At 63.8% G+C, this 228,702-nt stretch carries 199 protein-coding genes, 3 tRNA genes and 1 pseudogene (2 of these 203 only partly in view); 99 read left to right on the forward strand and 104 right to left on the reverse strand.

Annotation, left to right across the window (positions count from 1 at the left end; genetic code table 11):
• Positions 1-903, forward strand: the 3' portion of a protein-coding gene (locus ASF04_RS14065; protein WP_162241442.1) for an OmpA family protein. It extends 93 nt beyond the left edge of the window; 903 of the gene's 996 nt are visible here — the last part of the coding sequence; the start codon falls outside the window, past its left edge; the stop codon is at positions 901-903.
• Positions 900-1,514 carry a hypothetical protein gene (locus tag ASF04_RS14070; protein ID WP_156368646.1) on the forward strand — a complete coding sequence of 205 codons (615 nt, stop codon included), beginning with the start codon at positions 900-902 and terminating at the stop codon, positions 1,512-1,514. The genes ASF04_RS14065 and ASF04_RS14070 overlap by 4 nt, the downstream gene beginning before the upstream one ends.
• A 155-nt stretch (positions 1,515-1,669) precedes the next feature.
• Here the strand turns inward: ASF04_RS14070 and ASF04_RS14075 are convergent, their stop codons facing one another.
• Positions 1,670-1,909, reverse strand: a complete 240-nt coding sequence (locus ASF04_RS14075) for a hypothetical protein (RefSeq protein WP_056142708.1) — start codon at positions 1,907-1,909, stop codon at positions 1,670-1,672.
• Between the two features lie 74 nt (positions 1,910-1,983).
• Between ASF04_RS14075 and ASF04_RS14080 the strand changes: the two genes are divergently transcribed.
• On the forward strand, positions 1,984-3,411 hold the full coding sequence (locus ASF04_RS14080) for a PLP-dependent aminotransferase family protein (RefSeq protein ID WP_200931095.1): 1,428 nt from the start codon (positions 1,984-1,986) through the stop codon (positions 3,409-3,411).
• Here ASF04_RS14080 and ASF04_RS14085 read toward each other — a convergent pair.
• Entirely contained in the window at positions 3,359-4,636 is a 1,278-nt protein-coding gene (locus tag ASF04_RS14085; protein ID WP_056142711.1) for an MFS transporter, read from the reverse strand. The genes ASF04_RS14080 and ASF04_RS14085 overlap by 53 nt on opposite strands.
• Before the next feature lie 183 nt (positions 4,637-4,819).
• Here ASF04_RS14085 and ASF04_RS14090 point away from each other — a divergent pair, with 183 nt between their 5' ends.
• The 5 genes from ASF04_RS14090 to ASF04_RS14110 all read left to right on the forward strand — a co-directional run bounded on the left by ASF04_RS14090 (position 4,820) and on the right by ASF04_RS14110 (position 9,319).
• Positions 4,820-5,089, forward strand: a complete 270-nt coding sequence (locus ASF04_RS14090) for a helix-turn-helix transcriptional regulator (RefSeq protein ID WP_229205056.1) — start codon at positions 4,820-4,822, stop codon at positions 5,087-5,089.
• A complete protein-coding gene (locus ASF04_RS14095) occupies positions 5,086-5,517 on the forward strand; it encodes a HipA N-terminal domain-containing protein (RefSeq protein ID WP_056142714.1) in 432 nt (143 codons plus the stop codon). Before ASF04_RS14090 ends, ASF04_RS14095 begins: the two co-directional genes overlap by 4 nt.
• Before the next feature lie 69 nt (positions 5,518-5,586).
• Positions 5,587-6,027 carry a DUF3597 domain-containing protein gene (locus ASF04_RS14100; protein ID WP_056142717.1) on the forward strand — a complete coding sequence of 147 codons (441 nt, stop codon included), beginning with the start codon at positions 5,587-5,589 and terminating at the stop codon, positions 6,025-6,027.
• A gap of 119 nt (positions 6,028-6,146) precedes the next feature.
• Entirely contained in the window at positions 6,147-8,081 is a 1,935-nt protein-coding gene (locus tag ASF04_RS14105; protein ID WP_056142719.1) for an arylsulfatase, read from the forward strand.
• 32 nt (positions 8,082-8,113) lie between these two features.
• Positions 8,114-9,319 carry an SUMF1/EgtB/PvdO family nonheme iron enzyme gene (locus ASF04_RS14110; protein ID WP_082488786.1) on the forward strand — a complete coding sequence of 402 codons (1,206 nt, stop codon included), beginning with the start codon at positions 8,114-8,116 and terminating at the stop codon, positions 9,317-9,319.
• Here ASF04_RS14110 and ASF04_RS14115 read toward each other — a convergent pair.
• On the reverse strand, positions 9,283-10,788 hold the full coding sequence (locus ASF04_RS14115; protein ID WP_056142723.1) for a Fic family protein: 1,506 nt from the start codon (positions 10,786-10,788) through the stop codon (positions 9,283-9,285). The genes ASF04_RS14110 and ASF04_RS14115 overlap by 37 nt on opposite strands.
• 96 nt (positions 10,789-10,884) lie before the next feature.
• Positions 10,885-11,895, reverse strand: a complete 1,011-nt coding sequence (locus ASF04_RS14120; protein WP_056142726.1) for an aldo/keto reductase — start codon at positions 11,893-11,895, stop codon at positions 10,885-10,887.
• Between the two features lie 100 nt (positions 11,896-11,995).
• Between ASF04_RS14120 and ASF04_RS14125 the strand changes: the two genes are divergently transcribed.
• Positions 11,996-12,910, forward strand: a complete 915-nt coding sequence (locus ASF04_RS14125) for a LysR substrate-binding domain-containing protein (RefSeq protein WP_056142729.1) — start codon at positions 11,996-11,998, stop codon at positions 12,908-12,910.
• Here ASF04_RS14125 and ASF04_RS14130 read toward each other — a convergent pair.
• The 3 genes from ASF04_RS14130 to ASF04_RS14140 all read right to left on the reverse strand — a co-directional run bounded on the left by ASF04_RS14130 (position 12,882) and on the right by ASF04_RS14140 (position 15,540).
• A complete protein-coding gene (locus ASF04_RS14130) occupies positions 12,882-14,063 on the reverse strand; it encodes an aminotransferase class V-fold PLP-dependent enzyme (protein WP_056142730.1) in 1,182 nt (393 codons plus the stop codon). The two genes, ASF04_RS14125 and ASF04_RS14130, sit on opposite strands and share 29 nt — an antisense overlap.
• A 66-nt stretch (positions 14,064-14,129) precedes the next feature.
• On the reverse strand, positions 14,130-14,591 hold the full coding sequence (locus tag ASF04_RS14135) for a nidogen-like domain-containing protein (RefSeq protein ID WP_056142735.1): 462 nt from the start codon (positions 14,589-14,591) through the stop codon (positions 14,130-14,132).
• 28 nt (positions 14,592-14,619) lie between these two features.
• Complete coding sequence (locus ASF04_RS14140; RefSeq protein ID WP_056142737.1) at positions 14,620-15,540, reverse strand: LysR substrate-binding domain-containing protein; 921 nt, start codon at positions 15,538-15,540, stop codon at positions 14,620-14,622.
• 115 nt (positions 15,541-15,655) lie between these two features.
• Here ASF04_RS14140 and ASF04_RS14145 point away from each other — a divergent pair, with 115 nt between their 5' ends.
• A complete protein-coding gene (locus ASF04_RS14145) occupies positions 15,656-16,954 on the forward strand; it encodes an aminotransferase class V-fold PLP-dependent enzyme (protein ID WP_056142743.1) in 1,299 nt (432 codons plus the stop codon).
• A gap of 104 nt (positions 16,955-17,058) precedes the next feature.
• Here the strand turns inward: ASF04_RS14145 and ASF04_RS14150 are convergent, their stop codons facing one another.
• The 6 genes from ASF04_RS14150 to ASF04_RS14175 all read right to left on the reverse strand — a co-directional run bounded on the left by ASF04_RS14150 (position 17,059) and on the right by ASF04_RS14175 (position 31,027).
• Positions 17,059-19,314, reverse strand: a complete 2,256-nt coding sequence (locus ASF04_RS14150; RefSeq protein WP_056142746.1) for a TonB-dependent siderophore receptor — start codon at positions 19,312-19,314, stop codon at positions 17,059-17,061.
• Positions 19,315-19,426: 112 nt separating this feature from the next.
• The gene (locus ASF04_RS14155) at positions 19,427-21,355 is read right to left on the reverse strand and encodes a methyl-accepting chemotaxis protein (RefSeq protein ID WP_056142752.1); all 1,929 of its coding nucleotides are present in this window, start codon (positions 21,353-21,355) and stop codon (positions 19,427-19,429) included.
• 665 nt (positions 21,356-22,020) lie between these two features.
• On the reverse strand, positions 22,021-22,353 hold the full coding sequence (locus ASF04_RS27535; RefSeq protein WP_156368648.1) for a hypothetical protein: 333 nt from the start codon (positions 22,351-22,353) through the stop codon (positions 22,021-22,023).
• Between the two features lie 63 nt (positions 22,354-22,416).
• A complete protein-coding gene (locus tag ASF04_RS14165; RefSeq protein ID WP_056142756.1) occupies positions 22,417-24,801 on the reverse strand; it encodes a hypothetical protein in 2,385 nt (794 codons plus the stop codon).
• 209 nt (positions 24,802-25,010) lie between these two features.
• The gene (locus ASF04_RS14170) at positions 25,011-27,326 is read right to left on the reverse strand and encodes a catecholate siderophore receptor Fiu (RefSeq protein WP_056142760.1); all 2,316 of its coding nucleotides are present in this window, start codon (positions 27,324-27,326) and stop codon (positions 25,011-25,013) included.
• Between the two features lie 161 nt (positions 27,327-27,487).
• Positions 27,488-31,027, reverse strand: coding sequence for a response regulator (locus tag ASF04_RS14175; RefSeq protein ID WP_056142762.1), 3,540 nt, complete (start codon positions 31,025-31,027; stop codon positions 27,488-27,490).
• Between the two features lie 222 nt (positions 31,028-31,249).
• Here ASF04_RS14175 and ASF04_RS14180 point away from each other — a divergent pair, with 222 nt between their 5' ends.
• Positions 31,250-36,241, forward strand: a complete 4,992-nt coding sequence (locus ASF04_RS14180; protein ID WP_156368649.1) for a hybrid sensor histidine kinase/response regulator — start codon at positions 31,250-31,252, stop codon at positions 36,239-36,241.
• A 78-nt stretch (positions 36,242-36,319) separates the two neighbouring features.
• Complete coding sequence (locus ASF04_RS14185; RefSeq protein WP_056142764.1) at positions 36,320-36,592, forward strand: NHLP-related RiPP peptide; 273 nt, start codon at positions 36,320-36,322, stop codon at positions 36,590-36,592.
• A gap of 15 nt (positions 36,593-36,607) precedes the next feature.
• Here ASF04_RS14185 and ASF04_RS14190 read toward each other — a convergent pair whose 3' ends face one another.
• Complete coding sequence (locus ASF04_RS14190) at positions 36,608-37,804, reverse strand: putative peptide maturation dehydrogenase (protein ID WP_056142767.1); 1,197 nt, start codon at positions 37,802-37,804, stop codon at positions 36,608-36,610.
• Between the two features lie 205 nt (positions 37,805-38,009).
• Between ASF04_RS14190 and fnr the strand changes: the two genes are divergently transcribed.
• Positions 38,010-38,768 carry a fumarate/nitrate reduction transcriptional regulator Fnr gene (fnr, locus tag ASF04_RS14195; RefSeq protein WP_056142769.1) on the forward strand — a complete coding sequence of 253 codons (759 nt, stop codon included), beginning with the start codon at positions 38,010-38,012 and terminating at the stop codon, positions 38,766-38,768.
• Positions 38,769-38,817: 49 nt separating this feature from the next.
• Here the strand turns inward: fnr and ASF04_RS14200 are convergent, their stop codons facing one another.
• From ASF04_RS14200 to ASF04_RS14230, 7 genes are all read right to left on the reverse strand, one after another.
• Positions 38,818-39,360 (reverse strand): FixH family protein, encoded by a 543-nt coding sequence (locus tag ASF04_RS14200; protein WP_056142773.1) that lies wholly within the window; start codon positions 39,358-39,360, stop codon positions 38,818-38,820.
• A 9-nt stretch (positions 39,361-39,369) separates the two neighbouring features.
• A complete protein-coding gene (gene ccoG, locus ASF04_RS14205) occupies positions 39,370-40,764 on the reverse strand; it encodes a cytochrome c oxidase accessory protein CcoG (protein WP_056142775.1) in 1,395 nt (464 codons plus the stop codon).
• Complete coding sequence (ccoP, locus tag ASF04_RS14210) at positions 40,761-41,735, reverse strand: cytochrome-c oxidase, cbb3-type subunit III (protein WP_056142778.1); 975 nt, start codon at positions 41,733-41,735, stop codon at positions 40,761-40,763. Before ccoP ends, ccoG begins: the two co-directional genes overlap by 4 nt.
• Entirely contained in the window at positions 41,728-41,892 is a 165-nt protein-coding gene (locus ASF04_RS14215) for a CcoQ/FixQ family Cbb3-type cytochrome c oxidase assembly chaperone (RefSeq protein WP_056142782.1), read from the reverse strand. Before ASF04_RS14215 ends, ccoP begins: the two co-directional genes overlap by 8 nt.
• 1 nt (position 41,893) lies before the next feature.
• The gene (gene ccoO / locus ASF04_RS14220) at positions 41,894-42,508 is read right to left on the reverse strand and encodes a cytochrome-c oxidase, cbb3-type subunit II (RefSeq protein WP_019924217.1); all 615 of its coding nucleotides are present in this window, start codon (positions 42,506-42,508) and stop codon (positions 41,894-41,896) included.
• 13 nt (positions 42,509-42,521) lie between these two features.
• A complete protein-coding gene (gene ccoN / locus ASF04_RS14225) occupies positions 42,522-43,946 on the reverse strand; it encodes a cytochrome-c oxidase, cbb3-type subunit I (protein ID WP_056142784.1) in 1,425 nt (474 codons plus the stop codon).
• 103 nt (positions 43,947-44,049) lie between these two features.
• Positions 44,050-45,387, reverse strand: a complete 1,338-nt coding sequence (locus tag ASF04_RS14230) for an amino acid permease (protein ID WP_056143200.1) — start codon at positions 45,385-45,387, stop codon at positions 44,050-44,052.
• Positions 45,388-45,528: 141 nt separating this feature from the next.
• On the opposite strand from ASF04_RS14230, the gene kynU reads away from it, so the two are divergent.
• Together kynU and kynA are read left to right on the forward strand one after the other, a co-directional pair.
• Positions 45,529-46,791, forward strand: a complete 1,263-nt coding sequence (kynU, locus tag ASF04_RS14235; RefSeq protein ID WP_056142787.1) for a kynureninase — start codon at positions 45,529-45,531, stop codon at positions 46,789-46,791.
• Positions 46,792-46,816: 25 nt separating this feature from the next.
• Entirely contained in the window at positions 46,817-47,686 is an 870-nt protein-coding gene (kynA, locus tag ASF04_RS14240; protein WP_056142790.1) for a tryptophan 2,3-dioxygenase, read from the forward strand.
• Here the strand turns inward: kynA and ccoS are convergent.
• From ccoS to ASF04_RS14270, 7 genes are all read right to left on the reverse strand, one after another.
• Entirely contained in the window at positions 47,620-47,850 is a 231-nt protein-coding gene (ccoS, locus tag ASF04_RS26855) for a cbb3-type cytochrome oxidase assembly protein CcoS (RefSeq protein WP_082488772.1), read from the reverse strand. The genes kynA and ccoS overlap by 67 nt on opposite strands.
• The gene (locus tag ASF04_RS14245) at positions 47,850-50,405 is read right to left on the reverse strand and encodes a heavy metal translocating P-type ATPase (RefSeq protein ID WP_056142791.1); all 2,556 of its coding nucleotides are present in this window, start codon (positions 50,403-50,405) and stop codon (positions 47,850-47,852) included. Before ASF04_RS14245 ends, ccoS begins: the two co-directional genes overlap by 1 nt.
• Positions 50,387-51,112: a sulfite exporter TauE/SafE family protein gene (locus tag ASF04_RS14250; RefSeq protein ID WP_056142793.1), complete on the reverse strand. Its 726-nt coding sequence runs from the start codon at positions 51,110-51,112 to the stop codon at positions 50,387-50,389. The genes ASF04_RS14245 and ASF04_RS14250 overlap by 19 nt, the downstream gene beginning before the upstream one ends.
• A gap of 5 nt (positions 51,113-51,117) precedes the next feature.
• Positions 51,118-52,533: an oxygen-independent coproporphyrinogen III oxidase gene (gene hemN, locus ASF04_RS14255; RefSeq protein ID WP_056142795.1), complete on the reverse strand. Its 1,416-nt coding sequence runs from the start codon at positions 52,531-52,533 to the stop codon at positions 51,118-51,120.
• A 10-nt stretch (positions 52,534-52,543) separates the two neighbouring features.
• Positions 52,544-54,193, reverse strand: coding sequence for a PAS domain-containing methyl-accepting chemotaxis protein (locus tag ASF04_RS14260; RefSeq protein ID WP_056142797.1), 1,650 nt, complete (start codon positions 54,191-54,193; stop codon positions 52,544-52,546).
• 125 nt (positions 54,194-54,318) lie between these two features.
• Positions 54,319-56,421, reverse strand: coding sequence for an EAL domain-containing protein (locus ASF04_RS14265; protein WP_056142799.1), 2,103 nt, complete (start codon positions 56,419-56,421; stop codon positions 54,319-54,321).
• A gap of 74 nt (positions 56,422-56,495) precedes the next feature.
• Positions 56,496-57,431, reverse strand: a complete 936-nt coding sequence (locus ASF04_RS14270; protein ID WP_056142802.1) for a DUF808 domain-containing protein — start codon at positions 57,429-57,431, stop codon at positions 56,496-56,498.
• Positions 57,432-57,591: 160 nt separating this feature from the next.
• On the opposite strand from ASF04_RS14270, the gene ASF04_RS14275 reads away from it, so the two are divergent.
• The 3 genes from ASF04_RS14275 (at position 57,592) to ASF04_RS14285 (ending at position 61,103) form a co-directional block, all read left to right on the forward strand.
• Entirely contained in the window at positions 57,592-58,230 is a 639-nt protein-coding gene (locus ASF04_RS14275) for a LysE family transporter (protein ID WP_056143204.1), read from the forward strand.
• Between the two features lie 69 nt (positions 58,231-58,299).
• Entirely contained in the window at positions 58,300-60,432 is a 2,133-nt protein-coding gene (locus ASF04_RS14280) for a DUF6600 domain-containing protein (RefSeq protein ID WP_156368650.1), read from the forward strand.
• A gap of 395 nt (positions 60,433-60,827) precedes the next feature.
• Positions 60,828-61,103, forward strand: coding sequence for a DUF493 family protein (locus ASF04_RS14285; RefSeq protein ID WP_019924194.1), 276 nt, complete (start codon positions 60,828-60,830; stop codon positions 61,101-61,103).
• A gap of 37 nt (positions 61,104-61,140) precedes the next feature.
• On the opposite strand, the gene ASF04_RS14290 is transcribed toward ASF04_RS14285, so the two are convergent.
• Positions 61,141-61,971: a LysR substrate-binding domain-containing protein gene (locus tag ASF04_RS14290; RefSeq protein WP_056142804.1), complete on the reverse strand. Its 831-nt coding sequence runs from the start codon at positions 61,969-61,971 to the stop codon at positions 61,141-61,143.
• A gap of 176 nt (positions 61,972-62,147) precedes the next feature.
• On the opposite strand from ASF04_RS14290, the gene lipB reads away from it, so the two are divergent.
• The 5 genes from lipB to ASF04_RS14315 all read left to right on the forward strand — a co-directional run bounded on the left by lipB (position 62,148) and on the right by ASF04_RS14315 (position 66,106).
• On the forward strand, positions 62,148-62,849 hold the full coding sequence (lipB, locus tag ASF04_RS14295) for a lipoyl(octanoyl) transferase LipB (protein ID WP_056143207.1): 702 nt from the start codon (positions 62,148-62,150) through the stop codon (positions 62,847-62,849).
• A 30-nt stretch (positions 62,850-62,879) separates the two neighbouring features.
• Positions 62,880-63,869: a lipoyl synthase gene (lipA, locus tag ASF04_RS14300; RefSeq protein ID WP_056142807.1), complete on the forward strand. Its 990-nt coding sequence runs from the start codon at positions 62,880-62,882 to the stop codon at positions 63,867-63,869.
• 22 nt (positions 63,870-63,891) lie between these two features.
• Positions 63,892-64,554, forward strand: coding sequence for a uracil-DNA glycosylase (locus tag ASF04_RS14305; RefSeq protein WP_056142810.1), 663 nt, complete (start codon positions 63,892-63,894; stop codon positions 64,552-64,554).
• Positions 64,555-64,705: 151 nt separating this feature from the next.
• The gene (locus tag ASF04_RS14310) at positions 64,706-65,185 is read left to right on the forward strand and encodes a group 1 truncated hemoglobin (RefSeq protein WP_056142812.1); all 480 of its coding nucleotides are present in this window, start codon (positions 64,706-64,708) and stop codon (positions 65,183-65,185) included.
• Between the two features lie 21 nt (positions 65,186-65,206).
• Entirely contained in the window at positions 65,207-66,106 is a 900-nt protein-coding gene (locus tag ASF04_RS14315; RefSeq protein ID WP_056142815.1) for a DUF3034 family protein, read from the forward strand.
• Between the two features lie 3 nt (positions 66,107-66,109).
• On the opposite strand, the gene ASF04_RS14320 is transcribed toward ASF04_RS14315, so the two are convergent.
• The 5 genes from ASF04_RS14320 to ASF04_RS14340 all read right to left on the reverse strand — a co-directional run bounded on the left by ASF04_RS14320 (position 66,110) and on the right by ASF04_RS14340 (position 69,653).
• On the reverse strand, positions 66,110-66,640 hold the full coding sequence (locus tag ASF04_RS14320) for a peroxiredoxin (RefSeq protein ID WP_056142818.1): 531 nt from the start codon (positions 66,638-66,640) through the stop codon (positions 66,110-66,112).
• Between the two features lie 4 nt (positions 66,641-66,644).
• Entirely contained in the window at positions 66,645-67,295 is a 651-nt protein-coding gene (locus ASF04_RS14325; protein WP_056142822.1) for a BON domain-containing protein, read from the reverse strand.
• Positions 67,288-67,884, reverse strand: a complete 597-nt coding sequence (locus tag ASF04_RS14330) for a phosphoheptose isomerase (RefSeq protein WP_019924185.1) — start codon at positions 67,882-67,884, stop codon at positions 67,288-67,290. The genes ASF04_RS14325 and ASF04_RS14330 overlap by 8 nt, the downstream gene beginning before the upstream one ends.
• Before the next feature lie 80 nt (positions 67,885-67,964).
• Positions 67,965-68,339, reverse strand: a complete 375-nt coding sequence (locus ASF04_RS14335; RefSeq protein WP_056142823.1) for a YraN family protein — start codon at positions 68,337-68,339, stop codon at positions 67,965-67,967.
• A 6-nt stretch (positions 68,340-68,345) separates the two neighbouring features.
• Complete coding sequence (locus ASF04_RS14340) at positions 68,346-69,653, reverse strand: penicillin-binding protein activator (protein ID WP_229205057.1); 1,308 nt, start codon at positions 69,651-69,653, stop codon at positions 68,346-68,348.
• A gap of 107 nt (positions 69,654-69,760) precedes the next feature.
• On the opposite strand from ASF04_RS14340, the gene rsmI reads away from it, so the two are divergent.
• On the forward strand, positions 69,761-70,669 hold the full coding sequence (gene rsmI / locus ASF04_RS14345) for a 16S rRNA (cytidine(1402)-2'-O)-methyltransferase (RefSeq protein WP_056142826.1): 909 nt from the start codon (positions 69,761-69,763) through the stop codon (positions 70,667-70,669).
• Between the two features lie 23 nt (positions 70,670-70,692).
• On the opposite strand, the gene ASF04_RS14350 is transcribed toward rsmI, so the two are convergent.
• Complete coding sequence (locus ASF04_RS14350) at positions 70,693-71,400, reverse strand: hypothetical protein (protein ID WP_156368651.1); 708 nt, start codon at positions 71,398-71,400, stop codon at positions 70,693-70,695.
• Between the two features lie 123 nt (positions 71,401-71,523).
• On the opposite strand from ASF04_RS14350, the gene ASF04_RS14355 reads away from it, so the two are divergent.
• The 3 genes from ASF04_RS14355 (at position 71,524) to ASF04_RS14365 (ending at position 73,166) form a co-directional block, all read left to right on the forward strand.
• Positions 71,524-71,600, forward strand: a tRNA-Pro gene (locus tag ASF04_RS14355).
• 145 nt (positions 71,601-71,745) lie between these two features.
• Positions 71,746-72,432, forward strand: a complete 687-nt coding sequence (locus ASF04_RS14360; RefSeq protein WP_056142832.1) for a sensor histidine kinase — start codon at positions 71,746-71,748, stop codon at positions 72,430-72,432.
• Positions 72,429-73,166: a LytTR family DNA-binding domain-containing protein gene (locus tag ASF04_RS14365; RefSeq protein ID WP_056142835.1), complete on the forward strand. Its 738-nt coding sequence runs from the start codon at positions 72,429-72,431 to the stop codon at positions 73,164-73,166. The genes ASF04_RS14360 and ASF04_RS14365 overlap by 4 nt, the downstream gene beginning before the upstream one ends.
• 50 nt (positions 73,167-73,216) lie before the next feature.
• Here ASF04_RS14365 and ASF04_RS14370 read toward each other — a convergent pair whose 3' ends face one another.
• The 10 genes from ASF04_RS14370 to ASF04_RS14415 form a co-directional block, all read right to left on the reverse strand.
• A complete protein-coding gene (locus ASF04_RS14370; RefSeq protein WP_056142839.1) occupies positions 73,217-74,128 on the reverse strand; it encodes a hydroxymethylglutaryl-CoA lyase in 912 nt (303 codons plus the stop codon).
• Position 74,129: 1 nt separating this feature from the next.
• A complete protein-coding gene (locus ASF04_RS14375) occupies positions 74,130-75,062 on the reverse strand; it encodes a glyoxylate/hydroxypyruvate reductase A (protein WP_056142842.1) in 933 nt (310 codons plus the stop codon).
• A 14-nt stretch (positions 75,063-75,076) separates the two neighbouring features.
• Complete coding sequence (locus ASF04_RS14380) at positions 75,077-77,101, reverse strand: acetyl/propionyl/methylcrotonyl-CoA carboxylase subunit alpha (protein ID WP_056142845.1); 2,025 nt, start codon at positions 77,099-77,101, stop codon at positions 75,077-75,079.
• Between the two features lie 109 nt (positions 77,102-77,210).
• Complete coding sequence (bioB, locus tag ASF04_RS14385) at positions 77,211-78,260, reverse strand: biotin synthase BioB (protein WP_056142848.1); 1,050 nt, start codon at positions 78,258-78,260, stop codon at positions 77,211-77,213.
• Between the two features lie 30 nt (positions 78,261-78,290).
• Entirely contained in the window at positions 78,291-79,148 is an 858-nt protein-coding gene (bioD, locus tag ASF04_RS14390) for a dethiobiotin synthase (RefSeq protein ID WP_156368652.1), read from the reverse strand.
• A complete protein-coding gene (gene bioF, locus ASF04_RS14395) occupies positions 79,139-80,338 on the reverse strand; it encodes an 8-amino-7-oxononanoate synthase (protein ID WP_056142851.1) in 1,200 nt (399 codons plus the stop codon). The genes bioD and bioF overlap by 10 nt, the downstream gene beginning before the upstream one ends.
• Before the next feature lies 1 nt (position 80,339).
• Positions 80,340-81,668, reverse strand: coding sequence for an adenosylmethionine--8-amino-7-oxononanoate transaminase (gene bioA / locus ASF04_RS14400; protein ID WP_056142854.1), 1,329 nt, complete (start codon positions 81,666-81,668; stop codon positions 80,340-80,342).
• A 23-nt stretch (positions 81,669-81,691) separates the two neighbouring features.
• Positions 81,692-82,477, reverse strand: coding sequence for an enoyl-CoA hydratase/isomerase family protein (locus ASF04_RS14405; protein WP_056142856.1), 786 nt, complete (start codon positions 82,475-82,477; stop codon positions 81,692-81,694).
• Positions 82,478-82,486: 9 nt separating this feature from the next.
• The gene (locus ASF04_RS14410; RefSeq protein ID WP_056142859.1) at positions 82,487-84,109 is read right to left on the reverse strand and encodes a carboxyl transferase domain-containing protein; all 1,623 of its coding nucleotides are present in this window, start codon (positions 84,107-84,109) and stop codon (positions 82,487-82,489) included.
• A gap of 39 nt (positions 84,110-84,148) precedes the next feature.
• A complete protein-coding gene (locus ASF04_RS14415; protein ID WP_056142867.1) occupies positions 84,149-84,589 on the reverse strand; it encodes a YchJ family protein in 441 nt (146 codons plus the stop codon).
• A 143-nt stretch (positions 84,590-84,732) separates the two neighbouring features.
• Here ASF04_RS14415 and ASF04_RS14420 point away from each other — a divergent pair, with 143 nt between their 5' ends.
• The 4 genes from ASF04_RS14420 (at position 84,733) to ASF04_RS14435 (ending at position 89,645) form a co-directional block, all read left to right on the forward strand.
• On the forward strand, positions 84,733-86,013 hold the full coding sequence (locus tag ASF04_RS14420) for an MFS transporter (protein ID WP_019924167.1): 1,281 nt from the start codon (positions 84,733-84,735) through the stop codon (positions 86,011-86,013).
• A gap of 119 nt (positions 86,014-86,132) precedes the next feature.
• Positions 86,133-87,713: a glycoside hydrolase family 10 protein gene (locus ASF04_RS14425; protein ID WP_229205064.1), complete on the forward strand. Its 1,581-nt coding sequence runs from the start codon at positions 86,133-86,135 to the stop codon at positions 87,711-87,713.
• Between the two features lie 152 nt (positions 87,714-87,865).
• Entirely contained in the window at positions 87,866-88,744 is an 879-nt protein-coding gene (locus tag ASF04_RS14430; RefSeq protein WP_056143217.1) for an N-acetylglucosamine kinase, read from the forward strand.
• Positions 88,745-88,778: 34 nt separating this feature from the next.
• Positions 88,779-89,645 (forward strand): N-acetylmuramoyl-L-alanine amidase, encoded by an 867-nt coding sequence (locus tag ASF04_RS14435; RefSeq protein ID WP_019924164.1) that lies wholly within the window; start codon positions 88,779-88,781, stop codon positions 89,643-89,645.
• A 340-nt stretch (positions 89,646-89,985) separates the two neighbouring features.
• Here the strand turns inward: ASF04_RS14435 and dacB are convergent, their stop codons facing one another.
• Both dacB and ASF04_RS14445 read right to left on the reverse strand, forming a co-directional pair.
• Positions 89,986-91,671 (reverse strand): D-alanyl-D-alanine carboxypeptidase/D-alanyl-D-alanine-endopeptidase, encoded by a 1,686-nt coding sequence (gene dacB, locus ASF04_RS14440; RefSeq protein ID WP_056142870.1) that lies wholly within the window; start codon positions 91,669-91,671, stop codon positions 89,986-89,988.
• An 11-nt stretch (positions 91,672-91,682) separates the two neighbouring features.
• A complete protein-coding gene (locus ASF04_RS14445; protein ID WP_056142874.1) occupies positions 91,683-92,921 on the reverse strand; it encodes a nucleoside recognition domain-containing protein in 1,239 nt (412 codons plus the stop codon).
• Positions 92,922-93,070: 149 nt separating this feature from the next.
• On the opposite strand from ASF04_RS14445, the gene ASF04_RS14450 reads away from it, so the two are divergent.
• Positions 93,071-93,988: a YihY/virulence factor BrkB family protein gene (locus ASF04_RS14450; RefSeq protein ID WP_056142877.1), complete on the forward strand. Its 918-nt coding sequence runs from the start codon at positions 93,071-93,073 to the stop codon at positions 93,986-93,988.
• A gap of 329 nt (positions 93,989-94,317) precedes the next feature.
• On the opposite strand, the gene ASF04_RS14455 is transcribed toward ASF04_RS14450, so the two are convergent.
• From ASF04_RS14455 to ASF04_RS14485, 7 genes are all read right to left on the reverse strand, one after another.
• The gene (locus ASF04_RS14455; RefSeq protein ID WP_056142879.1) at positions 94,318-94,899 is read right to left on the reverse strand and encodes a flavin reductase family protein; all 582 of its coding nucleotides are present in this window, start codon (positions 94,897-94,899) and stop codon (positions 94,318-94,320) included.
• 41 nt (positions 94,900-94,940) lie between these two features.
• Positions 94,941-96,068 (reverse strand): acyl-CoA dehydrogenase family protein, encoded by a 1,128-nt coding sequence (locus ASF04_RS14460; protein ID WP_056142880.1) that lies wholly within the window; start codon positions 96,066-96,068, stop codon positions 94,941-94,943.
• A 73-nt stretch (positions 96,069-96,141) separates the two neighbouring features.
• Entirely contained in the window at positions 96,142-96,810 is a 669-nt protein-coding gene (locus tag ASF04_RS14465) for an SDR family oxidoreductase (RefSeq protein ID WP_056142883.1), read from the reverse strand.
• Positions 96,795-98,015, reverse strand: a complete 1,221-nt coding sequence (locus tag ASF04_RS14470; RefSeq protein ID WP_056142885.1) for an acetyl-CoA C-acyltransferase — start codon at positions 98,013-98,015, stop codon at positions 96,795-96,797. Before ASF04_RS14470 ends, ASF04_RS14465 begins: the two co-directional genes overlap by 16 nt.
• On the reverse strand, positions 98,008-99,834 hold the full coding sequence (gene aceK, locus ASF04_RS14475; RefSeq protein ID WP_056143221.1) for a bifunctional isocitrate dehydrogenase kinase/phosphatase: 1,827 nt from the start codon (positions 99,832-99,834) through the stop codon (positions 98,008-98,010). Before aceK ends, ASF04_RS14470 begins: the two co-directional genes overlap by 8 nt.
• Before the next feature lie 33 nt (positions 99,835-99,867).
• Positions 99,868-101,052 carry an isovaleryl-CoA dehydrogenase gene (locus ASF04_RS14480; RefSeq protein ID WP_056142887.1) on the reverse strand — a complete coding sequence of 395 codons (1,185 nt, stop codon included), beginning with the start codon at positions 101,050-101,052 and terminating at the stop codon, positions 99,868-99,870.
• A gap of 94 nt (positions 101,053-101,146) precedes the next feature.
• Complete coding sequence (locus ASF04_RS14485; RefSeq protein ID WP_056142889.1) at positions 101,147-101,554, reverse strand: MerR family DNA-binding transcriptional regulator; 408 nt, start codon at positions 101,552-101,554, stop codon at positions 101,147-101,149.
• A 267-nt stretch (positions 101,555-101,821) separates the two neighbouring features.
• Here ASF04_RS14485 and ASF04_RS14490 point away from each other — a divergent pair, with 267 nt between their 5' ends.
• Complete coding sequence (locus tag ASF04_RS14490; protein WP_056142892.1) at positions 101,822-102,229, forward strand: hypothetical protein; 408 nt, start codon at positions 101,822-101,824, stop codon at positions 102,227-102,229.
• A 273-nt stretch (positions 102,230-102,502) separates the two neighbouring features.
• The gene (locus ASF04_RS28235; protein ID WP_019924149.1) at positions 102,503-102,676 is read left to right on the forward strand and encodes a hypothetical protein; all 174 of its coding nucleotides are present in this window, start codon (positions 102,503-102,505) and stop codon (positions 102,674-102,676) included.
• Between the two features lie 104 nt (positions 102,677-102,780).
• Here the strand turns inward: ASF04_RS28235 and ASF04_RS14495 are convergent, their stop codons facing one another.
• The 3 genes from ASF04_RS14495 to ASF04_RS14505 all read right to left on the reverse strand — a co-directional run bounded on the left by ASF04_RS14495 (position 102,781) and on the right by ASF04_RS14505 (position 106,137).
• Complete coding sequence (locus ASF04_RS14495; protein WP_056142895.1) at positions 102,781-103,401, reverse strand: UbiX family flavin prenyltransferase; 621 nt, start codon at positions 103,399-103,401, stop codon at positions 102,781-102,783.
• Positions 103,394-103,705, reverse strand: coding sequence for a Grx4 family monothiol glutaredoxin (grxD, locus tag ASF04_RS14500; protein WP_019924147.1), 312 nt, complete (start codon positions 103,703-103,705; stop codon positions 103,394-103,396). Before grxD ends, ASF04_RS14495 begins: the two co-directional genes overlap by 8 nt.
• 83 nt (positions 103,706-103,788) lie before the next feature.
• Complete coding sequence (locus ASF04_RS14505) at positions 103,789-106,137, reverse strand: Tex family protein (RefSeq protein WP_056142898.1); 2,349 nt, start codon at positions 106,135-106,137, stop codon at positions 103,789-103,791.
• Between the two features lie 226 nt (positions 106,138-106,363).
• On the opposite strand from ASF04_RS14505, the gene ASF04_RS14510 reads away from it, so the two are divergent.
• The 30 genes from ASF04_RS14510 to tatC all read left to right on the forward strand — a co-directional run bounded on the left by ASF04_RS14510 (position 106,364) and on the right by tatC (position 136,402).
• Complete coding sequence (locus ASF04_RS14510; RefSeq protein WP_056142901.1) at positions 106,364-109,516, forward strand: DEAD/DEAH box helicase; 3,153 nt, start codon at positions 106,364-106,366, stop codon at positions 109,514-109,516.
• Between the two features lie 6 nt (positions 109,517-109,522).
• Positions 109,523-110,650 (forward strand): PAS domain-containing sensor histidine kinase, encoded by a 1,128-nt coding sequence (locus ASF04_RS14515; protein ID WP_056142903.1) that lies wholly within the window; start codon positions 109,523-109,525, stop codon positions 110,648-110,650.
• A 188-nt stretch (positions 110,651-110,838) separates the two neighbouring features.
• The gene (locus ASF04_RS14520) at positions 110,839-111,519 is read left to right on the forward strand and encodes a response regulator transcription factor (RefSeq protein WP_019924141.1); all 681 of its coding nucleotides are present in this window, start codon (positions 110,839-110,841) and stop codon (positions 111,517-111,519) included.
• Between the two features lie 100 nt (positions 111,520-111,619).
• The gene (locus ASF04_RS14525; protein ID WP_056142906.1) at positions 111,620-112,321 is read left to right on the forward strand and encodes a transposase; all 702 of its coding nucleotides are present in this window, start codon (positions 111,620-111,622) and stop codon (positions 112,319-112,321) included.
• A 191-nt stretch (positions 112,322-112,512) separates the two neighbouring features.
• Complete coding sequence (locus ASF04_RS14530) at positions 112,513-117,261, forward strand: glutamate synthase-related protein (RefSeq protein WP_056142909.1); 4,749 nt, start codon at positions 112,513-112,515, stop codon at positions 117,259-117,261.
• A 77-nt stretch (positions 117,262-117,338) separates the two neighbouring features.
• Positions 117,339-118,802 (forward strand): glutamate synthase subunit beta, encoded by a 1,464-nt coding sequence (locus tag ASF04_RS14535; RefSeq protein WP_019924138.1) that lies wholly within the window; start codon positions 117,339-117,341, stop codon positions 118,800-118,802.
• 252 nt (positions 118,803-119,054) lie between these two features.
• Positions 119,055-119,858 (forward strand): ABC transporter ATP-binding protein, encoded by an 804-nt coding sequence (locus tag ASF04_RS14540; protein ID WP_082488777.1) that lies wholly within the window; start codon positions 119,055-119,057, stop codon positions 119,856-119,858.
• A complete protein-coding gene (gene mlaE / locus ASF04_RS14545; protein WP_026637700.1) occupies positions 119,855-120,643 on the forward strand; it encodes a lipid asymmetry maintenance ABC transporter permease subunit MlaE in 789 nt (262 codons plus the stop codon). Before ASF04_RS14540 ends, mlaE begins: the two co-directional genes overlap by 4 nt.
• Before the next feature lie 34 nt (positions 120,644-120,677).
• Entirely contained in the window at positions 120,678-121,148 is a 471-nt protein-coding gene (mlaD, locus tag ASF04_RS14550; RefSeq protein ID WP_019924135.1) for an outer membrane lipid asymmetry maintenance protein MlaD, read from the forward strand.
• A complete protein-coding gene (locus ASF04_RS14555; RefSeq protein ID WP_056142915.1) occupies positions 121,149-122,072 on the forward strand; it encodes a VacJ family lipoprotein in 924 nt (307 codons plus the stop codon).
• 42 nt (positions 122,073-122,114) lie between these two features.
• Entirely contained in the window at positions 122,115-122,765 is a 651-nt protein-coding gene (locus ASF04_RS14560) for a phospholipid-binding protein MlaC (protein ID WP_056142918.1), read from the forward strand.
• A 21-nt stretch (positions 122,766-122,786) separates the two neighbouring features.
• The gene (locus tag ASF04_RS14565; protein WP_056142921.1) at positions 122,787-123,143 is read left to right on the forward strand and encodes a lipid asymmetry maintenance protein MlaB; all 357 of its coding nucleotides are present in this window, start codon (positions 122,787-122,789) and stop codon (positions 123,141-123,143) included.
• 187 nt (positions 123,144-123,330) lie between these two features.
• Positions 123,331-124,245, forward strand: a complete 915-nt coding sequence (locus tag ASF04_RS14570; protein ID WP_056142923.1) for an ABC transporter ATP-binding protein — start codon at positions 123,331-123,333, stop codon at positions 124,243-124,245.
• On the forward strand, positions 124,242-125,009 hold the full coding sequence (locus ASF04_RS14575; RefSeq protein ID WP_056142926.1) for an ABC transporter permease: 768 nt from the start codon (positions 124,242-124,244) through the stop codon (positions 125,007-125,009). The genes ASF04_RS14570 and ASF04_RS14575 overlap by 4 nt, the downstream gene beginning before the upstream one ends.
• Positions 125,010-125,074: 65 nt before the next feature.
• Positions 125,075-125,311, forward strand: a complete 237-nt coding sequence (locus ASF04_RS14580; RefSeq protein ID WP_019924129.1) for a BolA family protein — start codon at positions 125,075-125,077, stop codon at positions 125,309-125,311.
• Between the two features lie 2 nt (positions 125,312-125,313).
• On the forward strand, positions 125,314-126,564 hold the full coding sequence (gene murA, locus ASF04_RS14585; RefSeq protein ID WP_056142929.1) for a UDP-N-acetylglucosamine 1-carboxyvinyltransferase: 1,251 nt from the start codon (positions 125,314-125,316) through the stop codon (positions 126,562-126,564).
• Positions 126,561-127,223, forward strand: a complete 663-nt coding sequence (hisG, locus tag ASF04_RS14590; protein WP_019924127.1) for an ATP phosphoribosyltransferase — start codon at positions 126,561-126,563, stop codon at positions 127,221-127,223. Before murA ends, hisG begins: the two co-directional genes overlap by 4 nt.
• Positions 127,224-127,241: 18 nt before the next feature.
• The gene (gene hisD, locus ASF04_RS14595) at positions 127,242-128,564 is read left to right on the forward strand and encodes a histidinol dehydrogenase (protein WP_056142931.1); all 1,323 of its coding nucleotides are present in this window, start codon (positions 127,242-127,244) and stop codon (positions 128,562-128,564) included.
• A complete protein-coding gene (locus tag ASF04_RS14600) occupies positions 128,561-129,466 on the forward strand; it encodes a site-specific DNA-methyltransferase (RefSeq protein ID WP_056142934.1) in 906 nt (301 codons plus the stop codon). The genes hisD and ASF04_RS14600 overlap by 4 nt, the downstream gene beginning before the upstream one ends.
• Positions 129,467-129,483: 17 nt before the next feature.
• Positions 129,484-130,578, forward strand: coding sequence for a histidinol-phosphate transaminase (gene hisC / locus ASF04_RS14605; RefSeq protein WP_056142936.1), 1,095 nt, complete (start codon positions 129,484-129,486; stop codon positions 130,576-130,578).
• Positions 130,579-130,598: 20 nt separating this feature from the next.
• Positions 130,599-131,189, forward strand: coding sequence for an imidazoleglycerol-phosphate dehydratase HisB (hisB, locus tag ASF04_RS14610; RefSeq protein ID WP_019924123.1), 591 nt, complete (start codon positions 130,599-130,601; stop codon positions 131,187-131,189).
• A 12-nt stretch (positions 131,190-131,201) separates the two neighbouring features.
• On the forward strand, positions 131,202-131,840 hold the full coding sequence (gene hisH, locus ASF04_RS14615; protein ID WP_082488778.1) for an imidazole glycerol phosphate synthase subunit HisH: 639 nt from the start codon (positions 131,202-131,204) through the stop codon (positions 131,838-131,840).
• A 29-nt stretch (positions 131,841-131,869) separates the two neighbouring features.
• Positions 131,870-132,658 (forward strand): 1-(5-phosphoribosyl)-5-[(5-phosphoribosylamino)methylideneamino]imidazole-4-carboxamide isomerase, encoded by a 789-nt coding sequence (gene hisA, locus ASF04_RS14620; RefSeq protein ID WP_056142944.1) that lies wholly within the window; start codon positions 131,870-131,872, stop codon positions 132,656-132,658.
• Between the two features lie 3 nt (positions 132,659-132,661).
• Positions 132,662-133,423, forward strand: coding sequence for an imidazole glycerol phosphate synthase subunit HisF (hisF, locus tag ASF04_RS14625; protein ID WP_056142945.1), 762 nt, complete (start codon positions 132,662-132,664; stop codon positions 133,421-133,423).
• Positions 133,424-133,442: 19 nt separating this feature from the next.
• Positions 133,443-133,880 (forward strand): phosphoribosyl-AMP cyclohydrolase, encoded by a 438-nt coding sequence (gene hisI / locus ASF04_RS14630; RefSeq protein ID WP_019924119.1) that lies wholly within the window; start codon positions 133,443-133,445, stop codon positions 133,878-133,880.
• A gap of 4 nt (positions 133,881-133,884) precedes the next feature.
• Positions 133,885-134,229, forward strand: coding sequence for a phosphoribosyl-ATP diphosphatase (locus ASF04_RS14635; RefSeq protein ID WP_056142948.1), 345 nt, complete (start codon positions 133,885-133,887; stop codon positions 134,227-134,229).
• Positions 134,230-134,354: 125 nt separating this feature from the next.
• Positions 134,355-134,726 carry a histidine triad nucleotide-binding protein gene (locus ASF04_RS14640; RefSeq protein ID WP_056142951.1) on the forward strand — a complete coding sequence of 124 codons (372 nt, stop codon included), beginning with the start codon at positions 134,355-134,357 and terminating at the stop codon, positions 134,724-134,726.
• Positions 134,727-134,862: 136 nt separating this feature from the next.
• Positions 134,863-135,087, forward strand: a complete 225-nt coding sequence (gene tatA / locus ASF04_RS14645) for a Sec-independent protein translocase subunit TatA (protein ID WP_056142954.1) — start codon at positions 134,863-134,865, stop codon at positions 135,085-135,087.
• A gap of 47 nt (positions 135,088-135,134) precedes the next feature.
• The gene (gene tatB, locus ASF04_RS14650) at positions 135,135-135,644 is read left to right on the forward strand and encodes a Sec-independent protein translocase protein TatB (RefSeq protein WP_056142957.1); all 510 of its coding nucleotides are present in this window, start codon (positions 135,135-135,137) and stop codon (positions 135,642-135,644) included.
• On the forward strand, positions 135,644-136,402 hold the full coding sequence (gene tatC, locus ASF04_RS14655) for a twin-arginine translocase subunit TatC (protein ID WP_019924114.1): 759 nt from the start codon (positions 135,644-135,646) through the stop codon (positions 136,400-136,402). The genes tatB and tatC overlap by 1 nt, the downstream gene beginning before the upstream one ends.
• A gap of 307 nt (positions 136,403-136,709) precedes the next feature.
• On the opposite strand, the gene qatD is transcribed toward tatC, so the two are convergent.
• The 8 genes and pseudogenes from qatD to ASF04_RS14685 form a co-directional block, all read right to left on the reverse strand.
• Positions 136,710-137,468 (reverse strand): Qat anti-phage system TatD family nuclease QatD, encoded by a 759-nt coding sequence (gene qatD, locus ASF04_RS28775; protein WP_082488779.1) that lies wholly within the window; start codon positions 137,466-137,468, stop codon positions 136,710-136,712.
• Complete coding sequence (qatC, locus tag ASF04_RS26865; RefSeq protein ID WP_200931096.1) at positions 137,468-138,775, reverse strand: Qat anti-phage system QueC-like protein QatC; 1,308 nt, start codon at positions 138,773-138,775, stop codon at positions 137,468-137,470. Before qatC ends, qatD begins: the two co-directional genes overlap by 1 nt.
• Entirely contained in the window at positions 138,772-139,287 is a 516-nt protein-coding gene (locus ASF04_RS14660; protein WP_056142959.1) for a hypothetical protein, read from the reverse strand. The genes qatC and ASF04_RS14660 overlap by 4 nt, the downstream gene beginning before the upstream one ends.
• Positions 139,288-139,526: 239 nt before the next feature.
• The gene (locus ASF04_RS14665) at positions 139,527-141,329 is read right to left on the reverse strand and encodes a P-loop NTPase fold protein (protein WP_056142962.1); all 1,803 of its coding nucleotides are present in this window, start codon (positions 141,327-141,329) and stop codon (positions 139,527-139,529) included.
• 413 nt (positions 141,330-141,742) lie between these two features.
• Positions 141,743-141,961: pseudogene (locus tag ASF04_RS27540) on the reverse strand (IS4 family transposase); the annotation flags it as partial.
• 57 nt (positions 141,962-142,018) lie between these two features.
• The gene (locus tag ASF04_RS14675; RefSeq protein ID WP_056142967.1) at positions 142,019-143,887 is read right to left on the reverse strand and encodes a DUF885 domain-containing protein; all 1,869 of its coding nucleotides are present in this window, start codon (positions 143,885-143,887) and stop codon (positions 142,019-142,021) included.
• Positions 143,888-143,990: 103 nt separating this feature from the next.
• Entirely contained in the window at positions 143,991-148,163 is a 4,173-nt protein-coding gene (locus ASF04_RS14680) for a DEAD/DEAH box helicase (RefSeq protein ID WP_056142970.1), read from the reverse strand.
• A 2-nt stretch (positions 148,164-148,165) separates the two neighbouring features.
• Positions 148,166-150,124, reverse strand: a complete 1,959-nt coding sequence (locus ASF04_RS14685; RefSeq protein WP_056142974.1) for a S9 family peptidase — start codon at positions 150,122-150,124, stop codon at positions 148,166-148,168.
• 97 nt (positions 150,125-150,221) lie between these two features.
• On the opposite strand from ASF04_RS14685, the gene hemE reads away from it, so the two are divergent.
• Both hemE and ASF04_RS14695 read left to right on the forward strand, forming a co-directional pair.
• On the forward strand, positions 150,222-151,304 hold the full coding sequence (gene hemE / locus ASF04_RS14690) for a uroporphyrinogen decarboxylase (protein ID WP_019924109.1): 1,083 nt from the start codon (positions 150,222-150,224) through the stop codon (positions 151,302-151,304).
• A 564-nt stretch (positions 151,305-151,868) separates the two neighbouring features.
• Positions 151,869-153,905: a primosomal protein N' gene (locus tag ASF04_RS14695; protein ID WP_056142976.1), complete on the forward strand. Its 2,037-nt coding sequence runs from the start codon at positions 151,869-151,871 to the stop codon at positions 153,903-153,905.
• Here ASF04_RS14695 and ASF04_RS14700 read toward each other — a convergent pair.
• Positions 153,902-154,306, reverse strand: a complete 405-nt coding sequence (locus tag ASF04_RS14700) for a hypothetical protein (RefSeq protein WP_156368653.1) — start codon at positions 154,304-154,306, stop codon at positions 153,902-153,904. The two genes, ASF04_RS14695 and ASF04_RS14700, sit on opposite strands and share 4 nt — an antisense overlap.
• A gap of 18 nt (positions 154,307-154,324) precedes the next feature.
• Here ASF04_RS14700 and ASF04_RS14705 point away from each other — a divergent pair, with 18 nt between their 5' ends.
• Together ASF04_RS14705 and ASF04_RS14710 are read left to right on the forward strand one after the other, a co-directional pair.
• Positions 154,325-154,651, forward strand: a complete 327-nt coding sequence (locus ASF04_RS14705) for a hypothetical protein (protein ID WP_156368654.1) — start codon at positions 154,325-154,327, stop codon at positions 154,649-154,651.
• Complete coding sequence (locus ASF04_RS14710) at positions 154,648-154,830, forward strand: hypothetical protein (protein ID WP_056142982.1); 183 nt, start codon at positions 154,648-154,650, stop codon at positions 154,828-154,830. Before ASF04_RS14705 ends, ASF04_RS14710 begins: the two co-directional genes overlap by 4 nt.
• A gap of 54 nt (positions 154,831-154,884) precedes the next feature.
• On the opposite strand, the gene ASF04_RS14715 is transcribed toward ASF04_RS14710, so the two are convergent.
• The gene (locus ASF04_RS14715; protein ID WP_056142983.1) at positions 154,885-155,784 is read right to left on the reverse strand and encodes an ArgP/LysG family DNA-binding transcriptional regulator; all 900 of its coding nucleotides are present in this window, start codon (positions 155,782-155,784) and stop codon (positions 154,885-154,887) included.
• Between the two features lie 105 nt (positions 155,785-155,889).
• On the opposite strand from ASF04_RS14715, the gene ASF04_RS14720 reads away from it, so the two are divergent.
• Entirely contained in the window at positions 155,890-157,329 is a 1,440-nt protein-coding gene (locus tag ASF04_RS14720) for a dihydrolipoyl dehydrogenase (RefSeq protein ID WP_056142986.1), read from the forward strand.
• 60 nt (positions 157,330-157,389) lie between these two features.
• On the opposite strand, the gene ASF04_RS14725 is transcribed toward ASF04_RS14720, so the two are convergent.
• Positions 157,390-157,872 (reverse strand): SRPBCC family protein, encoded by a 483-nt coding sequence (locus ASF04_RS14725; protein ID WP_056142991.1) that lies wholly within the window; start codon positions 157,870-157,872, stop codon positions 157,390-157,392.
• Between the two features lie 140 nt (positions 157,873-158,012).
• Between ASF04_RS14725 and ASF04_RS14730 the strand changes: the two genes are divergently transcribed.
• Positions 158,013-160,082: a UvrD-helicase domain-containing protein gene (locus ASF04_RS14730; protein ID WP_056142994.1), complete on the forward strand. Its 2,070-nt coding sequence runs from the start codon at positions 158,013-158,015 to the stop codon at positions 160,080-160,082.
• 41 nt (positions 160,083-160,123) lie between these two features.
• Positions 160,124-160,333 (forward strand): SlyX family protein, encoded by a 210-nt coding sequence (locus ASF04_RS14735; protein WP_019924103.1) that lies wholly within the window; start codon positions 160,124-160,126, stop codon positions 160,331-160,333.
• Positions 160,334-160,337: 4 nt separating this feature from the next.
• On the opposite strand, the gene ASF04_RS14740 is transcribed toward ASF04_RS14735, so the two are convergent.
• The gene (locus ASF04_RS14740; RefSeq protein WP_056142997.1) at positions 160,338-160,805 is read right to left on the reverse strand and encodes a heme-degrading domain-containing protein; all 468 of its coding nucleotides are present in this window, start codon (positions 160,803-160,805) and stop codon (positions 160,338-160,340) included.
• 192 nt (positions 160,806-160,997) lie between these two features.
• On the opposite strand from ASF04_RS14740, the gene ASF04_RS14745 reads away from it, so the two are divergent.
• From ASF04_RS14745 to ASF04_RS14760, 4 genes are all read left to right on the forward strand, one after another.
• Positions 160,998-162,110: a GGDEF domain-containing protein gene (locus tag ASF04_RS14745; protein WP_229205058.1), complete on the forward strand. Its 1,113-nt coding sequence runs from the start codon at positions 160,998-161,000 to the stop codon at positions 162,108-162,110.
• 28 nt (positions 162,111-162,138) lie between these two features.
• Positions 162,139-162,585, forward strand: a complete 447-nt coding sequence (locus ASF04_RS14750; RefSeq protein WP_056143003.1) for an SRPBCC family protein — start codon at positions 162,139-162,141, stop codon at positions 162,583-162,585.
• A 75-nt stretch (positions 162,586-162,660) separates the two neighbouring features.
• Positions 162,661-166,215: a DUF4450 domain-containing protein gene (locus tag ASF04_RS14755; RefSeq protein WP_200931097.1), complete on the forward strand. Its 3,555-nt coding sequence runs from the start codon at positions 162,661-162,663 to the stop codon at positions 166,213-166,215.
• 130 nt (positions 166,216-166,345) lie between these two features.
• A complete protein-coding gene (locus tag ASF04_RS14760; RefSeq protein ID WP_056143224.1) occupies positions 166,346-166,921 on the forward strand; it encodes a TMEM175 family protein in 576 nt (191 codons plus the stop codon).
• A 24-nt stretch (positions 166,922-166,945) separates the two neighbouring features.
• On the opposite strand, the gene ASF04_RS14765 is transcribed toward ASF04_RS14760, so the two are convergent.
• The 20 genes from ASF04_RS14765 to ASF04_RS14855 all read right to left on the reverse strand — a co-directional run bounded on the left by ASF04_RS14765 (position 166,946) and on the right by ASF04_RS14855 (position 184,175).
• Positions 166,946-167,599, reverse strand: a complete 654-nt coding sequence (locus ASF04_RS14765) for a hydrolase (RefSeq protein ID WP_056143006.1) — start codon at positions 167,597-167,599, stop codon at positions 166,946-166,948.
• 148 nt (positions 167,600-167,747) lie between these two features.
• Positions 167,748-168,194 carry a hypothetical protein gene (locus ASF04_RS14770; RefSeq protein WP_156368655.1) on the reverse strand — a complete coding sequence of 149 codons (447 nt, stop codon included), beginning with the start codon at positions 168,192-168,194 and terminating at the stop codon, positions 167,748-167,750.
• 9 nt (positions 168,195-168,203) lie between these two features.
• Positions 168,204-168,767 carry a hypothetical protein gene (locus tag ASF04_RS14775; protein WP_056143012.1) on the reverse strand — a complete coding sequence of 188 codons (564 nt, stop codon included), beginning with the start codon at positions 168,765-168,767 and terminating at the stop codon, positions 168,204-168,206.
• A complete protein-coding gene (locus ASF04_RS14780) occupies positions 168,764-168,970 on the reverse strand; it encodes a hypothetical protein (protein WP_056143017.1) in 207 nt (68 codons plus the stop codon). The genes ASF04_RS14775 and ASF04_RS14780 overlap by 4 nt, the downstream gene beginning before the upstream one ends.
• 9 nt (positions 168,971-168,979) lie before the next feature.
• The gene (locus ASF04_RS14785) at positions 168,980-169,585 is read right to left on the reverse strand and encodes a hypothetical protein (protein ID WP_056143020.1); all 606 of its coding nucleotides are present in this window, start codon (positions 169,583-169,585) and stop codon (positions 168,980-168,982) included.
• Between the two features lie 9 nt (positions 169,586-169,594).
• On the reverse strand, positions 169,595-170,905 hold the full coding sequence (locus tag ASF04_RS14790; protein ID WP_162241443.1) for a PoNe immunity protein domain-containing protein: 1,311 nt from the start codon (positions 170,903-170,905) through the stop codon (positions 169,595-169,597).
• A 14-nt stretch (positions 170,906-170,919) separates the two neighbouring features.
• Positions 170,920-172,500: a polymorphic toxin-type HINT domain-containing protein gene (locus ASF04_RS14795; protein ID WP_056143024.1), complete on the reverse strand. Its 1,581-nt coding sequence runs from the start codon at positions 172,498-172,500 to the stop codon at positions 170,920-170,922.
• Entirely contained in the window at positions 172,491-173,387 is an 897-nt protein-coding gene (locus ASF04_RS14800) for a TadE/TadG family type IV pilus assembly protein (protein WP_056143027.1), read from the reverse strand. Before ASF04_RS14800 ends, ASF04_RS14795 begins: the two co-directional genes overlap by 10 nt.
• Positions 173,384-173,734, reverse strand: coding sequence for a DUF192 domain-containing protein (locus tag ASF04_RS14805; protein WP_082488780.1), 351 nt, complete (start codon positions 173,732-173,734; stop codon positions 173,384-173,386). The genes ASF04_RS14800 and ASF04_RS14805 overlap by 4 nt, the downstream gene beginning before the upstream one ends.
• Positions 173,735-173,742: 8 nt before the next feature.
• A complete protein-coding gene (locus tag ASF04_RS14810) occupies positions 173,743-174,630 on the reverse strand; it encodes a type II secretion system F family protein (protein ID WP_229205059.1) in 888 nt (295 codons plus the stop codon).
• 2 nt (positions 174,631-174,632) lie between these two features.
• Positions 174,633-175,493: a type II secretion system F family protein gene (locus ASF04_RS14815; protein ID WP_056143028.1), complete on the reverse strand. Its 861-nt coding sequence runs from the start codon at positions 175,491-175,493 to the stop codon at positions 174,633-174,635.
• On the reverse strand, positions 175,490-177,148 hold the full coding sequence (locus tag ASF04_RS14820) for an ATPase, T2SS/T4P/T4SS family (RefSeq protein WP_056143031.1): 1,659 nt from the start codon (positions 177,146-177,148) through the stop codon (positions 175,490-175,492). The genes ASF04_RS14815 and ASF04_RS14820 overlap by 4 nt, the downstream gene beginning before the upstream one ends.
• Positions 177,149-177,158: 10 nt before the next feature.
• Positions 177,159-178,742 (reverse strand): pilus assembly protein N-terminal domain-containing protein, encoded by a 1,584-nt coding sequence (locus tag ASF04_RS14825; protein ID WP_056143033.1) that lies wholly within the window; start codon positions 178,740-178,742, stop codon positions 177,159-177,161.
• A gap of 1 nt (position 178,743) precedes the next feature.
• Positions 178,744-179,757, reverse strand: coding sequence for a Flp pilus assembly protein CpaB (gene cpaB / locus ASF04_RS14830; protein WP_056143036.1), 1,014 nt, complete (start codon positions 179,755-179,757; stop codon positions 178,744-178,746).
• 3 nt (positions 179,758-179,760) lie between these two features.
• Positions 179,761-179,946, reverse strand: coding sequence for a hypothetical protein (locus tag ASF04_RS27545; RefSeq protein ID WP_156368657.1), 186 nt, complete (start codon positions 179,944-179,946; stop codon positions 179,761-179,763).
• On the reverse strand, positions 179,943-180,638 hold the full coding sequence (locus ASF04_RS14835; RefSeq protein WP_156368658.1) for a hypothetical protein: 696 nt from the start codon (positions 180,636-180,638) through the stop codon (positions 179,943-179,945). The genes ASF04_RS27545 and ASF04_RS14835 overlap by 4 nt, the downstream gene beginning before the upstream one ends.
• Positions 180,639-180,651: 13 nt before the next feature.
• Entirely contained in the window at positions 180,652-181,467 is an 816-nt protein-coding gene (locus ASF04_RS14840; RefSeq protein ID WP_056143042.1) for a hypothetical protein, read from the reverse strand.
• Positions 181,468-181,488: 21 nt separating this feature from the next.
• Positions 181,489-182,334, reverse strand: a complete 846-nt coding sequence (locus ASF04_RS14845) for a hypothetical protein (RefSeq protein ID WP_056143045.1) — start codon at positions 182,332-182,334, stop codon at positions 181,489-181,491.
• Entirely contained in the window at positions 182,319-183,854 is a 1,536-nt protein-coding gene (locus ASF04_RS14850; RefSeq protein WP_056143048.1) for a pilus assembly protein TadG-related protein, read from the reverse strand. The genes ASF04_RS14845 and ASF04_RS14850 overlap by 16 nt, the downstream gene beginning before the upstream one ends.
• 48 nt (positions 183,855-183,902) lie before the next feature.
• Positions 183,903-184,175, reverse strand: a complete 273-nt coding sequence (locus tag ASF04_RS14855; protein ID WP_019924079.1) for a Flp family type IVb pilin — start codon at positions 184,173-184,175, stop codon at positions 183,903-183,905.
• A gap of 557 nt (positions 184,176-184,732) precedes the next feature.
• Here ASF04_RS14855 and ASF04_RS14860 point away from each other — a divergent pair.
• The 9 genes from ASF04_RS14860 (at position 184,733) to ahpF (ending at position 199,120) form a co-directional block, all read left to right on the forward strand.
• Positions 184,733-186,862, forward strand: coding sequence for a M3 family metallopeptidase (locus ASF04_RS14860; protein ID WP_056143233.1), 2,130 nt, complete (start codon positions 184,733-184,735; stop codon positions 186,860-186,862).
• Between the two features lie 63 nt (positions 186,863-186,925).
• Positions 186,926-189,061: a M3 family metallopeptidase gene (locus ASF04_RS14865; protein WP_056143049.1), complete on the forward strand. Its 2,136-nt coding sequence runs from the start codon at positions 186,926-186,928 to the stop codon at positions 189,059-189,061.
• Positions 189,062-189,140: 79 nt separating this feature from the next.
• A complete protein-coding gene (locus ASF04_RS14870) occupies positions 189,141-189,350 on the forward strand; it encodes a VF530 family DNA-binding protein (RefSeq protein WP_056143052.1) in 210 nt (69 codons plus the stop codon).
• Between the two features lie 17 nt (positions 189,351-189,367).
• Positions 189,368-189,712, forward strand: coding sequence for a DUF4404 family protein (locus tag ASF04_RS14875; RefSeq protein WP_056143055.1), 345 nt, complete (start codon positions 189,368-189,370; stop codon positions 189,710-189,712).
• Positions 189,713-189,903: 191 nt separating this feature from the next.
• Entirely contained in the window at positions 189,904-192,282 is a 2,379-nt protein-coding gene (locus ASF04_RS14880; protein WP_056143057.1) for a YgiQ family radical SAM protein, read from the forward strand.
• 169 nt (positions 192,283-192,451) lie between these two features.
• Positions 192,452-193,948 (forward strand): hypothetical protein, encoded by a 1,497-nt coding sequence (locus ASF04_RS14885; RefSeq protein ID WP_056143060.1) that lies wholly within the window; start codon positions 192,452-192,454, stop codon positions 193,946-193,948.
• Between the two features lie 24 nt (positions 193,949-193,972).
• Positions 193,973-196,750 carry an EAL domain-containing protein gene (locus tag ASF04_RS14890; RefSeq protein ID WP_229205060.1) on the forward strand — a complete coding sequence of 926 codons (2,778 nt, stop codon included), beginning with the start codon at positions 193,973-193,975 and terminating at the stop codon, positions 196,748-196,750.
• Between the two features lie 100 nt (positions 196,751-196,850).
• A complete protein-coding gene (ahpC, locus tag ASF04_RS14895) occupies positions 196,851-197,414 on the forward strand; it encodes an alkyl hydroperoxide reductase subunit C (RefSeq protein ID WP_019924563.1) in 564 nt (187 codons plus the stop codon).
• Positions 197,415-197,524: 110 nt separating this feature from the next.
• Positions 197,525-199,120: an alkyl hydroperoxide reductase subunit F gene (ahpF, locus tag ASF04_RS14900; protein WP_056143065.1), complete on the forward strand. Its 1,596-nt coding sequence runs from the start codon at positions 197,525-197,527 to the stop codon at positions 199,118-199,120.
• 51 nt (positions 199,121-199,171) lie between these two features.
• On the opposite strand, the gene ASF04_RS14905 is transcribed toward ahpF, so the two are convergent.
• Positions 199,172-200,617 (reverse strand): cytochrome P450, encoded by a 1,446-nt coding sequence (locus ASF04_RS14905; protein WP_056143067.1) that lies wholly within the window; start codon positions 200,615-200,617, stop codon positions 199,172-199,174.
• 87 nt (positions 200,618-200,704) lie between these two features.
• Here ASF04_RS14905 and ASF04_RS14910 point away from each other — a divergent pair, with 87 nt between their 5' ends.
• On the forward strand, positions 200,705-201,682 hold the full coding sequence (locus ASF04_RS14910) for a hypothetical protein (protein WP_056143070.1): 978 nt from the start codon (positions 200,705-200,707) through the stop codon (positions 201,680-201,682).
• A gap of 3 nt (positions 201,683-201,685) precedes the next feature.
• Here the strand turns inward: ASF04_RS14910 and ASF04_RS14915 are convergent, their stop codons facing one another.
• From ASF04_RS14915 to ASF04_RS14940, 6 genes are all read right to left on the reverse strand, one after another.
• The gene (locus ASF04_RS14915) at positions 201,686-202,813 is read right to left on the reverse strand and encodes an AI-2E family transporter (RefSeq protein ID WP_056143073.1); all 1,128 of its coding nucleotides are present in this window, start codon (positions 202,811-202,813) and stop codon (positions 201,686-201,688) included.
• Positions 202,810-203,289: a cyclic nucleotide-binding domain-containing protein gene (locus ASF04_RS14920; protein ID WP_056143075.1), complete on the reverse strand. Its 480-nt coding sequence runs from the start codon at positions 203,287-203,289 to the stop codon at positions 202,810-202,812. Before ASF04_RS14920 ends, ASF04_RS14915 begins: the two co-directional genes overlap by 4 nt.
• A 125-nt stretch (positions 203,290-203,414) precedes the next feature.
• Entirely contained in the window at positions 203,415-204,032 is a 618-nt protein-coding gene (locus ASF04_RS14925) for an ATP-binding cassette domain-containing protein (protein ID WP_056143078.1), read from the reverse strand.
• Positions 204,023-205,135 carry a hypothetical protein gene (locus ASF04_RS14930; protein ID WP_056143081.1) on the reverse strand — a complete coding sequence of 371 codons (1,113 nt, stop codon included), beginning with the start codon at positions 205,133-205,135 and terminating at the stop codon, positions 204,023-204,025. Before ASF04_RS14930 ends, ASF04_RS14925 begins: the two co-directional genes overlap by 10 nt.
• A gap of 83 nt (positions 205,136-205,218) precedes the next feature.
• Positions 205,219-205,295, reverse strand: a tRNA-Asp gene (locus ASF04_RS14935).
• A gap of 22 nt (positions 205,296-205,317) precedes the next feature.
• Positions 205,318-205,393, reverse strand: a tRNA-Val gene (locus tag ASF04_RS14940).
• A 154-nt stretch (positions 205,394-205,547) separates the two neighbouring features.
• Here ASF04_RS14940 and ASF04_RS14945 point away from each other — a divergent pair.
• From ASF04_RS14945 to ASF04_RS14955, 3 genes are all read left to right on the forward strand, one after another.
• Positions 205,548-206,828 (forward strand): MFS transporter, encoded by a 1,281-nt coding sequence (locus ASF04_RS14945; protein WP_164474771.1) that lies wholly within the window; start codon positions 205,548-205,550, stop codon positions 206,826-206,828.
• A gap of 61 nt (positions 206,829-206,889) precedes the next feature.
• Positions 206,890-208,041 carry a DNA polymerase IV gene (gene dinB / locus ASF04_RS14950; protein WP_056143089.1) on the forward strand — a complete coding sequence of 384 codons (1,152 nt, stop codon included), beginning with the start codon at positions 206,890-206,892 and terminating at the stop codon, positions 208,039-208,041.
• A gap of 73 nt (positions 208,042-208,114) precedes the next feature.
• Positions 208,115-209,011 (forward strand): recombination-associated protein RdgC, encoded by an 897-nt coding sequence (locus ASF04_RS14955; protein WP_019924555.1) that lies wholly within the window; start codon positions 208,115-208,117, stop codon positions 209,009-209,011.
• A gap of 41 nt (positions 209,012-209,052) precedes the next feature.
• Here the strand turns inward: ASF04_RS14955 and ASF04_RS14960 are convergent, their stop codons facing one another.
• Positions 209,053-209,538, reverse strand: a complete 486-nt coding sequence (locus tag ASF04_RS14960) for an asparaginase domain-containing protein (protein ID WP_056143092.1) — start codon at positions 209,536-209,538, stop codon at positions 209,053-209,055.
• A 159-nt stretch (positions 209,539-209,697) separates the two neighbouring features.
• Between ASF04_RS14960 and ASF04_RS14965 the strand changes: the two genes are divergently transcribed.
• On the forward strand, positions 209,698-210,456 hold the full coding sequence (locus ASF04_RS14965) for a hypothetical protein (protein WP_056143095.1): 759 nt from the start codon (positions 209,698-209,700) through the stop codon (positions 210,454-210,456).
• Here ASF04_RS14965 and ASF04_RS14970 read toward each other — a convergent pair.
• Complete coding sequence (locus tag ASF04_RS14970; protein ID WP_056143098.1) at positions 210,453-211,457, reverse strand: D-2-hydroxyacid dehydrogenase family protein; 1,005 nt, start codon at positions 211,455-211,457, stop codon at positions 210,453-210,455. The two genes, ASF04_RS14965 and ASF04_RS14970, sit on opposite strands and share 4 nt — an antisense overlap.
• Before the next feature lie 336 nt (positions 211,458-211,793).
• Between ASF04_RS14970 and ASF04_RS14975 the strand changes: the two genes are divergently transcribed.
• The 3 genes from ASF04_RS14975 to ASF04_RS14985 all read left to right on the forward strand — a co-directional run bounded on the left by ASF04_RS14975 (position 211,794) and on the right by ASF04_RS14985 (position 216,306).
• Entirely contained in the window at positions 211,794-213,659 is a 1,866-nt protein-coding gene (locus ASF04_RS14975) for a phosphoenolpyruvate carboxykinase (GTP) (protein WP_056143101.1), read from the forward strand.
• 114 nt (positions 213,660-213,773) lie between these two features.
• Positions 213,774-214,391: an HAD hydrolase-like protein gene (locus ASF04_RS14980; RefSeq protein ID WP_056143235.1), complete on the forward strand. Its 618-nt coding sequence runs from the start codon at positions 213,774-213,776 to the stop codon at positions 214,389-214,391.
• Between the two features lie 115 nt (positions 214,392-214,506).
• Positions 214,507-216,306 carry a DUF885 family protein gene (locus tag ASF04_RS14985; RefSeq protein WP_229205061.1) on the forward strand — a complete coding sequence of 600 codons (1,800 nt, stop codon included), beginning with the start codon at positions 214,507-214,509 and terminating at the stop codon, positions 216,304-216,306.
• Between the two features lie 46 nt (positions 216,307-216,352).
• Here the strand turns inward: ASF04_RS14985 and uvrA are convergent, their stop codons facing one another.
• A complete protein-coding gene (uvrA, locus tag ASF04_RS14990) occupies positions 216,353-219,199 on the reverse strand; it encodes an excinuclease ABC subunit UvrA (RefSeq protein WP_056143107.1) in 2,847 nt (948 codons plus the stop codon).
• A gap of 276 nt (positions 219,200-219,475) precedes the next feature.
• Between uvrA and ssb the strand changes: the two genes are divergently transcribed.
• The 3 genes from ssb (at position 219,476) to ASF04_RS15005 (ending at position 221,234) form a co-directional block, all read left to right on the forward strand.
• Positions 219,476-220,024, forward strand: coding sequence for a single-stranded DNA-binding protein (gene ssb, locus ASF04_RS14995; RefSeq protein WP_056143109.1), 549 nt, complete (start codon positions 219,476-219,478; stop codon positions 220,022-220,024).
• Positions 220,025-220,193: 169 nt separating this feature from the next.
• Complete coding sequence (locus ASF04_RS15000) at positions 220,194-220,664, forward strand: nuclear transport factor 2 family protein (protein ID WP_056143112.1); 471 nt, start codon at positions 220,194-220,196, stop codon at positions 220,662-220,664.
• A 9-nt stretch (positions 220,665-220,673) separates the two neighbouring features.
• Positions 220,674-221,234 (forward strand): TetR/AcrR family transcriptional regulator, encoded by a 561-nt coding sequence (locus ASF04_RS15005; RefSeq protein WP_056143115.1) that lies wholly within the window; start codon positions 220,674-220,676, stop codon positions 221,232-221,234.
• Positions 221,235-221,342: 108 nt separating this feature from the next.
• Here ASF04_RS15005 and ASF04_RS15010 read toward each other — a convergent pair whose 3' ends face one another.
• Positions 221,343-221,879: a hypothetical protein gene (locus ASF04_RS15010; RefSeq protein ID WP_056143118.1), complete on the reverse strand. Its 537-nt coding sequence runs from the start codon at positions 221,877-221,879 to the stop codon at positions 221,343-221,345.
• 241 nt (positions 221,880-222,120) lie between these two features.
• Here ASF04_RS15010 and ASF04_RS15015 point away from each other — a divergent pair, with 241 nt between their 5' ends.
• Together ASF04_RS15015 and ASF04_RS15020 are read left to right on the forward strand one after the other, a co-directional pair.
• The gene (locus tag ASF04_RS15015; RefSeq protein ID WP_056143121.1) at positions 222,121-223,017 is read left to right on the forward strand and encodes a hypothetical protein; all 897 of its coding nucleotides are present in this window, start codon (positions 222,121-222,123) and stop codon (positions 223,015-223,017) included.
• Entirely contained in the window at positions 223,001-224,521 is a 1,521-nt protein-coding gene (locus tag ASF04_RS15020; protein WP_373922142.1) for an alginate export family protein, read from the forward strand. Before ASF04_RS15015 ends, ASF04_RS15020 begins: the two co-directional genes overlap by 17 nt.
• Positions 224,522-224,532: 11 nt before the next feature.
• Here ASF04_RS15020 and ASF04_RS15025 read toward each other — a convergent pair whose 3' ends face one another.
• Positions 224,533-224,769, reverse strand: coding sequence for a DUF2798 domain-containing protein (locus ASF04_RS15025; protein WP_019924540.1), 237 nt, complete (start codon positions 224,767-224,769; stop codon positions 224,533-224,535).
• A 95-nt stretch (positions 224,770-224,864) separates the two neighbouring features.
• On the opposite strand from ASF04_RS15025, the gene ASF04_RS15030 reads away from it, so the two are divergent.
• Both ASF04_RS15030 and ASF04_RS15035 read left to right on the forward strand, forming a co-directional pair.
• On the forward strand, positions 224,865-225,764 hold the full coding sequence (locus ASF04_RS15030) for a LysR family transcriptional regulator (RefSeq protein ID WP_056143124.1): 900 nt from the start codon (positions 224,865-224,867) through the stop codon (positions 225,762-225,764).
• Positions 225,765-225,881: 117 nt separating this feature from the next.
• Positions 225,882-226,394 carry a hypothetical protein gene (locus ASF04_RS15035; RefSeq protein WP_056143128.1) on the forward strand — a complete coding sequence of 171 codons (513 nt, stop codon included), beginning with the start codon at positions 225,882-225,884 and terminating at the stop codon, positions 226,392-226,394.
• A 101-nt stretch (positions 226,395-226,495) separates the two neighbouring features.
• On the opposite strand, the gene ASF04_RS15040 is transcribed toward ASF04_RS15035, so the two are convergent.
• The 3 genes from ASF04_RS15040 to ASF04_RS15050 form a co-directional block, all read right to left on the reverse strand.
• Positions 226,496-227,500, reverse strand: a complete 1,005-nt coding sequence (locus ASF04_RS15040) for a lipid A deacylase LpxR family protein (protein ID WP_162241444.1) — start codon at positions 227,498-227,500, stop codon at positions 226,496-226,498.
• Positions 227,501-227,688: 188 nt separating this feature from the next.
• Positions 227,689-228,249: a hypothetical protein gene (locus ASF04_RS15045; protein ID WP_056143134.1), complete on the reverse strand. Its 561-nt coding sequence runs from the start codon at positions 228,247-228,249 to the stop codon at positions 227,689-227,691.
• A 71-nt stretch (positions 228,250-228,320) separates the two neighbouring features.
• A protein-coding gene (locus tag ASF04_RS15050; protein WP_056143137.1) for a phosphatase PAP2 family protein crosses the window boundary here: on the reverse strand, positions 228,321-228,702 show its 3' end. It continues 1,556 nt past the right edge of the window; only the last 382 of its 1,938 coding nucleotides appear in the window; its start codon lies beyond the right edge, outside the window — the gene reads right to left on this strand; the stop codon is at positions 228,321-228,323.

Raw genomic sequence — 228,702 nt, forward strand, 5'->3', positions numbered from 1 at the left:
GCCGAAGCTGCCAAGCCGTTCGATATCGGCCAGGTGCCGGTGACCAGTGCGGCGTTGCCGGCGTTTCCGTATATCGGTATTCCAGCCGAGTTGAAAGGTGCTGCCAGGAGCGACGAGGTGGTGCAGTTCGACAGGATCCACGTGGTGGCCGGGAACGGCCTGCGTCCGGTGGAAGGCAAGATCTCGCGCCGCTATTTCTCGATCAATGAGATCGGCATGTCGCCGCTCGGTGCGCACCGCAACTATGAAGCGGTGTTGAAGCAACTGGGCGCGACGCGTGTCGACACCGTATCGCCGGCGGACCCGTCGTTCATCGAAGCCAATGGCGGAGAGCTTGAAGCCATCCGCAAGAAAATGCGGTTGATTGGCGGACCGGACCGTTCGGACGAGGCGGATATTCCGGGCTTCGAGCAGTACCTGCTGCGCACGCCGTCGAGCAATATCTGGATGTCGTTCTACCTGTTTGACGGCAGTCTGAATCTGGGGCTGATCGTGGTCGAGGAAAAAGCGCTGCAGCAAAGCGTAGCGCTGATGCCGGCCGCGCAGATGGCGACGGCGCTGGAAAAAGATGGCCATGTCGCGCTGTACCTGAACTTCGACACGGACAGCGACGTCATTCGTCCGGACAGCCTGCCGGCTGTCGATGAAATCGCCAAACTGCTCAAGGCCGATCCAAACCTCAAGCTCAAGGTCGAAGGGCATACCGATACCGATGGCGACGCTGCCCATAACAAGCAGCTCTCGCTGGCGCGGGCGCAGTCGGTGGTCAAAGCGATCACTGCCAGAAGCATCGGTGCAACCCGTTTGCAGCCGGTCGGCGTAGGCGCCGAGCGGCCACTGGCCGACAATAAGACGGATGAGGGCAAGGCCCGTAACCGTCGCGTCGAACTGGTGCGCACGTGAAGCGCCCGGCACTCACACCGCTTGGTGCGGTCATGCTGGCCGGGGCGCTGGTCTTGCCAGCCTCTGCCATGACCGATCCTGCCTCGGTACCCATCACGCGCGCCACCTTGCCGGCGTTCCCTTTCGTGCCACCGCCAGCAGGCTCGCCCAAACCTTTCAGCGAAGATGCGGTCACCTGGGAACGGGTGTACGTGCTGACGGGCGAGCGATTGGTGCCGATCGAAGGGCGCTACTACCGGCGCCTGTTTTCAGCCAAGTCAGCCGGCGCAAGCGAGGCGGCGGTGCTGCAGTATTACGGGCAAAAAATCAGCGACCTCGGCGGCGTCAAGCTCGCTACGTTCACGAAGGACAACGACGCCGTGCTGCGCCAGAGCGGGCTGGAACCAAAGCGGGCTTTCGAGAAGCTGCACCATTTCACTGGAAGCAGCATCATCGAGCAGTACCTGATTCGCAGCGCCAAGGGGAATATCTGGATCAGCGTCGGTATCTTCGACGATGGACTCAATGGCAGCCTGGTCGTCGTCGAAGAGCAGCCGTTCAAACAGACCGTCGCACCGCTGCCAAGCGTAGGTGGGGCCAGGTCTGACACCAGGACAAAACCACTGCAGTGATTCCATTAATGATGAGTTCTGCCTAGCCGACGTTGGGATGACAGGCAAGAGTAGCCGTTGATTGCCGGTCGGATAGGTCCGAGGAACTCGCAGGTTGTGTCAAACTTTATTGTTCGTCCACATGTGCATCGCTGCCAGCCGACCAATCTTTACCATCAAGAAAAGCTCAACTCCATCCCCATCATCCTGATCATCAGGAACGTCGCCAGCCCCACCCCAAGAAGCCCCAGCACAAAGATCACCACCACTTTGCCCCCCGCACGCAGCACCGCGCGCCGCTCGTTCACCGACACCTTCTTGCCCTGGTCGTAATGCCACTTGATGGCGTAGTACATCCCCGTGCCCAGCACGAGAAACTTGAATATTACGAAAACTATCGGGATCCAATCCATCATTTTTCCAGGTGATTACGTGACACTGTCGATTTGAAGCATACTACTGAAAAACAATTTCCATACATCGAGACAAAATGTCCCAGGCGAAAACCATACAAGATGGACATTTGACTGGCTGGTTGCCGCGCCTGGTCGCGAACCAGGGGCCACGGTTTTTGCAGATTGCCGATGCCTTGCAGGCGGCGGTGGCGGACGGATCGTTGACGCCCGGTGACCGGTTACCTCCCCAGCGTCAGCTGGCCGCCCAGCTGAACGTGGACCTGACGACGGTCACGCGCGCCTACGACGAAGCCAGGCGCCGCAACCTGCTGGAGGGGCGCGGTGCGCGCGGCACGTATGTCGCAGCGCCGAAAGTCGAATTGACTTCGATTCTCGACCTCAGCATGAATACCCCGCCACCGCCCGCTGGCGTGGACTTCGACGACCTGTTGAAACAAGGTTTGTCGCAAGTGCTGATGCGGGCCGATGCGGAATTGCTGATGACCTACCACCTGGCCGGCGGCAGCGATTCCGACCGCAAGGCAGGCGCCACCTGGCTCGCACCAATGTTCGGACACCTGGATGCCCGGCAAGTGATTGTCTGCCCGGGGGCGCAGGCGGCGATTGCCGCATCGATCCTGGCGCTGACGGCGCCTGGCGATATGATCCTGGCCGAGCCGGCGAGCTATCCCGGCTTGCTTGCCGCAGCCACCCAGTTCGGCCGGAGAGTCATCGCGGTGGCAGCGGACCAGCACGGGATGGTGCCGGAAATGCTCGAGCAAGCGTGCCGCCAGCACCAGCCCGCGCTGGTGTACCTCAATCCCACCTTGCAGAACCCCACTTCCATCACCATGCCCGAGCACCGGCGCCAGGCGCTTGCCAGCATCGCCAGGCGCTGCAAGGTACGCATCGTCGAGGACGATCCCTACTGGCTGCTTGCCGATGCCCCGCCGCCACCGGTTGCCACGTTTGCGCCGGAACAGGTGGTGTACATCTCGACCCTGTCGAAATGTTTGACGCCCGGCTTGCGCGTCGCATTTGTGCTCATACGCAACCCGCAGGAACGCGAGCGCTTTTTGGACGCACTCCGATCGTTTGCGCTGATGACAGCTCCGCTGACGGCTGCGCTGGCCACGCAGTGGATCCTCGACGGCTCGGCCAAAAGATTGATGGAAGGCGTGCGCAACGAGGCGCGCCTGCGCCACCGGATGGCCCGCACTATCCTGGCGGGACGGTACAGCGGCTCTGGTGACGGCCTGCACGTATGGCTCGAGTTGCCGGCGTATTGGAACTCCGCGCAGCTGGCGCGCGCTGCCCGCAGCGAGGGGATCGCCGTCACGCCGGCCGAGGCATTTGCAACCGGCACTGAATCCGTGAATGCCATCCGGATTTCGCTGGGGAGCATCAAGGACCGGGGCCGTCTGCAGGCAGGCCTGCAACGGCTGTCTCACCTGCTGGCGCAGCGTTCGGTCACTCCGGAATCGGCTTCGTCACCAGGAACAGATACGACATCGCCCCCATGAACGCAATCCCCGCCCCTGCCAGCAACGCCGGCACGAACGACCACGTCTGCGCGATGTAACCGGTGAGGATCGGCGCGAGCGCACCGCCGAGGAAGCCGCCGAAGTTTTGCAGCGCACCCAATGAGGCCACCCGGCTTGGCGGCGCCGCCACCGTCGCCAGCGACCACGCGCAGGCCGACGAGGCGTTGGCCAGGAAAATCACGATCGAGATGCACGCCACCGCGACCAGATTGCTGTCCACCAGCGCCGCCGGAATGGTAAACACCACCATGCCCAGCGTGGCGATCACCACCGCGTTGCGGCGACCGGTCACCGGCGAAGACGCCGCGCGCGCCACGCGGTCGGAAGCCCAGCCGGCGATCAGCGCGCCGGCAAAGCCGCACATGAACGGCACCGACGCCGCCAGTCCCGCATACGCCAGGTCCATGTGGCGCTCGGTGCGCAGGTAGCCGGGCAGCCAGGTCAGATACACCCAGTTCAGGTACACCGAACCGAAGAAGCCGAGCATCATGCCCCACGTCACGCGGTAGCGGAACAGCGCCAGCCACGAGGCGAAGTTCGCCTTGGGGGCGGCAGCAGCCACCTCGTCCACTTCGAGATAGGCTTGCTCTGCGGCCGTCATGTCGGCGCGCACCGGGTCGCGGTACAGCACCACCCACACCAGCGCCGCCACCAGGCCCATGGCGCCGGTGATGAAGAAGGCCCAGTGCCAGCTGGTGGCGATGATCAGGGGCGCGAGCACCAGCGGCGCCAGCGCCACGCCCAGCGGCGAGGCCGAGTTGTAGATGCCGGTCGGCGTGCCGCGCGCGCGTGCCGGGAACCAGTTGCTCACCACGCGCGCCGCCGCCGGAAACTGCGGCGCTTCGCCGATGCCCAGCGCAATCCGCGCCAGCACGAAGTAGCCGAACGTGGCCGCAAAACCGCCGGCCGCCTGCGCCAGCGACCACACCACGAGGCCGCCGCCAAGCAGCCAGCGCGGCCCGATCTTGTCCACCAGCGCACCCACCGGCAACTGGCACAGCGCATAGCTCCACGAAAACGCCGACAGCAGCAATCCCATCTGCCCCAGCGACAGTCCCAGGTCGGCGCGGATGTATTCGTTGGCCACGGCCAGCGTGGCGCGGTCGAGGTAGTTGATCACGCCGCAGACGACCAGCAGCACCAGCGAAAGTTGCTGGCGGCGCAGGATGCGGGTGGGGGTCTCGTTATAGGTATTATTTTTCATGGGGTGCGAGTATAGCGGCAGTTGCTTCAAGTGAAAGGAATGCGCAGGGTTTTCAGGCACGTCGTGCTATTGTTTCCCGATACCGAAACATCGGACGAAAACCCGATAGCCGCAGCTAAATTTCTGAAAGTGGAAACTATGGCGCGAAAACTACGTCCTCCTGGGCCCCCACAGAGTGCCCAGGTGAGTCAACTTGAAGACTTGGGGTTACTGGTTCGCAACCGGCGGCTGGCACTCGAACTGCGCATCGACGACGCTGCTCATGCATGCGGCGTCTCGCCGAGCGTGATGTCGCGCCTGGAAAACGGCGGCGCCATCGGTGCTGATCGCCTGCTGCTGGTGTTGGCCGGACTCGGTCTCACCATGCTGGTCACGACCAGGGAAATCGCAATTAGTGCCCGCCAGTCATGGCTGTACGATGACGACGACCGCCCGGCGGAGCGTCAACCATGAGCCATACCCTGCACCTTGCCTCTCAGGGCCAGCAGGTGGGCCAACTCGGCTTCGACGCGCAACGCAACCATTACAGCTTCCGCTATCACCGGGCGTGGCAGGACGGCGCCAACGCGTTTTATGTGGCCCCGGCCCTGCCTTTCATCGCCGCAGAGCATCTGGAGCCGGTGCGACGCATGATTACCGACGAGGAATTGAACGAGCGCATATGCCGGCGAGATGCCAGGACGCCGCCGAAGCAATTGGCGCGTGAAATCATCCGCATGGCTCGTGCAACCGCCAAGCTCGCGCCGATGCAGGCCGCGCTTGGCGTGTACATCGGTGCGGAGGTCGATCTGGTGCGTCAAATTTCCGCTTACGTCTGCGCCCAGGCGCGGCGTCTGCTCGACATCGCCGATCAGATCGCCAAGGTGGACGTACGCTGTTAGCTCCCGCACAGACCCCCCGCCCCCAACCGGTATGCTGATCCCTTACACCCACCCACAGGAGATCCCGACATGGGCATACTGAGCAACATCTTCCACAAAATCTTCCCGGCCTCGCACCCGGCCATCGCCCAGGCGCCGCAAGGCACCACTGTACCGGCGCCGGCCAACCCTGCCGCTGTGCCAACCGCCCCGGCGTCACCTTCCGTGCCTGCCGCAGAGACCACCGCAGCGCCAGCGGCCGTGCACCTGTCCGAAGTGGACGTGGAGTCCATCCTCAACACCAAGGCGCAGCAAGCCGGCCAGCCGCTCAACTGGCGCACGTCGATTGTCGATCTGCTGAAATTGCTTGACCTCGACAGCAGCCTGCAATCGCGCAAGGACCTGGCGCAGGAACTGCACTACAGCGGCGACACCGGCGACTCGGCCAAGATGAACATCTGGCTGCACCGCCAGGTCATGAACAAGCTGGCGGAAAATGGCGGCAAGGTGCCGGCCGACTTGAAAGACTAGCCGGCAACCGCGCAGCAGGCAGGGCATGTAAAAACCGCATGAGCTAAGTCGAAATGCTTCGTTTCTGATCACCTCGATAACATTTATTCTTTGCACACTTTTCATCCGCAAGGAATACCATGCCCGCTCCACGCCTGCTGCGCGTCCTCCAACGAAGCCTGATCGGCCTGTCCGTCACCAGCGCCCTGGTGCTTGCCGGCTGCAGCGAGTCCGCCAAGGCGCCGCTGTCCGAAGCGCCGCCGGCGATCAAGAAAAAGCCGAACATCCTGTACATCATGGCCGACGACCTCGGCTATTCCGACCTCGGCGCCTTCGGTGGCGAGATCGAGACGCCCAACCTCGACGCGCTGGTCAAACAGGGACGGTTGCTGACCAACCACCACACCGGCACCGTCTGCGCCATCACGCGCGCCATGCTGGTGTCGGGCACCGACCACCACCTGGTGGGCGAAGGCCACATGGGCGCGCCCAACGATGAACGGCGTGGCTTGCCCGGCTACGAAGGCTTCCTCAACGACAGCTCGCTGTCGTTTGCCCAGCTGCTGCGCGATAACGGCTATCACACGTACATGGCCGGCAAGTGGCACCTCGGTTCCGCGATTGCCGGCGGCGCCGTCACCACTGCCGGCAAGACGCCGGACCAGTGGGGTTTCGAGCGCAGCTACGCGCTGCTGGCAGGCGCCGCCGCCAACCATTACGCCCACGAACGCGAAGGCTCCACCAACTACACGGAAGACGGCAAGTTCGTGCAGCCGGGCCAACCGGGCCAGCCCGGCAGCGCCGGCGGCGAACCGTTTTATTCGACCGATTTTTATACCAAACGCCTGATCTCTTACATCGACAGCAACAAGGCCGACGGCAAGCCGTTCTTTGCGTATGCTGCCTACACGTCGCCGCACTGGCCGCTGCAAGTGTCGGAGCCGTGGCTGTCGAAGTACAAGGGCAAGTACGACGCCGGCTACGAGGCCGTGCGCGATGCGCGCATCGCCCGTCAGAAGCAGCTCGGCATCATCCCGGCCGATTTCACGCCGTACGCGGGTGCGCCGGAAACCACGTCGCGCAGCCCTGCCACCGCCGGCTTCAATACGGCCAGTGCCAAGTACATCAACGCCAACAACGGCATGGCGCAGGGCTATGCCGATTACGGTCCGGGCAAGGTCAACAAGAAGTGGGCCAGCTTGACCGAGCTGGAAAAGAAGGCGCAAGCGCGCTACATGGAAATCTACGCCGGCATGGTCGATAACCTCGACCACAACATCGGCCTGCTGATCCAGCATTTGAAGGACATCGGCGAATACGACAACACCTACATCATGTTCCAGTCCGATAACGGCGCCGAAGGCTGGCCGATCGACAGCGGCGCCGACCCCAGGCTGACCGACGAAGCCAACGCCACCGAACCGGTGTACGCCACGCTGGGCACCGACAACGGCGCCCAGGCAGCCAAGCGCCTGCAATACGGCTTGCGCTGGGCCGAAGTGAGCGCCACGCCGTTCCGCCTGACCAAGGGCTATGCCGGCGAAGGCAGCGTTGCCACGCCGCTGATCGTGCGCCTGCCGGGCCAGACCGCGCGTCTGCCCAACCTGAGCGCCCTCACCCACATTACCGACAACACCGCGACGTTCCTGGCGCTGGCCGGCGTAACGCCGCCCACGCAAGCGGCACCGGCCGCCGTCGATGCCGGCGGCGTCGATCGCAACCGGGGCAAGGTGGTGTACAACGGCCGCAACGTCTATCCCGTCACCGGCAAGTCGCTATTGCCGCTGCTGCAAGGCAGCACCGCCAGCGTACGCACCGAACCGCTCGGACATGAATCATACGGCCGCGCCTACCTGATCAGCGCCGACGGCAAGTGGAAGGCGCTGTGGAACGAACCGCCGACAGGTCCGCTCGACGGCCGCTGGCAACTGTACGACCTCACCCGCGACCGCGGCGAGACCACCGACGTCGCCGCGCAAAACCAGGCGCTGACCAACACCATGGTCGGAGAGTGGCAGCAATTCATGCAGCGCGTGGGCGGCGTGGAGCCACTGAAGCCGCAGGGCTATTACTGATGGGCGTGGCGTCACGCAGCAGGGCCTGGCGCATGGCGTTGCCAGCGCTGGCCTTGGGAACCGCCCTGCTGGCACTGGTCTGGCATACCAGCGCCAGCACCGGTACCAGCAGCGATAACGGCACCGGCAGCAGCAGCGATACCGGCCGCAGCACCGGCGGCAAAGGCAACGGCAACGGCAACGCGATTGCCGGAGCACCGGCGGCCAAGCTGGGCAGCGATCCATTGTGCGCCGCCTACAGCGGCCTGCCCGCCGGCTGGGGCGCCGATCCTCACGCGGGCATGGTGCAGGTGAAAGGCGGCAGCTTCATTTTCGGCAGCGAACGCGGCTATCCGGACGAGCGTCCCGCGCAGCCGGGCGCCACCCGCGTTGCGGGCTTCTGGATCGACCGCACGGAAGTGACGCAAGCGCAGTTTGCCGCGTTCGTGGCAGCGACCGGTTATGTGACGGAAGCGGAGCGGCAAGGCGCCGGCGTGGTGTTCCATGTGCCGACAGCGGAAGAACTGCAGCAACGGCCGTATGCCTGGTGGACGCTGGAAAAAGGCGCGCAGTGGCGCACGGCGCAAGCTGCCGCGCCATCGCCAGCATTGGCATCGGCATCGGCATCAGCATCAGCCCCGGTCAAAGTACCAGGCGGCCACCTGCCAGTGACCCTGGTCACGCAAGCCGACGCCCTGGCCTACGCGCGCTGGCTGGGCCGCAATCTGCCCACCGAGGCGGAATGGGAATATGCCGGCAAGGCCGGCCGCAGCGACAATCAACTCGACACCGCGCCGACGGACACCGAAGGCAAGCCCGCCGCCAACTACTGGCAAGGCGCGTTTCCGCAACTCGATGTCGCCGCTGACGGCCATGCGGGCGTCGCCCCCGTAGGCTGCTACGCGCCCAACGGCTTCGGCCTGTACGACATGATCGGCAACGTCTGGGAATGGACGCAGGACCCCTACACCGGTCCGCGCCAGCCGCACGCCAATGGCGATACCGCCGTCGCAGCCAGCCGCATCGCCGGTGCCGGCAATGCGCCCAAAGCGCCTAACGCCACCAATGCCGCCAACGCCACGATGGTGATCAAGGGCGGCTCATTCCTGTGCGCCCCAGACTACTGCGTACGCTACCGAGCCTCGGCGCGCGAGTCGCAGGAACGCGACCTGGCCGCAGCGCACATCGGCTTTCGCACGGTGCAAAGGGACCTCACTGCCGCTCACCTGGATGTCGTGTCGGGGAAGATCAGCCGATAATTGCGCAAATCTTCCTGAAACGCATTACACCCCGCAAGTTGCATCTGGACGTCGTGCAGCGGCTGCTCGTACTCGAAGCGCGATGTCCAGTCATGGGCACGCGTCATGCTGCGCACATACGGGCTGGCATCGCGGTCGTTCGACAGTCGCTTGATGGGTAACAGATAGTCTTCGCGATACACGGTGGGTACGATGATCCGGCAAATGCCAGCCGCGCTGAGTATGCAATTCATCGCCAGCCGGGCCGTGCGTCCGTTGCCGTCCTTGAACGGGTGGACTTCCGACACGACGAACATCGTCATCAGTGCGCGTGCCACCGGGTCAGTCAATGCACGAATACGCTCGTAGCCTTCGACCAGGGTTCCTGGCACCAGTTCGGGCAAGACGAATAGTGTGTTGCCTGCCATGTTGCGCTGTTCTTTCCATTGACCCGGTAGTTGGTCGGGACGCGTCTGCATGACGAGGGCGTTGACGCATTTGAGCCAGCCGAGAAAGTCTTGCGCAGTTGCCGCCGGCTGGTTGCGCCATGGCGCTGCGTTCGCGGCCTGGAAAGTGCCGAGAATGGCATGCGAATCCTGCGAGCGGTTGGCAATGATCGCACCCTCGAACACGATCTGCTTGGCCTCGGCCACCTCGAACGTGGTGCCTTCGATAAAATTCGAAAAATATGCTTCGAAGAAAGCAAAATTTTCCAGCGCCGTCCCCTTGCTGGCAGGATCGGCCGGGTGCGCAAATATCTCGGCAGCCAGCGCGCGCTGCAGCATATCGAACAGGTCGAGCCGGTCCGGATCGTAAGGCTTGCCGGCTGCGCGCGCCAGCGCCAGCTTGCTGTGCAATTTTTTTTCCGCGTGCGTGCCAAGCAGCGCGCCGATCAAGCTGTCGAGACGCTTGCCCTCTGCGGCCATCCCCAGTAATGCGGCGACGCTGCGTGCATGGTCGCGCAGCGCATTGAGTTTGAAGTCGCCCCGCACGGTCAGAATTTTATCGAGCCGGGCTTCGATGTCGGCTTGCGGGAGTACCCGGTTCACCGCACCGCGCGCGGTACCCATGTTTTCAAGAAAACCTCGTGCTTCGCCAGGAAGGTAGATTTGCCTGTGTAACAAGTCGGCGTTGGAGTGTTCCAGCAAAGGTGGCTGGTCCGCGCCCGGGTATACCTCGACCACGAGGCCGGGCAGGTGCAGCGTGCGCCGCGTGCTGGCGCGGCGTACGTGAATAACCCCTGCTACGGGCCGGTGTTCGATTGCGGAGCGATATGCCAACACAGCTGCTGGCAGCAGGTGGCTGATGAGCGCCGCCCAGTTGCGAACTACGATGGCCTCGAGCGGGCTGTCCAGGTTAGTCGTGTACACCCCGGCGTAGATGCGCCTGAGCGTACCCGCATCCACTTGACGGGCCAGGGTCCGCTGCAGCGCCGCATTACCGTCGGTGAACAGGACTTCTGCAGTGTCGGTGTCTGAAAACTGTGCCATTGTTTCCCCCTGCCTCGTTCGAATGACTGAAAAGCAGAGGAATTATGGCACTTTATGACCGAAAACTAGCGGTTTCTCTCCGGTTGCCGTCGATCTTCATGCGCCCGGCAACGGCGCCAGCGCCGATACCAGCCCCTGCTCGCGCAACTCCTGCCAGAACGCTGCCGGCACCACCTGGCGCAGTGCGGCCTGGTCTTCCAGCAGGCGCTCGGGGCGGCTGGCGCCCGGGATCACGCTGGCCACTGCCGGATGCGCCAGCGCGAACTGCAAGGCGGCGGCCTTGATGCTGATGCCGTGGCGGGTGGCCAGTGCGGTCAGGCGTGCCACTTTCTCGACGATGGCAGGCGGCGCCTTGGCGTATTCGAAATGCGTGCCGCCGGCCAGGATGCCCGAGCTGTACGGACCGCCAACCACGATGTCCACGTGTTGCGCGGCGGCGGCCGGCATCAGGCGTTGCAGCGCGCGCTCGTGGTCGAGCAGCGTGTAGCGGCCGGCCAGCAGGAAGGCGTCCGGCTTCGGTTCGTCCAGGTCGAGCGTCAATTCCAGCGGCTCGACGCGGTTCACGCCCAGCCCCCAGCCCTTGATCACGCCTTCGTCGCGCAGGCGGTCCAGCACGCGGAAGGCGCCGGTGCGGGCGATCTCGTATTGCGCCAGCCATTCGTCGCCAAAGAAATCCTGGGCCACGTCGTGCACCCAGACAATGTCGAGGCGGTCGGTCTTGAGGCGCTGCAGGCTTGCGTCGATCGAGCGCAGCGTGGCGTCGGCGCTGTAGTCGTTGACGATCTTGTTTTTCAGGCCGAACTCGAACAGGCCGCCCTTCTCTCCCATGTCGCGCGCCAGCGGGTCTTCCAGTTCGTCGAGGATGACGCGGCCGGTCTTGGTGCTCAGGACGTATTCGTCGCGCGGCCGGCGGGCCAGCGCTTCGCCGAGGCGGATCTCGGCCAGGCCGGCGCCGTACAGCGGTGCGGTGTCAAAAAAGCGGATGCCCTGGTCCCAGGCCGCATCGACCGTGGCGATCGCCTCGGCCGGGGCAATGTCGCGGTACATATTGCCCAGCGGGGCGGTGCCGAAGCCGAGTTTGCCTTGCAGTTGTTCACGAATGCTCATGGTGTGCTCCTGGTGGATGAGTGAATGAGACCAGTGTAAATTGACTTTAACAGACCGTCCAAGACATAATTTGCTCACCTTAAGTCCTGATGGGTCTGACATGCTCGATATTCGCCAGTTGCAATACTTCGTCGCCGTGGCCGAGGAAGAACACGTGGGGCGTGCCGCCGAGCGCCTGCACATCTCGCAGTCGCCGCTGAGCCGGCAGATCGCCCAGCTCGAGGAAAAGCTGGGATTGACCCTGTTCGAGCGCAGCTTGCAGCGCATCCGCCTCACCCGCGACGGCCGCACCTTCCTCACCGAAACCCGCGCCTTCCTGGTCCATGCCACGCGCCTGGAAGCCATGGCGCGCCGCCTGGGCCGCGGTGACGAGGGCGGGCTGTGCATTGGCTACATCGACAACGCCATGCACGCCGGCGTGCTGCCCGATGGCCTGCGCACGCTGCGTGCGGAGCGCCCGCAAGTGCACGTGGCGCTCTACAACCTGCATTCGGCCGAGCAGGTCGAGGGACTGCGCCAGCGCAGCCTCGATATTGCCCTGTTATGCGAACCGCCGGCGCCCGATGACGCCGATCTCGATTGCGCGCTGGTGCGCAGCGAGCCGATGCTGCTGGCGCTGCCCGACTCGCACCCGCTGGCCGCGTTGCCCGCGCTGGCGCCGGCCGACCTGGCGGCGCAGGACTGGATCCTGGTGCGGCACAAGGAGACCGCGCTCCAGCACGACAACTTCATCGCCGAGTGCGCGCGGGCCGGCTTTACGCCGCACGTGCGCATGGAAGCGACCGAGCCGATGACGGCACTGGGACTGGTCGGCGCGGGTCTGGGCATCGCCATGGTGCAGCAGGGTTTGCGGCACCAGGCGCCGCCCGGCGTGGTGCTGCGCGAACTGCCGTGGTTCAGCTACCGCACGCCGCTATGGGTGGCCTGGCACCGCATCAATTTGCGGCCGCTGGTGGCAGACTTCCGCGCCATGCTGCTCGCTGGCGTCACCGCGCTGACGCCGCCAGCCCGATAATTGCCGCCGCCAGCGCATCGACATCCTGTGCGCGGGTATAGACGTGCGGCGTTACCCGCACCAGTGACACCTCGCCCAGCTGGCGCACCACGGTGAAGATGCGATGCTCGTCCATCAGCCGCCGCGCCACGTCAGCCGCCGCCATGCCGTCGATGCCGAAGGCGCCCAGCGCGCAGTGGCGCGCCGGATCGGCGGGCGTGTACAGGCGCACGCCGGGCACGTGGCGCACCGCGTCCATCCAGCGCCGCGCCAGCCAGCGCAGGCGCGCTTCCTTGTTGGCTGTGCCGATCTGCGCGTGGAACGCCAGCGCATCCTCGATCGCCATGACCGGCGCCGGCGGCACCGCGCCCACGTGCCCCAGCTTGTCGATATCGCCGGCGGCATGGGTGGTGTCGGCGTAAAACGGCGCGATGTCGGCAATGCGTTCGCGCGCGATGTACAGCAGCCCCGTACCCAGCGGCGCGCCCACCCACTTGTGCAGGTTGGCGACGACGAACTGCGCGCCCAGTTGCGGCACCCGGTAGTCGAGCTGCGCCAACGAATGGGCAGCGTCGATGATGACGTCGATGCCGCGTGCGCGCGCCATGGCCGCCAGCGCCGCCACCGGCATGATCTGGCCCGTGCGGTGCACGATGTGGGTGAGCAGCACCACCCGCGTATGCGGCGTGATGGCGGATTCGTATGCGGCCACGATGGCGGCGTCGCTGACAGCATCGAGCGGGACGTCCACCGGCGCCGGCACCACGCCGCGCCGTGCAGCCAGGGTGGCGACGATGTCGAGCGCGCTGTCGTAGTCGTGGTGGGCGTACACGATGGCATCGCCGGGTGCGAACGGATAGCCCTGCAACACGATGTTGAGCGACTCCACGGCGCTGCGCGTGATCAGCAGTTCATCGGCATCGACGCCGGTGAATGCGGCCAGCGCCTGGCGCACCTGTGCCAGGCGGTCGGGCCAGCGCTGGCGCAGGAAATAGCTGCTTTCGGCATCGACTTCGTCCTGGTAGCGGCGCAAGGCGGCGCGCACCGGGTTGGCGGGCATGCCGAAGTAGCCGTTTTCCAGGTTGATGAAGTCGGGTGATGGGGCGTACTGCGCGCGGACCGCGTCCCAGAACGCGGTGTCGTCGGCAGCGACGCTGGTGATTGGTAATGGCACTGTGGACTCCCGTGGCAAGCCGCACCGGGCGGCGCGGCGTTGCCAGGAAGTGTACGCGAGGTGGTGCTAGCGCATCAAACGGCGGCCTTGCTGCGCTGGCGACGGCGGCTCATGGCGCCCCACCAGGCCCAGGCCGGCAACCAGCATGGCGTAGGTTTCCGGTTCCGGCACGGCGGTGATCACGCCATTGCGCACCTGGAACAGGTATTGGCCGGTGACGCCGTTGTTGGTGCCGGCGGCAAGCGAGTGGATGCCGCCATCGAGCAGCGCGCCGTTGACCAGCGAGCTGGCCAGCTGATTGTAGGTGCCGGCCGCGCCGCTGCCGTTAGCAAAGCCCACCGAGGCCGAAATGCCGCCGAGGCCGTCAACGCCCAGGTCCGCTTCACCGGTTTCCCACTGCACCTGGTCGTAGTTGAAATAAATGTCGAAGTTGCCGGCGCCGGTGGCGTTGCGATCGACCAGGATCAGCTGGAAGGTATTGAGCTTGTCGTCGCGTGACGCGAAGTAGCCGACCTGGTTCCAGGTCACGCCTCATCATTTATTCAAATTGATCACCTCAGTGATTTCTTTCCAGCCATGCGTCCAGCCCGGCCAGGTCCGCCGCCAGCCGCGTGCGCAGGGTAGCCAGCAGTTGCTGGGCGAACGGTGTCAGCGGCCGTCCTGCCGGCATGGCCAGCTGGCAGCCGTAAGCGAGGGTTTCCGAAAAGCGCCGCAGCACGATGTCGCGGCCCGCGTAATCGAGCGCGGTGACCGGGTTGACGATGGCGATGCCCACGTTGTGGCGTACCAGCTCGCATAAGCTGATCGTATACGGTGTCTCGACAACGGTCTCGGGCACCACGCCGTGGGCGCGGAAGATGGCGTCGAGCCGCACGCTGGCGCCGTCCTCGGGATTGAGCGCCAAAAACGGGTAGCGCGCCAGGTCGCTCGGGCGTATCACCTTCTTGCGCGCCAGCGGGTGTGTCAACGGCAGCGCCACCACGCCGTTGTAGCGTGCGAACACCGAGTGTTCCAGACCATCTGCGCTCACTTCGTCAGCCATCAGGCCAATATCGGCCTCGCCCGCCAGCAGGCGCGCGCGCACGTCGCGCGACGACATGATCTGCAATGACACCGTTACCTTGCGCTCGCCAAGCTTCAATTCGCTCAGCACGCGCGGCAGGAAACCCACGCCCATGCCCGGCAGGCTGGCGATGCGGATGCGGTTGACGCCGAACTGGCGCAGGCTGCGCAGCCGGTGCTCGATGGCATCGAGCCCGACGAAGCAGCGGTGCACCTCGGCCAGCAGCGCTTGTGCCTCCTGAGTGGGTACCAGCTTGCCGCGCACGCGCTCGAACAGCGCCAGGCCCGCATGAGTTTCCAGCTTGCGCAGCGACAGGCTCACGGCCGGTTGCGTCAGGTTGAGCAGGCGCGCCGCCTTGCTGGCGGAGCCGGCCGTCATCACGGCGCGGAAGATCTCGATTTCACGGAGCAGCATGGGAGTGATCAGGTCAGGGTATAAGCCCAGTTTATAGTTTGCGAAGTCGCGCTACAAGCACGGCGCTGGCGTTTGCCTACAATGTTCCGATCGCCAATCACCGCACAGGACCGTTATGACCATCAGCCGCCGCACCTTTCTGCAGGGTTCCCTCGTTGCCGCCAGCACCGCTGGTACCGTTGGCGCCACGCCAGCGCTGCAGGCGCAGGATCAGCCATTACGGGCGCCGGCCGGCCCGGCCGCACAGGTCGTGCACGACGAAGCGTACTGGCGTGACATCAAGTCGCACTACGACGTCAGCGGCGAGTTCATCAACCTGGAAAACGCCTACTACGGCATCATGACGCGCGCGGTATCGGACGATTTCAAGCGCCATATCGACCGCCTCAACCGCGACAACTCGTACTTCCTGCGGCGCGAATTCGACCGCCAGGGCATCGAGGCGATCCGCGCCACGCTGGCGCAGCACCTGGGCGTGCCCACCGACGAGGTGGCGCTCACGCGCGGCGCCACCGAATCGCTGCAAAACCTGATCAGCAACTACCAGTTGCTCAAGGCCGGCGACACCATCATGTACGGCAACCTCGACTACGATTCGATGCAGTACTCCATGCAGGACCTGGCCGCGCGGCGCGGTGCCACGGTGGCGGTGGTCACCACGCCCGAGCCGGCCACGCACCAAGGCGTGCTGGATGCTTACGAGCAGGCGCTCAAGGCGCATCCGCGCACGCGCCTGTTGCTGCTCACGCACATCAGCCACCGCACCGGACTGGTGTATCCGATTGCCGAGCTGGTGAAGATGGCCAAGGCGCGCGGCGTCGATGTGATCGTGGACGTGGCGCAGTCGTGGGGCCAGCTCGACTACCAGTTGCCGGACCTGCAGGCGGACTTCGTCGGCGGCAACCTGCACAAGTGGATCGGCGCGCCGCTGGGCCTGGGTTTTATCCACATCCGCAAGGAGCGGCTGAGCGCGATCGGCATCCACCTGGGCAATGCCGACCACCCGGAGACCGACATCCGTGCGCGCGTGCTGGCCGGCACTGTCAATGTCGCTGCGCTGATGACCATCCCCGCCGCGCTGCGCCAGCACGACGCCATGGGCACGCGCAACAAGGGCGCCCGCCTGCTGCACCTGCGCAACCACTGGGTGGCGCAACTGCGCGGCAGCAGCAAGGTGCACATCCTGGCCCCCGACGACATGAGCGGCGCCGTCACGTCGCTGCGCCTGGCCGGCAAGACCAGTTTTGATGACAACGTAGCCCTGCAAAAAATCCTGGCCGACCAGTACGGCATCTTCACGGTCCCGCGCAAAGGCGCGGCAGGTGGCGCCTGCCTGCGCGTGACGCCGGCCCTGTTCACCACCACCGCAGAACTCGACAAATTCACCGCCGCGATCCGCCAACTCACTACCTGAATTGGGGGTAAAAGTCGACGGTAAAAAACAGTCTAAAATTATTTATATAAACCGTTTATACGATATAAACTATTTATTTCGTATAAACGATATAAATAATTAAATCAAAGCGCCGCGCGCAGCGTCACCACCACGTTGCGCGGATCGCCGTAGTAGTAGGCCAGGCCGGTCGGCGCAAAGCGCTTGTAGTAGGTTTTATCGGTCAGATTGTTGACGTTGACCTGCACCGAGTAACGGTCGTTGAAGCGGTAGCCGGCCATGGCGTTCAATACCGAGTAGCCGCCCTGGCGCGCGGTCAAGCCGCTGCCGGTGACGGTGGCGTCGCTCTGGATGTTGGCGCCACCACCCACGGTCCAGCCCTTGAGCAGGCCGCTCAGGCGGTAGTTGCTGAAGAAGCGCAGCTGGTGGCGCGGATCGATGGCGCGCAGCGGCTGGTTGGTGTTGGCGGCGGTATCGACCACGTACCTGGTGCGGGTGTTGGTGTAACCGCCCTGGATGTTCCAGCCCGGCGCCAGCTCGCCCGACAGCTCCGCTTCCCAGCCTTCGCTCTCGGTCTTGCCGCTGGCAATGCGGCAACGGCCGGTCGGATTCGACGGCGCACAGGTAGCCGGTCCCGTCGAGTCTTCCACCGCGCGGCCCACGTTGTTGATGCGGAACAGGCCGGCCGACGCATTGAGCTTGCCGCCGAAGAACTCGCCTTTCAGGCCCGCTTCGTAGTCCTCGCCGGTGATCGGCTTGAGCATGTTGTTGTTGACGTCCTTGACGTTTTGCGGCGTGAAGATTTCGGTGTAGCTGACGTAGGCGTTGAGCTTCTTGGTGATGTCGTACACCAGGCCGGCAAACGGCGTGGTCTGGCGCTCCACCTTGTAGCTGGTGGTGGGGGCGGCCGGGGCGCGGTACTCGTACCAGCTCAGGCGCACACCGGCCAGCGCCGTGAGCGAGTCCATCAGCGACAGGCTGGTGGTTGCATACACGCCCTGCTGCTGGACGAAAGTCGGCTTCAGGGTATTGACCGTGACCAGGTGGTTTTCCGGGTACGTGGTGTACGGGTCCCAGTTGCGGATATCGACGTTATTGAGCGGGAACTGGTTGCCCAGGCCGGCCGTCGCGACGGTACGCGTGCGCAGGGCTTCCGCGCCCACCACCAGCTTGTGCTGGCGGCCCAGCAGGGTGAACGGGCCGTTGGCGCTGAGCGAGTAGTTATCCTGCTGGCTGTCGTCGCCCGTGTACTGCGACGTGGTCACGCCGAACAGGTAATCGTCCTTGCTGCCGGTGGGGCGGGCGATGTACGACTGCTTGAAGCCGTTCGGGTCCATCTTCAGGTGCAGGTAGCCGGCGCTGGCCTTGGCGGTCCAGCCATTGTCGAAACGCTGCTCGAGCTCCACGAACGCCTGTTCGTTGGCGCGGTTCCAGCGGTTCCAGGCGGCGCCCAGGAACGTGTCGCGTGGCAGGTTCATCGACGAGCCATCGAGCTTGGCCGGCATGCCGCCCCACGAGCCGGTGGCATCGAGTTCGGTGCGCTGCAGGCTGGCGGTGAGCACAGTGTCCGGCGACAGGTCCGCTTCCACCACGCCGTACAGCACTTGCCGGTCTTCCTTCATCGCCTTCTGGAAGCTGTCCTTTTTTTCCTTGACGGCCACCAGGCGCGCGCGCACGGTGCCGTCCTGGTTCAGGGCGCCCGAAATATCGCCTTCGGCGCGGCGCCGGTCCCACGAACCGAGCACGCCAGTGGCAGACGCCTGGAAGTCGCGCGTGGGACGCTTGCGCACCATGTTGACGGTGGCGGACGGATTGCCCGAACCGCGCAACATGCCGGAGGCGCCGCGCAGCACTTCCACGCGGTCGAGCACGGCCGCATCGGGCTGGGCGAAGGCCGAGCCGCCCTGGGTAATGGTCAAACCGTCCACTTGCATGGCGTCGATCTGGTAGCCGCGCGAGTGGTACGTGATGCGCTCGCTGTCGGTGTAGTCAACCGCGATGCCGGGCGTGGCCAGCATCAGGTCGGTCAGGTTGAGCAGCGCGCGATCTTCGATGAACTGGCGCGTGAGCACGGTGACCGGCTGCGGAATTTCACGCACCGATTCCAGGCCCTTGACGATCGACGTCTTGCGGCTGCCGAACGAACCCGAGTTCTCGGTGGTGACACGGTCGCTGGTGCCGGTGACGGTCACGCTGGGCAGCAAAGTGTCGCGGTCGGCCTCCGCACCGGCGGCTGCATCTGCCGGCGCTGGTGCGTCCGCAGCGTAAGCCAGCGGGAACGTGATGGCCGCACTCGCGCACAGCAGCGCAAGGCGGGCCGCCAGGCGCACGGGGCGCAGGACTGGGGTGAATGAAAATGGTCTGTCTGCGCGGTGAAACATCACAACTCCTGAACGTTGAGTAATCTAAATGAGAATCACTCGCAATTATAAATAGGAATTGTGACTACGTCTACGCTACCGGGCTGTAACCACCGGGCATATTGCGACCAAACTAGTACCGCACGAACTTGGTTTCATCCGGCCCGGTGGACGCAAATTCCTGCTGCCGTGGCGCTGCGGCGTGGCGTGGGGCGGATGACGGGCGGGGCTGCTGCCGGCTGGCGCCGTGGCTGCTGGATGAGGCGGCGGTGCTTTTCAGGCTGCCCGCCACCCGGAAGAAACTCATCGCCTGCTGTAACTCTTCGGCCTGGCTGCTCATCTGCTCGGCGGTGGAGGCCAGTTGTTCGGAGCCGGCGGCGTTTTGCTGGGTGGTCTGGCTCAACTGGGCGATGGCGGAATTGATTTGCGCCAGGCCTGCCGATTGCTCTTCCGATGCCGACGTGATTTCCTGTACCAGGTCGGACGTCTTGCGGATATTGGGTACCATCGCGCCCAGCATCTGGCCGGCATGCTCGGCCAGGCTGACGCTGCTGGTGGCGACTTCGCCGATTTCCTGGGCTGCCACCTGGCTGCGTTCGGCCAGCTTGCGCACCTCGGCCGCCACCACTGCGAAGCCCTTGCCGTGCTCGCCCGCGCGGGCCGCTTCGATGGCGGCGTTCAGCGCCAGCAAATTGGTTTGATAGGCGATGTCGTCGATGATCAGCACCTTGGCGGCGATCTGCTTCATGGCCGTCACCGTCGAGCGCACGGCTTCGCCGCCTTCGGTCGCCTCCACCGCCGCGCGGCTGGCCATGGCGTCGGTCACCTTGGCGTTGTCGGTGTTTTGCGCTACCGACGCGGTCATCTGCTCGACCGAGGCCGAGGTTTCTTCCACGCCCGCTGCCTGTTCGCTGGCGGCCTGCGCCAGCGAGTTGGCGGTGGCGCTCACTTGCTCGGAGGCGGCAGCCAGCCCTTCGGCATTGGCATTCACTTCGGCGACCACCTGCCCCAGCTTGGCCACGGTGGTGTTGGCGTATTTTTTCAGTTCGCCGAACGCGCCTTCGTACGGCTTGTCGATGGTTTGCGTGAGGTCGCCGTCGGACATCGCCCCCATCACCCGCACTACGTCGGCAATGCTGGCGCCGGTGGTGGCCGCCAGTTGATTGAGGCCGTCGCCCATGTCGCGCTGGAAGCCCTGCAAGCCATTGAGGTCCACGCGGGAATCGAAGTTGCCGCGATTGGCCGCTTCCACTACCGTGCGCTGGCCGTCGATTACCTGCTTGAGCTTGGCCACCATCTCCTTGACTGTCAACAGCAGGCTGCCCTTGTCGCCGGGCCGGGTGACCACGTCGCTGGACAGGTCGCCTTCGGAAATGCGCCGCAGCACCTGGGCCGCATAGGCAGGCTCGCCGCCGAGTCCACGCACCAGGCTGGCAGTGATGGCCCACGCCAGCCCGATCGCGATCACCACCGCGCCCACCACCAGTGCGATCACCGTGTTGCGCGTGCTGTCATAGTTCTCGGCCGCGTGCTGGCGGTCCTGTTCCATCAGCGAGGTCTGGTGCTTGACCAGGTTTTCCAGCGCCGCCAGGTAGCTGCTGTTGGCGACAAGGAACTGGTCCTTCATGTACTCGAGCGCGGCCTTCGGATCGTCCTTGATCAAGGCATACAGTTCCACATAGGCGGGATTGAGCGCATTGCTCTTGCTGGTGATCTCGCGGAACAGTTCGCGCCCCTTGTCGCTGGCCACCAGCTTGTCCAGCCGGGCCAGCGCTTCGGCCACCTTGACGCGGTTGGCCTCGGCAGTCGCCTTGTAGCGTTCGCGTTCCTCGTTGCTGGTGGCCAGCATCATGCTGCGTACCTGGCGGCCGTTGTCGATGGTGAGGGTGGCTGCTTCATTGGCCAGCATGACCTTCGGATAGCGGTCGTCCATCAGCAGGCTGACGTCGTGATTCAAGGCCGCCATGCTGTTCAGGCTGACCGCCGACAGCGCCAGCAGTAATACCACCACCGCGCCGAAACCGATCGCCAGCCGTACCGCCACCTTCATGTTTGCAAACATAGTCGCTCCTGAAACGGATGTGCGCATGCCTGCCAGGGAAATGGCCGGGACATGCAAGGGGAAAAGACGGGAAATGACCGCTGTGACAGCTAGCGGCATGCAAGGGGTGATCGAGGGCGTTGTGTGGCGCGGCGCCGGGGCGCGCCGCCAGGTATTTCGCGGACAAGCCAACCACACAAGCCATTGCAGTCCCATTCCGGAGAACCCGGAAGCAAAAGTCTGACATTGATCATGTCATGGGGCCGGGATTGGTGGCAAGCGATTTCACCGATGGTGTTGCAGGATAGGCGTCGAAAAAATTCAAACAATCTTGAAACAAATATTGCTAGAAAAATATATCCGTATGATAATATTTTTCTTAAATAAGAATAATTCTCAATTCTATGCGTGGCCAGCGCTATCGTAGATAAGATACGAATGAAAAAACTCAATTTAAACGGTAATGTTTTGCCCGCTGATGGATGGCGTGCCTGCCTGCCCTGGATGCTGTTGGTGCTGTCTTTGTTCAGTCCCCCAGCGGCAGCATCTATGGACAAACCCTGGTGCTGCGGGGCATGTTGCACTGTTGAAAAGAAAATCGACGAGAGCCGCAGACCCTGATGGTGTGACACTCTTTATGTGTAGTGGTTGCTTTAGAGGAAGTTCGTATGCTGTTGCTGAAATCACTAGGTTGGATAGGCGTAGTCGCTGGCACGTCCTTCCTGATCTACCTGGTCCGCGTTTTTTTTGACGGGGCATTGGAGCTGCGCGGTAAAGATCAAACCGTGCACATGGTCTACCGACATATTGACCCAGGCTTTTTCTATGCATATTGGGGAGCATTGTTCGTTGCGGGTATTTTCATACTCGGATTGGGTTGGTCCGTGCTGCGCAAGCCACGGTAGCAAGCCTGCGGCCGCTTTCTGACGGCTCAGCTTTTGGCGATCAGGCAGCGCCCGGCGAAACGCGGCGGCCGTAGTCAGCGACACCATGCGGTGATGCCGGAAAAGCCCCAGCATGCGCATGTCGTCGTGCTCGCGTTTGATCTTCCCGCCGCCCCGCTCCCCGATGTCTGCGCCAGATCAAACGCGCGCGGGCATTCGGCGCCATCCGTCGCCGCGCCAGGCCAGTAGCGCCAGGCCCAGCACCAGCATCAGCCAGGCGCCCGGCTCCGTCACCGGTGTCAGGGCGTCGCCGGCGCCCAGCACGTAGCTGAAGCCGTAGATGCCGCCGTTGAACGAGAAGCGCACCAGCAGGTCGAGCGTGCTGGTGTTGAACACGCCCAGGTCGAGCACGTTATCGGAGAAGAACAGCGCGGCCTGGTCCGGATTGTTGAAGCTGCCCGCGTACAGTTCGGTGGCGCCATTGCTGACCGAGAATTCGAAGTTGGCGGTATTGAATTCCGAGACGAACGGCAGTCCCAATCCCAGCAGCAGGTGGCGGCCGGCGGTAACCGGCACGCTGAACTGCGCCGTGGCGCTGAACGGGAAGAACATCGCGCCCATGGTGCCGGCGCCCAAGAACTGGGCGTCGGCGAATGCTGCCGCGATGTTGGGCGAGGCCGCCAGCAAGGTGGACAGCGAAGCCGGATCGGGCAGCGCGCTGGCGTACGAAGAGACCATGCCGACGGCGGGATCGGGCGTCCACGCGCCGTAGGCTGCGCCGCCGACATTGGCCGCGCTGTATGCCTCGGGCTGGTAAAAATCGGCCGGCTGGCCCGTGCCAGCGGTGGCCACCACCGCGGCGCCGAGGCTGGCGTCGCTGTAGCTGCTGCGCGCCAGCACTTCGCCGCTGCGGAAACTGGCCACCGCGTGGGCGCGCGCTTCTGGCGCCAGCAGCGACGCTGGCGGCAAAGGCGGCGCCGGCATGCCAAGCGCGCGCGTGACCGAGGCCTGGGCGATGGCAGATCCGGCTTCGGTGTTGCCAAAGCGGCCGCTGCCGGACATGGCGACCGCGTCGGCGCTCGCATGCCAGGCCGAACGGGCATCGGCGCGCGCGGTGGCCGCCGCGCCCGGGTTGAAGAAGGCGCCGCCGCCATTGGCGATGGCGTTGGCCACCGCGCTGTAGCTGGAATCGACCGTGGCGCGCGCAATGCCGGCGCCACCCTCGTTGCCGCCGTACGCGCCGGTGGCCAGCGCGGTGCCGGTCACGCGACCGTAGCCGGCCACCGTCACGGTGGCGTCGGCCGTGCCACCGCCGCCCGAGAAGGCGCCGATGCCGGGCAAGCCTGCCAGCGCGGTGCTGGTGGCGGCAATCACCGCGTTCCAGCTGCCGGCGGCCGGTGCGTTGCCTGCGAGCGAGACGGTGCTGGTGGCATTGCCGCCCGCGCCCGGTGCGCCCGATATCGGGTCGTTGAACGGGTTGCCGGCAGCGTTGCCACCGATGCCCCCGGTGGCGGTGCTGTCAACGCTGGCGTTGAGTGCGCCGCCCAGGCCGCTGGTAATGGTGGACGTGGCGTTACCGCCGCGTCCAGCATATGCAAACACGGTATCGCCGCCGGCGCCGCCGGTGGCGCTCTGCACCAGTGTCAGCGTGCCGGTACTGCTGTTGAAGGCGCTGCTGGTGTTGGCGGCGGCATCGCCACCGTTGCCGCCGTAGGCAAAGGGGGCGTTGTCAAAATCGAGGTTGGCGTGGCCGCCGGCGCCGCCGGTGGCGCGCACTTCCTGGTTGTAGGAGGACAGCGTGGCGTTGGGATTGCCGACGCCTGCGTTGGCCGAGGCATTGCCGCCCGCACCGCCGTTCGTGCCGTCGACATTGGCGGCGGCGCCCTGGCCGCCGGTGGCAATCGACCGCACGCTGGCCGCGCCGCTGCCCAGTGCGACCGTCGTGAGGTTGCTGAGCGCCGCGCCGCCGGCAGCGCCGTTGAGTACGCCCGTGGAGCGGCCGCCCTGGCCGCCGGTGGCCTGCGCCACGCCTTGCACGGCGCCGCTGCCAGAACTGGTGAGCACGCCGTTGGCGAACGCTGTACTGCCGACACCGCCTGCCGCGCCCGCCCCGGTCTGGGCGCCGCTGCCCGGCTGGCCGGCGTTGCCGCCCAGGCCGCCGTTGGCGGTGACCGCCAGGCTGGCGCCGGTTGCCGGCGCCGCCACCGATAGCTCGGCCGAGGTGTCGGCACCGGCGCCGCCAGCGCCGGCCGCGCCCCCGGTCTGACCGGTATTGCCATTGGCGCCATTACCGCCCGCGCCGCCGGCGCCGCCATTGACCAGCAGGGTATTGACCGGATCGGCGCCAAACAGCAGGTACGGGGCGGACGGCGCGGCGCCGCCAGCGGTACCGGGCGCGCCCGGCGTGGCGCCGGCCAGGCCGCTGCTGCCAGGCGACCCCTGGTAGATCACGTCCACCGCCAGCGCGTTGCCGCACCAGGCCGCGCAGACCAGCGGAATCATGCGCAGGACGGTGCGCAGCCGGTTCGATGAGATGGGGGAAATCGATGAATGCGGCCGCAAAGCCGAATGGTGGTATGCCATGGTTGCCTCCCTGAAGTGGGGAGGCTCTGCACAGATGCCGTTGCAATCGCATGCCAGCCGCCCGTGCAAGCATTGTAATGAACGTTCTTTATTTATCTACTCTTTATTGCATCAAAATCCGCTGGCAGGACCGTAAAACAACGTTGTGCAAAAACGAAAAAGCCCCGCCGGTACCGGCGGGGCTCAGGTGCTGCCAGGCAGCGTGCTGCTTAGAACTTGATGTTGGCGGTCAGGCTGCCCGAGCGCGGTTGGCCCGGGGTGTAGCGGTAACCGGACTTGTTGATCGCCGCAACATATTCTTTGTCGGTCAGGTTGTACACGTTCAGGCGCAGGTCGATGTGCTTGTTGAGCGGGTAGCTGGCCATGGCATCGGCCACCCAGTACGAATCGATATGGGACGGAGTGCCCACGGCGCCGTCGGTGCCGCGACGCAGCTGGTCGTTGAAGCGCACGCCGCCACCGACAGTCAGGCCGAACGGCAGGGTGTACGAGGTCCACGACGTGAACGACTGCTTCGGCGTGTAGGCCAGGTAGACTTCGCCGTCGGCCGCCACTGCGCGGCCGTTGGTGACCTTGGCCGACATGCGGGTGTAGCCTGCGCTCACCAGCCAGCCACGCGTGATTTCACCGGTCACGCCCAGTTCCACGCCCTGGTTGCGCTTCTCGCCGGTCTGGAAGTAGGTGCCGCTGGTGGCATCCTGCTCCACTTCGTTTTTCACCGTGGTGCGGTACACCGCTGCCGACAGCGACAGTTTTTGCTTGAGCAGATCCCATTTGCCGCCGAACTCGTAGTTGGTGGTTTCCTGTGGATCGTAGTTGGGGTTGGCGGCGCTGTTGGCGTTGGCGCTGAGCGAGAAGTTGGTGCCGCCCGGCGGCGCCTTCGAGCTGGCCGCCAGCGCATAGACACTGCTCTCCGGCGTCAGCTTGTACAGTGCCGACAGCTTGCCGTTGACCAGCGTGTCACCGACCTTAAGGTTGGTGGCGATGCGGGTGCCGACCGGGATGGTTTGCGGCGTGGCCGTGCCTTGGATGGCCACCGAATCGTAGGTGGTGCTGAAGTGGTCCAGGCGCAGGCCGCCGTTGATGATCCAGTCGCCGAACTTGGCGGTGTCGAACAGGTACACGGCCTGGGTGTCGGTGCTGCCCACCGCTTGCGCGCCGGTGCGGGCATAGGTGAAGGTTTGCGGCGTGGACGGATTCGGGTTGTAGATGCTGGTGCGGGTGATGGTGGTGCCGGGAGTGGTCGCAAGCGTGTAGTTGGTTTGTTTCTCGGTGATGAATTCCAGGCCGGCCACCAGCGTGTGCTTGACTGCGCCGGTGCCGAACTCGGCGGTGACGTTGGTCTGGTTGGTCAGCACCTTGTTGGTCTGGTCCTTGTAGGTCAGGGTGGTGCGGGCCATGGTCCAGGTGTCGGGCGTGCCGGTGACGATCAGATTGGCGGAGGTGGCCATGAACGCGGTCAGCAGGTAGTCCTGCTTGTTCTTGCCGTAGCGGGTGGTGTTCTGCAATTTCACGCCGTTGGCGAAGTCGTGTTCCACGCGGGCCGTGAACTGGTCGGCGGTGACGTTGTCGTGGTCCTTCTCCGAACCGTAGAAATTCTTCGGATCGACACGTGGCGCCGAATTGAGGGCGGCGTTCAGGGCAGCGCGCTGCTCGGCTGTCATGGCTGCCGTCACCGGCGCCGTGTAGCCCGGCAGGCCGATGGTCAGTACGCCGCCATCGGGAATATTGTCCTGCTTGACGTGCAGGTAGTTCAGGTAGAGGCGAGTAGGACCGTTCAGACCGAACGCCAGCGACGGCGCCACGGCCCAGCGCTTGTTCTCGACCACGTCGCGGGCCGCGTTGCCGCTGTCCTGCACCAGCGCGTTCAAGCGGAAGGCGCTGCCGCTGTCGGCGTTGATCATCTGGTTGACGTCGGCGGTGACGCGTTTTTGCTTGCCGCTGCCGGCGGTGACGGAACCGAGGTAGGCGTCTTCCAGTTGCGGGCGCTTGCTGACCAGGTTGATCGAACCGGTTGGCGCGCTGCGGCCGTTGTCGGTGCCGGCCGGGCCCTTGAGCACGTCGATCTGCTCGATGTTGAAGATGTCGCGGGTGATCGAACCGACGTCGCGCACGCCGTCCACGTAGATGCTGCCCGAGGTGTCGAAGCCGCGCATGAAGATGGCGTCGCCGGTGTTGGTGTTGCCGTTTTCACCGAGGAAGAAAGCGCCCACGCCCGGGGTGTTGCGCAGCGCTTCGGTCAGCGAGACTGCGCCCTGCTGCTCGATCAGTTCCTTCTTGATCACGGTGATGGTCTGGGCGGTATCGACCAGCTTTTCGGTGTACTTGGCCGAGACGGCGCGGTCGGCCTTGAAGGTGTCTTCGGCGGCGCCTTGTACCTTGACTTCGGACAGGGTTTGCGGGGCCTGCGCCTGCTCATCGGCGGCGGCAACGGCGTGCGCTGCCACCGGCAGCAGCATCGCGGCCAGGGCGGCGCTCATGTGTTGGTTGAAACGGGACTGCGCGTGCTTGCGGCTCTTGATCATTACGGTATCTCTCGTTCGGATAGTTAGGACGGCTCGAATGCCGGTTGTTATTCGATTAATCCGTGAGATTGTAACGATGGCGTCGCATTTCGTAAATGCGAATTGTTATCAATATCGTTTACGTGTGGTATTTCTGCAAATGCAGATGAGTTTTCTTTCTGTCAATCCGGCTGAAGGGCGAGCCAGGCCCCCGCCTGGTGCAGCGTGGCCTGCAGTTCGGTGCGCACCGCCTGGTAGCCGGCAGCGATCGCCGCGCCGTCTTCCTTGACGATCGCGTCTTCGGCATCCATGGTGGCCTGGATCAGGCGCCGTGCACCGAGCACCCCCACCGCGCCGCGCAGGCCGTGGAACTGGCGGGCGGCATCGCGCAAGCGCCCCTCGGCAATGGCGGTGCCGGCTTCGTCGGCCGGCGCCATGCCGCCTTCGATGGCGCCGCGCACCATCTTGAGCATCACCGCCCTGCCCTTGGCGTCCTTGCCCATCACGCGCATCAGCTTGTCCACGTTGAAGATGTCGGCTTCGCTGCCGGCACCGGGCACCGTTCCCGTCGCCGGTGCCGGCACTGGAGCTGCCACCAGCCTGACGGCGGCGTGAGGCCGCGCCGGTGGCGGCAGCGCAGCAGGCGCAGGCACCGGCGCGGCTGCCGTTTTTTTAGGCAGGTGACGCAGCAGCACCGCCAGCATTTCCTCGACCTCGATCGGCTTCGGGATGAAGGCGGTTACGCCTACCGTCACGCTGCGCTCGCGCTCCGCTTCGAGGACGCCGGCCGTCATCGCCACGATGGGCAAGGTAAGCTTGAGTTCCTGGCGCAGGATGCGGGTGGCGGTGAAGCCGTCCATGACCGGCATCTGCATGTCCATCAGTACCGCGTCATATTCTCCCTGGCGCGTGCTCATGCGGTCCACCGCCTGCTGGCCGTTGTCCACCACGTCCACCGTTGCGCCGGCCAGTTCGAGCATGCCGCAAGCCACCGCCTGGTTGGCCACGTTGTCTTCGACCAGCAGCAGGCGGCAACCGGTCAGTGTCCCTTCGATGCCCTGGCCGGACGCCATTTGCAGCCCGGTTTCGCCGTTGGTCACCAGCGCCTCGTGCAGGGCGTCGAACAGGTTGGAGCTGGTGATGGGTTTCACGAGTACCACGTCCACCTCGGGCGCGGCGGAAATTTCCTCCAGGCGGTCGCGGGCAAAGGCGTTGACCATCACGACCACCGGCTGGCCGCCCTCGGGCGCGGCAGCGCGGATGCCCTTGGCTGTGGCCAGTCCATCCATGCCGGGCATGTGCCAGTCGGCCAGCACCACGTCGTACGGCTGCTGTGCATCCAGGCTGGCGCGGAACAGGGCCAGCGCCTCGGTGCCGGAAGCCACTTCGTCCGCCTGCCAACCCCAGGCGCGGATCATCTGGGCGATCAGGGTGCGGCTGGTGTCGCTGTCGTCGGCCACCAGCATGCGCAGCTCGCCAATCGCAGGGCGGCGCCGCTCCTCTCCCTTCTCGGGCAGCACTTCGAACGGCAACTCGAACCAGAAGCGCGAGCCGTGGCCCTCGCTGCTGCTGACCGTGATTTCTCCGCCCATCAGCTCGATCAGGCGGCGCGTGATCGCCAGGCCCAGGCCGGTGCCGCCGAAGCGCCGGGTGATGCTCTGGTCGCCCTGCGAAAACGCGTGGAACAGCTGGCCCAGCTGCTGTTCGGTCATGCCCATGCCGGTGTCGCGCACTTCGAAGTGCAGCCGCGCCTGCGATGCGGACGACCATTCGGCCAGGCCGATCGACACCACCACCTCGCCGGCAGCGGTGAACTTGATGGCGTTGCCGGCCAGGTTGACCAGGATTTGCTGCAGCCGCAGGGCGTCGCCGCGCAGCAGCTTGGGCACGGCAGGATCGACGGCGATGGCCAGTTCGATTTCCTTGTCGCCGGCATTCATGGTCATGGTGGTGGCCAGCGAATTCATGGTGTCGTCGAGGTTGAACTCGACCGGTGACAGCGCCATGTGGCGCGCCTCGATCTTGGAGTAGTCGAGCACGTCGTTGAGGATGCCCAGCAGCGACTGGCCCGACACCCGCACCATGTTCAGGTACTTGCGCTGCTGCGGCGTCAGCTGGGTGTTGCCGAGCAAATAGACCATGCCCAGCACCGCGTTCATCGGGGTGCGGATCTCGTGGCTCATGTTGGCGACGAATTCGCTCTTGGCCCGGTTGGCGGCTTCGGCGCGGTCGCGCTCGCGCTCGAGTTCCTCGGTGCGCGCAGCCGCTTCCACCCGCAAGCGGTGCGCCTCGGTCACGTCCGCGATCACCGCCAGTACCTTGGTGCCCTGGTCGGTGCGCACCGCACTCAGGTTGATCTCGATCGGGAACTCGGTGCCGTCCTGGCGCAGGCCGTGCAGCACGGCGCCGCGCCCCATGCGCACCGGCTCGGCGCTGAGGCGCTCGGCAAAAAAATGTTCGCGGTGGCTGGTGTGGCGGTCGCGCAGGGGCGCCGGCACCAGCATCTCGATCGCGCGGCCCAGCAACTGGTCGCGCGGGTAGCCGAAGCAGCGTTCGCACTCGCGGTTGGCGGTTTCGATGCGGCCATCCATGCCCACCACCAGGATGGCGTTGGGCGCGTACTCGAGCACGCTTTGCAGGCGGGTATCGGCGGCTTGCCGCTCGCGCATCAGGTGGTTGAACGCGGTGGTCAGCTGGCCCACCTCGTCGTCGGCATGGACCGGCAGCGGCGCGAATTCGGTGGTGGAGCCGCGCAGCGCGCCGATGGCGTTGCGCAGCTTGACCAGCGGCGCCAGCAGGCGCGCGGCCAGGCCGCCCACCAGCAGCGCCGTCAGCAGCGAGGCCAGACCGCCCCACAGCAGCAGGCGCGCGAGTACGCCGTCGAACGCCTCGTAGGCTTCGGCGGCGGGCAGCGACGTGCCCAGCACCCAGTCCACCGACTTCAGCGTCTTGTAGCTGTTGAGCACTTCGCGGCCCTCGGTATCGACGCTGTCCACCGTGCCCTCGAAGCCGTCGGCCAGCGCCAGCGTGGTGGCGCCGTTGAGCTGGCCGCCGCGCGGCTGCAGCAGGCGGTTGGGGTCCGGGTGCAGCACGTACACCGGCTTGGGACCGCGCGTGAGGGCAAAATAATAGCCGCTGGCGCCCACGGTGGCGTGGCGCAGGTGGCCGAGGAAGTTGTTCTTGTACAGCCGCAGCACGCCGGACAGGATGCACACCACCTCGCCGCGCGCGTCGAGCACGGGCGCGATCACCTGCACGATCGGTTCGCGCTGGTATTTGCCCAGCACCGGCTCGGTGATCATCGGCTTGCGCGTGTACATCACCTGCTTGAAGTAGGCGCGGTCGGACACGTCCATGCCCACCCGGCCCGGCACCACCGGCAAGTCGGCCACGGCCTTGCCGTCGGCGCCATACACCACGAGCTCGTCGAACAGCGACAGGATGGCGCGGTCCTGGTAGTAGGCGCGCAGGCGTTCGGCCGAGGTGCCGAGCTCGAGCGGCTGCTTGCGGGCGGAAAAGGCAACGATCTCGAGCAGCGCGGTCAGCTTGTCGTCGAGTTCCTCGGCAGTGCGGGCCACCAGTGCAGTTTGCTGGGTAAACAGCACCCGGGCGAAATCGTGCTTGACTCGTTGCATCTGAACCACGGTCACCAGGGCGATCATCAGGATCGAGGTGATGCTGGTTGCCAGTGCAACTTTCGCCTTGATCCCAAGTGGTTTCATGTCGTCCTTGTGCGAGGGCTGCGAGGGAGAAAACCAGGAGTAACAGGAATTTTCCTATCAAAGTTCAAGAATGGCAACAGGATTGCGATGGACACACAATTGAATCGCGTGTGACTTGCAATCTGTACTTGCAATGGCGCAAGCGCGGGCTTTGCTTTACGATGCATTACCCTGGGCACGTTGGCGTCGGGGAAACTCACAGTACTCTGGCCTTGATTTGTGGTGAACCCGACCGTCCTGACCCTTGCGACCGCCGTCCTGTTAGCCGGACTGGCTTCTGCGCCGCTGCGCGCGGCCCCCGATACCGATCGCTGGCATGCGCTGGCGCCGGTCGTGTTCGAGCATCTGGCGCCGGCCGAGCGCAATTTCCCCAGCCCGGTCGTGATGAGCATGGCCCAGGACGGCGACGGCTTTCTCTGGTTCGGCTCCCAGGCCGGGCTCGGCCGCTGGGATGGCTACCAGATGCGCAACTTCTATTTCGACGCCAACGACCCGCATTCGCTGCCTGGCGACTTCATCCAGACCCTGCACGTGGATCGACAAGGCCGGCTGTGGGTGGGAACCAGCATCGACGGCCTGGCCCGGTATGACAAGCACAGCGAGCGTTTCGTGCGGGTAGCGGCCGGTGCGCTGTCCAGCCCGGCTGTATATGCGATCGCCAGCGACAACGACGGCGGCCTGTGGGTGGGCACGGCCGCCGGCCTCGATTACGTGGACGCCGCCGGCCAGGTGCGTCACCACCGGCGCCCGGACGCGGCCCCCGGTGGTCAGCGCGCCAACCAGGTCCGCGCCCTGCTGCTCGACCGCGACGGCGTATTGTGGATCGGCTCGGACGCCGGCCTGGCACGGCGCGACGCGGCCAGCGGACAGATCGCGGACATCGCTGGCGTGGGTGACGCCGTCCTGTCGCTGAGCCAGAATCCGCAAGGCGGCGTGGTGTTCGGCACCCTGCGCAGCGGCGTCGGTTTTGCCGGCACCAATGCGGCCACTGCCGGCGCGCGCATGCTGGCGCTGGCAGACCAGGGCCGGCGCCAGGCAATGGTGCTGTCGCTGACCGAAACCGTGCCCGGCCAGTGGTGGGCCGGCACCTATGGCGATGGTGTGATCGAATTCGATGCCACCGGCATCCACCGCCGCATCACGCACCGGCCGGCGGTGGCGGTCAGCCTGGCCAGCAATCGGGTGGCGGCGCTGTGGCGCGACCGCAGCGGCCTGGTGTGGGTGGCCAACGAGCGCGGCGTCGATACCCACGATCCGCGCAACCGCACCTTCAGCACCATCTTCGACGGCGTCGGCTTGCCGGAGATTTCGGCCTCCGCCTTCATGACCGACCAGGGCGGGCGCTTGTGGGTGGCGCTGGCCGACCAGGGCATCGACCTGATCGCGCCGGACGCCACCCGCCGCGCCGGCCTGAGGCCCGACCCGCTGCTGCCGGACACCGCCCTGCCCGGCAGCCTGATCCTGGCCATGACCGAAGCCGAACCGAACGAGGCGTGGATCGGCACCCTCGCCGGGCTGTACCACACCAGCGGCCAGGGCAGCCGGGTGCGGCGGGTGCCGTTGCCGCACCACGAGCCGTTGCCGCGCATCGGCAGCATCGTGCGGCGCGGCGGCGATTTATGGCTGGGCACGCCAAGTGGCTTGCTGCGCTACGATCCGCGCGCCGCCACGGTCCAGGCCTACCGCCAGGGCCCGGCGACCGCCGGCGCCCTTACCGACAGCCGCGTGACCACCGTGCTGGAAGCGCCGGACGGCATGCTGTGGGTAGGCACCCGCAACGGCCTGAACCGCTTCGATCCGGCCACCGGCCGCGCCGAGCAGATCCTGGCGGAACCGGATCGCAGCGATGGCTTGCCACAGGGCCTGATCAACGCGCTGGCCTTCGATCGGCGCGGCCGGTTGTGGGTGGCCACCAACAGCGGCGGCATCGCCGTCCTCGACGGCCAGACTGCCGGCGGCAAGCCGCGCTTCTTGCGGCCCGCCTTGGGCGCCAGCCCGTTCGGCAAGATCGCCAGTTCGCTGCGCCTCGACGCCAGCGGCCGCATGTGGGCGTCGGGCGGCAACGGCATCGCCGTGATCGACACCGAGACCTTGCGCGTGGAGTTGTTCGGTCGTGCCGACGGCCTGGTGTTCCAGTCCTATTTCGGCGGCGCCGGTGCCAGCACCGCCCAGGGCGAGCCGGTGTTCGGCACCTCCGGTGGCTACGTGGTGGTTCGGCAGACGCCGGTGCAGCGCTGGAACTACCAGCCGCAACTGGTGGTCAGCAATGTCCAGCTCGATAAACGCCAGGTGGCGCCGGCGCCCTTGCTGGCGGCAGAAGGTCCCGGCCTGGAAATCCCGTCTGGCACCCGCAATGTCAATATCGAAATCGCCTCGCTCGACTATTCCGCCAGCGCCCGCAACCGCTACGCGTTTCGCCTCGAGGGCTACGACAAGGACTGGGTGGAGGCCGATGCCAGCCACCGCATCGCCACCTATGCCAACGTGGCGCCCGGCACTTACCGCCTGCACATGCGCGGCAGCAATCGCGACGGCGCCTGGAGCCCGCACGAGCTGACCATGGCGCTGCGCTTCCTGCCGGCCTGGTACCAGACCTGGTGGGCGCGCTCCGGCGCGGCGCTCGGCATCCTGCTGCTGGGCTGGGGCCTGTACCGCTGGCGTATCCGCCAGCTCGAGCACGCCAAGCTGCAGTTGCAGCAGGAGGTGTATGCCCGCACCCGCCACCTGGCGCGCGTACACGCCATCGTCAAGTCGATCAACGACCAGCTCGATTTTGATGCGCTGCTGCAGGCGATCCTGCTCGAATCGAGCGCGATTGGCGCCGTCAGCGGCGCCTGCGCGCTGATCCGCGAGCCGGGCACCGGGCAATTGAAGGTACACGCCAGCTGGCAGACCAGCGTGGTCCCGCCCTGCGCGGCCATGACGCTGGACCAGACCCACGCGCTGCTGGTCGCAGGCGCCGAGCTGGTCATGCCGGAGATGTACCTGAGCGGCGCCGGCACGGTGCTGGCGGTACGCATCTGCAACGGCGAGGCCGTACAAGGCTACCTGGTGTTCGAGCAGCAGCAGGCCTTTGCCGGGGCTGACCTGGACATGTTCAAGGCGCTCAAGGAGCCGTTCATCTCGGCCTTCCAGAAAGCCGATGCGATCCGCGCCATCCAGCAGGCGCGCGCCGATGCCGAAGCGTCCACCCGCGCCAAGAGCGACTTCCTGGCCAACATCAGCCACGAGATCCGTACGCCGATGAACGCCATCCTCGGCTTTGCCGGGCTCGGTGCGCACCTCGACCTGCCATCGAAGCCGCGCGATTATTTCCACAAGATCGACCGCGCCGGCAAGAACCTGCTGGGCATCATCGACGACGTGCTCGATTTTTCCAAGATCGAGTCGGGCAAGCTGGCGCTGGAAAGCGTGCCGTTCGATCTGGCGGACGTGCTCGACCAGGTGATGGACCTGTTTTCGTGGCGCGCGGCGGAAAAAGGCCTGGAGCTGGTGGCCTGGGCCGACCCGGACGTGCCGGCCCGCCTGGCCGGCGATCCGTTGCGCCTGGGCCAAGTATTGATCAACCTGGTGGGCAATGCCCTCAAGTTCACCGCGCGCGGCGAGATCGTGCTGCAGGTAAGGCGGGAGACCGGGCCGGACGGGGACCGCCTGCGGTTCGCCGTCAGCGACAGCGGCGTGGGCATCAGCGCCGAGCAGCAGCAGCGCCTGTTCCACGCCTTCAGCCAGGCCGACAGCAGCACCACGCGCCTGTACGGCGGCACCGGGCTGGGCCTGGCGATCTCGCAGCAGCTGGTGCGCGCCATGGGCGGCGTGATCGGCGTCGACAGCACGCCGGGGCAAGGCAGCCGCTTCCACTTCAGCGTCGCCCTGCCCAGCCTGCCAGCGCGGCACGACGATGCGCCCGGTTTGCTGGCGCTGCTGGCCGGCACGCGGGTGCTGGTGGTGGACGACAGCGCGGTGGTGCGCACCATGTTCGCCCAGCAGCTGGGCGACGCCGGCCTGCCGGTGACCACCGCCGGGTCAGCCGACGCGGCGGCGGCGGCGGTGGATGCCTATTTGGCGCCGGAGCCGGTGGACGTGGTGGTGCTGGACTGGGACATGCCGGGCGCCCACGGCGTCGACACGGTGCGGCGCCTGCGCCAGGCGGCCGCGCCGGGTGCGCCCGGGATCGTGATCATGGCCACCGAGTACGGGCGCGAGGCGGCCATGCGCGCGGCCGGCCAGCTCGGCATCCGCCACTGCCTGGCCAAGCCCGTCAACCGCACGCGCATGCTACTGACCATCGCGCAGGCGCTGGGCCTGGCCGCCGACGAACCCGCCGTGGCGCCTTTGTCGCCGCGCATGCTGTCGGCGGCGGCGCAGCGCCTGGCCGGCGCCCGCGTGCTGGTGGTGGACGATAACCAGATCAACCAGCAGGTCGCGCGCGAAGTGCTGCTCGGCGGCGGCCTGCAGGTGGACCTGGCCGCCACCGGCATGGAGGCGGTGCGCATGGTCGAAGCCTGCCGCTACGACGCGGTGCTGATGGATATCCAGATGCCGGAGATGGACGGTTACGAAGCGACAGCGCTGATCCGCGCGCGCCATTCGACCGCGCAATTGCCGGTGATCGCGATGACCGCGCACGCGGTGCCGGGCTTCCGCGAAAACAGCCTGGCAATGGGCATGAACGACTACATCACCAAGCCGATCGAACCGGAACGATTGTTCGAGGTGCTGGCCGGCTGGATCATCGGCCGCGCCGCGCCGGCGCTGCCGGAACCGGAACCGGAACCGGAACCGGAACCGGGACCGGGACCGGTGCCAGAGGCGCAAGCCGGCGTCGCGGACGGCGGTAGCAGCGCGGCCGGCCTGGCCAGCGAGTCCGGCATCGACGCTGGCATCGACACCAGCGCCGCGCTGGTGCGGCTGGGCGGCAATCGCCGCCTGCTCACGGTACTGTTGGAGAAATTCGTGGAGGAATTCGCTGGCACGCCGGCGCAACTGGCCGCTGCCATCGGCGCCGGCAATACCGAGCAGGCCGCGCTGCTGGTCCACAAGGTCAAGGGGGCAGCCGGCAACCTGTCGATGGGCCAGCTGCACCGCTGCAGCGGCATCCTCGAGCTGCAACTGCGCAGCGCGCCGGACCAGGCCGCGCCGGCACTGGCGGCATTCGACACGGCATTGGCGACAGTGCTCGATGCGGCCCGCGCAGCGGACCCTGGCGACCGTTAAACACGTTGTGAATCCGCTAAGTTCGGCGTAGGATGGCCGGGCAGCACATTGTTTTTATCCACCTTGAGGGAGTACACAATGCTTAAACAGAATTTCGATCAGCTCAACACCATGCTCGCCAAACTGGCCACCGACGATGGCTTCCGCGACCGCATGCAAAACGACCCGGTACGCGCCCTGGACACGCTCGGCATCAAGCTCGATCCGGCCAAGGTACCGGCCGCGCGCCGCCTGCCGTCCAAGGATGCGGCCGCCGCCGACCATGCCGCCCTGGCAAGCAAGCAGATCGGTGAGAACGGCATGGTGCTGTTCATGTTGTCCGGCGTATCGGTGTCGCGCCTGGCCTCCTGATCAACTCTTGACCGGCTACTCTGCCACCGGGCCGAGGCCGGTTTCACCGTAGCGCAGTTCCACCATCTCGCGCGCGCCGGTCGCGGCCACGCCGCAACCGCACACGGCAATCACTGCGTGGCGCAGATGGTCCAGCCCCAGCATGGTTTCGATATCGATGTCGTTGATGGCGGCGGTGATAAACGCCGGCAAGCCCGCTTCCGAGGCCAGCAGATAAAACGTCTGCGACAGGTGGCCGGCATCGAGCGATATTGCGCGGTACGCCTTCTGGTGGTTGCGGTATTTCCAGAACGAGCGCTCCACCCGTCCCACCATCACCACCTGCATCGCCGCCCCGGCCAGCCAGTACTGGTCCGCCACCATTTGCAGCGCCAGCGCCGCCGCTTCGTCCTGCGTGGTCGCGCGCAGCGGCACCAGCGTGTTGTCGAGCGGATGGTAGTGGTACAAGCCCGGCGCCAGGCCGTCCACCCGTTGCACCAGCACGAACGCTTCGACCGGATGCAGGCCGCCGCCCGACGGGCTGGTCTTTTTCAGGACGTTAGCGTGCGGGCCGATGTGGCGCAGTTCCTGGGCGCCGAATGTGCGTTGCAGCAGGCGCGCCGCCACCGCCAGCGGCAGGCTGGCGCTGGTGTCGTAGTTGCGGCCCGTGTAGCGGCGCAGCAGTACCTCGTCGAGGAAACCGGCGGGCGCTGGCAGCGGCACCGCCGCGCCGATGCTGGCCACCTGCTGCACCGGCGGTGGCGGATTGCCGTGGCGTTCGAGCAGTTCCTCGAAGCTGGGCGCCTCCATGCCGGTGTCGCTGCGTACGTCGTGCCAGCGCGAGAACGTGTGCGCCAGCGCCGCCAGCGGCCGCCAGTGCAGCGTGCGCAAGGTGTCGTCGCGTTCGCGCAGGGCGTCCTGCGCGGTGGCCTGCTCTTGCTGCTGCCCCTGATCCTCGGCCAGCAGCAGGCCGTGCGCGAGCAGCCGGTCCACGACTGCCGCGCCATGGCGTTCGACGACCTGGTCGCGCGCGGTCCACACCGACGCACCGACATCGGCCAGCATTGCCAGGTCGGCCGCATCGACTTCGATCTCGCGGTCCAGGTGCGGCGCCAGCGCCAGCCAGCGGGTGCTGGCCGCCAGGGTGCTGGTGCCGGCAAACAAGGCGGTCCAGTCGATGTCCAGTTCTTCGCGGGGTTCGAGGTACAGCACGGCGCAGCGGCGTAGATTCATGGTCTTTATCTCTCCTGCTCAAGTTGAGAAATCGGCAATAACGAGGACCAGTCTAGCGTATCCTTCGCCAGCGGGAAAGTGGCGACGGGCGGAATTTTCACCGGTCATTTGCTTGCACAATGCAAGTGAAATGCACGTCGGAATACCCGATGGTGGCAGTGCGGCATCGCACCATCCTGGCGCATCATGGTCTACACTAGCGGTCATGATCAAAGACCTGCCATCGCTGGTGCTGCCCGGCGCCACAATCGACATCCTCAAAGCCAGCTGCGCCACGTGCAGCATGCACCAGCTGTGTTTGCCCATGGGACTGGGCAACGAAGACATGGACCGGCTCGACCAGATCATCGGCCGCCGGCGCAAGGTCGCGCGCGGCAATACCTTGTTCCGCATTGGCGACCCGTTCCAGAACCTGTACGCGATCCGCCTCGGCCACTTCAAAACCTACCAGGTCAACCGCGAAGGCGCGGAGCAGATCACCGGCTTCCAGATGGCCGGCGAACTGCTGGGCATGGACGCCATCAGCACCGACCTGCACCATTGCACGGCGGTGGCGCTGGAAGACAGCGAAGTGTGCGAAATTCCGTTCGCCACCCTGCAGCAACTGCTGGCCGAAATGCCGACCCTGCTGCGCCACTTCCACCGCATGATGAGCCAGGAAATCACGCGCGAGCAAAGCGTGATGCTCTTGCTCGGCAATATGCAGGCCACCCAGCGTTTCGCCGCCTTCCTGGTCAACCTGTCGTCGCGCTACGAAGCACGCGGCTACTCGCCCAACGCGTTCCAGCTGCGCATGTCGCGCGAGGAGATCGGCAACTACCTGGGCCTGACGATCGAAAGCATCAGCCGCCTGCTGTCGAAGTTCAAGAAAGAAGGACTGGTCCGGGTAAGCAACCGCGAAATCGAACTGCTGCAGCCGCAAACGCTCAAGGCGATTACGGCCGGTACCCAGACTTGCGGTTGAACTGATAGCGCGCCAGAGGCATGCCTGTGCCCCGGCGCCTATTGTGCGGCTATTGCGCCGGCGCCTGCTGCTGCACAGGCGCCACATCCGCCACCAAGGTTACCCCGCGCTCCTTCGGCCACGTCCACGCGCCGGCCAGGCGCCAGTCGCGTTTTTCGCCTTCCACCAGCACCACCCAGCGGCTGCGTTCGAGCATGGCCAGTGGCAGTTCGAAGCGGCCCGCCGCATCGGGTAGCACGGTCGCTTCGATGTCCTTGTCGGGCAAGGTCGCGTGCGCGAGACGCAGCCGCAGGCGCTCGGTGATGCCGCCGCCGCTGGCGCGTTGCACCTGGCCCGTCAGCGCGCCGCGATTGGCGTCGTAGCCGATCGTCATCGACAGGCCCATGGCGCTGGCCACGCGGTCGCGGCTCAGGTCCTGGTTGATGGCCTTGCCCTGCTTGTAGTAGTCGCCAACCACCACCGGGTCGGGCGTTGAAAACGCCAGCCAGGCGGTAAACACGCTGCCGGCCACCACGATGGCCGGGCCCAGCATCAGGAACCACGGCCAGCGCTGCTTGTACCACGGCGTGACCGTGCTGTGTAAATGGTGCATGGTGATCTCCTAGCGCGGCACAATGAAGACCGCTGTTTCTTTCACATGCAGCGCCGGATCATCCACCGATGTCAGCGCCACTTCGATCTTGTTCGAGCCCTTGTGTGCGGCGCCGTGCGCGGTGCGCAGGCGGATCGGTACGCCGCGCGTTTCGGTCGCGTCCAGGTGCACGGTAGCGGGCGTGACCAGGGCCAGTGTGTCGATGCCGGACACGCTGATGCGATACGTGTGGGCGCGCTCGGTCGTGTTCATGATCTGCAGCCGATAGACGTTTTCGATCATGCCGTCTTCCACCTCGCGGCCCATGGCGCCACGGTCGCGGATCACGTCCATTTTCAGTGGCACGCGCAGGTACAGGGCGGCGCCGGCGCCGGCCACGATCAGGCACAGCACGGCGGTGTAGATGCGCACCCGGGGGCGCCAGGTGCGGCGGCGGATTTCGGTGGGCGTTAAATGCTCGTCGAGCGCGCGTTCGGTGGCGTAGCGGATCAGGCCGCGCGGCGCATCGATCTTGTCCATCACGCCGTTGCAGGCATCCACGCACGCGGCGCAGCCGATGCACTCGTATTGCAGGCCGTTGCGAATGTCGATGCCGGTGGGGCACACCTGCACGCACATCGAGCAGTCGATGCAGGCGCCGCCGGTACTGGCTGTTTGCTTGTGGCGTGGCACCAGTGGACCACGCGGTTCGCCGCGCCTGGCATCGTAGGTGATGATCAGCGTATCGCGGTCGAACATCGAGCTCTGGAAGCGGGCGTACGGACACATGTACTTGCACACCTGCTCGCGCATCCAGCCGGCATTGCCGTACGTGGCAAAGGCGTAGAACAGCACCCAGAACCATTCCCACGGGCCGAAGTCGAAGGTCTGCACCTCGACAATCAGCTCGCGGATCGGCGTGAAGTAGCCAACAAAGGTAAAGCCGGTCCACAGCGCCACCGCGCCCCAGGCCAGGTGCTTGGCGGTTTTTTTACCGAGCTTGCCGGCGGACCAGGGCTGGCGGTCGAGCAGCATGCGCGCGCTGCGCTTGCCTTCGATGCGGCGTTCGATCCACAGGAAGATTTCGGTATAAACAGTTTGCGGGCAGGTGAAGCCGCACCACACGCGCCCGGCCACGGCGGTGGCCAGGAACAGCAAATACGCGCTGATGATCAGGAGCACCGCCAGGTAAATGAAATCCTGAGGCCACAAGACCATGCCGAAGATGTAGAACTTGCGCGTGGTCAGGTCGAACAGCAAGGCCTGGCGGTCGTTCCAGAGCAGCCACGGGGTGCCGTAAAACGCCAGCTGCGTCAGCCAAACGAACAGCCAGCGCAGGCGGGCGTAGCGGCCCGAGGTTTCGCGCGGGTAGATTTCCTCGCGCGCCGCATACATCTTGATGACTTGTGTCTCGGGCGCACTCATTTTGCTGGTCCCGGTTCTGGTTCCGGTTCCGGCTTGGCTGCTGGCGCTGGCGCCGGCTGCGTCACATCATTGGACAAGCTCCAGATGTAGGCAGCCAGCACGTGCACTTTGGCGTCGCCGAGGAAGTCGCCAAACGCCGGCATGGTGGCATTGCGGCCGTTGCGGATGGTTTCCATGATGGTGTCGGCGCTGCCGCCGAACAGCCAGACCTTGTCGGTCAGGTTCGGTGCGCCGAGCGCCTGGTTGCCCTTGGCGTCGGCGCCGTGGCAGGCCATGCAGGCGCCGAATTTCGCCTTTCCGAACACCGCCTTGATCGGATCGGACGTCGAGCCGGACAGGCTCAACACGTAATGGGCGACGTTCTCGATATCCTTCTCGCTGCCCACGGCCGCACCCATCGGCGGCATCACGCCGGTACGCCCGTGCAGGATGGTCTGCTTGATGATCTCGGGCGTGCCGCCGAACAGCCAGTCCTTGTCGGTCAGGTTCGGAAAACCCTTGTTGCCGCGCGCGTCGGATCCATGGCACTGGGCGCAATAGGTGAGGAACAGGCGCTCGCCGATGGCGCGCGCCTTCGGATCGGCCGCTACCGTTTTTAAATCCTGCTGCTGGTACTGGGCGAACAGCGGACCATATTCTGCTTCGGCCTGTTTCAGTTCGGTCTGGTAGTTGCCGGTGGAGCTCCAGCCCAGTTTGCCTGCATAACTGCCCAGGCCCGGGTACAGCACCAGGTACACCAGCGCGAAGACGATGGTGATGTAGAACAGCCACATCCACCAGCGCGGCATCGGCGTGTTCAGCTCGGTCAAATCCTGGTCCCAGATATGGCCGGTGGTATCGACATTGATGTCGCTGCGCTTGCCCACCCGCGCTTTTGACTGCGCCCACAGCAGGATGCCGCAACCGATGATGCCGAGCAGGGTGATGGCGGCGATATAGTAGTCCCAGAAGCCGCTGGTAAAGTCAGCCATGGTCAAACTCCTCGTCGGCAAACGGGGCTTGTGCGGCCTGGGTAAAATCGGTTTCCTTGTGGTGGATGTAGGCCCACCACACGATGCCGATGAACGTGACAAACGACACCACCGTCATCACGCTGCTGGCCTGGTCAAACAGGTTCTCGATAGCCATGTCAGTTCCTTGCTTTGATTAATGTGCCCAGGCCTTGCAGATAGGCGATCAGGGCGTCTTCCTCGGTCTTGTCCTTCAGTTCTTCCGGCGCGGCGGCGATCTCGGCATCGGTGTACGGGTCGCCCAGGCGCTGCAGCGCGCGCAGCTTGGGCACCACGTCCTGCGGCACCAGTTTGGTCTTGGCCAGCCACGGGTAGTTGGGCATATTCGATTCCGGCACCACGTCGCGCGGGTTGGCCAGGTGGGTGCGGTGCCATTCGTCGCTGTAGCGGCCACCTACGCGCGCCAGGTCGGGCCCGGTGCGCTTGGAGCCCCACTGGAACGGCCGGTCATAGACGAACTCGCCAGCGACCGAATAATGGCCGTAGCGCTCGGTTTCGGCACGGAGCGGCCGCACCATCTGCGAGTGGCAGTTGTAGCAGCCTTCGCGCACGTAGATGTCGCGGCCCGTCAGCCGCAGCGGGCTGTAGGGTTTCAGGCCGGCCACCGGCTCGGTGGTGGACTTCTGGAAGAACAGCGGCACGATTTCCACGGCGCCGCCAACGCTGATCACCAGGGTGACCAGGGCGATCAGCAGCCAGGGGTTTTTTTCGATCCATTCGTGTGAGAATTTCATGGGCACTCCGGGGTCAATGGGCCGCAGCCAGGGCAGGGATGGGGGCGATGACGGTGGCGCGGCGGCGCAGGGTCATCCAGGTGTTGTAGCCCATCACGCACATGCCGCTGAAGTACATGAAGCCGCCCAGCACCCGCACCGCGTAGTACGGATATGTCGCTTTCACGCCTTCGACAAAGGTGTAGGTGAGGGTGCCGTCGGGGTTGACCGCCCGCCACATCAGGCCCTGCATCACGCCGGCAATCCACATCGCGGCGATGTACAGCACCACGCCGATGGTGGCCACCCAGAAGTGCAGGTCGATCAGCTTGACGCTGTACATTTTCTGCTCGCCCACCAGCCGTGGAATCAGGTAGTAGATCGAACCCATGGTGATGAAGCCGACCCAGCCGAGCGCACCGCCATGGACGTGGGCCACGGTCCAGTCGGTGTAGTGGGAGAGGGCGTTGATGGTCTTGATCGACATCATCGGACCTTCGAAGGTGGCGATGCCGTAGAACGACAGCGAGACGATCATGAATTTCAGGATCGGGTCGGTGCGCAGCTTGTGCCAGGCGCCCGATAACGTCATCATGCCGTTGATCATGCCGCCCCACGACGGCGCCAGCAGCACCAGCGAAAACACCATGCCCACCGACTGGGTCCAGTCGGGCAGCGCCGTGTAGTGCAGGTGGTGCGGGCCGGCCCACATGTACGTGAAGATCAGCGCCCAGAAGTGGACGATTGACAGCCGGTACGAGTACACGGGACGCTCGGCCTGCTTGGGGATGAAGTAATACACCATGCCCAGGTAGCCGGCGGTGAGGATGAAGCCCACCGCGTTATGGCCGTACCACCACTGGATCATGGCGTCCTGCACGCCGGTGTAGGCGGAATAGGACTTGGTCAGGCTGGCCGGCATGCTGGCGCCCTGCACCACGTGCAAGATGGTCACGGCCAGGATGTAGGCGCCGAAGAACCAGTTGGCGACGTAAATATGCTTGACCTTGCGGGTGATGAGCGTGCCGAAGAACACGACCGCGTAGGCGATCCACACCAGCGCGATCAGGATCGTGATCGGCCATTCCAGTTCGGCGTATTCCTTGCCGCGCGTATAACCCATCGGCAGCGTGACCACTGCCAGCAGGATCACGGCCTGCCAGCCCCAGAAAGTGAAGGCTGCCAATTTATCGGAAAACAGCCGTACCTGGCAGGTGCGCTGCACCACGTAGTACGACGTGGCGAACAGGCCGCAGATGCCGAACGCGAAAATCACCGCGTTGGTATGCAGCGGACGCAGGCGGCCGTAGGTCAGCCATGGAATGTCGAGGTTCAGCGCGGGCCATGCCAGTTGGGCGGCGATGATCACCCCCACCAGCATGCCGACGATGCCCCAGATCACGGTGGCGATCGCGAATTGCTTCACGACCTTGTAGTTGTAATTCGATGCTAGCTCCACACAAGCTCTCCCCGGGTAATGTCAAGTTGATAGCCCGAAGGGTAAGCGTCTGAAACTCAAAAATCCTTGATGTGAATCAAAATTGCCCGGATGAACTTTGGTGTTATTTCTGTTTGAGGCGATAGCAGATTGCGAGCACGGCGATCCAGGCCGGCATCAGATAGACCGCGATGCGGGTGTCGGGCGTGAGGTACATGATCACGACGATGCCAGCCATGAAGGCCAGGCACAGGTAGTTGGTCCATGGCTGGCCCCAGCTGCGGAAACTCGTGGTTTCACCTGCCTGCGCCTTGCTCCGGCTGAATTTGAGGTGGGTGATGCTGATCATCGCCCAGTTGATCATCAGTGCCGCCACCACCAGCATCATCAACATGCCGAATGCCTTGCCGGGAATGACGTAGTTGACCACCACGCACAAGGCGGTGGCGGCTGCCGAAACGCCCAGTGCATGCACCGGAATGCCGCGATTATTCACATGCGCCAGCGTCTTCGGCGCATGGCCTTGCAGCGCCAGACCGAGCAGCATGCGGCTGTTGCTGTACACGCAGCTGTTGTACACCGACAGCGCGGCCGTCAGCACCACCAGGTTCAGGGCCGAGGCCACCCAGCCGTTGTCGAGCGCCTGGAAGATCAGCACGAACGGGCTGCCGCCTTGCTGGACGTCGCTCCACGGGTACAGCGACAACAGCACCGCCAGCGCGCCCACGTAAAAGATCAGGATGCGATAAACGACCTGGTTGGTGGCCTTGGGGATGGTGGTTTCCGGCGACTCCGCTTCGGCCGCCGTGATACCGACCAGTTCCAGCCCGCCGAACGAGAACATGATGATCGCCATCGCCATCACCATGCCGCCCACGCCGTGCGGGAAGAAGCCGCCCAGCGCCCACAGGTTGGTGATGCTGGCCTGCGGACCGCCGCTGCCGCTGATCAGCAGGTAGCCGCCGAACGCGATCATGCCGATGATGGCCGCCACCTTGATGATGGCGAACCAGAACTCCATCTCGCCGAACAGTTTGACGTGCAGCAGGTTGACCGCGTTAATCAGCAGGAAGAAGCCCAGCGCCGACGCCCACATCGGCACGCCCGGCCACCAGTACTGCACGTAGATGCCGACGGCAGTCAGTTCGGCCATGCTGACCAGCACGTACAGGATCCAGTAATTCCAGCCGGAGGCAAAGCCGGCGAGCGGACCCCAATAGCGGTTGGCGAAGTGGCTGAAGGACCCGGCCACCGGCTGGTCCACCACCATCTCGCTCAACTGGCGCATGATGAAGAAGGCCATGATGCCGGCAATCGCGTAGCCGAGGATGACCGACGGGCCGGCCAGCTTGATGGTCTGGGCCACGCCCAGGAACAGCCCGGTGCCGACGGCGCCGCCCAAGGCGATCAGCTGAATGTGCCGGTTGCTCAAGCCGCGCTTGAGTGTGTTGTCGTTGTTCATGAAGGTGATGGAGTAGGGATAACCGTGGATCAAGTGTGCATCGCATCATACAGTGTGTTGTCAGTGCAATCAGCTGCTGGCGCGAGCCTGGTGGCTATCGATGTTCTAGAATACCGTCTCCATCGCTACAACGGGATACCCATGACCACCGAACAAGATTGCCTGGCGCTCGACGCCGCCGACCCGCTGGCCGCCCAGCGCGCCCGGTTTGCACTGCCCGACGGCGTGATTTACCTCGACGGCAATTCGCTGGGCGCGCGGCCCAAGGCGTCCCTGCAACGCGCGCAGCAGGTGATTGCTGCCGAGTGGGGCGACGACCTGATCCTTAGCTGGAACACGGCCGGCTGGTACGACCTGCCGCGCCGCCTCGGCTCACTGTTGGCGCCGCTGGTGGGCGCTGCCGAGGACGAGGTGGTGGTCACCGATTCGACGTCGGTCAACCTGTTCAAGGCGCTGGCCGCCGCCATCAAGATGCAGGCGGCCGATCCAGTCCGCGCCAGTCGGCGCGTGATCATCACCGAGCGCGACAATTTTCCCAGCGATATCTACATGGCCGAGGGCCTGCTGGGCTGGCTCGAACGCGGCTACGAACTGAAACTGCTCGACTCGTCGGCCGACCTGCCGGCCGCGCTCAGCGGCGACGCCGGCGCGCAAGTGGCGGTGGTCATGCTCACCCACGTCAACTACCGCACCGGCCGCATGTTCGACATGGCTGCCACCACCGCGCAGATCCACGCCGCCGGTGCGCTGGCGATCTGGGACCTGGCCCACTCGGCCGGCGCGGTGCCGGTGGAACTGAATGCCGCCAACGCCGACTTCGCGGTGGGCTGCACCTACAAGTACCTGAACGGTGGCCCCGGTTCGCCGGCGTTCATCTGGGTGCCCAAGCGCCACCATGAACAGTTTTCGCAGCCGCTCACCGGCTGGTGGACCCATCGCCAGCCGTTCGCCATGCAGCCGTCGTATGCGCCGGTGGCCGGCATCGGCCGCGCGCTGTGCGGCACCCAGCCGGTGGTGTCGCTGGCGCTGGTGGAATGCGGCCTGGAGATTTTCCACCAGGTGCCGATGGCGGCGCTGCGCGCCAAGTCGCTGGCGCTGTCCGACTTGTTTATCGCGCTGCTCGAAGAACACTGCGCCGACCATCCGCTGGAGCTGATCACGCCGCGTGCCCACGCCGAGCGTGGCAGCCAGGTGAGCGTGATGCATCCGCACGGTTACGCGGTGATGCAGGCCCTGATCGCGCGCGGCGTGATCGGCGACTACCGCGAACCGCAGGTGATGCGCTTCGGTTTCACGCCGCTGTACACCACGTACCAAGACGTGTGGCGTGCGGTGATGGTATTGAAGGATATCCTCGACCGCCGTGATTACCAGGTCGATGCCAAGCGCGATGCGGTAACCTGATCCCTACGACAGACGAAAGCACACCATGAAATGTCCGGTATCCCACGGCGCCGCAACGCCCGCCACGAGCCAGCCAGCCGACTACCACGGCGCCCAGCTCGATTTTTCAAAAGACATGAGCTACGGCGACTACCTGTCGCTCGACACCATCCTGTCGGCCCAGCACCCGCTCTCGCCCGAGCACAACGAGCTGCTGTTCATCATCCAGCATCAGACCAGCGAGCTGTGGATGAAGCTCATGCTGCACGAGCTGCATGGCGCGCGCGACAATATCGCGGCCGGCCAGCTGCCGGCCGCGATGAAAATGCTGGCGCGCGTGGCGGCCATCATGAACCAGCTGGTGCACGCGTGGGATGTGCTGTCCACCATGACGCCGCCCGAGTACACGGCGATCCGCCCCTACCTGGGCGCGTCGTCGGGCTTCCAGTCGCACCAGTACCGCGAAATCGAATTCCTGCTCGGGAACAAGAACGCCACCCACCTGCAAGTGCATCAGCACAAGCCGGAAGCGTACGCGGTGCTCAAGCGCGCGCTCGAGGCGCCGTCGATCTACGACCAGGCCATCATGGTGATGGCCAACAGCGGCCTGGCCGTCGATGCCACGCGCCTGGCGGGGCCGTGGGACCAGCCGGTCAAATCCGACAATTCGGTGAAGGCCGCGTGGACCACCGTGTACCAAAACACGGGCGAGTACTGGCCGCTGTACGAGCTGGCCGAAAAGCTGGTGGACCTGGAGACCGCGTTCCGGCTGTGGCGCTTCCGCCATGTCACCACGGTGCAGCGCGTGATCGGCTTCAAGATGGGCACCGGCGGTACCGATGGCGTCAACTACTTGCGCAAGATGCTCGACGTGGTGCTATTCCCAGAACTATTCGAACTTAGAACAGAGCTCTGATCCTCCGGGGCGGCATGGTGCGGCCGGTCGTCATCCTGTAGCACCCGCAGGCCGGGCCCCACCAGGTCGTCGAACTGGCCGTCGTCGGACGCGCGGAAAAAAATCCATAGCGCGACGAACACCAGCAGCACGCTTAAGGGAATCAACAGCAGCAGCGCTTCCATCACGACTCCTTGCCGATGCGGCGCAGCCGCAGCGCGTTGGCCACCACTACCGCCGAACTGGCGGCCATGCCCACGCCCGACAGCCACGGATTGAGTAACCCCAGCGCTGCCGCCGGAATCGCGGTCACGTTGTACACACTGGCCCAGGCCAGGTTCTGGCGGATCACGCGCATGGTGCGCGCAGCCACGCGGGCGCTGTCGGCCACGGCGCCAAGCCGGCCGCCCAGCAGCACCGCGTCGGCATGGGCCTGCGCCAGCGCGGCGCCTTCGCCCATCGCAAACGAGACATCGGCCGCGCTCAGCACGGCGGCGTCGTTGATGCCGTCGCCTACCATCGCCACCACCGCACCCTTCATCTGCAACTGTTTTACAAACGCCAGCTTTTCCTCGGGCAGGTAGCCGCCCACGGTGGTGCCGATACCGAGCTGGTCGCCGACGCGGCGCGCCAGCACATCATGGTCGCCGCTGAGCAGCACCACCGTCTTGCCGGTGCGGCGGAAGTAGTCCACCGTGGCCTGGGCGTCGGGCCGCAGGCCGTCGTGCAATTGCAGGCAGGCGAGCCATTGGCCCTCCGCACCGAGGTACACCGGGGTTGCGCCGTCGGCTACCTGGTGGGTTGGCGCCAGGCCGGTGCCAGGCTGACCGGCGTATTCCGGCATGTCCGCAAGTTCGGCGCTTGCCGTCATTGGGGTTGAGCTGGCAGCTCCCGCGATCCCCGCCACGAAAGCAGCACTGCCAAGCCGGTATAGGCGGTTGTGCAACACGGCCTCGATGCCGCAGCCGGGCACTTCGCGCACCGCGCTCGGGTGCCAGTCCTCGCGCCGCCCGCCGCCGGCCGTGACGGCTGCCGCCACGATGGCGCGTGCCAGCGGGTGGGCGCTGCCGGCGTCGAGCGCGGCAGCCACTTGCAGGCAAAAGCCGGCGCGCATCGCGCCCAGTGGCACGGTCGCTTGCAGCACCGGGCGGCCGTGGGTGAGGGTGCCGGTCTTGTCGAACACGATGTGGGTGGCGCGGTGCAGGGTTTCGAGGGTTTGGGCGCCGGTCACCAGCACGCCGCCGCGCAGCAGGCGGTCGGTGGCGGCGGCCAGCGCGGTAGGCGTAGCCAGCGACAGCGCGCATGGACACGACACCACCAGCACTGCGATGGCGATCGGCCAGGCGCGCAGCAGGTTGCCATCGTGCCAGGCCCAGAAGCTGAACGCGCAGACGGCAAACAGCAGCAGTCCCGCCACGAACCACGCCGCCACGCGGTCGGCCCACAGCGCGATGCGCGGCTTGTCACGGCCTGCGCGGTCGATCAGCTTTACCAGGCTTGACATGGTGCTGTCCTGGGCCCGCCGCGTTACCCGCGCCAGTACCACGGCGCCGGCGTTGATGGCGCCGCCGGGCAGCGCTGCGCCGGTGTCTTTTGCCACGGGCGCGCTTTCGCCCGACAGCAGCGACAGGTCGAGCGACGTGCTGCCATCGACCACCACGCAGTCGGCCGCCACCGCCTCACCGGGCTTGATCATGATGACGTCGCCGATTTGCAGCGCGGCTGCGCGCACCAGCGTGGTGCCCCGGCTGTCGGGATACTGGGCCAGCAAGGTGGCCGATGCAGGCAGCGCGTGGTGCAGCCGTTCGAGCGCGGCCCCGGCGCGGCGCCGCGCGCGCAGCTCGTACCAGCGGCTGCACAGCAGCAGGAAGACGAACATGGTGACCGAATCGAACCATACTTCGCCGGTGCCGCGCACGGTGGCGACCACGCTCGCGCCAAAGGCAGCGGCGATACCCAGCGCCACCGGCACGTCCATGCCCAAGGTGCGCGCGCGCAGGCTGGCCAGGGCGCCGCGCCAGAACGGCAGCGCTGAATAGCTGACTGCAGGTATCGTGAGCAGCAGGCTGGCCCACTGCATCAGCGAGGCCATGGCCGGATCGAGCGTGCCGTCGCCGTTGGACATATATGCCGGCGCCACGTACATCATCACCTGCATCATCGCCAGACCGGCCACGAACAGCTGGCGGCCCAGCGTGCGCGCGGCCTGGCGCTGCTGCACCTGGTGGCGGCCGGCGTCGTACGGATACGCGGTGTAGCCGATCGCGTGCAGCGCGGCCAGGATGTCGCCGGGGCGGCAATCGGCCGGGCGCCAGCGCACGTACAGGCGCTCGGTGGCGACGTTGAGCTGGGCCGCTTCCACGCCGGGCAGGCGCGCCAGCCGGTGTTCGATCAGCCACACGCAGGCGACGCAGCGGATGCCTTCGACCGCGAACGTGGTCTCGCGCGTGTTGTCGTCGCGGGCGAAGCGTGGGTCGGCATTGTCGTACAGTTGCAGCTCGGGCGGCAGCAGGTGGGCGTTGCCGGCGCTGGCGGCAAACGACGAACGGTCGCGGTAGTACGACGCCTGTCCCAGATCGACAATGGTTTGCGCCACCGCTGCGCAGCCCGGGCAGCACATGGTGTGGATAACGCCGTCGATATCCACGGGCCAGTTGGCGGAGGAGGGCACCGGTTCGCCGCAGTGGTAGCAGCCAGCGTGTGCGCTGGCCGCGCGTTGTGTCAGTGGGGTGTCAGGCATAAGATAGTGATCCATTCCGGCGTAATGCCATCACCGCCGCCGGCGCGCAGCAGTCCCAGCAAACCAAATCCCAGCACCGCCACGCCGCAGGCGATGCGCACCAGCGGCCGGCGCATGGCGCGCTGCACGCGTGCGCCAATCAACCCCAGGCCGACCAGCATCGGCAACGTGCCGAGGCCAAAGGCCAGCATCACGGCGGCGCCGTCGAAAGCGTCGCCACTGAGCATGGCGGTGAGCAGCACGCTGTACACCATGCCGCACGGCAGCCAGCCCCACAGCGCACCGAGCGCCAGCGCCTGCTGCGGCTTCTGCACCGGCAGCAGGGTTTTCATCCACGGCGCGATGGCCGGCTGCGCGCGCTGCCACAGCAGGCGGCCGCATTGTTCGAGCCACGCCAGGCCGCGCCAGGCGTTCATCAGGTGCAGGCCCAGGGCGACCAGCATCAGGTTGGCCAGCCAGTAAAAGCCCAGCTGTATTCCCGCCAACCCGGCCAGGCTTTGCGCACCGCCGGCCAAGCCGCCCGCCATGGCGCCGGCCAGCATGTAGCTGCCGATGCGGCCGGTGTTATAGGCCAGTACCCGCGTCAGCGCTGTGGCAGGCATGCTGGCGCTGCTTGATAACGCGCCGACAATGCCGCCACACATGCCTACGCAATGAATGCTGCCGGCCAGGCCGACCAGGAACACGGGAAGCAGCTGGACGGCCATGGCGGTCAGATGGTTTTCGAGTAGCGCAGCAGTTGCGCGCTATCGAGTCTTGCGGCGGCCAGGTAGCGGTCGAACACCATGCAGATATTGCGGATCAGCAGTCGGCCCTTGGGCGTGACGCTGATCCACTCGTGATCGACCGTGAGCAGGCCGTCCTGCGCAAACGCCTCCAGTTGTTCCAGTTCGGCGGCAAAATAATGGCGGAACGTGATCGGGAACGATTGCTCGAGCGAGGCGAGCGACAGTTCGAAATTGCACATCAGCTTCTGGATCACGATGCGGCGCAGCAGGTCGTCGTGATCGAGCTTGACGCCACGCGTGATCGGCAGCACGCCGGCGTCGAGTTTTTCGTAATAGGCGTCGAGCGTCTTTTCGTTCTGGCTGTAGGTGGCGCCAATGGCGCTGATGGCCGAGACGCCGCACGAGATCAGGTCGGCCTCGGCGCGGGTGGAATAACCCTGGAAATTGCGCTGCAGGCGGCCCTGGCGCTGGGCCACGGCCAGCTCGTCGTCGGGCTTGGCGAAATGGTCCATGCCGATGTACACATAGCCGGCCGCGCACAGGCGGCGGATGCACAGCGCCAGCAGGTCGAGCTTGACGGCGGCGGTGGGCAGGTCGGCGTCCGCAATCCGGCGCTGCGGTTTGAACAAATGCGGCAGGTGGGCGTAGTTGTACAGGGCGATGCGGTCGGGGCTGGCGTCGATCACCTTGTCGAGCGTGCGCTCCATGGTGGCCATGGTCTGCTTGGGCAGGCCGTAAATCAGGTCGATGCTGATCGAGCGGAAGCCGGCGTCACGCGCGGCCGCCATCACGGCCCGGGTTTCCGCTTCGGGCTGGATGCGGTTGACCGCCTGCTGCACCTCGGGATCGAAATCTTGCACGCCCAGGCTGACGCGATTGAAACCTTGCGCGCGCAGCGAGTGGATGCGTTCGGGCGTGACGGTGCGCGGGTCGATCTCGATCGAGTATTCGCCCAGCGCATCGGGCGCGAAGTCGAAGTTCTCGCGCAGGTAGGCCATCAGGTCGCCCATCTGGCGGTCGCTCAGGTAGGTGGGCGTGCCGCCGCCGAAGTGCAGCTGCTCGATCTGGCCGATGCCGGCGAACAGCCGGCCCTGCATGTCGAGTTCCTGCTTGAGGTAGCCGAGGTAGGTGGCGGCCTTGCCGTGGTCCTTGGTGACGATCTTGTTGCAGCCGCAGTAGTAGCAGACGGTGTCGCAGAACGGCACGTGGATGTACAGCGACAGCGGGCGCTGGCTGCGGCGCAGGCGCAGCCCCGCCACCGCTTCCAGGAACTGGCCGTAGCCGAAGTCCGGGACGAAGCGGTCGGCGGTCGGGTACGAGGTGTAGCGCGGACCGGACTGGCTCAGTTTCCTGATGATGGCGGCGTCGAATTCGACCGCGTCGATGCTGGAGGTGGACATATGATCGCTCTCAGGCTGCTAGGCGCGGGGTTTCCGTATGGGCGGCAGGACGGCCGGTCTTGCTGCCACCGGTGCTGGCCCTGGCCCGCGATGGTGCGCGGCCGAACTTGAACAGGCTGACCGCCTGCGTCAGGCCGCCCGCTTCCACGGCCAGGCTGGCGGTGGCCGCTGCCGCTTCTTCGACCAGCGCGGCGTTCTGCTGCGTGACCTGGTCCATGTGGGCGATGGCCGAATTGACCTGGTCGACGCCAATGCTCTGCTCGTGCGAGGCCACCGAGATTTCGCGCATGATGGCGGTGACCTGCTGTACCGACGACACCACCTGCTTCATGGTGGCGCCAGCGCGGTCCACCTGCACCATGCCGGCGCTGACCTTGCCGACCGAGACGTCGATCAGGTTCTTGATGTCCTTGGCGGCGGTGGCGCTGCGCTGCGCCAGGTTGCGCACTTCGCCGGCCACGACCGCGAAGCCGCGGCCCTGTTCGCCGGCACGGGCCGCTTCCACGGCCGCGTTGAGCGCCAGGATATTGGTCTGGAACGCGATGCCTTCGATCAGGCCGATGATGTCGACGATCTTGCGCGACGAGGCGTTGATTTCGTCCATGGTGGCAATGACATCGGCGACAATTTCGCCGCCCTGCACGGCAACGTGCGAGGCACTGACGGCCAGGTCGTTGGCCTGCGCCGAGTTGTCGGCATTCTGCTTGACGGTGGCCGAGAACTGTTCGACCGACGATGCCGTCTCTTCCAGGCTGGCGGCCTGCGCCTCGGTGCGGCCCGACAGGTCGGCATTGCCGGCGGCGATCTGGCGCGTGGCCACGGCCATGGTTTCCACGTTGATGCGCACGTCGCGGATGGTGGCGATCAGGTTGCTGTTCATCTGCTGCAGCGCGCGCAGCAACTGGCCCACTTCGTCGGTGGCATGGGTGTCGAACGAGGCGGTGAGGTCGCCGGCAGCGATCGACCGGGCGCCTTCGAGGGCCTGCTTGAGCGGCGCCAGCATCGAGACCCGCAAGGTGTACCACAGGAAGATGTTGATCAACAGGCCGAGGAAGGTGGCGCCGAAGATCGCATAGCTGTGGCCCTCGTTGCCCATCAGCGCGGCCACGCACACGCCCAGTTGCAGCACGTTGACCACGCTGGTGGCGAGCCAGATACGCATGCCCAGCGAGACGTGGGACAGGCGCGCCAGCAGTCGCACCAGGCCGGGACGGATCAACTGGCCGTTCTTGATGCGGATGCCGTGGCCGTCGCCGGCGCGGATGGCCTTGTATGCTTCTTCAGCTTCGGCCACCTGGTGGCGTTCGGCCTTGACTCGCACCGACATGTAGCCGATGGTTTTGCCGTGTTCGCGGATCGGCGTGATGTTGGCGCGCACCCAGTAGTGGTCGCCGTTCTTGCAACGGTTCTTGACGATGCCGGTCCACGGCGTGCCGCCCTTGATCGATTCCCACAGGTCGGCAAACGCTTCAGCCGGCATGTCGGGATGGCGCACGATGTTCTGCGGTGCGCCGATCAGCTCTTCTTCCGTAAAACCGCTGATCTGGGTGAAATACGGGTTCACATAGACGATGTTGCCATTCATATCGGTCTTGGAAACGATCGCCTGGTCGTCCAGGACGTCCACTTCGCGGTTGCTGACGGGTTGGTTGTTGCGCATCGCACTCTCCGGCTGTTGTTGCTTTATCACAATAGGTGTGACCAGTGTACGGAGTCCGTCAGGCAATTTTATTGATGTAGATCAAAATTCTCGGGATTGTGGCAGGGGGTGTTATCTGTATTGCATCAACTGTCAAGGGGCTGCAATGTGCCTACCGCGTAGCCCTGGGCGTAGTCGAGCCCGAGCTGGCGCACCACGGCCAGCGTGGTGTCGTCTTCCACGTATTCGGCCACCGTGCGCAGGCCCATCACGTGGCCCACCTCGTTGATGGCCTTGACCATGGCGCGGTTGATGGAATTGGTGGCGATGTCGCGGATGAACACGCCGTCGATCTTGAGAAAATCGACCGGCAGCGCTTTGAGATAGGCAAACGACGACAGCCCGCTGCCGAAGTCGTCGAGCGAGAAGCGGCAGCCGAGCGCCTTCAGTTTGGCCATGAATTCCTGCGCCCGGATCAGGTTGGCGATCACGGCCGTTTCGGTGATCTCGAAGCAGATGTGCTGCGGCGTCACGTTGAATTCGCGAAACTGCTCGACGATGTAGTCGTGCAGGCTGTCGTCGCCGAGCGAGGTGCCGGAGAGGTTGATCGAGTATTCGATGGGAGCGATCGGGGCGATGGCGGCGGTGGGGACTCCGGCCGGGTCCGCCGCAGCGGCAGCAGCGGCAGCGCCGGCATGGCGGCACACGGCGCGGATCACCCAGCGGTCGATGGCGGTCATCAGGTCGTAGCGTTCGGCGGCGGGAATAAAGGCGCCGGGCAGGATCAGGTCGCCCTTGGCGGGCTGGATGCGGATCAGCACCTCGAGGTGTTCGCTGCCGGTCGGGCCCAGGCCGACGATGGGCTGCGTGTACAGGCGGAAGTATTGCTGCTCGAACGCTTCGTTCAGGCGCGACACCCATTGCATCTCGCCGAGCCGGCGCGCCAGCCGCTGGTCGGCGTCGCGGTACACGTGCACGCGGTTGCGGCCGCGCTCCTTGGCCAGGTAGCAGGCCTGGTCGGCCGCCATCAGCAGTTCGGTCATCGACTTGCTGTGGCGCGTGACCTCGACCATGCCGATGGAGACGCCGAGCTCGAAGGTGCGCTCCTGCCAGACGAAGCGGAAATTGCGGATCGATTGCCGCAAGCCCTCGGCGATCAGGCGCGCCTGGTCGGTGGGGCAGCGCGGCAGCAGCACGCCGAGCTCGTCGCCGCCCAGGCGCGCCAGCACGTCGGAATCGCGCATCTGGGTTTGCAGCATGCGCGCCAGCAATTGCAGCAGCAGGTCGCCGGCGGCATGGCCGCAGGTGTCGTTGACGATCTTGAACTGGTCGAGGTCCATGTACAGCATGGCGTGCACATGGCCTTCGTCCTTGGCGCTGTGCAGCGCCTCGGCGATGCGCACCTCGAACTCGCGCCGGTTGATCAGGCCGGTGAGGGTGTCATGGGTGGCGTTCCACGACAATTGCCGGGTAAGCTTGCGCTCGTGGCTCACGTCACGGAATACCACCACCACGCCCAGCAGCACGCCGTTGTCGGACCAGATCGGCGAGGCCGATTCCTCGACCGCGATGCGACGCCCTTCGCGCGTAACCAGCTGGTTGTCGGACGCAGGCGCTACCGTTTGCCGCAGGCGCAGGCATTGCAATGCTACGTGCTCGGCGATGGGTTCGCCGGCCTCGTTGGTCAGTTGCAGGATGGTGGCGATGTCCTGGCCGCGCGCTTCGTCGTTGCGCCAGCCGGTCAGTTGCTCGGCGGTGTGGTTCAGGTAATCGGTCTTGCCGTGCGGGTCGACGGTGATCACGCCCTCGCCGATGGCGCGTAGCGTCACTGCCGCCATCTCGCGGTCACGCGCGGTGGCCTGCTCGTTAAGCCTGCGCTCGGTGATGTCCCAGATGATGCCCAGGGTGCCGGTGGGGGCGCCGTGCGCGTTGCACAGCATGTGGGCCTTGGCGGCCAGCCAGTGCAAGCTGCCGTCGTCCCATACCACGCGGTACTCGACCTCGTAGCCGGTGCATTTATCCACGGCCTCTTGCATGGTATGGACCAGGGCGTCGCGGTCGTCCACATGGACATAGCGGAGAAAATCGCTAAACGGTTGCGCCAGCTGGCCCGGGGCCAGGCCGAGCAGGCGCTGGCCGCCACCCTGCCAGTTGACGGTGCTGCCCGCCACCGTACCGTCGTGGATGAAGGTGTCCCAGATCGTCATGCGCGCCGCGTCCAGCGCCATCCGTAAATGCCGAAAATCCATGCGCCACTCCAAAAACCGATTGTTCTGGTCTTGGAGTTGCTACCAGACGGAAAGTTCCGCAGGAAGTCGGAGTTTTAGGCCTTCCTGGTTGTGCGCCAGAGCTTGCCAACCACGGTCACTACCGCCAGCGCCAGCGCGCCTGCCACCAGTCCGGTCACGGCGCCAATCACGCTTTCGGTGATAAAGGACAGCACCGGGCCGATCGTCGGCACGCCGGCCATGACTTCTTGCGCGTGGTGCACCACGTCGTGGCTGCCGGGAATGCCATGCACCAGGATGCCGCCACCGACCATGAACATGGCAGCCGTGCCCACCACCGACAGGAATTTCATCAGCACCGGCGCGGCGGCCAGCAGGAAGCGGCCAAGCCCGCGCACGATGGCGTTGCCCAGCTTGCTCAGGTACAGGCCGGCGTCATCCATCTTGACGATGCCGGCGACCAGGCCGTACACGCCCACCGTCATCACCAGCGCGATCAGGATGACCACCAGCGCCTGTTCCATGAACGGCTTGCCTTCCACGCTGCCGAGCGAGATGACGATGATCTCGGCCGACAGGATGAAGTCGGTGCGCACGGCGCCCTTGATCTTTTCCTTTTCCAGCGCCACCAGGTCGGCGTCGGGATCGGCCACGGCAGCCACCAGTTCCTGCTTGCGCTGGGCTTTTTCTTCCTTGTGCAGCACGCTGTGGGCGATTTTTTCGAAGCCCTCGAAGCACAGGTACAGGCCGCCGATCATCAGGAGCGGCGTGATGGCCTGCGGCAGGAAGGCGCTGATTGCCAGCGCTGCCGGCACCAGGATCGCCTTGTTCTTGAGCGAACCGACCGCCACCGCCCACACCACGGGAATTTCGCGCGCGGCGCGCACGCCGGACACCTGCTGCGCATTGAGCGCCAGGTCGTCGCCGAGCACGCCGGCGGTTTTCTTGGCCGCGACCTTGGTCATCACGGTGACGTCGTCGAGGATGGTGGCGATATCGTCGATCAGCGCCAACAGGCTGGTACCGGCCATCAGCGGCTCCCTCGGGTGGTGAAAGTGGTCATGGTGGTCCTTATTATAGAAGCAGCAAGTTTAACCCAAGCCGAGCCGGCGGCGATATGGCGACGCGGCTACAATGTGCGTTACCGCGCAGCATTTCGCTGACGCCGGAGTCAACCATGGGATTTACATCATGAGCTTTGCCGTCTGGCTGGGATTTTTCGTCGCCGCCTGCATTATTGCCGTTTCGCCCGGCTCGGGCGCGGTGCTGTCGATGTCGCATGGCTTGTCCTATGGCGTGCGGCGCGCCAGCGCCACCATCCTCGGCCTGCAAACGGGCCTGCTGCTGATCTTTTTCATCGCCGGCGCTGGCGTCGGCTCGCTGCTGCTGGCGTCCGAGCTGGCGTTCAACGTGGTCAAGACCATCGGCGCGCTGTACCTGATTTACCTGGGCCTGTCGCAGTGGCGCGCCAAAGTGGCCATCGGCGCTCAGCATGCGCAGCTGGAAGTGGTGGTGCCGTCAGCGCGCAAGCGCTTCCTGACCGGTTTTTTGACCAATGCCACCAATCCCAAGGGCATCATCTTCATGGTGGCCGTGCTGCCGCAGTTCATCACGCAAGGTTCGCCGCTGCTGCCGCAACTGCTGATCCTGGCCGCCACCATGTGCGCGATCGACCTGGTGGTGATGCACGGCTACGCCTTGCTGGCCTCGTCGATGCAGCGCTTCTTCCGCGACCCGCGCGCGGTCAAGCAGCAGAACCGGGTGTTTGGCGGGCTGCTGATGGGCGTGGGCGCAGCGCTCTTTTTCGTCAAACGTGGCTCGGCAACTTGAAATTATTTGTAACCCGTGTAGGCGAACCGTCTGTTGCCGCGTTAAATCCCCATGACTAACGGAGACGCCATGAACATCATCCCCACCATCATGCTGGCCGCCCTGGCCGGTTTGAGCACCCTGGCCCAGGCCCAATCCGACCTGCCGGCGGCGGTGGGGCGCATTTCAGCGGTGCAGGGCCAGGTTACCCTGAGCGGGGACGATGAACCGGTGGCCGCCAGCCTCAACTGGCCGGTGACGGCCAACAGCCACCTGGTCACCGCCAGCGGCGCTCGCACCGAGTTTCGCATCGGCTCCACGGCGGTACGGCTCGATGGCGACTCGGATCTCGAAATCACCCAGCTCGACGACGACCTGCTGCGCCTGCGCCTCAACTACGGCAGCGCCAGCATCCGGGTGCGCAATGCCGACCTGCTGCGCGACTTCGAACTGACCACGCCGCAGGCGCGCATCACCATGATCGAGCCGGGCCTGCTGCGGGTGGACGTGGAACGGGTACCCGATACCAGCCAGATCAGCGTGCTGGCCGGCATCGCCCGCGTCGATGGCGCCGGTTCGTCGGTGACGGTCAATCCGGGCCGCCAGGTGGACGTGACCACCGAGGACGTGCGCACGACGGTGGCGCGGCGCGACGGTTTCGATGTCTGGGCCGACGAGCGCGACCGCCTGGCCGATGTCGTGGTCACCACCCAATATGTGTCCACCGGCATGACCGGCTACGAGGAACTGGACCGTCACGGCAGCTGGACCGAGAACGTCGAGTACGGCCCGTTGTGGGCGCCGCGCAATGTGGCCGCCGACTGGGCGCCGTACCGCGACGGCCGCTGGACCTGGCTGGCGCCGTGGGGATGGACCTGGGTCGATAACGCCCCCTGGGGTTATGCGCCATCACACTACGGTCGCTGGGTGACGGTGCGCCAGCGCTGGTACTGGGCGCCGGGCCGTCCGGCCGGCCGTCCCGTGTGGGCGCCGGCGCTGGTGGGCTGGGTGGGCGGCGTCAACCGTCCGAACCAGGGACCCGGCCTGGGCTGGTACCCGCTGACGCCGCGCGATCGCTTCGTGCCCGGCTACCGGGTGTCGTCCAGCTACGAGCAGCGCCTGAGCTGGAGCTACAAGGGCAAGTCGTTTACGTCCCGTGGCGATCATGACGCTGGGCGAAACGGCGGCCGCGACGGCCTGACCGTGCTGCCACGCGCGCAGTTCGAGGGAGGCAACATTATCCGCGTCAATCGTGGCGACCATTTCGTGCCGCGTCCGCAGCAGGGCAACCTGGTCACGCCGGCAACGCCGCCGCGTCCGGCCGCCGGCCCGGGCCGCATCGAGACCAACCGCACCTGGCAGGACCGCGACGGCAATGGTCGCCCGGACCGCTTCGACAACAATCCGCGCAATGGCAGCAACCCGCGCGCTGACAATAATCCACGTAACGATAACAATCCGCGCTTTGGCAACAACCCGCGCAATGATTTGCCGCGTAACGACAGCCGGCCGCAAACCATCAGCACCTTGCCGCCGAACCAGATCGGTACGCCGGACGCACCGGCGCAGACCATCAATCCGCGCGACGTGGGCGTCGAGATCCATACGCGTCCCTATGGCGGCCGTGCCGGCAATGGCGCGCTGATGCCGGCGCCGGTACTGCAGATCGGTAACACTCGCGACCGTTTCCAGCGCGACGACAATGACCGTCGCCAGCGCGATGAGGACGAGCGGCGCCAGCGTGAGCGAGACAGGCAATCGCAACAGCAGCCGCAGGCTCAACAGCCGTCGCAGCAGCCACGGCCACAGCAGCCACAGTCGCAACTGCAACCTCAGCAGCCCGAGCAACCACGTTTCCAGCCACAGCAGGAGCGGCCACAGCAGGTTGAACGTCCACGCTTCCAGCCGCAGCAGGAACGACCGCAACAGCAGGAGCGGCCACAGCAAGCTGAACGCCCACGCTTCCAGCCCCAGCAGGAACGCCCGCAACAGCAGGAACGCCCGCAACAGCAAGAGCGGCCCCGTTTCCAGCCGCAGCAGGAGCGTCCACAACAACAGGAGCGTCCGCAATCGCGTCCTGAGCGGCCGCAGCAAGAACGTCCGCAGCCCCAGGCACAGCCGGCGCCGGCGCCGCGACCTGCGCCGGTGGCCCAGCCGCAGCAACGGCCCGATCCGGGCCAGAGCCGCCAGCACCGCGACCGGCCTGCGCACGATCAAAACTAGCCAGGAGGCACGCAAGAGGGGGAGGGCCTGTTCCGTCATGGACAGGTTCGGTCCCGCTCCTGCGCATTTCAACTCCCTTAAACTGCAGTTCGTCACATTCGCGTAGCGTCCGGGTAAGCCTTTGCTTACAGTTGCCACATTGCAGATACGGGTGGCAGCGTCAGAGCAGCGGACCAATCCGCACCGCGCAACGCCATCCAGACCCCACCACTTTGCCCCAACTATTTTCGATATTCCCGAGAGAATAGTTTTTGCCAGCCTACCAGGCTGGCTTTTTTTTGGACGCGGCGACCCCATCTCGGTCTCTGGCCTCGTATCCGGCAACTTTGGCTACAATGCAGGCTGGCGGCGTCACGTCGATGTCCGCCGGTTTTTCTTAATAGATTGGAATGATTATGCAAGCGATCCCACCGACCGAGTCCCTCATCGAGTATCCGAGCGACTTTCCGATCAAGGTGATGGGGCCGACTCATATCGACTTCGCACCGACCATCGTGCTGGTCGTGCAAAAACACGACCAGGATTTCCACGAAGGCAAAATGGAAGTGCGTCCCTCGTCCAAGGGCAACTTTACCGGCCTGACCGTGACCGTGCGCGCCACCAGCCGCGAACAGCTCGACGCGCTCTACTCCGAGCTGTCGGCGCACCCGATGGTCAAGATCGTCATGTAAGAACCTGTCTGGGCAGGGAGGCGGCGCAAGCAGCGCCTCATTCCCTGCTGGCATACGTTCCAAACTGCTGGCGCTGGAAGGCGGCGATCTCGTCGTGCAACCAGCGTTGTAGCGCCGCCACCTGCGGGCGCTCCGCCATTCCCGGCGGCGACACCAGGTAATACGCCTCCGCGCACGCCTGTGCCGCACCGGGCCGCCGCGCCAGGCGTCCGGCGGCAATCTCGGGCGCTGCCACCACGTGGTGCAACAGCGCCTCCCCCTCTCCCGCCAGCACGGCGCGCAGCAACTCCCCCCCTTGCAATTCCGAGGAAAGCAGCACCTGATCATGCGTGCCAGAGCCATGGTGGGCGCTCACTACAAGGTAGCGTCTCTCATCCATCAACCGCTCCACCACCATGCCCGGATGTCGTCCCAGATCGAACACGATTGCTGCGTCCACGCCGGCGCGCGCCAGGTCCGCCGGCGGCGTCCTGGTGTGCAGCACCAGGTCGATCTCGGGATGCAGTTCGATGAATCCGCCCAGGCGGGGCGTGAGCCAGCGCGCGGCAAACCAGGCTGGTGCGGCCAGGATCAATGGCGCAGTGGCAGCGGCGGCCGGGCGCAGGGCGTCGGCAGCGGTGCCGATGGCATCGAAAGTCTTGCCCAGGAACTGCGCGAACTGCTGCGCCTCGTGAGTTATTTTCACTTGCCGGCCATGGCGCACGAACAGCGGCCGGCCCAGGTCCTCTTCCAGCGCCCGCACCTGGTGGCTGATCGCCCCGTGCGTCAGGCGCAACTCTTCCGCCGCGCGCGAGAAATTCTCGTGGCGGGCCGCCGCCTCGAAGGCGCGCAGGGCGGAAAAATTCGGCAGGCGGCGGTTCGCGCTCATCTGGGTCTGTGGATAACTTTGTGAATAAAACTGGCAAGAAAAGCCGAATATACCGCAGCTACAGGCGATACGGCAATGTTTACCATGTGAATAAAACTAACCAATAGCCGAAATCGACCCGGTGCCGTGCTAGCCGGAGCCGGTTGCCGCCACGCCGGCTGATTTATAATGGCGGCATGACGTCCCCCACCACTCCCGAGATCCGCCACCTCGGCGTTGCCGATTACGACACCACGTTTGCCGCCATGCGCGCGTTCACCGACGCCCGCACGCCCGACACGCGCGACCAGCTATGGATCGTCGAGCACGCACCGGTGTTCACGCTGGGCCTGGCTGCCGACCGTGGCCACCTGCTGGCCGGCGCCACCGCCATCCCCGTGGTGCAGACCGACCGCGGCGGCGAAGTGACCTATCACGGCCCCGGCCAGGTGGTGATTTACCTGCTGATGGACCTGCGCCGCAACAAGCCGGGCGGCAAGCTGTATGCGCGCCAGTTCGTGCATAAAATCGAGCAGGCGATCATCAATGTATTAGGGGCGTATAATCTCGTCGGTGAGCGGATTGAAGGCGCGCCCGGCATTTATATGGCGGACGGGCCCAAGCGCGGCGCCAAGATTGCCGCGCTGGGCTTGAAAGTGCGCGGCAACGGCTGCACGTATCACGGCCTGTCGCTCAATGTCGCAATGGACTTGGCGCCGTTTTCCTGGATCAACCCGTGCGGTTACGCCGGGCTGGAAACCGTCGATATGCGCACCGTCGGCGCCCACGCGCAGTTGGCCGACGTGCAGCAGCAACTGGCCGAGGAATTGATACGGGTGCTCGCTGTGCCTGTCGATGCCCCGGCCCCCGTTCCGCAACCAGCCGTACAACCTGAATAACCAAACCAGCCCGCGAGGGCATGCAGCCAAATGACCACTGAGATCACCTCCAGCACTCCCGCTTACAACCCGAGCGAAAAGCAAAAAGGCGCCAGCAAGACGTCGCGCATCCCGATCAAGATCGTGCCGGTCGAGCAGGTGGAGCGGCTGAAAAAGCCGGAGTGGATCCGCGTCAAGGGCGCTTCGGCATCGAGCCGCTTCTACGAAATCAAGGACATCCTGCGCGAGAACAAGCTGGTCACCGTGTGCGAAGAAGCGAGCTGCCCGAACATCGGCGAATGTTTCGGCAAGGGCACGGCCACCTTCATGATCATGGGCGACAAGTGCACCCGCCGCTGCCCGTTCTGCGACGTGGGCCACGGCCGTCCCGACCCGCTCGACGTCAACGAGCCGATCAACCTGGCCAACACCATCGCCAAGCTGCGCCTGAACTACGTGGTGATCACCTCGGTGGACCGCGACGACCTGCGCGACGGCGGCGCCGGCCACTTCGTCGAGTGCATCACCAAGACCAAGGACCTGTCGCCCCTGACGCAAATCGAAGTACTGGTGCCCGACTTCCGTGGCCGCCTCGAGAAAGCCCTGGCGATCTTCGCCGACGGCCTGCCGGACGTGATGAACCACAACATGGAAACCGTGCCGCGCCTGTACAAGGAAGCACGCCCGGGCGCCGACTACATGCACTCGCTCAAGCTGCTCAAGGACTTCAAGGCCCTGTACCCGAACGTCAAGACCAAGTCCGGCCTGATGGTCGGCCTGGGCGAGACCGACGAGGAAATCCTGCAAGTGATGCGCGACATGCGCGAGCACGACATCGACATGCTGACCATCGGCCAGTACCTGGCACCATCGAACAGCCACTTGCCGGTACGCCGCTACGTGCACCCCGACGTGTTCAAGATGTTCGAAGAAGAAGCCTACAAAATGGGCTTCGGCCACGCCGCCGTCGGCGCCATGGTGCGCAGCTCGTACCATGCGGATGAGCAGGCACACAATGTGCTGGCTGCGGTGAACGGCTGATACTGACGGCGAGAGGCTTTCCATGACCGTCCGCATCGAACCATCATGGAAAGCCTACCTGCAAGACCAGTTCGAACAACCGTACTGGCAAAGCCTCACCGCCTTTGTGAAGGACGAGTACGCTGCCGGTCCTTGCTGCCCGGCCGGTAAAAACATCTTCCGTGCCTTCGACCTGACGCCGTTCGATGCCGTCAAGGTTGTCATCCTCGGGCAGGATCCGTACCACACGCCTGGCGCCGCCATGGGCTTCTGCTTCTCGGTGCCGGACGGCAATCGTCCCCAGCCCAGCCTGCAAAACATCTTCCAGGAATTGCGCGACGATACCGGCGTCGAACGGCGCCAGACCGATCTGACCGACTGGGCCGAGCAGGGCGTGTTTTTGCTCAATAGCGTGCTGACCGTGCGTGCACGGCAGGCCGGGTCGCATGCGAACAAGGGGTGGGAAACTTTTACCGACAGCGCCATCGCGCGGTTGTCCGACCAGCGCGACGGCCTGGTGTTCATCCTGTGGGGCAGTTACGCAATTGCCAAGCGCGCGCTGATCGATACCAACAAGCACCTGGTGATTACCTCGCCGCATCCGTCGCCGTTCTCGGCCCACAAGGGATTTTTCGGCAGCAAGCCGTTTTCGCGGACCAACGATTACCTGGCCGCCCACGGCAAGGCGCCGATCCGCTGGGCCTGATGCCAGCCGCGCCGACATCGGCGGCGTGTTCAGCAAGCCACAACTGGCAATCCGAGAGTGTTGATTTCAAGCAAACAAATGGCCGATCGACGTGCATAAGCTGATAAATTGTCGGAGGGATATTCCCTATTTTCCCTGCTGAGGAACCGACATGAAACTACTTTCGCGCGTAGCCGCCGTCATGACAGGCTTGCTGCTGGCGTCCTCGCTGGCCGTGGCGCAAACACCTTATGCCGACGACACCGTTTACCGGGGCCTCGGTGGCAAGCAAGGCATCAAGAAAATCGTCGATACCTTCATCCCGCTGGTGCTGGCCGATCCGCGCATCAAGGACAACTTCGCCGACTTCGACATGGACCAACTGAACGTGCGCCTGCAGGAGCAGATCTGCGAGTTCGCCGGTGGGCCGTGCAAGTACACCGGTAAATACCGCGACAAGACCATGGACGGCGTGGGCACCGTGCGCGACATGACCACCGTGCACCAGGATCTGAAAATCACCAACGCCATGTTCAACGCGCTGACCGAAGACCTGCAAATCGCCATGGAACGCCACAACGTCCCGAACAGCGTCGCCAACAAGCTGGTGGCCAAGCTTGCGCCCATGCAGCGCGCCATCGTCACCAAGTAAGCAGCCGCCAGGAGCATCCTCATGACATTTTCCATCGCCAGGCTCACTCTCGCAATCCTGATGGCGTCAAGCGCTGGCAGCGCCGCCGCCCAATCCCAGGCTTCGCCCGACATGGGCAAGCTGCTGGCCACCGGCGGCGTCAGCCAGGTGGAAGGCGCCGGCGGTGGCGGCATCGTGCCGTGGGCCCTGATCACCGGCTATGGCACCCGCGACAGCTGGGGCGCCAACGCCCATTACACGTATATCAGCACCCAGGACTACAAGCTCGACACCTATGGCGTGGCGATCGGCCTGGCCGACCGCGTGGAATTGTCAGTGGCCAGCCAGTCGTTCAAGGGCAGCCTGGCGCCGCTCGACAACCTCATCCTCAAGCAGGACATCCTCGGCATCAAGGTCAAGCTGACCGGCGATGCCGTGTACGAACAGGACAGCTGGTTGCCGCAGATCGCGGTGGGGGCCATGTACAAGGACAACAAGGGCGTGAAGGGACTCGGCGCGCTGGGCGTGACCAGCGTCACCCAGCTCGGTGCGAAGGACGACAGCGGCTATGACTACTACGTGGCCGCCACCAAGATCCTGCTCGAGCAAAGCCTGCTGCTGAACCTGACCCTGCGCGCCACCAAGGCCAACCAGATGGGCTTGCTGGGCTTCGGCGGCGACCAGGGCGACAGCCGCAAGGTGATGCCGGAAGTGTCGGCCGCGTACCTGATCAACCGCCACCTGGCGGTGGGCGCGGAGTACCGGCGCAAGCCGCACAACCTCGGCGTCGATCCGGAAAAGGCGTATTACGATGCGTTCGTGGCGTGGTTCCCGACCAAGCATGTGTCGGTGACGGCAGCGTATGCGAATCTGGGCAAGATCACGGTCTTCAATCCGAAGACCCAGCGCGGCCTCTACCTCTCGGTACAGGCCGGCTTTTGAGACTTAGCCCTTGAGCGAGGTGGAGAGCAACTGGTGCAGCGCCGGAAAATCGGGCTGCCCCACGTATTTCTTGAGGATCTTGCCATCCTTGGCGATGACGAAGGTGGTGGGCGTCATCGAGACGTCGCCGTAGGCCTTGGCGGCCGAGCCGTCGGTGTCGAGCGCCACCTTGAACGGCAGCTTGCGCGTATCGGCGTAGTTGACCACGTAGTTGGGCGGGTCGTAGCTCATGGCCACGGCCACGAATTCCAGGCCGTCGTCCTTGAACTTGTTGTAGGTCTCGACCATCTGCGGCATTTCGGCCACGCAGGTGGTGCACGAGGTGGCCCAGAAGTTGACCATTACCACCTTGCCGCGCAGGTCTGCAGGCGCAATCTTTTCGCCCTTGATGGTGACGAACGTGACCTCGGGCGCCACCGGCCGCTTGCTGAGCGTGACGTAGGCCACCGCGCCGATCACGGCCAGCGCCACGGCAGCGATCAGCGGCTTGACCCAGGCGCGCGAGGACTCCGGCAATGCAGTGGTCGTGCTCATGGCATCATTGCGCCGAAGCGCCAGGCTTTGGCTGGTACGATTTCCACTCGTCTTCAGAAATATATTCGAAGACCTTGACTACCTTGCTCACGCCCGAGACGCCGCGTGCGATATCGGCGCCGATCTGGCCTTCGCGCTGGGTCACGCGGCCCATCAGGAACACCACGCCGCGTTCGGTCACCACCTGATAGGAATTAGCCGAGATATCCTTGGCGTCCACCAGGCTGGCCTTGACCTTGCCGGTGATAATGGTGTCGTTCGAGCGCGAGGTGTAGCTGGCGGGGCCGGCCACTTCCAGCTCGTTGATCACCGACAGCACGCCTTCGACCGACGCCATTTCGCGCTCGGCGGTGGCCTTGGCGGCATCGTCGGGCACTTCGCCGGACAACAGCACGCGGCGGTTGAAGCTGTTGATGTTGACGTGGGCATCGCTGCCGAGCACATTGCGCAGCTTGTTCGCACCCTTGAACTGGATCGACGTATCCTCGGTTTGCGCACCAAACGTGCGGCGGTCGGAAGCGGCCAGGGTACCGGTGATGGCGCCGCCGGCAACCAGCGCCACGCAACCGGACAGGGTAGCAGCGGTGGCCAGGCACAGCACGCTCATGGCAAGCGGGCGTTTCAGTGTAGTCCAGATAGTGCGGGAATTACTCATTCACATCTCCTCCGAATAGGGCGACATCAATGCCGTCGCAAATGCTGTGGATGCAGACCAGGTGCACTTCCTGGATGCGGGCGGTACGGTCGGCCGGGACGCAGATATGGACGTCGGCGTCGGTCAGCATCTTGCCGATCTCGCCGCCGCCCTTGCCGGTCAGTGCCACGATGCGCATTTCGCGCTCGAGCGCCGCTTCGATGGCAGCGACCACGTTGCCCGAATTGCCGGACGTGGAAAATGCCAGCAGGATGTCGCCGGACTGGCCGAACGCCTGCACCTGCTTGGAAAAGATTTCGCGGTAGCTGTAGTCATTGGCCACTGCGGTCAGGATCGACGTGTCGGTGGTGAGCGCAATGGCGGGCAGCGGGAAGCGTTCGCGTTCGAAGCGCCCCACCAGTTCGGCGGCGAAATGCTGGGCGTCGGCAGCCGAGCCACCGTTGCCGCACACCAAAATCTTATTGCCGTTAGACAATGCCGCAAACATCATGTCGATGGCTTGGGCGATATGGGGCGCCAGCACGGTGGCCGATTGGATTTTCAGTTCGGCACTTTCGTGGAAGTGCGCCAGGATGCGTTGATTTGTCATAGTGTGCTGATTATAGTGCAGTCATCCGAAACCCCGGACAAGACCTTTTAAAAATGCTTACATCTGCGCTGAAGAAGGGCTTAAAGCGTAATGATATTGCGCAGCCACTCCAGCTGATCGCCATCAAGGGCAACCAGGTCGAAGCGGCACGGTGGAGGAGAGCGGTGGCGCAGCAGGTAGTACTGGGCGGCATGGACCAGCCGCCGCTGCTTGTGATGGGTGACGCTGGCCGCCGCGCCGCCAAAGCCACTCGCCGCACGGCGCCGCACCTCGACAAACACCAGGTGGGCGCCGTGGCGCATGATCAGGTCGATCTCGCCGGCCTTGCAGCGAAAATTGCGTTCGACCGGCACCAGGCCCTGCGCCACCAGGTAGGCCAGCGCCCGGTCTTCACCTTGCTGGCCCAGTTGCTGTTGCGCGGTGCGCCGTCCGCTCGGCGCGCGGGGCGGCGCCATGGTTGGTTACTGCTGGACCGCTTGCGGCACGCCGTGCTGGAACACGGCCGGCTGCTCCACCCGCTCGAAGCGGGCCGGGCCCTGGCCGAAGTCCACCGTCAGGCGTCCCGTGACACCGTCGATGCTGAAACGGCCAGCCGGCTTGCGGCTGATTTCGCGCGCCACGCGGTAGGCGTCGATGCCCAGCGCGTACAGGCGTTCCATGTCGGCCGTGCCGGCTTGTACCGGGTGCGGATAGACCATCACCGCCGGATGGTCGCGCTGCACCTGCCATGGCAGGTCAAGCAGGCGCACGCCGTCGAGCTCGTTGGTGGGCGAATTCATGCCGCCGCCGGCGTTCAGCGCCGACGTGCCGTACAGCGGCAGGGCGGCAAAGCCGGTGGGAGCCATCGGTGCGGCAGGCGCGGCCGGCAAACCGTCGGCGGTGCTGATCACCGGCTCGTCCGCTTCATGCACCAGGCCGCTGTTCAGCGCGCCGCGCAGTTGGCGGGTCTGGTCGGCGCCCATGGCCGAGAACAGCAAGCCTGGCGGGTCCTGCTGCAGGCGCGCGCGCAGTTGCACCAGTTCCGGGTCGCTCAGGTAATTGTTCGGGGCGCTCAGTTCCACCATGCGCACCTGCTGGCCCAGTTGCTGCCAGTGGGCGGCAAACGCTGCCGCGATGCGGCGCTGCCATGGCGTGCTGGTGGTAATGATCATGGCGCTGGCGCCGGGCTGCTCGGCCGCCGCCCATTGCGCCACCTGGCGCGCTTCTTCCTCGATCGACAGGCCCATGGCCAGCATTTGCTGCGGCAGCGGGGTAGCGTTGGCCGTGCCGAAACCTTCCGGGTGATTGAGGGCGATGGTGGGCTTGGTCACCAGCGGGCTGGTCGCCACCGCAGTGACCGCCGAGCGCGCCAGCGGGCCGACCACGAGATCGACGCCTTCCAGGGTCTGGGCGTAGCTCGATAAAATGTCTTGCGCGACATCGCCGGTTTCCACCACGGTGATGGTGATGTTGTCGCGGTCGCGTTCCCAGGCCGCCATGAAGCCGGCGCGCAGCGCTTCGGCGGCGGCGCCCAGGGTCTCCGAGCGCAGCGGCAGGATCAAGCCCATGCGCACCGGTGCGCCGGACGGCATGGCGGCGTCGCCCGCCGGCCGGTAGCCGGTGGCATTCTCGGTGCGCAGCTGGTCGGTATCAGGTGCGCGGGTGGGTTGGGCGGCCGCCCCCGGCATCGCGATGGCGAACACTTCCGCTGCCGGCGGTGGTGGTTCCGGCGGTGGCGGCGGCAACGGCACGGGAGCGGGCGCCGGTGGCGGGCTTATAATGATAGGCACGGACGAGCCGCACCCGCTCATCAATGCCAGCGCCGCCAATGCGGCAACTGCCGCGCACAACCTCATTTTTTTCATGCTGCCCCCTCATTCCATTTACTGACCACGATATGTCTGAAAATACTACCCGCGCCATTTCCGCCCTTCCTGTCTTGGAAGAAACAGCGCACCAGACCTATCCTAGCGCAACCTTGTACGTCGTGGCGACCCCCATCGGCAATGTCGCCGACATCAGTGTGCGCGCATTGCACGTTTTAAGCCTGGTCGATGCGGTCGCGTGCGAGGACACCCGCAACACCGCGCAACTGATGACGCGCTTCGGCCTGCACCGGCCGCTGATCGCCGCGCACCAGCACAACGAGCGCGAAGTGGCCGAGACCCTGATCGCGCGCCTGCAGGCTGGCGAGCGCATCGCGCTGGTCTCCGACGCCGGCACACCGGCCGTCTCCGATCCCGGTGCGCGCATTGTCGAGGCCGTGCGCGCGGCCGGCCTGCGCGTGCTGCCGCTGCCCGGCGCTTCGGCAGCGGTGACGGCGCTGTCGGCCAGCGGCCTGGTCAACGACCAGTTTTATTTTGTCGGCTTTTTACCGGCCAAGGCCAAACAGCGCGAGAATTTTCTCGCCACCTTGCGCACGGTAACCGCCACCATGGTGTTTTACGAAGCGCCGCACCGCATCCTCGACTGCGCCACCGCGCTGGCAGCCGTGTTCGAGCCGGAGCGCGAAGTGGTGTTCGCGCGCGAACTGACCAAGATGTTCGAGGAAATCCACCGCTGCCCGCTGTCCGAGGCCGAAGCCTGGATCCGTGCCGACGCCCACCGCGAAAAGGGCGAGTTCGTCGTGCTGCTGGCCGGCGCGCCTGCGCAGGACGAGGCCGGCGATGCCGAGGCGGAACGGATACTCAAGGTCTTGCTGACCGAGCTGTCGGTCAAGCAGGCGGCCGGGCTGGCCGCGCAGATCACGGGCAAGAAGAAAAATGCCTTGTACGAACTGGCGCTGACGTTCAAGCAGGAACAGTAAGCGGCAGGCACCACCACGGCAGCTCAGAGCTTGCAGCCATGGTCTTTCTTGTCGAGCAGCCAGAATAACGGCGTCAGCAGGTTGCCGCCGCCCTTCAGGCAGTCGGGCCGGCCGGCGCGCGCCATGTCTTTCTCGAGCTTGTTGCGGTCATCTTCCGGATAGAGCGGATGCGCTTGCAGCTGCGCGGCCAGGGTGCCGGGCGCCGGCTTTTCCACCGCCACCTTGCGCGCGGCCTTGCGTGCCGCCTCGATATCGAACGGTTTCGGTTCCGCCGGTGCGCGCAGCGGATCGTAATCGGCGCCGGCCGGCTTGGCGGTGTCGGCCACCACGGTGGTGTCGGTCGGGGCGGGTGTCGGCGCAATGGCAGTGATGGCAGTGATGGCCGCTGGCGTGCGGTCACGGTCGGCAGTGTCGTGCGGTCGCTGGCGGTTCTGGTTGCGCTCGCCTGGTTCGCGCCCGTTCCTGCGCTCGTGGGTGGCGGCCGCCTGGGTTGCCAGCCGTGGCGCCGCGTCCGGCTGCGCTGGAATGGCGGGCGCAGCAGGCCCAGGAGTGATCGCAGGCGTAGGCAGCAGCCACACCGTCATGGTGCGGTTGGGCGAAAGTTCCGGGGGCGGCATGGGGGCGGCCAGGCGGTAGCCGAAGATCAGCGCCGCATGCAGCGCCAGCGACACCAGGATGCCCGGCACGATGCTGCGGCGACGCATCGGTTCTGTCGACAACACTATGCTCATGGCCGGTCCTTTGTTCAGGTGCATGCATTTTATGTAAGTTCCTGTGTCTTGCACCGGTAAATGACATAAATATTTATGACGCCCTTGACGGAGGGTGCGGCAGCTTGTATTATCTTGCTTCTTCGGAGTGTAGCGCAGCCCGGTAGCGCACCTGGTTTGGGACCAGGGGGTCCAAGGTTCGAATCCTTGTACTCCGACCAAAATTTAAAATCCCGCCTGATGGCAACGTCAGGTGGGATTTTTCCATTGCGGCGACGGTTCTGTGTTGGACCGTATTCATCGGCCCAAACCGGCCCTCCATCGCACCGGCTGCAGCCGCGCCTGGCGCCGGCGTAGAATCCCGGCATGACGCCATTGTTCATCCCCCCGCTTTCGTCCATCACCCACGAGCCGCGCCTGGTATGGCGCTACCACGCGCAAACCCTGTTGCGCCACCTGACCTGCGCCGCGCTGCACGCCAAGCTGGCTGCCTTGCAGGCGCAGGTGGAGCCGCACTTCCTGTTCAACACCCTGGCCAACCTCAAGTACCTGGTGCGCACCGATAGCGCGCTGGCGAAGCAGATGCTCGACCACCTGGTCGGCTACCTGCACAACGCCATGCCCGACATGCGCCGCGTGTCGTCCACGCTGGGGCGCGAGCTGGCGCTGGCCGGCGATTATCTCGCCATCATGCGCATCCGCATGGGCGAGCGGCTCAGCTTCCGTATCGACGCCGATGAGGCGGTGCGCGCGCTGCCGTTCCCGCCGGCGATGCTGATCTCGCTGGTGGAAAACGCCATCAAGCATGGCCTGGAAAGCGCCACCCGTCCCGGCGAACTCGTGATCAGCGCCACGCTTGACGATGGCGCTTTGCGCGTGACGGTGGCCGACAACGGCGCCGGCCTGTGCGACGAACCGGGGCAGGGCGTGGGCCTGGCCAACATCCACGAACGCCTGCAACTGCTGTACGGCGCGCGCGCCTCGCTGACGGTGGTAGCGCCGCCAGCCGGCGGCGTGCAGGCGATGCTGGTGGTGCCGCAGGAGGCGGCATGATGCGCGCCCTGATCGTCGAAGACGAACCGCTGTTGCGCGCCGAACTGGCCGACCAGCTGGCGGCGCTGTGGCCCGAACTCGAGATTGCCGGCATGGCCGAAAACGGCATCGAAGCGGTGGCGCTGCTCGAATCGCTGCGGCCCGACATCGTCTTCCTCGACATCCAGATTCCCGGCCTGAACGGCATCGAGGTGGCGCGCCATGTGCCGCCGTCGGCGCAGATCGTGTTCGTCACCGCGTATGCGGAACATGCGCTGCATGCGTTCGAGGCTGGCGCCTGCGACTACCTGGTCAAGCCGCTCGACGCCGCGCGCCTGCTGCACACCATCAAGCGATTGAAATCACGCGGCGACGGCGTGCAGGCCATCGCCTCCGAAATATGGCGCCAGGCCATGCCGGCGTCGGCGCCCGTATTCCTCAAGTGGATCAAGGCGTCGTCGGGATCGTCGGTGCGGCTGCTGCCGGTGGGGGAGGTGCTGTACTTCCAGGCCGAGGACAAGTACACGCGCGTGGTCACCGCCAGCGGCGAAGCGTTGATACGCGTGCCGCTCAAGAACCTGGCCGCGCAGCTGGACCCGGCGCAGTTCACCCAGATCCACCGCGCCGCCATCGTCAACCTGCAGGCGGTGGACCGGATCGAGCGCCAGGGCGCGGGACTGCAAATCCACCTGCGCGGCCGGCGCGAAACACTGGCGGTGAGCGAGGCCTATGCGCGCCAATTCAGGCAGATGTAGCGGGAACCTCGACAAACCTGCTGCGCGGTCCGCTATCGCCGCTCCGTTGCTCAGCCAGCGTGCTTCGCTGCCAGCGCATTGCCCGCGCGGCTGGCGCTTTTGCGGCCCAGGAATTGCGAGATGAACTGGCCCGCATCGGCCACGATATCGAGGTCGATGCCGGTCTCGATGCCGAGGCCTTCCATCATATACAGCACGTCCTCGGTGGCGATGTTGCCGGTGGCGCCCTTGGCGTAGGGGCAGCCGCCCAGGCCCGCCACCGACGAGTGGTAGATCGAGATGCCCACTTCCAGGCTGGCGTAGATGTTGGCCAGGGCCTGGCCGTAGGTGTCGTGGAAGTGACCGGCCAGCGCGTCGATGGAAAACTCGCGCGCGGCGCGTTCCATCACGGTTTGGGTCTGGCGCGCGGTGGCCACGCCGATGGTGTCGGCGATGTCGATTTCGTCGCAACCGAGGTCGCGCATGCGGCGCACCACGTCGGCCACCGAATCAGGTGAGACCTCACCCTGGTACGGGCAGCCGAACGCGCAGCTGATGCTGCCGCGCAGGCGCAGGCCGTGCTGCTTGGCCGCCTGCGCCACGCTGTCGAAGCGGGCGATCGATTCGGCAATCGAGCAGTTGATGTTCTTTTGCGAGAAGGCCTCGGAGGCCGAGCCGAAAATCACCACCTCGTCCGCGCGCGCCGCCAATGCCGCGTCAAAACCCTGCATATTGGGCGTGAGGGCGGAATAGATGGTGCCGGGGCGGCGGTCGATGGCGGCCATCACGTCGGCGCTGGTGGCCATTTGCGGCACCCACTTGGGCGACACGAACGCAGCGGCTTCGATGTTGCGGAAACCGGCGCCGGACAGGCGGTTGACCAGCTCCGTCTTGACGGCGGCCGGTACGCTTTCCTTTTCGTTTTGCAGGCCGTCGCGCGGTCCCACTTCGACGATTTTCACTTGTTTTGGCAAGATGGCCATATCAGTATCCCAGGTTGCGGTCGACGATGTCGGCGACCGGTTGTCCGCTTTCGAAATTGCGGATTTTGTCGGCGATCTGCTGCACGCTTTCGCGCCGCAGCGTGAGCGCCGAAACATGCGGCGTGATGGTAATGCGCGGCTCCTGCCAGAACGGGTGCTGCGCGGGCAGCGGCTCGTTGCGGAATACGTCGAGCGTGGCAGCGGCAATGTGACCCGACTTGATCAGCGACAGCAATTCCGGCTCGGCGATGTGGGCGCCGCGCGCCACGTTGATCACGTACGCGCCGGCCGGCAGCTTGCCCAGGTTGGAGCGGTCGATCAGGTTATTGGTTTCGGGCGTCAACGGCAGCATGCACACCAGTACCCGGCTGCCGCGCAGGAAGGTGTCGAGGCCATCGAGGCCCTGGTAGCACTGCACGCCGTCGATGCGCTTCTCGGTGCGGCTCCAGCCGCGCAATGGGAAGCCGAACGGCGCCAGCGCTTCGATCACGCGCATGCCCAGCGCACCCAGTCCCAGCACGCCGATGGCGAAGTCTTCGCGGTTGTACGGCGGTAGCGCCGCCCAGATGCCGGCGCGCGCCTGCCGCTCGTAGTCGTCGAAGCGGCGGAAGTACCGCAGCACCGCGTGCGTGACATATTCCGCCATCTGCAGGCCCATGCCGGCGTCGCCAAGGCGGATGATGGGAATCTCGCGCGGGATCGCGTCGCCATAGCGCAGCAGCGCATCGACGCCGGCGCCGGTGTTGAAGATGGCCTTGACCTGGGCCAGCTCGGGCAGCATGGCTTCGGGCGGTGACCACACCACCGCGTAGTCGCACGGCTGGCTTTTTTCGCCGGCATGCCAGATCTCGAATTCCGCCTCGGGCAGGTATTTCGAAAAATCCTTGAGCCACGGCTCGGTCCTGCCGTCGGCGCGGTGCAGAAGTATGCGCATGATGTGCTCCCGTGTTATTCCGTTTTGAACGCCAGCAGCGGCGCGCCGTCGGCCACCTGGTCGCCCACGCCGTACAGGATCTCGTCGATCACGCCGTCGTGCGGCGCGGCGATGGTGTGCTCCATCTTCATCGCTTCCATGATCACCAGCGCTTCGCCGCGTTTGACCTGCTGGCCCTTGGCCGCCAGCACCGCCACCACCTTGCCCGGCATCGGCGCGGTGAGCCTGCCGGTATCGAGTTCCGCTTCGCCCGCGTGGGCCATCGGATCGTGGAACGTCAGCTGGTGGTGGGCGCCGCCGGTAAATACGTGCAGCACGTCGCCGTCGCGCCGCACCACGCCGTGGATGGTCTGCTCGCCGAGGCGGATGGCGTAGTCGTCGCCGTGGTGGGCGCTCAAGTGCAGCACCTGTGGGTCTGGTGCAGCGCCAGCGCTGAACAGCCAGCCGTCGGCGCGGTAGCTCAGGTGCGCGGTGTAATCGAATTCGTCGCTGAACGACAGCGCGCGCAGGTACGGCTGGTTCAGGCGCCAGCCGGTGGCGCTGCTCCACGGGTCGCCCGGGTGGTTGCCCTGGCTGGCCGCCTTGCCTTGTTCCGACGCCATCAACGCGGCGCAGGCCAGGGCCAGTGCCGCAGCGGGCGCCTCGGGTGCGGCCGTAAACAGGATGTCGTGATTGCGCTCGATCAGGCCCGTATCGAGATCGGCGGTGGCAAACGCCGTGCTTTGCACCAGGCGCTTGAGGAAGGCGACGTTGGTGGTCAGGCCCACCACCTGGTATTGCGACAGCGCCTGCGCCATGCGCGCGAGCGCCTGCTGGCGGTTGGCGCCCCATACGATCAGCTTGGCGATCATGGGGTCGTAGAACGGCGAGATGGCGTCGCCCGCGCGCACGCCCGAGTCGATGCGCACCGGGGCTGGCGCCTTGGCGTCGCCACCGAGTTCGAACATCACCGAGGCCGGTGTGCCCAGGTGGCGCAAGGTGCCGATCGACGGCAGGAATCCTTTATCGGGATTTTCGGCGTAGATGCGCGCTTCGATGGCGTGGCCGTGGATCGCCAGTTCGGCCTGCGTCTTGGGCAGCGGCTCGCCGGCGGCCACGCGCAGCTGCCACTCCACCAGGTCGGTGCCGGTGATCATTTCGGTAACCGGGTGCTCCACTTGCAGGCGCGTGTTCATCTCCATGAAATAGAACGAGCCGTCCTGGTTGGCGATGAATTCCACCGTGCCGGCGCCCACGTAGCCGACTGCGCGCGCGGCAGCAACTGCCGCCTCGCCCATGGCGGCGCGGCGCTCCTGCGGCAGGTTCGGCGCGGGCGCTTCTTCCAGCACTTTCTGGTGGCGGCGCTGCACCGAGCAATCGCGCTCGAACAGATAGATGCAGTTGCCGTGGGTGTCGGCAAACACCTGGATTTCGATGTGGCGCGGGCGTTGCAGGTATTTTTCGGCCAGCACCTGGTCGTCGCCGAAGGAGCTGACCGCTTCGCGCTTGCACGACGCTAGCGCGTCCTTGAACTGGGCCGAGCTGTCCACCACGCGCATGCCCTTGCCGCCGCCGCCGGCCGAGGCCTTGAGCAGGACCGGATAGCCGATGCGGTCGGCCTGCGCGTGCAGGAAGTCGGGGTCTTGCTGGTCGCCGTGGTAGCCGGGCACCAGCGGCACGTCGGCCTGCTCCATCAGCGTCTTGGCGGCGGACTTGGAGCCCATGGCGCGCATGGCGGACGCCGGCGGGCCGATGAACACCAGGCCGGCCGCTGCGCACGCCTCGGCAAAATCGGCATTCTCGGACAGGAAGCCGTAGCCGGGGTGGATCGCCTGGGCACCGGTTTCCCTGGCGGCGGCGATGATCTTGTCGCCGCACAGGTAGCTTTCCTTGGCTGGCGCTGGTCCGATCAGGATCGCTTCGTCGCAGCTGGCGACGTGCAGGGCATTGGCGTCCGCCTCCGAATAGACGGCGACGGTCTTGATGCCCAGGCGGCGCGCAGTGGCAGCGACGCGGCAGGCAATTTCACCACGGTTGGCGATCAGAATTTTGGTAAACATCGTCTCTCTCTTTGCAGCTCGTGGCTGGAAGTTTTTTTATGGAGGTCGAACACCGGCACCGCTTTGGTAATGCATGCGCCGGCTGTCACGCTGGTTCACACGCCGCGTATCAGCAGCCGCATTTCTCCTTCGGCGCCGATTCCAGCACGGTGCCACGGGTTTTCAGGCCCAGCTTGGCCAGCAGCTCGCGGTCGTCGTTCGCTTCCGGGTTGTCGGTGGTGAGCAGCTTGTCGCCATAGAAGATGGAGTTGGCGCCAGCCAGGAAGCACATCGACTGCACGGCTTCGCCCATTTGACGGCGACCAGCTGACAGGCGCACACGCGCCTTCGGCATGGTGATGCGCGCGACCGCAATGGTGCGCACGAATTCGAGCGGGTCGAGCGGATCGATACCGAACAAAGGCGTACCCTCCACCTGCACCAGGTGGTTGACCGGCACCGATTCGGGATAGGGATTGAGGTTGGCCAGCTGGGCGATCAGGCCGGCGCGTTGCAGGCGCGTTTCGCCCATGCCCACGATGCCGCCGCAGCACACCTTTAAACCCGCTTCGCGTACGTGGCCCAGGGTGTCGAGACGGTCCTGGTATTCGCGGGTGGAGATCACGTTGTCGTAGAACTCGGGCGCGGTATCGAGGTTGTGGTTGTAGTAATCGAGGCCGGCATCTTTCAGGCGCTGCGCCTGCTTTTCTTCCAGCATGCCGAGGGTGGCGCAGGTTTCCAGGCCCAGCGCCTTCACTTCACGCACCATCTCTTCGACCTTGTCCATGTCGCGCTCTTTCGGGCTGCGCCAGGCGGCCCCCATGCAAAAACGCGTGGCGCCGTTGTCCTTGGCCTGCTGGGCCGCTGCCAGCACGGTGTCGATGTCGAGGATTTTCTTCGCTTCGACGCCGGTGTCGTAGCGCGCTGCCTGCGGGCAGTAGCCGCAGTCTTCCTCGCAGCCGCCGGTCTTGATCGACAGCAGGGTGGCCAGTTCGACGTCGCCGTCCGGGAAGTTGACGCGGTGCGTTTGCTGCGCGCGGAACATCAGGTCATTGAACGGCAGCTCGAACAGTGCCAGCACGTCGTCGATCGGCCAGGTGGCTGCCGGCGGCAGGGTGATGGCGGCGGTCGGGCGGTGCAGGGCGACGACTTTCGGTTCTTGGAGAGTGTTCGTGGACATCGGTTTTCCTTCGTGGTTCAAGTGTTTGGTTCAGGTGTTTTTCTGTGCCGGCCAGTCGGGCAGCATCGTGAAGTCGAGATAAGCGGCGGCAGCTTGCGCGGTCGGTTGTTCCAGGCGCGGCACGCGGCCCAGCAGTGGTGCGTCGATGCGCTGTTCGAGTGCGGCGATATTTTCGTCGGCAAAGGCCATGTCGGCCTGGGTCTCGTTGGCCACCCAGCCGGCCAGTACCAGGCCGCGCGCGGCGATCGCTTCGACCGTCAGGAGCGCGTGGCTGATGCAGCCCAGGCGCAGGCCCACCACCAGCACCACCGGCAAATCCAGTTGCTCGGCCAGGTCGGCGGTGTCGAATTCGTCGTTGAGCGGCACGCGGAAGCCGCCCACGCCTTCCACCACCACGGCGTCGGACGCGGCGTTGATTTCCACGTAGGCGGCCAGGATCGGCACCGGCGAAATCTCCACGCCCTCCAGGGCGGCGGCGATGTGCGGCGCGGCCGGTTCGCGCAGCAGGAACGGCGTGGTGATCGATGGCTGCAGGTGGACATTGCCGGCGGCAGCCAACTGGTCGCAGTCGTCGTTGTGCCATACGCCGTCGCGCAGTTCGGCGCCGGCAGCCACCGGCTTCATGCCGCAGGCGCGCACGCCCGCCTGCACCAGCGCGTGCAGCATCGCCGACGAGATCAGCGTCTTGCCGATCTCGGTGTCGGTGCCGGTGACGAAGCAGGAAAAGCGTGGCGGCAGGGCGGCTGCCGCCACGGCGGCCGATGCTGCGGTCTGGGCGTTGGCCTCGTCAGTGGCGTCGGCCTCCAGGTCGAGCACGACCGCGCCGGTCACTTCGGCGTCCGCCGGCGGGGTATCGACTATCAGGGGGGCGTCGAGATTCATGTCCATTCCTTTTCCAGTGCATTGATCGCGGCGCTCAGTTGCGCCACTTCCGTGGTGCTATGGCCAGCGCAGAGCGTTACCCGCAGGCGCGCGGTACCCGGCGCCACGGTGGGGGGACGGATCGTGCCTACCCAGAGTCCCTGCTCGTACAGGGCGGCGCCGGCGCGCATGGTTTCGGCATTATCGCCGATCAGGATGGGCTGGATCGCGGTGGCCGATGGAAGGCGTTGCCAGCGTTGCAACTGCAGGCCGGTACGGGCATCGTCCAATTGTGCCACCAATGCCTGCAAGTGGGCGCGGCGCTTGGCGCCTTCCGCTCCTTCGATCAGATCCAGGCTGGCCAGCAGCGCATGGGCCATGGCCGGCGGCGCGGCGGTGGTGAAGATATACGGACGGGCTTTTTGCACCAGCGTGTCGATTACCGTCTCGTGGGCGGCCACAAAGGCGCCACCGATGCCGGCGGCCTTGCCCAGGGTGCCCATGTACACCAGGTACGGCGAGTGCAGGTCGAAGTGTTCGAGGGCGCCGTGGCCGCGCGCACCGAGCATGCCGAAACCGTGGGCATCATCGACCACCAGCCAGGCGTTGTGCTGTTCGCACAGCGCCAGCAGTTCCGGCAGCGGCGCCAGGTCGCCATCCATGCTGAACACGCTGTCGGTGACCACCAGCCGGGTGGTGGCGTTGCTGGCCTTGAGCATGGCCTCCAGCGCGGCCAGGTCGGCGTGCGGGTACACCTGCACGCGGGTGCGCGACAGGCGGGCACCGTCGATCAGCGAGGCGTGGTTGAGCGACTCCGAGAAAATCTCGGCATCGCGGTCGCCCGCCGTCAGGCCACTGATGATGGCCAGGTTGGCCATGTAGCCGGTGCAGAAGGTGAGCGCGCGCGGCTGCTCCAGGTGCGCACCGACGAAATCGGCCAGGCGGTCTTCCAGCAGCGCGTGCGGGCGCGCATGGCCGCTGATCAAATGCGAAGCGCCGCTGCCGGCACCGTAGCGCGCGGCGCCTTCGCGCAACGCCTCGACCAGCACCGGGTGGTTGGCCAGGCCCAGGTAGTCGTTGCTGCAAAAGGCCAGCAGTTCGCGGCCATCGACCGTCACGCGCGGACCGCACGGCGTATCGACCGTGCGGCGGCGGCGGATCAGGCTGCGTTCGTCGAGCGCTTGCAGCTGGTGCGAGAGTTGGGCAAGCAGCTTCATCTCAACCTGCCATCGTTTTGTCGAACACGGCCAGCGTGTTGGCGGCCAGGCCGGCGATTTCTTCGTCGTCCAGGATGTAAGGCGGCATCAGGTACACGGTGGCGCCGATGGGGCGCATCAACAGTTCGTGTTCCACTGCCTTGGCAAAGAAGCGGCGCGAAAAATCCGGGGTGGCGTCAATCGCATCGAACGCCCAGATCATGCCGCGGTTGCGGAAGTTGCGCACCCTGGCGTGTTGTGCCAGCGGTTGCAGGGCGGCGGTCAGCTTGGCCGACTTGACGCGGTTGGCAGCCAGCACATCGTCTTCCTCGAAGATTTGCAGGGTAGCCAGGGCGGCGCGGCACGCCAGCGGGTTGCCGGTGTACGAGTGCGAGTGCAAAAAGCCGCGCGTGACGTCATTGCTGTAAAACGCCTGGTAGATCTCGGCGCGCGTCATCACCAGCGACAGCGGCAAATAGCCGCCGCTGATGCCCTTGGACAGGCACACGAAGTCGGGCCACACGCCGGCCTGCTCGCAGGCGAAGAAGGTGCCGGTACGGCCGCAGCCGACGGCGATTTCGTCGAGGATCAGGTGCACCGAGTATTGGTCGCACAGCGCGCGCACCAGTTGCAGGTACAGCGGGTCGTGCATGGCCATGCCGGTGGCGCATTGCACCAGCGGTTCGATGATGATGGCGGCGATTTTTTCCGATTTTTCCTGGAACAGGCGCTCGACATCGGCGGCGGCGCGGCGGGCCATATCTTCGGCGGTTTCGCCGTCACGGGCCTGGCGCGCGTCCGGCGACATCACGGTTTGCGAGGCGCGCAGCAGCGGGCCGTAAGCGTCCTTGAACAGCGCGACGTCGGTAACGGCCAGCGCCCCGATGGTCTCGCCGTGGTAGCTGCCCTTGAGGCAGACGAATTCCTGCTTTGCCGTCTTGCCGTGGTTGCGCCACGAATGAAAACTCATCTTGAGGGCGATTTCCACGGCGGAGGCGCCGTCGCTGGCGTAGAAACTGTGGCCCAGCACCCCGCCGGTCAATGCCGACAGTTTTTCGGACAGCTCGATCACCGGCTCGTGGGTAAAGCCGGCCAGCATTGCGTGTTCCAGAGTATCGAGTTGATCCTTCAACGCCGCGTTGATGCGCGGGTTGGCGTGGCCGAACAGGTTGACCCACCAAGAGCTGATGGCGTCGAGGTAGCGGCGGCCTTCATGGTCGTACAGCCACGCACCCTGGCCGCGCTTGACCGGGATCAGCGGCACGGTTTCGTGGTGCTGCATCTGGGTACACGGATGCCAGACGCTGCGCAGGCTGCGCGTGACCCATTCGCTTTGATTATTCAATTCCAAAACAACTCCAATACGTTTATTTCCTAATTTAGCCAGGCCGGCTTGCGTTTCTCGAGGAACGACGCCACGCCTTCGCGGCCTTGTTCCGAGGCGCGGATGGCGGCGATGCGCGCGGCGGTATCGTCCACCAGCGCATCATCGACCGGGCGTCCCGCCACCTCGCGCACCAGCGTTTTCGCCTGGCGCACGGCGGCGGGGCTGTTGTTGACCAGCGCTTGGACAATCTCGGCCACCGTGGCGTCGAGCGCAGCGCCGCTAACCACTTCGTGGGTAAAGCCGATGTGCAGCGCGGTGGCGGCCGTAAAGCGTTCGGCCGTCAAAAAGTACCGGCGCGCCGCCTGCTCGCCCATGGCCTTGATCACGTACGGCGCAATGGTGGCCGGGATCAGTCCCAGCTTCACTTCGCTCAGACAAAACTGCGCTTCATCCACTGCCACGACGATGTCGCACGCGGCCACCAGGCCCATGCCGCCAGCGTAGCAGTCGCCCTGCACGCGCGCGACCACCGGCTGCGGGCACTCGTAGATCGTGCGCAGCATGGTGGCCAGTTGCAGCGCATCGGCGTGGTTTTCGGCGTGGGTGTAGCCCGCCATTTTCTTCATCCAGTTCAAATCGGCGCCGGCGCAAAAGGCCGGGCCGTTGGCGGCCAGGACGATGGCGCGCACCGACTCGTCGGCGCCCAGCGCGCTGAAAGCCTGCGTCAGTTCGGCGATGGTCGCCTCGTTGAAGGCATTGCGCACGTCTGGACGATTGAGGGTGACCGTAGCCAAGTGGCTGGCGCGTTCGATGGTCAGGGTGTCGTAGGTCATGGCCGCTCCTTACATCCGGAAGATACCGAATTTGGTGTCTTCGATCGGCGCATTGAGCGCGGCGGACAAGCCCAGGCCCAGCACCGTGCGGGTGTCGGCCGGATCGATCACGCCATCGTCCCACAGGCGCGCGGTGGCGTAATACGGGTGGCCCTGATCTTCGTACTGCTGCTTGATCGGCTGCTTGAACGCGGCTTCTTCGTCCGCCGACCAGGTGCCACCCTTGGCCTCGATGCCGTCGCGCTTGACGGTGGCCAGCACGCTGGCCGCCTGGTCGCCGCCCATGACGGAGATGCGCGCATTGGGCCACATCCACATGAAGCGCGGCGAAAAGGCGCGGCCGCACATGCCGTAATTGCCGGCGCCAAAACTGCCGCCGATGATGACGGTGAACTTGGGCACGGCAGCGGTGGCGACGGCCGTGACCATCTTGGCGCCGTGGCGGGCGATGCCTTCGTTTTCGTACTTGCGGCCCACCATGAAGCCGGTGATATTTTGCAGGAACACCAGCGGGATCTTGCGCTGCGCGCACAGCTCGATGAAGTGCGCGCCCTTGACGGCGGATTCCGAGAACAGGATGCCATTGTTGGCGATGATGCCGACCTTCATGCCGAAAATGTGGGCGAAGCCGCATACCAGCGTGGCGCCGAAGCGCGCCTTGAATTCGTCGAACTCGCTGCCATCGACGATGCGGGCGATCACTTCGCGCACATCGAACGGCTTGCGGGTGTCCACCGGAATCACGCCATACAGTTCTTCGGCCGGGTACTTCGGCTCCACCACGGCACGGATGGCGCCCTGCTGTGGCTTGATGCGGTTCAGATTGGAGACGATGGTGCGCGCCAGCGACAGCGCATGCAAATCGTTCTGCGCCAGATGGTCGGCCACGCCGGACAGGCGGGTGTGGACATCGCCACCGCCCAGGTCTTCGGCCGTGACCACTTCACCGGTGGCGGCTTTCACCAGCGGCGGGCCGCCGAGGAAAATCGTGCCTTGCTCCTTGACGATGATCGACTCGTCGCTCATGGCCGGCACGTAGGCGCCGCCGGCGGTGCACGACCCCATCACCACGGCGATTTGCGGGATGCCCTTGGCCGACAGGTTGGCCTGGTTGTAAAAGATGCGGCCGAAGTGGTCGCGGTCGGGGAAGACGTCGTCCTGGTTGGGCAGGTTGGCGCCGCCCGAGTCGACCAGGTAGATGCAGGGCAGGTGGTTCTGGTCGGCGATTTCCTGCGCGCGCAGGTGTTTTTTGACCGTGATCGGGTAGTACGTCCCGCCCTTGACGGTGGCGTCGTTACAGACGATCACGCATTCCTGGCCGGCCACGCGGCCGATGCCGGTGATGATGCCGGCGGCCGGCGCCGCATCGACGCCATTGCCATCCTGGTACATGCCGTAGGCGGCCATTTGCGACAGTTCGAGGAACGGCGTGCCGGGATCGAGCAGCATTTGCACGCGGTCGCGCGGCAGCAGCTTGCCGCGCGCGACGTGTTTGGCGCTGGCAGCGGCGCCGCCGCCCTGGGCGATGGCGGCCACCTTGGCGCGCAAGTCGTCCACCACCGCCTGCATGGCGGCGATATTGGTCTTGAAATCTTCGCTACGGGGATTGAGCTTGGTGTCGATCTGCGGCATGGTTTTCCTTTGCGCGTGGTCTCGCACGCGTCGTGTGGTTTATTGCGGAAAATGTCCGTCAACGTAAAACCAGCGCAGGGCGCCACCGATAGCGTCAGGTTCACGCACGAAGTTGCTGATCTCGTGCAGGCGCTCGGCGCGGCCGCCGACCTTGAACCGTGCCACGAACTCCACCGTATCGCGATCCTGGTCTGCCTCTTCTGCTTTACGTTGACGTAAACGTAAAGCAGATTTTACCTCAAGTCCCAGCCATTGCAGTTTTTCCTCGGCACCAAACAAGGGCTCGGCTGGCCGGGTGCTGGCATGCCAGGTGGCCAGCAGGTACGGCTCGTTGCGCTGGCCATAGGCGGTATAGCGCGAGCGCATCAGCGCTTCGGCCGTGGGCGCGATGGCGGACCCGTCTATGTACGGGCCGCAGCAGGTAGCCAGCGAGGGGCCGCCGCAGGGGCAGCCGGTAGGCGCGGAAGACTTCTTGGACATGGATGCACGGTGGGCAGGTCTGACAAGCGAGCATTATCCGCCAAATGGCGCGCTTGCGCCCGGCGCGAAGTTACACCAGATGAAGAAATAACAGGTGCCGCCCCGGAGGTCCGCCTTTACACTAGCGCCGGGAGGAATATCGTATGAATCAAAGCAGTACGCAGCAACGCAGCCCGTGGGCCTGGGTGCCCAGCGTGTCATTCAGCCAGGCTGTGCCCTACGTGGCGGTGATGCTGCTGTCCACCGTGATGTACAAGAACCTGGGCGTCTCCAATGACGACCTGGCGTTTTATACCTCGTGGCTGTACCTGCCGTGGGTGCTCAAGCCGCTGTGGTCGCCCATCGTCGACCTGTTTGGCACCAAGCGCCACTGGACCGTGCTGATGCAGCTGGTGTCGAGTGCGGCGCTGGCGGCGGTCGCCTTTACCTTGCATTTGCCGCAATTTTTTGCGCTGAGCCTGGCCGTGCTATGGCTGATGGCGTTTGCCTCCGCCACGCACGACATCGCCTCGGACGGCTATTACATGCTGGGCTTGCCTTCGCAGCACCAGCAGGCCGCCTTTGTCGGCGTGCGCAGCGCATTTTATAAACTGGCGATGATTGCCGGGCAGGGCGGGCTGGTGTACCTCGCTGGCGAACTGATCAAGTCGAGCAACGATCCGGCCTACGCGTGGTCGGTGGTGTTCGGCATCACGGCAGCGATTTTCCTGGCGCTGTGCGCGTACCACCAGCTGGTGCTGCCGCGCCCGCAGGGCGACCACAGCACGGCCAAGACCGGCGCGCTGTGGACGGACTTTATCGAAACCTTCCGCAGTTTTTTCCGCAAGAAGGGCATCGTTTCCATCATCGGCTTCCTGCTGCTGTACCGGCTCGGTGAGGCGCAGCTGCTCAAGATGGCGGCGCCGTTCCTGCTCGATCCGCGCGAGCAGGGCGGGCTGGGCTTGACCACGTCCGAGTTCGGCCTGGTGTACGGCACCATTGGCGTGGCGGCGCTGGTGCTGGGCGGCATTGCCGGTGGCATCGTGATCGCCCGCTTCGGCCTGAAAAAGGCGATCTGGCCGATGTTGTTCATCATGCACGTGCCGGACCTGGTGTTCGTGTACCTGGCCACGGCCATGCCCACCAGTATCGAAGTGATTGCCGGCTGCCTGGCGGTGGAGCAATTTGGCTACGGCTTCGGCTTTGCCGCCTTCATGCTGTACATGATCATGGTGGCCGACGGCGAACACAAGACTGCCCACTACGCGATCTGCACCGGCTTCATGGCGCTGGGCATGATGCTGCCAGGAATGATCAGCGGCAAGCTGCAACACCTGCTCGGTTACCAGAACTTTTTCATCTGGGCATGTATTTCAACGTTGCCCGCGTTTTTCATGACTGCACTGGTGGAAATCAAGCCCGGATTCGGTAAGAAGCAGGGCTAGAAAATGGCGGCGACCGCATTACAATACGACGCTCAATTGGATCGGGGAATGTTTTGGTATTTAATGCGAAGAAACGGCTGACCTTGACCGCTGGCGTGGCCGGCGCCGTGGCTGCCATCATGCAGGGATGTTCGAGCACGCCGACTGCGGTGGTGCCCGAAGGGCCCGCCGCGCCGGCTGCCCCTGGCGCACTGCCGCCGCCGGTCACACCGACACCGGCCAGCCTGGTCACGCCGCCGCCAGCGCCGCGCGAGTTCCGCGCCGCCTGGATATCGACCGTCGCCAATATCGACTGGCCCAGCCGCAGTAATCTGACGGCTGAAAAGCAGCAGGCCGAAGCCATCGCCATCCTCGAGCGTTGCAAGCTGCTCAACCTGAACGCGATCGTGCTGCAAGTGCGGCCCAGCGCCGACACCATCTACCCGTCCGCGCTCGAGCCGTGGTCGGAGTTCCTGACTGGCCAGCAGGGTCGCGCACCCACCTACGATCCGCTGCAATTCTGGATCGAGCAGGCCCATGCACGCGGACTGGAACTGCACGCGTGGTTCAACCCGTACCGCGCGCGCCATGCCACGGCCAAGTCGCCGCTGGCGTCCAACCACATGTCGTTTACCCATCCCGAAGCGGTCAAGACGTATGGCCGCTACCTGTGGATGGACCCGGGCGAGCCGGCCGCCGCCCAGCGCACGCTGGACGTGATCCTCGACGTGGTGCGTCGCTATGATATCGATGGCGTTCACATCGACGATTATTTCTATCCGTACCCGATCGACAATACCAATACTGCCGGCGCCGAGGGCGTGGCGCTCGAGGGCGGCAATGGCGCCCGCCGCGAACTCGATTTCCCGGACGAGCCGTCGTGGCAGCGCTACCTGCTTGGCGGCGGTGCGCTCGACCGTCCGCACTGGCGGCGCCAGAACGTCAACGCGCTGATCGAGGCGCTGTACAAGGGCATCCACCGCGAGAAAAGCTGGGTGCGCTTTGGCATCAGCCCGTTCGGCATCGGCCGGCCCGACCGCCGGCCCAACGGCATTGTCGGTTTCAGCCAGTACGACAAGCTGTATGCCGACGCCGAACTGTGGCTCAACAACGGCTGGCTCGACTACCTGGCGCCGCAGCTGTACTGGCCGGTGGCGCAGGCGCCGCAGGCGTTTGGCGTGCTGCTCGACTACTGGCTGGCGCAAAACACGTATGCACGCCACGTATGGCCGGGCCTGTACACGAGCCGCATCGACAACAGCGCCAAGTCGTTTGCGCCCGACGAAATCGTCAAGCAGATCGGCGTTACCCGCACCCGCGCCGGCACCCGTGGCCATGTGCATTTCAGCATCGCGCCGCTGATGGAAAACCGCAAGGGCATCACCGATCAATTGCGCGCCCGCGCCTATCAGAGCGCGGCGCTGGCGCCGGCCACGCCCTGGCTCGGTTCCGACCTGCCCACGGCGCCGAAAGCGACCGCGCGGCGCGAAGCCAACGGTACCGGCTTGCGCCTGTTTGCCGGCGCCGGCAAGCCGGTCAGCCATTACGCGATCTGGTCACGCTACGGCGCCGAATGGCGCTTCGCGGTGGCACCCTCGTCGCGCACGGTGCTGCTGCTGCCCGACGACGCCGTTGCCGGCGCCGCCCAGGCGGTGGTGGTGAGCGCGGTGGACCGGCTCGGCAACGAGAGCGTGCGCGTGACTGTCAGCCTGCAGGCATGACGGTGGAAGCAGACCCAAACGCTACCGCAAGCGCAATGGCGCAAGCACCACCAGTATTGCCAGCGCCAGCCGCACTGCCGGTACCCGCACCTGTTGCAGCAGCGCGGGCACCAGCACCAGTCTTCGCTCCGGCCCCGTTCTCCGCGCTCGGCATCGACGCTGGCGGTACGCAAACGCGTTGGGCGCTGGTCGATGGTGTTGGAGCTATCATGGCAGAAGGCTTCGTGGCCGGCATCTCCGCCAACCAGATGGCGTCTGCCGCTGGCGTGGCGGCAGTGCGCACCGTGCTGGCCGAACTGGCCGCGCAGGTACGGGCGGCCGGCATTCCCTCGTTCGTCTGCGCCGGACTGACCGGTTTCGACGGCGCTTCTGCCGCGCCTGCCTTGCTGCTGGCCGAAGCGCTGGGCATTAATCCAGCAGTGGTGACGGTACGCAGCGACATCGACATCGCCTATCTCGCCAGCTTTGCGCCGGGAGAGGGGTACCTGGTGTACGCTGGCACCGGTTCGATCGCGGCGTGGATAGACGAAGAGGGCCGCCTGCACCGCGCCGGTGGCCGCGGCGTCACGCTGGACGATGGCGGTGGCGGTTTCTGGATCGCGCGCGAAGCGATGCGCCACATCTGGCGCCGCGAGGATGAACAGCCGGGCGCTTGGGAACAGTCGCCGCTGGCGCGCGCGGTGTTCGACCACGTGGGCGGCAGCGACTGGGCATACTCGCGCCAGTTCATCTATGGCCAGGACCGCGGTGCGATTGGCCGTCTGGCGCTGGCGGTCGCGCAGGCGGCGGACAGCGATCCGGTGGCGCGCGCCATTCTCGAACAGGCCGGGCAGGAACTGGCGCGTATCGCGCTGGCGCTGGTGGGGCGCTACGGCGCGCGGCCGATTGCCGTGAGCGGCCGCGCCGCCACGCTGCATCCGGCCATCGTGCAGGCGATGCGCGCGGCGCTGCCGGCGGAGCTTTCACTCCAGCAAATAAGTGGTCCGGCGCACCACGCGGCGGCGCGGATTGCACTACACTCCCACGCATGAGCATGTTGCTGCCACCACCGCCCGAGATGACCGAATGAAGATCGTAACGCTGACCGTCCTGTCCACCCTGCTGGCGCTTGCCGGCTGCGCCACCGTGCCGCCCCCGCCGCCCGCCGGGCTGGCCATCGACCGCACCCTGAGCGCGCGCGGCCAGAGCGACCGCGTCAAGTACATCATCGTCCACTACACGGTGTCGGACCTGCCGCGTTCGATCAAGATCCTGACCACGCAGGACGTCAGCGCGCACTACCTGGTGACCGACGCCGACCAGCCCACCGTGTACAGCCTGGTGGACGAGTCGCGCCAGTCGAACCACGCCGGCTACAGCAACTGGAAGATCTACAACCAGCTCAACGCCGCGTCGATCGGCATCGAGATCGTCAACCCCGGCTACAAGGACACGCCGCAGGGCCGCGCCTGGTATCCGTTCAAGCCGGCCCAGATCGACCAGCTGGTGCTGCTGCTCAAGGACATCGTCAAGCGCCACAACATCCGCCCGGAAAACATCCTCGGCCACAACGAGATCGCGCCACAGCGCAAGCTCGACCCGGGTCCGCTGTTCCCTTGGAAACGCCTGGCCGACGAAGGCCTGATCACCTGGCCGGAACCGAGCCGCGTGGCCGCACGCCTGCCCGGCTACCAGCAGCAACTGCCCGACGTGTTCTGGTTCCAGCGCACGCTGGCGCAGATCGGCTACGCCGTGCCGCAGACCGGCGTGTTCGACACGGCGACGCGCAACGTGCTGGCCGTATTCCAGACCAAGTACCGCCCGACGCTGTTCGACGGCACCATGGACGCGGAAACCGCCGCGCTGCTGGACGTGCTGACGAGCCCGCTGCCGGTATTGCCGGCCGCGCCGGTGGCAGCGCCGGCGGCTGTGGAGACTGCGCCGGTGGAGTGAGCCAACCGGCTGTTGCGCAGTTTATCGACCTATCCCCAGATCGGATCGGACGCCCAATGTACGGGGAAGCCCATTTGGGTGGGGTGGGCGTTCGGGTTGGAGTAGAACAGATAGCGTAAGCCGTCAGCAAGATACGGGTTCCCATCGATAACATTGGTCATGATGCGGATGACGGCGGCACGGGAATGAGTGCTGGCTTGGTGTAGTGCATACCGTTTCGACAAAAAATAACCCGCCATTTGTACACGGCTCTTGCGGAGCGCGTGGCGGCGGGTGTTATTACCATCATTTTAAATCTGCTAAAAAATCAATCAAATACGATCGGGAATCGTGCTTGTCGTTACTGCCGCGCCACCCAATCAATCAACGCATCAAGCACCGCCCGCCCGGCGCCGCCGGCCACGCGCGGGTCGTTGAGCATCGCCACCACCACCACCGGCTGGTTGTTGGCGTCCTGCACGTAGCCAGCGATGGCGATTACGCCGTTCAGGCTGCCGGTTTTGATGCGGGCGCGGGTGGCGGCGGGGCTGTCTTTCAGGCGGCGGCGCATGGTGCCGTCGGTGGCGGCGATCGGCAGACTCGACAAGAATTCCGGCATCCAGTTGCTTTTCAAGCCGGCCTGCAGCACGCCGGCCAGCTGGGTAGCTGTCGCGCGCTCGCTGCGCGACAGGCCCGAGCCGTTGTCGAGCACCAGGCCGGTGCTGTCGATATTGTGCTGTTGCAGCCAGGTGCGGATGGCCGCGTCGGCGCGCGCGCTGGTGGTGGTGTTGAGGCCGTCCGGCGGCAGCGGCCGGCTGCCCAGTGCCGGGTCGGCTTCCAGGCTGCCCAGGCTGAGGAACACGGTGCGCGCCAGCGTGTTGTCGGAGTTCTTGTTGACGTCGCGCAGCACCTCCGGCAGTGCGCGCGAGACGTGCTCGGCCAGCAGGCGCGTGGTGACCGGTGCAACAGAGGTGGTTGACGGCGGGGCAGCCGGCACGCCCGCGTCCGTATCGGCATTGGCCGGCGCGTTGTTCAGTACAACGGACTGTTGCGCTCCCGAGGGAGCGGCCGGCTGCGCAGTTGGTGGTGCGGCGGACGGCGCGGGCGACGAAGCCGATGGTGTCGCAGCGAGGACTGCTGCCGTCCCGGCAGCCTGTGGCCCCGCCGAGGCGCCTGCCAAACCGGCCGACAGCGGTGCCGGAGCATTGGCCTCGCGCACCGTGCCGGCGATCGTCCCGCCCAGCTTGCGCCACGTCGCGCGCACCAGCCGCGCCAGGTAATCGTGCGGATCGAGCACGTTGATGTTGACGGTTTTGACGCAATCGCGCGGGAAGCTGCCGTGCAGTACCACGTCGATGCGGTCGCCGCTGCGGACGAAATCGGGCGTGCGCCAGCCCTGTTCCCACTGCGCGCACGTGGCGTCGGTCATGCGCAGGTCCGACCGCACGGTAACGTTGTCCATCTCCGGCATGGTCACGATCGACAGCTGGCCGCCGACCGCACGTAGCTCAAGTTTCAACAGGTTGGTGTTGATCAGCAGCGCATCGGGAATGACGTTGTAATAGGCCCACGGATATTCGTCGAACGGCGGCTGGCCGACGTCGAGACGCGCGGGCTGGAACAGCGTGCGGTCGAGCACGACGTCGCCGTTGATGACCGTAATGCCCTGGTTGCGTAGCGCTTGCAGCATGTGGGTCAGCACGTCTTCGTTGAAGTCGGCGTCGGCGCCGCCGCGCACGATCAGGTCGCCCTGCAGCACGCCCTGCACGACGTCGGCGCTGCTGCGCAGCTCGGTGCGGCCGCGGAATACCGGCCCCAGTTGCTCCAGCGCCGTCATGGCGGTAAACAGCTTCATCGTCGATGCCGGCTGCATCACCTGCTGCGCATTGTGCGCCAGCAGCACGGCGTCGCCACGCAGGACGACGATGCCGGCAGCCGCCTCGGGAATTTTGGCCGACTTCATCAGGCGGGCCACAGGCTCCGGCAACGGCGCGGCATGAACGGTGCCAACGAACAGCAGGGTGGCAAGCAAGGTACGACGCAACATAAACGGCCCGATCAATGGAAGAAGAGGTAAGCGACCGCGATGGCGGTGACCACGCCGGCAAAGTCGGCGATCAGGCCGCACGAGATCGCGTAACGCGTCTTGCGGATGCCGACCGAGCCGAAGTACAGCGCAACGATGTAGAACGTGGTGTCGGCCGAGCCGTTGAACACGCAAGCGAGGCGGCCGACAAACGAGTCGGGGCCGTAGGTTTGCATGGTGTCGATCATCATGGCCTTGGCGCCGCTGCCGCTGAGCGGTTTCATCAGCGCGGTGGGCAGCGCCGGCACGAAGTCGGTATTGATGCCCATGTGGGTAAATACCCAGGTAAAACCCTGCACCACGAAGTTGAACACGCCGGCGTTGCGGATCACGCTGATCGCCACCAGCATGCCCACCAGGTACGGAATCACCTTGATCGAGGTTTCGATGCCGCCCTTGGCACCCTCGATAAAGGCGTCATAGACATTGACCTTCTTGCGCAGCGCCCCGAGGATGAAGCCGACGATCACGGTCAGCAGCAGCAGGTTGCTGAACACGGTGGAAAACTTCTGGATCTCGGCCTTGGTCAGGTACTCGGTGAAGTACCAGATCATGCCGAGGATGGCGGCAGTCATGCCGCCCAGCCAGCCCAGCACCACGCGGTTGATCAGGTTGATGCGCTGGCGGATCGACACCACGATGATGCCGGTCACGGTGGCCACGTAGGTGGCAATCAGGCAGGGGATAAAAATGTCGGCCGGGTCGGCTGCGCCCATGATCGAGCGCTGCGCCATGATGGCCACCGGGATCAGGGTCAGGCCCGAGGTGTGCAATACCAGGAACATGATCTGGGCGTCGGTTGGCTCGTCGGCCTTGGGGTTGAGGGTTTGCAGGCTTTCCATGGCCTTCAGCCCGAACGGCGTGGCCGCGTTATCGAGGCCCAGCAGGTTGGCCGAGAAATTCATCACCATGTGGCCATTGGCCGGGTGGTTCGACGGCACGCCGGGGAAGATGCGCGAGAAGAACGGCGCGATAATCTTCGCCAGCAGGTTGACCGCGCCAGCCTTTTCACCGATGTTCATGATGCCGAGCCACAAGGTCATCACGCCGGCCAGCGGCAGGGCGATGTCCATCACGCTGGACTTGGCGGAAGTAAAGGTGCCATCAACAATGCGCTTGAAAATCTCGGTGTCGCCCATGAAGAAGAATTGCAACAGCGCGGCCAGCAAGCCGACCACGAAAAATCCAGACCAGATATAGGTGAGCGACATAGATGCGTATTTTCTCGAAATCAGTGGGCGATAGCCGCAGTATAGCGGGGGATGGCTGCCGCGCGCCATGTGGATGGGGCGGCACGCAGGCGCCGGAGTCTGGGCGACGCCGCACATACTTGTCTCCGGCTTGTGCGTAGAATAAGGCAATGAAATTCTTTAATCGCAGGGGGCTGGTCTACGTGATCACGCACCCCATGGCTTTCCTGGTGCAATGTCTGAAGGGCTTTCGCGCCAACCAGGGCTTGTTGCTCGCGGGCGCGGTCGCCTATTACTCCTTGCTGTCCATCGTGCCGCTGCTGATGCTGGTGGTGGTGGCGCTGTCCCACGTCATCGACGAGAACGTGTTGCTCGAGACGGTCGGACGCTACCTGGGCTGGCTGGTGCCCGGCCACTCCGGCCCCATCGTCGAAGAGGTGTCGCACTTCCTCGACCACCGCGACGTGGTGGGGGGCGTGCTGCTGGTCAGCATGATTTTCTTCAGTTCGCTGGCGTTCACGGTGCTGGAAAACGCCATGTCGGTGATCTTCAAGCACCGGGTGGAGGTCAAGCGCCGGCGCTTCCTGATTTCGGCCATCATGCCGTACTGCTACATCCTGTCGCTGGGCGCGGGCATGTTGCTGGTGACCCTGGTGGCCGGCAGCTTGCAGGTGATGGGCGAGGAGAGCGTGTCGCTGTTCGGCTATCAATGGTCGTTGCAGGGCGTTTCCGGCGTGCTGCTGTATATGCTCGGTTTTGGCGGCGAAGTGCTGGTACTGACGTCGATCTACCTGGTCATGCCCGTGGGGCGGCTGTCGCTGTCGCACGCCTTGATCGGCGGGGTGACGGCGGCGCTGCTGTGGGAATGCGCGCGCCACATCCTGGTGTGGTACTTCACCACGCTGTCGCAGGTCAACGTGGTGTATGGCTCGATGACCACCGCCATCATTGTCATGTTCAGCCTGGAAATCGGCGCGACCCTGCTGCTGTTCGGCGCCCAGGTGATATCGGAATTCGAACGCGCCTGCCGCCACAAGCCGCGCCGGACCGTGCGGCCGATGACCACCGAAGAAACACCAATGAAATAATTTGTGCGCCGCACAAATATCTGTGTTACACTACGTTCGTGGTTGAGGTCTGCACGTTGTGCGTGCCGACAGTCCCACCTCTGGCAAATGCGCCGCGCAACGAACAGTGTAAGTTCAACGCGCTGGTGACGCAGATGCCGCAGCTGTCTTTCGAATACGTTGGTCGACTTACACGTCAGGGGCACCATGCAGATAGCATGGGCGCCTGAGATTACCGCCTCACTTGGCAGATAGCCCTGGAGACCGGTACGATTAAAGCATTGGTAATACATTGGAACGAAGCCCGCTAGCTGATGCTAAGCGGGCTTTTTTTTCGCCTGGAGATCCCTCTATTTTTCTGGTGTCACGTCCAGCGCCGCGCCGATCGCATAGAAGTGTCCGCCCGCCACGTGGTGCAGGCTGCGCCAGGCCGGGTCGGCATGTTCGAACTGCCAGTGGCCGTCCTTGAAGGCGCGCGTGTCCGACCAGGCGCCCACCACCTCGCCGATGAACAGATCGTAGGTTTGCTGGTTGTGCGGCTCCGGCACCAGCTTGCACGCCAGCCAGGCCGAGCAGCCAGCCACGAACGGCAGGTCGTAGCCGTCGATATGGAACAGTTCGGCCTGCGCGCGTTGCAGCTTGTCCGGTTCGGTCGCCAGGCTGGTCGTGCCGAGCTGCTCGGTCAGTTGCAGCTGCGACACGGTCGGCACTTGCAGCACAAACATGCCGCTGTTCTCGACCAGCGCCCGGGTGGCAGTGATTTTGTCGATCACGACGGTGACCTTGGGCGGGGCGAAATCGAGCGCGCACGACCAGGCGGCGGCCATCACGTTGTCCACGCCGTCGTGGCGGCTGGAGACCAGTACGGTCGGGCCGTGAGTGAGCAGGCGATAGGCTTTTTCCAGTGGGACGGGGGCGATGTATTGGTTCATGGCGGCTTTGAATGACGATAATCGCCCCAGTATAGTCGCTGCTACAAGGCGCGGGCGATCAGCAGCTTCTGGATATCGCTGGTGCCTTCGTAGATCTGGCATACGCGCACGTCGCGGTAAATCCGTTCGACCGGGAAGTCGCTCACGTAACCGTAGCCACCGTGGACCTGGATCGCATCCGAACAAACGCGCTCGGCCATTTCCGAAGCGAACAGCTTCGCCATCGCCGCCTCCTTCAGGCACGGCAAGCCCGCATCCTTCATCGACGCCGCGTGGCGGATCAGCTGGCGCGCCGCTTCGATCTGGGTAGCCATGTCGGCCAGGCGGAATTGCACGGCCTGGTGTTCGAAAATCGGTTTGCCGAAACTCTCGCGGTCACGCGCGTAAGCGAGGGCTGCCTCGTAAGCTGCACGCGCCATGCCCACGGCCTGGGCGGCGATGCCGATGCGTCCGCCTTCCAGGCCCGACAGCGCGATCTTGTAGCCTTGCCCCTCTTCGCCGATCAGGTTTTCCGCCGGAATGCGGCAGTTCTCGAACACGATCTGCGCCGTGTCCGACGAGTGCTGGCCCATCTTCTGTTCCAGCCCCGCCACGATGTAGCCGGGCGTGGCAGTGGGCACCCAGAACGCGCTGATGCCCTTTTTGCCGGCCGCCTTGTCGGTCACGGCCAGCACGATGGCCACGCCCGCATACTTGCCGCTGGTGATGAACTGCTTGACGCCGTTGAGTACATACGCGTCGCCGTCGCGCGTGGCCGTGGTGCGCAGGGCGGCCGCGTCGCTGCCCGTGTGCGGCTCGGTCAGACAGAACGCGCCGAGCATGGCGCCCTGCGCCAGCGGACGCAGCCATTGTTCCTTCTGGCGGTCGTTGGCATACATCATGGCAATGCTGCACACCGGGCAGTTGTTCACCGAAATGATGGTGGATGTGCCGCCGTCGCCGGCAGCGATTTCCTCGAGCACCAGCGCCAGCGACACGTAATCCATGCCGGCGCCGCCCAGCGCTTCCGGCACGGCCACTCCAAAAGCACCGAGGGCAGCGAGTTCCTGCAACTCCTCCTTCGGGAAATGGTGCTCCTTGTCCCAGCGGGCGGCGTTGGGGGCGAGACGCTCCTGCGCAAAAGCGCGCAGGGCGTCGCGGATCATGTCGTGTTCCTGGCTCAGTATCATGGGGTCTCGTTGTTATGGGGTTGGAAGCCCGCCACCGGTGCAGATGGCGGGCTTGGCTGCCGTGCGCTGTCGCTCACCAGCCGATCGGTTTGCCGTCGTAATTGCGATAGACGGCTTGGTCCGATGCCGGCAAGGTTGCCAGCGTGCGGCGCATGCCCGCCGCGCTTTCTTGCGGCGAAATGTCGGCGCCGTCGCCGCCCATGTCGGTACGCACCCAGCCCGGGTGGAACGCCACGCACGTGGCGCCCTGCGGGCCGTACACCAGCGCGGTATCGATCAGCACCGAGTTCAGCGCCGCCTTGCTGGCGCGGTATAGCGAGCCGCTGGGGCTGCTGCGTTCGCTCAGCGACCCCATGTGCGACGACAGCACCGCCAGCTTGCCGCGCTTGCCGGCCACCAGCGGCGCGATGATCGGCAGCAGGCGCATGGCGGACAGCACATTGGTGTGCATCACGCTGTCGAAGTCCGACTGTTGCGGAAAGCCGTCGTGGCGCGGGCCATAGACGCCGGCGTTGAGGAAGGCGACATCGAGCTCCTCGTCGTCGAGCTTCCAGCCGAGGCCGGCGCAGGCTTCGACGTCGGTGACGTCGAGCTTGTGCGCTTCGGCGCCGAGCGCGCTCAGGGCGGCGCAGTCCTCGGCCTTGCGCGCGGTGGCGATCACGCGCCAGCCGTCGGCGCGGTATTGCGTGACCAGTTCCAGGCCGATGCCGCGCGAGGCGCCAATGATCAGAGCGGTTGGCATGATGCCTCCACCAGTTCGATGGCCATGGCCGTTGCTTCGCCGCCGCCGATGCACAGCGCTGCCACCCCCTTCTTGCCGCCGGTGCGCTTGAGCGCACCGAGCAGGGTGACGATGATGCGCGCGCCCGAGGCGCCGATCGGGTGGCCCAGCGCGCAGGCGCCGCCGTGGATGTTGATCTTGCTGTGCGGGATATCGAGGTTGCGCATGGCGGCCATGGGCACGGCAGCAAATGCCTCGTTGATTTCGAACAGGTCCACGTCGCGGCTGGCCCAGCCGGTTTTCTTGTACAGCTTTTCGATGGCGCCGATCGGTGCAGTGGTAAACAGGTCAGGAGCCTGGGCGTGGGTGGCGTGGCCGTGGATGCGGGCGATCACGATCGCGCCCAGTTTCTGCGCGGTCGATTCGCGCATCATGACCAGCGCGGCAGCGCCGTCGTTGATCGATGACGACGAGGCGGCGGTGATGGTGCCGTCCTTTTTGAATGCGGCGCGCAGCGTCGGGATCTTGTCGAGCTTGGCTTTCAATGGACCTTCATCGCGGTCGATCACGGTGTCGCCAGCGCGGCTGCTGACGGTGACGGGCGCGATTTCCCACTTGAACCAGCCTTCGCTGGTGGCTGCCTGCGCGCGCTTGACCGATTCGATGGCAAAACTGTCTTGCGCCTCGCGCGTAAACTGGTACTGGGCCACGCATTCTTCGGCAAACGTGCCCATCGAGCGGCCTTCGCCCGTTTTCTCGTTGCGCGAATAGGCGTCTTCGAGGCCGTCGTACATCATGTGGTCGAGCAGCATGCCGTGGCCGATGCGGTAGCCGCCGCGCGCCTTCGGTACCAGGTAAGGCGCATTGGTCATCGATTCCATGCCGCCGGCCACCACCACGTCGGCGCTGCCGGCGATTAGCTGGTCATGGGCGAAGATGGCGGCCTGCATCGCCGAGCCGCACATCTTGGACAGCGTGACGGCGCCGGTGGAAGTGGGCAAACCCGCTTTCAATAATGCCTGGCGCGCTGGCGCCTGGCCCTGGCCCGCCATCAGGCAATTGCCGAAATAGACGTGCTCGACCAATTGGCCATCGATGCCGGCGCGTTCGACAGCGGCAGCAATTGCGACGGCGCCCAGGTCGTGCGCGGCCTGGCCGGAAAAGTCGCCCTGGAAGGCGCCCATGGGGGTGCGGGCTGCGCCCACGATAACAATCGGGTCATTCATTTTCTAGTATCTCCATAAACGGTGGCGGTGTCACCGCCGGGGTGTTGGTGACATGATCGTGGAAAAAGCGGATGTGCTGCGGATACGGGTACACGTCTTCCACCACGCCATCAAGAATGCGCTGCTTGCGCGCCTGCCAGTAGTCGCGGGTGAGCAGGTCGGCGTGGTGTTGCATGAAAAAGCGGCGGATGGTCGGATGCCCGAGCAGGAACTGGCCGAACTGCTCGGGAAAAACGTCGTGCTTGCCGACTGGGTACCACGGCTCGGACGCCATTTCATCTTCTTCGGTACGGGCCTGCGGGATGTCGCGGAAATTGCAGTCGGTGATGGTTTCGATTTCATCGTAATCGTAAAACACCACGCGCTGGTGACGCGTGACGCCGAAGTTTTTGTACAGCATATCGCCAGGGAAAATGTTGGCGGCGACCAGTTCCTTGATGGCGTTGCCGTACTCGACGATGCCGTGTTCAAGCTGGGCGTCGTCGCCGTCCTTCTCGGCATTGGCCAGCCACATATTGAGCGGCACCATGCGCCGTTCGATGTACAGGTGCTTGATGATCAGCTGGTCGCCCTCAAGCTCCACCATCGACGGTGCAAATTGGTCCAGCTCGGCAATCAAGCGCTCCGAGAAGCGGTGGCGCGGAAACGCCACGTTGGAATACTCGAGCGTGTCGGCCATGCGGCCCACGCGGTCGTGGTGCTTGACCAGTAAATATTTCTGCTTGATCAGCGCGCGCGTGGTTTCCTTCGGTGGCGGATAAAAATCCTTGATCACCTTGAACACGTACGGAAACGACGGCAGTGCAAACACCAGCATCACCAGCCCGCGGATACCAGGCGCAATATCGAAGCGGTCCGACGAGTGCTTCAGATGTTGCAGGTAGTCGCGGTAGAACAGCGTCTTGCCCTGTTTTTGCAGGCCGAGTATGGTGTAGATCTCGCTGCGCGGCTTGCGTGGCAGCAGCGTGCGCAGGAACTGCACGTACGATGACGGCACTTCCATGTCCACCAAAAAATACGCGCGCGTAAACGAGAACAGCACCGTGATCTGCTCGGGATCGAACAGCACGGTATCGAGGACCAGATGGCCGTTGGCGTCGTGCAGGATCGGCACAACGAACGGGTACTCGCGGTTGCCATTGATGATCCTGCCCACGATGTACGCCCCCTTGTTACGGAAGAACAGGTTCGAGAGCACGTGGATCTGGTGGTTAGCTTCGATGCGGGTGGCGCCGAACAGCTGCGCCAGGCGCGCTTCCACCTGTTCCACGTCGCGCGTGAGGTTGGCGAACGGAGCGTTGAGCTGGAAGTTGGTGATGATGCGTTTTAAGGCGAAATGCACGCCATCGGTGTCCGGATAATAGACCTTGTACGTGGGCGCAAGTTCGCGCGTTTCGATGTACTCGGTGGAGACCACGGGGCGCACGAAAATATACGCGTTATGGAAGTAGCTGCGGTGCAGCAGCTTGCAGCAGACCGAGTTGAAAAACGTTTCCGCCAGCTCGGGCTGGGCATGGTCGGACAGCAGGCCGATATAGTGCAGCTTGAGTTCCTGCCACACGTCGTCGGCCAGGTCTGCCTGGCTGTATTCGTCCTCGAGCTGCTGCACGCACTCCTGCACGCGGCGGTCGTAAAAATCGATGCGTTCGCGCGCGGCGTGCTGCGCTTCGGCCCATGCGCCGAGCTCGAAAAAGCGCTTGGCCTGGCGGCTGGTCGCGCGGAACAGCCGGTAGTGCTTGTCGAAACCGTCGAGGATGGTACGGGCGATGTCGAACGCGATTTGCGAGCGCAGCAGCTTGGGGAAGGCGGCCTGGGTCATGTTGAATGTCACCGTCACAGGCCGCCGGTGCGACTAGCGGGTTTCCGCAAACAGTTCGCGGCCGATCAGCATGCGGCGGATTTCGCTGGTGCCGGCGCCGATTTCATACAGCTTGGCATCGCGCCACAGGCGGCCGACCGGGTATTCGTTGATGTAGCCGTTGCCACCGAGCGCCTGGATTGCCTCGCCAGCCATCCAGGTGGCTTTCTCGGCGCTGTACAGAATGGCGCCGGCCGCGTCCTTGCGCAGGTTGCGCACGGCTTCGGGCGTGGCAGCGCGGTCGCACGCCTGGCCCACCGCGTACACGTAGGCCTTGCAGGCCATCATGGTCGAGTACATGTCGGCCAGCTTGCCTTGCATTAGCTGGAATTCGCCGATGGCCTGGCCGAACTGGATGCGTTCGTGGATGTACGGCACCACCGAATCCATGCAGGCCTGCATGATGCCGAGCGGTCCGCCGGAGAGCACGGTGCGCTCGAAGTCCAGCCCCGACATCAGCACGTTGACGCCTTTGCCCACGCCGCCCAACACGTTTTCCACCGGCACGATACAATCCTCGAACACCAGCTCGCCCGTGTGCGAACCGCGCATGCCCAACTTGTCGAGCTTTTGCGCCACCGAGAAACCCTTGAAAGTCTTTTCGATCAGGAACGCGGTCATGCCGCGCGCACCAGCGTCGAGGTCGTTCTTGGCATAGACCACCAGCACGTCGGCGTCAGGGCCGTTGGTGATCCACATCTTGGTGCCGTTGAGGACCCAGTGATCGCCCTTGAGCTCGGCACGCAGCTTCATGCTGACCACGTCGGAGCCGGCGTTCGGTTCGGACATGGCCAGCGCGCCGATGTATTCGCCCGAGACCAGCTTGGGCAGGTAGCGCTGTTTTTGTTCTTCGGTGCCGTTGCGCTTGATCTGGTTGACGCACAGGTTGGAGTGGGCGCCGTACGACAGGCCGACCGAGGCCGAGGCGCGCGAGATTTCTTCCATCGCCACGATGTGGGCCAGGTAGCCCATGTTGGCGCCGCCGTATTCCTCGCCGACGGTCACGCCCAGCACGCCCAGGTCGCCGAGCTTGCGCCACAGGTCCATCGGGAATTGATCGGAGCGGTCGATCTCGGCCGCGCGCGGCGCGATTTCGGCGGCAGCGAACTGCTGCACCGCTGCGCGCAGGGCGGCGATGTCCTCGCCGTGGTCAAAGGTCAGTCCGGGCAGATCGAGCATGTCTCTTCCTCATTGTTGTCATGGGAGGGAATCGGCGTTCCCTGGAAAGTCCGATGATACTCTTGAGTGACGTTAACGTAAACGTCAACCGTGCTCAGTCCAAGGGTGTTGACTTGTCCTCGGCTGCGGCCGCGATCAGCTGCCGGCATTCCTCTTCGTGAGCAGTGATCTCGGCCAAGGTCATTTCGATGTCTTCGCGCTGCTGTTCCAGGGTCTCGCGGTGGCGTGCCAGCACTCCCAGGAAATGGTTCATCTGTACCGCCGTATCCTTGGGCGTTTCGTACATATCGACCAGATCGCGGATTTCCGACAGAGGCAAACCCAGCCGTTTGCCGCGCAAGGTGAGCTTGAGGCGGGTGCGGTCGCGCGGCGTGTACACGCGGTTGCGTCCGCCAGTGCCCTCACGTGACGGGCTGAGTAGCCCTTGGTCTTCATAGAAGCGGATGGCGCGTGCCGTGATGTCGAATTCACGGGCTAGTTCGGTAATGGTATAGGTGGACATCGGCAAAATAATTGTTGGATTTCCGCTTACGTTAACGTTGGTGGTCATTGTAGCGTGGCAGCCGTTACTTGCGACATTTCTTGATTTATCGCTCTCCACAGTTTAGTGTTCCACAACGGCAAAAAACAAAATAAAATTCGCTCACTCCCTGGACCTCTCCTGCTTTTGGTAGAGCCGATAATGTTAACTTCAGAACCACACAGCGTCACAAATCAAGCTCCGCTTCAAGAGACTGACTTTCATGACGCAACATGAAATAGTGCAACGATGAATTCCTCTAATGAACGCGAAAGCTTTAGCCAGCGCCTTCAGCAAGCGCTGAAGAATGCCCATTACTCTCCTGACAGCCCCACCCGGCTGGCGCGCGAGTTCAACATCCGCTTTGACGGGCGACCGATTACCGTCCACGCAGCCCGTAAATGGCTGGTGGGCGAGGCGATACCGACCCAGGAGAAGCTGCGCATGATCGCCCAATGGCTGGGCGTGCCTGCCGAATGGCTGCGCTTTGGCGGGGCCGAACATGGCACCCCCGAAGGCGAGGGCGCCAACGGTGTCTCGCGCTTCGAGTCGGCCGACGTCAAGTTAATTGCCGATTTACAGCGCCTGGACGAACATCACAAGCAAATTGCCCGTGAATTTATTCGCATGCTGGTGCGGGTTAACTACCAAAAGTAATAAACTTGCGCGGTTTTTGCAGTGCCGGAAAAGGCCGGTTGCACTGTTGCCGTGTGAACCTTGTTTCATGACTTTTCCGCTTTTTGTTCGGAATTCTGGACGCGGTGTTGATGTCCATCAACGTTACTTTTTTATTTGAAGTACGTTTGCGAATTGTCATGGGTCTCATACCGATTTCAGGCACAATAGGGCGTCAGCACCGCTGACTTGCAACGTCAGTTGATACCGTTGCAGTGGTCGTGATTACTTGGAGTCCAGCCATTGAGCAGCCATATGAAAAGTAACTACAGCAATGTCGCGCAGCTGAAGGAATTAATGACCGCCCCGCCCATGACGGCCGCCAAACATGCCGAGGTCATGCGCAAGCGCATTGCCGACCGTCGCATGGTGGAAGAAGCCAGGGAGCTGAAAAAAGCGGAAGACGGCCTGCGTTTCGGCGCGCGGTAAGAAGCGGGTGGCGTGGCCGGCTGAGGTTGCCGGCGAGCTTGCAGCTGAAGTGGCGAATGAGTTTGCGACCGAGGTTGCAACTACGGGTGCAACGGAGTTTACAGCTACGGTTGCTCACTCTCATCGCAGCCGGATGCTGCGCCGGACGGCTTCATGCCATGCCAGCGCGGCGTCAGTGCGTGCTCGATGCCGAACAGGTCGATCACCCGGCCCACGGTGTGATCCACCATCTCTTCGATCGATTGTGGCTTGTGATAAAAGCCGGGCAGGGGCGGGTAAATAATGCCGCCCATTTCCGTCACCGCCGTCATATTGCGCAGGTGCGCCAGGTTGAACGGAGTTTCGCGCACCATCAGCACCAGGCGCCGGCGCTCCTTGAGCACCACGTCGGCCGCCCGCGTGATCAGGTTGTCCGACAGGCCGTGCGCCACCGACGCCAACGTCCTCATCGAGCACGGCGCCACTACCATCCCATCCGACTGGAACGAACCGCTGGCGATCGACGCGCCGATATCGCGCACCTTGTGCACGACATGGGCAAACGCCTCGACATCGCGCCGCTGCAGCCCTGTTTCCTGGTGCAAGGTCAGCACGGCAGCGTCCGAGACCAGCAAGTGGGTCTCGACATCAGGTATGTGTTGCAAATGCTGCAGCAGTCGTACGCCATAGATGGCGCCGGTGGCGCCGGTGATGGCGACGATCAGCCGCAACGGGCGATCAGCCATTCAACAGGGCTTTCAGTTCGCCCGATTCGAACATTTCGTTCATGATGTCCGAACCACCGATGAATTCGCCCTTGACGTAAAGCTGGGGAATGGTTGGCCAGTTCGAGTAGTCCTTGATGCCTTGGCGAACTTCCGGATCTTCCAGCACATTGACGGTGGCAATGTTTTCAACACCGCAAGCTTTCAGGATCTGGATGGCACGGCCGGAAAAGCCGCACTGCGGGAACTGGGCAGTGCCCTTCATGAACAGCACCACCGGGGTGTTGCTCACGGTCTCTTTGATCCAGGATTGTACGTCGCTCATAGCTGCCTCGGTAATGAAGTAAATAGATGGCGACATTTTATAAGAAATGCGCCCTGCGCGTATCGCAAAGCGCATTCCAAATTTTAGCCCCGCAGTTTGGCGAACGCGGCGGCCATGCTGCCGCTGGGTGCTGCCTCGCGGGCGCTTTGTTTCTGATGCTGGCCCATGCTCTTGCGGTCGTTGCGGTCGGCGCGCTGCTGCGGCTGGGCGCCGGCCTGGGGGGCGCTGTCGGTCAGGCGCATGGTCAGGGCGATGCGCTTGCGCTTTTCGTCCACCTCCAGCACCTTGACTTTGACCACCTGGCCGGCCTTGACCACCGTGTGCGGATCTTTGACAAAGGTGTTCGACAGCGCCGAGATATGGACCAGGCCATCCTGGTGCACGCCGATGTCGACAAACGCGCCGAACGCGGCCACGTTGGTCACCACGCCCTCCAAAATCATGGCCGGGCGCAGGTCACGGATTTCTTCCACGCCTTCCTTGAAGGTGGCGGTGGTAAATTCCGGGCGCGGATCGCGGCCCGGCTTTTCCAGCTCTTTTAAGATGTCGGTGATGGTCGGCACGCCGAATTTATCGTCCGCGTACTTGGCGGGGTTCAGCGACTTGATCAGGGCGGCTTCGCCGATCACACCCTTGATATCTTTCTGGATGTCGGCCAGGATTTTTTGCACCAGCGGATACGATTCCGGGTGCACGGCCGAGGCGTCGAGCGGATTGTCGCCGCCGGTCACGCGCAAAAAGCCCGCTGCCAGCTCGAAGGTTTTATCGCCGAGGCGCGGCACCGATTTCAGGCCGCTCCTCGACGTGAATGCGCCCTTGGCATCGCGGTAGGTGACAATCGCCTGCGCCACCGACGCCGACAGGCCCGACACGCGCGCCAGCAGCGGCGCGGACGCCGTATTCACATCGACGCCCACCGCGTTGACGCAATCCTCGACCACGGCATCGAGCGTGCGCGCCAGCTGGGTTTGCGACACATCGTGCTGGTACTGGCCCACGCCGATCGACTTCGGATCGATTTTCACCAGCTCGGCCAGCGGGTCCTGCAGGCGGCGTGCGATCGAGACGGCGCCGCGCAGCGACACATCCATGTCCGGCAACTCGCGCGAGGCGAATTCCGACGCCGAATACACCGACGCACCGGCTTCCGAGACGACGATCTTGCTCATTTTTTGTTCAGGATGGCGCTTGATCAGGTCCTGCGCCAGCTTGTCGGTCTCGCGCGATGCCGTACCGTTACCGATCGAAATCAGGGAAACATTGTGCTTGGCGGCCAGCTTGCCCAGCGCGTGCAGCGAACCTTCCCAGTCGTTTTTCGGCTGATGCGGATAGATCACGGCGGTATCGACCACCTTGCCGGTGGCATCGACCACTGCCACCTTGACGCCGGTGCGCAGGCCGGGATCGAGGCCCATGGTCGCGTGCTGGCCGGCAGGCGCCGCCAGCAGCAAGGCTTTCAAGTTAGTAGCGAAAACGTTGATGGCGTCGAGCTCGGATTTTTCGCGCAGCGCGCCCATCAGTTCGGTATCGAGGTGCATGAAACTTTTTACGCGCCAGGTCCAGCGCGCGGTGTCGGCCAGCCACTTGTCGGCCGGGCGGCCCTGCTGCCTGATGCCGAAACGGGCGGCAATGCGGCTCTCGCACGGATTGTGTGGCGCATCCCACTTCGGCTTTTCCGGTTCGCTGTCGAGGCGCAGCGCGACGTCGAGGATGCCTTCGCGGCGGCCACGCATCAGCGCCAGCGCGCGGTGCGAAGGAACGTTGGCCAAGGGTTCGGAATAATCAAAATAATCGGCGAACTTTTCGCCTTCTTCTTGTTTTCCTTCAATAACTTTCGACTGGACAATGCCATGCTCTTGCACGTATTCGCGCAGCGATTGCAGCAAGGTTGCATCTTCGGCAAAGCGTTCCATCAGGATCTGGCGCGCGCCATCGAGGGCGGCCTTGCTGTCGGCCACGCCGGGATTATTGCCATCGGTCGTCGTAAACGCCTCGCGCAGGTAGCTGGCCGCCTCGGTTTCCGGGTTCAGCTCGGGGTTGCCCAGCAGGCCGTCGGCCAGCGGCGCCAGGCCCGCTTCGATGGCGATCTGTGCCTTGGTGCGGCGTTTTTGTTTGTATGGAAGATACAAATCTTCCAGGCGGGTCTTGTCTTCGGCGTGCATGACCGCATCTAGCAAGACCGGCGTCATCTTGTTCTGTTCGGTGATAGATGCCACGATAGCGGCGCGGCGATCTTCCAGCTCGCGCAGGTAGCGCAGGCGTTCTTCGAGCAGGCGCAGCTGGATGTCGTCGAGGCCGCCAGTTGCTTCCTTGCGATAACGCGCGATGAACGGCACGGTGGCGCCTTCGTCCAGCAGGGCGATGGCGGCGGAAACCTGGGCCGGTTTGGCGGCAAGTTCGAGGGCGAGGCGTTGTTCGATGGAAGGCAACATGAGCGGGTATCCTGAGCAGTCAAGCCCGGAATCATACGCAATCTTGGCGAATGTGCCAGTCTTGACAGCCCAAACAGACTGTGTGCGCGCGGTTGTGTGACTAATGCGCGTGGAAACACCGATTGAATGGCGGGTTTTCGATAGAATCCGCAAACACGAACGCGTGTATGGCGGATAATATCGCCTGTTGCCGTTTTTGAACCATCTTTGAACAACAATGCGACCCATGGATTTTACCCGCGACGACGCTTCCGAAGTAAAAGCTGCCCCAGCTGTTCCAACGGCGCCGGCCGTGCCTCCGCGTTTGACGCCCCCTGCGAATCAACTCTCGTACGCTGTTGCCACGTGGTTGCAGCGGGTCGATGCGGCAGCGCATCCCAAGGCCAAGCTCACGCCGCCCCCCGTCGATGCCGACCCCAAGCAAACCCAGTACCGCCTGATTTACGTGCTGGCGCCCACCAGCGGCGGCCGCCATGTAGCGCTGTGCCTGTACAAGGCGCGGCTGCGGTCCAACGGCGACGTCGCGGCGGCCACGCCGGTCAGCGAAATTTTCTCGCTGCTGTCGGCGCCGCCCAACTTCCTGGTCGCGGGCGACGAAGACCTGGTACGGTTTTTTGTCGCGATGCGCAGCGGCCAAAATTCGCAGACCGGTTCGGCTACCGAGCCGCGCGGCAAGATCGGCGCAGCGCTGCTGCAAATGCTGGCCGACCAGGACAAGCTGCTGTGGGCCAACTCCTGGTCCGACGTCGGTAACGGCCTGGTGTATCCGCTCAAGGGCGGCGTGTTGCGCGAAGCCAACCTGGCCTGGCGCGAAGAGGGTAAAGGATTGCGACTGGGCTGGGCCGTGCAACCGGCGCCCGGCGCGCGCCATGCGAGCCAGACCGGCGCCGACCAGGTCGATTACATGTTGCCGACCGATCCGCCGTGGTATATCGACAACCTGTCGTGCGGCGTGCTGCAACTGAACCAGGGCGGCGCCGCGATTCCACTGGCCGACCTGCAGGCGCTGGTGGCGCAGGCGCCGCTGCTCACCAACCACGACAAGATGCGCGTATCGCAACTGCTGCTGGCCCACGGCCTGCAACAGCTGATGCCGCTGCCGCAACCTCTGCCGCAGCGCCTGCGCGACGACGTCAAGCCGCGTCCCGTGCTCACGCTCGACGCCGCCATGCTGGCCGACGGTTCGCTGCAACGCTGGCACGATTTTGCCGTGCTGTCGTTCGACTACGACGGCGAGCGCGTGTCGTTCGATCCGTCGCAGCGCGTGGTGCGCCAGAAGGGCGACGTCACCGAGATCATCGCCCGCGACGAAGCGGCCGAAGCTGCTGCACTGGCGCTGCTGGCCGAGCGCGCGTTTGCCGCTCCCACCACGCTGCCGCTCAGCAGCCTCAAGGGCGGTTTGCTGTTGCCCAACCAGGCCGCCTGGATCCGCTTTGCCCGTGACGGCCTGGCGGAATTGAAGGAAGCCGGCTGGAAGCTGGAAAAAACCGCCAAGTACCGCTACGACATGCGCGACGTGGGCGACTGGTATGCCGACGTGGCGCCCGACGAGGCAGACGGCGGCAACACCTGGTTCAACCTTGAACTGGGCATCCTGGTGGACCAGGAGCGGGTGCCGCTGTTGCCCGTACTGGTGCAACTGATCCGTGGCGCCCCCAACGATTTCACGCCCAAGGCCATCGCCCATCACGGCGACGAGGACCAGATGCTGGCCACCTTGCCGGACGGCGCCCGCGTGGCGCTGCCGTGGGCACGCATCAAGCCCATCCTCGGTACCCTGGGCGAGTTGTATTTCAACGACAAAATCAAGACCTCGCTGCGCATGGCCACGCTCGACGCCGCGCGCCTCGATGAACTGGCGCGCAATGTAGAGATGCAATGGACCGGCGGCGAGGAACTGCGCGACATGGGCGCGCGCCTGAACCAGTTCGGCGCCGTCAAACGCATCGCCACCCCGGCGGGCCTGCGCGCCACCTTGCGCGACTATCAAACCGATGGCCTGTCGTGGATGCAGTTCCTGCGCGAATATAACTTCGGCGGCATCCTGGCCGATGACATGGGCCTCGGCAAGACCGTGCAAACCCTGGCCCACATCCTGGTGGAAAAGGAAGCCGGACGCCTGACCGCCCCGGCCCTGGTGATTGCCCCAACGAGTTTAATGGGCAACTGGCAGGAAGAGGCGGCGCGCTTCGCCCCCGACCTGAAAGTGCTGCTGTTGCAGGGCAAGGACCGCATGGCGCAGTTCGACCAGATCGACAGCGCCGACCTGGTCCTGACCACCTACGCCTTGCTGCCGCGCGACGAGGAAAAGCTGCGCGAGCACGATTTCCACCTGGTCATCCTTGACGAATCGCATTACATCAAGAACACCCGCAGCAAGGCCGCCCAGAGCGCCGGCCTGCTGCGCGCGCGCCACCGCCTGTGCCTGTCGGGCACGCCGCTGGAAAACCACCTGGGCGAGCTGTGGTCGCAATTCCACTTCCTGTTGCCCGGCCTGCTCGGCGACGAGAAGGGCTTCAATACCGTGTTCCGCCACCCGATCGAGCGCCAGGACGATCCGCTGCGCCGGTCCCTGCTCAACCGCCGCATCAAGCCGTTCCTGCTGCGCCGCACCAAGGACAACGTGGCCAAGGAACTGCCGCCGAAGACCGAGATGGTGCGTCGCGTGGAACTGACCGGCGCCCAGCGCGACCTGTACGAAACCGTGCGCCTGGCCATGGACCAGAAAGTGCGCGACGAAATCGACCGCAAGGGCGTGGCGCGCAGCCAGATCGTCATTCTCGAGGCGCTGCTCAAGCTGCGCCAGGTGTGCTGCGATCCCCGGCTGGTGAAATCGCTGTCGTCGAAAAAGCAGACCGCTGGTTCGGCCAAGCTGATCGACCTGATGCAAATGGTGGAAGACTTGTTGGAAGAGAAGCGTAAAATCCTCGTCTTCTCGCAGTTCACCAGCATGCTCGAACTGATCGAACAGGAACTCGAAGCGCGCGACATCCCGTACGCGCTGCTCACCGGCGACACCAAGGACCGCAGCGCGCAAGTGGCGGCGTTCCAGCAGGGCGCGGTACCGATTTTCCTGATCAGCCTGAAAGCGGGCGGTGTGGGGCTGAACCTGACGGCGGCCGATACCGTGATCCACTACGATCCATGGTGGAACCCGGCCGCCGAGAACCAGGCCACCGACCGCGCCTGGCGCATCGGCCAGGACAAGCCGGTATTCGTGTATAAACTGATCGCCAAGGGCACGCTCGAAGAAAAAATCCAGATCCTGCAACAGAAGAAATCGGACCTGGCCCAATCGATCCTGGCAGAAGGGGAGTCGCAAAAAATGGCACTCACGCAAGAGGATCTGCAACAAATCTTCGCGCCACTGGTCGAGTAATCGATCATGGCGACCATCGCGGAACTCGAAGAGGCGCTGCGGCAGTCGCAGCAGGAGGCAGCGCGCTACCGCCAGTTGCTCGATCACAGCGGCGAAGTGAGCTGGATGATCGACTGCGCCAGCGGCGAGCTCGAATGGTTGAGCCATGCCGCTAAAACCCAGTTCGGCTACACGCTGGAAACTGCCCGGGCGCTGGCCTGGGACCTGGCGCAGGAACTGGCGCCCCGGCTCGACCGCTACGAGTCGGGCGACCTGAGCAGAAAACACCTGGTGCGCGAAACCGAGTTGCCCCATGCCGATGGCCACTCGGTGCCGGTGGAAATCGAATCGACCTTGATGACGGGTGCCGACGGCGTGCCGGTCTCGGTGCTGGGCGTGGTGCGCGATTTGACGGAACGGCGGGCACTGGCCGACCAGCAAAAGAAATTCGCCTCGATGCTGTCGCACGAGTTCCGCACGCCGCTGTCCACGATCGATGGCGCGGTCCAGCGCCTGGAAATGACCGGCGCCCACCACGACGAAGGCACACGCAAGCGCTACCGCAAGATCCAGACGGCGGTGGACCGCATGCTGGCCATGCTCGACGAATACCTGTCGCCCGAGCGCATGGCCAGCATTGGCCGCGCCCGCCAGCCGGACGAGATTTCGCCGGCCAACCTGCTTGAATCAGCTGCCGAAGGCGCGCGCACGCGCCGCGCCCGGGTGGATTTGCACATCGAAACGCTGCCGCAGTGGATGCGGTGCGATCCGGCCGGCATCCGCCTGTGCCTGGAAATCCTGCTCGACAATGCGATTAAATACACGCCGGCTGACACGCCGCTACAGCTGACGGGCAAAATGGCAGCCGAGGGCGGCGTCGAATTCCTGGTGCGCGACCATGGCGCCGGTGTGCCCGAGGCCGAACTGGAAACGATCTTCGGACGCGGCACGCGCGGCGCCAACGCCGCCGGCGTGGCCGGCTCGGGCCTGGGACTATACATGGCGCGCTCGATTGCCGATGTCCACGGCGGTACTGTCACGGTCAGAAATGTTTCTGAAAGCGGCGCGGAATTTCGGATTTGGCTGCCGGCAGCCGCCAAGCCCGGGAAAAGCCTTGCGCGAGTGGATAGCAACAGTGATAATCCCCCGATGTAGGTGACGGGCTGGATAAGCTACTGCGCGCCTCGCTGCCCCTCCTGCGTTGCTCAGCGTACTTCAGTACGCTTCCGCTACTCGGAGTGGCAGCGAAGCGCTCGCTACGCTTCTCCAGGCCCGTTGATGCGATACTGGAATAGCAGTTTACACTGGGCAGTTTGTCCGTAAAAACATCGAATGGCGCATCAATGACGCAAATACTGATCGTGGAAGACAATCTGGACTACGCCGAGGAAATGGCGGAGTTCTTGACTGAGCTTCAACACGAGGTGCACATCACCAATAATGCCAGCGATATGTGGACCGCGCTGAGCCACGGCAACGTGGGCGTGGTCGTGCTGGACCTCGGCCTCCCCGACGAAGACGGTTTTAACGTCATCCCGCGCATGCGCCAGCTGTATCCCCAGATCGGCCTGCTGGTACTGACCGGGCGCGTGGCGTTTGACAACCGCATCCTGGGCCTGCGCCTGGGCGCCGACCACTATCTGACCAAGCCGATCAAGTTCCCGGAACTGGCTGCCCACATCGAGGCGCTCGACCGTCGCGTGGGACCGCAGGAAACCGCGCCCGCGCCCAGCAAGTGGACGCTGAAAGTGAGCGCCCGCCAACTGGAACTGCAAGGCACGGCCATCACCCTGACCGAAAAGGAATGCAATTTCCTGCACCTGCTGACGATTAACACCCGGCCAGTACCGCGCCAGGTGATCGTGGCCGGCATCGGCGGCGACGACCCCGACGCCGGGCGCCGGGTGGACATGCTGGTGTACCGCCTGCGCAAGAAGGCCCGCACCGGCCTGGGCCAGGACCTGCCGCTGCGCAGCGCCTATGGTGAAGGTTACAGCCTGTCCGCCAGTTTTAATCTTTCGTGACTTTCAAATAAATAGGGACAAGGCGGCAATTCATTTTGCTGCTTGCCCCATTTATTGGGGACAGAGTACGATGGCGCTTTGATTCCCTTGCTGCGCACTTATGGCCCGCCTGCCCCGCCTGATCGTCCCCCACCAGCCGCACCACGTCATCCAGACCGGCAACAACGAGCAACCTGTGTTCCACGACGACGACGACTACCTGGCCTTTCTTGGCTGGCTGCGCGCGGCCGCCAAGACCTACAAGGTACAAGTCCACGCCTACGTGCTGATGCCCAATCACCTGCACTTGCTGGTCACGCCCACCGACGAGGATGGCCTGGGCCAGATGATGCAGTGGGTGGGTCGCTATTACGTGCCGTACTTCAACCATAAATACGGCCGCAGCGGCACCTTGTGGAACGGACGCTACAAGACCTCGCTGATCGACGCCGACGCCTATTTCATGTTGTGCAGCCGATACATCGAATCGAACCCGGTGAGGAGCAGCCTGGCGGCCCGCCACGAGGATTACCGCTGGTCCAGCTATTGCCACCACGCCGGCATCCGCCCGGACGGGCTGATCATCGATCATCCGAAGTTCTGGGAGCTGGGCAACACGCCATTCGAGCGCGAGGCAGCCTACGTGGCGCTGTTCGAGCTGGTGATTACCAGCGACGATATCACCCGCATCGGCAACGCCCTGCTCAAGGGCTGGCCGCTGGGCTCGGAGCAATTCAAGGCCGCCTTACAAAACAGGGTCAAGCGCCGGGTGCTACCAGCAAAGCGGGGCCGGCCGTTCAAGATCAAGCAAGAAACCGCATAAAAATCGACCTGAAGCCGCAGTAAATTCAGTAACTGCGGTTTTTTTAGCGCGTGATTCACTCTGTCCCTAATAAAAAATTCTCAGAATATTTAAAAAATTAATTCGACTCCGACCCTATTTATTGTCATTGTTTTTTGTGTGGGATTGTTCTACTCTCCATTCTCATAGCCAATCTGCCAGTGGAGAGCACCATGAAAGCCCAAGGTCTGTACGATCCATCCAATGAACACGATGCCTGCGGCGTCGGATTCGTCGCCCATATCAAGGGTAACAAGAGTCACTCCATCGTCGAACAGGGTCTGATGATCCTGAAGAACATCGACCACCGTGGCGCGGTCGGTGCCGACCCGCTGATGGGCGACGGCGCCGGTATCCTGATCCAGATCCCGGACCAGTACTACCGCGACGAGATGGCCAAGCAGGGCGTGGAATTGCCGCCTCCGGGCGAGTACGGCGTGGGCATGGTGTTCCTGCCGAAGGAAAACGCCTCGCGCATCGCCTGCGAACAGGAAATCGAGCGCGCCGTGCGCGCCGAAGGCCAGGTATTGCTGGGCTGGCGCAACGTGCCAGTCGATATCGAGATGCCGATGTCGCCGACCGTGCGCGAAAAAGAGCCGGTCATCCGCCAGATCTTCATCGGTCGCGGCGCCGACATCATGGTGACCGACGCGCTCGAGCGCAAACTGTACGTGATCCGCAAATCGTCGGGCCACGCGATCCAGGCGTTGAACCTGATCCACGGCAAGGAATTCTTTGTCACCTCGATGTCGGCCCGTACCATCGTGTACAAGGGCCTGCTGCTGGCCGACCAGGTGGGCGTGTACTATAAAGACCTGCAGGATGCGCGTTGCGTGTCCGCTCTGGCGCTGGTGCACCAGCGCTTCTCCACCAACACTTTCCCGGAATGGCCGCTGGCCCACCCGTACCGCCTGATCGCCCACAACGGCGAGATCAACACCGTCAAAGGCAACTTCAACTGGATGCGCGCCCGTGAAGGCGTGATGAAGTCGGCCGTGCTGGGCGAAGATCTGCAAAAGCTGTTCCCGCTGATCTACGAAGGCCAGTCGGACACCGCGTGCTTCGACAACGCGCTGGAACTGCTGTTGATGGCAGGCTATCCGCTGGCCCAGGCGATGATGATGATGATCCCGGAAGCCTGGGAAAATCACGGCACGATGGACGACAATCGCCGTGCGTTCTACGAATATCATGCAGCCATGATGGAACCATGGGACGGCCCTGCCGCCATGGCCTTTACCGACGGCCGCTACATCGGCGGCACGCTGGACCGCAACGGTTTGCGTCCGGCCCGCTACATCGTCACCGACGACGACCTGGTCGTGATGGCATCGGAATCGGGCGTGCTGCCGATCCCGGAATCGAAGATCATCCAGAAATGGCGCCTGCAACCAGGCAAGATGTTCCTGATCGACCTGGAAGCGGGCCGCATCATCGACGATAAAGAGCTCAAAGACACCTACGCCAACGCCAAGCCGTACAAGGCGTGGATCAACGCGGTGCGCATCAAGCTCAACGAAATCAAGCTCAGCGAAAGCCAGCTGGCGCACAACCGCGCCAAGTACGGTGCGGGCACCACTGTCACCGCTGCGCCGGCCCAGGGCGAAAAAGCCGTGCCGTCGCTGCTGGACCGCCAGCAGGCGTTCGGCTACACCCAGGAAGACCTGAAATTCCTGATGGCGCCGATGGCTGCCGCCGGCGAAGAAGCGACCGGCTCGATGGGCAACGACTCGCCGCTGGCCGTCATGTCCAACAAACTCAAGCCGCTGTACAACTACTTCAAGCAACTGTTCGCGCAAGTAACCAACCCGCCGATCGACCCGATCCGCGAAGCGATGGTGATGTCGCTGGTGTCGTTCATCGGTCCCAAGCCCAACCTGCTCGACACCAACAACGTCAACCCGCCAATGCGCCTCGAAGTGTCGCAGCCGATCCTCGGCTTCGACGACATGGAGCGCCTGCGCAACATCAGCCTGCACACGGGCGGCAAGTTCAAGTCGTACGAACTGAGCATCTGCTACCCGCTGTCGTGGGGCAAGGAAGGCATCGAAGCCTGCCTGGCCTCGCTGTGCGCGGAAGCCGTCGATGCCGTCAAGTCGGGCCATAACATCCTGGTCGTGTCCGACCGCAGCATCGGCCCGGACCGCGTGGCGATTCCTGCGCTGCTGGCCACGTCCACCGTCCACCAGCACCTGGTGAGCAAGGGCCTGCGCGCTTCCACCGGCCTGGTCGTGGAAACCGGCTCGGCCCGCGAAACCCACCACTTCGCACTGCTGGCAGGCTACGGCGCCGAAGCGATCCACCCGTACCTGGCGATGGAAACCCTGATCGAACTGGCGCACGGCATGCCGGGCGACCTGTCGGGCGAAAAAGCGATCTACAACTTCACCAAGGCTGTCGGCAAGGGCTTGATGAAGGTGATGTCGAAGATGGGCATCTCCACCTATATGTCGTACTGCGGCGCGCAGATCTTCGAAGCTGTCGGCCTGAACAAGTCGCTGGTCAACAAGTACTTCAAGGGCACGTCGTCGAACGTGGAAGGCATCGGCGTGTTCGAAGTGGCCGAAGAAGCGCTGCGCCTGCACGCGGCCGCTTTCGGCAACGATCCGGTGCTGGCCAACAACCTCGACGCGGGCGGCGAATACGCGTTCCGCGTGCGCGGCGAAGACCACCTGTGGACGCCGGACGCGATCGCCAAGCTGCAGCACTCGACCCGTGCCAACAACTTCTCGAGCTACAAGGAATACGCGCAAATCATCAACGACCAGAGCCGTCGTCACCTGACCCTGCGCGGCATGTTCGAGTTCAAGATCGATCCGAGCAAGGCGATTGCCCTCGACGAAGTGGAACCGGCCAAGGAAATCGTCAAGCGGTTTGCGACTGGCGCCATGTCGATGGGTTCGATTTCGACCGAAGCCCACGCAACGCTGGCCGTGGCCATGAACCGCATCGGCGGCAAATCGAACACCGGCGAAGGCGGCGAAGATCCATCGCGCTATACCCAGGAATTGAAAGGCATCAAGATCAAGCAGGGCGAGACCATGGCCTCGGTCATGGGCAAGGAACAGATGGTGGTGGACATCGCCTTGCAGGAAGGCGACTCGCTGCGCTCGCGCATCAAGCAGGTGGCCTCGGGCCGTTTCGGCGTGACTGCGGCTTACCTGAACTCGGCCGATCAGATCCAGATCAAGATGGCACAGGGCGCCAAGCCGGGCGAGGGCGGCCAGCTGCCAGGCCACAAGGTGTCGGAATACATCGCCACCCTGCGCTTCTCGGTGCCGGGCGTGGGCCTGATTTCGCCGCCGCCGCACCACGACATCTATTCGATCGAAGATCTGGCACAGCTGATCCACGATCTGAAAAACGCCAATCCGCGCGCGTCGATCTCGGTCAAGCTGGTGTCGGAAGTCGGTATCGGCACGGTGGCTGCCGGTGTCACCAAGGCCAAGGCCGACCACGTGGTCGTCGCCGGCCATGACGGCGGTACCGGCGCCTCGCCACTGTCGTCGGTGAAACACGCCGGCACGCCGTGGGAACTGGGCCTGGCGGAAACCCAGCAGACCCTGGTGCTGAACGGCCTGCGTTCGCGGATCCGGGTCCAGGCCGACGGCCAGATGCGTACCGGCCGCGACGTGGTGATCGCCGCCATGCTGGGCGCCGACGAAATCGGCTTTGCCACGGCGCCGCTGGTGGTCGAGGGCTGCATCATGATGCGCAAATGCCACCTGAACACCTGCCCGGTGGGCGTGGCCACGCAAGACCCGGTGCTGCGCGCCAAGTTCTCCGGCAAGCCGGAATACGTGGTCAACTACTTCTTCTTCGTCGCCGAAGAAGCGCGTCAACTGATGGCGCAGCTGGGCATCCGTACTTACGACGAGCTGATCGGCCGCGTCGACCTGCTCGACAAGTCGAAAGCGATCTCGCACTGGAAAGCCAAGGGCCTGGATTTCACCAACATCTTCCACCAGCCCGAGGTGCAGAACGGCCAGTCGATCTACCACACCATGGACCAGGATCACGGCCTGGACAAGGCGCTCGACCACAAGCTGATCGCGCAAGCGAAGGGTGCGCTGGAAAAAGGCGAACGCGTATCGTTCATCTCGCCGGTGCGCAACGTCAACCGCACGGTTGGCACCATGCTGTCGGGCGAAGTGGCCAAGCGTTACGGCCACGCCGGCCTGCCGGACGACACCATCCACATCCAGCTGCAGGGCACGGCCGGCCAGTCGGCCTGCGCATTCCTGGCGCACGGCATCACCATCGACCTGGTGGGTGAAGGTAACGATTACGTGGGCAAGGGCTTGTCGGGCGGCCGCATCATCGTGCGTCCGAACACCGAGTTCCGGGGCTGGGCGGTCAACAACATCATCGTCGGGAATACCGTGCTGTACGGCGCGATCAACGGCGAAGCGTTCTTCAACGGCGTGGCCGGCGAGCGTTTCGCGGTGCGTAACTCGGGCGCCACGGCGATTGTCGAAGGCACCGGCGACCACGGTTGCGAATACATGACCGGCGGCACCGTGGTGGTGCTGGGCGCTACCGGCCGCAACTTCGCGGCAGGCATGTCGGGCGGTATCGCCTATGTGTACGACCCGGAAGGCGACTTCGAATCGCGTTGCAATACGGCGATGGTGACCCTGGAGCGCGTGCTGAGCACCAAGGAGCAGTCGGCGCAAAGCGAAACGTACCACGTGCTGCACAAGGACCTGGGCCGCGAGTCGGACGAAGTGATCCTGAAACGTTTGATCGAGCGCCACTTCAAGCACACGGGCAGCACCCGTGCCCGCCTGTTGCTCGACAACTGGGCCGACAGCCGCAGCAAGTTCGTCAAGGTATTCCCAAGCGAATACAAGCGCGTGCTGGCCGAAATGGCCGAGGACGTGGCGAACGAGACGGCGGTAGTGCAGCCGGTGGCAGCTTAAACAAACCGACCGCCTGGAGCCGTCAGCGATGACGGCTCGGCAGTCCCGGGTCAACACAGAATTGTAAGGATTTAATCGTGGGTAAAATCACCGGTTTCATGGAATTCCAGCGTCAGGAAGAAGGCTATCTGCCACCTGCCACGCGTTTGAAAAACTACGCCGAATTTGTCATTCCGCTGACGAACGAGCAAGCCAAGGTGCAGGGCGCGCGCTGCATGGATTGCGGCATCCCGTTCTGCAACAACGGCTGCCCGGTCAACAACATCATCCCCGACTGGAACGACCTGGTCTATCGCGGCAACTACCGCGAAGCGCTCGATACGCTGCACTCGACCAACAACTTCCCCGAGTTCACTGGCCGCATCTGCCCGGCGCCGTGCGAAGCCGCCTGTACCCTGGGCATCAGCGAAGATCCGGTCGGCATCAAGTCGATCGAACATAAAATCATCGACGAAGGCTGGGAACACGGCTGGGTCGTGCCGCAACCTGCGGCGCACCAGACCGGCAAGAAAATCGCCGTGGTCGGTTCCGGTCCTGCGGGCCTGGCTGCTGCCCAGCAGCTGGCGCGCGCCGGCCATGCGGTGACCGTGTTCGAGAAATCGGACCGTGCCGGCGGCCTGCTGCGTTATGGCATTCCAGACTTCAAGATGGAAAAGTCGCACATCGACCGCCGCATCAAGCAGATGGAAGCCGAAGGCGTGGTGTTCCGCACCAGCGTGTTGATCGGCAAGGACTTCCCGGCCAACGTCAACAACTGGGCCAAGGAAACCATCTTCCCGGAAGACCTGGAAAAAGAATTCGATGCCGTGATCCTCGCTGGCGGCGCCGAGCAGCCGCGCGACCTGCCGGTGCCGGGCCGTGAATTGAAGGGCGTGCACTTCGCCATGGACTTCCTGCCCCAGCAAAACAAGATCAACGCCGGCGACAAAGTCAAAGACCAGATCAAGGCCACCGGCAAGCACGTGGTCGTGATCGGCGGCGGCGATACCGGTTCCGACTGCGTCGGCACGTCGAACCGCCAGGGCGCCGCGTCGGTCACCCAGTTCGAACTGATGCCCATGCCACCGGAGCAAGAGAACAAGCCGCTGGTGTGGCCATACTGGCCGACCAAGCTGCGCACGTCGTCGTCGCACGACGAAGGTTGCGAGCGCGACTGGGCCGTCGCCACCAAGCGCCTGGAAGGCAAGAACGGTAAAGTGGAAAAACTGGTTGCCTGCCGCGTGGAATGGAAAGACGGCAAGATGGCCGAAGTGCCCAACTCGGAATTCGACATGAAGGCCGACCTGGTGTTCCTGGCCATGGGCTTCGTGTCGCCGGTTGCCAACATTCTCGACGCCTTTGGCGTGGAAAAAGATGCGCGCGGCAATGCCAAGGCGACCACCGACGGCGAAGGTTGCTACAAAACTTCGTCGGCCAAGGTGTTTGCCGCCGGTGACGTGCGCCGTGGCCAATCGCTGGTGGTGTGGGCGATCCGCGAAGGCCGCCAGTGCGCGCGCGCAGTCGATGAGTTCCTGATGGGCAGTTCCGAACTGCCACGCTGATCACCGCCGCAAGGCGATGTTTTCCCCCGGGAGCGGGCGGGCAATCCCCGCGCCTCCCGGTTTTTTTATGCCGTCGATGATGCAATGCACAATGTAACAAATCGTGCCTCATGTAAATTGCTGACTTTGGGTTCAGTAGTGTTGTATTATCGGCGATACATCATCCGTCCCTTTGCGTTGAACGGAGGTGCTTCCAGCAAGGATTGACCTTTCTGCACTACAATACGGCATCAAAAAATAAAGAGTTCCGTCGTGTCCAATCTAGTCGAAATTCGCGATTTACATTTCTCGTATGGAAAGCGAGCCATCCTGTCCGGGCTGAGCATGGATTTCCCACGTGGAAAAGTGATCGCAGTCATGGGCGGTTCGGGTAGCGGCAAGACCACGGTATTGCGCCTGATCGGTGGCCAGCTCACCCCGCGCAAAGGCCAGGTCAAGGTGCAGGGCCAGGTGGTTCACAAGCTCAATACCGCCGGCCTGTACTTGCTGCGCCGTAAAATGGGCATGCTGTTCCAGCATGGCGCCCTGTTTACCGATCTCACCGTGTACGAAAACGTCGCCTTCCCGCTGCGCGAGCACACCGACTTGCCGGAAGAGCTGATCCGCAACCTGGTGCTGATGAAGCTGCACGCCGTGGGCCTGCGCAATGCCGCCGCCCTGAAACCCGGGGAAATCTCGGGCGGCATGGCGCGCCGCGTAGCGCTGGCGCGCTCGATCGCGCTCGATCCCGAACTGATCATGTACGACGAGCCGTTTGCCGGCCTCGACCCGATCTCGATGGGTGTCACCGCCAACCTGATCCGCAATCTGAATACCGCGCTCGGTTCGACCTCGGTGCTGGTGTCGCACGACGTCAAGGAATGCTTCGCCATTGCCGACTACGTGTATTTCCTGTCGCAGGGCAAAATCGTTGCGCATGGCACGCCGGCCGACATGATGGCGTCCACCGACCCGTATGTGCACCAGTTCGTCAACGCGGAAGCGGACGGACCGGTACCGTTCCACTATCCCGGCAAATCCCTGGCCGACGACCTTGGCCTGGGAGTCAAAGCATGAGTGTAAGAAATTTGTTGTCCAAGCTCGGTGCGCCGCTGCGCGATTTCGTTGAAGGCATCGGCTTTGCCGCGCGCACGTTCTTCGAAATCCTGCGCCTGTCGCCGGGGCTGATCTTCCGCCGGCCACACCTGCTGGTCGAGCAGCTGCACTTCATCGGCAATTACTCGATGGTCATCATCACGCTGTCCGGCCTGTTCGTCGGCATGGTGCTGGGCTTGCAGGGTTATTACACGCTCAATAAATACGGCGCCGAGCAATCGCTGGGCCTGCTGGTGGCGCTGGGTCTCACGCGCGAGCTGGGGCCGGTGATCACCGCGCTGCTGTTTGCCGGCCGCGCCGGCACGTCGCTGACCGCCGAAATCGGCCTGATGAAGGCGGGCGAGCAACTGTCCGCCATGGAAATGATGGCCGTAAACCCGATCCAGCGCGTGCTGGCGCCGCGTTTCTGGGCCGGCGTGATTTCGGTGCCGCTGCTGGCGTCGGTATTCAGTGCCGTGGGCGTGATGGGCGGCTACCTGGTCGGTGTGCAACTGATCGGGGTGGACGAGGGCGCTTTCTGGTCGCAAATGCAAGGCGGCGTGGACCTGTTCAAGGATGTGCTCAACGGCTTCGTCAAGAGCATCGTGTTTGGCGTGGCGATCACTTTCATTGCGCTGTACCAGGGTTACCAGGCGCGTCCCACCCCGGAAGACGTGGCCCGCGCCACCACCCGCACGGTCGTGATCTCGTCGCTGATGGTCTGGTGGCTGGACTTCATGTTGACGGCGCTGATGTTCAGCAAATAGTTGTAAGATAAAACGGAATTAAACGAGGATAGTTATGCAACGCAAATCTCTGGATGTCTGGGTCGGCCTGTTTATCGTCATCGGCGTGGCCGCACTGATGTTTCTGGTGTTAAAAGCCAGTAATACCGGCTCATTGTCCTTCGGTAAAACCTATGCGATTACCGCCAAGTTCGACAACATCGGCAGCCTGCGTCCGCAAGCGGCCGTCAAGGCGTCGGGCGTGGTCATCGGCCGCGTGGGCGAGATCAGTTTCGACGACAAGACTTACCAGGCGCTGGTGACCTTGAACATGGATGAAGGCTATAACTTCCCGAAAGACAGCTCGGCCAAGATTCTGACGGCAGGCTTGTTGGGTGAGCAATATGTAGGTATCGAAGCAGGCGGCGACGAGAAAAACCTGGTCGCCGGAGACAAAATCGCACGTACCCAATCGGCCGCCGTGCTGGAAGACCTGATCAATCAGTTCATCTACAGCAAGGCTGCCGAAGGCAAAAAGGACGAATAAATGAAAAGCAATAAAACCTCGCTGCGCACTGCTGCGCTGGTGCTGGGTACCGCGATGATGCTGGCCGGCTGCGCCGGTCCGAACCCGCGCGACCCGTACGAAAGCTACAACCGCGCCATGTTCAACTTCAACGACAAGGTTGACACCTACGCATTGAAACCGGTGGCCACCGTGTACCGCGACGTCACGCCATCGTTCGTGCAAACAGGCGTGGGCAATTTTTTCGGCAACATTTCCGATGCCTGGAGCGGTGTGAATAACCTGCTGCAAGGCAAGGGCGAAGACGGCATGACCGACATCACCCGCTTTGCGCTCAACTCCACGCTCGGTATTCTCGGCCTGTTCGACATTGCCACCCCGGCCGGCCTGGAAAAGCACAAGGAAGACTTCGGCCAGACCCTGGGCGTCTGGGGCCTGGAATCGGGGCCGTACCTGGTGCTGCCGCTGCTGGGACCGTCCACTGTGCGCGACACCGTGGCGCTGCCAGCCGACTTCGCCGGCAATATCTGGCGCTACAAGGATCCGACCAATGTCCGCAACATCGGTACCGGCATCAACCTGATCGATACCCGCGCCAGCCTGCTGGACGCCGGTTCGCTGTTTGAAGACGCCGCACTCGACCGCTACGTGTTCCTGCGCGACGGCTACCTGCAACGCCGCGAAAGCCAGGTCTTCCCGGACGGCAATCCGCGCAAGCCGAAGCAGAACGACGATCCGTACGGTGAAGACGACGGCGCCAAGCCAGCTGCCGATCCGCAAGCCGCACCGGCAACCCCGGCGCCCGCTGCAGAGCCGGCACCTGCCGCTCCCGCAACGCCGCCGCAAGCCGACGCTGCAACTGTTGCTCCAGTGGAAACTTCGCCAACCGTGTCAGCCGAATCCGCCCCGAACGCGTTAAACTCTGGTACACCGGCTGCGAACTGAGCCAGCCTGTGACCCGAAGAACTCACACAAGGTAGATAAACAATGAATCTGATCAAACAACTGATAGCTGTTGCCACCGTGGCCACGATGGGCTTCACCATGACCGCGCAAGCGGCCGAGGCGCCCGACGCGCTGGTCAAGCGCATCAGCGAAGACGTGATCAACACTGCCAAGGCCGACAAGGACATCCAGTCCGGCAATCAGCAAAAAATCATGGCGCTGGTCGAAAACAAGATCTTGCCGTACGTCGATTCGAACCGCATGACCGCGCTGGCGGCCGGCCGCTTCTGGCGCCAGGCGTCGCCTGAGCAACAAAAAGCGCTGTCGGAACAGTTCCGCACGCTGCTGGTGTACACGTACTCGGGCGCGCTGTCGCAAATCAAGAACGAAACCATCACCTTCAAGCCGCTGCGCGCCGATCCGGCCGATACCGACGTGGAAGTGCGTTCGCAAGTGAACATGACCCGTGGCGATCCGGTCCTGCTGAACTACCGCGTGGCCAAGGCTGGCGACAGCTGGAAAATCTATGACATCAACGTCATGGGCGCCTGGCTGGTGGAAACCTACAAAGGTACGTTCACGTCCGAAATCAACAAGGGCGGCGTTGACGGCCTGATCAAGACGCTGACCGACAAGAACAAGTCGCTGGCCAGCAAACCGCTCAAAGCCAATCCTGCCACGCCAGCCAAATAAGTACCTAACCAAGCTATCGCCATGACCGCCGACGCCACCGACAACCTGCAATCACTCACGTCCCTGACCGTGCTCAACGCCACTGCGGCGCAAGAGCGCGGCCTGGCTGCCATCAAGGCCGGCCAGCGGGCGTTTGATTTAAGCAACGTTACCTCGGTGGATTCGGTGGCCGTGTCGGTGCTGCTGTCCTGGCAGCGCGCCGCGCGCGAAGCCGGGGTGCAGCTGGCGCTGCACAACCTGCCTGCCTCGCTGAAAAACCTGACCAAGCTCTATGGCGTCTGCGGCCTGGTGTTCCCCGGCCAGGAAGAAGAGCAAGATCTGGGCAATACCACTGTCGCCCCGGCCGCCGCGCCTGCCGACCTGCACCACCATCATTGACCCCCGCTCCGCCCCCTCGCAGTTTTAGTATTCCGCCGGTCCGGCTCGACCGACCCAGATTTCCAATATAATTGAACGTTGCCGCAGCTACAGCGCTGCGGCCCCCCTGAATCACCGTTTCGTGCCGTTTTCGGCGCCTGGCGGGCACTCAGCGCCGGTCACGCCGTCGCACAACATAAAGTCTAGAATGTCAGCGATCCAAATAACGAATGTCGAAAAGCGCTACAAGTCGCTCCAGGCGCTGGGCGGCGTGTCGCTCACCATCGAGGAGGGCGAGTTTTTCGGCCTGCTGGGCCCCAACGGCGCCGGCAAGACTACCCTGATTTCCATCATTGCCGGCCTGATCCGGCCTGATGCCGGCAAGGTCAGCATCCACGGCCATGACGTCACCGGCGATTTTCGCGAGGCGCGGCGCAAGCTGGGCGTGGTGCCGCAAGAACTGGTGTTCGATCCGTTCTTCACCGTGCGCGAAACCCTGCGCCTGCAATCGGGCTACTTCGGCCTGCCCAACAACGATGCCTGGATCGATGAGGTGATGCACAACCTCGACCTGACCAACAAGGCCGACACCAATATGCGCGCCCTGTCCGGCGGCATGAAGCGCCGCGTGCTGGTCGCGCAGGCGCTGGTGCACAAGCCGCCCGTGATCGTGCTCGACGAGCCGACCGCCGGCGTGGACGTGGAGCTGCGCCAGACGCTGTGGAAGTTCATCTCGCGCCTCAATCGCGAAGGCCACACCGTGGTGCTCACCACCCACTACCTGGAAGAAGCACAGGCGATGTGCAAGCGCGTGGCCATGCTCAAGAGCGGCAAGGTCGTTGCGCTCGACTCAATGGCGGCGCTGATCCGCCGCATTTCCGGCTCGCAGCTGATCGTCAACATGACGGCCGGCGATTTGCCGGACGACCTGCGCCACCTGGTCACGCACCCGGAGGTCTCCGACCACGGCCGCAAGTACAGCCTGCGCATCAACGAGTATTCGGAAGTGGAAGGCATCCTGGCGCGCCTGCGCGAGGCGGGCGCCGTGATCGACGAGATGCAGCTGCAACAGGCCGATCTCGAAGACATCTTCCTGCAAATCATGGACAAGGGCTCCGTATGAATTTCATCTCGAGCGGCTTCCGCACCCTGGTCTACAAAGAGACGCTGCGCTTCTGGAAGGTTGCGACGCAAACCGTGGCGGCGCCAATTCTGACCGCCATGCTGTACCTGCTGATCTTCGGCCACGTTTTAGAGGGCCGGGTGCAGGTGTACGAAGGCGTGAGCTACACGTCGTTCCTGATTCCCGGTTTGGTGATGATGAGCGTGCTGCAAAACGCGTTTGCCAACTCGTCGTCGTCGCTGATCCAATCGAAAATCACCGGCAACCTGGTGTTTGTGCTGTTGACGCCCCTGTCGCACTGGGAAATCTTCTCGGCGTACGTGATCGCGGCCATGGTGCGCGGACTGGCCGTGGGCGTGGGCGTGTTTGCCGTGACCGCGTGGTTCGCCCACATGAGTTTTGCGGCGCCGCTATGGATCGCCGTGTTTGCCCTGCTGGGCGCGGCCATCCTGGGCACCATGGGCCTGATCGCCGGCATCTGGGCCGAGAAATTCGACCAGCTGGCCGCGTTCCAGAACTTTTTGATCATGCCGCTGACGTTCCTGTCCGGCGTGTTCTACTCGATCCACTCGCTGCCGTCGTTCTGGCTCACCGTTTCGCACCTGAACCCGTTCTTCTACATGATCGACGGCTTCCGCTACGGCTTCTTCGGCCAGTCCGACACCAGCCCCTGGATCAGCCTGGGCATCGTCTCAGCCTTCCTGGTGGTGCTGTCGCTGGCGGCGATCCGGCTGCTGCGCAGCGGCTATCGTCTGCGACACTAACCGGCGGCGCCAGGAGCACAATCATGCGTCAAATACAGATAACAGATTTAAAACAGGACCCCATCATGGCTACCACTCCAGAACTGATCCACGGCTACATCTCTGCCGGCCTCGAATGCACCCATCTCGAAGTGGACGGCGACGGCCAGCACTTCCAGGCCATCATCGTGTCGCCGGCGTTTGCCGGCAAGCGCCCGATCCAGCGCCACCAGCTGGTGTATGCCGCGCTGGGCGACCGCATGCGCGAAGAAATCCACGCGCTGTCGATGAAAACCCTCACCCCAGAAGAATACCAAGGCTAAGCATGGACAAGCTCCTCATTCAAGGCGGCAACCGCCTGCACGGCGACATCACGATTTCGGGCGCGAAGAACGCCGCGCTGCCGATCCTGTGCGCCGGCCTGCTGACGTCCGGCGACGTCGAGCTGTCCAATGTGCCGCACCTGCACGACGTGGCCACCATCCTGAAACTGCTGGGCCAGACCGGCTTGAAGGTCAGCCAGGACAACGACAAGGTCACCCTGAACGGCGCCGCCATCGACAAGCTCGAAGCGCCGTATGAACTGGTGAAAACCATGCGCGCGTCGATCCTGGTGCTCGGTCCTTTGCTGGCGCGTTTCGGCCAGGCCAAGGTATCGCTGCCGGGCGGCTGCGCCATCGGTTCGCGTCCCGTCGATCAGCACATCAAGGGCTTGCAGGCGATGGGCGCCGAGATCACCATCGAGGCGGGCTACATCTACGCCAAGTGCGCCAAGCTGAAAGGCGCGCGCATCGTCACCGACATGATCACCGTCACCGGCACCGAGAACTTGCTGATGGCCGCCACCCTGGCCGAAGGCGAGACCGTGCTGGAAAACGCCGCGTGCGAGCCGGAAGTGACCGACCTGGCCAACCTGCTGGTGGCCATGGGCGCGAAAATCGAAGGCATCGGCACCAACCGCCTGGTCATTCAAGGTGTGGCCGAGCTGCATGGCGCCAAGCACGCGGTGATTTCCGACCGCATCGAAGCGGCGACGTTCCTGTGCGCAGTGGCGGCCACCGGCGGCGACATCACGATTCGCAATACGCGCGTGGACATCATGGACGCCGCGCTCGACAAGCTGCGCGAAATGGGCCTGCAACTGACCGTGGGCGACAACTGGATCCGCGCGCAGATGGATGCACGTCCTACGCCTGTGACGTTCCGCACCACCGAATACCCGGGCTTCCCCACCGACATGCAGGCGCAGTTCATGGCAGTCAATACGATTGCCAACGGCGCCAGCCGCGTGACCGAAACCATTTTCGAAAACCGCTTCATGCACGTGCAGGAGATGAACCGCCTGGGTGCGGCCATCGAGACCGACGGCAACACCGCCTTCATCAAGGGCGTGGAGCAGCTGGTCGGCGCGCCGGTGATGGCGACCGACCTGCGCGCCTCGGCATCGCTGGTGATCGCGGCCATGGCTGCGCGCGGCGAAACCCTGATCGACCGCATTTATCACCTCGATCGCGGCTACGACCAGATGGAAGTCAAACTGTCCGCCGTGGGCGCCAACATCAAACGGATCAAATGATGAACGTACCAGAGAACCAGCAACTGATCCTGGCCCTGTCCAAGGGCCGGATTTTCGACGACACCCTGCCGCTGCTGGAAGCGGCCGGCATCACCGTCACGGAAAATCCGGAAACCTCGCGCAAGCTGATTTTGGCCACCAACGACCCTGGCGTGCGCGTGCTGATCGTGCGCGCCACCGACGTGCCGACCTATGTGCAGCATGGCGCGGCGGACTTCGGTGTGGCCGGCAAGGACGTCCTGCTCGAACATGGCGGCGAAGGCCTGTACCAGCCGATCGACCTCAATATCGCCGCGTGCCGCATGTCGGTGGCCGTGAAAAACGGTTTTGATTACGAGACCGCCGTGCGCCAGGGCGCGCGCCTGCGCGTGGCTACCAAGTTCGTGCAGACCGCGCGCGAACACTTCGCCAAGAAGGGCGTGCACGTCGATCTGATCAAGCTGTACGGCTCGATGGAACTGGCGCCGCTGGTCGGCCTGTCCGACGCCATCGTGGACGTGGTCAGCACCGGCAACACGCTGCGCGCCAACGACCTGGTGGAAGTGGAAGCGATCATGGACATCTCGTCGCGCCTGATCGTCAACCAGGCCGCGTTAAAGCTCAAGCGCCAGCGTTTGCAGCCTATCCTCGAAGCGTTCGAGCGCGCGGCAAAAAAGTAAATCAATACGGAACACATCATGTCGATTCAAATTACCAAGCTCGATTCCACCCAAGCCGATTTTCAAAAGTCCCTGGACACCTTGCTGGCATTTGAAGCAGGCACCGATGAAGCGATCGAGCGCGCCGTCGCCGGCATCCTGGCCGACGTCAAGGCGCGCGGCGACGCTGCCGTCCTCGAATACACCAACCGCTTCGACCGCATTCCCAACGGCGGCGCCGCCAGCATGGCCGCCTTCGATATCGGCCAGGACGAACTGCAGGCAGCGCTCGCAGCGATTCCCGCCGCCCAGCGCGACGCCCTCAACGTGGCCGCGCAGCGCATCCGCGTATTCCACGAACGGCAAAAGCAGGAACTGAACGGCTTTACGTACACCGAAGCCGACGGCACCATACTGGGCCAGAAGGTCACGCCGCTCGACCGCGTGGGCATTTACGTCCCCGGTGGCAAGGCCGCGTACCCGTCGTCGGTGCTGATGAATGCAATTCCGGCCCACGTGGCAGGCGTACAGGAAATCATCATGGTGGTACCGACACCTGATAGCGTAAAAAACCAGATGGTGCTGGCCGCCGCCGCGATTGCCCGTGTGACGCGCGTGATCACCATCGGCGGCGCGCAGGCGGTGGCCGCCCTGGCGCATGGCACCGAGACCATACAGCCGGTCGATAAAATCGTCGGTCCCGGCAACGCGTATGTCGCTGCCGCCAAGCGCCGCGTGTTCGGCATCGTCGGCATCGACATGATCGCCGGTCCATCGGAGATCCTGGTCATCTGCGACGGCACCACCGATCCGGACTGGGTGGCGATGGACCTGTTCTCGCAGGCCGAGCACGACGAACTGGCGCAGGCCATCATGCTGTGCCCGGACGCCGACTACATCGCCAAGGTGGAAGCGAGCATTGAAAAACTGCTGCCGACCATGCCGCGCCAGGACACCATCCGCACGTCGCTCACCGACCGTGGCGCGCTGGTGAAAGTGCGCGACATGGACGAAGCGTGCGCGATCGCCAACAGCATCGCTGCCGAGCACCTGGAAATCTCGGCCGAAGACCCGCAACAATGGGCCGATAAAATCCGCCACGCGGGCGCCATGTTCCTCGGACGCTTCTCGTCCGAGTCGCTGGGCGACTACTGCTGTGGCCCGAACCACGTGCTGCCGACGTCGCGCACCGCGCGCTTCTCGTCGCCGCTGGGCGTGTACGATTTCCAGAAACGCTCGTCGATCATCCACGTCAGCGAAGCCGGCGCGCAAACCCTCGGCAAGATCGCGGCCGAACTGGCATATGGCGAAGGCTTGCAGGCGCACGCGCGCAGCGCCGAACTCAGGTTAAAAAACCAATGACCGAAAAGTGGCTCAACCAGGTTTTCTGCGAGGATGCGCTGTCCGGACTGGCGCGCATCCCCGACGGTTCCATCGACCTGATCTTGACCGACCCGCCGTACAACCTGGGCAAGGACTACGGCAATGCGTCCGACCAGCAGACGGTAGATGATTACCTGCGCTGGACCGAGCAGTGGATCGACGCTGCGCTGCCCAAGCTCAAACCCAACGGCAGCCTGTACATCTTTTTGACGTGGCGCTTTTCGCCCGAAATCTTCGTGCTGCTGAAAAAGCGCATGACGATGATGAACGAGATTATCTGGGACCGGCGCGTACCGTCGATGGGCGGCAGCGTGCGCAGCTACTCGTCGGTGCACGACACCATCGGCTTTTTTGTCCGCCGCAAGGATTATTATTTCGACCTCGACGCCGTGCGCATCGCCTACGACGCCGAAACCAAGAAGGCCCGTTCGCGCTCGATCTTCATTGGCGCCAAGTGGCTCGAAGTGGGTTACAACCCCAAGGACCTGTGGAGCGTGTCGCGCCTGCACAAGGAGCATCCCGAGCGCGCCGACCATCCGACGCAAAAGCCGCTGGAAATTATCGAGCGCATGGTCAAGGCCTCGTGCCCGCCCGACGGCGTGGTGCTTGACCTGTTCATGGGCAGCGGCACCACGGCGATTGCCGCCAAGCGTTGCGGACGCAGCTTCGTCGGCTTCGAACTCAATCCCGACTATTGCGCGATCATCGACGAACGGCTGGCGGCGCTGGACTTGCCGCCCGTGGTGAAGAAAAAGCCGGCGCCTAAAAAAACCGCACCAGAAAAAGCCGCACCAGAAAAAGCCGCCCCCAAGGCTGCCCCCAAAAAAATCGTCGCCGCCAAACCCAAGGCCGCCACCAAGCGACTTTCAACCGTAGCCTGACCAGGAGCCCCAAGCAGATGTCCGCCATCGACACCCTCATCGCCAACACCATACGCCCGGACGTGGCAGCCATGCATGGCTACCACGTGGCTGACGCCAGTGGCTTCGTGAAGCTCGATGCGATGGAAAACCCGTACCAGCTGCCCGAGCATTTGCTGCAGGAGCTGGGCACGCGCCTGGCTGCCGCTACCCTGAACCGCTACCCGGTGGCGTCGTACGCAACCACCAGGCAGAAGGTGCGGGCCACGCTGGGCGTGCCGGCAGGGTACGACGTCATGCTTGGCAACGGCTCCGACGAGCTGATCTCGATCCTGTGCATGGCCTGCGCCCGGCAGGAACGCCGCGCGGTGGTGCTGTCGCCCACGCCGTCGTTCGTGATGTACGCGCGCTCGGCGCAGTACGCGGGCATGGACTACGTGGGCGTACCGGTGAAAGCGGACCTCACGCTCGACCTGCCGGCCATGCTGGCGGCGATTGCCGAACACAAGCCGGCGCTGGTGTTCCTGTCGTACCCGAACAACCCGACCGGCAACCTGTTCGCAGAAAGCGATATCGTCGCCATTATCAAGGCTTTGGATGGTTTCGGCCTGGCCGTGGTGGATGAAGCGTACGAGCCGTTCGCCCAGCAGACCTTCATGGACCGCCTGCCGCAGTTCGACAACCTGGTGGTGATGCGCACGGTATCGAAGCTGGGACTGGCCGGGATTCGCCTCGGCTACATGTCGGCGGCGCCCAAACTGCTCGAGCAGTTCGATAAAGTGCGGCCTCCTTACAACATCAACGTATTGACGCAGACGGCGGCCGAATTCGCGCTCGACCACGTGGAGGTGCTGAACCAGCAAGCGCACGCGTTGCGCGCCGCACGCGCCGATCTGATGGCTGCATTGGCAGAATTTCCCGGCGTGGAGGTTTTTCCGTCGGCGGCAAATTTTATCTTGATTCGGGTGCCCAATGCCGACGATGCCAACGTCAAACTACTATCTCACAAGGTATTAATTAAAAATGTGAGTAAAATGCATCCTGTGCTGGCCAATTGTTTACGCATTACGGTCAGTACCCCGGCAGAAAACGCCACCTTCCTCGATGCCTTCGCCGCGTCGCTGGCAGCCTGAGTAACCTCGCGAGCCCCCTCATGAACCGCACCGCAGAAATCACCCGCAATACCAACGAGACGCAAGTCCGCGTCTCCATCAACCTCGATGGCACCGGCCAGCAAAAGCTCAATACCGGCGTGCCCTTCCTCGACCACATGCTCGACCAGATCGCCCGTCATGGCCTGTTCGATCTGGAAGTGGAAGCCACCGGCGACATCCATATCGACAACCACCACACGGTGGAAGACGTGGGCATCACGCTGGGCATGGCCGTGGCCAAGGCCATCGGCGACCGCAAGGGCATCGTCCGTTACGGCCACTCGTATGTGCCGCTCGACGAAGCGCTGTCGCGCGTGGTGCTGGACTTCTCGGGCCGGCCAGGCATCGAGTACCACATCCCGTTTACGCGCGCCATGATCGGCACCTTCGACGTCGACCTGACCCTGGAATTTTTCCGCGGCTTCGTCAACCACGCGCTGGTGACCCTGCACATCGACAACCTGCGCGGCACCAATGCGCACCACCAGTGCGAGACCGTGTTCAAGGCCTTCGGCCGTGCGCTGCGCATGGCGTCCGAGCTCGATCCGCGCGCCGCCGGCACCATCCCCTCGACCAAGGGCACTCTGTAAGACTTCACTATCATGAAAAAAATCGTAGTAGTTGATTACGGCATGGGTAATCTGCGTTCGGTCGCGCAGGCGCTGCGCGCCGTCGCCCTTGACGCCAACGTGCTCATCTCCGGCGACGTGGCCGACATCGAAACCGCCGACCGCATCGTGCTGCCAGGCCAGGGCGCGATGCCCGACTGCATGCGCAGCCTGCGCGAATCGGGCGTGCAGGAAGCGCTGATGGAAGCAGCGCGCAACAAGCCGCTGATGGGCGTGTGCATCGGCGAGCAGATGCTGTTCGACGGCAGCGAGGAGGGCGATGCCGCCGGCCTCGGCCTGTTGCCTGGCAAGGTCGTGCGCTTCCAGCTCGACGGCCAGCTGCAGCAAGACGGCTCGCGCTTCAAGGTGCCGCAAATGGGCTGGAACCAAGTGCAGCAAAACGCGTCTCACGCCATGTGGGATGGCATTGCGGACAATAGCTACTTCTACTTTGTCCACAGCTACTACGCCCAGCCGGAGCAGAGCGCGCATACCGTCGGGCTGACCACGTATGGCGCGCCGTTCAGCTGCGCGGTCGCCCGTGATAATATTTTCGCCACGCAGTTCCACCCGGAGAAGAGCGCCGCGGCGGGCCTGCAGCTGTACCGTAATTTCGTCCGCTGGAACCCTTAACCTTAACTTCCCTAGACCCCAGACCTATCATGCTGCTCATTCCTGCCATCGACCTCAAAGACGGTCACTGCGTTCGCCTCAAACAAGGCGATATGGAACTTGCCACCGTTTTCTCGGAAAACCCGGCCGATATGGCCCTGCACTGGCTCAAGCAAGGCGCGCGCCGCCTGCACCTGGTGGACCTGAACGGCGCCTTTGCCGGCAAGCCGAAGAATGAAGGCGCGGTCAAGGCCATCCTGAAAGTGGTGCAGGAATTCGCCGAAGAAAACGACCTTGACGAAATCCCGGTGCAACTGGGCGGCGGCATCCGCGACCTCGACACCATCGAGCGCTACCTCGACGCCGGCATCAGCTACGTCATCATCGGCACGGCCGCCGTCAAGGAACCGGGCTTCCTGCACGACGCGTGCGGCGCCTTCCCCGGCCACATCATCGTGGGCCTGGACGCCAAGGACGGCAAGGTAGCGACTGACGGCTGGAGCAAGATGTCCGGCCACGAAGTGATCGACCTGGCCAAGAAATTCGAGGCCTACGGCGTGGAATCGATCATCTACACCGACATCGGCCGCGACGGCATGATGGGCGGCGTCAATATCGAAGCCACCGTCAAGCTGGCGCAAGCGGTGAAAATTCCCGTGATCGCTTCGGGCGGCCTGCACAATATCGGCGACGTTGAAGCCTTGTGCGCGGTGCAGGACGAAGGCATCGAGGGCGTGATCTGCGGCCGATCGATTTACGAAGGCACGATCGACCTGGCCTCGGCGCAACTGCGTGCCGACGAACTGAGCGGCGACCTGCCCGACTACCCGGAAGATTAATCAATGCTTGCCAAACGCATCATTCCCTGCCTGGACGTGACCGATGGCCGCGTGGTCAAGGGCGTCAACTTCACCGAGCTGCGCGACGCCGGCGACCCGGTGGAAATCGCCCGCCGCTACGACGAGCAGGGCGCCGACGAACTGACCTTCCTCGACATTACCGCCACCAGCGATAACCGTGGCCTGATCCTGCACATCATCGAGGCCGTGGCTTCGCAGGTGTTCATTCCGCTCACCGTCGGTGGCGGCGTGCGCGAAGTGGCCGATGTGCGCCGCCTGCTCAATGCCGGCGCGGACAAGGTCAGCATGAACTCGTCGGCCGTATCGAACCCGCAGCTGGTGTTCGATGCCTCGCAAAAGCACGGCTCGCAGTGCATCGTGGTGGCGATCGACGCCAAGCAGGTGTCTCCCGGCAAGTGGGAAGTGTTTACCCATGGCGGGCGCAAGGCCACCGGCATCGACGCCATCGAATGGGCCGTCAAGATGGAACAGCTGGGCGCCGGCGAAATCCTGCTCACCAGCATGGACCGCGACGGCACCAAGTCTGGCTTCGACCTGGGCCTGACCAGCAGTGTCTCGAATGCCATCGGCATCCCCGTGATCGCCTCGGGCGGCGTGGGCGGCCTGCAAGACCTGGCCGACGGCGTCAAGCTGGGCAAGGCAGACGCGGTGCTGGCAGCGAGCATCTTCCACTACGGCCAGCACACGGTGCAGGAAGCCAAGCGCTTCATGGCACAGCAGGGCATTCCGATGCGCCTCGATTAAGCAGATAGCGGAAAAACTCATGTCTACCCCAACCAACAACGTGGCCAAGGCCAAATGGCTGAAAAAAATCCACTGGGACGAAAACGGCCTGGTGCCGGTGATCGCCCAGGAGGCCGGCAGCAACGACGTGTTGATGTTCGCCTGGATGAACCGCGACGCGCTGGCCAAAACGGTCGAGCTCGGCGAAGCCGTGTACTGGAGCCGTTCGCGCAAAAAGCTGTGGCACAAGGGCGAAGAGTCGGGCCACACGCAAAAAGTGCTGGAAATCCGCCTCGACTGCGATGAAGACGTGGTGCTGCTCAAGATCGAGCAAGCCGGCGGCATCGCCTGCCATACCGGCCGCCATTCGTGCTTCTATCAAAAATTCGAGGGCGACGCCGAGGGCGGCGACTGGCACAACGCCGAGCCGGTCCTGAAGGACCCGGGCGACATTTACACCAAACCGAAATCGAGCTGAGTTTATGAGCACTATCCTGGACCGCCTGGCCGAGCTGATGGAATCGCGCAAGCTGGCCAACGGCGGCGACCCCGCCACCTCGTACGTCTCCAAGCTGTTTGCCAAGGGCGACGACGCCATCCTGAAAAAAATCGGCGAAGAAGCCACCGAGACCGTGATGGCCGCCAAGGACGCACGCGTTTCTGGCGAGCCTGACAAGGTGTTGTACGAAGTGGCCGACCTGTGGTTCCATACGCTGGTGTTGCTGGCGCAGTTCGACCTGAAGCCCCAGCAAGTCCTGGACGAACTGGCGCGCCGCGAAGGGGTATCCGGTATCGAAGAAAAAGCCGCACGTGGCGAGAGCGTTTAAAAATGACCATGGCGTCGTTGCAGCGCCTTGCCGTGCTAACGCACTGTCTGCGGCGCTGCGCCTCGCCCTGCTCATTTTGAAACGCCTCGCCGCGCGCGGCGCTGAACTATCACTTGGGAGCCCCCGTGGAAAACTGCCTGTTCTGCAAGATCGCTGAAAAGACCATCCCGTCCACCGCCGTCTACGAAGACGACGAGCTGTACGCGTTCAAGGACATCCACCCGCATGCGCCCGTGCACCTGCTGGTGATTCCAAAAAAGCATTTTTCCACGCTGTCCGACTGTACGCTGGACGACGCCCCGCTGCTGGGCAAAATGCTGGCGCTGGCCCCCCGTCTTGCAGGGGAATTCGGTTGCGCGGTCAGCTATGATGACCAGGGTCAGCCGGTGGCCGGCTTCAAGACCGTCATCAACAGTGGACCGGATGGCGGGCAAGAGGTGTACCATCTGCACATGCACGTGATCGGCGGCGCCCACCCGTGGCGCGGCGAACGATAACAGGTACTGCCAGCCTGACAACTGGTCACAAGGCTTGCTGCATGACATACACATGACGGGCGACGCTTGGCGTATACTGTCGCTGCATTTTGGATCAACAGGTTAACCGGCGCGCTGCGCCGCCAAGGGGAATGAGATGGGTTCGACGAGCTGGGTACATTGGGTTATTTTGCTGGTGGTGGTGATTTTGATCTTCGGCACCAAAAAGCTGGGCAATATGGGTGGTGACATCGGTAAGGCCGTCAAAGGCTTCAAGGATGGCGTCAAGGGCAGCGACGAGGACAAGCCGGTCGCTCCGCCTGCGCCTCCGGCCACCCCGAGCACCATCGACGTCGACGTCAAAGAGAAAAACAAGCTGTAAGCCGCAGCGGCCCCCAGCGGGGCCGCGCGAGCTGACGCTTCTGTCCTATGATCGATCTCGGTATTACTAAAATGTTGGTGATCGGCGTGGTTGCGCTGGTCGTCATCGGTCCCGAAAAGCTGCCCAAGGTGGCGCGCATGGCCGGGAACCTGTACGGCCGCGCCCAGCGTTACCTCAACAACGTCAAGTCCGAAGTCACGCGCGAAATCGAGCTCGAAGAACTGCGCAACCTGCAAAAGGAAGTGCAGGAAGCGGCGCACAACATCAAGAGCGACGTCGAAAACTCCATCGCGGAAAACCTCGGCGAGGTACAGAATGCCTGGCACGATACGCCGGCCATGGAAGATATCTCGTCGGCCTCGACTTCGTTTAGCACGGTAAGCAGCGACGACCTGGCGCGCAAGGCGCGCGAGTTCCGCCGCAAAAAGCTGGTGCGTAACTCGGCAGTACCCGGCTGGTACAAGCAACGCCACGGCGGCAAGCTGCATGTCACGTCCGGCGCCGCGCGCGTTGCCCGGTTCCGCCCACGCGGCAACATCCAGAACTCGTTTTACTGATGACTACCCCAAACACAGGCGAAGAGACCTTCATCTCCCATCTGGTCGAACTGCGCAACCGGCTGGTCAAGGCGACCATCGGGGTCGTGCTGGTGGTTGCCGTACTGATGTTCTGGCCCGGCCCGGCGCAAATCTACGACTTTATCGCCCAACCGATGATCAACTCGCTGCCGGTCGGCTCCAAGATGATCGCTACCGGCGTGACATCGCCGTTCCTGGTGCCCATGAAGGTCACTTTCGTGCTGGGGCTGATCATGGCCTTGCCGTGGGTGTTATACCAGATGTGGGCGTTTGTTGCCCCCGGCCTGTACACGCATGAAAAGCGCCTGGTCGCACCGCTGGTCATCTCGTCGTCGCTGCTGTTCATGGCGGGCGTGGCGTTCTGTTATTTCTTCGTGTTCGGCCGCGTGTTCCATTTCATTGCCCAGTTCTCGCCCACGTCGATCGCGGTCACGCCCGATATCGAGAACTACCTCGACTTCGTGATGTCGATGTGCCTGGCCTTCGGCGCCACCTTCGAGGTGCCGGTGGTGGTGGTGATCCTGGTGCGCACCGGGCTGGTGTCGGTGGCCAAGCTCAAGGAGATCCGCCCGTACGCCATCGTCGGCGCGTTCGCGATTGCCGGCCTGGTCACGCCGCCGGACGCGATGTCGATGTTCTCGCTGGCGATTCCAATGTGCCTGCTGTTCGAACTGGGTTTGCTGGTCGCTCCGATGTTTGTCAAAATGTCGACCGCACCAGAAGAAAAGCAGTCCTGATCTTACCGACGTAAAAAAAGGCCCCGCAGTGGTGACACTGCGGGGCCTTTGCATGCTGCGTAGAAACCAATAATAAAGAAATCAATCATTGCTGGCTCAATCGCATTTGAGTCAGCTTACTCTCTCACTCTGGATGCATAAAAGCATTCTTGATGTCTTGGTTATGAGTCTGTTTTGAATAATGTAACGGCAAGATTTCGGATTATTCAAATGGCTGTTTTCGCCCCTAAGCTGCGGAACTCATTGAATGTAAAAAATTTTTGGGGACTGGTCAGGTGGTCACGGAAATGTGTGTAACGTTATACACTTAACGTTGACCGCCGACATCGCTGCTCACCAGAGTCCGGAAAGATTCTAATACGGTCGATGATGCCTCTTGCTCACTCATCTTCCAACTCTGGGCGAGCACCCCTATAGCCCCTTGTACTTCGCCTGGCTGTAGAGAGCGGCGGTGTAGCTGGCCAAATGGCCCATCTGTCTCGGTGATAACACGGTTACGCGGCATTCTGCAGGCCGCCTCAGCTCCACGACGTGACGTTAGCATCGTTGGTCCGACCGAGAACCAGCAGCCCATTGCAATTGCCCGGTCTAGTTCAGAAACTGACCCCGTAAACCAATGAAAGACGGGGACGCCTGCACATGGGTGCCGGCTTAACACATCAAGTACAGCTGTGCAGGATCGTAGACTGTGGATCGACAGGATTCGACCTCCAGCCTTTGAGGATGAGCTGAGCACGTGTTCGAAAACACGCTTCTGCTCATTCAAATAAGGTTTAAATGGGGCGCTGGCGTCCAGGCCGACTTCGCCCACGTACCGTGTTTTTGGAAGTAAGGCGTCAAACATAGCAAGTTCACTGCTGCGCTGGTGCGCCAATTGTGGATGCAGGCCTAGCGCGGTTTTAATCCGTGTGGATGAATGCGCTAATGCAGCCGTTCCTTGCCATGCTTTCGGTGTGGTAGTTACAGAAAGTACGAAAGTGTCCTCCTTAGCGCATCTAGCAGCTGTGATTAGAGGCTCGGGATAAAGATCTAAGTGACAATGAAAGTCAACTGCTGGGATGCCCATTAAAGTAATTTCTCGTGCGTCAAAAAATGTTTTACCTCGGTGATTCCTCGTTCCGCTACATTAAGTAACGAGTCGCGTTCAGCTCGGGTATGGGGTAGTGGTCCAGCAAGCGGTACCCAACGACGCATCTTAGCGCCGTCCAGCCGCTTTGATGCCAGGATCATCGCCATTAAGTCGTCCTTTGGTAGATCTCCTACAAGTAGCGCTGTCAAGTCTATGCCTCCCGCAGCGTAGGATGTTCTATCGGGAAGTTGCGCCGCGTAAAACGACGCGCGACGGATGAGACACGGAACACATTTACCGCATTGTTTATTCGTTCGTTTCCATTTGCCGCATGAGACGGTTTGATGAGCGATCTGTCTGAGCGTTGCCTGATTTTGACAGTTGCGGATCATTTCACCTTTGGTAGCGAGCGCGTAAGGATTCAATATCTGCACTGGTATAGCGACTTCGTCAAATACACGCTGCATTAGGTTCAAGAAGAATGGATGGGTAGTCCGGGTGCTCAGCGAGCCGATCCGCCGGAAGGTTAACGGTGGATTTAGAGCGATAAGGCCGTTCTCCGGCACAAATAGTGGAACGGTGTGTTTTTTTGTTTTGTCTGCCATGGTGGCCGCAACAAGTGCGCCATACGCCAGGAAGTTGAAGCTCCGCGTCCGCATTTGCACATCGTTCGCACCATCAGTGTTTGAACGTGGGTTCGCTATTGCAGAAAACTGTGCAAGCTGCTTCGGTAGCGCTGAGCGAATTACTCGTTGTCGGTCGGCATCTCCACGATATGCGTGACTGATCAACACGGGTGTCCGTCCCTGAGCAACCAAATCCAAAGCGCCAATTGCGCTGTCCAAGCCGCCGGAAAATAGACTGGCGCAGTCACTTTTCGATATATCCGTCAGGTTGCCGCGCGCCTGAGGTATTGGAGGGACCAGACCACCATCTTGTAGAGAGATCGTCCAAACATCGCCACTCAAAAAATTGAGCGCGTCTTCCAGAAGCGGAGTCGCAGTGTCCCAAGCAGCGGGATCGGAAATCGGCACAGTCAAGTGAAGCTCGCGAGCCCAGCCGTCGGCCGATTCCGCGCGGTTAACAAATGTGTCTGCTGCCGTTACAGCCATAGCAATCGTGAGCAAATCGAATGCTTGAGCGTGCACGGTCAATCCCATCCGGCGTACTGCGGAGAGGACAGGTCCACCAATCGATCCACTTCCGTGACCTGGCGGACTTCTTCCATACATCAAAACTGGAATTTTGTTGTCTCGACCTAAAGGGAGTTGCGCTGCCTCGTGATGGCAAATGATGTGATTCATGATATATAACCTTCCCATTCGATCCAAACATCACGGATTGCGTGAAGCTGTGCCTCTTCAATCTGTCGCTGATCTAACGTGCCTAAGCTACCCGCTAAGAGTCGCCGCATGTGCACGTCTACGCACGCAGCGACAAGCGCATGCAGCTCTCGCTCGGCTTGCTCAGATCGGGCCGCGCTTGAAGCTTTGGCGAAAGCATCCCTTGAATCCAGCACAATCTGGCCGAAAACACACTGTGTCACATAGGCAAGCATGACTTGTACAACCATCTCGTCACTGAAATTATTGAAATCAAAATCTTCGTATCCGTCGAGGCAGTCCGCTAATGCTTCATTTAGTGCGACTCGAATGCGATCAGCGTCCCCATCATCTGGAACCAACATCTGAACAATTTTGTCGATTGCCACATCGGTAGGCAGTCCATTTAGCTCAGCTAGCTTTAGATTAAGAGCGGCATCTACCCGTTTGCCATTACTGATTGCGTCGAAAAGGCCCCCACCTGCACGCGCCATTGAACCGAATCGCCTGGGCCCAACCGCACTGCCGCCGGTCGCGGTTTTTGCGTAACTCCCCAGTGAAGTTTGCAAATCAGAAAGTGCTCCCCCTGAAACAAACTTGCCAAGGCTGCGGCGGAATTCCCTGAATCTGTGGGGCTCCGGCGGAGGTCCTCCTCCTGAATTGTCCGTATCTGCCCAAGGAGGAACGAGTGGGGACCCTGCGCCAGGTCCTTTGCTTGAGGTTGAAGTGCCCATTATTGAGCCCCTTCACTGGTAAACCAAGGCTTGTTCCGAACTAGTACCTTCAGCCAAGGTTTTAGCGTACCAGGCATTTTCGTCGAGATAAATCCATACAAAAGTTTCCCGGCCTCAGACGACCGCTCTGCGAGAAGTAGCGCTCCATCAAAGCCGACAGGCTTTGACGCCCAGTCAGCGATATTGCGAAAGCTTTGAATTAAGGCTGCCATTACGGCGCGCTCTTCTCCTGGTGGTATGGAGCTGAGGGCAGCTGTCGCTGAGGGGGAAGACGTGTTCGTTGTCCGTCCCAATATTTCAAGTGCCTCAAGCGCAACCGTTGACATACCGCCTCGCTGCGCTCGCAAGGTCGTTGTTTCCCGGCTGAGGTAGACCAGCGGACGCAGGTCCATTTGCGCAAGTGGAGGTGTCAACATCAACCACTCCCGGAGAAATTCTAGACGTCCCGCCCACGCTTCTGGACATTCGCTCTTAAATTTTTCGGGGTCGTCACGACAATTTTCAAGGGTCGTTAAAATTTTCGGTACGCCATCGCTCGCAGCGTTAATTTCGTTATACAAGTGTGAAATTGCCTTGTCATCCGTGCAGCGCTCAAATAGGACGAGCTTGGCAATTAAAGCTTCGTCAATCTGCATCTCACGAAGCTTGGCCACGCGGCTGCGCATACGGACTACGTTGAGCATTCGTTTAACAATTCTTGGATTTCCCTGTATAACGACTGAGTTTGCCAGCATATGCGCCATGCGATCCGCAATGCCGAACGATAATTTGACATCTTCGGGTACGTCGTTACCTAGCAGATCCAAGGCATCCTCCGTACTGATTGGCTCTTCCTTCCATGCCCGACGGAGGTTAGTTTCTAGGCCTGAACGCAGAAATTCAACTCGGGCTTCAGGCATCGTGGCAGCCGACGCGAATAGAAGAAATAGGTAGGCCCGCACTTCTTGAGTACCGAGCCGAGGAACTCTCACCGGTACCTGGATCAGCTTGTCGAGATAATCAGTAACATGGCGGTCGCCGGGGTCGCGAAAATGCTTACTTACGGAATGGCGAACCATATCTTCGTCGGCTGCGACGACGAACGCCGTTTGTTCCATGAACAAGAATAGCCTAAGGGCTTCAAGTGTTTGAATCGTCTGTGTGGGAAGGCAGCGATCTAAATTATCGACGAAGACAACCAGTGTCTTGCCCAAGTCCGTTAAAATTTGAGCAAATTCTTCTCGGAAGGCAGCAATTTCTTTGGGCGGCGTACGCTTTTCTTCAGGAGCTAGTAGCCTGGTCCCACGTTTTTTAGTCTCTTCACCTGCTTCCTTGATTGCAGAAATATCTTCCTCATCTGCACTCCCGCTCATCACGTCACCAAGGGCGCTTACAGCTTTAGTTGCGAATCCAAACGTTGGAACCCCCATCGCCAGTGCTCCCCCTTCAACGAGGAGTCCTAAGGCGCGGATCGCATTTACTCTTCGCAGCAGACTCTTCCCTTTAGCGATGAGGCTGACATTATTTCCAGCTTTTTCCAACAGCGTCGTCGCGATTACTTCCATGAGAGCGGCACGGGAGTCATCAAAGCCTTGGTAAAGCCACGCGTCGAAGCGAACAACTATATAGTCCGACTCCGAGTCCGCTACGTTAGACAAGCGGCTCTCAACCAAATTGAGAAGGGTCGATTTTCCTGTACCCCATGTTCCAAATACACCAACAGTCACCGGACGCATTCTTGGGTCTCTTACAACCTCTGCAACAATTTCAGCGACCTCCGAATAGTTCAGAAAATCCAGCTTGGTATCGACGTCGGCCCACATCAGCATTCCTGACAGTTAAATTTGGATTGCCCAACTATACAGGTACTTTCATCCGGGAAATGCGCAGATTGTAACGTCATTAATTTTTTGCATTTTACTGTCTTGGCCGTAATTTTTTGAGAGCAGCTGCACCATTTCCTTACATAGAGTGTTCGACATTCAACAACAGACGAGCGGTTAGCGAACCGCCTTAGCCCAAGGTAAAACCATATCGAAGGAACACTGATAAAAAGGCCAGCGAAAAACAGTACGCGGCTCTCATGTCGGATCACCGGTATCGGCAATCGCGTTGAGCGACGCTTCGATATAAGTTCTTTCCTCGCCGCTCAGTAACTCGTTGAAACGGGAAGCAGCTTTCAGCACAAATTCCATACGCTGGCTACTCTCGTATAGCCCAGCCCCTTTAACATAAGTCAGCTGAGTCCGTCGCGTAACGCGCACAATGTCTCCTCGGCGACGAATACTTGATCGAGTCCGCGCCAGATCGTCTTGGCGCCGGGTTTGCCGTCACCCTTGCGGCCGCGGAAGCCGCCAAGCTGCGCGATCAGGCGCACGACAGCGTTCAGCATTGGTGGCGTGGCCGGCATCTTCTTTTTGTTCAACAGGTGCGCTCCGCGAATTTCTCCGGGGTCGAGGTCGCCTTGTGTCAAACTTTATTGGTTTTGTCAAAATCTATTGTTCGCCCACACTTACTTATTGATCATCAATTCCCGGATCACCCGCACCGGCGCACTGCCGTAGCTGAGGAACTGTTCGTGGAACTGTTTCAGATTGAAGTTGCTGCCCAGCGCCTGCTTGCGTTCTTCGCGCAGCGCCATGATCTCGCTGTAGCCGCTGAAATAGCTGGTCAGCTGCACTGACGATACCTGCACCCGGTGCCACTTCTCGGTGGCCTCGGTGCGGGTCTGGAAGGCCTGGCGCGTCAGTAAATCGATGGCCTGCTCTTCGGTCATGCCCAGCACGTGCACGCTGTAGTCGAGGATGGTGTTGGTCACGCTGCGCAGGTTCCACTTCGAATACATCAGCCACATTTCCGGCGCGTTGTCGCCATAGCCCGATTCGAGCATCATGCGCTCGCCGTACACGGCCCAGCCTTCGACCATGGCGCCGTTGCCGAAGATCGACTTGACGATCGACGGCGACTTGTTGGCGTACACCAGCTGGGCGTAGTGGCCGGGAATGGCTTCGTGGATGTTGAGGATTTGCAGGATCCAGTGGTTGTACTCGCGCAGGCTGCTCTCGGCCGCCTCGGGCGTGGCGCCATCGAGCGGGGTGACGTTGTAGTAGGTGCGGTCCTGCGGGCGGTACGGGCCCGGCGCGTCAATGCTGGCGCCTGCCACGCCGGCCTGGTAGGCAGGGGTGGCGCGCACTTCCAGTTGCTTGTTCGGGTCGAGCGTGAGCAGGTCGTGCTTGATCACCCAGGCCTGTAATTCGGGAATCTGGCGGCGGATTTCGGTGACGAAATTCTCGCGCGCGACATGGCGTTCGGACAGCTTGTCGATCATCATGCCGATCTTGGCATAGCGGTCGGCCGGTTTCGCCACGCCGGGCAGGTACTTGTCCCACATCTCGTCGGACACGCGCTCCATATTGGCCAGCAATTCTTCGCGGGCGGCCAGCGCTTTTTGATAGGTCTGCTCGGCGGTGCTGCCCGACTGGATATCGTAGGCGAATTTTTTCTCGTATAGTTCCTTGCCGATGCGGAAGCTGCGACGGCCTTCGGTGGCCATCAGCTTTTCGCGCTCGGTCAGGTAAGTAACGTAGTTGTTCACGGCAGCCAGCGCGGCATCGACGCGCAAGGTGAACTGCTGCTTCTCGGCCGCGTTCAGGATCGACGCTTGCGCCACCTTGTTGACTTCCACCAGCACGGCCTGCACGCCGGGCGCCTGCTTGATCGCCAGCAGCGTGTGCTCGCGCGTGGGGTTGACGATGTTGGCGCGCGCGGCGTCGTAGTAGGCCGGGATGCTGGTAATGCGCTTGAGCAGGGTGCGCAGGCGCTGCGGCTGGGCCGCGTACTCGGTATTGAGGATCAGGTCCAGCGGACCGGCCACGTTGTAGCTGGCGGGATTCCACTCGTATTCGCGCAGCGTGGTCAGGCGCCAGCGGTCGCCTTCGAGCTTGTTTTGCAGCAGTTGCAGGTCGGTGCGCTGCTTGGCGGCCAGTTGCTTGGCGTTGACCTTGCCGAAGCGCTCGAGCCATTCGTCGATGAACGCCAGTTCGCTGGCAATACCGGCCTGGTCGGGCACGAACAGGGTGGCAGCAGTGTCGTACTTGCCGGCGTAGATCGCGCTTTCCGAATCGATGCGCCACTGGGCGTTGAGGAACTGGTTGCTCAGCGCATCGAACTGGCGGTCCTGCCAGCGCTCGGCCAGCACCGCTGCGGGCGCGGCCTTGGCGACGGTCTTGGCCGTGCTTTTCTTGGTGTTCTTGGCGGTGCTCTTCTTGGCGTTTTTACTGCTATTGGTAGTCTTCGCGGACTTTTTCTGGGTCGCGGCGCTGGCCGGGGCAAAGGCGAGGGCCGCCATTACCATCGCCAGCGCGAGTTTTGTCTTGATCATCGTCTATGCAGCCTTGTGTAAAGATGACAAGGCCCGTCTGCGAGCCGAGTCGAAGCGTGGGAGATTATCATTAATCGGCCCGCTTGCGCGACCCTGTTACAAGCTAATACTTGAGCCCCTCTTGCAACATGTTCAACATCTCGCCCGCCGACATGCGGCCCGAGACATCGCTGCCTTCGAGCAGGCTGTCGGCCAGGTCGCGCTTGTGCTGGTGCAGATCGACGATGCCTTCCTCGATCGTATGGCGCGCCACCAGGCGATAAATGGTCACCGGCCGCAGCTGGCCCATGCGGTGGGCGCGGTCCGAGGCCTGGTCTTCCACCGCCGGATTCCACCACGGGTCCATGTGGATCACGTAGTCGGCAGCGGTGAGGTTGATGCCCACGCCGCCCGCCTTCAGGCTGATCAGGAAAACGTCGCCGATGCCAGCCTGGAATGCATCGACCCGCTTCTTGCGCTCGTTCATCGGCGTCGAACCGTCGAGGTACTGGTAGCCGATATCGTTGGCGTCCAGGTGGGCGCGGATCAGCGCCAGGTGATCGACGAACTGACTGAACACCAGCACCTTGTGGCGGTTCTCCAGCAAGCCGGCCAGCAGGTGCGCAAACGCGGCCAGCTTGCTGCTGGCGATGCCCAGTTCCGGCGACACCAGGTTCGGATTGCAGCAGGCGCGGCGCAGCTTCATGATCTCGGCCAGGATCTGGATCGATTTCTTTTCCGCCGGGCCTTCCACGGCCGCCAGGGTTTCCAGCGCCGTGCGGCGCAGCGATTCGTACAGCGCGGTTTCCTCGGCCGACAGGTCCACTTCGAGCGTGATCTCGGTGCGCGGCGGCAGTTCGGTCAGCACCTGCGACTTGGTCCGGCGCAGCATGAACGGTTGAATCAGCCGGCGCAGGCGGTTGCGTGCACCCACTTCGGCGCGGTGGTCCTGCGGCTTTTCGATCGGCGCGGCAAAGCGCAGGTTGAACTGCTCGATGCTGCCCAGGAGGCCCGGATTGATGAAGCGGAACAGGTTCCACAACTCGCCCAGATGGTTTTCCAGCGGGGTGCCGGTGCACGCCATGCGGAAGTCGCCATTCAAGGCCATTACCGCCTGCGAGCGCTTGGTGGCGCCGTTCTTGATCGCCTGCGCTTCGTCGAGCACGATGGTGCGCCACTTGACACCCGCAAACAGCGCCGCTTCCAGTTGCAGCAGGCCGTAGCTGGCCACCACCAGGTCGTACGGCTGCAGGGTGGCCAGGGTGTCGGCACGGTCGCCGGCGCCGAACATCTTGACGTTCAAGGTGGGCGCAAAGCGCGCCGCCTCGCTCACCCAGTTCAGGCAGACGGAGGTCGGGGCGATTACCAGGGTAGGGCCGCTTGGTGCGCGCGAGAGGATCAGCGCCAGCGCCTGCAGGGTTTTACCGAGGCCCATGTCGTCGGCCAGGCAGGCGCCCACGCCCCAGTGCGCAAGGCGTGCCAGCCAGTTGAAGCCATCGACCTGGTAGTCGCGCAGGTCGGCCTGCAAGGTGGACGGCAGCACCGGCTCGAACGCGGTCTGCTCGGCCATGCGCGCCAGGTGCTCCTTCCACAGCTTGTCGGCCTTGACGCCACCGACGTCGTCGGCCAGTTCTTCCAGGGCGAACGACGCCAGCGGATGCAGGCGCACGCCGTCCTCGGTCAGCTCGCCGTAGGCCGAGACTTCGCGCAGGCGCCGGTGCAGTTCGTCGGCCAGCGCCAGGAAGCGGTTCTCGCCCAGTTCCACGAAGCGGCTTTTGCTTTTCTGGACCAGTTCGAGCAGGGTGCGCAGGTCCATCACCTTGTCTTCGTCGATCTGCACCTGGCCGCTGGCGGCAAACCAGTCCTTGTTGCTCTTGATGGCCAGGCGTACCTGCTTGGTCTCCACCTTGGCCGTGACGCGGAATTTCTCGCCTTCGGGCCAGGCGATGACGATGCTCTCGGGCGGCAGCTCCTGCAATTCGGTCAGCAGTTGCAGGCACAATGCGGGCTGGCCCAGCAGCCATTCGCCGTGTTCCTGTTCGGCGGATTCGAGCACCGGGCATTTGGCGATCAGCGCGCGTTCGGCGTCGCGCTCCTCGACCAGCTGGCGCCGTGCCTGCATCGGTTTGCCGCCGGCGTCGGCGATCACGCTGTCGGCGCCGTCGCCGGGTGCGTAGTAGGCGCCGTTGGGTAGCGGCCGCACCAGGATCTGCATCTTGAGGCCATGCTGGTAGGGCAGCAGGTGCACGTGCAGGCGCATGTCGGCCTCCACCTGCTCCATGTCGGGCGCGGCGCCGCCGATGTCCGACTGCACCGTCACCAGCGACGAAATCGACCGGATCGCGTGCAGCACCTGTTCTTCGGCGTGGGCCGGCACGTTGAGGGCGTCGCCGACGATGGCGCCGATGCGGCGGTGCTCGTCCTGGATCGTCACCACGCGCAGGCGCGTGGGCGTTTCCTTGGTGACGATCACCGTGGCGCTGTCGTCGGGAATCGGCGGGTGCAGGCGGATTTCGAGGTTACCCGCGCTTTTGCGGATCAACAGTTCCGGCTCGCCCGCCAACAACTCCACCCGCATGTCGGGCGCATCGGCCCAGTACAGCAGCGGGTGGCCGACCAGGGCGGCAACCGCGCGCTGCGGGTTGACTTCATACGCCATGCCGCTCGACGTGTAGCCGCGATGCGAGACCGTGATCGATTCGGTGGCGCGCACGTCCTGCGGCGTGAGGAAGTCGAACGCCTCGGTCTCGAAGCGCAGGCGTTTCAGGCTGGCCGCGCGGCCCTTGCTCCAGATGCCGCGCGCATCGCGCTTTTGCTCGACCGGTGTCACTTCCGTCACGCCCCAGCGCGGCTGATACTCGAGCAGCCACACCAGGCGCGACGCCTTGCCCGTGCCGGTCACCGCCGCGCCCTCGGGCTGCTGCAGATTGATCAGCGCCGTCAGCTGGCGCTGCCAGCCTTCCTGCCGCTCGAACCAGGTGGACAGGTCGGGCAGCGCCAGGCGCGCGCGCAGGGCGGCGCCGCGCTCGGACATCCCGACATTGCCCAGGTGGCCCAGCAAGGTGGCTGCCTGCGCCGCGATGAAGTAGAAACCGGCGCGGTCGGACTGCTCGAACAGTTCCTGCAACTGCAGCTTGCGCTCGCCCAGGTGCGGCACCGACAGCCAGTAGAACAGCAGGCACTGGAACAACTGGGTTTGCAGGTCGGGGTCCCATGCCAGGTTGCCGATGGCGTCGGCGGTCATGGTGCCGGCGCGGACCTGGCGCAGCAGGTCGAGCTGCTGGAAGATCGCGCTACCCCGGTTTTGTGGCATGCGTACCGCGATCTCGAGGTAGGCTTGCACGCTTTTCTGGTGCTTGGGGTCGGGGCTACGCAGCAGCGCGGCCAGATACAGGTAGCTGCCGAAGCCGTCGAACAGCTGCTTGCGCTTGCCGGTCTCGCGGCGCAACGTCTTCAGTGCCACCTCAAAACCTGCCAGCGCCGCGCTGCCCGCGCCCTGCAACAGCACCACGGTGCTGGCGAGGAACTGGCTGTCGGGGCCGGCCGTGCCGTCCAGGTAACGCCTGGCGTCGTCGATACGTCCGCCTAGGATGGCGTCGGCGGTCAGCGCCATGCGCAAGGCCGGGGCGACAGTGTCGTTGGTCGCCTGCCGGCGTTGCAGGTGCTGTTCGCAAAATTCGCGGATGCCCGGCGCGGTGTGTGGTTCGTACTGGGCGTTGTGCAGCAGGGTGGCCAGGATATCGTCCTGCATCAGCGGGTGCACGCGCGCCAGCATGCCTGCCTCGAACGGGCGCCCGAAGATTTCCACGATCGGATGCAGTTGCGCCGCCTCGTAGCTGTTCTGGCAAAACGCCAGGATCGGCGCCAGTTGCTGCGGCGCCTGGCCGCGCAACAGGCCCATGCGCAAGAGCGCCATGCCGGCGCGGTAGCTGCGCGGCTCGTAGCCGCCCCAGGTCTGGCGCAGCGGCACCAGTTCCATGTAGGCCGCGCACAGGTCGTCGAGCGCATGGGTGCCAATGGCGGCGCGGATGGCGGGCCAGCGCAGCTTGGGATTGCACACGTGGCCGCGTCCCACCACCACGCTGATGAAGGCCAGGCGGTCGAGTTTTTGCATGGCGTCGTCGAGCGTGAGCACGGTGTAGCGCTTGCCCTCGGCGTTTTCGATGCGGGCGTGCTTGAGCAGGTCGAGGATGGCGGTGCGTCCCACCGGCTCGCCGATCAGCGCCAGCAGCGCCAGGATCATTTTTTCATTGAATTCCAGCGCATCGAATTCGTGCTGCAAGGTGGTATCGGTCATTCTCAGTTGGGCAAGTTATCGATGTGAACCGGCGCCGGCGCGGCCGCATCGTGCAGGCCGAACATGCGCTGGTAAAAATACAGTTCCGCTTGCAGGGTGCGCACGATGTTCTCGCCCCTGCGGAAGCCATGGCCTTCGCCTTCGAGCGGCACGTACGCCACCGGCACGCCGCGTGCGCGCAGCGCATCGACCATCATCTCGGACTGCTGCGGCGGCACCACCTTGTCGTCCAGGCCCTGGAAGAAAATCATCGGGCGCTTGAGGCGGTCGGTGTGGTTGATCGGCGATCTGGCCTGGTACAGCGCCTCGGCCTGCGGCTGCGGCGCGATCAGGTAGGCATTGTAGTGCGATTCGAACTTGTGCGAGTCCTGGTCCAGCCCTTTCAGGTCCGACACACCGTAGTAACTGGCGCCGACCTTGAACACGTCGTGGAAGGTCAATGCGCACAGCGTGGTCAGGCCGCCGGCGCTGCCGCCGCGGATGATCAGGCGGTCGCCATCGGCCAGGCCCCGTTCGACCAGCGCGCGGGCGCCGGCCACGCAGTCTTCCACGTCCACGATGCCCCACTGGCCGCGCAGCAGGTCGCGGTAAGCGCGGCCGAAGCCGGTGCTGCCGCCGTAGTTCACGTCCAGTACGCCGAAGCCGCGGCTGGTCCAGAACTGCGTGGCCAGTTTTAACGTGTTGACGGTCATGCCGGTGGGGCCGCCGTGGCTGATCACGATCACCGGCGGTTTTTCGGCGTCGGGCGCGGTGACAAGCGCATTGCGCGGAGGGTAGAAGAAGGCGTAGGCGGTGCGGCCGTTGCTGGCAAACTCCAGGTTCAGCGGCACCGACAGGTTGGTTTCGTCGGGCAGGTCCTCGATCGACTGCGCCAGGATTTCCACGCCTTCTTCGGTAAAATCGATGCGCGCCAGTTCCAGCGCAATGGTCGGGCTGCCGGCCAGCATGGCGACATAGCCTGGCGCCACGCGCAATTCGCGGATTTCCTCGTACGGGTTGGAGAGCGGTTCCAGCTTGCCGCTGGCGGGCAGCAGGCGCGCCAGGCGGCTCACGCCCTTGTCGATATAGGTGCAGATGATTTCGCCAGCCGAGCGGAAGCCGTACATGCTGTTACCGAAGGTCCAGTGCGGGCCGCCGAACTCCGCTTCCATCGGGCACAGCGCCTCGATTGTCTGATCGCCGCCCTGGCGGTACAGGTTCCACCAGCCACTGCGGTCCGAGACGAAGTGCAGCAGGCCGTCCGGCGACCACTCGGGCTGGCAGATCGACTCCTCGGCGCCGCCCGCCACCTGCACCGGCGCCGCCAGCGTGCCGTCCGCGTTCACGCTGGCGCGCCACAGGGTGGTGCCCTGCCACGGCATGCGCGGGTGGTCCCAGCTGAGCCACGCCAGCGTGCGGCCGTCCGGCGCGAGGCGCGGCGACGAGTAAAAGTCGGCGCCTTCAACCAGCACTTGTTCAACGCCGTCGAAGCCGACCGCGCTGATGGTATTGACCGGCTGCGCGTGCTCGTCGCCATCGTCGGCGTGCAGTTCGCGCACGCCGATCAGGCGCTCATGCGCGCGGTCGAGCACGAAGTCGGCAAAGCGGTGCTGGCCGCCCTGCGACAGCGCCACCGGCGCGGCGTGGTCTGCGTCGATGGCCAAGCGGTACAGGCGGTTATCGGCAAAATGCGAGAAATACACGGTGTCGCCATCGACCAGGTACGCGCCGCCGCCGTATTCGTGCACGCGGGTGCGCACGTTGAACGGTGCGGGCGTCAGTTCCTGTGTTTCGGCGCCGTGGTGGCGCAGCAGGGCGTTGCGGCCCGCTTCGGCCGCGCGGCCGGCCAGCCAGAAGATGTCGTTGCCGTCCGCGCCGCCCACCTGCAAGCCGGACATGGGCGTGGCGCCGGCCGCCACGCGCGCGGCGTCGATGGTCGAGGTCCAGGTGCCGTAGGGGGCGATGGTGGGCGTGGCGGTCATGGCATCTCCAAAAAAGGGTGATCAAAGAGGCAAGCTTCCAGCGAAAGCGCACCCGGAGTGCGATAATAATCCTTTCGCCGCCATTTGATGATCACCGATGCCACAATTCGCCCCGCTCCAGAATGATACTTTCCTGCGCGCGCTGCTGCGCCAGCCGACGGACCACACCCCCGTGTGGCTGATGCGCCAGGCGGGGCGCTACCTGCCGGAATACCGCGCCACGCGCCAGAAGGCCGGCTCGTTCATGGGCCTGGCAACCAATCCCGACTACGCCACCGAAGTGACGTTGCAGCCGTTGGCCCGCTTTCCGCTCGACGCGGCGATCCTGTTCTCGGACATTCTGACCGTGCCCGACGCCATGGGCCTGGGCCTGTACTTCGTGGAAGGCGAGGGCCCGAAGTTCGAGCGTCCGCTCAAGACCGAGGCCGAAGTGCTGGCGCTGCGCGCGCCGGAACTCGATTCGCTCGACTACGTGTTCAAGGCTGTCACGCAAATCCGCACTGAACTCAATGGCCGGGTGCCGCTGATCGGTTTCTCGGGCAGCCCGTGGACGCTGGCGTGCTACATGGTCGAAGGCCAGGGTTCGCGCGAGTTCCACACCATTAAAAAGATGCTGTACAGCCGCCCGGACCTGATGCACCACATCCTGTCCACCAATGCCCAGGCGGTGGCGGCCTACCTGAACGCCCAGATCGACGCAGGCGCCCAGGCCGTGATGATCTTCGACTCGTGGGGCGGCGCGCTGGCCGATGGCGCCTATCAGACCTTCTCGCTCGACTACATGCGCCAGGTGGTGTCCTTGCTCAAGCGCGAAAAGGACGGCGTCAAGATTCCGGCCATCGTCTTCACCAAGGGCGGCGGCCAGTGGATCGAACAGATCGCCGACACCGGCGCCGACGCGGTAGGCCTGGACTGGACCGCCAATCTCACCCGCGCGCGCGCTGCCGTGGGCCACAAGGTGGCGTTGCAGGGCAACCTGGACCCGGCCATCCTGTTCGCCAACCCGGAACAGATCGTGGCCGAAGTGCACAAGGTGCTGGACGCCTTCGGCAAGCCGCAGGACGGCAACGGCCATGTCTTCAACCTGGGCCACGGCATTTCACAATTCACGCCGCCGGAAAGCGTCTCGGTAATGGTGGAAGCGGTGCACAGCTATAGCCGGGCGCAACGCGCCAGTTAAGGGCAAGTTCCAGCGAAGGGGCACGTTTCCTCCGGGGACGTGCCCTTTTTGCTTGGTGCACCCGGGCAAGCAAACCGACTTATGCACAATTTTTTCTACTGCAAAAATAACAGGCACTGCCATTTTACGCCCCGGGCATGCGCTTGCAAGTGATTGATTTTTATAGGTAAATTTTGTGTCATGAAAGGCATGGTTGCTCTTCAATACCATGTTGCACACAATCGTGGAGCACGTTATTTTGCCATTCTCCACAAAGTTATCCACATAAACTGTGGATAAAAAATAAAAGGTCTTAGTAAACCGGGACTTAGCGCGTGGTTGGGGATAATGTCACTGTCCGGGGCTGTTTATAGTCGGCCTGGCATGCTAATTACTTTACTTATGCACAGCGGCGCATAAATACCCGGTCTAAAAGCCGCTCTATGGTGTATTTTCCAAGTGCTTGATTTTAAAGGAATTTAATTTCGACATTTCTCTGTTTGCCGACGCTAGCATGGGTGATGTCACCACTTTCTGTAGGTTAAGATTCCTTTGTCCACAAAGTTATCCACATAAATCTGGCACATGACTGTTCTCTTTCCGCACTGCATCTTGCGCATCGCGCTCGACACGCCGCTCAACGCTGTTTTTGACTATCGCTGGCATTGCGAAGCCGACGCGCGGCCGCAGGTGGGACAGTTGGCGCTGGTGCAATTCGGCTCGCGCGAAGTGACCGGGCTGATCGTGGAAGTGGCCGACCAGACCGACGTGCCCGAAGCCAAGCTCAAGGATGCGCTGGCCGTGCGCAGCCAGTTGTCGCCGTTGTCGCCGCAATGGCTGGCGCTGGCCGGCTTTGCGGCCGACTACTACCAGCGCCCGCTGGGCGAGGTGGCGCTGCCGGGCCTGCCCAAGAACCTGCGGGTGAGCACCACGGTGGCGCTCGACCGGGCCATTAAAAAGCTGGCCAAAAACGAGGCGCCGCACGACGCCACGCCCGCCAACCCGCCACCGCTCAATGCGCAGCAACAGGAAGCGGCCGACGCCATCGGCGGCGCCACCGGTTTTACCCCCACGCTGCTGTACGGCGTAACCGGCAGCGGCAAGACCGAAGTGTATTTGCAGGCGTGCGACCAGGTGCTCACGCGCGAGCTGGACGCGCAGATCCTGATCCTGGTCCCCGAGATCAACCTCACGCCCCAGCTGGAAGGCAATATCCGGGCGCGCTTCCCGGGCGTGATGCTGGCCACCCTGCACAGCAGCCTGTCCGAGGGCGAGCGCATGCTGCACTGGCTGGCTGCACACCAGGGCCGTGCGCGCATCGTGCTCGGTACCCGGCTGGCGATTCTCGCGTCGCTGCCGAACTTAAAACTGATCGTCATCGACGAGGAGCACGACCCGTCGTACAAGCAGCAGGAAGGATTGCGCTATTCGGCGCGCGACCTGGCCGTATGGCGCGCGTGGCAGTTGCAGATTCCGATCGTGCTGGGCTCGGCCACGCCGTCGCTGGAAAGCTGGCACCACGCGCAGTCGGGCCGCTACCGCAAGCTCGAGCTGCGCGAGCGCGCCGTCAAAAACGCCGTGCTGCCGCAGGTAAAACTGCTGGACATGGAGCGCGACAAGCCGCAGGACGGGCTGACGTCGCAATTGGTGGCGGCGCTCAAGCTGCGCATGGAGCGCGGCGAACAGTCGCTGTTGTTCCTCAACCGCCGCGGCTACGCACCGGTGATCTGCTGCGAGTCGTGCGGCTGGATCAGCGAATGCACGCGCTGCACGTCGTTCATGGTGCTGCACCGCCCCGAACGCCGGCTGCGCTGCCACCATTGCAGCCTGGAGCTGCGCATCCCGCGCCATTGTCCCACCTGCGGCAACGTCGATCTGCAGCCGCTGGGGCGCGGCACCCAGCGCGTTGAAGAAGGATTGCAGGCGTTGTTCCCGGAGGCGCGCGTGCTGCGCATCGACGCCGACTCCACCCGCAAGAAGGGTAGCGCGCAGGAAGCGTTCGACACCGTGCACCGGGGCGAGGTTGATATCCTGATCGGCACCCAGATGGTGGCCAAGGGCCACGACTTCAAAAAACTCACGCTGGTCGGCATCCTCAATCCCGATACCGCGCTGTTCTCGCAGGACTACCGCGCCAGCGAGCGCCTGTTCGCGCAGCTGATGCAGGTAGCGGGACGGGCCGGCCGCGCCGGCCGCACCGAAAACGGCAGCCAGAGCGAAGTGCTGATCCAGACCCGCTACCCGCAGCATCCGCTGTACGGCGCGGTGGTCAACCACGACTACGACCACTTCGCCACCGCGCTGCTGGAAGAACGCGCACAGGCGGCGCTGCCGCCATACCTGTTCCAGGCGCTGCTGCGTGCGGAGGCGCGCGAACTGGCCACGGCGCTGGAATTTTTGACCATCGCGCGCGACTGCCTGGCCCACCCCAACATCACCATCAACGACCCGATCCCGATGACCATGACGCGCGTGCACAACGTCGACCGCGCACAGTTGCTGATCGAATCGCCATCACGCCCGCAGTTGCAGGCGTTCCTGAAGCAGTGGATGGACATGCTGCGCTCGATGAAGACCAGCCGGGTGAAGTGGTCGCTGGAAGTGGATCCGCTCGATATCTAGGGCGTTCCGATACCTTTGGTCACTGCCGGGTTGGCGATTTGTTCAATTAAAATGGACCGTTCAAGATAACGTCCACGGGTGTGCCGGTGTTCAATAGCCGAAACATTGCTGAGCCAGAAGTGAAGTCCCGCTTGTGTGGGCTGGCCGCTATTGTCAAATTCCACAAGGACAAGGTCGCGCGATGCTATGTGTGCTCCATGGGACGGCGCACGGGCTTTGAACATCTGTTGTGCTACTGCGGCGAAACCGGTAGCGAACTGGTGCGTCATAGTGATCGGGCGCCAGACCGGGTTGGCCTGCCCAAGCGCCATTTGATACGGGCTAAAAGCAGAGGTGGCCGACTGGTCATCCACCACAACCATCCGCAAGACATGTCGCTCAGCCTGGTCGATATTCTGCACCTAGTGTCCCGGCCTGGCATGATGGAGCTATTTGCGCATGGGCATGACGGTTCCTGGTACTGGGCCGAGTCTTACCGGCGGCGCGATGGGCACGACATGGTTTTGCACGGGGCCAATGCACTCGTGAAGGCCTATCGGCAGCTGGCAGCGCGAGGCAGTCCACTTGGCGAAGAGCTGGCGCCGCACCTGCTCAATCTTGCACTTGACTACTCGGGTATCATCATGTATAAATTTCAGCTGGGTCAATCCATGTTAGCCTCTGCGGCATCAGTGTCGGAAGACCGTAAAAATTGGTTGCTCGGCTATGTCAAAGAAGCCATCAGAAAGGAAAGGCAAATATCATGATGTTCCTCGAAAGTCCGTCGTTGTTCGCCCCACTTTCAACGTGGGAAGCCTGGGCCAAACGCTTGAATACCTTCAATCCGCATGACAAAACTGTCGTGGCAGAGAAAGAACGGACAAAAAAAATGATTGATCTTCTCAAGCAACCGGTAGAAATTACCGAGGAATTTATTCCTGCATGAGATAGTTTTTATCCTGCAAAAAGGCGCTTAGGCGCCTTTTTTGTTTTCAGACGACTATGCTTGCAACAATACCCGCCGCGCTGTCGCCACCAGTTGCTCGCTGAGGATGCGCGTAAACGGCGTGTCGAGCTTCCATGCATGCCAATTGAGCGCTACGTCCACGTGGTGGCCCGGCGCCAGGTCCACCAGCCGGTCCTCGGCCAGCGCGCGCGCCACCTGCGGCAGCGGCATCAGGCCGTAGGCCAGGCTGCCGTAGATGCATTCGAGGCTGGCGGCCGACGGCGGCATGGTGTGGTGCGGGTATGGGCCTTTCAAATCGAGCACGTCGCGCAGGAAGCTGGCCGTCATGTCGCCGTCCACGGTCATGGCCGGCGCCAGTTGCGCCGCTTCCAGGATAAAACCGTCGCCGAACCAGTGGCCCGCAAACGCCGGGGTGGCCACGCACACGTAGCGCATCACCCCCAGCGGCGTGACTGTCGGACCGGTGCCACCGGCCGGCTGGTCGTCCGGGCCTGCCGCTGCAACCGCGCCAAATACGCTACCCTCCCGCACCAGATGCAGGGCCTTGGCACGGTCGGCCTGTTCGATATTGAGCTGGCAACGGGGAGGCGACAGCAACGGCTGCAAACTGAGCGGCAACCAGGTGGCCAGGCTGGCCGCATCAACCGCCAATCCCACCTCGGGCATGCTAATCTTGTTGCCGAGATCGATATCGAGCGCCGCTTCCATCAATTTGACGTTGCGGTGGTGCGATACCAGCCGCTGGCCGAGGCCGGTGGCCACGGCCGGCTGGCCGCGCACGACCAGCAGCCGGCCGGCCGCGTCTTCCAGCGCCCTGATGCGTTGCGACACGGCCGACTGGCTGATGCCCAGCGCCAGGGCGGCTTTTTCGAAGCTGCCCTGGCTGACAACGGCATCGAGCACGGCCAGCGAACGATAATCGAGATGGTCCATAAGCTGTACTTATAAAATTTTAAAACAATAAGCAATACTAATTGATTTTGCCGTACAGCAAATATTTTGTGTTTCAATCGGAACCGCCCCAAGGCAATGCATACAATGAAAACTATTAAGACAGAAGTAGCTGTGATCGGCGGCGGTACCGCCGGCATGACGGCTTACCGTGCCGCCTCCAGCGGCGGCAAGAAAACCGTGCTGATCGAAGGCAATGTGTTTGGCACCACGTGCGCGCGGGTGGGCTGCATGCCCAGCAAGCTGCTGATCTCGGCTGCCGACGCCGCTCACGCGGTGCGCGAAGCGGCGCCATTCGGCGTCCAGGCCGGCGAACTGACGATCGACGGCCGCGCCGTGATGGCGCGCGTGCGCAGCGAGCGCGACCGTTTCGTTGGTTTCGTCACCGAGGCGGTGGACAACTATCCGGCGGCAGACAAGCTGCATGGCTACGCCCGCTTTCTCAGTCCTACCCGCTTGCAGATCGATGAACACACCATCGTCGAGACCGAGCGGGTGGTGATCGCCACCGGTTCCAGCGCCATCGTGCCCGAAGAGTGGCGCGCCGGCCCGCGCGTGATCACCAGCGATGACGTGTTTTACTGGGATGATCTGCCCAAGTCGATCGCCATTGCCGGCGCCGGCGTGATCGGCCTGGAACTGGGCCAGGCACTGCACCGCCTCGGCGTGCGGGTGACGATTTTCGGGCGCGGCGGCAGCGTGGCGCAACTGGGCGATCCCGAGGTGCTGAGCGTGGCGCGCAAGGTGCTCAAGGACGAGCTGGACCTGCGCTTCGATACCAAAGTGGTCAAGGTGGAACAGCATGGCGAGCAGATCACCGTCACCAGCGAGCACAAGGACGGAGAAAGTCGCACCGAACACTTCGATTACCTTTTGTCGGCGATCGGCCGCAAGCCCAACCTGGGCAAACTGGGCCTGGAGCACACGGGCCTGGTGCGTGACCACCACGGCGTGCCGGTCTATAACAAGTACACCATGCAGTGCGGCGACAGCGCCATCTTCATCGGCGGCGATGCCGACGACGAACTGCCGCTGCTGCCGGAGGCGGCCGACCAGGGCCGCATTGCCGGCGACAACGCCGCGCGCTACCCGGACGTGCGTCCCGGCCTGCGCCGCACGCCGCTGGGCATCGTCTTTACCGACCCGCAGATCGCCACGGCCGGCGCCAGCTACAAGCAATTGTGCGACTCGCACCCGGGCCGCTTCGCGGTGGGCCAGGTGTCGTTCGAGAACCAGGGCCGCAGCCGGGTGATGTTGCAGAACAAGGGGTTATTGCGCGTGTACGCGGAATTCCGCAGCGGCCGCTTTTTGGGCGCCGAGATGATCGGCCCCCGCGCCGAGCACATCGGCCACCTGCTGGCCTGGGCCGCGCAGGCGGGCCTGAGCGTATCAGCCATGCTGGACATGCCGTTTTACCACCCGGTGGTGGAGGAGGGCGTGCGCACCGCGCTGCGCCACTTGGCGCACGAGCTGGCCAACGAGCCGAAGCACGATGATCCGTGCGTCGATTGCACGCCGGCGCCGTGAGCGTCCAACAATGTACAGCCAGCCGGGGAACCAATATCCCCGCCTGGTCCCTTGCGCGGACTAGTTGAGCGTTGCGCCGAGCCGGCCTTGCGTGGCCAGCTCGCGGATCATGCCCACGGTATCGATATCGGCCTCCTTGTACGCCGAGCGCTTGAACTCGTCGTACATGGCGTTGGCCGCATCGGTCTCGGCGTCGTGGCCGTCGTCGTACTGGAAGCGCACGTACAGCGTTTCCGGCGTCGGCTGCTCGATGCTCATGGTGAGCGTGGATGCGGTGATTTCGTTTTGCGCCGGCACGTCGTACACCACGCGCTGCAACGGCTCCAGGCTCACGCGGTCTTCGATCACCAATTGACCGTAGCGCAGGCGGCGGCGGAAACCGTAGTCGGTACGTTCGTCGATGATGGCATCGTCCAGTTGCGGCACGAACAGCTTCGGCGATTCGGCGCGCAGCACCAGGCCGCTCCACAGTTGTTCGATCGACAAGGCGTCAAGCAGCGGGTTGAGCGGGTCGTTGATTTCAATCAGGTGTTCAAATTTCATGGCTAAGCCTGTAGCAGTTGGCGCCAGTGCGCGTTCAGCCCCAGATGGTAACGCAATCGGCAATTTCAACCGCTCTACCGGTGGCAAGAAGCAGCCACTGCTACAATAGGCGGCTCTTCCTACCCCTCCTGTTAGCGTTCATGTCCAAACCCTCATTCGGTCTCAACGTCCCGCAAAGTGCGGCCGTTGCCTATCTGGACGGCCCCTGCCTGGTGCTGGCCGGCGCCGGTTCGGGCAAGACGCGGGTGATCACCCAGAAAATCGCCCACCTGATCGAGGACCGGGGCTACGACCCGCGCACCATCGCCGCGCTGACCTTCACCAACAAGGCCGCCCTCGAGATGCAGGAGCGCATCGCCAAGCTGCTCAAGCAACCGAAGCAGGCCAAGCAGCTGACCGTCTCCACGTTCCACTCGCTGGGCGTGAAAATCCTGCGCCAGGAGGCCAACGGCGTGGGCTTGAAGGACCGCTTTTCCATCATGGACAGCGACGACTGCGGCTCGCTGGTGCAGGATCTGGCGATTACCACCGACAAGCAGATCGTGCGCCGCATCCAGACCGACATCTCGCTGTGGAAAAACGGCCTGATCGAACCGATGGTGGCGCTGCAAAACGCCAAGGACGAGGACGAAGCGCAATCGGCGCGCATCTATGCCAGCTACGTGGCCACGCTGTCGGCTTACCAGGCTGTCGATTTCGACGACCTGATCCGCCTGCCCGTGGAACTGTTCCGCAATAACGAGCCGATCCGCGACAAGTGGCAGCGCCGCCTGCGCTACTTGCTGATGGACGAATACCAGGACACCAACACCTGCCAGTACGAGCTGGTGAAACTGCTGGTCACCGGCATCAACAAGAAGCCGATGTTTACCGCCGTGGGCGACGACGACCAGGCGATTTACGCCTGGCGCGGCGCGTCGGTGGAAAACCTGAAAACCCTGCAGACCGATTTCCCGGACCTGGAGGTGATCAAGCTCGAGCAGAATTACCGCTCCACCACGCGCATCCTGCAAGCCGCCAACTCGGTGATCGGCAACAATCCCAAGTTGTTCGACAAGTCCTTGTGGTCCGAGCACGGCCTGGGCGAGCCGATCAACGTGCTGGGCATGGCCAACGACGACCAGGAAGCGGATCAAATCACCATGATGATCTCGGCCGACCACTTCCAGCGCAAAAACAAATGGTCCGATTACGCGATCCTGTATCGCGGCAACCACCAGGCCCGGGTGATCGAGCAGGCGCTGCGCAAGGAACGCATTCCGTACACGATTTCTGGCGGCCAGAGCTTTTTCGACAAGGCCGAGATCAAGGACATCATCAGCTACCTGCGCCTGCTGGCCAATACCGACGACGACCCGGCCTTCATCCGCGCGGTGACCACGCCGCGCCGGGGCGTGGGCCAGACCACGCTGGAAACCCTGGGCACGTTCTCGGGCCAGTGGCAGTGTTCGCTGTTCGAAGCCGTGTTCAAGGGCGGCATCGAGGGCTTGCTGGCCGATAAGCAACTCAAACCGTTGCGCGACTTCTGCAATTTTATTAATCACCTCGAATCGCGCGCCAGCCGCCCGGGCCCGAGCGGCAGCGGCGACAATGCCGCCCAGGTGCTTGACGACATGCTGGAAGCGATCAACTACGAATCCTTCCTGTACGACATGTTCGACGAGCGCGCCGCGCAGGCGAAGTGGCAGAACGTGATGGAATTCGTCAACTGGCTCAAGGAACGGGGCCGGGGCGGCAAGGACCGCGACGGCGAAGAAAAGAACGTGCTCGAACTGACGCAGATGGTGGCGCTGATGTCGATGCTCGAGGGGCAAGACGAAGACCCGGACGCGGTGCGCATGTCCACCCTGCACGCCTCCAAGGGCCTCGAGTATCCGCACGTATTCCTGGTCGGCGTGGAAGAGGGCATCCTGCCGCACAAGGGCGACCCCGACGCGCCGGCTGAAACCATTGCCGCGCGGGTGCAGGAAGAACGGCGCCTGATGTACGTGGGCATCACCCGCGCCCAGCGCACCTTGCAAATCACGTGGTGCAAGAAGCGCAAGCGCGCCGGCGAGCAGGTGCATTGCGACCCGTCGCGGTTCATCAAGGAAATGGCGCTCGACGAAGGCACGGCCGCGCCGCAGGAGTCCGAAGTGATCACGCCAAAAGAACGGCTGGCGCGCATGAAAGAATTGCTGGCGACCCCGAAACCCACGCCGCAGCCATAACCCCGCTGTAGAATGCCCGCTTTCCCGCCAGGAGTACCGCCGTGAGCAATACCGAAGACCGCTTCATCGACCTCGAGATCAAGATCGCCCACCAGGAGCACCTGGTGGAATCGCTGGGCCAGCGCATCTACGAACAACAGCAGCAGATCGACAAGCTCGAACAGCTATGCGCCGCCCTGATCCAGCACGTGCGCACCCAACCGCAAAACGGCGGCGGCCAGCTGCCGCACGAGCCGCCACCGCACTACTAAAACCTTACACCAGCACCGACCGCAACGCCTCCACGGCAATCGCATGGTCGTCGGCCTGGCGCAGGCCGGAGACGGTCACCGTGCCGATCAGCCCGACATTCTTGATGACGATCGGGAACGCGCCGCCGTGTGCGGCGTAGTCCTGCGGCGGCAGATATTTAATTTCATCGAAGGCCACGCCCCGGTGCTTGTGGTCGATGCCGATAAAGTAGGACGAGCGCCCGAAACGTTCCACCACGTTGTTCTTGCGCCGGATCCAGTCGGCCTGGTCGGCGGCCGCACCCTGCATCGCGTGGTGGAAAAGCACCTTGCCGTTGACCGTGATATTGACGGTGACGACCTTGCCGCGCTGGCGCACGATCTCGATCACTTTCAGGCCCAGCGCCAGCGCGATATCGCTGGTAAAAGCGGTAAATTGCAGTTCCTGCTCCTGGCGTGTCAGGGTTTCCAGCTGTTCTGCGAAATTCTCCATCGATGTTGCCTCATGTCACAAATATTGAATATTCCAGCATAGGGTGAAACCATGTAATTGTCCACGCGGCGAAGCTTGAGGCCGCCTTTTGTGCGCTATACTGCTGGCCGAATCCCGCTCCTTCCCCCTCCCGACTCGATGCAAATAGACGTCTCCTCATTGCTCGTCGCCATGACACTGAATTTGACAATCATGGCGGTCGCGTTGCCCTATTTTATGGGGCAGGTGAACCGGGCCGCGCGCTATGCCCAGGCCGGGATGGGTTTGCACACGGTGGGCTGGATCCTGCTCTTGATCGCTTGCGTGGTTACGCCGTTCAGCCTGCTCGACCGCACGCTGTCCACGCTGTCGATGGCCGCCATTGCCGGCGGCATGGCGTTCAACGCTGCCGCTTTCGATCTGTGGTGCGGCCGCGCAGTCAAGGTACGTGCTTCGGTGATCGTGGCGGTGCTGCTCACGGTTGGTTATTGCATCGGCTACAACAGTTATCCGTTCCGGGTGGGCTGGGCCAACGGCCTGCTGGCGCTGCAGATCGCCATGGTGGTGGTGTCGCTGTGCCGCCGGCCGCAGGTGCGCGTGGGCCGCTGGCGCTGGCTGCTGGTGATTTCGCTGCTGGCGCAAATGGTCGTCACCGGCTGGCGCGGCGTGCTGGGCGCGTTCTACACCGAGCAGTTCCCCAATTTTTTTGCCCCGCACATGGTCAACATGGTGTTTTCGCTGGTATCGAACATCACCGTGATGCTGTCGCTGGCGGCATTGCTGCTGGCCCACCGCGACGAGGCCGCCCGCGAGCTCGAACGCCTGGCCACCGTCGATGGCCTGACCGGCGCCCTCAATCGCCGCGCCTGGCTGGCGCAGGCCGGTAGCGACCTGGCCATGAGCGTGCGCTATCGCCAGCCGATGGGTGTGCTGATGCTCGACCTCGATCACTTCAAGCAGATCAACGATACCCGGGGCCATGCCGTGGGCGACCTGGCGCTGCAAAAATTCGCCAAGGCGATGCGCGCCGTCAGCCGCGCCGGCGATCAGTGTTGCCGCTATGGCGGCGAGGAATTCTGCGTACTGCTCAACCGCGCCGATACGGCTGCGGTACAAGCCTACGACCAGCGCCTGCGCGACTGGCTGCGGCAGCACGCGCCGAAGAAACTCGGTTTCGAGTTATCGTACAGCGCCGGCATCGCCATGCGCCTGTCCGATGACGACAACATCGAAGCCATGCTGCAACGCGCCGATGCCGCCATGTACACCGCCAAGCAGCAGGGCCGTGGCGTCACCCTGACCGGCGACGTCTGCGAACTGGTGTAATTCTTCAACCACGCATGGAGGACTTGCTATGACTGCCAACACCGTTCAACTCCACCGGGTGCTGCGCACCACGCCCGAAAAACTCTACCGCGCCTTTACCGATGCCGATGCCTGGGCCAAGTGGCTGCCGCCGTTCGGCTTTGTCGCCGCCGTGCAGCAGATGGACGCGCAGGTGGGTGGTACATACCGCATGTCGTTTACCAATTTCGGCACCGGCGCCAGCCACGCATTCGGCGGCGAATTCCTCGAGCTCACACCCTGCGAGCGCCTGCGCTACACCGCCCGCTTCGACGACGCCAACCTGCCCGGCCAGATGCAAACCACCGTCACCCTGCGCGCGGTGTCGTGCGGCGTGGAGCTGACCGTGGTGCAGGAAGGCATACCCGACGTGATTCCGCTCGAGGGCTGCTACCTGGGCTGGCAGGAATCGCTGGTGCAACTGGCGCAGCTGGTGGAGCCAGATATTAACCAGTAAGGCCGCCGCTCATCCGGCTGATTGTTTGAACCGGCGGTCGGCGCACGCGGTGCCATTTACGGTAACGTGCGATCCATGATCACACGATATGCGATGCAGTTGACGATGGCGGTGGCCGCGTGCGCGATGCACGGCGCATTTCCGTACGCGTCCGCGCGCGCAGCCGAGCCGCCCAGGCTGGAAGCCCAGTCGCGCTTTCCCAACCTGCTGGGCGACACCGACCGCCCTCTGCGCTACCGCCCCGACGGCGACGATTTCGTCATCGACAATGGCGCCGAATTCTTCAACCGGCCGCTTTATGGCGGCAACAGTGCATTTCGTGTCGATGGCGGCGACAGGCCCGAGTTTTCGCTGTACCTGCCCGGCCGTGGCGGCAACCTGCGCCTGGGCGTGTGCATGGCCGCCGGCACTGGCCCCCGCTGCCTGTGGCTGCACGACGCCGCCCGCATCACCACCCGCTACCGACCGGGCGAGCTGCACTACGAGATCCGCGATGCGCGGCTCGGTGCCGGCGGGCGCATCTCGGTCGTCGCGCTGGCCTACGCCGCCACCGAAGGGCTGGGCGTAAAAGTGCAGGGCGCCGGCTTGCCGGCTGCTACGCAACTGGTGGTCGCCTTTGGCGCCGGCGACGGCAAGCGCGGACGACGCGACGGCGATATCGGCACCGAGGCCGTGCCGATCGGCGAATACTTCCAGTTTTCCCCCGATCCAGCACGCGGCGCGCGTATCGAACCCGGCGCCAACGGCTTCCGGGTGGTGGCGCCGCATGCGACCATCAGCATCACTGCCGCGTCTCGCGCAGGTAGCGGTAACGCCACGACTGCCAATGCCACTGGCGCTGCCGCCACTGCTGCTAATGCCACCGCTGCCACCGCTGCCACCACTGGCGCTGTCGGCGCTGCCGCCGTCAATGCGGCGCCACTGGTCACGCGCCATGATGCGGCGCAGTGGCAGCACCTCGACGCGCTGCTTGGCTCCGCGCCGCCCAGCAATGCCGACGTCGATGTGAATGCCGACGCCGGAATCGGAACCGGAACCGGCGTGGCCGTCGCCCGCATCGCCCTGGCGGCAGCACCCGTGCATCTCGCCGTGCAGGTCACCGCGCGCGCCGGGGCGCAAGAGCAGGATGTGTACCGCGCGGTCGGCGCCGCCACACTCGGCGCCGACCGCGCCGCCGCCCGCCTGCTGCCGGCCTTCCAGACCGCCGAACTGGCCGAGCGCTTCGACCAGGCCCGCCAGCATTTCGACCGCCTGCGCCACCGCGTGCGCATCGACACGCCCGATCCCTACCTGAACGCTGCCATGGGCGCGCTCAACGTCGCTGCCGATGCCGTGTGGGACGACAGCCAGGGCGCCATCATGCACGGCGCGGTAGCGTGGCGCACCAAGCTGCTGGGCTGGCGCGGGCCGTACGCGCTCGACGCGCTGGGCTGGCACGACCGCGCCCGCGCCAATATCGACGCCTGGACCGGGCGCCAGAATACGTCGCCCGTTCCGGCGCAGATACCGGCGCCGGAGGCAGCCACCAACCTGGCGCGCAACGAGACCGCGCTGCATTCGAACGGCGACCTCAGTACCTCGCACTACGACATGAACCTGGTGTTCATCGATGCCCTGCTGCGCCACCTGCTGTGGACCGGCGACAAAGCGCTCGCACAAGCGGTATGGCCGGTACTGGAGCGGCACCTTGCCTGGGAACGGCGCTTGTTCAGACGGCCGTTCGGCGCCGACCAACTGCCGCTGTACGACGCCTACGCCGCCATCTGGGCCAGCGACGACCTGTATTACAACGGCGGCGGCGCCACCCACACCTCGGCCTACAATGCCTGGCACAACGCCATGGCCGCGCGCATCGCCACGTGGCTGGGCAAGGATGCCACCGCATACGCCACCGAAGCGGCAGCCATCCGGCAGGCCATGCGCACGCAGTTATGGATGCCGCAACAGGGCGCGTTTGCCGAATACCGCGATGCGCTGGGCGGCCAGCTGCTGCACCCGCACTATGCGCTGTGGAGTTTTTATCACACCATCGACGCCCAGGTGCCGACGCCGTTCGAGGCGGCGCGCATGGCGGCGGCACTGGACCGCGACCGCCGCGCCATTCCCGTGCGCGGCCCCGGCGTGCCTAGCGACCGCCCGTACCGCGTGCTGCCCACCACCGACTGGATGCCTTATTCATGGTCGATCAACAACGTGGTGATGGGCGAGAACCTGCACACGGCGCTGGCCTACTGGCAGGCGGGCCGCAGCGACACCGCGTTCGAGATCACCAAGGGCGCGCTGCTGGCCAGCCTGTACATGGGCATAAGTCCCGGCAATATCGGCACCATGAATTATCTCGACGTCTACCGGCGCGAGGCGCAGCGCGACTTTGCCGACGGCGCCGGCGTGATGGCGCGCACGCTGGTCGAAGGCCTGTTCGGCGTGCAGCCCGATGCGCTGTCAGGGGTGCTCACCGTGCGTCCCGGCCTGCCGCGCGCGTGGGATCACGCCAGCCTGGCGCATCCGGACGTCAATGTCGCTTACCGCCGCCACGGCCAGCGCGAACGCTGGACCATCGGCCAGGCCGGCCGGCGCTTCCCGCAGTTGGCGTTTGAATTGCCGGCCCGCGCGGCGAATGCGGTGGTGGTACGCGTGAACGGCAAACCGGCGCGCTGGCGCAATGTCGATGACGCGGTAGGCGCGCCGCGCCTGCGGATTGACACGCCGCTCGGCGCCAGCGCCGCTATCGAGATCGTGTGGGGCGGCGCCGAAATTGATGCGCGGGTGGCCAGGCCCGATGCTGGCGCTGGTGCGCAGGACGGTTTCACGCGCTACCGCCAGGGCGCATTCGCCTGGTGGCAGCAAGTACCTGATGCTGTAGCGTCCACAGCGTCTGCATCGGCGCAGACGGTAGCGTCATCGGCCACGGTGCCTGCCGCGCAGTGCGTGGCCAGCGGTGCGTCGTGGCTGGACGGCGCGCCGGTGCAGGCGCGCACTGTCGACCTGTCGCCCTGGTTCAACGACGAGGTAACGCAGCTGTTCAAACCGGGCAAGTACGTGACGCCGCGATCGCCGTACGCCACGCTGGCGCTGCCAGCGCAGGGTGCGGGCGCGTGGGCCGGCCACGTGCAGGAACTGCCCGAGATCGACGACGCCGGCTTGCGCGCTTTGGGCGGCACGCTGACGCTGCCGAACGGCCTGCATTTCGCCACGCCGCCGGCGGGCGCCAACATCATGTTCACGTCGCAGTGGGATAACTATCCGCGCCAGGTTATCGTGCCGTTGCAAGGCCAGGCGCGCCGCGCCTTTTTGCTCATGGCCGGCTCCACCAACCACATGCAAAGCCGCATCGACAACGGTGTGATCGAGGTTACTTACCGCGATGGCATTAGCACCCGCCTGGCATTGCGCAATCCGGACAACTGGTGGCCGATCGAGCAGGATTATCTGATCGACGACTACCAGTTCCCGTTCTGCGGCCAGCTGCCGCTGCGCGTCGATCTGAAGACCGCGCGCCCAGGTGCCCGCCACGGGAAAACACCCGGCCAACGGCCGCCGCATCGCCGGCGGCGCCGCCACCGTGATCGCAGTGCCGCTCGACCCCGCGCGCCAGCTGCAATCGATCACAGTGCGGGCGCTGGCCAATGACGTGGTGCTGGGGGTGATGGGGGTGACGCTCGATCAGCCGTAAGGTCTCTCCCTTTACACAGAGGAGTTCCCGTCACTTTCGGCGCTAAAATGCCGCATCGTGTCGCACTTCGGTGGTAAGGGTAAAAAGATGGGCAAGAATCGACTGGAAGCGTTCAGCGATGGCGTGATTGCCATCATCATCACCATCATGGTGCTCGAGCTGAAGGTGCCGCACGGGGCCACGCTGGCGGCGCTGGAGGCGTTGACGCCGGTGTTGCTTGGCTATGTGCTCAGTTTTGTGTACGTGGGCATTTACTGGAACAACCATCACCATATGCTCAACGCCTCGGCACGTGTCAACGGCAAGGTGTTGTGGGCCAATCTGCATTTGCTGTTCTGGCTGTCGCTGATTCCGTTTACCACCACCTGGGTGGGCGAGAACGTGATGGCGCCGTTGCCGGTCGCGCTATATGGCGTGGTGCTGTTTTTTGCAGCGGTCGCCTACTATGTGCTGGAAAAATGCCTGATTTCCTGCAATCCCAACGACCATATCCTTGCCAACGCGGTTGGCAAGGAATACAAGGGCGCAGTATCGGTGGTGCTGTACTTGCTGGCCATTCCGCTGGCCTACCTGCATGTGTGCGCAGCGTATGCGTTGTACATCCTCTGCGCCATGGTCTGGTTCCTGCCGGACCGCCGCATCGAGGCGCAGATGCGCTCGTGATGAGGTGGTCCGGCGCCAGCCCGATCAGTGGCCTTCGGAGGCGTTGAACATGGTCTTGGCGTAGATCAGGCCCAGGCCGTAGGCACCGCCGTTGACAATCGAGGTTTTGACGGTTTCGTCGTAGGTTTCGCCACGCGCCCAGTCGCGTTGCAGTTCCAGCAGGTACTGGAGCGACGTCATCGGACGGGCACCCAGTTGCACCATGCGCTCGACGGCGCGCTCATGCGCTTCGTCGGACACGTCGCCCGACGCATCGGTGATCACATACACTTCGAAGCCCTGGTCCAGCGCCGACAGTGCGGGGCCGACGATGCACACCGAAGTCCACAGACCGGCCAGCACGATTTTCGATTTGCCGATGGCGTTGACGCGGTCGGCGATGCGCGGGTCTTCCCAGGTATTCATGCTGGTGCGATCGATTGCCACTTCATCCGGGAACACTTCCTTGATTTCGTTGAAGATCGGACCGGAAAACGATTTTTCCGCCACCGTGGTCAAAATGGTCGGTACCTTGAATTCCTTGGCGGCCTTGGCCACCAGCGCCACGTTGTTACGCAGTTGCACCATGTCGATCGACTTGGTGGCAAACGCCATTTGCGACTGGTGATCGATCATGATCAGCGCGTGGTTGGTTGGGTTCAGCAGAGTTTGACCTGGTTGGGCGATGGCGGTTGGCATAATATATTCTCCTAAGATGTTCAATAAATTCGATAGTTTGGTTTGCTTTACTGCGCGGTATTCTGCGCTGCTGAAACGAAGTATGTTCGAATCAGGCTCAATTCAAAAGCGGAAAAATTTGCGTCTTATTGTCGAAAATTTCGATAGATCATTCAGCAGCTTTTGACGTGCGTGAAATCTCGGCACGGAGGTCGCGAATGTTCTGCTGGTGCCGGCGTAATTGTTCGCGCGAACGCTGCAGCGGTTCGTTGGCGAGGCTGCGACTGTGGGCAATGTTTTCCTGCAAGGCCGCCAGTTCCGCATCGAGTTCCTGGCGCAGGATGACCAGCCGGTCGCGGTCGCGCGCCTGCTGCTCGTGCGCGGTGATCTGCAGGCGCAACGGTGCAGCTTGCCTCGCAGCCAAGGCAGGCGGCACCGATACAGCGTCGGGTATAGCCGTGGTACGGCCACCAATCATTTCGATACCTTGTCCATCGCGGTAGCGCACCGCCTCGCCGCCATGCGCGCCCGTCGCCAGCAATGCCAGGCATGCCAATGAAGCCCATGAAGCCAGCCGCGGCGGACAGGCGGCGTGTGATCGTCGGCGCGGGCGCATGGTGCTTGCTCACAGGTAGCTGATCTTGGTCCAGGCGCGGCGCCGGTGCTCGGTCAGGCTGCCCATCTTGCCGCGCATGGTGTAAATGTTGAGCACGACGGGAAACCTGCCCGGCGCTTGGCCCACGAACATCATCACGTCCAGTGCCTGGCCCTGGCCGGTGCCGTCGAGTGCCGCTTCAAAACCGCGCAGCACGCCATACTCGGCCCGCACCGGCTGCAAGGCCCGGGCCTGGCCCAGCGTCAGCCCGAAGTTCTGGCTGGCGCCACGGATCGCCGTGGTAGCCATGGTGGACAGCGTGCTGTCCGGACTATTGGCACCGGGCCAGGACATATACGTCATCACCGTGGGCGGATGGTAGGCGTCCGGGCTTTGCGCGACGAAGGTGGGGCGCCCGGTTTGCGTGGACAGCGTGGTGTCCCACGGTGGCTGGTTCTCCACCCAGATCTCCAGGCCCAGTTCCCTGACCTTGTGGATCTGCATCTGGCGCAGCGCGCGCTTCGGTTCGGCCAGAACACCGCGCGCACACAAGGCCAATGCGCCCAAGGCGGCCAGGTGATGACGGCGGTTCATCGCACACCTCCTGCGCTCACGATCGCCGAGCCCATGCCCAGCAAGGTCAGCACCGCTACCGACAGCACGCCGTACCAGCGGCGGCTGCGCGCCAGCGCCGTGCGCCAGTCCAGCCGGCTCGCCAGCCAGCAGACCACCCATACCAGCGCAAAGCTGAGCAGTGCGCGACCAGACAGATTTCCCAATACGAAGCTGAGTGACATGGCAGCCTCCTAGTGGGGCGCGAATAGCGACCACGCATTGTCACGCCGCACCATGATCTGGTTGGAGAGGCAATGCTGGTCCTGGAATTCGCGCGAAAATTTCAGAGTCTGCGTGCGCAGCGCATCGACCGCGTGGCCGTGGGCGCTGTCGCACATCAGCAGGCGGTTGCGGCGCGGCGCCGTGACCAGTAACTCGCCGCTGATGTCTTGCTGCACCACTTTCCACAGTCCATTGAGCACCAGCAGAGACGCCTCCAGCTCACCGCCGGTCATGGCCATCCCGCAACCGTCATGGGTCTGGAACGAGACCGTTGGCAGAGTGCTGCCCAGGTTTTCGCGCGCCAGGCGTGGCGCGTCTTCGCGGGCAATGCCGGCGCTGTGCAGCAGCTTCGACGTGGCCATGATGAACGTGTCGGGCAGGTCGAACGCATAGGTGACGAGCAAGTCGCCGCACAGCGGCACATGGTCGGGAATCTGGTCCGGCGGCACGCCCGCCTCGCGCAGTGTCCTGATGTAGTCGACATGCTTGATGCGCGGGCGCAGCTGGGCGGCGGTCAGCGGCGGCAGTGCAGGCGGCGTGGGAAAGGACCTGGCTTTTTTCAGAAATCCAAACATGTCTTGCTCCTAAGTGGGGTTGAGATCAGCGCCATGCAGGCGCACGGGGATGCCGAGCTGTTCGCTTAGTTGTTGCAGCTCGGGGTGGAACACGGTGTTGACGACGATGGCGTGCCAGTCGCTGTCCTTGCCGTCGATGTCGATCAGCAGGTAGCCGCGCTCGCCCAGCCACGCGCTCCAGGCCGCCAAGGTGGCCTCGCAACGGGCCGGGCCGTATGGTGGACCGGGCGGCCCCTCGAACGGCCCCAGGCCACGTTTTTCGCTGAGGTCGCTGGCCTGCTGTTCGAGCGTCTCGTCATCTTTTAGGTCGGCGTAGATGGCAAGGTCGCTTTCGGCCAGGTTGTGCAGCAGCGTTTGCAGGTCGTGAACCTTGCGTGGCTTGCCGGTGGCGTCGAGCACGGCTTCGGTGGCGTCGATATCGCCGTCGGCCACCAGCTCCACCCAGCGGGCGATGCTCTTGCGTTTGCTTTTGGCGAGGTCGGCTTTTTTTGGCGGTGGCGGCACGGTGATCGGCAAGTCGGCGCCCACGTACAGCGGCCGCCACTGATCGCGGCTATGGCGGATGTGCTGGCGGTAGTAGTCGGCCAGGTCGCGCGGGTAGTAGGGGTGATTGCGGAAGGCGGTGTCGTCGATGTCGTAGGCGCAGACGGCGAGGGCGACCTCGTAGGCCAACTCGCAAGAGTGGGCGCGAAACGAGGGCGGGCAGGTGACCTTTTCCTTGTAGCCGAACGGACTCACAATGCGCGGCCACGCGTGCATATGCGCTGTCATGGCGGGAGCTCGTTTTTCAACCGGCATCGCCAATATGCGCAAGATCGGATCGGCCCAGCAGGCGGTGTATTTATCCTTTTGATAGTCGCGTATGACCTGCTGTACCGGGTCGTAGGCATGAAGTAAAAGATCGAACAGGTATCTTCTCTGGCTTCTTAAAAACGAGATGCATTGCCTGAGTTGAAGCAGTATTTCCTTATCGTTCACGAGTAACAGGGCTAGCGCGACAAAGCCCACATCGACCCGGCTGTTACCGCTGAGGTGGTAATCGCTCCATTGTGGATGCTTTCGATGGAGGCGTACATATTCACCGTCTGCCAATAGGCGGGGCATCCGCGCCTTCAACGTTTCGCCGATGGACTCTAGATCGAAGCCGGCGCCGTATTGGTGCAGCAAAAATTTCTTGTCATCATAAAGGCGTGACCAGGTCATTGCTGCCTGGTTCAAGGGGGGCAGGCTGGCAAACTCGGCGTCCCAGCGCCGTTCCCAATCAGCCATACTGGTGAAATATTCTTCGTAGCTGCCTGCGTGACCGATGGGATTTCTCATGGTTCGGTGTTCATTCATGGTTTCCACTGCTCCCCTAATTTCACGTCTGTGGGTGATTCATCAATCACATGATGGTAGGTAGTACCCTCGGCATCTGTTTGCGCATAAATCCTTTTCACCTTTCCGCTGTTCAGTGCATCGGTGATCTTCGCCAGTTCTACCGGGTCGGTCACCAGGTCTTTCAAGCGCTCTTCGGTCCACTTTTTACTAAGTTGTCGACCACTATTTTTTGTCATGCAAAGCTTGCCTTTGCAGCCGGCTGGATCATCTGGCTTTGCCCCGCCCGTCGCCTTCGATTCGATGATGATGTAGTTACCATCGGCGTCCTTGTAAATGCCGTCTATCCCTTTGCTTCCATACCATTTGGCAAAAAGCTCCTGCGGATTTTTACCTCTGGGGTCGAAGGATTTTCCAACTGGTTGCATGCCCCTTTCCAACAGCTCTTCGAAGATTTGATGCTCCGCGTAGAAGCCTCTTTCATGCGATCCCAAATCGTTGTAGCGCTTGCTGAAAACGCTGAGGTCGCAACTGATGTTGTGAACCCAAATCCCCACCGTCCCCACGAAGTAGCTGGGCGTCCTGCCCACGCTAAGGTTGTAGACACGTAGAGGCTGCGTTACTGCCTGGTTGGTGATGACCAGGCTGTCCAGTCGTTCGCCGGCCAGCACGTCGCCGGGCTGTATCTGCTCGGCTGGCGTCCATCCCTTGCCCTGCAACCACATCGGATGCTCGGGCGTTACGCGGTAGCTGCTGCCTTCGGTGGTCAGCAGCTGGTAAGCGCTGGCCTGGCGGTTCATGGTGTGGGTAACTGCTTGCGACCGGTCGGCGTAGTTGCGCTCGTTGCGCGAAAGGACTTGCTGGCCGATGGTGACCTGTTCGATCGGTATCAGTCCGTTGGCGGTGAGGACCAGCGTGCCGGCTGCAAAACTGACGCAGCCGTAGTCACGTTTGACGGCCTTGCTGGCGTCGGCCAGCTTGCCGCCATACTTGGTCAGGCGCTGCGCCAGCTTGACTGCGAAGTACGGGTTCACATAGGTTGCGACGACCTTGCCAAGATCGTAGGCGCCGCACTGGGTGGCCTTGGTGATGGCGTCGACGGCTTCCTGGCCGAGCAGTTCGCTCAGCGAGAGCAGCGTTCCTTTCGGGTCTTCAAAAAATGCCTTGCCCAGTTGGATCAGGCCCTGGACGACATCGCCCGTGTTGGTGAACAGGTATGTCAGGTCGGCAATCTGGTCCTTCAGACCGGCGTACAGGCCCTTGACGAATTCATAGCCGTAGGTGAGGGCGCCCTTGACGCTGTCCCACAATTGTCCCCAGAGACTCTTGTCCGCTTCGCTGGCGCCTTTCTTGTCCTGCTCCGGCGTGGTCTTCTCGCAGACCTCCTCGATAAAGCGGCATTTCTCTTCCTTGGCCCAGGCATCCTTGGCTTCCTTGCTCTCGAAACAGATCGGTGGCGGGTCGCAGATTTTCCACACCACGCCACCGCCCGACGATTGCGCCCACGCCGACAGCGTGGCGCCGGCCAGTATGCACAACATCAGCCAGACGATCAGCAGGCGCGCCAGTACATGACGCAGGGGTTGGGTCAAAAACATGGCGGCGGCTCCCCAGGTGACGGGTCGATCGGCCCACCCGGATCGACCGGCGCTTCCGGATCGTCGGGATCGTGGGGTGTGGCCGGGTCGTTCGGTGTGGCCGGTCCCGGTTGGCCGGGCTTGGTCGAGCCGGCCAGGTTGGCTTCGAAAAATGGCGACTGCATACGTAGCAGCGCTTCGCTCTGGATGTGGATGCGCCGGCCCGGGAATGCGGCGTTGTTGCAGTGGGGCGCGGTGGGCTCGGCGCCGATGCCGAACGGGTTGCGCAGGCCGGCGCCCTCGGTTGCGGGATCGTCGGCGTTGAAGGCGACGTGCAGGATGCGGTCGATCACCGGCACGAGCAGGCGGAAGCAGTAGGTCACGCGCACGTGCAGCAGGTTGGCGTCCTGGACCGAGAATTTTGCGGTGGCGCCGGGGGTGCTGCTGCGGTAGGCCAGGGTGTCGTTCGGCAGTTCCTTGCCGCTGCCGCCGTCCAGGCGCGCGCGGCCGAAGTCGGCAAATGCCGCGCTGCTCGGGTTGAGGATCTCGACGCTGACCAGGGCGGCCGGGCCGGCGGTTTCCGCCGCCGCTTTTTCCAGTGCCCTGGCGTAGCCGGTGGCGCCCGGCTGGCTGGCGAACAGGGGCGCCAGGCCGCGCGCGAGCGCGTTGCGCATGGCGCCCACGTCGCCGTTGTGCATGGCGCCGGCACGGGCAGCCAGCATGGTGGCGTAGTTGAGCGTGGCACGGCCCTGGTACAACAGCGCCGTTTGCAGGATGCCGAACACCAGCATCACCAGCGCCGGGAAAATGACGATGAACTCGGTGGCGGACTGGCCGCGCTGGTGGTACCGATGATGCCGGCAGGCCCGGGCGACACGACCAGGTGCGGGCTGGTGAACGATGCTCATCGCAGCCTCCCTACCGGCAACGCCATGCCCGCCGCGATGCCGCAACGCGCGGCCGTGCCGCTCGCCAGTTCGAGCGTGTACCACGCGCGCCAGCACAGCCGCAGGCGGTTGGGCCGTACGCCGGACACCACCCGCAGCACGTGGCCGTCGTGGAGCAGGAATACCAGGTCGAGCGGATAGCGCATGCCTGCCGTGTGCACCATATTGCAGGGAGACAGCAGCAGCCCCTGGTGCGAAGCGAGCGGCGGACGTCCCAGCAGCCCGCGCAGCCGTGTCACCACGCTGGCGGCCACTTCGACGTCAAGCACCTGTTCGCCGGTAGCGGAGTGGAAGCGCAGGGTAGCCATTGCCGCACCTAGAAATCCACGCCCGATTGCAGGAACTTCATCGCAATCGGGAAAATCAGCACCAGGAAGGTGACCGGAAAAATAAAGGCCACCAGCGGAAAGATCAGCTTGACCGGGGCTTCCATCGCCAGTTGCTCGGCGCGCTGGAAACGTTCGGCGCGGCGCTGCTCGGCCTGCGCGCGGAAGGTGGCGCCCAGGCTCGCACCCATGCGTTCGGCCTGGATCACGGCGCTGACAAAGCTCGAGATTTGCGGCAGCCGCAGCCGCTCTTCCATGCGCCGCAGCGCCTCGGCGCGCGTAAGGCCGGCGCGCAGGTCGCGCAGCACGAAGGCGAATTCGCTCTTGAGCGGGCCGGCCGGCCCCTTGGCCACCGCCTGGGTAATCGCGCCGGCCATGTTCAGGCCCGCCTCCACCGACATCACCAGGAAATCGAGGTACGTCGGCAGCGCCTTGATGATCTGCTTGCGGCGGGTCTTGAGCGCGTCCTTGAGCCACATGCGCGGATACATGAAGCCCACCATGGCCACCAGCAGCACGGCGGTCCAGTTGAACAGGCCGGCGGCAGCGAGCACGCTGGCCGCCAGCACGCCGAAGCCCAGCATGCTGACCACGCACAGCGCGATGAACTGCGCTGCGCTCATCAGGTACAGCAGCCCGGACAGGCGCAACTGCTCGCCGGGGCCGGCCAGCAGAGCGCGCGGGAAGCAGTGGCCCAGGTGGTAGTCGAGCAGGCGGATCAGCGGCCACAGCAGGCGTAGCGGGCGTGGCAGCGGATCGAGCCAGGCTCGGTCCTCATCAGGCACCTGGCGCTTGAGGCGCACGGCGCCATGAGCCAGCGCCGCCACGCACAGGGCGCAGGCCAGGCCGATCAGCATTGAAAGAAGGATGAGGGCCATGATCACACATCGATCGCGGTGATTTTGCGGATGAAGTGGTAGCCCACGCCCACCGTGCAGACGATCACGGCCATGGTGACCCAGCCGTACCACGCGAGGAACAGCGGCGCCATCGCCTCCGGTTCCATCACGTTGAGGACCGCGATCAGCAGCAGCGGCAACGCGCTCATGACCAGGCCCTGCATCTTGCCCTGCGCCGTCAGGCTGCGGATCTTGCCTTCCATTTGCAGCCGCGCGCGCAGGGTCTTGGCCAGCGACTCCAGCGTCTCTGCCAGGTTGGCGCCCACTTCGCGCGACAGCGCCATGGCGGCAGTGACCAGCGTCAGGTCGGGCAGCGGCACGCGGCGCTCGAGCGCGCCCAGGGCCACGGCGAAATCGGCGCCCAGGCGCAGTTCGCGCTGCAGCAGTTCGAACTCCTGCGACACGGGCGGAGGCGCTTCGGCGGCCACCGCGTCGAGCGCCATGCCCAGGCTGGCGCCGGCGCGCAGCGAGCCGGCCATCATCAGGAGGGCGTCCGGCAATTGCTGCTCGAAGCGGCGCAGGCGGCGCCGGCCAATGATGCGCAACAGCAGCTGCGGTGCGGCGAGCGCCAGCGCGGCGGCCAGGCCGGCCAGCAGCAGGTTGCCAGTGAGCAGCCACACCCCGATCGGCGCCACCGCCGCGATCACCAGGTTGAGCACGAAAATGCGCTCGGCGTCGGTGAAGATGAACATGCCGGCCAGGTCGCTCTGGGCGGCGCTGGCCAGCCGTTGCTGGCGGCGCGACAGCCAGCGGCTGCCGAAGTACAGGAACAGCCACAGCAGCAAGAGCACGACGATAAAAATCGCGCCGACCAGCAGCAGGGGGGAAATCGCATGGCTCATGGCAAGCTCCCCGCGCTGAAGATGGTGGTATCGACCGGCAGGCCACGCTTGACCAGGTCCTGGTAAAAGTCGGGAATGTGGCCGGTGGGCGCGAAGCCGCCGCGCACCTTGCCGTCGGCGCCAAAGCCGTCCTGCTCGAAGCGGAAGATGTCTTGCAGCTGGATCAGGCTGCCTTCCATGCCACCGATTTCGCTGATGTGGGTGACCTTGCGCGTGCCGCAGGAAAACCGCGTCTGTTGCACGATCAGGTTGACGGCCGAGGCGATCTGCTCACGGATCGCCTGCATCGGAATGTCCAGTCCGCTCATCAGGGTCATCACTTCCAGCCGCGACAGGCAGTCGCGCGGGCTGTTGGCGTGGGCGGTGGTCAGCGAGCCATCGTGGCCCGTGTTCATGGCCTGCAGCATGTCGAGCGCTTCGCCACCGCGGCACTCGCCGACGATAATGCGGTCGGGCCGCATGCGCAGGCAGTTGCGCACCAGGTCGCGGATGGTGACGGCGCCGCGCCCCTCAATATTCGGTGGCCGCGCTTCGAGCGACACCAGGTTGGGCTGGCTCAGCTGCAACTCGGCAGCATCCTCGACGGTGACGATGCGCTCGTTGTCGGGAATAAAATTGGACAACACGTTGAGCAGCGTGGTCTTGCCGGACCCGGTGCCGCCCGACACCACGATATTGGCGCGCAGCCGCACCGCCACCCGCAAAAAGCCGACCATCGCTTCGTTGAGGGCGCCAAAGCGCAGCAGGTCGTCGGTTCCGAGCTTGCGGCGCGAAAATTTGCGGATGGTCAGCGCGGGGCCCTTGATGGCCAGCGGCGCAATCACCGCGTTGACGCGCGAGCCGTCTTTCAGGCGCGCATCGACCATCGGCGAGCTTTCGTCGATGCGCCGGCCCAGCGGCGAGACGATGCGCTCGATGGCCGCCAGCACTGCCGCGTCGTTGGAAAACGAGATGTGCGAGCGGGTCAGCACACCGTCGCGTTCGATAAAAATATCGTTGTGGCGGTTGACCATGATTTCGCTGACCTGCTCGTCTGCCAGCAGCGCCTCCAGCGGCCCCAGGCCGACGATCTCATTGAGCACCACGTCGCGCAATTCGTCGCGCAGCGCGCGCAGCGGGCTGAAGGTGTCGTCGGTGTCGATCAGCTCTTCGATCAGTTTTTGCACTGCCGCCCGCAATTCGGCATCGGCCATGCGCGCCACGTTGACGCGGCGCAGGTCCATGGCCGCAATCAGCTTGCGGTGCAGGGCGGCGCGCAGCAGCATGCCGTCGGGATTTTCCAGCGCGCTCAGGACCGGCGTCGGATTGCTTGCTGGCGCTGGCACGGCGTCGATGACGGTGACCGGATCCGGCGTGGAGCGCAGCCGCGCCCGCACCGTGTAGTCGCCGAGCGCGATTTCGTCGTTGGCCGCCAGCGGGCCGTACTGGCGCACATCGTTGCCATTGACGCGCACCGGCGCCATGCCGCCGGCATCCGCAAGGTGCAGGCCATCGTCGCGGAGCGTAAATGCCAGTTGACGGCGGCCGATGCGCCAGCCGGTGAGCGGCACCACGCTACCCTCGTCCTTGCCGACAAAGCAGTGCGGACCGGGACTGCTACCCTGGCCGACAGGCTCGCCGCGCCGGGCGACTTCGATGCAGATGATGGGGGACATGGCGGCTCCTTCACGGCTGCGGTGGCAGCTGTGGTTGCGGCACTGGTGGCGCGGCCGATGCCGGCGGCTTCGAAGGCACCGACGGTGGTGACGGCTCCGCCTGCAGCGGCTGCGCGGGAGGAATCGACGGTAATGACGGCGCCGCCTGCAGCGACTGCGCCGGAGGAATCGACGGTCCCGGCTGCTGTGCAGAAGCCGGCGGCACTGGCTCACCGGATGATGCTGGCGCCGGAAATGGCGGATGGCTTTGCCGCAATTGCTCGAGCTTGTCGCCGAACGTGCCGATATGGGCCTCGCCGCGCTGGCGTAATTGCTGCGCCAGGCCGTCGCCGGGCGCGATGATTTCCGGCTCCAGCAGTACCACCAGCTCGGTGCGGTTGGTGCGGAAGTCGTCCGAGCGGAACAGGCGGCCCAGGATCGGAATGCGGCTCAGCGCCGGCACGCGGTCGATGGCGGTGGACATTTCGCTGTTGACCAGGCCGGACAGGGCGATCATCTCCCCGGCTTTCAGGCTCACCTCGGTGGCGGTGCTGCGCGTGATGAAGCCGGGAATGCCGGCCACCGACACCGCCGGATCGATCTGCGACAGCTCGGTGGAAATCTTGGCGGTGATGACGTCGGCCGCATCGATCTGCGGTTCGATGGCCAGGATGATGCCGTACGGCTTGAACTCGACCGTGGTGGCGCCGAAGGCGCCGGCCAGCGGGATCGGCACTTCACCACCCACTTGCAGGCGCGCCTTGCCACCGTTCTTGGCGGTGAGCTCGGGCGAAGCCAGCAGCCGCACGTCGCCGTTCGAGATGCCCAGGTTCAGGCGCGAGGTAATGGTGGTGGCCAGCCCGAGAAAGGCGCCGTCGCGCGCGCTGCCGACCTGGCGAAACGGCGGTACGGCAACGAGCAGATCGTCGCCGGCCTCGCGCTGGCGTCCATCCTTGTACACGCCGGTGGCGCGCGCCACGCCAGTCAGGCCCAGCACCGGGCCGTTGGCGCTCTTGGCCCAGTTGATGCCGATCTGTTCCAGCAGCGAGCGCTTCACTTCCACGAAATGCAGGCGGAACAGGACCGAGCGCGTGTGCGACGTGCCCTGATCTTCGCGCACGTTGAAGACGATGTTGGGCGTGCCGGCCAGGCTGGTGGTCAGGCGTTGCAGCACGTCCTTGTGGGCCACGCCGCCAAGCACCAATTCCGCGCCCACCTGTTCCACCTGGACGCCGGCCACGCCGCGCGTGAGGGCGTCGACCTTGGCGCGTACCTCAAGCAGGTCGCGCGGCACCACTTGTACCCGCCACGCGTGGACGGTGGTGTCGGTCCAGACCAGCAAGGTGGTCGTGCCGACCTGTTCGGCGATCAGCAGCAGCTTGCCATCCACGGTGGTGGTGCTGAGCAGGTTGCCGCTGCCCAGCGCCACGCGCACGACCTTGCCGGCGACGGGCAGCAGGCGGATGTCGCCGGCGGCCAGCGTCAGTGGCTCGGTGGCGCGGTAGTCGAGCGCGGGTCGCTGCGGTTTGACGGCTTTGGCCGGCAGGGCCGGTGTCAGCGCAGGGATCAGCAGCAAGGCGCTGGCGACCAGGGTCAGGATGCGGTGGAGTTTCATGTCATAGCCTGCCTGGTTGGTTATCGCGCAGCGCGGGAATCGGCTGCGGCGCGGCCTGCGACGTGGGGTTGGCGAGCGTTGGCGGCATGGCAACCGGCGCCAGCATGCCCCCACTGGCCCTGGCGCCGCCGACAATGAATTCGATGCCGCTGTCGCGGCCGCGTTCCACGGGCATCAGGTGGGCGCCCCGCAGTGGCGCCAGCGCCAGTGCTTCATGGTCGAGCTTGCCGCGCAGGACCACGCGGAAGCTGCCCAGGCGCTGGCCCACCATCAGCCTGGCCGCCTGGCGCGGCGATACCAGCAGGGTGATGGAATCGAACTGGCGCTCCTCGGGCGGCGCGCCTTCCACCTCGCCGGGGCGCGCAATCTTGCTGGCCTGCTGGCCGGGTGTGTTATCGATCTCCTGGAACTCGCGGCCGGTGGCCAGCACCACCATGTCCTGCATGAACAGCGTGGCCTGTTCCAGCGATTTTTCGTCGACCGGCGCGCGTTCGTGACGCGGCCTGGCCGCTTTCGAGATCAGGAAGATATCGACCCGGTGCTGCGGCCGCAGCGTGTGGGCGATGGAATTGAGGTTGTCGATATCGATGGTCATCGCGCGCTGGCCTGCAGGCACCACGGCTGCCACGTCATTGACTTCCGGCTGTTGCAGGTCGCTCAGTTGCACCGGCCGGCCGCGCAAGACCGGGCGTGCCAGGCGCAACCCTTCCATCGACGGAAAATCATCGGCCAGCACGGTGTCGGGATAGACCAGGTCGTCCTCGACCGGACGCGCCACGAAGTGGTTGCTGCTCAACAGCGTGCCGGCCTTGGCATCCTGTTTGGGCACCACCACGCGCACCGTCACCGGCGCCTTTTGCTGCGAGCGCTCGGCCAGCTCGTTCTTGATGGCGGTTTCACGCTGCTGCAAGTACAGGTAGGCCAGCAGCGCCACGCCGGCGGCCAGCGCCATTGCCAGGCCCAGCAGCAGTGCCGGGTGCGTCATGCGCGCGATGATCTTGGTGGGGGAGGCCATGGCTCATACGCTCAGCGAAATCGCATAGGAATAGGCCGCGTACGCATCCTTCAACGCCGCCACCAGCGCATGCACCGGCGACGACGGGTGTGTGGCCGCCACCAGCGCCACCACCACGAACAGCAGCACCACCACGTATTCGGTCATCGCCTGGCCGCAATGAGGATCGAGACGAACAAGCGATTTCATAGCGCCTCCACGGCGGTAAGGATGATCTGGCTCGGACCGTCGGGCCAGATGACGATGCTGATCTGGCGCCGGTCGCGCTGGGCGGTGATGAAGGTCAGACCGGCGCCGCGCTGCCGGTCGTCGATGTCGTGCGCGCGCGTGGCGCGCCAGCCGCCGGCGGCCAGCTGCTGCATGTAAAACTGGCGCAGCTGCGGCACCGGCATGCGCGAATGCAGCGCCATCGTCACGCCACGCCGGCCATCGTCATTGCTGGCCACCGATGACGCCAGTTTCGATCCCGGCGGCAGCGGCACGCCCAGCGTGGCCGGGGTCACCGCGCGCAAGGCAGCCGTCGCCTTGCGGCCGCGCGACAGGTAGCCATAGCTGCCCTTGCTACCTTGCGGCACCAGTTGCAAGGTCACCAGGCAGTCACCGCCCAGGGCGGAGAGCACTTGCCAGCCGGCGGTGGTATCGCGCCGTACCGCGTGGCCGGCCTTGCGCCATTGCTGTTCGGTACGGTCCAGGATGGTGGCGAGGTCTTCCTTGCCTTGCACCTGGCGGATGTCGAGCGCCAGGCCGGCGCTGGCGACGTTGCTGGCAACCGGCACCGCGCTGAGGCCGGGCGGGATGGCGGCCGGGCATGGTTGCGCGCTGCCTGGTGCGGCCAGGCAGCATCCGAGCGCGAGAAAAAGTAATGAGGAAGGGGATGGCATGGCACTCTCCCGGTCACCGTTGCAAGGCCGGCGCGGCGGGGCCGGGTTTGACCGCGCCGCATGTGCGGCTGATGAGGGTCCAGCGTTCGGTGTGGGTATGACGAATGGCTGGCTGGCGGGCGTCGATGCCCGCCATCACCTCGATCGCCTTGCGCGCGCTGGCGCGCTCCTTGGCGGTACGGGCAGTTTGCAAGTCGCGGTTCAATGCGGCGCGTACCCGCGCAATGTCCGCTGCCGCCTGCGCATCGCGTTCGGCCTTGACGCGGCGTACTTGCCTGGCCTGTTCACGCTGCTCGGGCGTACCGTTAGCTTCCAGCAATTCCGGCACGCCCCATGCGTCGCCCGGCAGGGGCACCGGCTGGGCGACGTCAAAGGCGTTTTCCCAGGTCGTGTCGCTGAGCTTGCGCACGGTGCTGGTCATGCGGCCAATGGAACACTGGTCCACCATGGTCAGAGTGTTGCCGTCGAGCGTCAAGGACAGGTTTTTACAGGCGTGTGGCGCGGCAAATGGCGCAGCTTCGGGCACGACCTGCTGGCCCATCCGTCGGCAGGTCGTGCTGCGCCCGCCAGTGGTGGTGGTGACCGTGCGGTTCTCGCCGGTGTCGGTGGTCGTCGTGACCGTGCCGGTGGCACCATTCTTGTGATCGGTGATCGTCACGGGTGTATCCAGGTGCCGGGTGATGCCCTGGCTGACTTCGAGGCGGTAGAGCCCTGGCGGTGGCAGCATGTTCAGCATCTCGGGCGTGAAGGCCTGCGGCGCAGCGCCGGCAGCGCTGCCGGTCAGCACAGCTGCGGCCGCGAACAAGGACAGGGCAAGGATGGTGGGCACGATGAGTCTCTCTGGTGACAGTTACTTGAGCCGGTCGTCCGGCACCTGGTCGACACTGACCTTGCCGACTTCGATGGTTGCGGTGGCGCCGTCCCAGGGCAGCATTGCCAGCCTGGCAGCCGTGATCGGCGCGCCCAGCCCCTGGGCGGTGGGCACCATCTTTTCCACCATGGCGCGCGTGCCGCTGCGGGCGTTGGCGGCCCAGGTGTTGGACAGGATGGCGCCACTGGCGGTGAAGGCGATGCCTTGCCACGGTGTGTCGGACCACAGGCGCTGGTACGCTGTGCTGTTCTTGGCTACCCGGTCGATCGACACGTCGGCCACCGCCAACGATTCGACCGGCAACGGCGGCACGAAATTGACCAGTCCCCTGACGCTGACGTTGTGCAGGGTGTCGATGACGGCGCCGGCGATATCGCTGTCCGGCTTGACGGCCGCAATGTCGCCTTCGATCTGCGAGCGGTTGTCGAGGTAGCGCGTGCCCGCATGGTCTTGCCACAACGGGTCGCTGCCGTTATCGAACGCGGTGGCGTTGCGATCGGTGGCGCGGATCACGGCGCCGGCCTGGCGGTCATGGATCAGCCGCAGCGCGATTTCGTTGTTGATTTCCTCGGACGATTTCTGGTTGGGGTCGTGCAGGGTATTGAAACCAGTGGCCGATGGTTCATACCAGACCGTACGCTCCCAGGCGGCGTAGCGCGCTGCCATGGTGGTGGTGTGCTGCACATCGGCCAGCTTGGCCAGCGCGGTCACCGCGATGAACAGCGGTACCAGCACGAACATGGCCGCCACCAGGAATTCCACCATGGCCTGGCCATACTGGCGGACAGCTACATGGCGGGTCGGGCCGGTCACTGGGCAGCCCATGATGCGCTCCGGTCTGCCACACTGCGATCACTCAAACGCACCTGCCAGTACGGGCTGAACAGATTGGCGACTTCGGTTTTGCCGTCGCTGCGGGCCCAGCCGGAACGCGTAAAGCCGGCGCCATCGGCTTTGCTGCGATAAAAATACGATTGCGCCGCTGCCAGCGCGCGCAGCGTGTCGCCGCGCATGCCGTCTTGCAGCCGCAGCGCGTCGCTGCCGGGCAGCAGTTTGCCGCTGGTGCGGATGGTGCTGCCCGTGCGCTCGGCTTCGATGGTGACGGCATAGGCGCCGCCGTTGCGCTCCGGTGTCTGGTCGGCGGGCGTGATGGTGGGATCGCGTGCGTCGCGGTAGTAATTTTGCAGGCCGCCTGCGGTGTCGAGCGATGTGCCCGGCCCCTGCGCATAGCGCATTCTTGCCGGCACAAACGTGAGCGGCGAGACCAGTGCGGCGCCGTAATGGTCGCTGGCAGCAGGGTTGTTGCGGTAACCCGTGTCATCGCTGTAGCCGCCGCTCCTGCCGGCCAATGCACCGCCGGAGCCGCCGACGATGTTGTCGTCGATCAGGGGCCAGGATGTGGTGGTGTAGCAGATGCCGGTCCAGCACGGATACCAGAATGTGCATGTGGCAAAGCCGCCGCCCAGCGTGGCGTCCAGCGACAGCCAGCGTTTTTTGTCGCTGCCGAGGAAGCTGCCGCCCGCGTGGGCAAACGCGAACAAAGTACTAGAGTAGGCGTGGTTGGGCAGCAGCTTGCATGGTTTGACTTCCGTGAAGCGCCAGTGCGCCGTGGGCGTGGACGGCCGGTTGCGGGTAAAGCCATCGGTTGAATTGCTGCTGACGGTGACGTCGGCAAAGCGGTCGGCGACCGGGGATGGATCGTTGGCGCGATGCTGGCGGGTAGCATCACGCCAGGCATTGACTTGCAAGGCGGTGCGGCCGACCAGGAATGCCCCGGACGTCAACTGCGCTTGCGGGTCGTTGCGCTTGATGGCCTCGTCCGCCACTTGCGCCATGTTGATTGCCGTGGCGACGTGGTGCGCTTGCTGCGCCACCTCGAACGCCTTGATCAGCGCGTCGAGACCGGTGACTGCCGGTCCTGCAAAGGCAGAGAAGGCGGAATGGGTCGTGGCGACCGGCAGGTGCTCGGCAAATTCCCATTCAGGCTTGTTATCCGGAAGCAGGGCTTCGAGACTTAACACCGCCCCATCCATCCGCTTGCGCGTGGCCGCCGCATCTTCCAGGTACGATTTAAGGCTGGCAATTTGCACCACGGCCACCTGGTTGGCGACCATGGCGCGGTTCAGATAGGCGGAAAAATTATGATCGCGCGCCTGCAGGACGCCGGCGCTGTAGGCGCCGGCGTCGGCGGCGTTTTGCAAACGGGTTTTGGTATTGGCCAATATGCCGCTATTAAATAAAACCAGGGTAATCAGCGCGGTGGCGATGCCGAATAACAAGGTAAATATCATGGCCTGGCCGCGCTGGCGCCATGATGAATACGCTTTGGGCCGCTGGCCGCGCATGATGGGCTCGTATTTATGCGTAAATATTTAATGTCGGTATTTTATTGATTAATTTCCGGCATCGTTATCCTTGTTATATTCGGACATGCCCTTTTTGGTATTGGCGCGGGTGGCGGCGGTCTGCGCCGTGGTGCCGGCAGCCTGAATCTGCGCCTGGGCCGGTTTGCCTGCCACCTCGTTGGCCAGGCCCGACGTTTGGTTGCGGATGGTCTGGCCGAAGACCGAGTACACGCCGATGGCGGCCACGGCAATCATTGCGACGATGATCACGTATTCCATCATGCCCTGGCCGCGTTGGTGCTGTGAAAATAAATTGTTCATGATAATGACTCCCTAAATCAAAATGAGCGAAATGCCGATTCATGGTGATTTTTAAAGCCGGGGCAGTCAATATCAGGCGAGTGAGGTGGCTCAACCGTGGCGCAGCGCGTATTTCCACCCTTTTGTGATATGGGCGGATTGCTGGAATTAATTAGTCGCTGGAATCGAAGCGAATATTATTTATCGCTATTTCTACGTAGCCATCGAGCTTCGTGGCGCACATAACACTGCAAGGGAAACCAGCAAAATTAAATTCGATTCTGGAGCCGGTCGGCAAGTTGTTGTGGCGGCAGCAGGCGCACCGCGTGGGAGCGCAACCCGAGCCGACTTTTTCACGTCCGTGTTGCGCTCCCGCGTCAGCTTTGTTCGCAAAAACTTTTCATGCACAAATCTTTATTCGGGAATCAGGTTCGCGTTCCGATCAACTGCACTGCAGCAATTTTTGCCCGTGACGTTCACCTTGTCGCCCTGCTATGATCGAACGCTTGTGCGCTGCGCATCGGGAGGTCCCTCTTGCTGCTGCAGCATTCCCTTGGCGTTTAATGAAAGAGATCGACATGGCCCGTCCCCACCTGTTGCTTGTTGCCGCCGCGCTTGGCATCGCCTTTGCGCAACCCGTTTTGGCTGCTGCTGCCGCGCCGCTGGCTGGCAATCCGCTGGCGACCGCCAGCACCTTGCCGTTCCAGTACCCGGCCTTCGACAAGATCAAGGATGAGCATTTCCTGCCTGCGTACGCCGAGGGCATGAAGATCCACCTGAAGGAAATCACCGCGATCGCCAACAACAAGGCGCCCGCCAGTTTTGAGAACACCATCGTGGCGATGGAAAAATCGGGCGCGCTGCTTACCCGCGTGCAAACCACGTTCGGCAACCTGCAAGGCGCCAATACCAACGACAAGCTCGACGCGATCGACAGCGAAATGTCGCCCAAGCTGGCCGCCCACAGCGACGCCATCTACCTCAATCCAAAACTGTATGCGCGCGTCAAGGCGCTGTACGACAAGCGCGACGCGTTGAAACTCGATGCCGAATCGAAGCACCTGCTCGAGCGCTATCACACCGACTTCGTGCGCGCCGGCGCCAAGCTGTCCGCTGCCGACAAGGAAAAGCTCAAGGAGCTCAACGGCAAGCTGGCCACGCTGCAAACCAATTTCACCCAGAACGTGCTCAAGGAAATCAACGCCTCGGCGCTGGTGGTCGATACCCGCGAAGAACTCGATGGCATGAGCGCCGCCGAGATCGATGCCGCCGCTGCCGCCGCCAAAGCCCAGGGCAAGGATGGCAAGTTCGTCGTCGCCCTGGTCAATACCACCGGCCAGCCGCCGCTGTCCGTGCTCACCAAGCGCAAGGTGCGCGAGAAGCTGATGGCCGTTTCGCTCGAACGCGGCAGCCACGGCAGCCAGTTCGACAACCGCCAGCTGGTGCTGCAAATCGCCAAGGCCCGCGCCGAGAAAGCCACCTTGCTCGGCTACGAAAACTACGCCGCCTACTCGCTGGAAGACCAGACCGCGCATGACACCGCTGCCGTCAACAAGCTGCTGACCGAACTGGCCACGCCAGCCGTCAACAACGCCAAAAAAGAGGCGGCCGACCTGCAAGCCGTGGTCGATGCGGACAAGCAGAACTTCACCGTCGGTGCGGCCGACTGGGCCTATTACACCGACAAGGTGCGCGCCCAGCGCTTCGCCTTCGACGAGAACCAGCTCAAGCCATACTTCGAACTCGACAACGTGCTGATCAACGGCGTGTTCTTTGCCGCGACCAAGCTCTACGGCATCACCTTCAAGGAACGCAAGGACCTGCCGGTGTACAACCCGGACGTGCGCGTGTTCGACGTGTTCGATGCCGACGGCAAGCAGCTGGCAATCTTCCTGGCCGACATGTACGCGCGCGGCAACAAGCAGGGCGGCGCCTGGATGAACGAATACATTTCGCAGTCGTCGCTGCTGGGCACCAAATCGGTCGTGGCCAACCACCTCAATATTCCGAAGCCGCCAGCGGGCGAACCGACGCTGCTGACCTACGACGAAGTAACGACTGCCTTCCACGAATTCGGCCACGCCCTGCACGGCATGTTCTCGAACGTGAAATACCCGCGCTTCTCGGGCACCAGCGTGCCGCGCGACTTCGTCGAGTATCCGTCGCAGGTCAACGAGATGTGGGCGATCTGGCCCGAAGTGCTGGCCAACTACGCCAAACACTACAAGACCGGCGCGCCGATGCCGAAAGAGTTGCTGGACAAGGTTATCGCCTCGAAAAAATTCAACCAGGGCTTCAAGACCACCGAGTACCTGTCGGCCTCGCTGCTGGACCAGCGCTGGCACCAGCTGACGCCGGCGCAAATCCCGACCGACGTGCTGGCCTTTGAAGCGAAGTCGCTCAAGGACATGGGGGTCGATTTTGCGCCGGTGCCGCCGCGCTACCGCACCACGTACTTCTCGCACAGCTTCTCGGGTGGCTATTCGGCCGGCTACTACGCGTACCTGTGGTCGGAAAAGCTGGACGCCGACACCGTCGAATGGTTCAAGGAGAAGGGCGGCCTGAAGCGCGAAAACGGCGACTGGTTCCGCAGCAAGCTGCTCTCGCGCGGCGGTACCGACGATGCCATGAATTTGTTCCGCAACTTCCGTGGCCGCGATCCGGTCATCGAGCCGTTGCTCGAGCGCCGTGGTTTGACCGGCAAATAATTCATCAGCTGTAGCCCGTCCCCGGAAAACGGGGGCGGTATTCCACTCTATCGAAGGGACAACATGATTCGTACCAACCTGATCATCGCCGCCAGCATCGCTGCCATCTGCAGCGTTGCCCATGCCGCCACTGCGGAACCGGCGTCGATGCTTGCGGCGAGCAATCCGTTCGCCAAGGTCAGCCCGTTGCAATACGGCTATCCGCAATTCGACAAGATCAAGGACGAGGACTACGCTCCGGCGTTTGCCGAAGGCATGCGCCAGCAAGCGGCCGAGATCGAGAAAATCGCCAATAACAAGGCCCCGGCCACGTTCGACAACACCATCGTGGCGATGGAAAAATCGGGCCGCCTGCTGGCCCGCGTGTCCAGCGTGTTCGGCAACCTGTCCGGCGCCAACACCAACGATACCTTCAAGGCGCTGGAACGCGACCTCTCGCCCAAGCGCTCCGCGCACGGCGACGCCATCCGCCTCAATCCCAAACTGTACGCCCGCATCAAGTCGCTGTACGACAAGCGCGACACCCTGAAACTGGACGCCGAGTCGAAATATCTGCTCGAGCGCTACCACACCGACTTCGTGCGCGCCGGCGCCAAGCTGTCCGCTACCGACAAGGACAAACTCAAGGCCATGAACTCGCAACTGGCCAAGCTGCAAACCACGTTCGCGCAAAACGTGCTGGAAGAAGCCAATGCCTCGGCCCTGATCGTCGACACCCGTGAAGAGCTGGCCGGCATGACCGACAAGGCCATCGACGCCGCCGCCAAGGTTGCTGCCGCGCGCGGCCTGGAAGGCAAGTTCGCCATTCCGGTCGTCAACACCACCGGCCAGGCCAACCTGGCCGTGCTGACCAACCGCAGCGTGCGCGAGCGCCTGATGGCCGCATCGCTGGCACGCGGCAGCCATGGCGGCAAGTTCGACAACACCGCCGTGGTGCTGGAACTGGCCAAGCTGCGCGCCGAAAAAGCGGCATTGCTCGGCTACGCCAGCTTTGCCGCGTACTCGCTGGAAGACCAGACCGCGCGCACGCCGGAAGCCGTCAACGAACTGCTGTCCGCGTTTGCCCGCCCGGCCGTCGCCAATGCGAAAAAAGAAGGCGCCGAAATCCAGCAAGTGATTGACAAGGAAAACGGCGGCTTCCAGCTGGCCGCCCACGACTGGTCGTTCTACAGCGACAAGGTCCGCGCCGAGCGCTTCAATTTCGACCAGAACCAGCTCAAGCCATATTTTGAACTGAACAGTGTGCTGGTCAACGGCGTGTTCTTTGCCGCCAACCAGGTCTATGGTCTGACCTTCAAGGAACGCAAGGACCTGCCGGTGTACAACCCGGACGTGCGCACCTTCGACGTGTTCGATGCCGACGGCAAGCAGCTGGCCATCTTCATCGCCGACTTTTATGCGCGCGGCAACAAGCGCGGTGGCGCCTGGATGAATGCGTACGTCTCGCAATCGTCGCTGATGGGCACCCATCCGGTGGTGGCCAATCACCTGAACGTGCCGAAACCGGCCGACGGCGAACCGACCCTGCTGACCTACGACGAACTGCGCACGCTGTTCCACGAGTTCGGCCACGCGCTGCACGGCATGTTCTCGAACGTCAAGTACCCGCGCTTCTCGGGCACCAGCGTGCCGCGCGACTTCGTCGAATTCCCGTCGCAGGTCAACGAGATGTGGGCCACCGAGCCGAAGGTGCTGGCCAACTACGCCAGGCACTACCAGACCGGCGCGGCGATGCCGCAGGAATTGCTCGATAAAGTGATCGCCTCGAAGAAATTCAACGAAGGCTTCCGCACCACCGAGTACCTGGGCGCCGCCATGCTGGACCAGAAATGGCACCAGCTGGGCGTGGCGCAAATCCCGACGGACGTGCTGGGCTTCGAGGCCGCTGCGCTGAAAGCCGCCGGCGTCGATTACGCGCCGGTGCCACCGCGCTACCGCACCACGTACTTCTCGCACGTGTTCTCGGGCGGCTACTCGGCCGGCTACTACGGCTACCTGTGGGCCGAGCGCCTCGATGCCGAAACAGTCTTGTGGTTCAACGAAAACGGCGGCATGCTGCGCAAGAATGGCGACTACTTCCGCAAGATGCTGTTGTCCAAGGGCGGCACCATGGATGCGATGCAGATGTTCCGCGAATTCCGTGGCCATGATCCGAAGGTGGAGCCGCTGCTGGAACGCCGTGGTCTGACCGAGAAGTAATCAACGTTATCGAACGTACCGGGGCTGGGCGCGATTTATGTCAGAATCGTCCCCAGCCCCAAGCTTTTTTGGAATAATTATGAGTAACGATTTACACGGCGTCACGCTCGAAGCGATGGTCACGCGCTTGCAGGAACATTATGGTTGGGACCAACTGGGTCGCAAGATCGACATCAACTGCTTTATCAGCGATCCCAGCATCAAGTCCAGCCTGAAGTTCCTGCGCCGCACGCCGTGGGCAAGAACCCAGGTGGAAGAGCTGTATCAAGCCACTAGGTTTGCCGATTGAATAACAAGGATCAAGACATGGACAGTCATCTCAAAGCATCGCTGCAAGACCTGCAAGGCAAGCTGGCCGTGGCCGGCCCCGTGGACGAAGAACTGAAAAGCCTGCTGCTGCGCCTCGACGGCGACATCCAGTCGCTGCTGGCGCGCCGCCAGGGCCTCGGCATGGCCGCTGCCGCGCCTGCCGTTGCCGGTGTGGCCACCGTGCCGGCCGCCATCAACGCTGTGCCGCAAGTCGAAGAAAGCACCACGTACGGCCTGGCCGAGCGTACCCAGGAAATCTCGGCGAAGTTCGCCGCCCAGCATCCGACCCTGGAACCGGCCCTGCGCGAGCTGGGACGGATCCTGTCCAACATGGGTATTTGACACTGTTTGCGTAGAGATAACGCTGCATGTTTCTCTACAAGTGATTGAATAGTAAAAGATTTTTTCTCACGCACGGTGAGCGGGGGAGAGGCATTTCCGGTACAATGCCGTCCGATATGATCTCCCCTACCAATTTATTTGCGACCGTTCCCAAGCGGTCTGCCCGCGCTGCCGTTGCGCCTTTCCTGCCGATGTCCCGCGCGGAGATGGACGCGCTCGGCTGGGACGAGTGCGACGTCATCCTGATCACCGGCGACGCCTACATCGACCATCCAAGTTTTGGCATGGCCCTGGTTGGCCGCCTGCTCGAAGCGCAAGGCTTCCGCGTCGGCATTATTTCGCAGCCGGACTGGCATTCGGCCGACGCCTTCCGCGCGCTCGGCAAGCCGCGCCTGTACTTTGGCGTTACCGCCGGCAATATGGACTCGATGGTCAACCGCTACACGGCCGACCGCAAGATCCGCTCCGACGATGCCTACACCGCCAACGGCGAACCGAACAAACGCCCGGACCGCGCGGTCACCGTGTACGCCCAGCGTTCGCGCGAAGCGTATCCGGGCATCCCGGTCGTGATCGGCTCGATCGAGGCATCGCTGCGCCGCATCGCCCACTACGATTACTGGTCGGACAAGGTGCGCCGCTCGGTACTGCTCGACTCCAAGGCCGACCTGCTCATCTTCGGCAACGCCGAGCGCGCGCTGGTGGACCTCACCCACCGCATGGCCGCCGGCGAAGACATCAAGGGCATCCGCGACCTGCGCGGCACCGCCTTCCTGGTACCGGGCGGCTGGCTGCCGACCGACGAATGGGGCGTGCACAACAGCACCCGCATGGATACGCCAGGCAAGATCGATCCGCCGATCGACCCGTACATGATGGTGCAGCAAAACACCTCGTCATGCGCGACCGACAACGCGCCCAAGGCTGCCGATGGCACCGAGGTGAACGAAGCGATGGTCGAGCCGAAGCCGGTGGCGGAAGCCGCGCCAGCCCCGGCTCCCGCCGCAGCGCCCGCCGGCGGCGTGGTCAAGACCATCCGTTTCATGAGCCGCGAAGACCGCCTGGCCATGGAAAAGGAAAAGCACACCAAGACCGTGGTGCGGCTGCCGTCGTTCGAGACCGTCAGCGAAGACCCGGTGATGTACGCGCACGCGTCGCGCGTGTTCCACCTGGAATCGAACCCCGGCAACGCCCGCGCCATGGTGCAGGCCCACGGCGAGCGCGACGTGTGGATCAATCCGCCGCCGCTGCCGCTGCGCATGGACGAGATGGATGGCGTCTATGACATGAACTACGCGCGCGCGCCGCACCCGTTCTACGGCAAGGCCCGCATCCCGGCCTGGGAAATGATCCGTTTTTCGGTCAACATCATGCGCGGCTGCTTCGGCGGCTGCACCTTCTGCTCGATCACCGAGCACGAGGGCCGCATCATCCAGAGCCGCTCGGAACCGTCGATCCTGCGCGAAATCGAACACATCCGCGACAAGACCAAGGGTTTTACCGGCACCATTTCCGACCTCGGCGGTCCTACCGCCAATATGTACCGGCTGGCCTGCAAGGATCCGAAGATCGAGGAAACCTGCCGTCGCCTGTCGTGCGTGTACCCGTCCATCTGCGTCAATCTCGGCACCGACCACAGCAAGCTGATCTCGCTGTACCGCAAGGCGCGCGCCATTCCGGGCGTCAAAAAAATCCTGATCAGCTCGGGCCTGCGCTACGACATCGCCGTGCGTTCGCCGGAATACGTGAAAGAACTGGTCACGCATCACGTCGGCGGCCTGCTCAAGATCGCGCCCGAGCACACGGAAGAAAACACGCTGTCGAAGATGATGAAGCCGGGCATCGGCGCCTACGACGAGTTCAAGGAAATGTTCGAGCGCTTCTCGCTCGAAGCCGGTAAAAAGCAGTACCTGATCCCGTACTTCATCGCCGCCCACCCGGGCACGACGGATCTCGACATGCTGAACCTGGCGCTGTGGCTGAAGAAAAACAACTTCAAGCTCGACCAGGTGCAGACCTTCATGCCCACGCCGATGGCCATGGCTACCACCATGTACCACTCGCGCAAGAATCCGCTGCGCAAGGTGACGGCAGACTCGGAAGTGGTGGAAACGGCCCGCAGCGGCAAGATCCGCCGCACCCACAAGGCCTTCCTGCGCTACCAGGATCCGGAAAACTGGCCGATCCTGCGCGAAGCGCTGGTGGCGCTCGGCCGCGCCGACCTGATCGGCAATGGCGAGAAGCATCTGATTCCGGCCTGGTCGGCAGGCGAAGCCAACAGCAAGCCGAATACCGATGGCCGCCGTGGCCCGGCATCGGCGCTGCCGATACCCGGTACCGCCAAGGGCCCGCGTGGTGCCAAGTCCGGCATCGTGGCGGGCAATGCTCCGCAACAGCAGGGCCAGCGCGCCAATGCGCTGACCGGTTCGCTGACGGCGCGCCAGACCGTGGAAACCAAGGTGCGCGCGTCGATTCTCGACACCATCAAGGTCAAGAAGGCGGCGCCGCCACCGGCTAAGGGCGGCAAGCCGGTCCGGGCCGCAGCACCGCCGCCACGTGGCCGCAAGTAACTAGCCAAACCGAAGTAAATTGAAAGCAGGCCCCCTCACCGGTGCCTGCTTTTTTTATGTGTTGCGTAATTGCGCCAACAGCGTAATTACCCTGTGAAAACCAGCCTGCTCGGTTGATACCACCCCCCTTATACGGGCTACACTGGTGCAAACCTTTCCCAGGACTAACATGAAAAACTTCACTTCCCGCTCCCTGTGGCTGGCGCCGCTATTTGCCCTGTTCGCCGTGCTGCTGTCCGCCTGCGGTGGCGGCGGGGGCGGCGGTGACAGCGGCGGCACCACCACGCCAGCCGTGGTCACCTTGCGCAGCATCGCCATTACCGCGCCCTCGACCACGCTGATCGTGGGCGGCGCCACCCAGACCTACACCGCCACCGGCACCTATACCGACGGCACCACCAAGGCGCTCACGGGCCTGACCTGGTCCACCAAGTCCGGCGGCTCCACCGTGGTGCAGGTGACCAGCGCCGGCATCGTCAGCGGCCGGGCGATCGGTACCGACAGCGTGATCGCCACCCAGCCGGCGACCGGTACCGTGGCAGCCGTGTCCGGTTCCGTCGATGTGACCGTGATCGCACCGTGGACCCAGGTAGCGGCTGGCGGCAACCAGACCATCGCCCTCAAGACCGATGGCAGACTCTATAGCTGGGGACTGAACATCCAGGGCCAGCTTGGCGACGGCACCAACACGCTGCGCAACACCCCGGTCACCGTGGCCGGCAACAGCACCATCTGGAAACAGGTGGCCGTGGGCGACAGTTTTGCCGTGGCCATCCGCACCGACGGTACCCTGTGGGCGTGGGGTAACAACCTGTTCGGCCAGCTGGGCCAGGGCGACCAGGTGCCGCGCACCGTTCCTACCCAGGTCGGCACTGCCAAGAACTGGACTTACGTGGCAGTGGGCAAGTCGCACGTGGTGGCGCTGAGCACGGCGACCGCCACCACCGGCGGCACGCCGGTCGTATCGCTGTGGGTGTGGGGTAACAACTACGCCAGCCAGCTCGGCGATGGCAAGACTGTCGATCTGCTGGTGCCCACGCGTCTCGGCACCGACAGCTGGCTGGCGGTGGCGGCGGGCGACGCCCACACCATTGCCATCAAGCGCAGCGACCAGAGCTTGTGGACCTGGGGCGACAACACCTACGGCCAACTGGGCAACGGCACCACCGGCGCCAAGGTGGGCGTGCCCACCCAGGTCGGCACTGCCAACTGGTCGGCGGTGGCCGCCGGCAGCCGGCACTCGCTGGCGATACGCAACGACGACGGCGTGCTGTTCGCCTGGGGCGCCGGCGAGAGCGGCCAGGTGGGCAACAACAGCACCAGCCTGCAATCGTCGCCCACCCAGGTCAGCGACGCCAGCGCGCGCTGGACCCAGGTCGCGGGCGGCGTCAGCCATTCGATTGGCGTGCGCAACGATGGCACGCTGTGGACCTGGGGCCGTGGTGTCGAGGGACAACTGGGCCAGACCGTGGCCAGCAGCCTGATGCCATTGCAGGTTGGTAACCTGAGAACGTGGAAGGCGGTTGCAGCCGGCGCCAACCACAGTGTTGCCTTGCAAACCGACGGCAACAACCTGAGTCTGTGGACCTGGGGCCTGAACACCGACGGTCAACTCGGTAATGGCACCAATGCCAGCGCTGTAGCGCCGGTGCAGATTGCCTACTAGGGACCGCCGGCCGGGCTGCGCTTGTTGAGCTCTTTTTATCACCGGCTGGCCGCGCTGTTACTGCTGGCGCTGGCCTGCACGCCGGCAACGGCGCTGGAGCGCGTCACGCTCCAGCTCAAGCACACCCATCAATTCCAGTTTGCCGGCTATTACGCCGCGCTCGAGCAGGGCTTTTACCGCGAAGCCGGGCTCGACGTGCGCATCCTCGATGCCGCCGACAGCAGCCAGGCCGAGCGCGACGTGGTGTCCGGCAAGGCCGAATATGGCGTAGGCAGCAGCAGCCTGCTGCTGGCGCGCTTGTCGGGGCGGCCGGTGGTGGTGCTGGGCGTGATCTTGCAGCATTCCGCGTTTGCGCTGGCCACGCCGCAAGTGCCGGGCCAGCCGCCCGACCTGCAACGGCTGCGCGGCCAGCGCGTGATGCTCGGCACCCACGCCAGCGGCATGGGCAACGCCGACGAACTGCTGGCCTACCTGGTCAAGCAGGGCGTGCCGGCCGACAGCTACGAGCGGCTCGAACCCAGCTACGATCCGCGCGACCTGATCGACGGCAAGATCGCCGCCATGGGCGTGTACACCACCAACGAGCCCGATGCCTTCGACCGCGCGGGCTTTGCCTACGACCTGCACACGCCCCGTTCGGTGGGCATCGATTTCTACGGCGACAATCTGTTCACCAGCGAGCGCGAACTGGCCGCCAATCCGGCCCGGGTGCGCGCATTCCGCGCGGCCAGCCTGCGCGGCTGGCAATGGGCGATGAGCCACCACGAGGAAACGGTGGACCTGATCCTCGACAAGTACTCGCGCCGCAACGACCGCGAACACCTGCTGTACGAGGCGCGCCAGATGGTGGCGCTGGTGCAGCCGGTGCTGGTCGAGATCGGCTACATGAATCCCGAACGCTGGCGCCACATCGCCGACGTTTATGCCAGCCTGGGCATGCTGCCGCCCGGGGTCCGGTTCGACGGCTTCCTGTACGATCCGGACAACCGCAAGACGGCACTGCGGCTGTACCGCGTGCTCGGCGCGGTGCTGGTGCTGGTGGTCGTGGCGGGCGCAGTGCATTTCAGTTTGCTGGCGCGCGAGCGGCGCCGTTCGAGGGCCGCAATCCGCCAGGGCGAGCAACGCTTCCGCACCATGTTCGAAGCCTCGCCGCTGGGCATGGCGCTGGTCGACTCAAACACCTATGCCTACCGCGATGTCAATGCCCGCTACCTCGAGATCCTGGGCCGGCCGCTCGCCGAGTTGCACAGCCAGAAGTGGCTCGACCTCACCCATCCCGACGATATCGCCCAGTGCAAAGCGCAGATGGGGCAGCTGACAGCCGGGCGCATCGCCGCCTTCAAATCGACCATCCGGGTGTTCCGGCCCGACGGCGCGCTGGCCTGGATCGACATGTCGGTCACCGCCATCGATACCGTCGCCGACGCCGGCGGCCACCCGCACCACCTGTGCATGATCGAGGATGTCACGGCCGACAAGCAGCGCGAGGCGCTGATCTGGCAGCAGGCCAACTTCGACCCGCTCACGCAATTGCCCAACCGCCGCATGCTGCTCGACCGCCTGAAGACCGACGTCATCCGCGCCCAGCGCGACCGCACGCGGCTGGCCATCCTGTTCATCGACCTCGACCATTTCAAGGAAGTGAACGACACGCTGGGCCACCAGCACGGCGACATCCTGCTGGTGGACGCTGCGCGCCGTATCGGCGCCTGCGTGCGCAAGTCGGACACGGTGGCGCGCCTGGGCGGCGACGAATTCACGGTCATGCTCTCCGAACTCGACAGCACCGACCGGGTGGCGCACATCGCCCAGCAAATCATTGACAGCCTGCGCGCGCCGTTCGCGCTGGGCCAGGAACAGGCGTTCGTGTCGGCCAGCATCGGCATCACGCTGTACCCGGATGACGCGCTCGACATCGACGATCTGCTCAAGCACGCCGACCAGGCCATGTACGCGGCCAAGAACGCCGGCCGCAACCGCTACGCCTACTTTACCCAGGCGTTGCAGGTGGCCGCGCTCAACCGCATGCGCCTGACCAACGACCTGCGCGGTGCGGTCAAGGGCCAGCAGCTGGCGCTGTACTTCCAGCCCATCGTCCACCTGGCGACCGGGCGCATCCACAAGGCCGAGGCGCTGGTGCGCTGGCAGCACCCGCTGCGCGGCATGGTCAGTCCGTGCGAATTCATCCCGCTGGCCGAGGCTAGCGGCCTGATCCTCGAAATCGGCCAATGGGTGTTTCACGAGGCGGCCGGCTGGGCGCAGCGCTGGCGCGCCGAGGTCGATCAGGCATTCCAGATCAGCATCAACCAGTCGCCGCTGGAATTCCAGCGCGAGGAGGTCGGCTATGACGACTGGCTGCGCCACCTGCGCACGCTGGGCCTGCCCGGGCAGGCGCTGGTGGTGGAAATCACCGAAGGCTTGCTGCTCGATGCCAACACGACCGTCAGCGACAAACTGCTGCAATTGCGCGACGCCGGCATCCAGGTAGCGCTCGATGACTTCGGCACCGGTTATTCGTCGCTGTCGTATTTGAAAAAGTTCGATATCGATTATTTGAAGATCGACCGGTCCTTCACACGCAACCTGGCGCCGGAGTCGAGCGACATGGCGCTGTCCGAGGCCATTATCGTCATGGCCCACAAGCTGGGCCTGAAAGTCATTGCCGAAGGCGTGGAAACGCCCGAGCAGCGCGACCTGCTGGCGCACGCCGGCTGCGACTATGGCCAGGGCTACCTGTTCGCCAGGCCGATGCCGGCGACGGAATTCGACGCCCTGCTGCGCGCCCAAGCCAGCCAGTCATAGTCAAAACAAATCGATTCTATTGCAACAATCAATTTTGCAAATCGCCGAAAAGGCGATACACTGGCGTCTCAATGATTCACAACCCAACGAGGAAACGACTATGTCCCTGATCAATACCCAAATCAAGCCATTCAATGCCACCGCTTATGTTGACGGTAAATTCATCGAAGTCAGCGACGAATCCCTGAAAGGCAAGTGGGCCGTCCTGATGTTCTACCCAGCCGACTTCACCTTCGTGTGCCCAACCGAACTGGAAGATCTGGCCGAACAACAACCTGAATTCGCCAAGCTGGGCGTGGACGTGTACGGCGTATCGACCGACACCCACTTCGCTCACAAGGCATGGCACGACACCTCGGACGCCATCAAGAAAGTGAATTACCCGCTGATCGGCGACCCAACCGGCAAACTGTCGCGTAACTTCGAAGTGATGATCGAAGAAGAAGGCCTGGCACTGCGCGGCACCTTCGTGATCAATCCGGAAGGCCAGATCAAAGTCATGGAAGTACACGACAACGGCATCGGCCGCGACGCATCGGAACTGCTGCGCAAAGTCAAAGCAGCCAAATACGTTGCCGAGCACCCAGGCCAGGTATGCCCAGCCAAGTGGACCGAAGGCGCCGCCACGCTGACCCCATCGCTGGACCTGGTCGGCAAGATCTAAATCAAGGCTGAACCCTTGAGCGACACCGCAGCAAACAAGTAGTTACCGCGATGCCGGACCGGGCGTCCGGCCCGGCATACGCCTAAATATTTGTAAAAGGAAAAATAATCATGTTAGACGCAACCCTCAAAACCCAACTGAAATCCTACCTGGAAAAAGTGGTGTATCCGCTTGAGCTGGTCGCCTCTCTCGATGACAGCGCCAAGGCCCGCGAGATGAAAGAACTGCTCCTCGAAATTGCCGAGTTGAGCGACAAGATCGCGCTGGTCGAAGGCACCGATGCAGGTGTACGCAAGCCGTCCTTCCGTATCAACCGTACCGGCACCGAGATCGGCGTGAGCTTTGCCGCCATCCCGATGGGCCACGAATTCACCTCGCTGGTGCTGGCGCTGCTGCAAGTGGGCGGCCACACCATCAAGTTCGACGCAGCCACGATCGAGCAGATTCGCAATCTCGATGGCGATTACGAATTTGAAACTTTCATGTCGCTGACCTGCCATAACTGCCCGGACGTGGTGCAGGCACTCAACGCCATGGCGGTGATCAATCCGCGCATCAAGGTCACCACCATCGACGGCGGCGTGTTCCCGAAAGAAGTCGAAGAGCGCCAGATCATGGCCGTGCCGATGATGTTCCTGAACGGCCAGCTGTTCGGCCAGGGCCGCACCAACGTCGAGGAAATCCTCGCCAAGCTCGATACCAATGCCGGCGTGCGCCAGGCGGCCGAGCTGAGCAAGAAAGACGTGTTTGACGTGCTGATCGTCGGCGGCGGTCCTGCCGGCGCGGCAGCAGCGATTTACGCCGCCCGCAAAGGCATCAACACCGGCGTATTGGCCGAGCGTTTCGGCGGCCAGGTGCTTGACACCATGGCGATTGAAAACTTCATTTCGATCAAGGAAACCGACGGCCCGAAATTTGCCGTGGCGCTTGAACAGCACGTCAAGTCGTATGACGTCGATATCATGAACACCCAGCGCGCCGCCAAACTGGTGCCGGGCGCCAAGCTGGTGGAAGTACAAACCGCCAGCGGCGCGGTACTGAAAGCCAAAACCGTAATCCTGGCCACCGGCGCCCGCTGGAGGGAGATCAACGTGCCGGGCGAGAAGGAATACCGCAACAAGGGTGTTGCCTACTGTCCGCACTGCGATGGTCCTTTGTTCAAGGGCAAGCGCGTGGCGGTGATCGGCGGCGGCAACTCGGGCGTGGAAGCAGCGATCGACCTGGCCGGCCTGGTCAAGCACGTCACCCTGATCGAATACGGCGCAGAACTGCGCGCCGACGCGGTCCTGCAACGCAAGCTGCGCAGCCTGCCGAACGTGACGGTGATCGTCTCGGCGCAAACGACCGAAGTGCACGGTGACGGCAAGATCGTCAACGGCCTGAGCTACAACGACCGCGTGTCGGGCGAAGCGAAGAAGATCGAGCTGGAAGGCGTATTCGTGCAGATCGGCCTGGTGCCAAACACCGAGTGGCTCAAAGGCACGGTGGCCTTGTCGCGCCACGGCGAGATCGAAGTGGACGCTCGCGGCCAGACCTCGATCCCCGGCGTGTTCGCTGCCGGCGACGTCACCACGGTGCCGTACAAGCAGATCATCATCGCCACCGGCGAAGGCGCCAAAGCCGCGCTGTCGGCCTTCGATCACCTGATTCGTTCGGATATCGAGGTGGTGGAAGAATCTGCCGAGAAGCACGCGATGACCGCGTAAGCTTCCCGCGCATTACAGAAAGCCCGGTTCAGTTCACTGACCGGGCTTTTTTTATGGTCCGGAGTCATCACGGCGATGCAGGCTGAGGTGGAGCGCGTTGGCGGGACGCAGGGTGATATGGAGCTTGGGCGTGGGCAGGGGCATGTTGGCGGGGACGGCCAGCTGGAAGCGTTGCAGCAGCATCGCGGCAATCACCGTCATCTCGGTCATCGCCAAATGCTGGCCCAGGCACACGCGTGGGCCGGTGCCCAGTGGCATCCAGGCGCCGCGTGGTGCGTTATCGGTTGCAGCGGCGAAGCGCTCGGGTTGGAAGGCGGGCGGATCGGCAAACCAGGCGGGATCGTGCTGCATCAGCTGCACCGGTACCATGAACATGGTGCCGGCCGGCAGTTGCCAGCCGCCGAGCGTAATCGGTGCGATTGCACGCCGGCTCAGCAACACCGGGGCGGCCGGGTACAAGCGCAGGGTCTCCTGCAGCGTTCGTGCCACGCCTGCCAGCGCTGGCAGGTCGGCGGCAGCGGGTGTTCGGCCTTGCAGCACCGTGTCCACTTCGCGCCGGGCCGCCTCCTGCGCGGCGGGGTGCGAGGCCATGCACCAGGCCCACCAGGTCAGCGTGGCGGCCGTGGTTTCGTGGCCAGCCAGGAAGGCGGTCATGCATTCGTCGCGCACGGCCTGGCGCGGCCAGGTGGCGGGATCGTCCGCGTGCAAGGCCAGCAGTTTGCTCAGCACATCGTCGGGCCAGGCCGCGCGGTCCAGTGCCAGCCGGCTATCGATCTGGCGGTTGATCAGCTGGTTGAGCACCTGCTTGGCTTCACGCTTGGCGCGTTTCCATGGCGCCCAGTCGGGCCAGCTTGCGGGCCAATAGAATTCGGCGTTGCCGGCCACGCTCATGCAATGCACGGCCTGCTCCGTGCGGCGCGCATCGACATCGGCCGGGCTGGAAAACAGGAAGCCCATGATGACATCCATCGCCAGCGAGGTGATGGCGTGTTCGATCGGCCAGTTGGCATCGTCGGACGGCCATTGGGCCAGGGCCGCACGGGTGGCGCCGGCAATCAGCGGCACATAGGCTCGTACGCCCTTGGGGGAAAAGCTCGGCTGCAAGGCGCGCCGCTTGGCTTGCCATGCCGGACCTTCCGCCGTCAGCACGCTGGTACCGTGCAATTGCGACATGACCGCGATGCCGCGCTCCCAGCGCACCAGTTTATCGTGATGGGTGACCAGCAGTTCGCGCACCAGGTGCGGATCGGTCACCACGACCTGGTGCTCGGGCCAGATGCGCAGGTGCACCAGGTTGCCGTAGGTGGCGCGCCACCCGGTCAGTGCCCCGGGCAGGTCTTTTGCCATGCGCCGCAACAGGCCCCAGCCGGTGAGGCCCGACGGTGGTCCTGGCGGCCATGTGTCCGGCGGCTGCAAGGCCGGCTGCTGGTTCGATGCTGGTGGGACGCCGGCGCGGTCGGCGTGGAAGGGGCAGGCGCTGGAGGTTGGCGTAGTCATGGTGCCGATTGTGTGCCGCACGGGACGCCGCGTCTTGAACCGAAACGACATGCCGCAGCCTGGCCGGGATGGCTATACTTGTGAGCCATGGAAAACCATCACATACCGATGCGGGCAGCGTGTCCCGATCCGCTGGCGCGCGCTCCGCGCGTGGCAGATACGGCGACGACGCAATCGTTACGACTGGCCCCGCCATCGCTGAACGGTGCGCTGGTGGCACTGATCGGCCGCGACTTGACGCCAATAAACACCCAGCCAGGTGGCCACCTGCGCAGCGATCAGCATGGCCAGCAGCACGCCAGCCAGTGCCTGGAAAGCGCGCAGTGTCTCACGCATTTTCCGGCCTCGCCGCTGGTGACGATTTCGTGGTTTCCCGACATGGACGCGGGCCTGGTGACGCCGCAGGGCTGGCAGTCGTTTGGCGCGCCGGTCGTACTATCCGGCACGCAGTCGGCACCGATGGTGAGCTGGACCCCCACGCCGGGGCGCGGCTACATGGCGTGCTTTACGGCCGATGCTGCGCAAGCCCTGTTCGATGTGGACATGGCAGCGATCCAGAACCGCTTCGTGCCGGCAACGCAGGTGCTGGACGCACGGTTCGCGCCGTTGTTGGACGCCTTGCTGGCCAGTCGCGACCAGGACGTGCTGGCGGTGCTGGAACAGCACCTGGCGCCGCGCTGGCAGGCATTGCAGGGGCGCGCATCGGCCGCGCCCTCGCTGCGGCAGGTGGGCCGCCACTGGGTGGAACGCCTGGCCTGGCACGCGCATGGCTGGCGCAACCAGCACAGCCCGCGCCACGTGGAGCGCCGCATCAAGTCGTTCAGCGGACGTTCGCTGCGCGAGTGGCAGGCGCTCACGCGCACCGAAGGATTATTCTTTGCCGCGCGTGACCGCCACGAAGCGGGCCAGCCGTTCGACTGGGCCGGCCTGGCGTTGGAAGAGGGTTTTGCCGACCAGGCCCACATGAGCCGCACCGTCAAGCGCATCACCGGCTTCGCCCCCGCCGAATTCGCCCAGCGCTTCATCGAGGACGAATCGTTCTGGATGTATCGGCTGTGGGTATGACCGCTATTTGACCAGGTCCACGCTGGCCTGCCGCGTGCGCAGGTGGATGGCGTTGCTGTGGCGGGCGCGCAGGCGTGGGTCGGTGATCAGGCGGCCCAGGGTTTCGCCGATGACCATGACCACGCCCAGCAGCGGCAGCACCAGCATCAGGCCGGCGATGCCGGCCACCGAACCGCCGATGAAGATCATCAGGACCGTGATCAGCGGATGCATGTGCAGGCTGCGGCCCAGCGTGAGCGGCATGAACACGAAGTCGTCGAGCAGGCGCACGAAGATGAACACGCCGATCGCCAGGTAAGCCACCATCGGGTTGTTGGGCGCGTCGGTGGACGCGACCATCACCACCAGCATGCAGCCGACGATGGAACCCACGTACGGCACCCACGCCAGCACCGCCGCCATAAGGCCCAGCAGCAGCGGCGACGAGACCCCGATCGCCCACAGGCCCAGCGCCAGCACGGCCGTGTCGAGAATGGTGAGCTTGAGCAGGCCCTGGAAGTAGCGGTACGCGGTCTGGTGCACCTCGTGCAGCAGGAACAGGGTACGCTCGAAAAACGCATTTGGCACCGCGCGCGCGAGGAACTTCTTGAAACGCGTGCCATCGCGCAGGAAGAAGAAGGTCAGGAATGGCGCCAGCAGCAGCGACGGCAGCCATGCCGCGACCGAGACCAGGATGTCGGTCAGGTGCTTCTGCACGAAGCCGCCGGTAAACGACGTCAGGCGGTTGTTGATGTTGCGCGCGAACTTGACCTGCTTGAGAAACGGGAACTGCTGCTCCAGTGCCTGCGTGGTGTGGCGCACGAAATCGAGCCCGCCGGCCAGGTACACGGACAAGGTATGCTGCCACGATTCCGACGGCGCCGAACGCCACAGCATGATCAGGAACACGACCAGCCCCACGGCAAGCACGAACATCAGCCCCACCAGCAGCGCGGCCACGCTGTGGCTAAAGCCCATGCGCAGCAGCTTGCGCATGGGTGGCAGCAGGATGTAGTACAGCACGATGCCGAGCAGGAACGGGATCGCCAGGAACAGCATCTGCTGCAGCAGGAACAGCAGCGTGCAGGTGGTGACGACGATGCCGATCCAGACGACCGGACCGGCGCGCTGATGGGTGGCCAGCACGCTCATAACACTTCGGTGCGCGAGGCGCCCACCATCCATTCGCGCAGGCGGCCGCCCAGGTGGCGCGCCAGGGACAGCGCGATCTTGTAGCCGATGACGGCATCGGTTTCCATCAGGCCCATGAAGTCGCCACGGAAGAACACGGCCAGCTCGCAGTTGTCGATGGCGCGCGTTTGGGCGTTGCGCGGGGCGTTGTCGAGCAATGCCATGTCGCCGAAGAAGTCGCCCGGTTCCAGCTCGGCCACCAGTTCGCGGCCGCCATGATGCAGCCGGCTGATCAGCACCCGCCCCGAGATCACCAGGTACAGCGCCTGGCCTTCCTCGCCTTCGTCGAAAATGATTTCATCGGCCAGGTAGCGGCGTTCGTGGATCAGGCCGTCGATCGATTGCAGTTCGAGCGGCGTGAGCGTGTTGAACAGCGTCGATGCCTTGAGCTGCAACAGCCGGGGCGACAGGGTGGGGGACTTGAGGAAACCGAACATCGGGGCGAACTCCGCTAGCGAACTGAAGGCAAGCCACTATTGTCGCTGGTTTGCCGCATTGTTTGTCATTCTGGCAGTGTCCGGAGTGAAATATTTTAGCGATGTAGTACACCGCGCCACAGGTGCTACAACTGCACCGTGCGCGCCAGCGGCAGTTCCGGTTCCAGGTGGCTGGTGAGTACGATGCACTGGCGCGCCAGCCGTGCGGGATCGGCCAGTTGCCGGCGCAGGTGTGCCATCGCATCGGCATCGAGACCGTTGAACGGTTCGTCGATCAGCAACAGGCGCACCGGCAGCGCCAGGGCCAGCGCCAGTTGCACCTTCTTGTGCTGGCCCAGCGACAGCGTGGTCAGTGGCTGCTCGAGCGCGCCGCCCAGGTGCAGTGCCTGCACCTGCGCATCGAGCAGCGTGGCGTCGGTGGCCGGGTACAGTGACAGGTGCAGGTCCAGCAGTTCGCGCACGGTCAGCCACGGCAGTTGCGGCAGGTCGCCGCCGCAGTAAAACGCCTGCAGGCGATAGGCCAGCGGTTGCTGCGCGATGTCTATGCCGTCGAGGCGGATGCTGCCGCCGTGCGCATCGAGCGCGCCGCCGGCCAGTTTTAACAAGGTGGTCTTGCCGGCGCCGTTTTCGCCGCGCAGCCAGGTCACGCCGTTACCCAGTTGCAGATCGAAGTTGCGAAACAGCGCGCGGCCCGGATGGTTGAAATTCAGTTGGTCGATGGTCAGCACGGCAGTCAGTTCCATAATTCGCTTCCGATGGCGGTGAGGATGAGGATGGCGCCGATGACCAGCGCCACCCGGCCGCGCGCAGTGAGCGTGCGCAGCCCGACGATGGCCAGTTGCGCCACACCGGCGCAGGCCAGCCAGACCAGGGCGACGGTGTGGCTCACGTCAGCACCGGCAGCGAGCACCAGCGCCGCAAAGCACGCCATCACTACCGCGCCCGGCAACAAGGTCGCCACGATCGCGCTGGTAAACAGCCGCTCCATCGACAGCGGCCATTGCGCCACCACCGGGCGCAGGCGCGCAATTTGTTCCGCCACGGCCTTGTCGCCGCGGTCGGTCAGCAGTATCAACAGCATGGCGGTGCCGGCGCCCCACACGGCTGGCGGCATCCAGGCCACCAACGGCGGGCGCCACAGCCAGAGTGCCATGCTGAGCAAGGCGCCGAGAAAGAGGCAGGTCTGCTGGATGCCGACCACGCTCTCGCCGCGCCAGCACGGCAGCCAGAACAACTGGCGCCAGTACGCCAACGCAGGCACGCGCGCACGCGGTGGCGCGGCGTAATGCGCCGGCACCCTGGCCACGACCACGGCAGCGGCACGCGGCGCAGCGGGGCGGGCCCGCCGCATCAACAGCACCGTCGCCAACGCCCACCCCAGCAACAACGACAGCACCGCGCACGCCAAGGATAACGGCGCCACGGGCCGCAGCCAATCGGGCCACTGGTACCACCACACCGCGCACGACACCACGTGCGCGAGCGCCACCGGTCCGACGATCAGGCCGGCAACCGACGCTTCCGCCTGCCACTGCTGGCGCGACGAGATGGGCAGCGCCCGGCTCCAGCGCGCCACGTCCAACGGGTGCAGGCGCTGGCGCAGCAGCCATACCGGTGCCGCCACCAGCAGTATTTGCGCGAGCAGCAGGCCAACGGCTTCGAACCACGGCAGCGTGGGCGCCAGCAGGCCGGGCAGGGCGATGCACGCGAACAGGCCCAGCATGACGGGCGCGAATGCGAGCAGCACCATTTCAAGCGAGTTGACCACGCTGGCAATAAACTGCACCAGCGCCGCGCGCGCCACGCGGCGGCGGAAAGAAAGATAGGAATAGGGGAGCGTCTTCATCGGGTTCCAGCATATTGCCTGAAACTGATGCGGAAATGAATAAGGGCCCGAAGCGCATAACGCTACGGGCCCTTAAGGAATGTTGGCGGAGTGGACGGGACTCGAACCCGCGACCCCCGGCGTGACAGGCCGGTATTCTAACCAACTGAACTACCACTCCTAACTCGTTTTTTCAGTTTTCCTGGTGGGTGCTGAGAGGCTCGAACTCCCGACCTACGCCTTGTAAGGGCGCCGCTCTACCAACTGAGCTAAGCACCCAGAAAACTTATCAGCGTTTGTCACAACTGCTGAACGAGGCCGTATTCTACAGGGGCGTTTCGCATGTCCGCAAGGGGTTTTATAAATTATTTAGAAAATTGCCGGGGAAGGCCCTATCATGGGCGCCGCCGCATTCACTACCGGGAAGCCCATCATGTCCGACAATCCGCATGCCCACAACGCGCTGTACCGCCGCGTAAGCTGGCGCCTGATGCCGTTCCTGTTCCTGTGCTTCGTGGCGGCCTATCTCGACCGCGTCAACGTGGGCTTCGCCAAATTGCAGATGCTGGCCGACCTGCGCTTTTCCGATACCGTCTACGGCGTCGGCGCCGGCATGTTCTTCATCGGCTATTTCCTTTTCGAGGTGCCGTCGAATTTGCTGATGACGCGCGCCGGCGCCCGCCTGTGGATCGCGCGCATCATGATCAGCTGGGGCCTGATCTCGTCGGCGATGATGTTCACCAACAGCGTGACCACCTTCTACGTGCTGCGCTTTCTGCTGGGCGCGGCCGAGGCGGGCTTCTTCCCCGGCATCATCCTGTACCTGACCTACTGGTACCCGGCGCACCGCCGCGCGCGCATGGTGGCGCTGTTCATGAGCGGCGTGGCGATTGCCGGCGTGGTGGGCGGCCCGCTGTCGGGCTGGATCATGAAGGCGTTCGATGGCAACCACGGCTTGTCCGGCTGGCAGTGGCTGTTCCTGCTCGAAGGCATTCCGTCGGTGCTGCTTGGCATCTGGACGCTGTTCTACCTCGACGACGGCATCCGCGACGCCAAATGGTTGAGTGACGACGACAAGCGCGTGCTGGAAGCGGCCATCGCCGAGGACCGCGTGGGCCAGCAACACCTGCCGCTGGCGCAGGTATTCAAAAGCGGCAAGGTATGGCTGCTGGCGCTGGTGTACTTCCTGTTCGTGATGGGCTTGTATGGCGTGAGCTTCTGGCTGCCGCAGCTGATCAAGAACAGCGGCGTGGCGGACGTGTTCCACATCGGCCTGCTCACTGCGATTCCATACTTCGTTGCGGCGGTGGTGATGGTGGCGGCCGCCCGCCACTCGGACCGCACCGGCGAGCGCCGCTGGCACGCGGCCTGCGCCGGCGTGGTTGGTGCGCTGGGGCTGATCGTCGCCACCGCGTACAGCGACAACACGGTGATCGCGCTGGCCGCCCTGAGCGTGGCCACAGCCGGCATCCTGTCCACGTTCCCGATCTTCTGGAGCCTGCCCACGGCCATGCTCGGCGGCGCGGCAGCGGCGGCCGGTATCGCCATGATCAATTCGCTGGGCAACCTGGCCGGTTTTGTCAGCCCGTACCTGGTCGGGGCGATCAAGGATGCGACCAGCAGCACGGCCAGCGGCATCTACCTGCTGGCGGCCAGCCTGGTGGCAGGGGCGGTGCTGGTCGTCGTTGCAGTGAAGGCACCCTCGGCACGATAGGGTTGCAGCCGCCGCTATTTCCGTAGATACTGTATGTATTCACAGTAATCTTTGCAGCGGCATGGTTGAACCTCCACGACGGATCGCCCACCTCGACATGGATGCGTTTTTCGCGTCCGTGGAGTTGTTGCGCTACCCGGAACTGCGCGGTCAGCCGGTGGTGATCGGCGGGCGCCACGCCACGCCGGTGTTGCTGGCCGATGGCAGCCACCAGTTCGCCCGCCTGCGCACTTACGTCGGACGCGGCGTGATCACCACCGCCACGTATGAAGCGCGGGCGTTTGGCGTCGGTTCCGCCATGGGCATGATGAAGGCGGCCAAGCTGGCGCCCGATGCGATTTTATTGCCGGCCAACTTCGAGGATTATCGCCACTACTCGCGGCTGTTCAAGCAGGCCGTCGCCGCGATTGCGCCGCAGATCGAGGATCGCGGCATCGACGAGATTTTCATCGACCTCACCGATGTGGAAGGCGAGACCGATGCACTGGCCGCACGCATCAAGCAGGCCGTGTTCGACGCTACCGGGTTGACCTGCTCGATCGGCATCACGCCCAATAAACTGCTGTCGAAAATCTGCTCGGACCTGAACAAGCCCAACGGCATCACCATCCTGGGCTTCGATGACATCCCGGAGCGGATCTGGCCGCTCAATGTGCGCAAGGTGAACGGCATCGGCCCCAAGGCCACGGCCAAGCTGGCGTCACTCGGGATCGAGACCATCGGCCAGCTGGCGCGGGCCGATCAAGGGATGCTACAGGATTACTTCGGTGCGCATTACGCATCCTGGCTGTCGCAAGCGGCCCACGGCATCGACCAGCGCGTGGTGGCCAACCGCACCATGAGTAAATCGATGAGCCGCGAAACCACGTTCGAGCGCGATTTGCACGCGCGCCAGGACCGCGAAACGCTCTCAAGCATCCTTACCACGCTGTGCGACCGCCTGGCGGAAGACCTGAAACGCAAGGGCTACGTGAGCCGCACCATCAGCATCAAGCTGCGCTACGACGATTTCCAGATCGTCAGCCGCAACGTCACCGTGCCCGAGCCGGTGGCCGATGCGGCCGCCATCTTGCAGGCTGCGCGCGAATGCCTGAAACGCGTGCCGCTGCAACGCAAGCTGCGCCTGCTCGGGGTGCGCGCCAGCACCCTCGAAGTACCGGGCGCAGCCACGCACAAGCCGCTGCCCGTGCAGGGCGACCTGTTCAGTTCATAAACGGTTCCGCGCCGCCATCACCGTGTAAAATGGCGCTCTTTTGGTACATTCAATTCAGGACAAGGCAACACTCATGTGGTTCAAGAATCTTCAGATTTATCGTCTGCCGGCCCCGTGGGCCTACACCCCCGAACAACTGGAAGCAGCGCTCGAACCGCACGCGTTTGTTCCCGCCAGCAGCAACGAACTGCTGCGCCAGGGCTGGGACAAGCCACGTCCTAACGGCGGCCTGGTCCACGTGGTCAACAAGCAAATGCTGATCGTGCTGGGCACCGAGAAAAAACTGCTGCCGTCGAGCGTGATCAACCAGGTTGCCAAGGCCCGCGCCGCCGAGATGGAAGAAGCGCAAGGCTTCGCCCCGGGCAAAAAAGCCATGAAGGAACTGAAAGAACGCGTGGCCGACGAGCTGTTGCCGCGCGCCTTCTCGATCCGTGGCAATGTCTGGACCTGGATCGACCCGGTCAACGGCTGGCTGGTGGTCGATGCGGCCAGTCCGGCCAAGGCCGACGAAGTGATCAAGCTGCTGCTGAAGGCGGTCGATAAACTGCCGCTGGAAAGCCTGCGCGTGCAGCGCTCGCCGGTGGGCGTGATGACCGAATGGCTGCAAACCGACGAAGCACCGGCCGGCTTCACGGTCGATATGGACACCGAGCTGCGCGCCACCGGCGAGAGCAAGGCTGCCGTGCGCTACGTGCGCCACACGCTGGAACCGGCCGAAGTGCGCCGCCACATCGAAGCGGGCAAGCAGTGCACCCGCCTGGCGCTGACGTGGGACAGCAAGATCTCGTTCGTGCTGACCGAATCGCTGGCAATCAAGAGCGTCAAGGCGCTCGACGTGCTGGCCGAGAAGGAATCGAGCACCCGCAACGACGAAGAGCGCTTCGATGGCGACTTCATGCTGATGACCGGTGAACTGGCCAAGATGATGGCTGATGTGGTCGAGGCCCTCGGCGGCGAAGCCAAGGCCTGATGTGCAGGCGCCCCGCGCAGCGGGGTGCCAAAGTTCTGCTTTTACAGCGGCTGGAACACTCCAGCCGCCTTGTTTTTCTGCACATTATCCCAGGCAAAAATCTTGCCGTTCATTGCCACATACACGCCTGGCGGCTGGGTCTGCGCCACGGCGCAGGCAAAACCCAGGTTGAACATCGCATCCGAGTTTGCAATCGAATACGGAATCATCGCGCCGGTCAGCACGATGGTCTGGCCCAGCTCGGCTGGTCCCAGCACGGCGGCCGTCTGCGGCATGGTGTCGGTGCCGTGGATGATGACGATCGCCTTTTCGGTGGCGGCGCGGCACGAGGCCAGGATGCGTTCGCGGTCGGCATCGACCATGTCGAGCGAATCCATCAGCGGCAACTGTTCCAGCGCCACGTCCACCGTCAGGCGGCAACGTTCGAGCAGGGCGGGCACATGGCTGTCCGCGAAGCCCAAAGTACCGTTCAGTTCGTTGTAGTGTTTGTCGAAAGTGCCGCCGGTGGCGAGGATGCGCAGGGTCATGGTGAAAGCTCGGTTCAGTAAAAATGATCTGCATCATAACCCAAACCGCTGCGCAAAAAGAATCCGGAAACCGTCGTCTTCGCACTGGAAATATCGGCGTACTATGCCTATATTGTCTGTTTGCGGGCCCCTCCTGAGGCCCCTGTTCGTGGATCGTCTATGAAAGCTCTTGCACCCGGAACTGTCATTTTTCACCGTCATCGCGGCTATGGCGTGATCACGGCCGTCAACTTGCTGACCGGCTGGATTTCCGCGCGTTTCGGCAGCGAAGCGCGCACGCTCGACCTCAATTTATCGACCGACGCCGTGCAGTACGCCGATGGCGAAGCGATCCTGTTCCGCCGCGCGCCGCCCGACCGCATGCCCCACGCGCGGCTGATGGCCGTGGTACGCGCGCTGCACCAGGCCGGCTATCAGAAACTGTATCTGTATGCGTGGCCCAAGCCGTCCGGCCTGCACTGGCGCTGGCACCTGTTCACCGGCAAGCGCGACTGGATGCAGCGCTCGTGGCGCGAAGGCTGGTACGGCTCCGGCGCTGACTATAACAGCAACCCCGTGATGGGCTGGGGGGACAATCCGGGCGCCACCACCGAGGAGCTGATCCACGCGCTGGCCAAATTCGACCCGCAGGGACTGGCGCAGGCACTGGGCCGCGACGACGACCACACCGCCTGGTTCGCCAGCGTGTGCGACGCGCTGCTGCCCGGTTATATGTACAGCCTGGACATGCAGCGTCCCGCAGGCGCACCGCTGATCGACATGCCGCCGGTGCCGGTGGTCCCGGTGCGCGCCACCTTGCCGCCGTACAGCGGCCCGGACATCACCTGGCCGCCCGGCTGGGCCGGCTTGTGGAGCAAGGTGCATGTGATGCCCACCCCGCGCATCAACCTCGCCGGCCTCCCTGAGAAGACTGATTAACTCTGGCTGCGCGCGTTGTGCTGGAAGTCCGGATTGTGAATCGCATCGAACTTTCCAGCCTCGAAATCGACGATGTTCTGGAATGCATGGCGGAAGTACAGCTCGTAGCTGTCCTGCTCCACGTAACCGAGGTGCGGCGTGGCCAGCACGGTCGGAATGCGCAGCAGTTCGCTGGTTGGCGCCAGCGGTTCCGATTCGAACACGTCGAGCGCCGCATAGCCGGGGCGGCCCTGTGTGAGTGCTTGCTCCAGCGCGCCGGTTGCCACCAGTTCGGCGCGGCTGGTGTTAACGAACAGGGCCGTGGGCTGCATGCGCGACAGGTCGGCGGCGGTGACGATGCCACGGGTGGCGTCGTTCAGGCGCAGGTGCACGCTGAGCACATCGGCCTCGGCAAAAAACGCTTCGCGTGATGCGGCTGCCGCGTAGCCATCGGCAACGGCCTTGTTGCGGCTCGCCTCGCTGCCCCACACCACCACCTGCATGCCGAACGCGCGGCCGTACCCGGCCACCAGCTGGCCGATCTTGCCATAGCCCCAGATCCCGAGCTTGCGCCCCTTGAGCACGAAGCCCAGGCCGTTCAATTGCGGATTGACGGAAGCGGTTTGCCACAGTCCGTCGCGCAGGTTGTTTGCGTACGGCACGATCTTGCGCGCTGCCGCCATGATCAGGGCCCAGGTCAGCTCGGCCGGCGCGGTGGGGGAGCCGACACCTTCGGCAATCGCGATGCCCAGCTCGGTTGCGGCCGGCACATCGACATGACCGGCCAGCTTGCCGGTCTGCGAAATGAGCTTCAGATTGGGCAGCCTGGCCAGCAGCGCACGGTTGAGTGCGGTGCGTTCGCGGATCAGTACCAGGGCATCGAACGGCGCCAGGCGGATTGCCAGCTGGCCGAGGCCACGTGTTGTATTGTTGAACACTTTTACCTCGTGTCCGTTTAATATCTGATAACTTTTTATTCCGGAGCTGGCGTTCTGGTAATCATCAAGTATGGCGATTTTCATGTCAGTTAACCGATCTTAGGTTGAAATTCGTAGCGGAATAACGGGCGCTGCAAAAAGCTGAATAGCTTACTACTTTAGTCAACAATTTCTCCTACATTTCTGTTGAATCGTGGGACCAGCGGTGTACAATCGCTCAAAAAATGAACAGCCGAACATCGATTTTGCTGTCACTGCCGGGTTCACGGAACCTGGTCCCACGACAAGACCGCCGTAGAATACGCCGAGGCGCCGACCCATCCCGGATGGGCTTTCCGCGCGCCAGGCTATTCAAGCTTTATTCAAGCTGATATTGACGACGATCCTGCCGAAAGAATTTTAATTGGCATTGGAGGTAGTATGAATCAGCCCATCATGGGTGGCGTTGCAACGCTGAACGTCCCAGCTTACATCAAGCATCAAAAACTGATCAATTGGGTCACGGAAATCGCCGCGCTGACCAAGCCGGACCGCATCTACTGGTGCGATGGCTCGCAAGAAGAGTACGACCGCCTGTGCGCGGAAATGGTTGCTGCCGGCACCATGAAAAAACTCAACGAAGCCAAGCGTCCGAACTCGTACCTGGCCCTGTCCGATCCGACCGACGTGGCGCGCGTTGAAGACCGCACCTACATCTGCTCGGCCACCAGGGAAGAAGCCGGCCCGACCAACAACTGGATGGCGCCCGACGAAATGCGCGCCACCCTGAACCCGCTGTTCGACGGCGCCATGATCGGCCGCACCATGTACGTTGTGCCATTCTCGATGGGCCCGCTGGGTTCACCGATCGCGCACATCGGCGTGGAACTGTCCGACTCGCCATACGTGGCCGTCAACATGCGCGTCATGACCCGCATGGGCAAGGCCGTGTACGACGTGCTGGGCACCGATGGCGAGTTCGTGCCATGCGTGCACACCGTGGGCGCACCGCTGACGGCCGGTCAGGCCGACGTGGCCTGGCCATGCAACGCTACCAAGTACATCGTCCACTACCCGGAAACCCGCGAAATCTGGTCCTACGGTTCGGGCTACGGCGGCAATGCGCTGCTGGGTAAAAAATGCTTCGCGCTGCGTATCGCTTCCACCATGGGTTACCAGGACCAGGCCAAGGATGGCATGGGCTGGCTGGCCGAACACATGCTGATCCTGGGCGTGGAATCGCCGGAAGGCAAAAAGCACTACGTGGCTGCCGCTTTCCCTTCGGCTTGCGGCAAGACCAACTTCGCCATGCTGATCCCGCCAGGCACCTTCGACGGCTGGAAAGTCACCACCATCGGCGACGACATCGCCTGGATCAAGCCGGGCGCCGATGGCCGCCTGTACGCGATCAACCCGGAGGCCGGTTACTTCGGCGTGGCCCCTGGCACCAACGAAAAAACCAACTTCAACTGCATGGCTTCCATGCGTGAAAACACCATCTTCACCAACGTCGCGCTGACCGACGACGGCGATGTATGGTGGGAAGGCCTGACCAAGCAGGCGCCCGATCACCTGGTGGACTGGCAAGGCAAGGACTGGACCCCGGCGTCCGGCACCAAGGCTGCCCACCCTAACGCACGCTTTACCGTGGGCGCTACCCAGAACCCCGTCATCGACGCGGCCTGGGACGATCCTGCCGGTGTGCCGATCTCGGCCTTCATCTTCGGCGGTCGCCGTTCGACCACCGTGCCGCTGGTCACCGAAGCGCGTAACTGGGTGGAAGGCGTGTACATGGCCGCCACCATGGGCTCGGAAACCACCGCTGCAGCTGCCGGCCAGATGGGCATCGTGCGCCGCGATCCGTTCGCGATGCTGCCGTTCATGGGCTACAACATGAGCGACTACTTCCAGCACTGGCTCAACCTGGGCGAAAAACTGGGCAAGATCGACGGCGCCACTCTGCCGAAAATCTACTGCGTCAACTGGTTCCGCACCGACGACCAGGGTCATTTTGTCTGGCCTGGCTTCGGCGACAATATGCGCGTGCTGAAATGGATGCTCGAGCGTATCGAAGGCAAAGCCGGCGGCGTCGAAAACATCTTCGGCACCACCCCGCGCTACGGCGACATCCACTGGGACGGCCTGCCGTTCACCCCTGAGGAATTCGAGACCATCACCTCGATCGACAAGGATGCCTGGCGCGAAGAACTGAAACTGCACGAAGAACTGTTCACCAAGCTGGCCTACCACCTGCCGCAAGAATTGACGGCGGTGAAAGCCGAGCTGGAGAAGCGCCTGGCAAAATAAGCCGGCCTGAGGTGGAGACGGAAGCGACGCATGGAAACATGCGCCGCTTTTTTTTCGTGTATGCTGGCCCGGCTGACCGGCTCAACCGACCACTCCTACGCCATCGAGGACCACGTGAACCGCAAGCTCATCATTTTCGACTTCGACGGTACCCTGGCCGATACGTTTCCCTGCTTCGTACGCGTGTTCGACGAAGCGGCGGCCAAATACAAGTTCAAACCGCTCGACCGCGCCAACGCCCAGGCTTTGCGCGGCCTCGATGCGCGCCAGATCATGGCGCTGCACGACATCCCGCTCTGGAAAACTCCGGCCATCGCCCGCTTCATGCGCACCCGCATCGGCGACGAGGCGCATTCGATCACGCTGTTCGCTGGCGTGGAGGCGGCGCTGCGCACGTTGAAGGCGCGCGGCGTGGTGCTCACCATCGTCACCTCGAATGCACGCGCCAACGTGCAGCGCATCCTCGGGCCCGAGTTGCTGGCGCTGTTCGACCAGGTGGAGTGCGGCGCGGGCCTGTTCGGCAAACTGCCCAAGGTGCGCAAGGTGCTCGCTGCCACCGGCATCGCGGCAGCCGATACCTTGTTGATCGGCGACGAGATCCGCGATGCGCGGGTGGCGGCGGAGGCGGGCCTCGACTTCGGCGCGGTGGCGTGGGGCTTCAACCACGTCGATGCACTCGTGGCGCAGGGGCCGAAGCGCGTATTTCACCAGGTAGCCGACTTGCTGGCGTAGTCTGTCGCAGCGGCACGCAGTTCACGGCGGCCTTCGTGCAGCCTGTCACAAAGCACCATCGGCAGTGGCCGGCTTCGCTTACAGTGCAGGCTCCACCTTTTTTTGACCTGCCACCATGACTACTGCAATGACCCGAATGGGCGCCGCCAGCGCCTTGCTGTTTTCCCTGATGCTGGGCGTGGCCAACGCCGATACCGCCGTACCCGACCTGGAAGCGCGCCGCGCGGCGCTGAACACCCTGATCAAGGAGCAGTGGGACTACACCATGCGCAACAGCCCGGAATGGGCGTCGATGCTCGGCGACAAGCGCTACAACGACAAGCTGTCCGACTTCTCGCAGGCGGGCATCGAGGCCGACCTCAAGGCCAGCGCCGACTTCCTCAAACGCTTCGAGGCGATCGACACCGCCGGTTTTCCCGGCCAGGAGCAGTTGAACAAGGAGCTGATGGTGCGCCAGTTGCGCCAGACCGTGGACGGCGCCCGCTTCAAGGACTGGGAGATGCCGCTGGCGCAAAACTCCGGCATCCATATCGACCTGCCGATGATTGTCTCGGCCTGGAATTTCGAGACGGTGAAGGATTACGAGGACTACATCTTGCGCCTGCAGGCGGTGCCCCGGCTGTTCGAGGAAAACCGCGTGCAAATGCAGAAGGGCGTGGCCGACGGCCTGATGCCGCCCAAGTTCCTGATTCCGCAGATCGTCAAGCAGTGCGAGGACATGGCGGCGCACAAGCCGGCCGGTTCGCCCTATGCGCTGCCGCTGAAAAAATTCCCCAAGACCTTCTCGGCCGCCGACAAGGCGCGGTTGACCAAAGAGGTGCTGGCGGCGATCAAAAAGGATGTGGCGCCCGCGTATAAAAAACTGGCAGTCTTCACCAAGACCCAGTACCTGCCGCACGGCCGCAAGGACGTGGGCATGTGGTCGCTGCCCGATGGCGCGGCGCGCTACACTTCCAAGGCCAAGGCTTCCACCACCACCGACATGGCGCCGGAAGAAATCCACCAACTGGGGCTGGCGGAAGTGGCGCGCATCGAAGCGCAGATGCTGGCGACGGCCCAAAAGCTCGGCTACAGCGACCTGGCGTCGTTCAACAAGGCGCTCAAGGAAAACAAGGCACTGCGCCCGACCTCGCGCCAGAACATCGTCGACCTCTATCAGAAGTACACGGACCAGATGTACGCGCAACTGCCGCAGCAGTTCGGCGTGCTGCCGAAGGCCAAAGTGGAGATCACCGAAGTGGAACGGTTCCGCGAAAAAGGCGCGGCGGCAGCGTCGTACCTGCCCGGTTCACCGGACGGCAAGCGTCCGGGCCGGGTGATGGTCAACACGGGAGACTTCCAGGATCGCTCCGTGATCGGCATCGAAACCACGGCGTTGCACGAAGGCGTGCCCGGTCACCATATGCAGATCAGCATTGCCCAGGAAATCCAGGGCTTGCCGGACTTCCGGCAACAGGGCATCTACACGGCGTACGTGGAAGGGTGGGCGCTGTATTCCGAACGGCTGGGCGAAGAACTGGGCTTTTACAAGGACCCTTACAGCTACTACGGCCACTTGCAGGACGAGATGCTGCGCGCGATCCGGCTGGTGGTCGATACCGGCCTGCACTATAAACAGTGGAACCGCCAGCAGGTGGTGGACTTCTTCCATGCCCATTCGGCGATCGAGGAAGTGGATGTACAAAGCGAGACCGACCGCTACATCGTGTGGCCGGGCCAGGCGCTGGGCTACAAGATCGGCCAGCTGAAAATACTGGAACTGCGCGACTATGCGCGCAAGGAACTGGGCGACAAGTTCGACATCCGCAAATTCCACGACCACTTGCTGGGCGCGGGCGCGCTGCCGCTTGATGTGCTGGAGACGCATATCAAGGAGTGGGTGGCGAGCGAGAAGAGGGTGGTGTCGGTGCAGTGACGTACCGGCTGTGATGCGGCCAGCGAGCGCTGGCCGCCGTCTTGTATTACTTGAGCAGCGGGCCGAGATACTTGCCGGTCACGCTGTTCGCATTCGCGGCCACATCCTCCGGCGTGCCGGTGGCAATGATCTTGCCGCCACCCGCACCGCCTTCCGGCCCCAGGTCCACCACCCAGTCCGCCGTCTTGATCACATCGAGATTGTGCTCGATGATGACCAGCGTGTTGCCCTGGTCGCGCAGGCGGTGGATCACCTTGAGCAGCAGGTCGATATCGTGGAAGTGCAGGCCGGTGGTCGGCTCGTCCAGGATGTACAGCGTGCGGCCCGTATCGCGCTTGGACAGTTCCAGCGACAGCTTGACGCGCTGCGCCTCGCCACCGGACAGCGTGGTCGCGCTTTGCCCCAGCTTGATGTAGCCGAGGCCCACGTCGAGCAGCGTGTGCAGCTTGCGCGCGATGACCGGCACCGGCTTGAAGAACTCGTGCGCGTCTTCCACCGTCATGTCGAGGATTTCGGTGATGTTCTTGCCCTTGTACTGGACTTCCAGCGTTTCGCGGTTATAGCGCTTGCCGTGGCAGACATCGCATGGCACGTACACGTCCGGCAGGAAGTGCATCTCGACCTTGATTACGCCATCGCCCTGGCACGCTTCGCAGCGGCCGCCCTTGACGTTGAACGAGAAGCGCCCGGCGCTGTAGCCGCGCTCCTTCGCTGTCGGCACCGTCGCGAACAAATCGCGGATCGGCGTAAACAGGCCGGTATAGGTGGCCGGGTTGGAACGCGGCGTGCGGCCGATCGGCGCCTGGTCCACCGAGATCACCTTGTCGAAGTGCTCGAGGCCCGCGATCGAGTCGTGCGGCGCCGGCTCGGTCTGCGAACCGTACAGGTGGCGCGACAGGGCCGGGAACAGCGTGTCGTTGATCAGTGTCGATTTGCCGGAGCCGGAAACGCCGGTCACGCACGTCATCAGGCCCACCGGCAGCTTGAGGCTGACCTTTTTCAGGTTGTTGCCGGTGGCGCCAGCGATCACCAGCTGGCGATCGGGATCGGCCTGGTGACGCTTGGCCGGCACCTCGATCTTGCGGGTGCCGTTCAGGTACTGCGCCGTCAGCGATTTTTTATTCTTGAGGATGTCCTTGAGCGAACCGGCCGCAATCACTTCGCCGCCATGCACGCCGGCGCCCGGACCCATGTCGACGATGTAGTCGGCGGTGCGGATCGCGTCTTCGTCGTGCTCCACCACCAGCACGCTGTTGCCGATGTCGCGCAGGTGACGCAGGGTGTCGATCAGGCGGTCGTTGTCGCGCTGGTGCAGGCCGATCGACGGTTCATCGAGCACGTACATCACGCCGGTCAGGCCCGAGCCGATCTGCGAGGCCAGGCGGATGCGCTGCGCTTCGCCGCCGGACAGCGTATCGGCGCTGCGGTCCAGCGATAAATAATCGAGACCGACGTTGTTAAGGAACTGCAGGCGCGAGATGATCTCTTTCACCACGCGGTCGGCGATTTCCTTCTTGGCGCCCTTGAGCTTCAGCTGCTCGAAGAACGACAGCGATTCGCGCAGCGGCTTCTCGGCGATCTCGTAGATCGCCTTTTCCTGCTTGCCGGTGCCGACCTTGACGAAGCGCGCCTCGATGCGCAGGCGCGCGCCTTCGCACGACGGGCATTTTTTCTCGTTGATGAACTTGGCCAGTTCTTCCTTGACCGCCATCGAATCGGTTTCGCGGTAGCGGCGCGCCAGGTTGTTGACCACACCCTCGAAGGTATGCTCCTTGACCACGGTGCGGCCGCGCTCATTCACGTACGTAAACGGAATCGCGGTTTTGCCGGAGCCATTCAGGACCGCGTCCTGCGCGGACTTGGGCAACTGCTCGAACGGCACATCGAGATCGAACTCGTAGTACGCGGCCAGGTTGGACAGCATCTGGTAATAGAACTGGTTGCGGCGGTCCCACCCCTTGACGGCGCCGGACGCGAGCGACAGGTTGGGGAAGGCGACGATGCGTTTCGGGTCGAAGAATTCGATGTGGCCGAGGCCATCGCACTCGGGGCAGGCGCCCATCGGGTTATTGAACGAGAACAGGCGCGGTTCCAGCTCCTGCAACGAGTAGCCGCACTGGTTGCAGGCGAACTTGTTCGAGTACACGTGTTCGACGGCGGTGTCCATTTCCAGCGCCACGGCGCGGCCATCGGCCAGGCGCAGCGCAGTCTCGAAGCTTTCGGCCAGGCGTTGCTTGATATCGGCGTTGACTTTTACGCGGTCGATCACCACGTCGATCGTGTGCTTCTCGGTTTTTTTGAGCTTGGGCAGCTCGTCCACTTCGTAGATCTTGGCTTCATGGGTGCCGCTCTGCACGCGAAAGCGCACGAAGCCCTGCGCCTGCATCTGCTCGAACAGGTCCGAATGCTCGCCCTTGCGGTTGGCCACCACCGGCGCCAGCACCATCAATTTCGTCCCTTCTGGCATGGCCAGCACCGCATCGACCATTTGCGACACGGTCTGCGCAGCCAGCGCGTGGTCCGGGTGGTTGATGCAGTAAGGCGTGCCCACCCGCGCATACAGCAGGCGCAGGTAATCGTGAATCTCGGTGACCGTGCCGACGGTGGAGCGCGGGTTGTGCGACGTGGCCTTTTGTTCGATCGAAATCGCCGGCGACAGGCCTTCGATCAGATCGACATCGGGCTTTTCCATCAGTTGCAGGAACTGGCGTGCGTATGCCGACAGCGACTCCACGTAGCGGCGCTGGCCCTCGGCATACAGGGTGTCGAACGCCAGCGACGATTTGCCGGAACCGGACAGCCCGGTGATCACGACCAGCTGGTTGCGCGGCAGGTCGAGACTGATGTTTTTGAGGTTGTGCGTACGTGCGCCGCGAATGCGGATCTGTTCCATGGAGTAAGCCCTTAGATATCAACCCGTCATCATAGCGGGCTTTGAAAAGATGCGCCGTCCTTGCGCTGGATCACGCGCGGGAGGCTTGACACTGTATATAATACCAGTATTTGCTTGCGTCGATTCAACAGGCTTCGGCGCAGAACAGGCTACATGGGGACGAGAGCTGAAATTGGTAGTGCAAGTGGTAGCCCGGCATCGCGTTCGTCTATAATCTCTGTTTAGATTTCATACACAGCCTGCCCACGCGGCCGTCGTTACTCAGGAGTTTTATTCATGGCATCAGTCAACAAAGTCATCATCGTCGGCAATCTGGGTCGCGATCCGGAGATCCGCTACATGCCTAGCGGTGATGCAATCGCCAACATTGCCGTGGCGACCTCATACAAGTCGAAAGACCGCAACACCGGTGAGCAAAAAGAGACCACCGAGTGGCACCGCATCTCGTTCTTCGGCAAGCTGGCCGAAATCGTGGGCCAGTACCTGAAAAAAGGCTCGTCCATCTACGTCGAAGGCCGCCTGCAAACCCGCAAGTACACCGATAAAGACGGCGTCGAAAAGTACGCAACCGACATCGTCGCTGAAAACATGCAAATGCTGGGCGGCCGTCAAGGCGCCGGCGGCATGGACGACGGCGGCTACGGTGGTGGCGCTGGCGGTGGTGGTGGTTACGGCGGTGGCAGTGGTGGCGGCGGTTACGACGCGCCACCACAGCGCCAGGCCGCACCTCAGCAACAACGCCCAGCCATGGCGCCACCTGCACCACGTCCGGCACCGAAACCTGCGCCGAACTTCTCGGATATGGATGACGATATTCCGTTCTAACGTTTCTTCTTGCAGCAAATCTAACAAGTAGTCAGGAGCCCGCATTGCGGGCTCTTTTTTTTTCAACTGCTCGCTGCGAAAAAAGCTTGCAAAGCGGAATTTGCCGGCATATATTCTCTGTACTGATCGGTACATAGTGTTCCGATAGGTACAATTTAGGAGAAATCACATGGCTATCCGTCCACCCCTGCCGCCCTTCACTCGTGAAACCGCGATCGAAAAAGTTCGTCTGGCCGAAAACGGCTGGAACACCCGCGACCCGGAGAAAGTCGCCCTTGCTTACACCGAAGCCAGCTGGTGGCGCAATCGCGCTGAATTCGTTGAAGGCCGGGAAGCCATCACCGCACTGCTGAAGCGTAAGTGGACCCGCGAGCTGGATTACCGTCTGATTAAAGAGCTGTGGGCCTTTGACGGTGCGCGCATCGCCGTGCGCTTCGCTTACGAATACCATGACGATTCCGGCCAGTGGTATCGTGCCTACGGCAATGAAAACTGGGAATTCGACGAAAACGGCCTGATGCACCATCGTCACGCCTGCATCAACGAGCATCCGATCAAGGCTGAAGATCGCAAATTCCTGTGGGACAATAGCGGCCCACGCCCAGCCGATTATCCTGGGCTGAGCAGTTTCGGTTTTTAAGGAAAATGAATGGCTAGAGTAATTGCGGAACGGGAAGACGTGATCCCGCTGCTGGGGGAGGTATTCCGAACCTATGGCTTCGAGGGGGCGAGCCTGGCGCGCATCAGCGAAGGCACCAAACTGGGCAAGGGCAGCATCTATCACTTTTTCCCGGGAGGCAAAGAGGAAATGGCTGAAGCCGTGCTGGCACAGGTCGATGAGTGGTTCCAACACCATGTTTTCCAACCGCTGCGCGAGCGCGCCGATGCTGTGGAAGGCATCAAGGCAATGTTCGACGACGTGGGCCGCTACTTTCTTTCTGGTCGCCGTATCTGTCTGGTAGGAGTCTTCGCGCTCGGCAGCGAGCGTGATCGCTTTTCAGACCGTGTCCGTAGTTACTTTGCAGCCTGGATTGATGCGCTAGCCGCTGCGCTGGAGCGGGCGGGGCGCAAGCCACAGGAAGCCAGTGCGCTGTCCAGAGAGGTGGTGGGCGGTATCCAGGGAGCCCTGGTGTTGGCCAGGGCTTTGGACCAGACGGAAATCTTCACCGATACGTTGAGTAGCCTGCGCGATCGTGTGCTGGCCGTTTAGTCCGGAAGCTGGCAAACCCACGACAACGGTGCCGCCAGGGCGAGGGCCTTGCGCCTGGCAAACGGCGTCAGTGTCAGACCGGCGTACATGGCTTTTAACGTGGCTGCTTTACCCATGCGGCGACGGATCGGCCGCCGTCCCGAGCTTGCTCTCCTCGCTCTTCTGCTCCACCAGCGTCGTCATCAATATCACCGTCAACAACTCCGCCTGTGGCGAGGCATCGAGCAACTCGATGCTGTGCCGCGTTCGCAAGGTCATGATCCTGGCCTGCGCCCTGGCCATGACCTGACCGTGGCGTGACAGCTCGAACCCCATATCCCACAAGCCGCCGCGCAAGATAGCTCCGTCAAAGCGTCCACCCACGACGGCCACCTGCCGCCGCCAGCTCCACAGCTTGCCGCGCAGCTCGAAATTTTCGTCGTTGGTATGCACGTACCAGGTGGGGGCGAATGACAGGAATTTGCGCCTGACCACCGCCACTTCGCGGCCGTCCTGCGTGATGCGCCATGGACGGATGAACCAGCGCCACTGGGCGGCGGCTTCGTACACGACATTGTCGTCGTCATCGGTGATCTGGATTTTCCCCAGCAGCGACAGCAGCTTGCGGGCGATGTGCAGCGTTTTGGGGGCGGCGTAATCGTTCATGGTGGCCTTTCGGCTGTGGGTTCGCTGCGATTCTACAACTTCGCCGCAAGACAGGCTTTTTCAGTCATGCTGGTTCTCCTGAACAGGTGGCATATCACGCATTGCGCTTTATCCGCTCTCATCGGGCCTGCGGCCCTGTCCTAAGGGAGGGCATGGCTGGTACCTGACCCGATGGCAGGTGGAATGCGGGGCGTGGCTGGGTATAGTGGACTGACGGTTTTCCACCTTCCAGGAGTTATCCATGACCACCCATACCCTCCGCAACCGCATCGCGTCCGCCGTACTGTCCCTGGCCCTGGTTGCTCCGGCGCTGGCGCTGGCCGCGCCCGATGTCGCGGTCGCGCCGCAGTACGACACCACGCACGTGTATGTGGCCAACGCCGATCTCGATGCGTTCGTCGCCAGCTTTGTCGGCACCTTCGGTGGCAAGGCCTCGCCGCGCGCGGTGTTTACGGTCACGCCAACGCCAAGCAAGACCGCGTCGCAATACGTGCAGACGCCGGTGGGCATGCTGTCGGTGTTCGCGTTCCAGACGCCGATCCCGTACGGCTTTGGCGAAGAACGCACCGGCTACCTGGTCACCGATATCCATGTGGCGCGCGCTGCTGCCGTGGAGGCGGGGGCCGACGTGGTGGTGGAGCCGTTCGATGACCCGATCGGCAAGGATGTGCTGATCCAGTGGGCCGGTGGCGTCAACATGCAGCTTTACTGGCATACCAGGGCGCCGTCGTACGCGCCGCTGCACTCGGTGCCGGACAACCGCGTGTACATATCAAAAGTCTCGGCCGATAAATTCCTCAATCAGTTCAAGACCTTTGCCCATGCGAAGATCGTAGCCGACAGCCAGATCGACGGCGGCGAAATCGGCCGCGCCGGCGACACCATCCGCCGCGTGCAGCTCGAATCGAAATTCGGCAAGATGACAGTGTTCGTCACCGACGGCAAGCTGACGTTCCCGTATGGCCGCGAGTCCACCGGCTACCAGGTGGACGACATGGCGGACACGCTGAACAAGGCTGCGGCCAACGGCGCCACCGTGCTGGCCGCGCCGCGCCAGACCAGTACCGGCAACATGACGGCAATGCTGCAATTCCCGGGCGGTTACATCAGCGAGATACACGATGCAGCCAAGCGTTAAAGTCGACACCAAAGCGGTGCGCGCAAGGCGCATATTGGCGCTGATGGTCGGCGTGGTGGGCGGTGTGAGCGCGCTGCCCGGCGTAGCCGGCGCAAAGGCGCTTGCTGCGGAAACCGCAGCGGCGCCAATGGCACCGCCAACGGCAGCAGCGACGGCAGCCACCATGGCAGCACCAACGCCAACAGCATGCAACGCCAAGCGCCCGGCGATCAACTTCAATCGCTGGGCCGAGAACTGGGACGTGCTGGCCAGCTCCTGCCTGCCGCGCCAGGCGCTCGACGGCCTCAAATATATTCCGCTCGGCGACGGCAGTTCTTACCTGTCGCTGGGCGCCGGCTTGCGCGAGCGTTACGAGCATATCGATGCGCCGTCGTACGGCGCTGGCACGGCACCGGCCGACGGCTACGTGATCCAGCGCGCCAACGTCCATGCGGACCTGCGCCTGGGCTCCTACGTGCAAGTGTTCGGCCAGCTGGTCGATGCGCGCACGTTTGAGAAGAAGACGATTGCCCCGCCGGATCGCGACAAGCTCGATGTCGAGCAGCTGTTCGTGACGGTGGCTGTGCCCACGGCGGACGGAGCGATCAAGATGCGCGTGGGCCGGCAGGAAATGGCGTTCGACCTGCAGCGCTTTATCGCCGCGCGCGACGGCCCCAATGTGCGCCAGTCGTTCGACGGGGTGTGGGCCGACTGGGAACATGGCCCTTGGCGCGTGATCGGCTACGTGACGCAGCCGGTACAAAACCGCAGCGCAAAATCGCTCGACGATTATTCCAACGGCCACCTTACCCTGAATGGCCTGCGCCTGGAACGGCAGGGATTCGGGCCGGGCGACATCTCCGGCTACTACTCGCGCTACCGGCGTGACGATGCGCGCTTCCTCGACGCCACCGGCAACGAACGCCGCGACGTCTATGATTTACGCTACAGCGGCGTCACCGGCAACGTGGACTGGGACGTGGAGGGCATGCTGCAACACGGCCAGGTCGGCGCCAAGCGTGCCTCAGCGTGGGCGCTCGGTTCGATCGCCGGCTATACCTTCGCCAGCGCGACCTGGACGCCGCGCGTCGGTCTGCAATTCGACATGGCCTCGGGCGACAAGCACGCGGGCGACGACAAGCTCGGTACCTTCAACCCGCTGTTCGCCAACGGTTACTATTTCTCGCTGGCGGGCCTGACCGGCTACAGCAACCTGGTACACGTAAAACCCTCGATCAAGATCAAGCCGACCAGGACCTTGAGCGTGACCACGGCGCTGGGCCTGCAATGGCGCCAGACCACGGGCGACGCGGTGTACGTACAAAGCATGGCCGGCGTGCCGCGCACGGCGGGCCAGGGTTCGCGCTGGACCGGCGCCTACGCCCAGCTGCGCACCGACTGGGCGGTCACGCCGAATGTGACGGCAGCGCTGGAGGCGGTGCATTTCCAGGTGGGCGACAGCTTGCGTCGCGCTGGCGGGCGCGATGTGGATTACCTGGGGGTGGAGCTGAAGTTCGGGTGGTAACAACCGCGCACTTACCCCCGCCGCAACCGCACGGCCAAACGCTGGCTCGCCCCATGCACCAGCGGTCCGCACACCATCACCACCGTAAACGCCGCCGGCCACGCGGCCATGAAGGCATATCGCCAGCGCGATAAAAAGTCGGGATGCAGCCCGATGTTGAGCCAGGTAACCCAGCCGCTCATCATCGACGACATCAGCAGGGACATCAGCAGCGCAAACACCAGGCGCAGGCGGAACATATCGGACATTGCATCTCCTTCGTGAGTTGAAAGATACAGCGTAGTCGCTTGCAACTATCTATACTAGAGCGATAAATCCAATTTCAAATTCCGGAAATGCAATCATGCTTGATGACCTGGCCCTGTTTGTGACCATCGTGGAGGAGGGCAGTTTGAACGCTGCCGCCGTCCGCGAAAACCTGCCGCCGGCCACCGTCACACGGCGCCTGCAAAAACTGGAAAGTGAACTCGGCTACCGCCTGCTCAACCGCAGCGCGCGCCGCTTGCAGCCCACGGCCGAGGGCTGGCAGTACTACGAGCGGTGCCAGCCGCTGGTGCAGGCGCTGCGCCAGGCCACGCAGCAGCTCGACGCCAGCCTGTCCGATATCTCTGGTACGATCCGGGTGCTGGCGCCGGTCAACTTTGCCAGCGGCTTGCTCACACCGGCATGGGCCAGCTTCATGCACCGGTACCCGCATATCAAGCTCGAACTGGAACTGTCGAACCGCCTGCAAGACCTGGTCGCCAGCGGCGCCGACTTGGCGATACGCGTCGGTGCGCTCGACGATTCGTCGCTGATGCAGCGGCGCCTGGGCAGCGCCGGCCTGGTGATGGTGGCGGCGCCGTCGTACCTTGCGCGTGCCGGCGTGCCGCAGGACCCGTCGCAACTGGCGCAGCACGATCTGATCGTGGCCGAGCCGCTGCGTATTTGGCGCCTGCGCCGGCCCGGTGACGGCGCCGAAGTCGTGATTTCGCCGCAAGCCCAGGCGCGGCTGCGCGTCAACGAAATGCGGCTGGCCGTCGAGATGGCGCATGCGGGACTGGGCATCCTGCTGTGTCCCTTGCTGCAAAGCCGGCTCGAGGTGGCCGATGGCAGCCTGGTGCAGGTGCTGCCCGCATGGATGCCGGAGCCGCGTCACGTGTACGCGGTGTGGACCCAGCGCCGCTACCTGCCGGCAAGAGTGCGCGTGCTGCTCGAACACCTGGCCGAATTTGCCGCCAGCAGCCCCTTGCTGCAACAATAAGCAAGGCAGTAGCCGGCAAGAAACCAGTTGTGTTCTACAGCGAACATAGTGTGGACAGGGATGCCCCTAGAATCAATGAGGACGATTCCCGTATTTTCTTCATTTCCAGGACACCCCATGAAAAAACTGATGCTAGCCTTTGGCGTGGTACACGCCATCACCGCCCTGTTGTTTGCCGCCGGCGGCATATGCCTGATCGTGATCGGCGCCCAGATCGGCTGGGAGGCCATGTCGGCCGGTGAAGCCGGCCTGACCGCCGCCCAGGACGTCATCGAGGCGATCGGCATCCTGGCCGCCGCCGTGGTGGCCTTGCAGATTGCCGAGACCATCGTCGAGGAAGAAGTCGTGCGCGACGCCGACATCAGCGCGCCGACGCGCGTGCGCCGTTTCCTGTCGCGCTTTTTCGTTGTGGTAGTCGTGGCGCTCGGTATCGAGGGTCTGGTGGCGACATTCCATGCCGTGCACGATGACTTGAGCGAGCTCGTTTATGCAGCGGCCCTGATTGCCAGTGTGGGTCTTTTGCTGGCGGCGTGGGGCGTGTTTGTGCACCTGAACCGTTCGGCCGAAGAGCTGGAGCCGGACGCGATGGCGGATGCCAAGCGCGAGGATGACAAAATCCAGGGCGAGTAAGCAGCCATGCGGTTGCCCGGCATGCCGGGTGCTACGCCTCAAGCAAAAAAGGGCTCGATCTACGCGAAGATCGGGCCCTTTTTGCGTGGCAAGTCAGAAGCTCACCGCAACGCCGTGGTATAGGTCAGTGAACCATACGCCTTGCGCCGCCCGCTGCCCGTGGTCAGCGCGCTGGTGTTTTGCAGCGAGAACGACAGCGACGAGTCGCCCCAGCCATAGGCGATGCCGGCCTGGCCGATCACCTGCGATTCGCGCAGCTCGGCGCGGGTGCCGCCCGGCGGCAGGTCATTGCTGATGCCGGCGTGCGAGAAGAAGTGGTCGCCGTGCACGGCCAGATATGCCATCCAGCCACGGCCAAAAATCAGGGGATCGCCGCTGCGCGCCAGTTGCCGCACCGACGAGGCATAGCTGCGCTTGAGCGACGTGCCATACCGTAGCATCACGCTGCCGCCTACCGACGACAACATATTGCCGGCGTTGGCGCCGCCAAGCACGATCGCGTCCAGCGAAGGCGCTGCGCTGTCGCCGTCACCGCTGGCAAAGCGCACCGCGCGGTAGCGCTCGATGCCGTACAGCAGCCGGTTCGAGACCTGGCTGTCCCAGCCCTCGGGCCGGGTCGATCCCGTGATGCGGTGGATGAAGGTCTGCGCCTCGCGCGCGCCCGAGGCCGGTCCGATCATGCCGAGATTGAGGCTGAACATGTCAGCCACGTCGCCTTGCACCGACACCTGCGCCGCGCGTACCCACAGCGCACCCAGGTATGGCGCGTCCATCGGGTTCGGCTCCCTGGTGGTGATGTCGCGCGGCGTGATCATGATTTGGTTGAGCGAGACCGACGTCATCGCCGCCGGTCCCACCGCCAGGAACGGCGCGACTGGCGCCAGCAGCCAGTGTGGCGCCAATTCCGTTTCGCCGGGCGCCGTGCTGCGCACGTAGGCGATGGCCAGGCCGTTGGTGTAGCCGCCGCCGTCGGTGCCGGCAAAGACATCGTTTTGCAGCATTGCCGCCAGGTGCCGTTCCTCGGCGCCGGCCGTGCCCGCGATCGAGAGGGCGCCCAGGGTGAGCAAGGCAATAGAACAGCGCGCGGCAAGTGGTGTCGGTGTCATGATCGATAGAGGAAGGGATGGTCGGCGGAATGCCGGTGCCATACCATCGAGTCTGCGGATCAGCCTGAGGCCGGTCAAGCGAACGTGGGCCGCGAGCGTGAGAAAGGACACCGTGGAGGGAAAATAGTCATCACTTTGGGAGAGGTGCAACACACCCTGGGTGAGCCATCTCCCGTCTCAAAGGCCGGTTACTTCGATTTTGGCTTGCGCGCGATGATGTCGGCGATCTGCTTCTTTTCCTTGTCGGTGGCTTTGCGCAGCAGCGTTTCGTGCTGCTCGGCCACCTCCACCGCGTGCTCGATGTCGGGCGTGATCGCGGCCGATTTGCCGATGCGGTACGTCACATACCCGGTCAGCAGGCAGGCCGCCAGCGCACAGGCGATATAGCCGGCGTTCCACAAGGCGGCGCGGCCGTGGGCGCGCTCGAGGTCGCTGCAGACGTGCTCGGCCTGCCTGGTGACGGCGGTCAGTTGTGCGACCGACGCCGCCACGGCCTTGGTGGCCGCTTCGGTCGCCGCGCGCGAGGCTTCGCTGGCGCTGGCCTCGACGATGGCAGCGGCACGCGCCTCCACCTGGGCAGCTGCGGCGATGCGGTCGTCAATCTGGTTGAGGCTGATATTCGCCATGCGGATCAGCTTGTCGCAGCTGGCCACCTGGCGCGTGAAATTTTGCAGGTCCGCCTGCAAGCGTTCGGCCTGGGTGTTGAAGAACTCGCCTTGCGGATGCGCGGTCAGGTCGTCTTTGTTCATCAGGGCTTCCGATAGAAAAGGGCGTGCTGCACACCGTGCAACACGCCCCTATCATACCGTTTTGGCGCCGCTTAGTTGGTGACCGTCAAAGTCAGGGTCGTACCGCTGTAGGTTGGCGTCACCTTGGCAAAGCCCGCCACCGTGATGGTGGTGAACGTGCCTTGCAGGCGGCCGGCGCCGAGCACGGTAATGGTATCGCCTGCTTTCGGCTTGTAGCTGCCCGGGAACTTGATGCTCAGCGCGCCGCCGCCGATGGTGGCGTCGCCAGTCACGGTCAGGCCGGCCTGGGTAGCGGACAGGGCGTTGATTTCCAGCACAGTGGCGCCGGCCAGCTGGGTGTACTTGGCCGCCTTGACCGGGGTCGCCGCATTGGCGACCAGGGTGCCGCCGCTCACGTACACGTCGCCGGCGCCGAACGCGGTGCTCGAGATCGCTTCCAGGATGCCGGCGGTC

Origin of the sequence: Duganella sp. Leaf61, from assembly GCF_001421905.1 — a bacterium.
Taxonomy (GTDB): Bacteria; Pseudomonadota; Gammaproteobacteria; order Burkholderiales; family Burkholderiaceae_D; genus Rugamonas; species Rugamonas zoogloeoides.

What these genes read in the sequence shown, in the direction of transcription:
- ASF04_RS14555 (WP_056142915.1), top strand. Translation starts at nt 121,149, where the DNA reads ATGAAAAGCAATAAAACCTCGCTGCGCACTGCTGCGCTGGTGCTGGGT.
- ASF04_RS15030 (WP_056143124.1), top strand. Translation starts at nt 224,865, where the DNA reads ATGCTTGATGACCTGGCCCTGTTTGTGACCATCGTGGAGGAGGGCAGT.
- ASF04_RS14725 (WP_056142991.1), bottom strand. Translation starts at nt 157,872, where the DNA reads ATGAAATTTGAACACCTGATTGAAATCAACGACCCGCTCAACCCGCTG.
- ASF04_RS14775 (WP_056143012.1), bottom strand. Translation starts at nt 168,767, where the DNA reads ATGAACCGCCGTCATCACCTGGCCGCCTTGGGCGCATTGGCCTTGTGT.
- ASF04_RS14325 (WP_056142822.1), bottom strand. Translation starts at nt 67,295, where the DNA reads ATGAGTAATTCCCGCACTATCTGGACTACACTGAAACGCCCGCTTGCC.
- ASF04_RS15020 (WP_373922142.1), top strand. Translation starts at nt 223,001, where the DNA reads ATGCAGCCAAGCGTTAAAGTCGACACCAAAGCGGTGCGCGCAAGGCGC.
- ASF04_RS14410 (WP_056142859.1), bottom strand. Translation starts at nt 84,109, where the DNA reads ATGCCGCAGATCGACACCAAGCTCAATCCCCGTAGCGAAGATTTCAAG.
- ASF04_RS14280 (WP_156368650.1), top strand. Translation starts at nt 58,300, where the DNA reads ATGAACATCATCCCCACCATCATGCTGGCCGCCCTGGCCGGTTTGAGC.
- ASF04_RS14710 (WP_056142982.1), top strand. Translation starts at nt 154,648, where the DNA reads ATGATGTTCCTCGAAAGTCCGTCGTTGTTCGCCCCACTTTCAACGTGG.
- ASF04_RS14875 (WP_056143055.1), top strand. Translation starts at nt 189,368, where the DNA reads ATGGACAGTCATCTCAAAGCATCGCTGCAAGACCTGCAAGGCAAGCTG.
- ASF04_RS14365 (WP_056142835.1), top strand. Translation starts at nt 72,429, where the DNA reads ATGATGCGCGCCCTGATCGTCGAAGACGAACCGCTGTTGCGCGCCGAA.
- ASF04_RS14200 (WP_056142773.1), bottom strand. Translation starts at nt 39,360, where the DNA reads ATGCACCATTTACACAGCACGGTCACGCCGTGGTACAAGCAGCGCTGG.
- ASF04_RS14370 (WP_056142839.1), bottom strand. Translation starts at nt 74,128, where the DNA reads ATGGCCATCTTGCCAAAACAAGTGAAAATCGTCGAAGTGGGACCGCGC.
- ASF04_RS14310 (WP_056142812.1), top strand. Translation starts at nt 64,706, where the DNA reads ATGAAACTACTTTCGCGCGTAGCCGCCGTCATGACAGGCTTGCTGCTG.
- ASF04_RS14270 (WP_056142802.1), bottom strand. Translation starts at nt 57,431, where the DNA reads ATGGCCGGTACCAGCCTGTTGGCGCTGATCGACGATATCGCCACCATC.
- hisI (WP_019924119.1), top strand. Translation starts at nt 133,443, where the DNA reads ATGTCTACCCCAACCAACAACGTGGCCAAGGCCAAATGGCTGAAAAAA.
- ASF04_RS14860 (WP_056143233.1), top strand. Translation starts at nt 184,733, where the DNA reads ATGGCCCGTCCCCACCTGTTGCTTGTTGCCGCCGCGCTTGGCATCGCC.
- ASF04_RS14790 (WP_162241443.1), bottom strand. Translation starts at nt 170,905, where the DNA reads ATGAGAAATCCCATCGGTCACGCAGGCAGCTACGAAGAATATTTCACC.
- ASF04_RS14305 (WP_056142810.1), top strand. Translation starts at nt 63,892, where the DNA reads ATGACCGTCCGCATCGAACCATCATGGAAAGCCTACCTGCAAGACCAG.
- ASF04_RS15010 (WP_056143118.1), bottom strand. Translation starts at nt 221,879, where the DNA reads ATGAACGATTACGCCGCCCCCAAAACGCTGCACATCGCCCGCAAGCTG.
- ASF04_RS28235 (WP_019924149.1), top strand. Translation starts at nt 102,503, where the DNA reads ATGAAAAGTAACTACAGCAATGTCGCGCAGCTGAAGGAATTAATGACC.
- hisD (WP_056142931.1), top strand. Translation starts at nt 127,242, where the DNA reads ATGTCGATTCAAATTACCAAGCTCGATTCCACCCAAGCCGATTTTCAA.
- ASF04_RS14490 (WP_056142892.1), top strand. Translation starts at nt 101,822, where the DNA reads ATGAATTCCTCTAATGAACGCGAAAGCTTTAGCCAGCGCCTTCAGCAA.
- lipB (WP_056143207.1), top strand. Translation starts at nt 62,148, where the DNA reads ATGACGTCCCCCACCACTCCCGAGATCCGCCACCTCGGCGTTGCCGAT.
- hisC (WP_056142936.1), top strand. Translation starts at nt 129,484, where the DNA reads ATGTCCGCCATCGACACCCTCATCGCCAACACCATACGCCCGGACGTG.
- ASF04_RS14275 (WP_056143204.1), top strand. Translation starts at nt 57,592, where the DNA reads ATGAGCTTTGCCGTCTGGCTGGGATTTTTCGTCGCCGCCTGCATTATT.
- ASF04_RS14965 (WP_056143095.1), top strand. Translation starts at nt 209,698, where the DNA reads ATGAAAGCTCTTGCACCCGGAACTGTCATTTTTCACCGTCATCGCGGC.
- ASF04_RS14480 (WP_056142887.1), bottom strand. Translation starts at nt 101,052, where the DNA reads ATGCTCGATCTGCCCGGACTGACCTTTGACCACGGCGAGGACATCGCC.
- ASF04_RS14115 (WP_056142723.1), bottom strand. Translation starts at nt 10,788, where the DNA reads ATGGCACAGTTTTCAGACACCGACACTGCAGAAGTCCTGTTCACCGAC.
- ASF04_RS14910 (WP_056143070.1), top strand. Translation starts at nt 200,705, where the DNA reads ATGGAAAACCATCACATACCGATGCGGGCAGCGTGTCCCGATCCGCTG.
- ASF04_RS14435 (WP_019924164.1), top strand. Translation starts at nt 88,779, where the DNA reads ATGAAGATCGTAACGCTGACCGTCCTGTCCACCCTGCTGGCGCTTGCC.
- ASF04_RS14765 (WP_056143006.1), bottom strand. Translation starts at nt 167,599, where the DNA reads ATGCCAACCGCCATCGCCCAACCAGGTCAAACTCTGCTGAACCCAACC.
- mlaD (WP_019924135.1), top strand. Translation starts at nt 120,678, where the DNA reads ATGCAACGCAAATCTCTGGATGTCTGGGTCGGCCTGTTTATCGTCATC.
- ASF04_RS14175 (WP_056142762.1), bottom strand. Translation starts at nt 31,027, where the DNA reads ATGAAACCACTTGGGATCAAGGCGAAAGTTGCACTGGCAACCAGCATC.
- ASF04_RS14515 (WP_056142903.1), top strand. Translation starts at nt 109,523, where the DNA reads ATGGCGACCATCGCGGAACTCGAAGAGGCGCTGCGGCAGTCGCAGCAG.
- ASF04_RS14150 (WP_056142746.1), bottom strand. Translation starts at nt 19,314, where the DNA reads ATGTTTCACCGCGCAGACAGACCATTTTCATTCACCCCAGTCCTGCGC.
- grxD (WP_019924147.1), bottom strand. Translation starts at nt 103,705, where the DNA reads ATGAGCGACGTACAATCCTGGATCAAAGAGACCGTGAGCAACACCCCG.
- ASF04_RS14470 (WP_056142885.1), bottom strand. Translation starts at nt 98,015, where the DNA reads ATGAATGACCCGATTGTTATCGTGGGCGCAGCCCGCACCCCCATGGGC.
- ASF04_RS14285 (WP_019924194.1), top strand. Translation starts at nt 60,828, where the DNA reads ATGCAAGCGATCCCACCGACCGAGTCCCTCATCGAGTATCCGAGCGAC.
- ASF04_RS14970 (WP_056143098.1), bottom strand. Translation starts at nt 211,457, where the DNA reads ATGAAAATCGCCATACTTGATGATTACCAGAACGCCAGCTCCGGAATA.
- ASF04_RS14745 (WP_229205058.1), top strand. Translation starts at nt 160,998, where the DNA reads ATGGCGGTCGCGTTGCCCTATTTTATGGGGCAGGTGAACCGGGCCGCG.
- ssb (WP_056143109.1), top strand. Translation starts at nt 219,476, where the DNA reads ATGGCATCAGTCAACAAAGTCATCATCGTCGGCAATCTGGGTCGCGAT.
- ASF04_RS14930 (WP_056143081.1), bottom strand. Translation starts at nt 205,135, where the DNA reads ATGAAGACGCTCCCCTATTCCTATCTTTCTTTCCGCCGCCGCGTGGCG.
- ASF04_RS14170 (WP_056142760.1), bottom strand. Translation starts at nt 27,326, where the DNA reads ATGATCAAGAGCCGCAAGCACGCGCAGTCCCGTTTCAACCAACACATG.
- ASF04_RS14095 (WP_056142714.1), top strand. Translation starts at nt 5,086, where the DNA reads ATGAGCCATACCCTGCACCTTGCCTCTCAGGGCCAGCAGGTGGGCCAA.
- kynA (WP_056142790.1), top strand. Translation starts at nt 46,817, where the DNA reads ATGAAATGTCCGGTATCCCACGGCGCCGCAACGCCCGCCACGAGCCAG.
- hisG (WP_019924127.1), top strand. Translation starts at nt 126,561, where the DNA reads ATGATGAACGTACCAGAGAACCAGCAACTGATCCTGGCCCTGTCCAAG.
- ASF04_RS14360 (WP_056142832.1), top strand. Translation starts at nt 71,746, where the DNA reads ATGACGCCATTGTTCATCCCCCCGCTTTCGTCCATCACCCACGAGCCG.
- ASF04_RS14565 (WP_056142921.1), top strand. Translation starts at nt 122,787, where the DNA reads ATGACCGCCGACGCCACCGACAACCTGCAATCACTCACGTCCCTGACC.
- ASF04_RS27545 (WP_156368657.1), bottom strand. Translation starts at nt 179,946, where the DNA reads ATGAAATCGCTTGTTCGTCTCGATCCTCATTGCGGCCAGGCGATGACC.
- ASF04_RS14290 (WP_056142804.1), bottom strand. Translation starts at nt 61,971, where the DNA reads ATGAGCGCGAACCGCCGCCTGCCGAATTTTTCCGCCCTGCGCGCCTTC.
- ASF04_RS14805 (WP_082488780.1), bottom strand. Translation starts at nt 173,734, where the DNA reads ATGGCTACCCTGCGCTTCCACTCCGCTACCGGCGAACAGGTGCTTGAC.
- ASF04_RS14320 (WP_056142818.1), bottom strand. Translation starts at nt 66,640, where the DNA reads ATGAGCACGACCACTGCATTGCCGGAGTCCTCGCGCGCCTGGGTCAAG.
- ASF04_RS14730 (WP_056142994.1), top strand. Translation starts at nt 158,013, where the DNA reads ATGTCCAAACCCTCATTCGGTCTCAACGTCCCGCAAAGTGCGGCCGTT.
- ASF04_RS14955 (WP_019924555.1), top strand. Translation starts at nt 208,115, where the DNA reads ATGTGGTTCAAGAATCTTCAGATTTATCGTCTGCCGGCCCCGTGGGCC.
- ASF04_RS14740 (WP_056142997.1), bottom strand. Translation starts at nt 160,805, where the DNA reads ATGGAGAATTTCGCAGAACAGCTGGAAACCCTGACACGCCAGGAGCAG.
- ASF04_RS14570 (WP_056142923.1), top strand. Translation starts at nt 123,331, where the DNA reads ATGTCAGCGATCCAAATAACGAATGTCGAAAAGCGCTACAAGTCGCTC.
- ahpC (WP_019924563.1), top strand. Translation starts at nt 196,851, where the DNA reads ATGTCCCTGATCAATACCCAAATCAAGCCATTCAATGCCACCGCTTAT.
- ASF04_RS14330 (WP_019924185.1), bottom strand. Translation starts at nt 67,884, where the DNA reads ATGACAAATCAACGCATCCTGGCGCACTTCCACGAAAGTGCCGAACTG.
- hisB (WP_019924123.1), top strand. Translation starts at nt 130,599, where the DNA reads ATGAACCGCACCGCAGAAATCACCCGCAATACCAACGAGACGCAAGTC.
- ASF04_RS14375 (WP_056142842.1), bottom strand. Translation starts at nt 75,062, where the DNA reads ATGCGCATACTTCTGCACCGCGCCGACGGCAGGACCGAGCCGTGGCTC.
- ccoO (WP_019924217.1), bottom strand. Translation starts at nt 42,508, where the DNA reads ATGAAATTCTCACACGAATGGATCGAAAAAAACCCCTGGCTGCTGATC.
- ASF04_RS14445 (WP_056142874.1), bottom strand. Translation starts at nt 92,921, where the DNA reads ATGTCGCTCACCTATATCTGGTCTGGATTTTTCGTGGTCGGCTTGCTG.
- ASF04_RS14460 (WP_056142880.1), bottom strand. Translation starts at nt 96,068, where the DNA reads ATGATACTGAGCCAGGAACACGACATGATCCGCGACGCCCTGCGCGCT.
- ASF04_RS15005 (WP_056143115.1), top strand. Translation starts at nt 220,674, where the DNA reads ATGGCTAGAGTAATTGCGGAACGGGAAGACGTGATCCCGCTGCTGGGG.
- cpaB (WP_056143036.1), bottom strand. Translation starts at nt 179,757, where the DNA reads ATGGCCTCCCCCACCAAGATCATCGCGCGCATGACGCACCCGGCACTG.
- ASF04_RS14560 (WP_056142918.1), top strand. Translation starts at nt 122,115, where the DNA reads ATGAATCTGATCAAACAACTGATAGCTGTTGCCACCGTGGCCACGATG.
- bioF (WP_056142851.1), bottom strand. Translation starts at nt 80,338, where the DNA reads ATGAAGCTGCTTGCCCAACTCTCGCACCAGCTGCAAGCGCTCGACGAA.
- ASF04_RS14635 (WP_056142948.1), top strand. Translation starts at nt 133,885, where the DNA reads ATGAGCACTATCCTGGACCGCCTGGCCGAGCTGATGGAATCGCGCAAG.
- ASF04_RS14580 (WP_019924129.1), top strand. Translation starts at nt 125,075, where the DNA reads ATGGCTACCACTCCAGAACTGATCCACGGCTACATCTCTGCCGGCCTC.
- ASF04_RS14795 (WP_056143024.1), bottom strand. Translation starts at nt 172,500, where the DNA reads ATGTTTTTGACCCAACCCCTGCGTCATGTACTGGCGCGCCTGCTGATC.
- ASF04_RS14250 (WP_056142793.1), bottom strand. Translation starts at nt 51,112, where the DNA reads ATGGCCGTCCAGCTGCTTCCCGTGTTCCTGGTCGGCCTGGCCGGCAGC.
- ASF04_RS14125 (WP_056142729.1), top strand. Translation starts at nt 11,996, where the DNA reads ATGCTCGATATTCGCCAGTTGCAATACTTCGTCGCCGTGGCCGAGGAA.
- ASF04_RS14885 (WP_056143060.1), top strand. Translation starts at nt 192,452, where the DNA reads ATGAAAAACTTCACTTCCCGCTCCCTGTGGCTGGCGCCGCTATTTGCC.
- ASF04_RS14750 (WP_056143003.1), top strand. Translation starts at nt 162,139, where the DNA reads ATGACTGCCAACACCGTTCAACTCCACCGGGTGCTGCGCACCACGCCC.
- ccoP (WP_056142778.1), bottom strand. Translation starts at nt 41,735, where the DNA reads ATGGCTGACTTTACCAGCGGCTTCTGGGACTACTATATCGCCGCCATC.
- ASF04_RS14420 (WP_019924167.1), top strand. Translation starts at nt 84,733, where the DNA reads ATGAATCAAAGCAGTACGCAGCAACGCAGCCCGTGGGCCTGGGTGCCC.
- ASF04_RS14720 (WP_056142986.1), top strand. Translation starts at nt 155,890, where the DNA reads ATGAAAACTATTAAGACAGAAGTAGCTGTGATCGGCGGCGGTACCGCC.
- ASF04_RS14845 (WP_056143045.1), bottom strand. Translation starts at nt 182,334, where the DNA reads ATGGGCTGCCCAGTGACCGGCCCGACCCGCCATGTAGCTGTCCGCCAG.
- rsmI (WP_056142826.1), top strand. Translation starts at nt 69,761, where the DNA reads ATGTCTGAAAATACTACCCGCGCCATTTCCGCCCTTCCTGTCTTGGAA.
- tatA (WP_056142954.1), top strand. Translation starts at nt 134,863, where the DNA reads ATGGGTTCGACGAGCTGGGTACATTGGGTTATTTTGCTGGTGGTGGTG.
- ASF04_RS14450 (WP_056142877.1), top strand. Translation starts at nt 93,071, where the DNA reads ATGAAATTCTTTAATCGCAGGGGGCTGGTCTACGTGATCACGCACCCC.
- ASF04_RS14815 (WP_056143028.1), bottom strand. Translation starts at nt 175,493, where the DNA reads ATGAGCCATGCGATTTCCCCCCTGCTGCTGGTCGGCGCGATTTTTATC.
- ASF04_RS14870 (WP_056143052.1), top strand. Translation starts at nt 189,141, where the DNA reads ATGAGTAACGATTTACACGGCGTCACGCTCGAAGCGATGGTCACGCGC.
- ASF04_RS14880 (WP_056143057.1), top strand. Translation starts at nt 189,904, where the DNA reads ATGTCCCGCGCGGAGATGGACGCGCTCGGCTGGGACGAGTGCGACGTC.
- ASF04_RS14485 (WP_056142889.1), bottom strand. Translation starts at nt 101,554, where the DNA reads ATGTCCACCTATACCATTACCGAACTAGCCCGTGAATTCGACATCACG.
- ASF04_RS14075 (WP_056142708.1), bottom strand. Translation starts at nt 1,909, where the DNA reads ATGATGGATTGGATCCCGATAGTTTTCGTAATATTCAAGTTTCTCGTG.
- ASF04_RS14425 (WP_229205064.1), top strand. Translation starts at nt 86,133, where the DNA reads ATGCAGGGATGTTCGAGCACGCCGACTGCGGTGGTGCCCGAAGGGCCC.
- ccoS (WP_082488772.1), bottom strand. Translation starts at nt 47,850, where the DNA reads ATGGAAGCGCTGCTGCTGTTGATTCCCTTAAGCGTGCTGCTGGTGTTC.
- fnr (WP_056142769.1), top strand. Translation starts at nt 38,010, where the DNA reads ATGATCAAAGACCTGCCATCGCTGGTGCTGCCCGGCGCCACAATCGAC.
- ASF04_RS14905 (WP_056143067.1), bottom strand. Translation starts at nt 200,617, where the DNA reads ATGACTACGCCAACCTCCAGCGCCTGCCCCTTCCACGCCGACCGCGCC.
- ASF04_RS14080 (WP_200931095.1), top strand. Translation starts at nt 1,984, where the DNA reads ATGTCCCAGGCGAAAACCATACAAGATGGACATTTGACTGGCTGGTTG.
- ASF04_RS14865 (WP_056143049.1), top strand. Translation starts at nt 186,926, where the DNA reads ATGATTCGTACCAACCTGATCATCGCCGCCAGCATCGCTGCCATCTGC.
- ASF04_RS14190 (WP_056142767.1), bottom strand. Translation starts at nt 37,804, where the DNA reads ATGAATCTACGCCGCTGCGCCGTGCTGTACCTCGAACCCCGCGAAGAA.
- lipA (WP_056142807.1), top strand. Translation starts at nt 62,880, where the DNA reads ATGACCACTGAGATCACCTCCAGCACTCCCGCTTACAACCCGAGCGAA.
- hemE (WP_019924109.1), top strand. Translation starts at nt 150,222, where the DNA reads ATGCCACAATTCGCCCCGCTCCAGAATGATACTTTCCTGCGCGCGCTG.
- ASF04_RS14495 (WP_056142895.1), bottom strand. Translation starts at nt 103,401, where the DNA reads ATGGCTGATCGCCCGTTGCGGCTGATCGTCGCCATCACCGGCGCCACC.
- murA (WP_056142929.1), top strand. Translation starts at nt 125,314, where the DNA reads ATGGACAAGCTCCTCATTCAAGGCGGCAACCGCCTGCACGGCGACATC.
- bioB (WP_056142848.1), bottom strand. Translation starts at nt 78,260, where the DNA reads ATGTCCACGAACACTCTCCAAGAACCGAAAGTCGTCGCCCTGCACCGC.
- hisH (WP_082488778.1), top strand. Translation starts at nt 131,202, where the DNA reads ATGAAAAAAATCGTAGTAGTTGATTACGGCATGGGTAATCTGCGTTCG.
- ASF04_RS14100 (WP_056142717.1), top strand. Translation starts at nt 5,587, where the DNA reads ATGGGCATACTGAGCAACATCTTCCACAAAATCTTCCCGGCCTCGCAC.
- ASF04_RS14335 (WP_056142823.1), bottom strand. Translation starts at nt 68,339, where the DNA reads ATGGCGCCGCCCCGCGCGCCGAGCGGACGGCGCACCGCGCAACAGCAA.
- ASF04_RS14455 (WP_056142879.1), bottom strand. Translation starts at nt 94,899, where the DNA reads ATGAACCAATACATCGCCCCCGTCCCACTGGAAAAAGCCTATCGCCTG.
- ccoG (WP_056142775.1), bottom strand. Translation starts at nt 40,764, where the DNA reads ATGAGTGCGCCCGAGACACAAGTCATCAAGATGTATGCGGCGCGCGAG.
- hisF (WP_056142945.1), top strand. Translation starts at nt 132,662, where the DNA reads ATGCTTGCCAAACGCATCATTCCCTGCCTGGACGTGACCGATGGCCGC.
- ASF04_RS14760 (WP_056143224.1), top strand. Translation starts at nt 166,346, where the DNA reads ATGGGCAAGAATCGACTGGAAGCGTTCAGCGATGGCGTGATTGCCATC.
- ASF04_RS14510 (WP_056142901.1), top strand. Translation starts at nt 106,364, where the DNA reads ATGGATTTTACCCGCGACGACGCTTCCGAAGTAAAAGCTGCCCCAGCT.
- ASF04_RS14680 (WP_056142970.1), bottom strand. Translation starts at nt 148,163, where the DNA reads ATGACCGATACCACCTTGCAGCACGAATTCGATGCGCTGGAATTCAAT.
- qatC (WP_200931096.1), bottom strand. Translation starts at nt 138,775, where the DNA reads ATGAATCACATCATTTGCCATCACGAGGCAGCGCAACTCCCTTTAGGT.
- mlaE (WP_026637700.1), top strand. Translation starts at nt 119,855, where the DNA reads ATGAGTGTAAGAAATTTGTTGTCCAAGCTCGGTGCGCCGCTGCGCGAT.
- ASF04_RS14525 (WP_056142906.1), top strand. Translation starts at nt 111,620, where the DNA reads ATGGCCCGCCTGCCCCGCCTGATCGTCCCCCACCAGCCGCACCACGTC.
- bioD (WP_156368652.1), bottom strand. Translation starts at nt 79,148, where the DNA reads ATGGACATGAATCTCGACGCCCCCCTGATAGTCGATACCCCGCCGGCG.
- ASF04_RS14850 (WP_056143048.1), bottom strand. Translation starts at nt 183,854, where the DNA reads ATGCGCGGCCAGCGGCCCAAAGCGTATTCATCATGGCGCCAGCGCGGC.
- qatD (WP_082488779.1), bottom strand. Translation starts at nt 137,468, where the DNA reads ATGGGCATCCCAGCAGTTGACTTTCATTGTCACTTAGATCTTTATCCC.
- ASF04_RS15000 (WP_056143112.1), top strand. Translation starts at nt 220,194, where the DNA reads ATGGCTATCCGTCCACCCCTGCCGCCCTTCACTCGTGAAACCGCGATC.
- ASF04_RS14165 (WP_056142756.1), bottom strand. Translation starts at nt 24,801, where the DNA reads ATGGCATACCACCATTCGGCTTTGCGGCCGCATTCATCGATTTCCCCC.
- dinB (WP_056143089.1), top strand. Translation starts at nt 206,890, where the DNA reads ATGGTTGAACCTCCACGACGGATCGCCCACCTCGACATGGATGCGTTT.
- ASF04_RS14140 (WP_056142737.1), bottom strand. Translation starts at nt 15,540, where the DNA reads ATGCTGCTCCGTGAAATCGAGATCTTCCGCGCCGTGATGACGGCCGGC.
- ASF04_RS15015 (WP_056143121.1), top strand. Translation starts at nt 222,121, where the DNA reads ATGACCACCCATACCCTCCGCAACCGCATCGCGTCCGCCGTACTGTCC.
- aceK (WP_056143221.1), bottom strand. Translation starts at nt 99,834, where the DNA reads ATGACCCAGGCCGCCTTCCCCAAGCTGCTGCGCTCGCAAATCGCGTTC.
- ASF04_RS14380 (WP_056142845.1), bottom strand. Translation starts at nt 77,101, where the DNA reads ATGTTTACCAAAATTCTGATCGCCAACCGTGGTGAAATTGCCTGCCGC.
- ahpF (WP_056143065.1), top strand. Translation starts at nt 197,525, where the DNA reads ATGTTAGACGCAACCCTCAAAACCCAACTGAAATCCTACCTGGAAAAA.
- ASF04_RS14675 (WP_056142967.1), bottom strand. Translation starts at nt 143,887, where the DNA reads ATGATCAAGACAAAACTCGCGCTGGCGATGGTAATGGCGGCCCTCGCC.
- ASF04_RS14105 (WP_056142719.1), top strand. Translation starts at nt 6,147, where the DNA reads ATGCCCGCTCCACGCCTGCTGCGCGTCCTCCAACGAAGCCTGATCGGC.
- ASF04_RS14920 (WP_056143075.1), bottom strand. Translation starts at nt 203,289, where the DNA reads ATGTTCGGTTTCCTCAAGTCCCCCACCCTGTCGCCCCGGCTGTTGCAG.
- ASF04_RS14825 (WP_056143033.1), bottom strand. Translation starts at nt 178,742, where the DNA reads ATGAAACTCCACCGCATCCTGACCCTGGTCGCCAGCGCCTTGCTGCTG.
- ASF04_RS14780 (WP_056143017.1), bottom strand. Translation starts at nt 168,970, where the DNA reads ATGTCACTCAGCTTCGTATTGGGAAATCTGTCTGGTCGCGCACTGCTC.
- ASF04_RS14660 (WP_056142959.1), bottom strand. Translation starts at nt 139,287, where the DNA reads ATGGCGCGTGCAGGTGGGGGCCTTTTCGACGCAATCAGTAATGGCAAA.
- ASF04_RS14085 (WP_056142711.1), bottom strand. Translation starts at nt 4,636, where the DNA reads ATGAAAAATAATACCTATAACGAGACCCCCACCCGCATCCTGCGCCGC.
- ASF04_RS14575 (WP_056142926.1), top strand. Translation starts at nt 124,242, where the DNA reads ATGAATTTCATCTCGAGCGGCTTCCGCACCCTGGTCTACAAAGAGACG.
- ASF04_RS14405 (WP_056142856.1), bottom strand. Translation starts at nt 82,477, where the DNA reads ATGACCTACGACACCCTGACCATCGAACGCGCCAGCCACTTGGCTACG.
- ASF04_RS14530 (WP_056142909.1), top strand. Translation starts at nt 112,513, where the DNA reads ATGAAAGCCCAAGGTCTGTACGATCCATCCAATGAACACGATGCCTGC.
- ASF04_RS14230 (WP_056143200.1), bottom strand. Translation starts at nt 45,387, where the DNA reads ATGAACAACGACAACACACTCAAGCGCGGCTTGAGCAACCGGCACATT.
- ASF04_RS14695 (WP_056142976.1), top strand. Translation starts at nt 151,869, where the DNA reads ATGACTGTTCTCTTTCCGCACTGCATCTTGCGCATCGCGCTCGACACG.
- ASF04_RS14215 (WP_056142782.1), bottom strand. Translation starts at nt 41,892, where the DNA reads ATGGCTATCGAGAACCTGTTTGACCAGGCCAGCAGCGTGATGACGGTG.
- ASF04_RS14145 (WP_056142743.1), top strand. Translation starts at nt 15,656, where the DNA reads ATGACCATCAGCCGCCGCACCTTTCTGCAGGGTTCCCTCGTTGCCGCC.
- ASF04_RS14925 (WP_056143078.1), bottom strand. Translation starts at nt 204,032, where the DNA reads ATGGAACTGACTGCCGTGCTGACCATCGACCAACTGAATTTCAACCAT.
- ASF04_RS14715 (WP_056142983.1), bottom strand. Translation starts at nt 155,784, where the DNA reads ATGGACCATCTCGATTATCGTTCGCTGGCCGTGCTCGATGCCGTTGTC.
- ASF04_RS14960 (WP_056143092.1), bottom strand. Translation starts at nt 209,538, where the DNA reads ATGACCCTGCGCATCCTCGCCACCGGCGGCACTTTCGACAAACACTAC.
- ASF04_RS14755 (WP_200931097.1), top strand. Translation starts at nt 162,661, where the DNA reads ATGATCACACGATATGCGATGCAGTTGACGATGGCGGTGGCCGCGTGC.
- ASF04_RS14665 (WP_056142962.1), bottom strand. Translation starts at nt 141,329, where the DNA reads ATGTGGGCCGACGTCGATACCAAGCTGGATTTTCTGAACTATTCGGAG.
- ASF04_RS14945 (WP_164474771.1), top strand. Translation starts at nt 205,548, where the DNA reads ATGTCCGACAATCCGCATGCCCACAACGCGCTGTACCGCCGCGTAAGC.
- ASF04_RS14110 (WP_082488786.1), top strand. Translation starts at nt 8,114, where the DNA reads ATGGCGTTGCCAGCGCTGGCCTTGGGAACCGCCCTGCTGGCACTGGTC.
- dacB (WP_056142870.1), bottom strand. Translation starts at nt 91,671, where the DNA reads ATGTTGCGTCGTACCTTGCTTGCCACCCTGCTGTTCGTTGGCACCGTT.
- ASF04_RS14505 (WP_056142898.1), bottom strand. Translation starts at nt 106,137, where the DNA reads ATGTTGCCTTCCATCGAACAACGCCTCGCCCTCGAACTTGCCGCCAAA.
- ASF04_RS14120 (WP_056142726.1), bottom strand. Translation starts at nt 11,895, where the DNA reads ATGAGCATTCGTGAACAACTGCAAGGCAAACTCGGCTTCGGCACCGCC.
- ASF04_RS14985 (WP_229205061.1), top strand. Translation starts at nt 214,507, where the DNA reads ATGACTACTGCAATGACCCGAATGGGCGCCGCCAGCGCCTTGCTGTTT.
- uvrA (WP_056143107.1), bottom strand. Translation starts at nt 219,199, where the DNA reads ATGGAACAGATCCGCATTCGCGGCGCACGTACGCACAACCTCAAAAAC.
- ASF04_RS14520 (WP_019924141.1), top strand. Translation starts at nt 110,839, where the DNA reads ATGACGCAAATACTGATCGTGGAAGACAATCTGGACTACGCCGAGGAA.
- ASF04_RS15040 (WP_162241444.1), bottom strand. Translation starts at nt 227,500, where the DNA reads ATGACACCGACACCACTTGCCGCGCGCTGTTCTATTGCCTTGCTCACC.
- ASF04_RS14315 (WP_056142815.1), top strand. Translation starts at nt 65,207, where the DNA reads ATGACATTTTCCATCGCCAGGCTCACTCTCGCAATCCTGATGGCGTCA.
- ASF04_RS27535 (WP_156368648.1), bottom strand. Translation starts at nt 22,353, where the DNA reads ATGCTGGGGCTTTTCCGGCATCACCGCATGGTGTCGCTGACTACGGCC.
- ASF04_RS14855 (WP_019924079.1), bottom strand. Translation starts at nt 184,175, where the DNA reads ATGAACAATTTATTTTCACAGCACCAACGCGGCCAGGGCATGATGGAA.
- ASF04_RS14685 (WP_056142974.1), bottom strand. Translation starts at nt 150,124, where the DNA reads ATGACCGCCACGCCCACCATCGCCCCCTACGGCACCTGGACCTCGACC.
- ASF04_RS14600 (WP_056142934.1), top strand. Translation starts at nt 128,561, where the DNA reads ATGACCGAAAAGTGGCTCAACCAGGTTTTCTGCGAGGATGCGCTGTCC.
- tatB (WP_056142957.1), top strand. Translation starts at nt 135,135, where the DNA reads ATGATCGATCTCGGTATTACTAAAATGTTGGTGATCGGCGTGGTTGCG.
- ASF04_RS14810 (WP_229205059.1), bottom strand. Translation starts at nt 174,630, where the DNA reads ATGGCCCTCATCCTTCTTTCAATGCTGATCGGCCTGGCCTGCGCCCTG.
- ASF04_RS14975 (WP_056143101.1), top strand. Translation starts at nt 211,794, where the DNA reads ATGAATCAGCCCATCATGGGTGGCGTTGCAACGCTGAACGTCCCAGCT.
- ASF04_RS14705 (WP_156368654.1), top strand. Translation starts at nt 154,325, where the DNA reads ATGATGGAGCTATTTGCGCATGGGCATGACGGTTCCTGGTACTGGGCC.
- ASF04_RS14465 (WP_056142883.1), bottom strand. Translation starts at nt 96,810, where the DNA reads ATGCCAACCGCTCTGATCATTGGCGCCTCGCGCGGCATCGGCCTGGAA.
- ASF04_RS14915 (WP_056143073.1), bottom strand. Translation starts at nt 202,813, where the DNA reads ATGAGCGTGCTGGCCACCCATCAGCGCGCCGGTCCGGTCGTCTGGATC.
- ASF04_RS14415 (WP_056142867.1), bottom strand. Translation starts at nt 84,589, where the DNA reads ATGTCCAAGAAGTCTTCCGCGCCTACCGGCTGCCCCTGCGGCGGCCCC.
- ASF04_RS14785 (WP_056143020.1), bottom strand. Translation starts at nt 169,585, where the DNA reads ATGTTTGGATTTCTGAAAAAAGCCAGGTCCTTTCCCACGCCGCCTGCA.
- ASF04_RS15025 (WP_019924540.1), bottom strand. Translation starts at nt 224,769, where the DNA reads ATGTCCGATATGTTCCGCCTGCGCCTGGTGTTTGCGCTGCTGATGTCC.
- ASF04_RS14770 (WP_156368655.1), bottom strand. Translation starts at nt 168,194, where the DNA reads ATGCGCCCGCGCCGACGATCACACGCCGCCTGTCCGCCGCGGCTGGCT.
- ASF04_RS14155 (WP_056142752.1), bottom strand. Translation starts at nt 21,355, where the DNA reads ATGTTTGCAAACATGAAGGTGGCGGTACGGCTGGCGATCGGTTTCGGC.
- hemN (WP_056142795.1), bottom strand. Translation starts at nt 52,533, where the DNA reads ATGTCCACCTCCAGCATCGACGCGGTCGAATTCGACGCCGCCATCATC.
- ASF04_RS15045 (WP_056143134.1), bottom strand. Translation starts at nt 228,249, where the DNA reads ATGAACAAAGACGACCTGACCGCGCATCCGCAAGGCGAGTTCTTCAAC.
- ASF04_RS14350 (WP_156368651.1), bottom strand. Translation starts at nt 71,400, where the DNA reads ATGAGCATAGTGTTGTCGACAGAACCGATGCGTCGCCGCAGCATCGTG.
- ASF04_RS14245 (WP_056142791.1), bottom strand. Translation starts at nt 50,405, where the DNA reads ATGCCTGACACCCCACTGACACAACGCGCGGCCAGCGCACACGCTGGC.
- ASF04_RS14835 (WP_156368658.1), bottom strand. Translation starts at nt 180,638, where the DNA reads ATGCCATCCCCTTCCTCATTACTTTTTCTCGCGCTCGGATGCTGCCTG.
- ASF04_RS14800 (WP_056143027.1), bottom strand. Translation starts at nt 173,387, where the DNA reads ATGAGCATCGTTCACCAGCCCGCACCTGGTCGTGTCGCCCGGGCCTGC.
- ASF04_RS15035 (WP_056143128.1), top strand. Translation starts at nt 225,882, where the DNA reads ATGAAAAAACTGATGCTAGCCTTTGGCGTGGTACACGCCATCACCGCC.
- ASF04_RS14260 (WP_056142797.1), bottom strand. Translation starts at nt 54,193, where the DNA reads ATGCGCAACAACCAACCCGTCAGCAACCGCGAAGTGGACGTCCTGGAC.
- hisA (WP_056142944.1), top strand. Translation starts at nt 131,870, where the DNA reads ATGCTGCTCATTCCTGCCATCGACCTCAAAGACGGTCACTGCGTTCGC.
- ASF04_RS14820 (WP_056143031.1), bottom strand. Translation starts at nt 177,148, where the DNA reads ATGTCCCCCATCATCTGCATCGAAGTCGCCCGGCGCGGCGAGCCTGTC.
- ASF04_RS14265 (WP_056142799.1), bottom strand. Translation starts at nt 56,421, where the DNA reads ATGGATTTTCGGCATTTACGGATGGCGCTGGACGCGGCGCGCATGACG.
- ASF04_RS14185 (WP_056142764.1), top strand. Translation starts at nt 36,320, where the DNA reads ATGCTTAAACAGAATTTCGATCAGCTCAACACCATGCTCGCCAAACTG.
- tatC (WP_019924114.1), top strand. Translation starts at nt 135,644, where the DNA reads ATGACTACCCCAAACACAGGCGAAGAGACCTTCATCTCCCATCTGGTC.
- kynU (WP_056142787.1), top strand. Translation starts at nt 45,529, where the DNA reads ATGACCACCGAACAAGATTGCCTGGCGCTCGACGCCGCCGACCCGCTG.